At 58.7% G+C, this 180,025-nt stretch carries 170 protein-coding genes, 3 tRNA genes, 1 pseudogene and 3 riboswitches (2 of these 177 cut by a window edge); of the genes and pseudogenes, 124 read left to right on the plus strand and 50 right to left on the minus strand.

Annotated elements, in window-relative coordinates; translation table 11 throughout:
* From GSVR_RS08155 to GSVR_RS08170, 4 genes are all read right to left on the minus strand, one after another.
* On the minus strand, window positions 1–206 hold the 5' end (the start) of the coding sequence (locus tag GSVR_RS08155) for a hypothetical protein (RefSeq protein ID WP_173199198.1). Its footprint begins 217 nt before the window's first position; only the first 206 of its 423 coding nucleotides appear in the window; its start codon is at window positions 204–206; its stop codon lies beyond the left edge, outside the window.
* Window positions 196–333 carry a hypothetical protein gene (locus GSVR_RS08160; protein WP_173199196.1) on the minus strand — a complete coding sequence of 46 codons (138 nt, stop codon included), beginning with the start codon at window positions 331–333 and terminating at the stop codon, window positions 196–198. Before GSVR_RS08160 ends, GSVR_RS08155 begins: the two co-directional genes overlap by 11 nt.
* A gap of 178 nt (window positions 334–511) precedes the next feature.
* The gene (locus GSVR_RS08165) at window positions 512–1,453 is read right to left on the minus strand and encodes a hypothetical protein (RefSeq protein WP_203978840.1); all 942 of its coding nucleotides are present in this window, start codon (window positions 1,451–1,453) and stop codon (window positions 512–514) included.
* Between the two features lie 435 nt (window positions 1,454–1,888).
* Complete coding sequence (locus tag GSVR_RS08170) at window positions 1,889–4,324, minus strand: DNA-directed RNA polymerase (RefSeq protein WP_173199192.1); 2,436 nt, start codon at window positions 4,322–4,324, stop codon at window positions 1,889–1,891.
* A gap of 734 nt (window positions 4,325–5,058) precedes the next feature.
* A riboswitch (cyclic di-GMP riboswitch) is annotated at window positions 5,059–5,134 on the plus strand.
* Between the two features lie 115 nt (window positions 5,135–5,249).
* Here GSVR_RS08170 and GSVR_RS08175 point away from each other — a divergent pair.
* Complete coding sequence (locus GSVR_RS08175) at window positions 5,250–5,741, plus strand: response regulator transcription factor (RefSeq protein WP_173199190.1); 492 nt, start codon at window positions 5,250–5,252, stop codon at window positions 5,739–5,741.
* 54 nt (window positions 5,742–5,795) lie between these two features.
* Here GSVR_RS08175 and GSVR_RS08180 read toward each other — a convergent pair whose 3' ends face one another.
* From GSVR_RS08180 to yhbY, 7 genes are all read right to left on the minus strand, one after another.
* Window positions 5,796–6,146, minus strand: a complete 351-nt coding sequence (locus GSVR_RS08180) for a stress response translation initiation inhibitor YciH (RefSeq protein WP_173199189.1) — start codon at window positions 6,144–6,146, stop codon at window positions 5,796–5,798.
* Between the two features lie 2 nt (window positions 6,147–6,148).
* On the minus strand, window positions 6,149–6,970 hold the full coding sequence (locus GSVR_RS08185) for an NAD+ synthase (protein ID WP_173199313.1): 822 nt from the start codon (window positions 6,968–6,970) through the stop codon (window positions 6,149–6,151).
* Complete coding sequence (locus tag GSVR_RS08190; protein ID WP_173199187.1) at window positions 6,970–7,818, minus strand: nitrilase-related carbon-nitrogen hydrolase; 849 nt, start codon at window positions 7,816–7,818, stop codon at window positions 6,970–6,972. The genes GSVR_RS08185 and GSVR_RS08190 overlap by 1 nt, the downstream gene beginning before the upstream one ends.
* Window positions 7,819–7,843: 25 nt before the next feature.
* Window positions 7,844–8,227 carry a YraN family protein gene (locus tag GSVR_RS22025; RefSeq protein WP_239077487.1) on the minus strand — a complete coding sequence of 128 codons (384 nt, stop codon included), beginning with the start codon at window positions 8,225–8,227 and terminating at the stop codon, window positions 7,844–7,846.
* Between the two features lie 163 nt (window positions 8,228–8,390).
* Window positions 8,391–10,130, minus strand: a complete 1,740-nt coding sequence (locus GSVR_RS08200) for an aldehyde ferredoxin oxidoreductase family protein (protein ID WP_173199311.1) — start codon at window positions 10,128–10,130, stop codon at window positions 8,391–8,393.
* A 58-nt stretch (window positions 10,131–10,188) separates the two neighbouring features.
* Window positions 10,189–10,848: an HAD family hydrolase gene (locus tag GSVR_RS08205; protein ID WP_173199183.1), complete on the minus strand. Its 660-nt coding sequence runs from the start codon at window positions 10,846–10,848 to the stop codon at window positions 10,189–10,191.
* The gene (gene yhbY / locus GSVR_RS08210) at window positions 10,845–11,156 is read right to left on the minus strand and encodes a ribosome assembly RNA-binding protein YhbY (protein ID WP_173199181.1); all 312 of its coding nucleotides are present in this window, start codon (window positions 11,154–11,156) and stop codon (window positions 10,845–10,847) included. The genes GSVR_RS08205 and yhbY overlap by 4 nt, the downstream gene beginning before the upstream one ends.
* Before the next feature lie 287 nt (window positions 11,157–11,443).
* Between yhbY and shc the strand changes: the two genes are divergently transcribed.
* The 4 genes from shc to hpnH all read left to right on the plus strand — a co-directional run bounded on the left by shc (window position 11,444) and on the right by hpnH (window position 17,718).
* Window positions 11,444–13,486, plus strand: a complete 2,043-nt coding sequence (gene shc / locus GSVR_RS08215) for a squalene--hopene cyclase (protein ID WP_173199179.1) — start codon at window positions 11,444–11,446, stop codon at window positions 13,484–13,486.
* A gap of 133 nt (window positions 13,487–13,619) precedes the next feature.
* A complete protein-coding gene (gene hpnA, locus GSVR_RS08220) occupies window positions 13,620–14,603 on the plus strand; it encodes a hopanoid-associated sugar epimerase (protein WP_173199309.1) in 984 nt (327 codons plus the stop codon).
* Between the two features lie 88 nt (window positions 14,604–14,691).
* Window positions 14,692–16,569 carry a 1-deoxy-D-xylulose-5-phosphate synthase gene (dxs, locus tag GSVR_RS08225; protein ID WP_173199178.1) on the plus strand — a complete coding sequence of 626 codons (1,878 nt, stop codon included), beginning with the start codon at window positions 14,692–14,694 and terminating at the stop codon, window positions 16,567–16,569.
* A gap of 150 nt (window positions 16,570–16,719) precedes the next feature.
* Entirely contained in the window at window positions 16,720–17,718 is a 999-nt protein-coding gene (hpnH, locus tag GSVR_RS08230; RefSeq protein ID WP_173199176.1) for an adenosyl-hopene transferase HpnH, read from the plus strand.
* A gap of 178 nt (window positions 17,719–17,896) precedes the next feature.
* Here the strand turns inward: hpnH and GSVR_RS08235 are convergent, their stop codons facing one another.
* From GSVR_RS08235 to GSVR_RS08270, 8 genes and pseudogenes are all read right to left on the minus strand, one after another.
* Window positions 17,897–18,880, minus strand: coding sequence for a DUF3943 domain-containing protein (locus GSVR_RS08235; RefSeq protein ID WP_173199174.1), 984 nt, complete (start codon window positions 18,878–18,880; stop codon window positions 17,897–17,899).
* 256 nt (window positions 18,881–19,136) lie between these two features.
* A pseudogene (locus tag GSVR_RS08240) lies at window positions 19,137–19,820 on the minus strand (1-acyl-sn-glycerol-3-phosphate acyltransferase); the annotation flags it as partial.
* 89 nt (window positions 19,821–19,909) lie between these two features.
* Window positions 19,910–20,959, minus strand: a complete 1,050-nt coding sequence (locus tag GSVR_RS08245) for an amidohydrolase family protein (protein WP_173199170.1) — start codon at window positions 20,957–20,959, stop codon at window positions 19,910–19,912.
* A gap of 14 nt (window positions 20,960–20,973) precedes the next feature.
* Complete coding sequence (locus GSVR_RS08250) at window positions 20,974–21,414, minus strand: PPC domain-containing DNA-binding protein (RefSeq protein ID WP_173199168.1); 441 nt, start codon at window positions 21,412–21,414, stop codon at window positions 20,974–20,976.
* Window positions 21,415–21,456: 42 nt separating this feature from the next.
* Window positions 21,457–22,197, minus strand: coding sequence for a M48 family metallopeptidase (locus GSVR_RS08255; protein WP_173199167.1), 741 nt, complete (start codon window positions 22,195–22,197; stop codon window positions 21,457–21,459).
* Window positions 22,198–22,302: 105 nt separating this feature from the next.
* Window positions 22,303–23,190, minus strand: coding sequence for a sterol desaturase family protein (locus GSVR_RS08260; protein ID WP_173199165.1), 888 nt, complete (start codon window positions 23,188–23,190; stop codon window positions 22,303–22,305).
* Between the two features lie 82 nt (window positions 23,191–23,272).
* Window positions 23,273–23,794 (minus strand): DUF1440 domain-containing protein, encoded by a 522-nt coding sequence (locus tag GSVR_RS08265; protein WP_173199163.1) that lies wholly within the window; start codon window positions 23,792–23,794, stop codon window positions 23,273–23,275.
* Window positions 23,795–23,924: 130 nt separating this feature from the next.
* Window positions 23,925–25,034, minus strand: coding sequence for an MBL fold metallo-hydrolase (locus tag GSVR_RS08270; RefSeq protein WP_173199161.1), 1,110 nt, complete (start codon window positions 25,032–25,034; stop codon window positions 23,925–23,927).
* 182 nt (window positions 25,035–25,216) lie between these two features.
* On the opposite strand from GSVR_RS08270, the gene GSVR_RS08275 reads away from it, so the two are divergent.
* Complete coding sequence (locus GSVR_RS08275; RefSeq protein WP_173199159.1) at window positions 25,217–25,609, plus strand: TraR/DksA family transcriptional regulator; 393 nt, start codon at window positions 25,217–25,219, stop codon at window positions 25,607–25,609.
* A 56-nt stretch (window positions 25,610–25,665) separates the two neighbouring features.
* On the opposite strand, the gene GSVR_RS08280 is transcribed toward GSVR_RS08275, so the two are convergent.
* The 3 genes from GSVR_RS08280 to GSVR_RS08290 all read right to left on the minus strand — a co-directional run bounded on the left by GSVR_RS08280 (window position 25,666) and on the right by GSVR_RS08290 (window position 27,553).
* Entirely contained in the window at window positions 25,666–26,388 is a 723-nt protein-coding gene (locus GSVR_RS08280; protein WP_173199157.1) for a BON domain-containing protein, read from the minus strand.
* A gap of 180 nt (window positions 26,389–26,568) precedes the next feature.
* On the minus strand, window positions 26,569–27,279 hold the full coding sequence (locus GSVR_RS08285) for a two-component system response regulator (RefSeq protein ID WP_173199155.1): 711 nt from the start codon (window positions 27,277–27,279) through the stop codon (window positions 26,569–26,571).
* A gap of 67 nt (window positions 27,280–27,346) precedes the next feature.
* A complete protein-coding gene (locus GSVR_RS08290; protein WP_173199153.1) occupies window positions 27,347–27,553 on the minus strand; it encodes a hypothetical protein in 207 nt (68 codons plus the stop codon).
* Window positions 27,554–27,695: 142 nt separating this feature from the next.
* Between GSVR_RS08290 and GSVR_RS08295 the strand changes: the two genes are divergently transcribed.
* The 3 genes from GSVR_RS08295 (at window position 27,696) to GSVR_RS08305 (ending at window position 29,152) form a co-directional block, all read left to right on the plus strand.
* On the plus strand, window positions 27,696–28,034 hold the full coding sequence (locus GSVR_RS08295) for a cupin domain-containing protein (RefSeq protein ID WP_173199151.1): 339 nt from the start codon (window positions 27,696–27,698) through the stop codon (window positions 28,032–28,034).
* Between the two features lie 50 nt (window positions 28,035–28,084).
* Window positions 28,085–29,011: a DMT family transporter gene (locus GSVR_RS08300; protein ID WP_173199149.1), complete on the plus strand. Its 927-nt coding sequence runs from the start codon at window positions 28,085–28,087 to the stop codon at window positions 29,009–29,011.
* Window positions 29,012–29,062: 51 nt separating this feature from the next.
* Window positions 29,063–29,152: transfer RNA gene (locus GSVR_RS08305), tRNA-Ser, on the plus strand.
* Window positions 29,153–29,241: 89 nt separating this feature from the next.
* Here the strand turns inward: GSVR_RS08305 and GSVR_RS08310 are convergent.
* The 5 genes from GSVR_RS08310 to GSVR_RS08330 all read right to left on the minus strand — a co-directional run bounded on the left by GSVR_RS08310 (window position 29,242) and on the right by GSVR_RS08330 (window position 33,221).
* A complete protein-coding gene (locus GSVR_RS08310) occupies window positions 29,242–29,940 on the minus strand; it encodes a pirin family protein (protein ID WP_173199147.1) in 699 nt (232 codons plus the stop codon).
* Window positions 29,937–30,566, minus strand: a complete 630-nt coding sequence (locus GSVR_RS08315; protein ID WP_239077488.1) for a CoA pyrophosphatase — start codon at window positions 30,564–30,566, stop codon at window positions 29,937–29,939. Before GSVR_RS08315 ends, GSVR_RS08310 begins: the two co-directional genes overlap by 4 nt.
* Window positions 30,567–30,652: 86 nt before the next feature.
* Complete coding sequence (locus GSVR_RS08320) at window positions 30,653–31,243, minus strand: YceI family protein (RefSeq protein ID WP_173199146.1); 591 nt, start codon at window positions 31,241–31,243, stop codon at window positions 30,653–30,655.
* An 83-nt stretch (window positions 31,244–31,326) separates the two neighbouring features.
* Window positions 31,327–31,770 (minus strand): MarR family winged helix-turn-helix transcriptional regulator, encoded by a 444-nt coding sequence (locus GSVR_RS08325; RefSeq protein WP_173199144.1) that lies wholly within the window; start codon window positions 31,768–31,770, stop codon window positions 31,327–31,329.
* A 257-nt stretch (window positions 31,771–32,027) separates the two neighbouring features.
* Window positions 32,028–33,221, minus strand: a complete 1,194-nt coding sequence (locus GSVR_RS08330; RefSeq protein WP_173199142.1) for an MFS transporter — start codon at window positions 33,219–33,221, stop codon at window positions 32,028–32,030.
* Between the two features lie 273 nt (window positions 33,222–33,494).
* Here GSVR_RS08330 and GSVR_RS08335 point away from each other — a divergent pair, with 273 nt between their 5' ends.
* Window positions 33,495–34,010, plus strand: a complete 516-nt coding sequence (locus GSVR_RS08335; protein WP_173199140.1) for a hypothetical protein — start codon at window positions 33,495–33,497, stop codon at window positions 34,008–34,010.
* Window positions 34,011–34,055: 45 nt separating this feature from the next.
* Here the strand turns inward: GSVR_RS08335 and GSVR_RS08340 are convergent, their stop codons facing one another.
* The 4 genes from GSVR_RS08340 to GSVR_RS08355 form a co-directional block, all read right to left on the minus strand.
* On the minus strand, window positions 34,056–34,769 hold the full coding sequence (locus GSVR_RS08340) for a phosphatase PAP2 family protein (RefSeq protein WP_173199138.1): 714 nt from the start codon (window positions 34,767–34,769) through the stop codon (window positions 34,056–34,058).
* 116 nt (window positions 34,770–34,885) lie between these two features.
* Window positions 34,886–37,072, minus strand: a complete 2,187-nt coding sequence (gene ppk1, locus GSVR_RS08345) for a polyphosphate kinase 1 (RefSeq protein ID WP_239077489.1) — start codon at window positions 37,070–37,072, stop codon at window positions 34,886–34,888.
* Window positions 37,063–37,242, minus strand: a complete 180-nt coding sequence (locus tag GSVR_RS08350; RefSeq protein ID WP_173199134.1) for an SAP domain-containing protein — start codon at window positions 37,240–37,242, stop codon at window positions 37,063–37,065. Before GSVR_RS08350 ends, ppk1 begins: the two co-directional genes overlap by 10 nt.
* A 99-nt stretch (window positions 37,243–37,341) precedes the next feature.
* Window positions 37,342–39,777, minus strand: coding sequence for a glycosyltransferase (locus GSVR_RS08355; RefSeq protein ID WP_173199132.1), 2,436 nt, complete (start codon window positions 39,775–39,777; stop codon window positions 37,342–37,344).
* Window positions 39,778–40,259: 482 nt separating this feature from the next.
* Between GSVR_RS08355 and GSVR_RS08360 the strand changes: the two genes are divergently transcribed.
* The 6 genes from GSVR_RS08360 (at window position 40,260) to GSVR_RS08385 (ending at window position 47,578) form a co-directional block, all read left to right on the plus strand.
* Window positions 40,260–42,707: a hypothetical protein gene (locus GSVR_RS08360; protein ID WP_173199130.1), complete on the plus strand. Its 2,448-nt coding sequence runs from the start codon at window positions 40,260–40,262 to the stop codon at window positions 42,705–42,707.
* Window positions 42,676–43,680 carry a phosphatidylserine decarboxylase gene (locus GSVR_RS08365; protein WP_305040946.1) on the plus strand — a complete coding sequence of 335 codons (1,005 nt, stop codon included), beginning with the start codon at window positions 42,676–42,678 and terminating at the stop codon, window positions 43,678–43,680. Before GSVR_RS08360 ends, GSVR_RS08365 begins: the two co-directional genes overlap by 32 nt.
* A gap of 229 nt (window positions 43,681–43,909) precedes the next feature.
* Window positions 43,910–44,959: a prolipoprotein diacylglyceryl transferase family protein gene (locus GSVR_RS08370; protein ID WP_173199128.1), complete on the plus strand. Its 1,050-nt coding sequence runs from the start codon at window positions 43,910–43,912 to the stop codon at window positions 44,957–44,959.
* 3 nt (window positions 44,960–44,962) lie between these two features.
* Window positions 44,963–45,895 carry a zinc dependent phospholipase C family protein gene (locus GSVR_RS08375; RefSeq protein WP_173199127.1) on the plus strand — a complete coding sequence of 311 codons (933 nt, stop codon included), beginning with the start codon at window positions 44,963–44,965 and terminating at the stop codon, window positions 45,893–45,895.
* 28 nt (window positions 45,896–45,923) lie between these two features.
* The gene (locus tag GSVR_RS08380) at window positions 45,924–46,364 is read left to right on the plus strand and encodes a DUF2062 domain-containing protein (RefSeq protein WP_173199125.1); all 441 of its coding nucleotides are present in this window, start codon (window positions 45,924–45,926) and stop codon (window positions 46,362–46,364) included.
* Window positions 46,365–46,510: 146 nt separating this feature from the next.
* Complete coding sequence (locus GSVR_RS08385; protein ID WP_173199123.1) at window positions 46,511–47,578, plus strand: alpha/beta hydrolase; 1,068 nt, start codon at window positions 46,511–46,513, stop codon at window positions 47,576–47,578.
* Here the strand turns inward: GSVR_RS08385 and GSVR_RS08390 are convergent.
* Window positions 47,571–49,739, minus strand: coding sequence for a hypothetical protein (locus GSVR_RS08390; protein ID WP_239077490.1), 2,169 nt, complete (start codon window positions 49,737–49,739; stop codon window positions 47,571–47,573). The genes GSVR_RS08385 and GSVR_RS08390 overlap by 8 nt on opposite strands.
* A 21-nt stretch (window positions 49,740–49,760) precedes the next feature.
* Window positions 49,761–50,630, minus strand: coding sequence for a diacylglycerol kinase family protein (locus GSVR_RS08395; RefSeq protein ID WP_173199121.1), 870 nt, complete (start codon window positions 50,628–50,630; stop codon window positions 49,761–49,763).
* 354 nt (window positions 50,631–50,984) lie between these two features.
* Between GSVR_RS08395 and GSVR_RS08400 the strand changes: the two genes are divergently transcribed.
* Window positions 50,985–52,556, plus strand: coding sequence for an alkaline phosphatase (locus GSVR_RS08400; RefSeq protein ID WP_173199119.1), 1,572 nt, complete (start codon window positions 50,985–50,987; stop codon window positions 52,554–52,556).
* Window positions 52,557–52,776: 220 nt separating this feature from the next.
* On the opposite strand, the gene GSVR_RS08405 is transcribed toward GSVR_RS08400, so the two are convergent.
* Entirely contained in the window at window positions 52,777–53,508 is a 732-nt protein-coding gene (locus GSVR_RS08405) for a DUF6134 family protein (RefSeq protein ID WP_173199117.1), read from the minus strand.
* A 263-nt stretch (window positions 53,509–53,771) separates the two neighbouring features.
* Here GSVR_RS08405 and GSVR_RS08410 point away from each other — a divergent pair, with 263 nt between their 5' ends.
* The 22 genes from GSVR_RS08410 (at window position 53,772) to GSVR_RS08515 (ending at window position 74,728) form a co-directional block, all read left to right on the plus strand.
* The gene (locus tag GSVR_RS08410) at window positions 53,772–54,044 is read left to right on the plus strand and encodes a PilZ domain-containing protein (RefSeq protein ID WP_173199115.1); all 273 of its coding nucleotides are present in this window, start codon (window positions 53,772–53,774) and stop codon (window positions 54,042–54,044) included.
* 124 nt (window positions 54,045–54,168) lie between these two features.
* Window positions 54,169–54,630 carry an Rrf2 family transcriptional regulator gene (locus GSVR_RS08415; protein WP_173199301.1) on the plus strand — a complete coding sequence of 154 codons (462 nt, stop codon included), beginning with the start codon at window positions 54,169–54,171 and terminating at the stop codon, window positions 54,628–54,630.
* Window positions 54,631–54,691: 61 nt separating this feature from the next.
* Window positions 54,692–55,645, plus strand: coding sequence for a cysteine synthase A (gene cysK, locus GSVR_RS08420; RefSeq protein ID WP_173199113.1), 954 nt, complete (start codon window positions 54,692–54,694; stop codon window positions 55,643–55,645).
* Window positions 55,645–55,827, plus strand: a complete 183-nt coding sequence (locus tag GSVR_RS08425) for a YezD family protein (RefSeq protein ID WP_173199112.1) — start codon at window positions 55,645–55,647, stop codon at window positions 55,825–55,827. The genes cysK and GSVR_RS08425 overlap by 1 nt, the downstream gene beginning before the upstream one ends.
* Window positions 55,828–55,984: 157 nt before the next feature.
* Window positions 55,985–56,983, plus strand: coding sequence for a sulfate ABC transporter substrate-binding protein (locus GSVR_RS08430; protein ID WP_173199110.1), 999 nt, complete (start codon window positions 55,985–55,987; stop codon window positions 56,981–56,983).
* Between the two features lie 106 nt (window positions 56,984–57,089).
* On the plus strand, window positions 57,090–57,908 hold the full coding sequence (cysT, locus tag GSVR_RS08435) for a sulfate ABC transporter permease subunit CysT (protein WP_173199108.1): 819 nt from the start codon (window positions 57,090–57,092) through the stop codon (window positions 57,906–57,908).
* A gap of 142 nt (window positions 57,909–58,050) precedes the next feature.
* Complete coding sequence (gene cysW, locus GSVR_RS08440) at window positions 58,051–58,914, plus strand: sulfate ABC transporter permease subunit CysW (RefSeq protein WP_173199106.1); 864 nt, start codon at window positions 58,051–58,053, stop codon at window positions 58,912–58,914.
* 189 nt (window positions 58,915–59,103) lie between these two features.
* Window positions 59,104–60,180 (plus strand): sulfate/molybdate ABC transporter ATP-binding protein, encoded by a 1,077-nt coding sequence (locus tag GSVR_RS08445; protein ID WP_173199104.1) that lies wholly within the window; start codon window positions 59,104–59,106, stop codon window positions 60,178–60,180.
* Window positions 60,181–60,220: 40 nt separating this feature from the next.
* Window positions 60,221–61,093 (plus strand): hypothetical protein, encoded by an 873-nt coding sequence (locus tag GSVR_RS08450; protein WP_173199102.1) that lies wholly within the window; start codon window positions 60,221–60,223, stop codon window positions 61,091–61,093.
* Window positions 61,094–61,222: 129 nt separating this feature from the next.
* Window positions 61,223–61,324, plus strand: a riboswitch (SAM riboswitch).
* A 104-nt stretch (window positions 61,325–61,428) separates the two neighbouring features.
* On the plus strand, window positions 61,429–62,673 hold the full coding sequence (locus GSVR_RS08455) for an O-acetylhomoserine aminocarboxypropyltransferase/cysteine synthase family protein (RefSeq protein WP_173199100.1): 1,245 nt from the start codon (window positions 61,429–61,431) through the stop codon (window positions 62,671–62,673).
* A gap of 75 nt (window positions 62,674–62,748) precedes the next feature.
* Entirely contained in the window at window positions 62,749–62,985 is a 237-nt protein-coding gene (gene thiS / locus GSVR_RS08460; RefSeq protein ID WP_173199098.1) for a sulfur carrier protein ThiS, read from the plus strand.
* Between the two features lie 163 nt (window positions 62,986–63,148).
* Complete coding sequence (locus GSVR_RS08465) at window positions 63,149–63,961, plus strand: molybdopterin-synthase adenylyltransferase MoeB (protein WP_173199096.1); 813 nt, start codon at window positions 63,149–63,151, stop codon at window positions 63,959–63,961.
* A 202-nt stretch (window positions 63,962–64,163) separates the two neighbouring features.
* The gene (locus GSVR_RS08470) at window positions 64,164–64,565 is read left to right on the plus strand and encodes a M67 family metallopeptidase (RefSeq protein ID WP_173199094.1); all 402 of its coding nucleotides are present in this window, start codon (window positions 64,164–64,166) and stop codon (window positions 64,563–64,565) included.
* A gap of 79 nt (window positions 64,566–64,644) precedes the next feature.
* Complete coding sequence (locus GSVR_RS08475) at window positions 64,645–65,589, plus strand: 4Fe-4S dicluster domain-containing protein (RefSeq protein WP_173199092.1); 945 nt, start codon at window positions 64,645–64,647, stop codon at window positions 65,587–65,589.
* A 321-nt stretch (window positions 65,590–65,910) separates the two neighbouring features.
* Window positions 65,911–66,141, plus strand: coding sequence for a sulfurtransferase TusA family protein (locus tag GSVR_RS08480; protein ID WP_173199090.1), 231 nt, complete (start codon window positions 65,911–65,913; stop codon window positions 66,139–66,141).
* A gap of 87 nt (window positions 66,142–66,228) precedes the next feature.
* Window positions 66,229–67,032: a hypothetical protein gene (locus GSVR_RS08485; protein ID WP_173199088.1), complete on the plus strand. Its 804-nt coding sequence runs from the start codon at window positions 66,229–66,231 to the stop codon at window positions 67,030–67,032.
* Complete coding sequence (locus GSVR_RS08490; protein WP_173199087.1) at window positions 67,029–68,480, plus strand: DASS family sodium-coupled anion symporter; 1,452 nt, start codon at window positions 67,029–67,031, stop codon at window positions 68,478–68,480. Before GSVR_RS08485 ends, GSVR_RS08490 begins: the two co-directional genes overlap by 4 nt.
* Before the next feature lie 66 nt (window positions 68,481–68,546).
* A complete protein-coding gene (locus GSVR_RS08495; RefSeq protein WP_173199085.1) occupies window positions 68,547–69,239 on the plus strand; it encodes a phosphoadenylyl-sulfate reductase in 693 nt (230 codons plus the stop codon).
* A gap of 176 nt (window positions 69,240–69,415) precedes the next feature.
* A complete protein-coding gene (gene mnmA / locus GSVR_RS08500) occupies window positions 69,416–70,501 on the plus strand; it encodes a tRNA 2-thiouridine(34) synthase MnmA (RefSeq protein WP_173199083.1) in 1,086 nt (361 codons plus the stop codon).
* Window positions 70,502–70,721: 220 nt separating this feature from the next.
* Window positions 70,722–71,627: a sulfate adenylyltransferase subunit CysD gene (cysD, locus tag GSVR_RS08505; RefSeq protein ID WP_173199081.1), complete on the plus strand. Its 906-nt coding sequence runs from the start codon at window positions 70,722–70,724 to the stop codon at window positions 71,625–71,627.
* Window positions 71,628–71,777: 150 nt separating this feature from the next.
* Complete coding sequence (cysN, locus tag GSVR_RS08510; protein WP_173199079.1) at window positions 71,778–73,451, plus strand: sulfate adenylyltransferase subunit CysN; 1,674 nt, start codon at window positions 71,778–71,780, stop codon at window positions 73,449–73,451.
* A 257-nt stretch (window positions 73,452–73,708) separates the two neighbouring features.
* Window positions 73,709–74,728: an SUMF1/EgtB/PvdO family nonheme iron enzyme gene (locus GSVR_RS08515; protein ID WP_173199077.1), complete on the plus strand. Its 1,020-nt coding sequence runs from the start codon at window positions 73,709–73,711 to the stop codon at window positions 74,726–74,728.
* A gap of 194 nt (window positions 74,729–74,922) precedes the next feature.
* Here GSVR_RS08515 and GSVR_RS08520 read toward each other — a convergent pair whose 3' ends face one another.
* The gene (locus GSVR_RS08520) at window positions 74,923–75,363 is read right to left on the minus strand and encodes a pyrimidine dimer DNA glycosylase/endonuclease V (RefSeq protein ID WP_173199075.1); all 441 of its coding nucleotides are present in this window, start codon (window positions 75,361–75,363) and stop codon (window positions 74,923–74,925) included.
* A 239-nt stretch (window positions 75,364–75,602) separates the two neighbouring features.
* Between GSVR_RS08520 and larE the strand changes: the two genes are divergently transcribed.
* From larE to GSVR_RS08535, 3 genes are all read left to right on the plus strand, one after another.
* Window positions 75,603–76,412: an ATP-dependent sacrificial sulfur transferase LarE gene (gene larE / locus GSVR_RS08525; RefSeq protein WP_173199073.1), complete on the plus strand. Its 810-nt coding sequence runs from the start codon at window positions 75,603–75,605 to the stop codon at window positions 76,410–76,412.
* 249 nt (window positions 76,413–76,661) lie between these two features.
* Window positions 76,662–76,871 (plus strand): hypothetical protein, encoded by a 210-nt coding sequence (locus tag GSVR_RS08530; protein WP_173199071.1) that lies wholly within the window; start codon window positions 76,662–76,664, stop codon window positions 76,869–76,871.
* Window positions 76,872–76,999: 128 nt separating this feature from the next.
* On the plus strand, window positions 77,000–77,713 hold the full coding sequence (locus GSVR_RS08535) for a YkgJ family cysteine cluster protein (protein ID WP_173199069.1): 714 nt from the start codon (window positions 77,000–77,002) through the stop codon (window positions 77,711–77,713).
* Window positions 77,714–77,950: 237 nt separating this feature from the next.
* On the opposite strand, the gene GSVR_RS08540 is transcribed toward GSVR_RS08535, so the two are convergent.
* The 4 genes from GSVR_RS08540 to GSVR_RS08555 form a co-directional block, all read right to left on the minus strand.
* Window positions 77,951–79,510 carry a DHA2 family efflux MFS transporter permease subunit gene (locus GSVR_RS08540; RefSeq protein WP_173199067.1) on the minus strand — a complete coding sequence of 520 codons (1,560 nt, stop codon included), beginning with the start codon at window positions 79,508–79,510 and terminating at the stop codon, window positions 77,951–77,953.
* A 182-nt stretch (window positions 79,511–79,692) separates the two neighbouring features.
* Window positions 79,693–80,826: an HlyD family secretion protein gene (locus tag GSVR_RS08545; protein ID WP_173199065.1), complete on the minus strand. Its 1,134-nt coding sequence runs from the start codon at window positions 80,824–80,826 to the stop codon at window positions 79,693–79,695.
* 11 nt (window positions 80,827–80,837) lie between these two features.
* The gene (locus tag GSVR_RS08550; RefSeq protein ID WP_239077491.1) at window positions 80,838–82,139 is read right to left on the minus strand and encodes a TolC family protein; all 1,302 of its coding nucleotides are present in this window, start codon (window positions 82,137–82,139) and stop codon (window positions 80,838–80,840) included.
* Entirely contained in the window at window positions 82,120–82,563 is a 444-nt protein-coding gene (locus GSVR_RS08555; protein ID WP_173199063.1) for a MarR family winged helix-turn-helix transcriptional regulator, read from the minus strand. The genes GSVR_RS08550 and GSVR_RS08555 overlap by 20 nt, the downstream gene beginning before the upstream one ends.
* A gap of 119 nt (window positions 82,564–82,682) precedes the next feature.
* Here GSVR_RS08555 and rimI point away from each other — a divergent pair, with 119 nt between their 5' ends.
* From rimI to GSVR_RS08585, 7 genes are all read left to right on the plus strand, one after another.
* Complete coding sequence (gene rimI / locus GSVR_RS08560) at window positions 82,683–83,135, plus strand: ribosomal protein S18-alanine N-acetyltransferase (RefSeq protein ID WP_239077492.1); 453 nt, start codon at window positions 82,683–82,685, stop codon at window positions 83,133–83,135.
* An 80-nt stretch (window positions 83,136–83,215) separates the two neighbouring features.
* Entirely contained in the window at window positions 83,216–84,034 is an 819-nt protein-coding gene (locus GSVR_RS08565) for a dihydroorotate dehydrogenase electron transfer subunit (protein ID WP_173199061.1), read from the plus strand.
* A 4-nt stretch (window positions 84,035–84,038) separates the two neighbouring features.
* A complete protein-coding gene (locus GSVR_RS08570; protein WP_173199059.1) occupies window positions 84,039–84,953 on the plus strand; it encodes a dihydroorotate dehydrogenase in 915 nt (304 codons plus the stop codon).
* Window positions 84,950–85,627, plus strand: a complete 678-nt coding sequence (locus GSVR_RS08575) for a sulfite exporter TauE/SafE family protein (protein ID WP_173199057.1) — start codon at window positions 84,950–84,952, stop codon at window positions 85,625–85,627. The genes GSVR_RS08570 and GSVR_RS08575 overlap by 4 nt, the downstream gene beginning before the upstream one ends.
* A gap of 52 nt (window positions 85,628–85,679) precedes the next feature.
* A tRNA-Sec gene (locus GSVR_RS08580) sits at window positions 85,680–85,777 on the plus strand.
* Window positions 85,778–85,866: 89 nt separating this feature from the next.
* Complete coding sequence (locus GSVR_RS22375) at window positions 85,867–86,142, plus strand: DUF6538 domain-containing protein (RefSeq protein WP_370552066.1); 276 nt, start codon at window positions 85,867–85,869, stop codon at window positions 86,140–86,142.
* Window positions 86,143–86,400: 258 nt separating this feature from the next.
* Complete coding sequence (locus tag GSVR_RS08585) at window positions 86,401–89,025, plus strand: PAS domain S-box protein (RefSeq protein ID WP_173199055.1); 2,625 nt, start codon at window positions 86,401–86,403, stop codon at window positions 89,023–89,025.
* Between the two features lie 131 nt (window positions 89,026–89,156).
* On the opposite strand, the gene GSVR_RS08590 is transcribed toward GSVR_RS08585, so the two are convergent.
* On the minus strand, window positions 89,157–89,711 hold the full coding sequence (locus GSVR_RS08590) for a carbonic anhydrase (protein WP_173199053.1): 555 nt from the start codon (window positions 89,709–89,711) through the stop codon (window positions 89,157–89,159).
* 451 nt (window positions 89,712–90,162) lie between these two features.
* Here GSVR_RS08590 and GSVR_RS08595 point away from each other — a divergent pair, with 451 nt between their 5' ends.
* Window positions 90,163–90,624 (plus strand): peptidylprolyl isomerase, encoded by a 462-nt coding sequence (locus GSVR_RS08595; RefSeq protein ID WP_173199052.1) that lies wholly within the window; start codon window positions 90,163–90,165, stop codon window positions 90,622–90,624.
* 120 nt (window positions 90,625–90,744) lie between these two features.
* On the opposite strand, the gene GSVR_RS08600 is transcribed toward GSVR_RS08595, so the two are convergent.
* Window positions 90,745–91,005: a hypothetical protein gene (locus GSVR_RS08600; RefSeq protein WP_173199051.1), complete on the minus strand. Its 261-nt coding sequence runs from the start codon at window positions 91,003–91,005 to the stop codon at window positions 90,745–90,747.
* Between the two features lie 317 nt (window positions 91,006–91,322).
* Here GSVR_RS08600 and GSVR_RS08605 point away from each other — a divergent pair, with 317 nt between their 5' ends.
* From GSVR_RS08605 to GSVR_RS08640, 8 genes are all read left to right on the plus strand, one after another.
* A complete protein-coding gene (locus tag GSVR_RS08605; RefSeq protein WP_173199050.1) occupies window positions 91,323–91,748 on the plus strand; it encodes a heavy-metal-associated domain-containing protein in 426 nt (141 codons plus the stop codon).
* Between the two features lie 14 nt (window positions 91,749–91,762).
* Window positions 91,763–92,227: a DUF2318 domain-containing protein gene (locus GSVR_RS08610; RefSeq protein WP_173199049.1), complete on the plus strand. Its 465-nt coding sequence runs from the start codon at window positions 91,763–91,765 to the stop codon at window positions 92,225–92,227.
* Entirely contained in the window at window positions 92,227–93,387 is a 1,161-nt protein-coding gene (locus GSVR_RS08615; protein WP_173199048.1) for an FtsX-like permease family protein, read from the plus strand. The genes GSVR_RS08610 and GSVR_RS08615 overlap by 1 nt, the downstream gene beginning before the upstream one ends.
* Window positions 93,388–93,581: 194 nt before the next feature.
* Window positions 93,582–94,247 (plus strand): ABC transporter ATP-binding protein, encoded by a 666-nt coding sequence (locus GSVR_RS08620; RefSeq protein WP_173199047.1) that lies wholly within the window; start codon window positions 93,582–93,584, stop codon window positions 94,245–94,247.
* Window positions 94,248–94,270: 23 nt separating this feature from the next.
* Complete coding sequence (locus GSVR_RS08625) at window positions 94,271–95,575, plus strand: TolC family protein (protein WP_173199046.1); 1,305 nt, start codon at window positions 94,271–94,273, stop codon at window positions 95,573–95,575.
* Between the two features lie 123 nt (window positions 95,576–95,698).
* Window positions 95,699–97,102 carry an efflux RND transporter periplasmic adaptor subunit gene (locus tag GSVR_RS08630; RefSeq protein ID WP_173199045.1) on the plus strand — a complete coding sequence of 468 codons (1,404 nt, stop codon included), beginning with the start codon at window positions 95,699–95,701 and terminating at the stop codon, window positions 97,100–97,102.
* Window positions 97,103–97,200: 98 nt separating this feature from the next.
* A complete protein-coding gene (locus GSVR_RS08635) occupies window positions 97,201–100,338 on the plus strand; it encodes an efflux RND transporter permease subunit (protein ID WP_173199044.1) in 3,138 nt (1,045 codons plus the stop codon).
* Between the two features lie 159 nt (window positions 100,339–100,497).
* Window positions 100,498–100,959, plus strand: coding sequence for a hypothetical protein (locus GSVR_RS08640; RefSeq protein ID WP_173199043.1), 462 nt, complete (start codon window positions 100,498–100,500; stop codon window positions 100,957–100,959).
* A gap of 104 nt (window positions 100,960–101,063) precedes the next feature.
* Here the strand turns inward: GSVR_RS08640 and GSVR_RS08645 are convergent, their stop codons facing one another.
* The gene (locus GSVR_RS08645) at window positions 101,064–101,291 is read right to left on the minus strand and encodes a hypothetical protein (protein WP_173199042.1); all 228 of its coding nucleotides are present in this window, start codon (window positions 101,289–101,291) and stop codon (window positions 101,064–101,066) included.
* 308 nt (window positions 101,292–101,599) lie between these two features.
* On the opposite strand from GSVR_RS08645, the gene GSVR_RS08650 reads away from it, so the two are divergent.
* Both GSVR_RS08650 and GSVR_RS08655 read left to right on the plus strand, forming a co-directional pair.
* Window positions 101,600–103,096 carry an Ig-like domain-containing protein gene (locus GSVR_RS08650; protein WP_173199040.1) on the plus strand — a complete coding sequence of 499 codons (1,497 nt, stop codon included), beginning with the start codon at window positions 101,600–101,602 and terminating at the stop codon, window positions 103,094–103,096.
* Window positions 103,097–103,258: 162 nt separating this feature from the next.
* Window positions 103,259–104,404, plus strand: a complete 1,146-nt coding sequence (locus GSVR_RS08655) for a mechanosensitive ion channel family protein (protein WP_173199038.1) — start codon at window positions 103,259–103,261, stop codon at window positions 104,402–104,404.
* A 421-nt stretch (window positions 104,405–104,825) separates the two neighbouring features.
* On the opposite strand, the gene GSVR_RS08660 is transcribed toward GSVR_RS08655, so the two are convergent.
* Complete coding sequence (locus GSVR_RS08660; protein ID WP_173199037.1) at window positions 104,826–105,599, minus strand: hypothetical protein; 774 nt, start codon at window positions 105,597–105,599, stop codon at window positions 104,826–104,828.
* 67 nt (window positions 105,600–105,666) lie between these two features.
* On the opposite strand from GSVR_RS08660, the gene GSVR_RS08665 reads away from it, so the two are divergent.
* The 23 genes from GSVR_RS08665 to GSVR_RS08775 all read left to right on the plus strand — a co-directional run bounded on the left by GSVR_RS08665 (window position 105,667) and on the right by GSVR_RS08775 (window position 128,822).
* On the plus strand, window positions 105,667–105,969 hold the full coding sequence (locus GSVR_RS08665) for a hypothetical protein (protein WP_173199035.1): 303 nt from the start codon (window positions 105,667–105,669) through the stop codon (window positions 105,967–105,969).
* A 186-nt stretch (window positions 105,970–106,155) separates the two neighbouring features.
* On the plus strand, window positions 106,156–106,359 hold the full coding sequence (locus GSVR_RS08670) for a 4Fe-4S binding protein (protein WP_173199033.1): 204 nt from the start codon (window positions 106,156–106,158) through the stop codon (window positions 106,357–106,359).
* Window positions 106,360–106,481: 122 nt separating this feature from the next.
* Window positions 106,482–107,540 carry a 3-methyl-2-oxobutanoate dehydrogenase subunit VorB gene (locus tag GSVR_RS08675; RefSeq protein WP_173199031.1) on the plus strand — a complete coding sequence of 353 codons (1,059 nt, stop codon included), beginning with the start codon at window positions 106,482–106,484 and terminating at the stop codon, window positions 107,538–107,540.
* 58 nt (window positions 107,541–107,598) lie between these two features.
* A complete protein-coding gene (locus GSVR_RS08680; RefSeq protein ID WP_173199030.1) occupies window positions 107,599–108,342 on the plus strand; it encodes a thiamine pyrophosphate-dependent enzyme in 744 nt (247 codons plus the stop codon).
* Window positions 108,343–108,355: 13 nt separating this feature from the next.
* On the plus strand, window positions 108,356–108,898 hold the full coding sequence (locus GSVR_RS08685; protein ID WP_173199028.1) for a 2-oxoacid:acceptor oxidoreductase family protein: 543 nt from the start codon (window positions 108,356–108,358) through the stop codon (window positions 108,896–108,898).
* A gap of 49 nt (window positions 108,899–108,947) precedes the next feature.
* Window positions 108,948–109,021: transfer RNA gene (locus GSVR_RS08690), tRNA-Gln, on the plus strand.
* Window positions 109,022–109,217: 196 nt separating this feature from the next.
* Entirely contained in the window at window positions 109,218–111,914 is a 2,697-nt protein-coding gene (locus GSVR_RS08695) for a 2-oxoglutarate dehydrogenase E1 component (RefSeq protein ID WP_173199026.1), read from the plus strand.
* Between the two features lie 298 nt (window positions 111,915–112,212).
* On the plus strand, window positions 112,213–112,698 hold the full coding sequence (gene rimP, locus GSVR_RS08700; RefSeq protein WP_173199024.1) for a ribosome maturation factor RimP: 486 nt from the start codon (window positions 112,213–112,215) through the stop codon (window positions 112,696–112,698).
* 35 nt (window positions 112,699–112,733) lie between these two features.
* Window positions 112,734–113,906 (plus strand): transcription termination factor NusA, encoded by a 1,173-nt coding sequence (gene nusA, locus GSVR_RS08705; protein WP_173199022.1) that lies wholly within the window; start codon window positions 112,734–112,736, stop codon window positions 113,904–113,906.
* A gap of 9 nt (window positions 113,907–113,915) precedes the next feature.
* Window positions 113,916–114,518, plus strand: a complete 603-nt coding sequence (locus GSVR_RS08710) for a DUF448 domain-containing protein (RefSeq protein ID WP_173199020.1) — start codon at window positions 113,916–113,918, stop codon at window positions 114,516–114,518.
* 5 nt (window positions 114,519–114,523) lie between these two features.
* Window positions 114,524–117,166 (plus strand): translation initiation factor IF-2, encoded by a 2,643-nt coding sequence (gene infB, locus GSVR_RS08715; protein ID WP_173199018.1) that lies wholly within the window; start codon window positions 114,524–114,526, stop codon window positions 117,164–117,166.
* Window positions 117,167–117,250: 84 nt separating this feature from the next.
* Complete coding sequence (locus GSVR_RS08720; protein WP_173199016.1) at window positions 117,251–117,604, plus strand: ribosome-binding factor A; 354 nt, start codon at window positions 117,251–117,253, stop codon at window positions 117,602–117,604.
* Window positions 117,588–118,550 carry a bifunctional oligoribonuclease/PAP phosphatase NrnA gene (locus GSVR_RS08725; RefSeq protein WP_173199014.1) on the plus strand — a complete coding sequence of 321 codons (963 nt, stop codon included), beginning with the start codon at window positions 117,588–117,590 and terminating at the stop codon, window positions 118,548–118,550. Before GSVR_RS08720 ends, GSVR_RS08725 begins: the two co-directional genes overlap by 17 nt.
* Window positions 118,544–119,458 carry a tRNA pseudouridine(55) synthase TruB gene (gene truB / locus GSVR_RS08730; RefSeq protein WP_173199012.1) on the plus strand — a complete coding sequence of 305 codons (915 nt, stop codon included), beginning with the start codon at window positions 118,544–118,546 and terminating at the stop codon, window positions 119,456–119,458. The genes GSVR_RS08725 and truB overlap by 7 nt, the downstream gene beginning before the upstream one ends.
* A 106-nt stretch (window positions 119,459–119,564) precedes the next feature.
* A complete protein-coding gene (rpsO, locus tag GSVR_RS08735) occupies window positions 119,565–119,831 on the plus strand; it encodes a 30S ribosomal protein S15 (RefSeq protein ID WP_173199010.1) in 267 nt (88 codons plus the stop codon).
* Between the two features lie 229 nt (window positions 119,832–120,060).
* A complete protein-coding gene (gene pnp, locus GSVR_RS08740; protein WP_173199008.1) occupies window positions 120,061–122,175 on the plus strand; it encodes a polyribonucleotide nucleotidyltransferase in 2,115 nt (704 codons plus the stop codon).
* A gap of 176 nt (window positions 122,176–122,351) precedes the next feature.
* Window positions 122,352–123,803: a multiheme c-type cytochrome gene (locus GSVR_RS08745; protein ID WP_173199006.1), complete on the plus strand. Its 1,452-nt coding sequence runs from the start codon at window positions 122,352–122,354 to the stop codon at window positions 123,801–123,803.
* A 219-nt stretch (window positions 123,804–124,022) separates the two neighbouring features.
* Window positions 124,023–124,244 (plus strand): hypothetical protein, encoded by a 222-nt coding sequence (locus GSVR_RS08750; RefSeq protein WP_173199004.1) that lies wholly within the window; start codon window positions 124,023–124,025, stop codon window positions 124,242–124,244.
* A gap of 130 nt (window positions 124,245–124,374) precedes the next feature.
* Window positions 124,375–124,743: a helix-turn-helix domain-containing protein gene (locus GSVR_RS08755; protein WP_203978844.1), complete on the plus strand. Its 369-nt coding sequence runs from the start codon at window positions 124,375–124,377 to the stop codon at window positions 124,741–124,743.
* A gap of 517 nt (window positions 124,744–125,260) precedes the next feature.
* On the plus strand, window positions 125,261–126,055 hold the full coding sequence (locus GSVR_RS08760) for a hypothetical protein (RefSeq protein ID WP_173199002.1): 795 nt from the start codon (window positions 125,261–125,263) through the stop codon (window positions 126,053–126,055).
* Window positions 126,056–126,158: 103 nt separating this feature from the next.
* A complete protein-coding gene (locus GSVR_RS08765; protein WP_173199000.1) occupies window positions 126,159–126,821 on the plus strand; it encodes a hypothetical protein in 663 nt (220 codons plus the stop codon).
* Window positions 126,822–126,907: 86 nt separating this feature from the next.
* Window positions 126,908–127,291, plus strand: coding sequence for a hypothetical protein (locus GSVR_RS08770; RefSeq protein ID WP_173198998.1), 384 nt, complete (start codon window positions 126,908–126,910; stop codon window positions 127,289–127,291).
* A 385-nt stretch (window positions 127,292–127,676) separates the two neighbouring features.
* Window positions 127,677–128,822 carry an acyl-CoA dehydrogenase family protein gene (locus GSVR_RS08775; RefSeq protein WP_173198996.1) on the plus strand — a complete coding sequence of 382 codons (1,146 nt, stop codon included), beginning with the start codon at window positions 127,677–127,679 and terminating at the stop codon, window positions 128,820–128,822.
* A 68-nt stretch (window positions 128,823–128,890) separates the two neighbouring features.
* Here GSVR_RS08775 and GSVR_RS08780 read toward each other — a convergent pair whose 3' ends face one another.
* Window positions 128,891–129,190: a hypothetical protein gene (locus GSVR_RS08780; RefSeq protein WP_173198994.1), complete on the minus strand. Its 300-nt coding sequence runs from the start codon at window positions 129,188–129,190 to the stop codon at window positions 128,891–128,893.
* A gap of 235 nt (window positions 129,191–129,425) precedes the next feature.
* On the opposite strand from GSVR_RS08780, the gene GSVR_RS08785 reads away from it, so the two are divergent.
* Window positions 129,426–129,863: a YbaN family protein gene (locus tag GSVR_RS08785; protein ID WP_203978882.1), complete on the plus strand. Its 438-nt coding sequence runs from the start codon at window positions 129,426–129,428 to the stop codon at window positions 129,861–129,863.
* 7 nt (window positions 129,864–129,870) lie between these two features.
* On the plus strand, window positions 129,871–130,269 hold the full coding sequence (locus GSVR_RS08790; RefSeq protein WP_173198992.1) for an HIT family protein: 399 nt from the start codon (window positions 129,871–129,873) through the stop codon (window positions 130,267–130,269).
* A 216-nt stretch (window positions 130,270–130,485) separates the two neighbouring features.
* Here the strand turns inward: GSVR_RS08790 and GSVR_RS08795 are convergent, their stop codons facing one another.
* On the minus strand, window positions 130,486–131,115 hold the full coding sequence (locus GSVR_RS08795) for a MarC family protein (protein ID WP_173198990.1): 630 nt from the start codon (window positions 131,113–131,115) through the stop codon (window positions 130,486–130,488).
* A 262-nt stretch (window positions 131,116–131,377) separates the two neighbouring features.
* Between GSVR_RS08795 and GSVR_RS08800 the strand changes: the two genes are divergently transcribed.
* The 34 genes from GSVR_RS08800 to GSVR_RS08965 all read left to right on the plus strand — a co-directional run bounded on the left by GSVR_RS08800 (window position 131,378) and on the right by GSVR_RS08965 (window position 166,655).
* On the plus strand, window positions 131,378–132,343 hold the full coding sequence (locus GSVR_RS08800; RefSeq protein ID WP_173199292.1) for an SIS domain-containing protein: 966 nt from the start codon (window positions 131,378–131,380) through the stop codon (window positions 132,341–132,343).
* Between the two features lie 40 nt (window positions 132,344–132,383).
* Window positions 132,384–132,899 (plus strand): HAD family hydrolase, encoded by a 516-nt coding sequence (locus GSVR_RS08805; RefSeq protein ID WP_173198988.1) that lies wholly within the window; start codon window positions 132,384–132,386, stop codon window positions 132,897–132,899.
* A 100-nt stretch (window positions 132,900–132,999) separates the two neighbouring features.
* Window positions 133,000–133,578: an LPS export ABC transporter periplasmic protein LptC gene (gene lptC, locus GSVR_RS08810; RefSeq protein ID WP_173198986.1), complete on the plus strand. Its 579-nt coding sequence runs from the start codon at window positions 133,000–133,002 to the stop codon at window positions 133,576–133,578.
* Between the two features lie 15 nt (window positions 133,579–133,593).
* The gene (gene lptA / locus GSVR_RS08815; RefSeq protein ID WP_173198984.1) at window positions 133,594–134,109 is read left to right on the plus strand and encodes a lipopolysaccharide transport periplasmic protein LptA; all 516 of its coding nucleotides are present in this window, start codon (window positions 133,594–133,596) and stop codon (window positions 134,107–134,109) included.
* Window positions 134,087–134,833 carry an LPS export ABC transporter ATP-binding protein gene (lptB, locus tag GSVR_RS08820; protein ID WP_173198982.1) on the plus strand — a complete coding sequence of 249 codons (747 nt, stop codon included), beginning with the start codon at window positions 134,087–134,089 and terminating at the stop codon, window positions 134,831–134,833. Before lptA ends, lptB begins: the two co-directional genes overlap by 23 nt.
* 57 nt (window positions 134,834–134,890) lie before the next feature.
* Window positions 134,891–136,330 carry an RNA polymerase factor sigma-54 gene (gene rpoN / locus GSVR_RS08825; RefSeq protein WP_173198979.1) on the plus strand — a complete coding sequence of 480 codons (1,440 nt, stop codon included), beginning with the start codon at window positions 134,891–134,893 and terminating at the stop codon, window positions 136,328–136,330.
* Between the two features lie 134 nt (window positions 136,331–136,464).
* Window positions 136,465–137,016 carry a ribosome hibernation-promoting factor, HPF/YfiA family gene (hpf, locus tag GSVR_RS08830; protein ID WP_173198977.1) on the plus strand — a complete coding sequence of 184 codons (552 nt, stop codon included), beginning with the start codon at window positions 136,465–136,467 and terminating at the stop codon, window positions 137,014–137,016.
* A gap of 46 nt (window positions 137,017–137,062) precedes the next feature.
* The gene (hprK, locus tag GSVR_RS08835; protein WP_173198975.1) at window positions 137,063–138,022 is read left to right on the plus strand and encodes an HPr(Ser) kinase/phosphatase; all 960 of its coding nucleotides are present in this window, start codon (window positions 137,063–137,065) and stop codon (window positions 138,020–138,022) included.
* 2 nt (window positions 138,023–138,024) lie between these two features.
* Window positions 138,025–138,888, plus strand: a complete 864-nt coding sequence (gene rapZ / locus GSVR_RS08840; RefSeq protein ID WP_173198973.1) for an RNase adapter RapZ — start codon at window positions 138,025–138,027, stop codon at window positions 138,886–138,888.
* Window positions 138,885–139,277: a PTS sugar transporter subunit IIA gene (locus GSVR_RS08845; RefSeq protein WP_173198971.1), complete on the plus strand. Its 393-nt coding sequence runs from the start codon at window positions 138,885–138,887 to the stop codon at window positions 139,275–139,277. The genes rapZ and GSVR_RS08845 overlap by 4 nt, the downstream gene beginning before the upstream one ends.
* Before the next feature lie 104 nt (window positions 139,278–139,381).
* The gene (locus GSVR_RS08850; protein WP_239077493.1) at window positions 139,382–140,179 is read left to right on the plus strand and encodes a polysaccharide deacetylase family protein; all 798 of its coding nucleotides are present in this window, start codon (window positions 139,382–139,384) and stop codon (window positions 140,177–140,179) included.
* 83 nt (window positions 140,180–140,262) lie between these two features.
* On the plus strand, window positions 140,263–140,529 hold the full coding sequence (locus tag GSVR_RS08855; protein WP_173198969.1) for an HPr family phosphocarrier protein: 267 nt from the start codon (window positions 140,263–140,265) through the stop codon (window positions 140,527–140,529).
* Window position 140,530: 1 nt separating this feature from the next.
* The gene (ptsP, locus tag GSVR_RS08860) at window positions 140,531–142,273 is read left to right on the plus strand and encodes a phosphoenolpyruvate--protein phosphotransferase (RefSeq protein ID WP_305040947.1); all 1,743 of its coding nucleotides are present in this window, start codon (window positions 140,531–140,533) and stop codon (window positions 142,271–142,273) included.
* Window positions 142,274–142,642: 369 nt separating this feature from the next.
* Complete coding sequence (locus GSVR_RS08865; protein ID WP_173198965.1) at window positions 142,643–143,431, plus strand: A24 family peptidase; 789 nt, start codon at window positions 142,643–142,645, stop codon at window positions 143,429–143,431.
* A gap of 3 nt (window positions 143,432–143,434) precedes the next feature.
* A complete protein-coding gene (locus tag GSVR_RS08870) occupies window positions 143,435–144,955 on the plus strand; it encodes a sensor histidine kinase (RefSeq protein ID WP_173198964.1) in 1,521 nt (506 codons plus the stop codon).
* Complete coding sequence (locus GSVR_RS08875) at window positions 144,952–146,310, plus strand: sigma-54 dependent transcriptional regulator (protein WP_173198962.1); 1,359 nt, start codon at window positions 144,952–144,954, stop codon at window positions 146,308–146,310. The genes GSVR_RS08870 and GSVR_RS08875 overlap by 4 nt, the downstream gene beginning before the upstream one ends.
* Before the next feature lie 232 nt (window positions 146,311–146,542).
* Window positions 146,543–147,328 carry a DsbC family protein gene (locus GSVR_RS08880; RefSeq protein ID WP_173198960.1) on the plus strand — a complete coding sequence of 262 codons (786 nt, stop codon included), beginning with the start codon at window positions 146,543–146,545 and terminating at the stop codon, window positions 147,326–147,328.
* 316 nt (window positions 147,329–147,644) lie between these two features.
* Entirely contained in the window at window positions 147,645–148,082 is a 438-nt protein-coding gene (tnpA, locus tag GSVR_RS08885; RefSeq protein WP_173196373.1) for an IS200/IS605 family transposase, read from the plus strand.
* A 138-nt stretch (window positions 148,083–148,220) separates the two neighbouring features.
* Window positions 148,221–148,358, plus strand: a complete 138-nt coding sequence (locus GSVR_RS08890; protein WP_173198958.1) for a hypothetical protein — start codon at window positions 148,221–148,223, stop codon at window positions 148,356–148,358.
* Window positions 148,355–153,340 carry an Ig-like domain-containing protein gene (locus tag GSVR_RS08895; protein WP_173198956.1) on the plus strand — a complete coding sequence of 1,662 codons (4,986 nt, stop codon included), beginning with the start codon at window positions 148,355–148,357 and terminating at the stop codon, window positions 153,338–153,340. The genes GSVR_RS08890 and GSVR_RS08895 overlap by 4 nt, the downstream gene beginning before the upstream one ends.
* A gap of 31 nt (window positions 153,341–153,371) precedes the next feature.
* Window positions 153,372–153,854 (plus strand): Tfp pilus assembly protein FimT/FimU, encoded by a 483-nt coding sequence (locus GSVR_RS08900; protein ID WP_173198954.1) that lies wholly within the window; start codon window positions 153,372–153,374, stop codon window positions 153,852–153,854.
* Window positions 153,844–154,230, plus strand: coding sequence for a prepilin-type N-terminal cleavage/methylation domain-containing protein (locus GSVR_RS08905; RefSeq protein ID WP_239077494.1), 387 nt, complete (start codon window positions 153,844–153,846; stop codon window positions 154,228–154,230). Before GSVR_RS08900 ends, GSVR_RS08905 begins: the two co-directional genes overlap by 11 nt.
* Window positions 154,231–154,246: 16 nt before the next feature.
* Window positions 154,247–155,500 carry a PilW family protein gene (locus GSVR_RS08910; RefSeq protein ID WP_173198952.1) on the plus strand — a complete coding sequence of 418 codons (1,254 nt, stop codon included), beginning with the start codon at window positions 154,247–154,249 and terminating at the stop codon, window positions 155,498–155,500.
* A 17-nt stretch (window positions 155,501–155,517) separates the two neighbouring features.
* Complete coding sequence (locus GSVR_RS08915) at window positions 155,518–156,135, plus strand: hypothetical protein (protein WP_173198951.1); 618 nt, start codon at window positions 155,518–155,520, stop codon at window positions 156,133–156,135.
* 95 nt (window positions 156,136–156,230) lie between these two features.
* Window positions 156,231–156,307: riboswitch (cyclic di-GMP riboswitch) on the plus strand.
* Between the two features lie 150 nt (window positions 156,308–156,457).
* On the plus strand, window positions 156,458–156,652 hold the full coding sequence (locus tag GSVR_RS08920) for a helix-turn-helix transcriptional regulator (protein WP_173198949.1): 195 nt from the start codon (window positions 156,458–156,460) through the stop codon (window positions 156,650–156,652).
* A gap of 24 nt (window positions 156,653–156,676) precedes the next feature.
* Complete coding sequence (gene pilM / locus GSVR_RS08925) at window positions 156,677–157,729, plus strand: type IV pilus biogenesis protein PilM (RefSeq protein WP_173198947.1); 1,053 nt, start codon at window positions 156,677–156,679, stop codon at window positions 157,727–157,729.
* Entirely contained in the window at window positions 157,726–158,316 is a 591-nt protein-coding gene (locus GSVR_RS08930; RefSeq protein ID WP_173198945.1) for a PilN domain-containing protein, read from the plus strand. The genes pilM and GSVR_RS08930 overlap by 4 nt, the downstream gene beginning before the upstream one ends.
* A gap of 28 nt (window positions 158,317–158,344) precedes the next feature.
* Window positions 158,345–158,950 carry a type 4a pilus biogenesis protein PilO gene (locus tag GSVR_RS08935; RefSeq protein WP_173198943.1) on the plus strand — a complete coding sequence of 202 codons (606 nt, stop codon included), beginning with the start codon at window positions 158,345–158,347 and terminating at the stop codon, window positions 158,948–158,950.
* Window positions 158,925–159,479, plus strand: coding sequence for a pilus assembly protein PilP (locus tag GSVR_RS08940; RefSeq protein WP_173198941.1), 555 nt, complete (start codon window positions 158,925–158,927; stop codon window positions 159,477–159,479). Before GSVR_RS08935 ends, GSVR_RS08940 begins: the two co-directional genes overlap by 26 nt.
* A gap of 10 nt (window positions 159,480–159,489) precedes the next feature.
* A complete protein-coding gene (gene pilQ, locus GSVR_RS08945; RefSeq protein WP_173198939.1) occupies window positions 159,490–162,240 on the plus strand; it encodes a type IV pilus secretin family protein in 2,751 nt (916 codons plus the stop codon).
* 399 nt (window positions 162,241–162,639) lie between these two features.
* Window positions 162,640–163,701 (plus strand): hydrogenase small subunit, encoded by a 1,062-nt coding sequence (locus GSVR_RS08950; protein ID WP_239077537.1) that lies wholly within the window; start codon window positions 162,640–162,642, stop codon window positions 163,699–163,701.
* A 3-nt stretch (window positions 163,702–163,704) separates the two neighbouring features.
* The gene (locus GSVR_RS08955; protein ID WP_173198935.1) at window positions 163,705–165,402 is read left to right on the plus strand and encodes a nickel-dependent hydrogenase large subunit; all 1,698 of its coding nucleotides are present in this window, start codon (window positions 163,705–163,707) and stop codon (window positions 165,400–165,402) included.
* 15 nt (window positions 165,403–165,417) lie between these two features.
* Complete coding sequence (cybH, locus tag GSVR_RS08960; RefSeq protein ID WP_173198933.1) at window positions 165,418–166,080, plus strand: Ni/Fe-hydrogenase, b-type cytochrome subunit; 663 nt, start codon at window positions 165,418–165,420, stop codon at window positions 166,078–166,080.
* A 74-nt stretch (window positions 166,081–166,154) separates the two neighbouring features.
* Window positions 166,155–166,655, plus strand: a complete 501-nt coding sequence (locus tag GSVR_RS08965) for a HyaD/HybD family hydrogenase maturation endopeptidase (protein WP_173198931.1) — start codon at window positions 166,155–166,157, stop codon at window positions 166,653–166,655.
* Window positions 166,656–166,677: 22 nt separating this feature from the next.
* On the opposite strand, the gene GSVR_RS08970 is transcribed toward GSVR_RS08965, so the two are convergent.
* The 5 genes from GSVR_RS08970 to GSVR_RS08990 are packed head-to-tail and all read right to left on the minus strand — an operon-like array spanning window position 166,678 to window position 172,565.
* Window positions 166,678–167,106 (minus strand): ATP-binding protein, encoded by a 429-nt coding sequence (locus GSVR_RS08970; RefSeq protein WP_173198929.1) that lies wholly within the window; start codon window positions 167,104–167,106, stop codon window positions 166,678–166,680.
* Window positions 167,107–167,145: 39 nt separating this feature from the next.
* Window positions 167,146–167,481, minus strand: a complete 336-nt coding sequence (locus tag GSVR_RS08975; protein WP_173198927.1) for an STAS domain-containing protein — start codon at window positions 167,479–167,481, stop codon at window positions 167,146–167,148.
* Between the two features lie 13 nt (window positions 167,482–167,494).
* Complete coding sequence (locus GSVR_RS08980) at window positions 167,495–170,749, minus strand: SpoIIE family protein phosphatase (protein WP_308936464.1); 3,255 nt, start codon at window positions 170,747–170,749, stop codon at window positions 167,495–167,497.
* Window positions 170,746–171,003, minus strand: coding sequence for a hypothetical protein (locus GSVR_RS08985; RefSeq protein ID WP_173198926.1), 258 nt, complete (start codon window positions 171,001–171,003; stop codon window positions 170,746–170,748). The genes GSVR_RS08980 and GSVR_RS08985 overlap by 4 nt, the downstream gene beginning before the upstream one ends.
* Window positions 171,000–172,565: a bifunctional aminoglycoside phosphotransferase/ATP-binding protein gene (locus GSVR_RS08990; RefSeq protein ID WP_173198924.1), complete on the minus strand. Its 1,566-nt coding sequence runs from the start codon at window positions 172,563–172,565 to the stop codon at window positions 171,000–171,002. Before GSVR_RS08990 ends, GSVR_RS08985 begins: the two co-directional genes overlap by 4 nt.
* 142 nt (window positions 172,566–172,707) lie before the next feature.
* Here GSVR_RS08990 and GSVR_RS08995 point away from each other — a divergent pair, with 142 nt between their 5' ends.
* From GSVR_RS08995 to pyk, 5 genes are all read left to right on the plus strand, one after another.
* A complete protein-coding gene (locus tag GSVR_RS08995; protein WP_173198922.1) occupies window positions 172,708–174,414 on the plus strand; it encodes a tetratricopeptide repeat protein in 1,707 nt (568 codons plus the stop codon).
* On the plus strand, window positions 174,411–176,036 hold the full coding sequence (locus tag GSVR_RS09000; protein WP_173198920.1) for a peptide-binding protein: 1,626 nt from the start codon (window positions 174,411–174,413) through the stop codon (window positions 176,034–176,036). The genes GSVR_RS08995 and GSVR_RS09000 overlap by 4 nt, the downstream gene beginning before the upstream one ends.
* An 86-nt stretch (window positions 176,037–176,122) precedes the next feature.
* Window positions 176,123–177,583: a dihydrolipoyl dehydrogenase gene (gene lpdA, locus GSVR_RS09005; RefSeq protein WP_173198918.1), complete on the plus strand. Its 1,461-nt coding sequence runs from the start codon at window positions 176,123–176,125 to the stop codon at window positions 177,581–177,583.
* A gap of 34 nt (window positions 177,584–177,617) precedes the next feature.
* Window positions 177,618–179,567, plus strand: coding sequence for an aconitate hydratase (locus GSVR_RS09010; RefSeq protein ID WP_173198916.1), 1,950 nt, complete (start codon window positions 177,618–177,620; stop codon window positions 179,565–179,567).
* Window positions 179,567–180,025: the 5' portion of a pyruvate kinase gene (gene pyk / locus GSVR_RS09015; protein ID WP_173198914.1), read on the plus strand. 981 nt of this gene lie beyond the right edge of the window; 459 of the gene's 1,440 nt are visible here — the first part of the coding sequence; the start codon lies at window positions 179,567–179,569; its stop codon lies beyond the right edge, outside the window. Before GSVR_RS09010 ends, pyk begins: the two co-directional genes overlap by 1 nt.

Here is a 180,025-nt window from a genome sequence, read left to right on the forward strand (position 1 = left end):
TGGACCACAAGGTCCCTGGCTTCCTTTGCAATAGCATTCCCGAGGTGAGAGGCTAGTTGTCTCCTGACGTGACACATGAGGTCTGAGTGATCACGTTGGTCATACAACATCTGATCATCAACATAGGCTGCTGCATGGTATTCCTTAGCACCGCATTTGGTTGCCAGCTCCTTTGAACTCAGGAGATTCTTAGAGTTACTCGCCATCTTTGATCCTTTCGATAAGAGCTTCAGGGTTAATGCCTGCGTTCTGGAGATCCATGTAGAGCATACAGTCTACTGTGCCGGTCTCCCTGATCTGTCTGGTTGCCTGAAGGAGGAGTCTCTGTTTCATTCTCCCCCCAAGAAAGCGAAAGGCCTGAACTTCAGAGGCAACTTACTGTTGATCGTAATGCCCTTCTTCCGTAGATCCGCCTGGACTTCTGCTGTGATCTCATTACGGACCCGCCAGTTCACGGGTTTCTTGTTGTGGGAACGTTTCTTTTGGGCAGGCTTCACTTCTTCACCTCCTGTTAAAGTAGTTGTTTGAAGATCCCCAACAGGATATTCTTGGGAAGCTCTTTGGCAATCACCAGAGCATAGGCAGCCTTCTGTGAGATCCGTAGGGAGAGACCTGCGTAGATACCAAAGTCCTCACCGGCCTCGATACCCCAACCGGCCTTGATACCCGAACCGGCCTCGATACCCTCACCGGCCTCGATACCCCAACCGGCCTTGATACCCCAACCGGCCTTGATACCCTCACCGGCCTCGATACCCGAACCGGCCTTGATACCCTCACCGGCCTTGATACCCTCACCGGCCTCGATACCCCAACCGGCCTTGATACCCTCACCGGCCTTGATACCCGAACCGGCCTTGATACCCTCACCGGCCTTGATACCCGAACCGGCCTCGATACCCCAACCGGCCTCGATACCCCAACCGGCCTTGATACCCGAACCGGCCTCGATACCCCAACCGGCCTTGATACCCTCACCGGCCTCGATACCCCAACCGGCCTTGATACCCTCACCGGCCTTGATACCCGAACCGGCCTTGATACCCTCACCGGCCTTGATACCCTCACCGGCCTCGATACCCCAACCGGCCTTGATACCCTCACCGGCCTTGATACCCGAACCGGCCTTGATACCCTCACCGGCCTTGATACCCGAACCGGCCTCGATACCCCAACCGGCCAACAGGTGAAATTCTACGCTCAGGTGTCCGGTGATGCGTATGTGACCTCTGAAGAACAGGGAAGAACCTTTGAAGTCCCCCTGGATCTCAAGGACATCATTGGTGCGACCTGCGTGTTGGATGAGCCATTGTGCGTAACCAGCCCGATTCTCCGAGGCCAAGGCATCCAGAACAGTTTGATACTCCCCACCTTCAGGGAAGTGATCATTGAACCAACGTGTTCCACCACCACAGGCACCTTTCTGTTGCAACCATTCCTTTGTGATAAGCATGGGTACATCCTCCTTTTATGGGTTGGGTTAAACGCAATAGGAAAACGCAGAAAGGGGAACCTCCGTCTCAGTCCAGTGACTCAGGAAGGTTCCCCTTTAAGGTGGTTTTGTTCTCAGCTCTAAGGACTGAGTATCCCGCAGTTGCACCTCTACGGTATGCCTTTACGTAGGCATCAATCTTTGATATGCTTAATTCTTTTGAAGATTAGGGGGGGGCTCTATGAAAACGTTTTTGCTTGTGGTGGTGATGGTCAGTCTCACGGGCTGTGGTCCTGCCACCGTTTATCTGAAGCATCCAACAACCGGCGAGGTAAAGAGTTGTCAGGGTGATGTGACTCGGGATTGGGACATCTACGCAGCCGCTGAAGCCTGTGCAAAAGCACACGAGTCTGCGGGATACAGCAGGGTAGGAAATTACTAGGCACCAGCCTGTACTCAGGCAAAGAAGTACAGGGAGCCCTTCACAGTAGCAAGGTCCAGGTCCCCCATAGGTGGCACCTTGGGTATTTTCCAATGATGCTCCTCAGGTAACTGTCCCAGGATCTCTGACCTGAAGTTCTCCAGGACGTTCTCACTGTACTGCTCCACAAAGGTCTCCCTCAGGATAGCTGCCAGTGTATCCACGTTGCAGGCATGAGTGCCAAATGAGTCATGGATCATGGCAAAGTCAGTGATGCCCTGTTCCTTGCATCTCAACACCGTCCTCATGAGGTGAGAAGCATCCATTGAGTGAACAAAGTTGGGGGCAATTCCATTGGCCTGCTTCCTGTTGTCCATCTTGTTGGTGTCTGAGGCCAGGGTGAGGCGTACATAGGTTCCACCCCAAAAGGTGTCTATGCGTTTCTCAAGGGTCCTCAGGTACTCTTGGTGCGCCCTGAATCCCACCGGAGTAGTCCACCACACCGGTATCTCCACCTCAGCACACACCTTGGCAACCTCCTGGAGCCAATCCATAGCATCCCGAGCAGCAATAACCACTTGGCCTATGGCTTCCCACAGCCTTTCTGCCAGATAGATGCAGGCCTGGAACACCTCCTTGGTTCCCAAGTATTCAGAGCCCCGCTTCCGCAGCTCCTGAAGGAGTTGATCCTTGAAGCCGTACTTCTTGGCTCCATAGGGTGAGGTCATGACGGCACGTTTAGCAATACCCCTATCAACCTTGCCCTGCCACAGCTTTGCCTCCTCACATCCCTCAGCAGCATCCCTGTTCACCATCTCGTTCACCAGAGCGGCTACCCGTTGGTAGATGTCCTGGGGGTGTTCAGCAGGGAGCAGGTTAACGGCGGCACCCCCTACAGAGTCCTTGAGCATGGCTGAGAAGTGTTGGAGGCCTGAGCAAGTTCCATCCTGGGCTATTGGGAGGTATGACACAAAGGCTTCAGGACAACCGGTTACATGGGCCTGTGCATATTCAAAGCAGGCAGCCAGGAAACAGAATGGTGAGTCTGCTATTGGCTTACCGTTCTCATCCACAGCACACCAGAAGCGTTGTCCATCCAGAGGGTTTTCCGCTGAATCTGTGATTTCCCGCTCATGCTCATCCACCCACTTTATGCGGTCTTCAAACGACACCTTGTCCACACCATAGGTATTAGCCAGATGGATCTTCAGCCACTTCAAACCGGTGGCACCTAAGGGTTTACCTTGGGCGAACTGCAAGAGGCCTTTCCCGAGGTCATCTGACTGAGGATTCACTTGGTTTGGGACCGGATACAGCCGCCCCCTCCAGTCCAGGACATGTGGGAAGTATATCTCCGGTTCATCTGCAAACCTGGAGGCCAGCCTCAGTTTGGTACACACCGCCGTCCGCTTTGATTTGTTCCTCAGGAACTCCTCATGGACTGTAGCCGCTTTGCGTTTCCATTCGGTGACTACCTCGGGAGATACCTGCTTCAGCCGTTCAAATTCTTCATCAGAGGACCAGGGCTTAGGTGGGAGATCCTCTTTGTCCTGTGCGGGGAGATCGGCTAGGGTAGAGCCGCCCTCCCACAACACGGATGCCACCTCGAATAACCTTTTGTTGATCCTCCAGGGTGTCTCCTGAACGGTGTTCATGGCGTGGTAGACATCATCCATCCGGTGAAGTCCAAGTTCAGACAGGGCCTTCTTGTTCCTGGTCTTGATTAGCTTGAACCTCAGAGATGCTGAGTTGCTCAGGTATCCACCACCCTCAACACCTTCCCATGGCTTAGGGGAGACCACCATGGGCATGAATGATGGTGACAGAAGTTCACACCGCTCATTCACCCTCTCCACCCATTTGACTGCCTTTTCAGTGCCGGTCAGGTAATACCTATCGTTCACCATAGTCCGTTCAATCAGACCCGTACTGAGGATGCACAGCTCTATCAGCTTGCATCCAATGATCAGCCTTTCCTCCTGCTCAATCCTGTCGTCATCAATACCCATCTTCCTCTTCTTGAGCATGACAACGGTACGTTTGTGGTGAAATGATGCCATCCTGAGGTCTTGTTCCATCTTGGAAACGTACCCCTTATGGCTGGATCTGAACTTGGCATACTCATGTTGGTCCATGACCATCCTGGTCAGGTTCAGGGCTGTGGTCTGGAGCTTCACCATATCCGTGAGAGCGTTCATGCACTCCTTCAGGGTCAGGTAAGCCAGCTCCTCAGGTGTCACCTTGAGCTTGGTCAGGAACTGCCGGACTTGATGCATCTTCTGAGAGCCCCGTGTCGGTTTGAGAAAGTCCTCTATGGCTTCCGTCATAGGCTCCATGGACTTTTTCATAATGGCTACACCTGGGGGAAGATCAGTGACACCAGACTGAAGCTGCTTACGGTACTGGTTCACGCCTGCCTGGACTCCCTCAAACTCCAACTCAATTTGTTGCTGAAGTTTACTCTGCTGCACACGGGCCTCCTCTTTCACTTTAGTAAACATGAGTAACACTTTAGGCTCAAACTTTAAGTAAGGGACCGATAGAAGTCGATTTGGGTGACTCCTACCGATCCGAGTGTTGTTTCATCAAAGGTGGTGAGGTGAACATCGAATGGGAGGCCTTTTCCCTTGAGTTGTCGTATGGTTAGCTTAGGTTGAAACATCGAATTATCTGGCGCTATCATAGCCCAAGTATGCGTCAAAATAAGTCGTATTTGCCTTAAGTGAATCTAATATTATCCCGCAGGTCAAACTAACTGAGTAATAAAACGGTTTGGGAAGTCAAACTTTATTAGCAAAATCAAGGCGTTACCTGAGTAACACCCTTACAGATTCAGTCACAGTTCTCTGTGAAGCCAGTATTCCCTTGCGTAGGGCCAGATCCTAAGTCTGGTGCGTCTGCCAATTCCGCCACTCTCGCGCGAAGCCAGGTCGGCAATCATCAGCCCGGAGCTGCTGTTGATGTTATTCTAACATGTTTCCTGTGCGACTTTAATCAGCCAGGCGCAGCAGTAAAGACTAACTCAATACCACGAATTTATAAGATACGTCAACAATTATAGCTCGCATGGCGGCAGGGTGAGTCGATGCAGTATAAATCTGCCCCTATTTTCTATAATTTGAGGGTAAATTAGATATATTTTGTTTAAATTAGTTAAAAATTATTGACAAAAAAAATAAAATTGTTAATAACGTTGTTTGCATACTCTCTGAAAGGGCAAACCCAGGGGAACCTGGGGACGCAAAGCCACGGGTCCAGTTCCGGATAGCCGGGTTGCCGAAAAGAGGGCTAGCAGAAATAGCCCTCCGTTACGGGAAGGGTTTTTTTTTGGGCGACTCCGCAGGTTGAATCTGTTTACCAGCACTTGTCTGCAGCGCTTGGGAATGGAGGTACGTGTTGAGTTACAGTGCAGCCCCGATTTCTCTTTTGTATGTGGAGGACGACATAGTCACCGGGATGATCCTTCACCGGATCCTTTCCAGCACCTTTTCCCACCTCGTGATTCACACCGCCCACAGCGGAGAGGATGGGATCAAAATGTATCGGGAGCACGGCCATGATATCGTTGTGAGCGACATCATGATGCCGGGCCTCGACGGGATGCAGATGGTACGTGAGATACAGCGCCTGGCCCCGGAAACGCTCTGTATCTTTACAACGGCCAAGACCGGGGACGCGAATTTCCTGGTTCAGGCGCAAAAGCTCAGCCGCATGCGTCTCTATTTCAAGCCCACCGACTGTTCCGAACTTATCCGTGGCATCAGGGAATGCATCGACACCATCATGACCAGAAGAAGCAGAACCCTGCTTTTCAGCATGAACTTTCAGGGAGCCGTGGCGGACAACAGAGTAACGAGACGCGCCCGTCAATCCCGATTCTCCCTATAGTGAAAACGGAACGTTCCAGCCCTCGACCCGATCTCCTGGAGCAGGATACCCTTTCTATCCCCCCGCCAGCTTTACCTTGAAACCTCGTGCCTGCAGTTCCTGCAGCAGAGTGTCGCGATGATCTCCCTGGATCTCGATCACCCCTTGCTTGACCGTGCCGCCGCATCCGCAGCGTTTTTTCAAGGCCCCGGCCAGATCGGTCAGTTCCTTGCCGGGCAGAGGAATTCCCGTGATGACGATGACGGTTCCTCCTCCGCGTCCTTTGACCTCGCGGCGCAGGCGGACGATCCCGTCGGCAGGCTTGGCCGCCGGCTGCTGACCGGTCCGGTCGCTTTTTCTTTTGTCCTGGCGAACTCTGCCCGCTTCACTGGAATAGACCAGCACTGCATTTTTATCGTCTTTCACGCTCAACGCCCCCAATCCCGCGAGTACCTGAAGTCGCGATCGATGGTACGATGCGACACTTTGGCGATTACCGGCATACGTCGCTTGAAGTGGGAGTTCTGTACCTTCTTGTAGATGGAGTCGACAAATCCGGCCTCAAAGCCCGATTCGAGCAGTTCGTCGCGGGTCAGGCGCTGGTCCACCATGCGGTAGAGCAGTTCATCCACCTGACGATAGGAAAAGCCCAGCTCCTCCTCGTCCGTCTGGCCGGCCCACAGGTCGGCCGAAGGTTGTTTGGCGATTACCGCCCCGGGCACCCCCATTGCTTCCGACAGTTGCCAGATATGGGTTTTATAGAGGTCGCCGATCGGGTTCAGGGCACTGGCCATGTCCCCGTACAGGGTGCCGTACCCCAGCAGCAGTTCGGTTTTGTTGCTGGTGCCCAGCACCAGTGCACCCAGCAGGGCGGAGTGATCAAAAAGGATGGTCATGCGCTCGCGGGCCATTTTGTTGCCCCGCCTCATATTGTCGGCATCGGGAAACATTTCGAAGTACGCGTCCACCATGGGGGTGATCGGCACAACCGAAAAGTTGACGCCGCAGGCCTGCGCCACCAGCCGTGCGTGGGCTTCGCTCTCCGGATTGCTGCTCTTGTAGGGCATGCAGACCGCATGCACGTTCTCCGGGCCGAGCGCTTCGGCCGCGATGAATACGACCAGGGCAGAATCTATTCCTCCGGACAGTCCCAGCACCGCCTTGGTGATTCCGACCTTGTGCACCTCGTCGCGTACGAATCCGACCAGCATCCGGCGCAACAGATCGGTGTTAACCGGCAATCCCGGCATCATAGCCCCCTTTCACGTTCGATGCGTCTGAGTTCGCGCATGGTTACGAAGAGATTCTCGTCCCGCAGCATGGGAGAAAAGATGCGCTCCCGCCGCAGGGCGCCTTCTTCGATCAGGGCGGTTACCGCCTCCTCTTCCCACAGTCTGGCCCGCACCAGCGATTCGCCGGAGGGGGCGACATATTCCGACCCTCCCCAGAAGCTGATGCCATCCTCGTAACCGGTCCGGTTGCAGTATAGTACGCGGCAGTTCAGGAAAAGGGCAGTGGTGGAAGCAAGCTGCTGCCAGGCCCTGGCCGACCCGAGCGAGTCCCCTTCCACCCCCCGGCCGGGGCTGCTGGAAAGGCAGATCAGGGCGGTTGCACCGTCCATGGCGAGAATGTAGGAGGCGGAGAGATGCCACATGTCCTCGCAGATCAACATGCCGAAACGGCCGAAGCGGGTGTCGAAGGCCCTAAAATGCTCGCCGCGTGCCATATAGCGCTGTTCGTCGAACAGGCCGTAGGTGGGGAGGTATACCTTGCGGTGCAGATGCTTGATTGCACCCTGCTCCAGGTACAGGGCTGAATTGAAGAAACGGTAGTCGCTGGTGACTTCCACGAATCCGACCGCAATCGAAATGTGACGGGAAAGCTCGATCAGGCGACGGATCTCAGGAGCGTCGATGCCGCGTGCAACTTCGGGTACCAGATCCTTCAGGAAATAGCCGGTCAGGGCCAGCTCCGGAAAGACGATCAGGTCGGCCTTGTCACGCGTTGCCTGGCAGACGTACTCCTCGATGAGCGCCAGGTTGTCGGCAACGGTACCGAGCTTTGGTTTGATCTGGGCCAGAACGGCCTTGAAATTCATGGTGCCTCCTCAATCCCTGTGTTCATCAATAGGCAAGTTCAAAAGCATTCACAATGTGGTCGATCTCGTGCCGTCCGTCTGCGTCGAGCAGGATGGCGATCACGTCGAAGCGGGCCGGGGTGTTCTGCTGCCGGTTCTGCACAAGCCAGGTCAGGGCAGCTTTTGATATCTGGCGCTGCTTGAAAGGAGTAACCGCCAGTTGCGGAACGCCATAAGCAAGATCCCGACGCGCCTTTACCTCAACGAACACCAGGCTTTTGTCTCCGGGGTCGCGGACGATGATATCAATCTCGCCCCCCTTGCAGCGGTAGTTCCGCTCCAGAATCCTGAATCCCCGCGCAGCCAGAAATGACGACGCGATTTCTTCGCCCAGGGCGCCGGCTGCTTTGTTGTCAGGGTCGTTTCTCACAGGCTCCGCCGTCTTGCAAGGCCCGGGTTCGTCTACCCCTGCCTGCGCTGGGGCCGGAAATGTCGCTGCTCTCGCGTCTGCGGCAGCCGGAAGACCGGCTTCCTGCAAAGACCGGCGGAGGCAGGCACTTTCGAATTCCGATAGCCCGGCGTTGGATAAAACGTTACGGCTGTTTTTCCAGGAAATCCCGGTCGCTGAAGCATCCATCAGCGTTCAGACCGCGGATGTGATAGTACTTGTCCAGTTCCTGCTCGAAGCGCTCCCGATCCAGTGGCGTGATCTCGATACCGTCTCCGCTTGTGCCCGGTTCGTTGAAAAAACGCTCGGGCAGACGATCGTCACGCCGCGAAAAACCGTTGGTGCAATTGTAGAAACGTTCGGTCAGGCAGATACGCCGGCCGATCTCCTTGAGGCGCTGGGGAGAATAGTCGATCCCGGTGGTGGCGGTCAGAAGCTCGGCGTACTCCTCCAGGCTGGCCCCGAAGAAGGAGAATTTGCAGGCCACCAGTGAATCCACCGCAGCATTGGTATCCTCGGCAATGGTTATGATGCGTGCCTTGCCGGAGAAGGAGAAACGATCGGTCGGCACCGGCTTACGCAGAATTTCGTGAGAAACCGGATAAGCCCGTAGGTGACAGCCTCCCCGTGAACTCGTGCAATATGCCAGGGCCATGCCGTAGGCGCCGCGTGGGTCGTAGGCAGGCAGTTCCAGGGATTTGACGCTCATGGACAGCTCCGGTCTGCCCAGGTGCTCGGCCAGCCGGCGGGAGCCCAGAGCCAGCAACTGGCCGTCGCCCCGCTGCAGGGCCATGTCGGTCAGCAGAAGGGGGATTTCGGCGGCGCTGGGGAATTTGCCCCGGATTTCGCCCCAGGCGGAGAGGGTAGCAGCCGCCGAGATGGTATCGAGTCCCAGGTCGTTGCAGATGCGGTTCGACCTGACAATGGTGCGCAGATCGTCGATATCGTTCAATGCGCCGAAATGGGAAACCGTCTCATACTCTGGCAGATGCTCCCCTTTTTCCGCTGATTTCTTGCATTGGATAGGGCAGCCGTAGCAGCCTTCTTTACGGGGGTGGCAGGACTCCTTGATGGCGGGTCCCGAATAGTTTCCGGAACGCTCGAAAAAGGTCTTGCGGAAATTTTCGGTGGGAGCCATGCGGCGCTGGGCCATCAGGTCCACCAATACCGGCGTGCCGAATTCGGCGATCCCCAGGGGGCCGAAAATCACCGGAGAAGCCTTGAAGAGACGCATCACATCCTGGCGCGCCTTATCGAACAGGAGCGGGTCCGCGATCTGCGGTTTCCGGTCTCCGTTCACCACCACGGCCTTGAGATGCTTGGAACCCATCACAGCGCCCAGACCGCCGCGGCCCACGGAATTACCCTCTCCGGTCATGATGTTGGCGAACAGAACGCCCCGTTCGCCGGCCGGGCCGATGGCGGCCACGCTGCCGCGCGATTCCAGGGCGGCTACCGTAGCGGGAATGTCGCTGCCCCAGAGGTGATCGGCAGGAAGAAACTCGACCTGTTCCGGACCGATTGCCAGGCAGACGGGCGAGGGGCTGCGGCCTGAAATGAACAGCGCATCCAGGTCGAGGCCCTTAAGTTGCCAGGCAAAGCGGCCGCCGGCGGAGCAATCCATGATCGTGCCGGTCAGGGGGGAGCGGGAAACCACTGTCATGCGCGCGGCTGTTGGGGCGCTGGTGCCGCACAGGGGGCCGACGGTAAAGATCAACGGCATGGCCGGGTCGAACGGATCGAGCCGGAAATGATCCCGCATCAGGCGTACACCCAGGCCGCGCCCCCCCAGATACTCCTGCAGCAGGTGGATGGGGAGCTTTTCCCGGCGGGAGGTACCCCGTTCGAGGTCTATGAAGAGTATGTTGCCGGTCCAGCCGTACATGCAGGCGTTCACCATGAAAATGGCCTGCGTCGCAGGCCGGGGATGGATTGGAAAACTATCAGGCCGGGAACAGGCACTCCATCAGGATGTCCGAAACTTCCCGGCACGATCCGGCAAGGTGGTCGGCCTGTTCGAGTTCGTCCAGCCCGCCGTAGCCCCAGGTGCAGCCGATGGTTGCCATGCCGGCCAGTTTGCCCGCCTCGATGTCATTGATACTGTCCCCCACCATGACCGTGTTTTCAGGAAGGGTGCTCAATGCTCCGGAGGTCCGCAGCAGGGGCAGCGGCGAGGGTTTTCGTTCTGGATAAGTGTCGCCCCCGCAGATGGCCACGAAAAAGTGGTCGATGGACAAAACCTTCAGAATCAACCTGCTGAGTGCCTCGTTCTTGTTGGAAACAACCGCCAGCAGTACCCCACGCCCTGTCAGTTCCTCCAGTGCCTGTCGGGCACCGGGATAAAGCCTGCTTTTGTCGGCGATATGGGCGGCATTGAACGTCTCGAACAGTGCGTGTCCACGCTCGATATCCTCGAAGTCATCCGTTGCCAGCGCCCGCTGGACCAGGTTGCGCGACCCTTTACCGACCAGTTTCCGCACAGCGCTTTTGGCAAGCGGTGCCTTTCCGAAGCTGTTCAGGACATGATTTACGGCATCGGTCAGATCGTCCAGGGAGTCGATCAGCGTGCCATCCAGATCGAATAATACCGCACGTGCTGTCATTGGCTTTTGGCCGGTGTGTCCTTGGGCAGAACAATGATGGGGTTTTTTGCCGGGCGGTAGAGCAGGAAGGTTTTGCCCAGAACCTGTGCGATCTCCGCATTGCAGGCCTTGGCCAGCATTTCGGATGCTTCGTGCTTGTCCAGCATGGCGCTTTCCAGCAGCTTGACCTTGATCAGCTCGTGGTGTTCGATGGCCGCATTGGCCTCGTCGATCAGCGCCGGTTCGATTTCTTTTTTGCCAATCTGAATCAGAGGCTTGAGGCTGTGCCCCAAGGCGCGCAGGTGGCGCTTCTGCTTTCCGGTCAACATCGTTTGTCTTTCTCCTTGTGCACATGCGTGCTGAATGAATCCTGAATCAGGCGGCGAGGCATGGGAAGCCCCTCCGATCCGGGTAGCAATCGATCTGGTTTTATAACACAGCAGATGCGGGGCTGGCAAATCTCAATTCCCCCATCCGGTGTGTGAATGACAAACACGCGGTATACAGTTTGATCAAAAGGGATATACTTTTTGAGAATTTTGTGATATTTACGCTCAGTTTGCCAGTCGTATAATCACGATACCGCAGCATCCGCAACCCATCAGGAGCGTAGTGAATGAACCCAGGTAAGTATCCGATATCTACCGCACTGACATCTTTCAATACCGAAACAGCCGCGCCGGTTGTCGAAGCACCCAAAAAAACCTCGGCCAAAGTCCATCACCTGCCCCCTTCGATCTGGAAAAAAATGGTCGGCGACTCCAAAAGTCCCGTGGACAAGGCCATCGAGCGCACACGCGACTTCTTTTTTCGCGAGCAGTTGCCGGACGGCTACTGGTGGGCCGAACTGGAATCCAACGTCACCATTACGGCCGAGTACATCATGCTGTTCCACTTTCTCGGCATGGTGGACAAGGTGCGCGAGCGCAAGCTGGCCAACTATATCCTCAGCAAGCAGACCTTCGAGGGGTATTGGACCCTGTGGTACAACGGCCCCGGCGATCTCTCCACCACCATCGAGGCCTATTTTGCCCTGAAGCTGGCAGGATATTCCGCAGAGCATCCCGCCATGGTCAAGGCGCGCGAGTTCATCCACGCCAACGGGGGCATCATCAAGGCCCGCGTCTTCACCAAGATCTTCCTGGCGCTGTTCGGTGAATTCGCCTGGTTCGGCGTCCCATCCATGCCGATCGAGCTGATGCTGCTGCCGGATTGGGCATACTTCAACATGTACGAGCTTTCCAGCTGGTCCCGTGCCACCATCATCCCACTGTCGGTGGTGATGGCGGAGCGTCCGGTACGCAAGCTGCCCCCCTGGGCCAGGGTCCAGGAACTGTACGTCCGTCCCCCCCGGCCGACCGATTACACCTTCTCCAAGGAAGACGGCATCCTGACCTGGAAGAACTTCTTCGTCGGCGTCGATCACTTGCTGAAGGTCTACGAGTCCAGCCCGATCAGGCCTTTCCGGAAAAAGGCCACGGCCACCGCTGAACAGTGGATTCTGGAACACCAGGAACCGACCGGCGACTGGGGCGGCATTCAGCCGGCTATGCTCAATTCCGTTCTGGCGCTGCACTGCCTGGGCTATGCCAACGACCATCCCGCTGTTGTCAAGGGGCTGGAGGCGCTGGCCAATTTCAGCATCGAGGACGAGGAGAGCATCGTTCTGCAATCCTGTGTTTCACCGGTGTGGGATACGGCCCTGGCGCTGGTTGCCATGCAGGAGGCAGGGGTTCCCGCCGATCATCCCGCCCTGGTCAAGGCGGCCCAGTGGTTGCTGGATCTTGAGGTGCGCCGCAAGGGTGACTGGCAGGTGAAATCACCCGAATTGGAGCCGGGTGGCTGGGCCTTCGAGTTCCTGAACGACTGGTACCCCGACGTGGATGATTCCGGCTTCGTCATGCTGGCCATCAAGGACGTCAAGGTACGCGACAGGAAACACAAGGAACAGGCCATCAAGCGCGGCATTGCCTGGTGCCTGGGCATGCAGAGCAAAAATGGCGGCTGGGGCGCCTTTGACAAGGACAATACCAAGTACTTGCTCAACAAGATTCCGTTTGCCGATCTGGAGGCCTTGATCGATCCCCCCACGGCCGATCTGACCGGCCGCATGCTGGAGTTGATGGGCAACTTCAACTATTCCTCCAGCCATCCGGCCGCTGCCCGGGCTCTCGAATTCCTCAAGCGCGAGCAGGAGCCGGAAGGACCCTGGTGGGGACGCTGGGGAGTCAACTACATCTACGGAACCTGGTCGGTCTTGTGCGGTCTTCAGGCCATCGGCGAAGACATGAACCAGCCCTATATCCGCAAGGCGGTCAACTGGTACAAGTCCAAGCAGAACATCGACGGCGGCTGGGGCGAAGTGTGCGAATCGTACTGCGACCGTTCACTGATGGGCAGCGGCCCCAGTACCGCTTCCCAGACGGCCTGGTCGCTGCTGGCCCTGTTCGCGGCCGGCGAGGCGCATTCGCAGGCCGCCGCCAGGGGGGTTGAATACCTGCTGACAACCCAGAAGCAGGACGGAACCTGGGATGAGGATGCTTTTACCGGCACCGGATTTCCCAAGTTTTTCATGATCAAGTACCATATCTATCGCAACTGTTTCCCGCTGACCGCGCTGGGCAAATATCGCCGCCTGACCGCAGGCAGAGAGCGCTGAACAAGAACTCTGCCAGCACTTCAGGTTTAGCCGACTGGGAGCCCCGGTTTTCAATCTCCGGGGCTTCCCCTTTTTCAGCGGTCCCGATTTGATGCCAGGCATCATTACCGGGGCAAGGAAGAATCAGATGGCCATGAAAACCTTCATAACCGGGGCAACCGGTTTCATCGGTGCGAGTATCGCCCGCGAACTGCTGAGCGAGGGGCGCGAGGTGCGGGTTCTGGTGAGGGCGGGCTCCGACACCTCCAATCTGACCGGGCTCGACCTGGAACTCCACACCGGCGATCTGCGCGACCGGGAAAGCCTCGTCAAAGGCCTGAAAGGCTGCGATGTGCTGTACCACGCCGCTGCCGATTATCGTCTCTGGACACGCACGCCGCAGGAAATGTACCGCATCAACGTCGAGGGTACCGCTGCCATCCTGGATGCTGCCCTGGCCAACGGACTTACCAGGGTGGTCTATACCAGCAGTGTCGGTACGCTCGGCAACCCCGGCGACGGCACTCCTGGCAGCGAGACCACGCCGGTCACCATGGCGGATATGGTCGGTCACTACAAGAAGAGCAAGTTTCTGGCGGAGCGCGAAGCGGAGAAGTATATCTCGAAGGGGCTGCCGCTTGTGATCGTCAATCCCTCCACGCCGGTTGGCCCCCTGGATATCAAGCCGACGCCGACCGGAAAGATCATCGTGGACTTTCTCAATCGCCGCATGCCCGCCTATCTCGACACCGGTCTGAACATCATCGCCGTGGAAGATTGCGCCCGTGGCCACATACTGGCGGAGCGGAAGGGGCGCATCGGCGAGAAATACATCCTGGGCAACACCAACCTGACACTGAGGGAAATCTTCGTGTTGCTGGCGGAAATCACCGGTCTGCCGGCCCCCAAGGTCAGTCTGCCCTACACGCCGATCCTGCTGGCGGCCCATCTCAACGAGGCGCTCTCGAAGATTACCGGCAGGGAGCCTCTGATACCCCTGGCCGGGGTGCAGATGGCCGCCAAATTCATGTACTTCGATTCTTCTAAGGCCATCAGGGAGCTGGGCTTGCCACAGACGTCGGTCAGGACCGCCCTGGAGCGTGCGGTGGAATGGTTCAGGGGGCATGGCTACGCCTGACAGGGCGGAGGTGCCCCTTTTTCATAATTGCTGCGCTGCTGGCCCTTTTTGTGATAAACTGCCTCATTTTCGGATGGAGAAAAAAATAATGTCCAATTATCTCGCGAGCATAGATTCGCCGGCCGACCTCAAAAAGCTGAAGCCGGAGCAACTGCCTGACCTGGCAGAAGAACTGCGCCGGTTTCTGCTGGAGACCGTTTCGGAAACGGGCGGACACCTGGGATCGAATCTGGGCGCGGTCGAGTTGAGCATCGCCCTGCACTACTGTTTCAATTCGCCGGAGGATAAAATTATCTGGGATGTGGGGCATCAGGCCTACACCCACAAGATACTCACCGGCCGGCGCGACCGCTTCCACACCCAGCGCCAGTACAAGGGGCTGTCCGGTTTCCCCAAACGCTGCGAATCCCAGCACGATGCCTTCGGGGTCGGACATTCCTCGACCTCAATCTCCGCCGGACTCGGCATGGCAGCGGCGGCTGATCTGTCAGGGCGGAAGAATCATGCCATTGCCGTGATCGGTGATGGGTCACTGACCGGCGGCATGGCGTTCGAGGCGCTCAACCAGGCCGGCCACCTCAAGAAGAACCTGATCGTCATCCTCAATGACAACGAGATGTCGATCTCCAAGAACGTAGGGGCCTTTTCCTCGTTCATCTCGCGCAAGATGACCGGCCGCTATTTCCGCGACCTGAAGAAGGAAATGCAGGGGCTGTTGCGGCATATCCCGGCCATTGGCAGCGATATCCTGCACTTTGCCAAACGTGCCGAGAATTCCCTGAAAGGTTTCCTGACGCCGGGATCGCTGTTCGAGGCGCTCGGATTCGACTATCTGGGGCCGCTGGACGGCCACGACCTGCGTCAGCTGGTGGAGGTCTTCAACAACATCAACGAACTGGACGGCCCGTTGCTGGTGCATGTCATGACCACCAAGGGCAAGGGCTACAAGCCGGCCGAGGACACTCCCGACAAGTATCACGGCGTGGGGGCTTTCGACATCTCCACCGGCAAGGGGGCGGCCAAGGCGGCTGCCAAGTCCTATACCGAGGTGTTTGGCGATACCATGATGCAACTGGCCGAGCGCGATCCCAAGATCATCGCCATTACCGCGGCCATGCCCGACGGCACCGGGCTGAACCGGTTTGCGGAGCGCTTTCCGCAGCGCTTTTTCGATGTGGGCATTGCCGAACAGCATGCCATGACGTTTGCAGCCGGCCTGGCTGCCGATGGTTACCGACCGGTGACCGCCATATACTCCACCTTTCTGCAGCGCGCCTACGATCAGGTCTTTCACGATGTCTGCCTGCAGAAGCTGCCGGTGACGATCGCCATGGACCGCGCCGGGGTAGTGGGGGACGACGGCCCCACGCACCACGGCGTGTTCGACTTCTCCTTTCTGCGGCACCTGCCCGGGATCAGTATCATGGCTCCCAAGGACGAGAACGAGCTGCGCCACATGCTGAATACGGCCGTCTATTCCGGGGTCCCGATGGCACTGCGCTACCCGCGCGGAGCCGGCTATGGCGTGGAGATGGATGCCGAGCTGAAGACCCTGGTGCCGGGCAAAGGGGAACTTCTCGCGGAAGGTGGCGATATCTGTATAGCCGCCATCGGTTCCACTGTCCATCCTGCCTTGCTGGCTGCGGAGGCATTGCTGCATGAGGGAATCAAGGCAACGGTGATCAACGCCCGGTTCGTCAAGCCGCTGGATGCCGACCTGATCCTGGCGGCTGCCCGGCAGACCGGCCGGGTTCTCACCGTCGAGGAGAACGCCCTGCAAGGAGGCTTCGGCAGTGCCGTAATGGAGGCGCTGTACGACAACGGCTTGCAGAATATCCGGGTCAAGCGCCTCGGTATTCCAGACCGCTACATCGAGCACGGCTCCCAGGCCCAATTGCGCAGGGATCTCGGTATCGATGCCGACGGCATCGCTGCTGCGGTGAAGGTATTTTTGACAGGTAACTGACAGGAACAGGTTTTTTTACAGGGATGGACAGGATAAACGGGATCGAAGTAAATCCTTTTTTATCCTGTGAATCCCTGTTGCATGTTGTAGGTAGCTCCCCCCGTTAAACCGAGGAAAGTTTGATGTCCAAAATATGAAAGGATGTACCCAATGCGTTTCCCGATGCGCCTCAACTACGACCTGACCCGCTACATCGTCGGCAACAAGCTCAACAAGGTCGAAAAGTTTCCGCTGGTCCTGATGCTCGAACCGACTCACCTCTGCAACCTGGCCTGCTCCGGCTGTGGCCGCATCCGCGAGTATGCCGACACGATCCAGGAGATGATGAGCCTGGAGGAGTGCCTCGCTTCCGTCGACGAATGCCCGGCTCCGGTCGTCACCATCACCGGCGGCGAACCGTTTCTCTACCCCCATATTTTCGACTTGATCCAGGGCACCCTGGAGCGCGGCAAGCACATCTACCTCTGCACCAACGGCATTCTGCTGGAGAAGGCGCTGGACAGTATGAAGCCCCATCCGAACTTCACCCTCAACGTGCACATGGACGGCCTGGAAGAGACCCATGACCGCATCCTGGAGCGCAAAGGGGCTTTCAAGATCGCCATGCAGGGCATCATCAAGGCCAAGAAGCTCGGCTTCCGGGTCTGCACGAACACGACCATCTTCAAGGAGACCAATCTGGTGGAGATCGAGATGCTCTTCACCCGCCTGGAGGAGCTCGGGGTGGACGGCCTGCTGGTGGCTCCCGGATTCGGTTACGAGGCGGTGGGAGAAAAGCTGTTCCTGGAGCGCCGCGAGATCGAGAAGAAATTCGCCGAAGTGTACGAAATGAGCAAGAAGCATCGCTTTTATTCCACTCCCATGTACCTGCGTTTCCTGAAAGGGGAGAAGAAGCTCGAGTGTACCCCCTGGGGCAACCCCACCCGCAACCCGCGCGGCTGGAAGGCTCCCTGCTATCTCATCACCGATGCGCATTACCCGAGTTTCAAAGAGATGATGGAGAAGACCGACTGGGAAAAATACGGCGTCGGCAAGGACGCACGCTGCGCCCAATGCATGATGCACTGCGGCTTCGAGCCTACGGTGGTCAGCGAGATCGGCAAGAGTTTCAAGGATGTCTGGGAGATGTTTATCTGGAACCTGACCTGATATTTCGGCGGATTATGACTTTTATTGGAATATCTTAGATTTCTTTTTTAATACAGCATGCCTATGGCCCGCTAATCTCTACAAATAGATTTAGCGGGCCTTTTAATTCTGTCCTACCCACTATCTAACATGAAGGAAAAGTTGTAACTCTCGAAATTCAAGCTTGGCGGGAGCCTACCTAATCAAAAGGAAATTGCAGGAAAACACCGGCAGTACGGTTGCTCTTCGATTGAATGGTGGATCTATCGGAAAGCCTCTGCAATGGGGAACCTGAATAATTGATCCTGACGCTGGACTTTATGCCGAACAGTTTTTCAAATGCTGCACTGAGAACGCCTATGGGGTCGGTGATGACGAGTAACGCGCTATCGTACCAGCGCAATTCCTGCTTGCGCTTGATTGATTCCCGCAAAGGTTCGAAGAGGTACGCTCCCAGAAGTGAGCCACCGACGGGGGTAACAATCAGGTCCTGGATGGAGGGCTTCTCAAAAAAACACTCAAAGCCGAACTCGAACATTGCGGACATCAGCGCAGAATAAAGGAACGAAGGAACTTTATCCAGACCGCGCTCCCTTGCCCGGATGTAGTAAGTGGCTCCCCAGTAAGGATGAAGGATATAATTCATATAGAAGTCATCGCTATCCCAAGCTGGATGGCCGAAATTTTTGGAATAATTCTTAAAACAGTTCTCCTTTTGCTCTTCGCTCCATCCGGAAACATTCTCTGGCAAGAGATAGAGAATACCAGTGACCGCAACCTGAGAGCCGAGTAAGATGCCCGTATCGCGCCAGACCCCATTCCAGTCCGGGGCATGGTTCTCTTCAATGGCTGTGAGTGATGGTGGTTCGCCAGCAGGGCCTTCGGTGGAGGGCACCGAAAAAGTGCCGGCTTGACTGGACGTAGTGTTAGTAAAGGCAGTTTTTGTAATCAAGGATTCGCCGCTGCTGACGCCCGGATGGACATCATCAGGACGGTTTTCATCAGCGGCAGGAAAACTGGCGGGCGCTGATTTAGCGATAACGGTTCGAGGACTGGATTGTGGCAGCGCACTCGCGGATGTTTCGGTGTGGGTTGTCAGCACCAGGAACTGCGCAACCCAAGCCAAACCTACAGCTCGTCCGAACCACTGACGGGTGATGGAACATAGTGCAGGGAGGAGCACGTAGATCTCCTGGTGTCGGCCATTTGGAAAGATGTCAAAAGCTGAAAACGTCAGATGTCTCAGAGATATCGTGCTTCCGACAGATGCCCTTCACCAGAATCTCGGCGTCGATTACACAGCCTCCTGGCGGCACAATGCCAGAGGCTCTACTTTTGGATGTTCTTTTTAAGGGAAGTTTACACCTTGGTGTGACTTAATCAATATAGAAGCCCATGAAGGATGGCCGACCTCTTCATGCCTAATCCCGGCACCGTCTGTTGTGGCGGGTCGGCGGTATGAAGGTCTGTTCCTGCAGCCTGCGGCGCAGTTTGTGCGAGTCGAGATATGCGCGCGACAGTTCTTCCACCTGTTGCCTCACCTCCATGGCGGTTGCATCAGAGGACAGCGGTTGAGCGAAGAGAACCGTGACCGGGGGAGGGGGTAGGACCGGCAGGCGCGACAGCAGGCGGCCGTGGGCATAGGAAAGGATGCTGCCCCAGGCACCGCCGATGTAGACCGGGATGATCGGATAGCCGGTCCCCTTGACGATGCGCTCAAAGCCGCCACGGAACTCGCTCAGCATACCGTTGCGGGTCAATCGCCCTTCGGCGAAGATGCAGACAAGGTACCCGGCATCCAGCGCGGCCCGGGCCTGTTTCATAAACTCCAGCAACCCCTTTCTGCCATCTTCCGATGAAACGGGGATCACTCCCATCAGCCGGAACAGGCCGCGCAGAAGCGGCGTATTGTAAATGCGGCGTTCCATGACAAAGCGAATGCGGCGTTGGCTGGTGGCACTCAGGAGCAGGGCATCGATCCAGGTAACATGATTGGGAATCAGTAGTGCGGCCCCCTCTGCGGGCAGATATTCGCCGCCGATGACACGCAGGCGGTAGCAGAGGCGCATGGTCGCAAGAACAATAAAGCGCAACAGGTGGTCGGGCAATATCAGCAGCTTGAGGCTATTACCGCGCATCGCCGCCAGAAACCGGGTAACAGTGAGGCGGCTGAATAATCGGTGCAGTTTATGTGCTGTCGGATCCGTGGTGGTCATGACACTATCTCTTCTCTTGTAATGCGATTCTTCACCATGAGGGCTGCTTTAAGCTTCCCTTTTTCTGCAAGCAGTTTCCCACTATTCCCCAGCATCTCCTCCGTCACCCCCAGCGCTCGCTTCAATTCCACATCCCGGTCCCAGGGGTTGCGGATGGCGACAATGCGCCGCGTTTCCGCCAGCGGAAGCCGGTAGGCGTGCCACCAGGGGGAGGTGACAAAGCTGTTGATGATCGGCATGTCGCTGCCGTACAGCAGGCGCTCGTAGATCTCCACGTGCTGCAGCACCCGGGGCAGATGCCCCAGCCGATTGGCCTGGGTCAGACTGGAAAGGTCGGCATACAGGTTCGGATAGGTTGTGAAGAGCGGCAGCAGGCGTTCCAGATTTGACTGACCGTCATTTCTGCCATTGCTGGCGCAATGAGCGGCAATCACGGTTACCCCCTCGTCCAGTGCACGACGCAGCCGCAGGGGATCGGCCAGGCTGTTGTCGCTGCGGGTGAAGGATTCCTCGTTGCCGGTATGGCTCAACAGCGGCAGCTCCAGTTCTCGCAGGCGACGGTAGAAGGGGGCCAGCCTCCGATCTGCGGGATCTATGCCCTGGATCGCGGGGAGCCACTTCAGCAGCACCGCTCCGTAGGCAGTAATGCGGTCGAGCCGTTCCAGGGCATCCGGCCGATAGGGATTGACGCTGGCGCCGAACAGCAGATTGCCGAGCCGACGGCACTCCCGTGCCAGGAATTCATTGGGGATGTAGATCTCCGTGGCCGCCTTGTCCAGCCGGCCCTGTCTATCCACCACGCCATCCATGGCCAGCACCACGGCGGCCGATACCCGGTGCGATTCTGCCAGACCCTGCGACAGCCGTTCCAGGACCAGTGTGTCACCCAGTTCGATCAGCTCCCGTTCGGTCACGCCGAAGGCCTTCAGAAAGAAATGGAAGCGGACATTGCGGCGCATGGCGCGGGAGACGAAACAGCCGCTGGCGCCGGCGCCGATGCCGGCGGTGTGACAGTGGATATCGATGATGGGAACAGGTGCTGGCATGATTTCTCGTCGAGCTATCCCCGCATCTTCAGCAGCACCATGCCCGAGGCCGGATCGTGCTCGCGCACCGCATCCACATCCAGTATCTCGGTAATGACCGCCTCCAGCACCAGAAAGGCCTCGCTCCCCTCCCGCAGACAACCCGCCTTGACGCTGTCGCGCTTGCCGTAGGCGCCGTGGAAATGGACCCGGGGGCTCCCTTCGTGCCGGAAGATCGTCCCGAAGCCCACCGCCTCGTGGCTCTCTTGCAGGTCGCGCCAGACCGGTATCGGCGGCATCTCCTCCGTCTCCGGTCCCACCACGTAGCGGCCCCGTTTCATGCCCCCCACTACGCTGAAGCAGGCGGCCTGCACATCCTCATCGCGGCAGATGGTCTCCAGCCCCGCCAGCACGTCGTCGCCGTCGTTGAAACGCACCACGAATATCCTGCCCGGTCTTCCCGCCTGATACTGCATGACTCCTCCTCTTGTTTCATCGTATTCGGATCTGTTGTCAGGTCACCCGGTAAAGGCCGTCAGTTCTTTCCTGATGCGCAGGTGGTCCGGCACAAAGCGCTCCACCAGCCGCCAGAAATCGGGACCATGGTGCCTGGCCCGGGCGTGGCACAGCTCGTGGATGATGACGTAATCGAGGCAGTGCAGCGGGGCGCGGATCAGGTGCAGATTCAGGCATATGCGCCGGGTACGGTAGGAATAGCTGCCCCAGCGGCTGCGCATGGGGCGGATCACCAGTCCGGCCGGCAGGGGGATGCCCGCCGGTTCGACGAGCTTCTGGCAGGCTGCCAGACGCTGCTGAAATACCGCTTCCGCCTGCCGGAGATACCAGCGGGAGAGCGTGGCGCGGACGTGGTCGTCGGCTGATACCGTTGCCCGGATCGTGACCACCAGTACGGCATCGTCGCCCAGGTCTACCCGGTTTTGCTCCCCCTGCCTGACCACCAGCCGGTAACGTTCCCCCAGATAGAGATGTTCCGTCCCCTCTTCGAAGCGCTGCTCGGGCCGCTGTACCCGGCCGGCAATCTGCTGCCGCGCCCTGGCGATCCACTGCGCCTGGCGTGCGACAAAGTCGCGGATGGCCCGCAACGATACCCCGGCCGGAGAGCGGACGATTATGCTGCCGTCGGCCTTGACCGAAAGCCCCAGCGTCCGGCGTCGCCGGGAGAGATAGTAATGAAAGCGGATGGTATCGTCGTGAACGATGATACTGTCTTCCCGCAGTTTGTAGCGTGTCGTGCCCACCGTGGCTCCTGTCCGGCGATGATGTGGTCCGGATTGTACCACGGAACAGGTAAGGGGGAGACAGGCAAATCAATGGTGCAGGAATCGGCGGAGGGTGAGCCGATATCACTCGGCCAGCTCGTTCAGGGGCAGGGGCTGCGGCTCCCGCTGCGGTTCGCCGTCCCCTGCCAGCCGCCAGCCGGGACGCTCGTCCTTGAACGGTAATGCCATGACCCTGCCGAGCGTCAACTCTGCCGGGTCCTGGAAGGCGGGTACGCCGATGGTGATGGCCTGCTGCGGCACATTCAGGCGGAGCGTGCCGTGCAGACGGTCGGGCCAGCTGAAGATGGTGGACCAGTTGGAGTCGGTCTCTTGCCGGACGATGGAATGATGGATGCCGTGCATGCGGGGAGTGACGATCAGCCGGGACAGCCGGCGCTCCAGGGCGATGGGAAGCTGCAGGTTGGAGTGGTGGAACATGATTTCCATCAGGGTCAGGGTCTGCCACACGGCCAGCCCCAGAGGGGAGATCCCCAGCAGCAGGACCTGGGTCCCCCGCCACGGCGCCGACAACAGCATCTCCCCGGCATGGAATCGGAGCGCCGTTGAGGCGTCCAGGTCGAGATCGACGTGATGTGCCTGATGGAACCGCCACAGCGGCGGGACTTTGTGGGTCAGGTAGTGCCAGATGTACAGCGTGTAATCCAGCAGTATCACCGAGAACAGCAATTCCAGCCAGGCCGGCAGGCGGGCCAGTTTGAGCAGGCCCCAGCGATGGCGCTGGACCGCCAGTGTCAGATGAGCGGTGATCGGCTTTTCGGCGAGGGCGACCGTTGTGGCGGTCATGGCAGACATGCTCAGATTGCGGACGGTGCGCCAGAGCCGGTCCTGTCGCATCCTGCGCAGGGGACGCCTGCTTTCCAGCCAGACGATTGTCGCCAGCGTTCCGACCACCAGCAGGGCGTTCAGCCAGCTGGGGGGCTCCCGCATGATCACGTCACGCTTGTCCGGCATGCCCTTCAACACCTTTCCGGTGCCCCGCGCCGGGTGGCGGGAGAGGGAGCGGATGAGTAACCGGAGACAGGATGCATCGGCATCAGGCCTTGCGTGCAGCCAGACGGTGTGCGGCCCGGTGAACCGTTTCTGCCGCGGCGGTCCAGGCGATGTGATTGATCATCTCCTTGACATTGGGTTGCCAGGGGATGCGGTGCAGGTTGGGTGAAACCCCCAGCAGCGGGGCCATGAAGCCGTCGCAGAAAAAGAAAAAGGGCACGGCAAAGGGCAGGCCCCCCATCCGGGCCAGGCGCGGATAGCGCTTTCTCATGCCGGCATAAATCAGTCCCCAGCCAGTGCCGTAGGCAGCAAAGAAGGCTGCCCGAGCCCGTTTCTTCTCCTGGCGCGAAAGGCGCCTGCCGATAATTCTGGAGGCCAGAAACGGGCCGGCCAGCTGATGAGCCGGGGCCTCGCGCACCAGCCGGTCGCGCAGTTTGTGGCGGATGCTGACGAACCTGTTCATGAAACGGTCGGACTGGCCGGTTACAGCCCCGGCAACCAGTCCGGCAGCGGCTGCCAGCAAGAGCGGGTGTCCACCGGTTTTCGAAGGATCGGAATTCGACATGATCAGCCTCCTTTCCCGTCTGTTCGGCCAAAGCATACCGTCTTCATCTGTCGTTATCTAAAATGCTATCAGAAGCGCGAGGAGGGTCAACCGAGGTGCAGGAGGGGGAGACCACATCACAATCTGCCGGCTATGGCCTGTCAGCCGTCTGGTGATCGACCGTCAGCCAGCCCTTCACATCCTCGACCGTCAGGGGGGGCGGGACTATGTGCGCCGGCAGCCGCAGCACGGTGGTGTCGGGAGGGGGAGCCAGTTCGCGGTAGATGTCTTCAGTCCGGCGCAGGTAGCTCTTGGAGAGGTGCATCGGCAGCAGGTAGCAGGGGCGAAGTATCCCGCTCAAATGATTGAGATCGCCGGTGCAGAGGTGATAGGAAACGCGGGCCCGGTCCTCGTCCTCTGCCAGAAACGTGCAGTCGGCGCAGAGCAGGGTGACGTCCCGCAAAAGCCCTTCGATCTTTGCGACGTTATCGGGGGTCCGGCCCACGTCGCACAGATAGCCGAGCGACGCAGCAGGACGTTTTTTGCGGATGCTCTCGTAAAGTGCTGTGTGGTTCCCTCCTCCCTCGTACGAGGCCGGCATGGTGCCGGCCGGTGCACTGCCCTCCGCCTGTGGGCGATGTTTCCAGACCCGTTTCTTCAGCTCTGCGATCCACTCTCCCGGCATCAGCCCCAAACGCTCCAGCCGGTCCGGATCTATGGCGAAGGCCTCTTTTTCCGTGAGCCTGAAGGCCAGCACCGGCAGCCGGTGATCGAGCAGTTCCGCCTCCACCACGGCATAGGGGCAGGACCAGATCTCTCTCCCTGTCCGCGGTTCTTCCCGCTCGAAGCGACAGGCAAAACCGTGGGGACCACTGAAACTGTAGTGCAGGATGTGCTCGGGTCGGATCTCGTGGACGCGGATAGTGACCCAGCCCGGTTCGCTCAGGTTCCAGTCGTATCCCCGCAACTGGTGGTCGATCCGTTCAGCGATTCCGGGCGGACCGAAGATATCCAGGGGGCGGGGAGACACATGGTGATGGCGGACCAGGGTGGGGATGCCCATGACATGGTCCATATGGGCATGGGTGATAAACACCGTGTCGATTGGCTTGACGACCCGTTTGGACAGATGGGCGATCTGTCCGCAGTCGAACAGCAAGGCCCGCCGGAGCGGGCGGATACGGACAAAGAGCAAAGGGTCGTCCAGCAGGCCCGCGAAAAAGGCCGGCTCCAGGTAGCGGAAGGGGAGGCGTAGCTTCATGCGGAGTTTTCTCGAACGGCGGCTGTAACGCCCGGTGCGGATTGTCGTCGCCTGGCGGCCAGGGGCACTCGTGGTATAATAGGGGTCAGCTCTCGCGATGAAGAAGGCATAGCACCCGACAGTGCGGGAAAACGGCGGACGGCGTCGGCAGCCGGCTGCGGACGGACCGCCAGGAGGAAACCATGAGCCGGGCAGACCATGAGCGGAAGGAAAAACTGAGGGCTTTTTTGACCGGGGAAAAGCGCCGGCTGTGGAGTGAAGTGCGTGATGAGCTGTTCAGGAAGCAGGGAGAGGATCTTACCCCCCAGTACGACCTTCCCCAGGACATCGGCGAGCGGGGGATCATCGACCTTCTCGCGGACATCAGCTTGGCAGTGGCCGACATACGTCGGGAGGAACTGACCCGGATTGAAGAGGCGCTCCGCAGGCTCGATGAGGGGAACTACGGTATATGCGATGATTGCGGCGAGTGGATCGCCGAGGCGCGGTTGCAGGCCGATCCTTACGTGGCGTGCTGCCTCAGGTGCCAGAACCGCCGGGAGAGCGCCCTTACGCCGCCGCATCCGACCCTGTAGCCGCTCGATGCGGATTACACTGCCGGCAGGCGGTTGCCGCCGCCGGAATTTCACGGCTATTCCTCCACCTCGAGCAGATTGACGACACCATCGACCTGGAACACATACCAGGCGTCCGCCTCTGCCATCTTTCTCTGGACATCGTTTTTTACCAGCCCCTCCAGAACGACGATGTAGTTATCGCAGGTGACCCTGATCTGGGACGCGTTCACGAAGGGGTCCTTTTCCAGGACCAGCCGGACCGCATCCACCAGCTCATCGGCACTGTCATCTTCAGGAGGGTCGATTTCGATCCCATTGACCACGTCGGTGCTGCCGGGCACCCACCAGGCCAGTACGCCGGCCAGACGTTTATGGGAGTGGCTGGTGACAGTGCCGTTGAGGATGACGACCCCATCCCTGACCTCCACCTCGATAGAACCGTCCGGCTCCGGGCCGCCGGCCCTGACCGTTTCGGGCTTTCCCTTTGCGATCGACGACAGGGCGCAGGACGACAACAGGCTTTCGGCCTGCAGCGTATTGCAGACGTGATCGCGGATTTCGCCGTCCTGCATCCGTTCGGCCGGGGTTAGCCGAATGCGATCCACTATCCGGTCCACTCCGGCAACGCCGGCACCGGCCAGCAGCGTCCGTTTCTTGGCAGCTATATCCTCAACTTCCCCTTCCAGAGTGAGCACCCCCTCACTGAAATCAAGGCGAAGGGGATAGGTATGCAGATTTACCGACGGTTCCCGCTCCAAAGCGGCTAATACGGTGTTGATGGTTTGCTGGTTGCTCATGACGCGCTCCTTTCAACCTCCCGTTGGTACTTACAGTATACCAAACAAGCCGGGTGCCGTGCAGGGTGCCGGTGACCCCGGGGAAGGCATGACGGAGGCCTCCGGCGACGACTGTTTGCAGTGCCTGGAGGGGACGGAGCTATAACGATGAGAGGGGTGAATCGGAAAGAATGAGCTGGGTCAGGAAAGGGGAATCCTGTCGCAGAATTCGGGGTAGAGGGTCTTGGCGCACTCCACGCACAATCCGTGGCTGAATTCGATTTCGGTATGTTCGGTGATAAAATGCTCGAGCTGGTTCCAGTAGCCTTTGTCGTCGCGCACCTTCCGGCACGAAGAGCAGATCGGAAGCAGTCGGCTCAAGGCCTTCACATTTGCGGTGGCTTCACGCAACTCCCTGATCAGCAGCTCGTGGTCTTCCTGGACACGCTGCCGCTCAGCGATTTCGTTGGCCAGATCCAGATTCACGCGTTGAAGCTCTGCGGCACGGCTGACGAGCATGTCGCGCTGATGCTTGAGTTCCAGGTGGTTCTTCACCCTGAGCCTGACAAGCGTCGGATTGAAGGGCTTGATGATGAAGTCGGCCGCCCCCATGGCAAGTCCGTACGATTCGTTTTCCGCTTCGCTCAGTATGGTAATGAACAGGATCGGTATGTCGCGGCAGGCAGGAGTGTCCTTGAGGATCTGGCAGACTTCGTAGCCGGTCATGTCCGGCATCAGGATGTCCATCAGTATCAGATCGGGAGGGGTCCGGAGCGCGATATTCAGCGCCTGGCCGGCCGTGGAAGCCATGATGACGTCGTATTCCTCCATCAGCATGTTCTTGAGCATTTCGACGCTCAACAGCTCGTCGTCCACAATCAGGATGGTTGATCGGTCCGTTCCGGCATTCATTATTTACTCCGGTTTTACAAAAATTGCTGATATTCTGTGCGGGGTCCAGCCGGGCCTCACCCGGTAATCAGGTGCCATGCTTCCTACTGAAGTCCTTGAAGGAGCTTTTCGGCGGCGCGGAGGGCTTGGCCGGCGGCTCGCTCCAGATCAGCCTGGACAGGCCGCGCTCGATAGGTGCAAGGAGCAACGCCAGCAGGTACATGAGCAGGAATACCAGGAAGAAGCCCCCCATCATCGAGAAAATGATTACGAATACCTCTATGAATGGTGGCATGGCTGGGCTCCTTGCTGTGGCCTTTTCCAGATTATCGGCCAGTATATACCAGACTTGAGCGGTTTGCAGCTGAAGAATCCAATGGAGCATGGCACCGGCACGAAGCGATTCGCCGATGCACCCATGAAATGCGAGGCTTTTGTTGAACAACGGCACAATCACGAATCTTTTCGGGGGATTGCCCCCCGTGCTGACAGAAGAGCTTTTCCAGACCCTGGCCGCCTCCGGAGGTGCACGCGTCGAACGAATCGTTTCCCTGGGCCAGTGTTCGCCGGAAGGGGAATGGTTCGATCAGGACCAGGACGAATGGGTCCTGCTTCTGGCAGGGGAGGCGCTGCTGCTTCTGGAGGGGGAACCTGCCCCCCGCCGGCTTGCAAGCGGGGATCATCTTCTCATACCGGCCCATTGCCGTCACCGTGTCGCCTGGACCGATCCCGACCGCCATACCATCTGGCTGGCAGTGCACTTCGCACCTCGATAACCAATCTGCCGCTTTTCGGCGGCGCCTGACCAAGGAGTTTTCGAACAATCATGTCCGTATCCGTACACCCCTCCCGGGGCACAGTCTATTCCTATCTGATTCTGACGACCCTGCTCTGGGGGGGCAGCTTTCTGTTCACAAAGATCGGACTGCGTGAAGTCCCTCCGCAGCTGTTCGTTCTCGCGCGCTTCAGCGTAGCAACCCTCATCATGCTGATCGTTGCGGCACCACGGCTGGCGGCACTGAATGCCGCCACACTGCGCCGGGGTATCACGGTAGGGCTTGTGCTGGGCCTGACCAATATCAGCTTCGTGTTCGGCCTCAAGGACACCAGCATCTCGCGGGCCGGGGTGCTGAACAACCTGTTCGTACTGCTGATCCCGATCATCACCCGGGTGTTGTGGAAGGACCGTATCGGCCGAACCAGCATGGCCGGCATTGCCATGGCGGCAGCCGGTATCTGGCTGCTGGCCACTGGCAGCGGCGCCGGCTTCAGCCGGGGAGATCTGGTGTCCCTGATCTGCGCCTTTTTCATTGCCTGTCACATCATTACCGTTTCGAAGGTGCTGCGGGACGACGACGTGTATGTGGTTTCGCTGGTGCAATTCGCTACCGTGGCCTGCCTGGCCGGGGCAACGGTACTGGCGCTGCCCACCACCTACGCTGTGCCGTCGCTGAAGGGGATGGCCACCATCGCATACTGCGCCCTGTTTCCCACGGTGATCTGCTTCACGGTCCAGAACGCCTTCCAGCGCTATGTCACTCCCACCCAGGCCGGTCTGATCTATACCCTCGACCCGGTCTGGAGCCTTTTGGCCGGTTTTTTCATACTGGGAGAGCGCCTGAACGGCCGGGAATGGCTGGGGTGCGGGCTGATCTTCCTGGCCGTGCTGTTTCCGCTGGCGATACGCTGCCTCAGGGAACGCCGTCCGACGGAACCGTATCTCGAAGAAGAGGTAGTTACCGCGAGCCAGTGATCCATGCTTGAATTTTTCGGAAAAGTGGTGTAAAAGTACAAATTCACTCACGGAGAGGTGTCCGAGTGGTCGATGGTGCCTGACTCGAAATCAGGTGTACGTTTGCGCGTACCTAGGGTTCGAATCCCTACCTCTCCGCCACTAAGATTAGTAGTTGAAAAACTACTTTAAACAGGCTGATGCTTTAAAGCATCAGCCTGTTTTCATTTCATACACCTGTAAGTTACCTGTCAGGCAAGGTCGAACACCAGCAATTCAGCGGTTTCCTGCCCGGAAATGACCAACCGATCTTCGTCACTGGCTGCGGCGCCGTCTCCCGGTCCCAGGAGATGGTCATTCACCAGTACCTTTCCACGAGCCACCTGCACCCATGCATGGCGGCTGGCGGGTATGGGGTGGACAACCTCTTCACCCTTCTCAAGCAGAACCGCATACAGATTGGCATCCTGGTTGATGGTGACGGAGCCGCCACGTCCATCCCAAGAGGCGACCAAGCGCAGGTTTTTCCTTTTCTCTGTGTCCGGGAAGAATTTCTGTTCATAGCCGGGAGTCACCCCCTCATTGTCCGGCAGGATCCAGATCTGAAGAGAGTGAACCGGTTCGTCTTTGAAATGGTTGAATTCACTGTGGGTTATGCCGGTGCCGGCACTCATCCGCTGCACCTCGCCGGGGCGAATGACGCTGCTGTTACCCATGCTGTCCCGGTGCTCCAGAGCCCCTTCCAGTACGTAGGAGATGATCTCCATGTCTCGATGGGGGTGCATGGGAAACCCCTGGCCCTGCCGGACCCGGTCCTCGTTGATGACCCGCAGCGCCCTGAACCCCATATGCCCAGGGTCGTAGTAGCTGGCAAAGGAAAATGTATGGTAGGTGTTCAGCCAACCGTGGTCCGCGTGCCCACGTTCTCCGGACTTTCTTATGACAATCATCGTTTATCTCCTTTCAACGACACCACGCTTCCGATCACCTGAACGGTCTGCAATTTGTTCAGATTGCGCAGCAGGCGATACGTGATTCCCCACATCTGCTGCTTGTTCTCACGCCACATTTCCACCGCCGGAAACCTCCTCATCCTCCCACGGAACATGAACTCCACATGTGAGTGGCGGGCGGCCCTGTCGAGCTCCCCAACGGGAAACCAGGATACCTCCGCAATCTCATGCCGGTCCGGATACAGTATCGGCTCTTCGGTAACTGCATAAACGAAGCAGGAAATGACTATATTCAAACCGCCTGGGGCAATGTCGCTGAGACGTCCCAGATACCGTGCAGCGGAAAGATTCAGTCCAATCTCTTCCTGTGTCTCTCGTTCGGCCGTATGTCTCGGGCCCCTGTCCGATTCTTCCGCCCTGCCTCCGGGCAAGGCGATATGGCCGGACCAGGGATCGTTTTCATTGCTTGATCTCTCGATGAAAAGGCCATTCAGCCCATTTGACTCATCGCGCAGGATCAGGGCAACTGCGGCACGGGCACGTCCCCCCGGCTCGATGATCCGGGGAGGATGGCTGTTGAGCGCCGCGCTGATCTGCTTGATCTGGTCCATGGTGCATTCCATGATTCACGATCCCGTGAAAAACGTATCCAGTGTGCCAAAAAGCCGGGCGGCGTTTCTCCGCCCGGCTCTGCCGGATGCAAATTCCGTTACTTCCTGATCATCTCGATTTCCATGGTGATAGTTACTTCTTCGCCAACGGCAACCCCACCGGTTTCAAGGGCTGCATTCCAGACCAGGCCGTAATCCTTGCGGTTGATCTTGGTGCTGGCTGTGGTGCCGCGCCGGATATTGCCCCAAGGGTCTTTGCTCTCCTTTGACAGGCCATCCACATCGAGCACCACCTGGCGGGTCACGCCGTGCAGGGTCAGGTCGCCGGTGACCTTCAGCTTGTCTTGACCTGCCTTGGCCACCTTTTTCGAGACAAAGGTCATGGTCGGGTATTTTGCCACATCGAAGAAGTCGGCGCTCCGCAGGTGCTCATCCCGCTTCTGCACGTTGGTGTTGATCGAGTTGGTGTCGATGGTGACTTCGACCCTTGATTTGGTTATGTCCTTGTCGTTGAGATCAATGACCCCTGTATGCTTTTCGAAGTTCCCTTTGACGTTGGATACCATGAGGTGCCTGACCTTGAAGCCCACATTGGAGTGGTCCGGATCGATGTTCCAGGTGGAGGCCGGAGCCAACGCCGGCAGGGCCAGGGCGGTGATGGTTGCGATAGATGCGATGATGCGTTTCATGTCAATTCTCCTTTTTACGACAATGGTTTGATGGTGTATGATTTGATGTTAAACTTATTGTCCAAATTTTTTTGGCTTCTATTTCATGGGGCTCCTTTCAATCCCAATTTTTTACACAGGGTTCCCAGCAGCTCCTGTTCTGGTTGGGCAAGCGACGACATTTCCGAAACAATGGCCGCTTCGACCTTCGCAAAGGCCCTGGCGATGAGCGAGGTTCCCTCTCCGGTGAGGTGAACGGTCAGATAGCGCCGGTCCTCTGTGTCCCGCTCCCGACGCACCAGTCCCCGTTTTTCCAGGTTGTCGATGACCAGGGTTATGTTGCCGGTGCTTTTGAGGATCTTGGCGGCCACATCCCGCTGGCACAAAGGGCCTTTGTGGTACAGGGCCTCCAGGACCCCGAACTGGCTGATGGTAAGATCGAACTCCGCCATAGAGCGATTCACCCGGCCCGTCACGGATTCGGCCGCACGCATCAGTTTCGTGTAGGTGTTCAGGGCGCGATATGTTGGTTGGTCAGGAGATTTCATGGCACATCCAGTGGTTCTAGTTCGTATAATTTAATATTAAACTATATTGTTGTCATAAAACCGTCAAGCAATTTTTTTTCATCAGATTTTCGGCTCTCTCACTCCCTTCCGTAGTAGTCGCTTCTCCGATCAGGAGCGAAGCAGCGCACCCATGTCCAGAAACGGCTCATGGAGGAATTGAGCTCCTCCCGCACGAGGAGGTATCAATGATCAACCATGTAACCCATTTTTATTTAAACGACAGGTGTGAACATCAGTCACTCAACTTCCCGGTTTCCATTCACGGTGGAGATCTTCCTGCGCCCCTTGATCATGACTCCGGCCAGTACTGCCAGACTTCCCAGTACCAGGTTCGAGACGAGAAAGGCATGTTTCGCCCCCTGGTGTTCCAGAGTGCCCCACATGCTGCCGGCAATGATGCTTCCCAGGGCCTGGCCCGACACTCTGGCAATGGAGAGGAAGCCCGAAGCGACGGCTTCGGTTTCTTCGGGAGCCTGGGCCAGGACCGCAGCGTTGTTGGCGGCCTGAAAGAGAGCCCTGCCAAAACCGATGCCGGCCAGTCCGAGCGCCACACGCCCGGTCACGCCCTGCACCAGAGATGAGAGAGCCAGTACGACGCTCCCCAGCCAACTCACCCGATCAAATCCCTTACGGTCCGACAGTTTCCCCGCCCATGGCCCCAAGAACAACAGCATGATCGGTGGGAGCAGCATGAAGAACCCCACCCGGCTCGGGGTCATTCCGTTCGCCTCAAGATAGAAGGGCCAGAGAAGGTTGGTGCCGAACGACTGGGCGTAGAACAGCACGGTCGCCAGGAGTGCCAGGAGAAAGGCCGGCGCGGCGATCACCCGCCGCAGGCTTTCCCGCAGCCCCACTCCGGGCAGTTCGCCCAGGTTGCCCGACAGCAGCAAGGCCACCACGCCGAGCGGAAGGTTGATATAGAAGATGCTGCGCCAGCCGAAGGCGTCCACCATCAGGCCACCGATCGGAGGCCCGGTAAGAGTCCCGGCGGCGACTGAGGCTGATACCATGCCGAGTGCCCAGCCTTTCCGCTCTTTGAAGGTGGCTGCGGCAAGTCCGGGGACAAGGCCGATTACGCCGGCACCTGCAATACCCTGCACAAAGCGCAGCACAAGGAGCGTCGTCAGATTCGGCGATAGGGCAAGGAGGAGTGATACCACGCTGAAGGCCAGCAGGGAGATGCGGTAGATCCTGACGGTACCGATGCGCCCGGCGAGCCCGGAGAGGGGTAAAAAGGCCAGCGCAGAGCCGATCAGATACAGCGAGGCAGCCCCCTGAACGGCAGCCGCATTGGTGTGGAATCCTGCAGCAATCGAGGGAAGCGCCAGTTGCAGGGCACTGGCATCGAGGGTGGAAAGCGTGACGCCGATTAGAAGAGCGGCGAGACGGACATCGAAGTTTTCCGGCCAAAACCTGTTTCTACGCGGCATTATGCATCGTCCTGTGGAGTATGATGATCCTGAGATTCCGGAGAGCGGCGACTATAGCATCTGCATCATCATAGAGAAAATATATAAAAATTATGGAATCCATACCAGAAAGTGATGACGGAACAGCATTGACAACGATTTCTCCGGCGCTCCTGCCGGGTGTGAGCCGCAGGTTCGGCGCGAGCCCCTTTTGCGTAACGAGCCGGGTGGTAAAATTATATACAGTGGCCATTCAGGGGCTGCGAATTTCAGATTACCGTCAGGAGTTCAGCCATGATGACATGCATGATCCGTACAGTGATAGCAGTTTCCCTGTTCCTGCTCATCCCCCTTGGACAGGGATGTACCGCTGCGGCGCAGTATTCGGTTGCGGACTTCCCGTTCCGTCACACAGCCTACGACTACAAGGTGGCCTGGAAGACCGGCCAGGCGGGTAATGGAACAACGATCGACGGAATCATGAAAAACACCCGTTACCCCGATATAGATCAGCTCGATCTGACTATCTTTCTGATCGGCCCCAATCAGAAGGTCCGCGCCCGGACAACCACCATTCCTGCCCCGCAGCAGTCGCGAAGGAACGACGTGGTCCCCTTCAGCGCAAAACTCAAGGATGTCTCCCTCAATCAGGGCGATACCCTGGTATTTGAACTCCATTACCGGGGGAGCGAAGGGGGCGGCGGCCGGTCCGGCGGCGGTGGAGGAGTGGACTGGCACAGCACGTTCGCCGTCGATGCCCTGACCGGGCAACCGAGGGAAGAGGAGAAAGGGAAGACCGAGGAATGGTGAAATGAGTGATCTGGAACTGGCGGACAGCCAAAACCGTCGTTGCCCTCAGAAACGGCCGGCATCCGCATCCATGCCGGCAATGCGGAACGTAAGGGCTGCGACCACGAGTCCGATGTAAGCCCCTGCGATGACATCGCTGAGGAAGTGATAATTTGTCGCAATCAGGGCCAGAGCCAGCAGCGACAGTGCCAGGAAGCACATCGCACGGCAGCGGGGATGGGAGCGCCACCAGATCGCGATCAGAGCCGTGAAGACCAGCATGTGGCCGGAAGGGAATCCGGATTGGCTTGCCCCTTCGGCAAGCCAATGAAAACTGTAATCATGGGGAGGCAGCAACCAGACCCGCGTCGGAATTCTGCCGAAGACATATTTGAGAACCGACTTCACCAGGAACGAGAGCGGCGCGGCGATGGCAAGCATCTTCCACGTCAAGGCCACCGTGTCGATCACCCCCCGAGAGATCAGACGCCTGAAGTACGTATAGGCGCCGATTGTAAGCAGCACGGTGAAGATGAACAGGGTGTCGGGAATTGCGGACAGGTGACGGTTCCAGGCATCGTTCAGGGAGTGATAGTGCTGGATGCGGAGCGAAATGCCGCGATCCAGGTGTCCGATGCAATAGTATGTCACCAGAGCAACGGGAATCACGGCGATGAGGAGCATGGTATTGTATCGGTATGCGCGACTATCGGCTGACTGAAGATTTTTGGACGGCACCTGATCGACCTCGGCATTGTTGGAATTATTCAAGTATGCCATTATTTCCGGGTACGATCCATTTTCTCCGTAAAAAAATCCCCCATGTCCGGGAGGAGATGGACATGGGGGCAAGCCCTACCACAAGGGCACAAAACATTTTCAGAAAATTCACGCGCTCAAGCCTGCGCGCCGTCCGGCTCCGCTTTTCTCTTCTTTTTCGATCGTGTGCTTGCAGCGGCCCTTACCCGGGCCAGCTCCCCCAACAACTGCTGGCTTCCCGCAGCCGCAGCATCCCCCTCCGGCCTGCGCTTGGCGTAGCTGCCGTCCGAACTCATATCCCAGGCGCTCCAGTTGTCATCGCGGCAGAGATCCAGCAGGTCGTTCAGCTCCCGTTGCAGATGGGGCGCCTCCACCGGGCAGAGCACCTCCACGCGGGTCTCCAGGTTGCTCTTCATGGCATCGGCAGAGCCGAGGTAATACTGGTCTTTTCCGCCATTGCGGAAGTGGTAGATGCGCGAGTGCTCCACGAACCGCCCCACAATGCTTACCACGGAAATGTTGTCCGACAGCCCTTCGACACCGGGTCGCAGACGGCAGCTGTCCCGGACGGTCAGCTCGATCCTGACGCCGCGGCCCGATGCTTCGTACAGGGCCTTGACGATATCCGGGTCTTCCAGGGCGTTCATTTTGAAGCGGATCAGCCCCCCTCCCAGCCGGGAATGCAGTTCCCCTTCGCGCCTGATCTTCTCCAGCAACACCTTTTTGAGACGGTGCGGCGCCACCAGCAGTTTCTGGTACCTGCGCCGCGGATTGATGCCGGTGGTCAGGTAGTTGAACAGTTCGGTCAGATCCTGCCCCACAGCGTCATCGGCGGAGAGCAGCCCGATATCGCAGTAGAAGCGGGCCGTCAGGGGGTGGTAGTTGCCGGTACCCACATGCACGTACCGCCGCAGACCGTCGTGGTCCTGGCGCACTACCAGGATGGCCTTGCAATAGGTCTTGAACCCCACCACGCCGTAGCTGACATGGATGCCGGCACTGTTCATCATTTCGGCCAGCCTGATGTTTTCAGCCTCGTCAAAGCGCGCCTTGAGCTCCACCACGACCGCCACCTGCTTGCCGTTCTGGGCTGCCTGCACCAGCGCCTCGATGAAGCTGCTCTCGCGGGTGGTGCGGTAGAGGGTCATCTTGATGGCCCGCACATCGGGGTCCACCGCGGCTTCCCGCAAAAAGCGCTCTACCGAGGTCGAAAACGATTCGAACGGATGCTGGAGCAGCAATGCACCCGCATCGCGGATCACCTGGAAGATGCTCTGCCCCTGTTGCAGGTGCGCATGATCGACCGGGTGGTGGGGCGGGAACAGGAGTGCGGGGATCTCCAGCCGGAGCAGCTCCTTGAGGTCGCTCATGCCGAGCATCGCCTCGGTCTGGTGCACGTCCGAGTTCTCATCGATTTCGAGTTCGGCAGCCAGCCTTCCTTTCAGCACAGGTGGCATGTCCCGGGCCACCTCAAGGCGTACGATCGGCGCGAAACGCCGCTCCTTGAGTTCCGTTTCGATTACAGCCACCAGGTCGTCGGCCTCTTCCGCGTTCTTGACGCTGTTGGCGTTCCTGATGACCCTGAACAGCGTGCAGTCTGCGACCTGCATGCCGGGAAAGAGCAGATCCAGGTTGCCGCGTACCAGTTCCTCCAGCAGCACGTACCGGTTACCCTCTCCGCACGGCACCAGGCGGGGAGTGTCGGGGGCAACCGGGACCTTGACCCGCGCCAGCGTCGTCTCGCCGCGGCGGTTGTAGCGGAGCGAAACCAGCAGGTTCAACGACTGGTTTGATATGAACGGAAAAGGGTGGGCCGGATCAATGGACTGGGGAGTCAGCAGGGGGTAGATGGTGTCCCTGAAGCGTTGTCCCAGCTCGGCTCTGGTAGGGGGGGACAGCGAGTCGAGCGTGACTATTTCGATCCCCTCCCGCGCCAACTGTGCGGCCAGTTCCTGCCAACAGCTCTCCCGCAGCGTCTCGAAGGAAGCGATCTTCGCCAGGCACCCGGTCAGTTGCTGGCGCGGCATAAGCCCGTCGGCGGACGGCTCCCGCACACCGGCGCAGATCTGCTGCTTCAGTCCGCCGATCCGCTTCATGAAGAAGTTGTCCAGATTGGCGCTGGCAATGGTCAGGAATCGTACCCGTTCCAGTAGCGGATTGTCCTGATTTCCTGCCTCGGAGAGCACCCGCTCGTTATACGAAAGCCAGGTCAGCTCCCGGTTGAGAAACAGGTCTTGAAGGGGCCATGCCTGGTTTGGCCGGGGCCTGCCCGTTTTTGTTTCGACAGCGGCCTTGCCGTTCGGCTTCTCGCTGTTTATCGGCACGCAGCGACCCACAGGCAGCCGGGCTGGCCGCATTCTGCCGCTTTTCCGCTGTCGAAGCAGGGCTGATTGCCTTCCTGGAGCTGGATCGCCCGTACCATTTCCGTTTTTTTCATGCCTGCCACCCGTATGCCGCGTTCCGCCGCTATGGCGCGAATCTGATTGAACGTCATTCGTTTCCTCCTGAGACAAATATTCAGCTGATCGTATGACGACTGCCTGTCTCCGCCGCCTCCCGGCCTTTGGCCACCAAAATCCGGATGGGACAGGTATCAGGCGGCCGCCGCCAGATCCGGCCATTCCCGTGCGATGGTCGCGTTTTTGGTGTTGAGGATCGTGCCGTAGGTCACGGCGCTGTCGGGGGCCTTGGCCAGCGTGAAGCAACGGGCATTCTGCCCGTGTTCCGCCGCGATCCGGCTGGCGCCGGCATAGATCCTCATGGCCCGCATCAGGTCGTCCTTGCTGTTGGCTCGGAAAACGGTGCCGGTTTCGCCGTCGATCATCAGCTCGCGTGGTCCCCCCTCGTCCGAAACCACCACCGGCAGACCCGAGGCCTGGGCTTCCAGCACCACGTTGCCGAATGTATCGGTGGCGCTGGGAAAGACGAACAGATCGGCCGACGCATAGCCGGTGCGCAACTCCTCGCCGTCGAGGTACCCGGTAAACACGGCCGGATAGCCTTTGAGCGCGTTTTCCATCTCGGTGCGATAGGGGCCGTCTCCGATGATGGCCAGGGCCACTCCGGCCCCGGAATCCGCCAGCTCCCGGAATGCCTCCACCAGCAGTTCCAGCCCTTTTTCGCGCGAAACGCGCCCCACATACAGCAGTACCCGGGTGCCGGACGGGATACCCCGCTCGGGCCAGAAACCGGGATTGCCCATGGCCGGGGAATAGAGCTCGGTATCCACCCAACGGGGGAGCGGCTTGAGCCGTTCGGCCGAAAGTCCCCGCGCCAGCAACTGCTCGCGCGTGCCGGACGATGGCACCATCACCTCTTCCATCTGGCTGTAGAACCAGGTCATGTAGCTCCAGGCCACCTGTTCCAGAAATTCGTCATTGGTCAGGCTGCGTACGTATTGGGGGATGTCGGTGTGGTAGGTGCCGGCGGCCGGAATATCCATCAGCCGGGCGATCAGGAGTCCCAGCAGCCCCACGGTCCCGGGGGTGCTGATATGGATGCGGGTAAAGCCTTCCCGCTCGATGAAGTCCATTACATCCAGGATCGGCGGAAAGCAGAGTTTCAGTTCCGGATACTCGGGGATCACGAAATCCCCTACCGCGGCAAAGCGCTTGACCCCCTCGATCGCTTCCGTTTCCGTGCCGACCGTGATCACGGTCAATTCCACCCCGCGGTCCCGGGCGGTCCGGATCAGGCGCTTGATCGTGATGGCCACGCCGTTGATTTCGTCCAGGGTATCGGTGAACAGGGCGATGCGCTCCCGCTCCTCGCCCCGGTTCAGCTCCGGCAGGGCCCGGACGATGTCCCGGATCAGTTCCTTGCCCTTGTGCTGGTGGTGAAAGGCCAGGTAATAGGGGGATATGATGCCGTGCACCAGCCCGATCGTGCCCAGGGTGTTCAGGTATTCGAAAAAGCCGGCATTGAGCGGCAGGTCCATCAGCCGCCTGGTGTAATGGAAGATCAGGCGGTTGGCCAGCCTGCTGGTGACCGCAAAGATCTTGCGGTTGCTGTCGGCGTCGCGGATACCGGCCATGAAAGCACTGTCGTTCAGCAGCAGCCGCGCCTCGCGGTCCAGCACCTCCTCGAAGCTTTTACCGCTGTAATCACGGGAAGGGGGCAGGTTCTTGAGGACGAACAGCCTGAACTTTTCGATGAACGAACTCCGCTCGCTGCCCACGTTGAAAAAACGTTCCAGCAGGGCGGTGACAAAGGGGGTCGAGGTGCGGCGACGTTCGCCGAACCGTTCCCGATAGAAGCTGTGGGCGATCCCGTACAGGCTGTGGGCCATGGTCAGCGGGCCGCCATCTTCGCCGTCGGCCCAGCTGTCGCCGTTTCTGACCGCCTCGATGAAGGCCTCGACGGTCGGCGTGTCGTAGGCGGTGGTATGGGCGCGGGCGATGAACAGGCCGCCATGGTCGTCCGAGCCTCCGACGATACCCTTGGACCAGGGCAGGGCGCCGTAGGGGAGCAGATCGTACTTGTCAGCCAGTCGCGCAATGGTCTGCTCCGTCAGCGACGAGAGCAGACGTTTGGTGAAGACATTGAAGCGCCTGGCCCGGCAGCCGTTCTTTACCTCGAAGGTAGTGAACAGCAGCAGCGAGCGCTCGATGATCTCCAGGGTCAGCTTTTCGTTCTGGGCATAGAGCGGGTGGGCCAGGAAATGTGTGATCCCCTCGGCATGCAGATAGGCCAGCATCTCGTAGATATTTTTGCGCAGCTCCAGGATCATCCGGAACTGCGCCTCAGAGATGTGCAGTACCACCACATGAACCTTGCAGCCGTTTTCGGGAAAGTGGGCCGTGATCTCGGAACTGATGAAGGTGTCCGGCAGGTGGGCAATCTCCAGGGCGCCGCTGATGGCGTTGTGATCGGTGATGGTGACGAAATCCATGCCGCGTTCCTTGGCCGTGCGGTACAGGAACTGCGGCGAGGTGTAGCTCTCCGGGCAGTTGAACTTGCGCATGGCCCAGTAGGTCGGTTTATTGGAGTGGCTGGAGTGGACGTGCAGGTCGGCTTTGAATGAGTTCATGCCCAGGAGTGATAACAGATCAATGTTACAGCGGTGTGGATGCCGGGTGATTTTTAGGTGAATCCTTGAGAGGCGGGGACTGGGGATCGGGGACCGGGGACCGGAAAAACCTGTTAATCATTAAAACGACTGACACTAACAACCTGTGAACGCTATTTGAAGTTGTTCATGGTTTTCGTGGGTTTGTGGATCAAATGCTTTTAAAAAGTCTTTCCCGGTCCCCGGTCCCTGATCCCCGGTCCCTGAAGTCAAACGTTGCACAACTTTTACAGGACGCCCACACGGCCGACAAAAAAGCCCCCTATACTCGATCCCGATGAATTCACACGCACTTGTTCGACAAATGGCTGTTCTCTCGATCGTCCCCGGACCTTCCCGTAGCACTTTCTTCCCGACTCCATCAATCCGCTGTGCCGGTTGGCTCTTCAGGCGCTCCTTTGCAGAAGCCATCCGCCTGTCCCGGCCAACGGCGGTGCCCTGACATGGCGCTGCACTGCATGGATGATCTCAGGAAACAGGTGCGCCCGCGCGACATGGTCAAGCAGGCCCTGGCCGGTGCAGGGGTCTCCTTTGATTCGTACGAAAGCATGGCCGCCACGCTGCCCTTTTCAAAAGGGGATGTGACCTCGGGCTCGGAGAGCGAGCTGCAGGCCGTGGTTGTGGGGGACAGGGAGCAGGTGGACCTGCCGCAGGTGATCGAGCAGTCCAACTATTTCGCCAACATCGTCCGCCGGGCCGCATCGGGTGAGACCCCCCGCAAGGTGATAGCCGAGCTGGAGCACTTTCTGGCGGACAATCCCCCCCGCGTCTGGGAAAACAGCTGGGTCCGTTTCCCGGTCCGGTGCCTGTCCCCCTTTGCCCGGCAGGTACTGGAACAGGACCTGCTGGCGGACAAGCGAAATCCTGCGGCCGGTCCGCGCAGCGATGTCGGTCGCTTTTATCGGGAGCAGGCCGGTGAAACGCTGCTGCGGGTGCCGCTCAGCTACCTGATCAAGCTGGCCCTGGCAGACCTGCTGGGCTCCCAGGACCTGCTGCCGCCGTCGGTCAGGCAGACCGGCGTCCGGCTGATGAACCACTATCTGAACGACAACACCTCCCCGGAAACCTTTTCCTTCAATGTAGTGAGCCTGCGGCCCGAACAGGGGCTGGGACGCGCCATTGCCCGGGAAACGGCCCTGCGCTTCCTGTTCACCCAGATGCTGGTGACCTATGCCAACCAGGCTTTCGGACTGCAGGAAAGCGGACAGCAGGCCATGGTGTACTTTGCTCCCCATCCCCCGATACGCCAGAAGGAACTGAACGATCTGGTGTCGGACAGTTTCTACCGTGAACTGTTCATGAGCCCCTGCCTGTCGGGCTGGGACCAGGGGGAGTCCAAGCACCGCTACATGCAGCTCTGCCATCAGGTCCTGTCCCGCAGCCAGCTCAACGGCGTGGCCAAGCTGCGCGAGGCGGGCATCATCACTACCAACCTGGTGGTATTGCCGAACGTCTCCAATGTCAGCCTGGCCAACAACGGCACCCATATCAGCATCGGCAGCCGCAGGCTGTCGCAGGCGCTGGCAGATCCCACCTCCGGGTTCACTCCCTACCACGAAAAGATGTTCGGGGACTTGGCCATCAAGATCAGCGAGCACTTTTTGCCGCTGTTCGTCGGCACCTACAGTGCCGCTCCACTGCGGCTCTCCTTCACCGACTTCCATCCCGAGAAGGCTCTGGGGTTCCTGCCCCATGAACTGGACTATACCCATCTGCGCATGCTCTGGCGGCGCTGGAAAAAGAAGGCCAGCCTCTCGGTCTGCGGACAGCCGGTGACCCCCTTCGGACCGGCGTGGCTCGACAGTCTGGCCAGCGGCCTGTTCGGCCTCAAGGGGGATTTCGTTCCCGATTACCGGTTGCTGGACTACCTGGTCTGCCTGCTCTCCACCGACCGCAGCCCGTCCCTGAACGGCGAGATCGGCAACAGCGACCGCCTGCGGCGCGACCTGGCCGAGATGGGGGTTTTCGACGAGCAGATGTCGGTCTACCTGCTCTACAAGCAGCGCGAATACGCCCGCATGGGTTTTTCCGGGTTCGAGGGGCGGCATTACAGCCTGTTCGAGAGTTTTGCGGAGGACATGGGGCGGGCAACGGACCTGCAGACACTGGTTACAGCGCTGGCATTCAAATTCATGGCGCTCGGCAGCGTCAGCCATGCCCATATTCCCGACACTCCTTCCACGGAGAGCGAACGCCGCCAGCCCTTTTTCGGCGCGGCCATCGACCTGCCGACCTTTTTCGTGCACAAGGACAGCGGCAACCGTTTCCTGCGGGAGATCCTCAGGAGAACCGCCGGTGTCCGGCCCAGCCGCCGTTACCCCGGGTACCTGCGGGTGGAGCTGCAGGCCTACCGTAAGGCGCTGCTGGCCCTGATCCGGGAGAATGCCGCCGACCTGATCGAACTCCTGAACCTGGAGGATACCGTGTCCGATCTGGAGCGGCGGCTCGACAGCCCGCAGCACGCCACTGCGGCCGCTCGCCTGACCAACGGCATCCTCAGGGAGTGCGGCGCTTCTGCTCCGCTGGATGCGCGTGCCCGCGACTTCAACCTTGCGGCGGAAAACTACTACCGCGGCACTCTGCGACAGCGGCACATGGAGGAGGCCTTCGATTTTCTGGCCGATTCCTGCCGCCAGATGGACCGGGAAGGGGAGGGGTTGCCCGAGCCGGTGCGCGTGGCCCTGCGGCACCTCCTGCGGGGAGCGTCGGCCGAGGCGTTGCTGGAACAGGGCCGGGAAGCCATGCTGGGGGAGCATCCGGATCGGGAAACGCTGCAGCGGCTGATGAACCTGTTCCTGATCACGGTCCATCATGACGAACTGACGGATAATCACACGGAACAGGGGGAGGCGAGGTACGATGATGCAGCATCAATACATCGAGCGGGATAGCGGCAGGATCGTCAACGAGCGGCTTTTCGGCGACCGGATGGTCCGGCTGCTCTACCACGGCGTCCGCGAGAACAACGCCGCGCTGTTCCGGCTTTTGACCAGCGGCCGGTCGTCGCAGATCCTGGGCATGCTCAACTTCGACCGCCCGATCCTGGCCCGGAGCAGTTTTCCGGCTTCCTGCGGCATCGACCTGTCCGAGTGTCTCGATGCTCCGGAAACGCTCGACACCCCCCGCAAGGTATTCGAGCGCCGCATCCGCTATGCCGCCTGCCGTCCGATGCCCGACGACCCCGCGGCGGTCTTGTCCCCGGCCGATGCCCGGGTGCTGGTCGGGTCGTTCAATGACACCTCCCTGATCGTGCTCAAGGAGAAGTTCTTCTGTTTTACGGAGCTGTTCGGGGCGATGCCGACCCCGTGGCACAGGGCCTTCAGCGGCGGGGATTTCGCCGTTTTCCGCCTGACTCCGGACAAATACCACTACAACCACACCCCGGTTGCCGGACGGGTGATCGATTTCTACGCCATCGACGGCGAGTACCACTCCTGCAATCCTGACGCCGTGGTCAGCATGGCCACACCCTATTCGAAGAACAAGCGGGTAGTGACGATCATTGATACGGATGTGTCGGGGGGCACCGGCGTGGGGCTGGTGGCGATGATCGAGGTGGTGGCCCTGATGATCGGCGATATCGTTCAGGCTTACAGCAGCCGGAATTACGAAGACCCGCGCCAGATCGAGACCGGCATGTTCCTGCACAAGGGGCAGCCCAAGAGCCTCTACCGTCCCGGCAGCAGCACCGATATCCTCGTTTTCCAGGCAGGGCGCGTGAAATTTTCCGCCGATATTCTGGAAAACATGCGCAGGCAGGGGGTTTCAAGCCGCTTCAGTCATGGCTTCGGACGGCCGCTGGTGGAAACGGACATCAGGGTTAGGTCCCTGATCGCAACGAGGGTGGGGCCTACGAAAACTTAAATCTGCCACAGAGACACAGAGAAAACCAAAAAACATAATGCATGGCACACTGAAAAATCGGAAGAAACCGGAAAAAGCAGGATTACGTCAACCCCCTATCTGAAGTTATCCGCCTTTTCTGCTGGTTCCGCGTTCCAATTGCAGTGTGATTTTCTCCGTGTCTCTGTGTCTCCGTGGCAGATGTTCAGATTTTACAGATTCAGATTCGCAGCTCAGGATCGGAGCAAGCATGACCACAACCATTTTAACGCTCTTCACCCTGCTGATCGTCCTCTACCTGTGGTGGGGCTTCCGCTGCCTGCCTGCCGAGCAGTGGCAGATTTTTGCAGCAGTACCGGCGGCCAGACAGGAACAGGGGAGCTGGCAGGGCATCAACTTTACCTGGTACGGCCTGCTGACCGCCAATGCCTACCTGGTCGCGGTGACAGTGCTGCTGGTGCTGTTGGGAGCGGTGGGAGTTCCACCGCTGGGTATCGCGCTCCTGGCGGTCGCCCTTCTGGCCTGCTGCGTTCCGGCATCGCGGCTGGTGGCCCGCTTGGTGGAGAAGAAGGCCCATACCTTTACGGTCGGAGGGGCGGTTTTCGTGGGCATCCTCGTTACCCCTCTCGCGATTGAGCTGGTCAATCGCACGGCAGGCAACCGGTTCTTCTTTCAGATTCCGGTCATGGCGGCCTATGCCGCCATCGCCATTGCCTATGCCTTCGGCGAAGGGCTGGGACGGCTGGCCTGCATCAGTTTCGGCTGCTGTTACGGTAAGCCGCTGGCTGCCACCTCCGGCTGGCTGCGCCGGCTGTTTACCGGTCGCTGCTTCATCTTCTCCGGTTCCACCAAAAAAATTGCCTATGCCGACGATATGGAGGCGACCGAAGTTATCCCCATCCAGGCCGTCACGGCTGTGCTGTACAGTGCGTGCGGCCTCCTGGCCACCGGTCTTTACCTGGCGTCTTATTACAGCGCGGCTTTTCTGACCGCCACCATCGTGACCCAGGGCTGGCGCTCCTGTTCGGAATTCTTCCGGGCCGACTACCGGGGAGGGGGAAAGATCTCGGCTTACCAGATCATGGGGCTGATCGGCGTACTGTATGCCATTGCTGCCGCCTGTCTGCTCGGCAGTGAGCCGCTTCTGCCTCCGGACATGGCCGAGGGCCTTGAGAGTCTCTGGAGTCCGGCAGTGCTCCTCTTTCTGCAGTCGATCTGGCTGGTAATCTTCCTGTACACCGGGCGCAGTACGGTGACCGGCGCCATCCTGACCTTCCATGTGCATCGGGACCGGGTCTGAAGCATGTCCGGACCGTACGCCCATATCACCCTGCTGTACGAGATCGTGCGGTCTGCCGGTACAGGCCCCTTATTCCCGCCGGACTCGCAACTCCCGGATATTGTCCGAAGGTATTTCAGTTATTGTGCCCTGGGTGCGGTGAGTCCCGACTATCCCAATCTGGCGCGGGAAACGGAAGCTGTGCGATGGGCCGATGCCATGCATTGCAGCGGCGCCGGAGAGATGATCCTGTGCGGCATGGCCGTGGTTGCCGCTCACACGGGAGAAAAACGGGACAAGCTCTTGTCCTGGCTGCTCGGGTATGCGGCCCACGTGGCGACCGATGCGACGATTCACCCGGTGGTTCAGGCCAAGGTGGGGGTATATGCGGAGAACCAGCGCCAGCATCGCATCTGCGAAATGAACCAGGACAGTTATATCTTCAACAGGATGGACTGGGGAGAGATCGGCGAGTCGGACCGCTTTGCCCGGCAGGTGACCGCCTGCTGCGCGCCGGGCGATCATCGGCATCTGGACCGCGATGTGGCCGGGTTGTGGAGCGGCATGCTGACCGCAGTGCACCCGCAGCAGTCTACCGAGAGCCCTCCCGACCCGGACGCATGGCATCGGGCCTTCGTCACCAGGGCCGACAGGAGTGCCGCGGGGACGTCGCGCCTGTTTCCGCTGGCGGAGAACATTGCTGACACAATGGGTCTCGCCTATCCCCCCTCTGCCGCCGTTGACCGGCAGTATGTCGAGGAACTGGAGGTTCCCCTGGCCAGGCCGCTGTACCTGCATTATGACCGGATCTTCGACCGGGCGGTCGCCAATGTGGTTGATCTGTGGAAGGTGATGGAACGGGGAGTTTCGGGAGGTGGCGATTGTTCCGGAAGAATTGCCAACTGGCATCTGGATACCGGGCTGGATGAGCATGGCCGGCTGGCATTCTGGGAATGAGAATAGCGGTGCGAGGGGAGCGGGAAGCATGTTTTCCGGATCCCTGAAGCGTCTGAAGGATGCCCTGCGGGGCGGGCTCACCCCGGACAAGCTTGCCCTGACGCTGTGCATCGGTCTTGCCGTGGGCGTTCTGCCCGTGCTGTGGGGAGCAACGCTTCTGTGCATGGGAATCGGCCAGCGTTTGCGGCTCAATCATTGTGTGCTGCAGGCGGTCAACTACCTGCTCTATCCGCTGCAGATCGCGCTGTTCGTGCCTTTTTGCCTGCTGGGAGAACGGTTTTTCCCCTGGGGGCCACGGATCCCGGAAAACCTGTTTCCTGCGCTGCTGGCCGGTCGGCCGTCAGCCGGCCTCCATCTGCTTGCCTGGGTTGCCGTGAAAGCCGTGGCTGCCTGGTTCGTAACCGCCGTACCCCTGTCGGCCTGCCTGTATCCGCCGCTCCTGGCGGTGCTGAAGAGAAGGAACGCCTGATAGACAAGATCTGCGCACGGCCGGAATATTCCGCAACATCTGGTACACTCTCATGGACAGCCGGTCGAAGGACCGGGCCTTATTTGGCAAAAGAGAGTGTCCCGCATCCCTGACCGACAGGGGAGGCGTGTGTTGCGGAGGTGTCCATGGGGGCTGCTTCTTTATTGTGCTCCGGGGAACCGGCCTATGAGTTTCGGCATGAGTACGGTTTTTCTTTCGGGGCCAGTACCTCCCGGTTATGTGCGGCCGCACTGCCCTGCCTGGCCGGAATCGGCTGTATTTATCAGGCCGTTGCTGCCAGGGCGGACCGGCTCGATCATCCCCCTCCCGGCCGGCTGCTCGATGTCGAAGGATGCCGGCTGCATGTGCAGATCGCCGGTCGCGGAGCCCCGGCGGTGGTGCTGGAAACCGGACTGGGGGGGATGTCCGCCGCCTGGGGCTGGATTCGGCCGGAGGTAGCCAGGTTCACCACGGTGGTAGCCTACGACCGGGCTGGCCTCGGCTGGAGCGGGTCGGACAGCTCTCCGAAATCGGCTTCCCTGGCCGCGCGGCGGCTGCACGGGCTCCTTTGCCGCAGCAGTGTTCCTCCGCCGTACATCATGGTCGGCCATTCCATGGGAGGCCTTTTTGCGCGGGTATTTGCAGACCTGTTTCCCAACGAGGTGGCCGGGATGGTGCTGCTGGATGCGGTTCACCCTGACCAGCACCTGCGCAGTGCTGCGATCTGCTGCCACATGCGCACCGGTTTCCGGTTCCTGAAGGCGATCCCGCTCCTGACAAGGCTTGGATATGTCCGCCTGGCCGGCCTTCTGGGCGCCTGGGCCGACGGTCTGCCCGTACGGCAGGCCGCGGAGGCCCAGGCCTTTCTCTCCGACTATGGCCACCTCACAACGACCCGTGACGAATCCCTAGCCTGGGATACGATCTGCGGCGAAGTCCGTGCCGCCAAGCGCCTGCGCACGATACCGCTGGCCGTGATCACGGCGGCCAAGGATGTTCTGCCCGGTCAGCCGGAACTGCAAGGGGAGCTGGCTGCCCTGTCCTCCGACAGCGTCCACGTGGCGGTCAGGGGAGCCGACCATGTCACCCTGGTCACCCGGCGCGAGCACGCCCTGACCGTGGTGGAGGTGATCCGGCATGTGGTGGCACGGGCCAGGAACTTGCAATCGGCGCATTGCCGGCCACGGCGTCAGCGCATGACCACTATCACCTGAACAACAGACTCTCCAACCCCAATGTCCTCCTCACATCCCACAGGTTCATGAAGAAGGCGTCAAAGCGCTCCCGGCGCACCTGCTGTTCCTCCCGCTCCCAAAAGAACAGATTCGAGACCGGATAGAGATAGCCGAAGTGATAGGCGGTCAGGTTCGCATGCTTACGGCCGATCCGCTCCAGCGGGTAGCGGTAGATCCTCTCCTGGTTCCTTACCAGTGACAGGGCCTGCGCCCTCACCAGGACGGCCCGGTCCAGCAGCGGCTCCGACAGCAGGGCATGCGGCAGCTGTCCGGCGTGCTCCTTGCGTTTGGCGAGCAGGGCGCGCAGGGTAAGGGCGCGGTGGCGGGCGCGCAGCCCGGTGATCTGCAGCCCGCGCAGCAGTTCGCCCGCCAGGTTGGCCCTTTCGAGTTCCAGTGCGCCCTGGGCCTGCAGGCTTCTGAGCTGGGATTCCAGCCGTTCGGTCACGGTTGCCATGCGGTCGGCATAGCTCTCCAGGTCCCTGATCGTGCCCCGGACGACCATGGCTTCTTCTTCCGGATTTTTGTTGTCCAGGAGTTGCGCATAGCGGAACGGGGGCTCGGGTTGAAAGGGTTTGTTGAACGGGAAGGGCAGCTCCGAAAAGGGGGTCAGCGCCGACAGGTAGCGCAGCAGTTCCCGTTCCTTCAGGTAGCGGTTCTGGAGCTCCAGAGCGGCCTGCCACAGGCGCATCAGCTTCGGATCGGGCAGCAGTTCGTTCAGCCGGGAGAGCGGCACATCGTCCCGCTTCCGGCCGTTGTCGTCGAAGCGCCAGCTCCAGCGGGCAATACTCCAATCCACCAGCCAGTAGCCCCACTCCCAACCCGAGCTGAAGGTCAGATGGCCGCTCAGGCCGATCCGGCTCATGGTGCCGATGTCGTCCCAGCGGGCCTGCAGGTAGGGCAACAGGAGCAGTGGCACCGAACTGTCGAAGCCGACCCAGTAGGATGATTCGGGCCAGAACCAGGTTTCGCGGCGCCGGTTTTCCCGTTCGGAAGCCTCGAGCATGAAGCGCTGGTTGTCGTTTCCATAGACCGGAGCCCTGGCTTCGGAGGCGGAATAGCACATCACGGTGTGGATCATGATCCCGCTGTCACGCAGGCGGGGACCCCGCACCGCATCTTCGTTGCCGGAGCGGATGACGTGGGTGGCATAGAGCAGGCGGGCGCCGTAGCGTTTAGCCACCTCTCGTTCGATATGCATCTGCAGCTCGGGCAACAGGCTGTCCAGTACCGGCAGGTGCTCTCCCATGGTCACCTCGAGGCTGAGATAGTCCCAAGGGGCCTGAAACAGCCACGCCAGCGTCTCATCTACCTGCCGCAGGTATGAGGGGTAAGGGCGCAACAGGGTGATGGCCTGAAAGGCCTGCTGCTGCAGCATGGCCAGGGATATCTCCACGCCGCAGCGGATGCCGCGGCTGTGGGCGTACTCCACGATCCGGCGGGCATGGCCGGGCCAGGTGGTGCGGTCGATGCCCCGCAGGAGGAAGAACTGAAAGGTGTTCTGGCCATTGCGGGCCAGCCAGTCCAGGTATGCCCTGACCTCCTCGAAGGCGCCGGGTATCTCAGGGTCATGAAGCTGGTCGGTCAGTTCGATCGGATGCAGGGTGTGGAGATGAAAGCCGCGCTTTTCGAAACGCGGTGTGCCGGAAAACCGGAAACGGGCGGGCAACGGCCAGGCCCTGTGTGCGGGGATGACGCTCTCCCGGGGATGGTGGAAGCGGAACCCCAGCTTTTCCTGCAGCAGGCCGTACAGTCCGGCGGCGACTCCTTCGGGATTCGCCGCCTGCAGGCGAAGAACGATAGCCTTCCCCTGCCTGATCGAGCGCCAGCGATAGGCGGGATTAGGAACCGCGGTGCACAGGTACGGGCGCACGGAAGGGGCGGGTATGCGGGTGTCGGGCGAGGAGGCGACAGCAGGGAGCAGCAGACGGACCGTTGCCTGCCGCCCATTCAGGGAGATGGATGCTTCCGGAAAAGAGCGGCGCAGCAAGGCCAGTGTATCGTCGATGGCCTGCCTGGCGACGCTGTTGCAGAGTAGGGCTTGGGGGGCATCGACCGAGATGGAGAGCGGTTGTGCCAGGGCAGGAGCGGCCGGGACGCAGAGCATCACCAGCACCAGCACCAGAGGCCGCAGCGATCGCATCAAGAGCATCCCGTTGTACGGCTAGACGATGATCCTGGCAAAATCGGGCACCATTGTGATCCGCGCCGGGGTATAGCCGACAAAATCACCATCCAGTTGAACCGGTTTGATGCCCGTAATCTCGATGCCGTCGGCCGGCATGCGGAAGATCTCGCGGCTCGTCCTGGCCCGGCCGCTCAACAGCTCGAATGCCAGGCGCAGATACGTCCTGCGATGGTGCTTGTCGATGCAGATGGCGGTCAGGTCCGGGGAAAACAGGCATCCTTCGGGCGCAAGAATGAAGTCCCCTCCATAGCGGGAGGCGCTGCAGACAATGACGCTGTGGCAGCTCCTGGTTGCCCCGCCGGCATGCACGGCGATCAGGCTCTTATCCCATGTCAGAGTACTCAGCAGTGCCGAGATGGCATAGGCTCCCTGCTTCAGCAGCCGCTTGCCGAGCGGCCAGACATCGCGCACCACCGATGCGTCCAGGCCGATGCCGGCCATCAGCACGAAGCGGTGGCTGCTCTCCTCCAGGTGCAGGAGCCCGACCGGAAAGGGGCGTGTCCTGCCGGCAACGATTCTGGCGATGCCCTCTTCCACGGAGGCAATACCCAATTCCGCGGCCAGCACGTTCGAGGTGCCCAGCGGCAGAACCGCCAGCGTCGCCGTCTCCGGCAGCAGGCCGTTGACCACCGCATTGACCGTGCCGTCCCCTGCCGCTACAATCACCAGCGGCGACGCCGGACCCTGGTTGATGGCACGGCAGCGGCCGAGCACATCGGCGGGGGTGGTCACGGAATGCACCTGCGGGTGCAGGCCGGCCCGGGCCAGGCGGCTGACGAGGTCCGAAACGCTTCGCCGCCTGTGGCGGCCGGACAGCGGATTGATGAAGAGATGGCTGGTTGTCATGTCGATCCTGAATCCGTGACGCCTCCATGTCGGAGTGCCGGCAAGAGCCGGGGGAACACACTGCTGTCTGTGCGCAGCAGTTTTTTCGCGTGTCCCCGGCAGAAGCGTTCGTGCCGGGGAAAGTCGAGGCAAGACCTTCCCGGCAAGCAGAGACATGGCGGCGTCGCGGATTCGGGTGACTTTTATCACAGGATTGTCAGGTGCGGGTGGCGAACGGGCAACGATCTGGTGACATTTTGCGCGAAGGAAAGCCCGCACGAAAGTTTTCGAGATTTTTACCCGGAGATAACCCGCCTGTCACATTGATGTGGTAGGGCATCAGGTAGTACGTCAGCAACCGTGAAAGGTAAATGGATGGATACTTCAACCAGCGGCATCAGCCGCCGCGATCTGATCAAGCTGATCGGTGCGGGGGCGCTCGCCGCACTGCTGCCCGGCAGGAGCCAGGCAGCGCTTCTGCCGTCGTTCGAGCCAGCCAGGGGACAGGGATTGATCATGGTGGTCGGCGACGGCATGCCGCTTGGCGTCACGCGCGCCATGCACGAGATCCGGACCGGCGTCTTCGGTCATCGCGACTCCAATCTCTATGCCCGCTTGCGTAATCCAGGCTCTTCCGTGGGATTGATGGGCACGGCCAGCCTATCCGGCATCGTAACCGACTCCGCCCCGGCCTCGGCTGCCTGGGCCACGGGTGTCAAGACGACGAATCGTCTGTTGTCGGTGCTTCCGGACGGGCGCCCGCTTACGACGATCATGGAACTGCTCAGGGAACGGGGCTACGGCTGCGGGCTGGTGACCACCACGCGGGTGACGCATGCCACGCCGGCAGCCTGGGTCTCTCACCAGATGCATCGCGACCTGGAGGATGCCATTGCCCTGGATCTGCTTGCGTTCCGTCCCGATGTGCTCCTGGGCGGCGGTGCAGTCCATTTCGATGCCGCCAAACGGAGCGACAAAAGAGACCTGTTCGGGGAATTTTCAAAGGCGGGGTTCGAGGTGGTCAGGGAGCGCGGCGCGCTGCGCACGGCCGACGATACCCGGCCGTTGATGGGGATCTTCGCCCCCTCGCACCTGGCATATGCCGTGGACCGGCACAACGATGCCTCCCTGCGTGAGCGGCAGCCGAGCCTGCCGGAAATGACCGCTGCCGCCCTGGCGCGCCTGTCGAGCAATCCGCAGGGTTTCATCCTGCAGGTGGAGGCCGGGCGGATCGATCACGCCAACCATTCCAACGACGCCTGGGGGGCGATTACGGATACTCTTGAGCTGGACGACACGCTGGCGGTGATCGAACTGTATCTGGCCGCCAATCCGAAGACTCTGGTGATAGTCACCTCGGATCACGGCAATTCCGGGTGGGGCATCAACGGCACCGGTGTCGATTACAACGATGCTACTGCGGCGCTGCATTCCTACGGCAGCGCAAAGGCCTCCTTCGAGGTCATCATTAAAAAGATGAAGGGCAGGGGAGCAACGGAAATCAGGGAACTGGTGCAAGAGTATACCGGGCGTGCCATCAGCCCGGAGGAGGCCGCCCTGCTCGTTGACGCCATAAGTGCCGACTACGCCCCCTATCCCGGCGATTTCATCTACCAGCCCGATGCGACCCTGGGGAGGATACTCTCCCACAACGCCCCTGAGAGGCGCGTCAAGGGGGTGCTGCAGCCGGCCGTGCGGCGGGGCAACGTCGGTTTCACCTCGTGCAATCATACCGCCGAGGAACAGCTCGTGCTGGCCTACGGCCACCGTGCCAGGGAGATGAAACTGGAGGGGCTGGTGGACAACACCGACCTGTTTCAGGCTATGTGCCGCTATTTCGGGATCAGCCACCGCAATCCCGCCATGACCCCGGAGCAGGCCGCCCCGTTCCTGAGGGTTTCCTCCCGTGAGGAGTGGCAGCGTCACGCAAAGCTGCATATCGCCTGAAAGATTGTTGAAACGGGCATCTCGCCGCGTCCTCGTCAACCGCCTTGTGCGGCGTAGCAACCCTCACCCTATCCCTCTCCCAAAGGGAGAGGGCATTCCGTTCCCTCTCACATTGGGAGGGGGTGGCCAAAGGCCGGGTGAGGGCTTCCTGCGGGTCGACGATCTGCCCATTTTTGAACAACCCGGGAAGTTCGACAGCTGTCTAAGGAAGCGACAAACCTTACGGTTCCTGTACTATCGAAGTGGCCTGGACCGAATAGCTGCTTTTTGCTCCCGAGCCGTCCTGGCGGTACATAAGGACGGTGCCGTTCTCCTTCCGTATCCATCTGCGTGCGCTCTTGTTCTGATCGGAAAATTCCAGCACCTGACAGGGATAATGCTTGCCGGAAATCGTGCAGGTTGCATCGCGGTCAAAGCGGTATTCACGCGCGACTACCGCCAGATGCTCGACATCCAACACCCGGATGGATACCGGGGCTTTACCGTGAAAATCGAGCCGTGCCTCGGGAAACTCCATCGTGGTGGCCTCGTAACTGCGCCGCGGTATCGTCACGGTCCGCGGAACGCCATGCTCCCTGATGTCGAAGCGGAAGTGGTCATCCTCAAGGCGACCCTCCACATCGATCCGCACGCCATTGTCTTCTCCGTACCGGGAGTAGGCGATCAGCGCCCCGTTTTTCAGGATTCCGCTCTCAACCGTGTTCAGGCTGTACCTGAGCCACAGAAACGCTGCCTTCACAGTGGTCCTGGTTTCAAAGCGGATAACAGGGCTGCCGTTCTGCTCGGAAAACTGCTGGGAAGAGGTGATCGTGCCGATGCGGAAGCCCTTGGAATACACCGAATAACTGGACAGGGTGCTGCCTTTTGGCTCTGCGCCTGAGGGGCTGGCAGGCAGGAGTGCAACCAGCAGGGTCAGCAGTAGGATCCATTTTTTGTGGTTCAGGATGTTCATGCGGTCCGGAGGGGTAATCCGGCAGCGCCGGTGCGAGTCAGGGGATGTCCCCGGGATTTGCGGGAGGTTGTGTGCCATTCGATACTGTAGCGTGTAATTCTTGCGATCAGGTGACGGAATTCAAAATATCCCGTGCCGTTTACGCCCCCGGTTCTCCGGCTTTTCAAGGCCGGCTGTTCATCCTGTCTTGAAATTCCCGTGCCGGATAGGATAATAGATAGTGGAGAACTTCCTGTCGGTGGAGGCGAGAGGGGAGGGCATGTATGATTTCCCGCAGATCGAGCGAACGGATCACCAGCACCAGGAAATGCATCCTGGATCATAAGGGGAAGAAACTGGCCTGCCGGTTGGAGGACATATCTGCCTCGGGGGTGCTGATCAAATGCCGGGACATCCACGAGGAGGATTTTCAAACCGGCGAAATCTGCACCATCAAATTCGACGATCCCCAGCTGCATCAGCGGAAATTCCGCTGCAGCGTGTCCCGCCGGTACGCCGGTCACCTTGGTTTGCAGTTCATATTCCTGGGCCAGTAGAGCGGCATCCCCATCCCCTGGATTCAGCCAAGCCGAGACCCGATTTCGGGCCATGTCGGCAGGGATGATAAAAATATCTTGACAGAGGTCTATCCTTATATTATCTATAGGCCTACTAGATATGATTATTTCAAAAAAGACAAAATACGCCCTCAAGGCTCTCTTGTACCTGGCAGCCCAGCCGAGCGGCCAGCCGGTTCTGATTTCCGACCTGGCACGCCAGGAAGCCATACCGAAGAAGTTCCTCGAGTACATCCTGCTGACGCTGCGCAAGGGGGGCATCCTGCAGAGCAGAGTGGGAAAAGGGGGGGGCTACCATCTTTCGCTTCCTCCTGCCAAGGTCTCCATCGGTATGATCGTGCGCACGCTGGAGGGTGATCTCGCCCCGGTGCAGTGCCTGAGCGAAACCAACTACTCGCGCTGCGAGGAGTGCGAGGACGAGCGAACCTGCGGCATTAGGCTGGTGATGGTCGATGTCAACAGGGCCCTGAGTGGTGCTCTTGACAGCCTTACCCTGGCCGATATGCTGGAACGCAGCGAGGCGGAGCGCCAGAAGCAGTTCAATGTCGTAGACTTCAGCATCTGATTTTTTTTTGGCGTTTAAGTCTATCAAATCTATAGAGTACCACAACCGCAAGGGGGCACACATGAGCAAAATCAATGCAGACAATTCCCAGTCCATCGGTAATACGCCGCTCGTCCGTCTCAACCATTTGGTCGAAGGGGCAAAGGCTACGGTTCTCGTCAAAGTCGAAGGGCGCAATCCCGCCTATTCGGTCAAGTGCCGGATCGGCGCCAACATGATCTGGGACGCCGAGAAGCGGGGAGTGCTCAAGCCGGGGGTCGAGATCATCGAACCGACCAGCGGCAATACCGGGATTGCCCTGGCCTATGTGGCAGCGGCCCGCGGTTACAAGCTGACCCTGACCATGCCGGAAACCATGAGCATCGAGCGCCGGCGCGTGCTGGCAGCCCTGGGGGCCAATCTGATCCTGACACCGGGGGCCGAAGGAATGAAAGGGGCCATCAACCGGGCCGAGGAGATCGCAGCTTCCGATCCCCAGCGCTGGTTCATCCCCCAGCAGTTCAAAAATCCCGCCAATCCCGAGATCCACGAGAAGACCACCGGCCCGGAGATCTGGAACGATACCGACGGCGCCATTGATGTATTCGTGGCTGGGGTCGGCACCGGCGGCACCATCAGCGGAGTGTCGCGCTACATCAAGCAGAACAAGGGCAAGCAGATCACCACGGTGGCGGTGGAACCGGCTGAGAGCCCGGTCATCAGCCAGAAACTGGCCGGTCAGGAAATCAAGCCCGCGCCGCACAAGATCCAGGGGATCGGCGCCGGATTTATTCCGGATACGCTCGATCTGTCGGTGGTCGACCGGGTCGAGCAGGTATCCAGCGACGAGGCCCTGGAATATGCCCGGCGCCTGGCAAAAGAAGAGGGGCTGCTGGTCGGCATTTCCAGCGGAGCTGCCGTAGCTGCAGCCATCCGGCTTGCCAAACAGCACGAATTCGCCGGCAAGACCATCGTGGTCGTGCTGCCGGACGGTGCCGAGCGGTATCTCTCCACCGCGCTGTTCGAGGGCATCTGATGTCTTCGCCAGCCCCGGACAGATGGAGCCTCGAACTTGAACGAATTCTGCGCGAGGCGCTGGCGTCGATCCGCTTCGGAACCGTCACCATGGTGGTCCAGGACGGCCGCGTGATTCAGGTGGACAAGAACGAGAAGATCAGGCTGAACAGGGCAGACCATATCGACGGCAGCGGCATCTGAGAAAACGTGAAGATTCGATTTTCGCCGTGAGCCGTGACCGCACCGTGAAAAAGACAGACTTTATTCCGCGCTGACCGGAGAAACCGGAGGCCGGGTACAGGTCCATGTTATAATGGATCATGCCCGGCCTTTTTTTTAACCCCCCAAGGAGGAGATCATGAAACCACGCAGCATAGCATCGCTCATTGCACTACTGGCCCTGGCACTGACAACGGCGATCCCGGCCCTCGCAGATGTCACTCTGCTCAACGTCTCATACGACCCGACCCGCGAACTGTACCAGGAGGTCAATACCGCTTTTTCCAAACAATGGCAGGCCAAGACCGGTGAAAAGGTCACCATCAAACAGTCCCACGGCGGTTCCGGCAAGCAGGCCCGGGCGGTGATCGACGGTCTGGAGGCCGATGTGGTCACCCTGGCGCTGGGCTACGACATCGATGCCATTGCCGAAAAAGGGCTGATCAAGCCGGGCTGGCAGAAGGAACTGCCCCACAACAGCTCTCCCTATACCTCCACCATCGTCTTCCTGGTGCGCAAGGGCAATCCCAAAAAGATCAAGAACTGGGACGACCTGATCAAGCCGGGTATTTCGGTAATCACACCCAATCCCAAGACCTCCGGCGGCGCACGCTGGAATTATCTGGCTGCCTGGGCCTTTGCCCTGCATCAGAAAGGTGGCAGTGAGGCCAAGGCCAAGGAATTCGTGGCCAAGCTCTTCAAAAACGTACCGGTGCTCGATTCCGGCGCCCGCGGTTCCACCAACACCTTTGTCCAGCGTGGCCTGGGTGACGTCCTGCTGGCCTGGGAGAACGAGGCTTTCCTGGCCATCAACGAACTGGGACCGGATAAGTTCGAGGTGGTGACCCCTCCCGAGAGCATCCTGGCCGAGCCGCCGGTGACCGTAATCGACAAAGTGGCGGACAAGAAGGGCACCCGCAAGGTGGCCGAGGAGTACCTGAAGTACCTCTACAGTGACGAGGGGCAGCGCATCGCCGCAAAACATTACTACCGCCCCATCAATCCCAAAATCCCTACCAAGCTGGCCAAGATCAAGAAGCTGTACACCATCGATCAGGCTTTCGGAGGCTGGCAGAAGGCGCAGAAGACCCACTTCGCCGATGGCGGGACCTTCGACCAGATCTACGCGGGCAAATAACGCAGGTTGAGGTTTCGGTCGCTACGCTTCCTTGTTCGCTATGCTCACAGGTTACGGTTGAGGTGAAAGCCTCAACCTTAACCTCAACCTTAACCTGGAGTTTCTCATGAAACGACAATCGGTCATCCCCGGCTTCGGCCCCTCCATGGGCTATACCATCTTTTACCTGAGCCTGATCGTGCTGATCCCGCTCTCGGCCCTGGTCTTCAAGGCCGCCGGGCTCAACTGGAGCGGCTTCGTGGCTGCCGTAACGGCCGAACGGGTGCTGGCCTCCTACCGGGTGACCTTCGGTGCAGCCATACTGGCGGCCGTCATCAACGTTTTCTTCGGGGTGCTGGTTGCCTGGGTGCTGGTACGGTACGATTTTCCCGGAAAGCGGCTGGTGGATGCCCTGGTGGATCTCCCCTTCGCACTTCCCACGGCCGTGGCCGGCATTACGCTGGCCACGGTCTACTCGGGCAATGGCTGGGTCGGGCAATGGCTGGAGCCCCGCGGGATCAAGGTCGCCTTTACGCCGCTCGGCATTATCGTGGCAATGGTCTTCATCGGCATTCCCTTTGTGGTACGCACGGTCCAGCCGGTAGTGGAAGAGATCGAGTCCGAACTGGAGGAAGCGGCCGCCTGCCTGGGAGCCAACCGCCGGCAAACCCTGAAGCTGGTGATCCTGCCGATGCTGATGCCGTCGATCCTGACCGGCTTTGCCCTGTCCTTTGCCCGCGCAGTAGGCGAATACGGTTCGATCATCTTCATCGCCGGCAACATGCCGATGGTTTCGGAGATCACGCCGCTTCTGATCATCACCAAGCTGGAGCAGTACGACTACCAGGGAGCCACCGCCATTGCCACGGTGATGCTCGTGGCCTCCTTCTCGATCCTGCTGGCCATCAACATGCTGCAGCGCTGGAGCAGAAAGTACGCGGAATAGAACTCTTGGCAAAGGGGCAGCGTAACCAAGCGGAATACTGGCACCAACTCTTTTTTTAGACAGTGTTGAAATTTTCAGGTTGTTCAAAAATGGGCAGATCGTTGAGATGCCCGTTTTTCAACAACCTATCGAGGAGAGGGGCATGTCTGCACCCACCAAATACGGCAAAAGCCGTTCCGGCAACCACAGCATAACCGAGCCGGCGGTTGTCCGCTGGATTCTGATCGCAGCCGCGCTGTCATTCCTGGGGCTGTTCCTGCTGCTGCCCCTGGCTGCGGTCTTCAGCCAGGCCTTTGATAAAGGGCTGGAAGTCTATCTGGACGCCCTGCGGGAACCGGATACCCTGGCCTCAGTCCGGCTGACGCTGGTCACGGCTGCCGTGGCGGTGCCGCTCAACCTCGTTTTCGGCGTCGCGGCAGCCTGGGCGATCGCCAAGTTCAGGTTTCCCGGCAAACAGTTGCTGATCACCCTGATCGACCTGCCATTTTCGGTGTCGCCGGTTATCTCCGGCCTGATCTACGTACTGGTGTTCGGACTGCAGGGCTGGCTGGGGCCATGGCTCCAGGCCCATGACATCAAGATCGTTTTTGCCGTGCCGGGCATCATCCTGGCGACCATCTTCGTTACCTTTCCGTTTGTGGCCCGGGAGCTGATCCCGCTGATGGAGGCTCAGGGCAAGGATGAAGAGGAGGCGGCGCTGGTGCTGGGGGCCAGCGGCCTCCAGACCTTTTTCCGCGTGACGCTTCCCAACATCAAATGGGGCATCATCTACGGGGTGATCCTGTGCAACGCCAGGGCAATGGGGGAATTCGGCGCAGTCTCGGTCGTATCCGGCCACATCCGCGGCACTACCAACACCGTTCCGCTGCATGTGGAGATCCTTTACAACGAATACAACTACACCGCCGCCTTTGCGGTGGCCTCGCTGCTGGCCTTTCTGGCACTGATCACCCTGTTGGTGAAGACTGTTGTGGAGTGGAAGATGCGACAGCAGTTGACGGAGTAAATCAAAAGCAATGAAACGCGGATGACGCAGATCGGGCGGATCAACGCGGATCAGGCACAGCCATTTCAGCTTTGAAGATTTTAACTGTCGAAAATCAGACCATATACAAAACCATTCCAATTCAGATGCTGGTTTGCATCCCGCGGCCATGTCCGCGTCATCCGCGTTCCATTATCACGAGGTTTTTTCATGAGCATCGCAATCGAAAACATCAGCAAGCAGTTCGGCAGTTTCAGCGCCCTGAAGGATGTCAGCCTTTCCATCCCTTCGGGAGAACTGGTGGCGCTGCTGGGCCCCTCCGGTTCGGGCAAGACCACCCTGCTGCGGCTGATAGCCGGTCTGGAAGCGGCGGACGCGGGGAAGATCCTCTTTAACGGCGAAGACACAACGGAACGCCATGTGCGCGAAAGGCGGGTCGGCTTCGTATTCCAGCACTACGCGCTGTTCCGGCACATGACCGTATTCGAGAACGTGGCTTTCGGACTGAGGGTCAGGCCGCGCTCCACGCGCCCCTCCAACGCGGAGATCAAGGAGCGGGTCATGGCACTGCTCAGGCTGGTGCAGTTGGAGGCTATGGCAGGCCGCTATCCGTCGCAATTGTCCGGGGGGCAACGCCAGCGCATTGCCCTGGCGCGTGCCCTGGCGGTGGAGCCGCAGGTGCTGCTGCTGGACGAACCTTTCGGCGCTCTTGATGCCCAGGTGCGTGCCGAGCTGCGGCGCTGGCTGCGACGGCTGCACGATGAGATCCACGTTACCAGTGTATTCGTCACCCACGATCAGGAAGAGGCTCTGGAGGTGGCCGACCGGATCGTCGTGATGGATCAGGGGCGCATCGTGCAATCCGGCACCCCGGACGAGGTCTACGAGCATCCGGCCAGCCCCTTTGTGCTCAACTTTCTCGGCAACGTCAACCTGTTCCGGGGGCGGGTGCACCAGGGGCAGGCCACCGTGGGGGGCATTCAGCTCGAAGCGCCGGAGCATGCCGGCACCGAGGACGCTCCGGCCCTCGCCTTTGTCCGTTCCCATGATCTGGAGATCGATCGCAACCCTTCCAATACAAGCGCCATGAAAGCCGAAGTGAGCCATATCCAGAAGCTCGGGCCCGCTGTCCGCGTGACGCTCGTCCTCGAAAACGGCGAATTCCTCGAGGCGGAGCTGACCAGGGAGCAGTATCGGAACCAGGAGCTGCAACAGGGGGAATCGGTGTACGTCAGGCCGCGTCAGGTACGGGTATTTGTGGAGGATTACCAGGATTACCAGATCTGACGCCGGAATGCCGGGGACGGTGCGGACCGAAGGAGACTGCATGATACGGGGCGGGACCAGAAGCATCGCGATCTATGGCAGGAACGGAGTCGGCAAAACCGTTGTCAGCACCAATCTGAGCACCGCACTCTCCCTGGCCGGCTATCGGGTGCTGCTGATCGGCTGTGGAAGCACTGCCGGTTCGCTCATGCCGTCCCCTGCGGATGTCCCTGTTCCCACGTTGCTCGGGCTCATGCGGAGGCATCCCGGCGTCTCCCCTGCGGAGGCACTGTGGGAAAGCTACGCAGGGTTGTTCCGCCTGGAAACCGGCCTTTCCCCTGAGGGGGGTGCTGGTCCGGACATGTCGGTCACGGCGGCTACCCGGCGCATCGCCGAGTCGGGGCTGTTCGAAGAGCTGAAGCTGGATTACGTCATCTACAACGTGCAGGGTGACGAGGCTGGCGGCGGTTTCACCGTCCCGGTACGACAAGGTTTTTTTCAAAGCATCTTTACCGTCATGTCGGCGGAGCTCAACTCGGTCAGGGCCACCAATTCCCTGTTCGAGCAGATCCGGCAGCATTCGGGCAACGGATCGGCGCGGGCAGGGGGGATCATCGCCAACCTGGTGGATGCGCCTTTCGGCCGTGAGCTGATCGACGATTACGCCTCCAGGACCACTATCGGCGTGCTGGCATACATCCCGCGCATCCTTGCGGTCGGGAAAAAGGAAGCTCCGGAAAGGACGGTCTTTGAGTCCCTCTCCGATTCTCACCAGGCTGAGTTGTTCAGCAGTCTGGCCCTGAAGATCGTAACCAACCTGGAAACACGAATTCCACATCCCCTTGGACCGGATGAGCTCTGGCGTTTCTCGCTCGGATGGAATACACGCTTCGTTGAGATGGAAACCGGTGAAGGAGCAGGTGCCGGCATCTAAACGAGCAAACCGGCTCGTCCGTCCCCCTTTTTTTAATTTGTCTATCAAATCCATAGATAAATAAAATTTGTTGTTGACACATTTTGTGTGCTTTGTTATAAGTGCCTTCACAACCGAATAGGTACCCTTGCTTTATCGAGAGTGGTGGAGGGAAAGGCCCTGCGAAGCCACAGCAACCGGTTCTTCGGAGCGTCAGGTGCTAATTCCTGCCGTAACAGGCAAAGATGAGGTGGGGTCACGGGGATCCTGCCCCTTGACATCCATCCCATCTATCTCTAGATGGGATTTTTTTTTGCGCGGCGCTCGCCGTGGAAAGTCGGGGAGGGAGGATAAACATGGAAAAGACGCTTCGCTTCGATTCGCTGCTCGTGCACGGGGGGCTGGAGGCCGGTCCGGCCGGTGCCACCTCGGTACCGATCGTGCAGTCGAGCTCCTTTGCATACAAGAGCGCCGAAGAGCTGGAGGACGTGTTCCGCGGCCGGGCCGTCGGGCAGGTGTACACTCGCATCGGCAACCCGACCACCGAGTCGCTGGAGCGCCGGCTGGCGCTTCTCGACGGTGGTGTGGCCGCCATTGCCACCGCCTCGGGCATGGCTGCCATCACCACAGCGGTGCTGACCATCCTGCGGGCAGGGGATGAGATCCTGTCATCCTCGTCCCTGTTCGGCGGCACCTTTTCGCTCTTCCGCGACACCCTCTCCAATTACGGCATCACCGCCCGCTTCGTCAATCCGCTGGACCTGGAGGCGGTCAGGGCAGGGGTGAACGAACGCACCCGGCTGCTGTTCGTGGAGACCATCGGCAATCCCAAACTGGACGTGCCCGATATCCCGGCACTGGCCGCCATTGCCCATGAGGCGGGACTGCCCCTGATGGTGGATGCCACGGTCACTACCCCTTATCTGGCCAACGGGGCCGCTCTGGGAGCGGATATCGTGATCCACTCCACCAGCAAGTACATCAACGGCAGTGGCACCTCCATCGGTGGCGTGATCATCGATCGCGGGAGCTTTGACTGGGACAGCCCTGCATTTCCCCACTTCGAGCAGTTCCATAAGAAATACCGCGCCTTTGCCTTCAGTGCCCGGGCCCGCAAGCTGGTGCACAAGGATGTGGGGGCCTGCGCTGCGCCGATGAATTCCTTCCTGCTGACCGAAGGTATCCAGACCCTGGCGCTGCGGATGGACCGCCATTGTGAAAACGCACTGAAACTGGCCCGCTTCCTGAGCAACCACAACAAGGTCAGCTGGGTCAATTATCCCGGACTGGAGGACTCGCCGCAGCACGAAGTGGCCAGCCGTCTGTACGGCGGCCGATACGGCGGTCTGCTGACCTTCGGTACCGGGGACAAGGCCTCGGCCTTCCGGGTGATCAACGGGCTCAGACTGGCCAAGAACCTGGCCAACATCGGTGATGCCAAAACCCTGGTGATCCATCCCGCCAGCACGATCTGCTGCGACTACAGCCCGGAGGAAAAGGGGCTGATGGGGGTGACCGAAGACTTGATCCGCGTCTCGGTCGGCATCGAGGATGGCGAGGATATTGTCGAAGACTTCAAACGGGCGCTGGACGGGTTATAAAACCAGGTTGAGGTTAAGGCTAAGGTTAAGATTTTTTCTCAACCTCAACCTGATTTCTACACAGGAGAAATCACCATGCAGATTACCATCAACGGCAAAGAGACCACTGTTCCCGAGAATTCCGAGCGCACCATCGACAGTCTGCTGGAGGAACTGGACGTTTCCCAGCGCCTGTATGTCACGGTGGAGCTGAACGGCGAGATCATCGACCGTGAGGCCTATGCAACGACGCCGGTCAAGGGGGGAGATGCCTTCGAATTCCTCTATTTCATGGGAGGCGGCAGCGCGACCTTTCCGCACTCGCGGCAGTGATCTTCGGGATTCCCCGTGCAGAGTGCAACCCGGCACGCTGCCGCGTTATTCCTCAATCGCCGTGACCGTGCGACAATTCCGTGCGAATTGGGCAGCGAAGGCTGCCCGCCGGGTGAGGCCAAAGGGCCGAATCGAAAGTTCACGTTTCCGAAAGGAGTTTTTGATGCTGACCGAAGAACAGATCGAACGCTATTCCCGCCACATCATCCTCAAGGAGGTGGGGGGCAAAGGCCAGCAGAAGCTTTTCGACGGCCGGGTGCTGATCATCGGCGCCGGCGGTCTGGGGGCCCCGATCGCCCTGTATCTGGCAGCGGCCGGGGTCGGTACCATCGGCATTGCCGATGCGGACGAGGTCGATCTCTCCAACCTGCAACGCCAGGTGATCCATTTTACGCCGGACGTGGGCAAGCCCAAGGTGGAGTCAGCCCGGGAAAAGATGCTGGCCATCAACCCGGAACTGCAGGTCAGGACCTATCAGGAATGGATCAGCGCCGCCAACATCATGGAGATCATCCGTGACTATGACTTCGTGATCGACGGCACCGACAATTTCGCCGCAAAATTCCTGATCAACGACGCCTGCGTGCTGGCCGGCAAACCCTATTCCCACGGCGGCATCCTGCAGTTCGACGGTCAGACCATCACGGTCAGGCCGGGCGAGTCGGCTTGCTACCGCTGCATTTTCCCGGAACCGCCCCCCAAGGAGGCCATTCCGACCTGTTCCCAGGCAGGGGTGATCGGCGTGCTGCCCGGCGTGCTCGGCACCATTCAGGCTACCGAAGCGATCAAATTCCTGCTGGGCAAGGGTGAACTGCTGACCGACCGGCTGCTGACCTACAATGCTCTGCGGATGAAGTTCCGCGAAGTGCCGCTCAAACGCAAGGCCACCTGTCCGGTCTGCGGCGAAAACCCGACCATCACCGAAGCCAAGGATGAGCTGGATGCACTGACGGTCTGCGACCTGAAGACGTCCTGAAAAGACAATATCTGCTACGGAAACACAGAGGCATGGAGGAACACCGAAAAAGAGAAAAGGCATGGCACACGGGAAAAGCGGAAACGGCAGGATGTAACTGAAGATCATCCGCCTTGATCCGTTTGTACCGCCTTTTCCGCGTTCTATGTCTTTGAATTTCTCTGTGTCTCCGTGGCTCTGTGACAGATTGAAAGGTTTTGCCATGTTAAAAATTCCCGTTTCCATTTACAATGACTTGGTCGCCCACGCCAGGGAGGGGTTTCCCCTGGAAGTCTGCGGCATCCTCGGGGGGACTGCCGATACCGTTTCGGCCATCTACCGCATGACCAACACCGACGCCAGCAACGAGCATTTCATGATGGAGCCCCGCGAGCAGTTCGCGGTTGTCAAGGATCTGCGTGCCAAGGGGTTGTCCATGCTGGCCATCTATCACTCGCACCCGGAGACCCCGGCGCGCCCTTCCGAGGAGGACATCCGGCTGGCACTTACACCGGGCGTTTCCTATGTGATCGCTTCGCTGGCAGAGGCTGAAGCGGTCGTCAAATCCTACCGGATCGAGGAGGGCAGGGTCGAGCACGAAGGGATCGAGATCACTGCTGCCTGAAAACGGCATCAGCATTGTTTGTTGACTTTATCTATGTATCTAGTATAGATTTAATCCATTCCGTGAGGTAAACCAGTACATGTCCCAGACTCCCACAATAGACCTGAAAAATCTCAAGGCCGGCGGCTTCATCAAGGAGCGCGGCAAGGACCTCTTTACCGTGCGCCTGCGTGTGCCGGGCGGCAGGATGTCGATCCCGCGTCTCAAGAAGATCGCCGAGGTGGCGGAGAAATACGGCGGCGAGTTCGTCCATTTTTCGGTGCGCCAGTCAATCGAACTGATCAACGTCAACTACAAGCATTTCGATGCCGTGGTGGAGGAATTGGGCGAATCCTCACAGAAGGTGGCCTCTTGCGGTGCGCGGGTGCGCGTGCCGGTGGCCTGCGGCGGCTGCGAGTACAATCCCAACGGTCTGGTCGATACGCAAAAGTCGGCCCTGGAGGTTGACCAAAAGCTGTTCGGTACCCCCACCGGCCATCATAAGTTCAAGGTCGCCTTTGCCGGGTGCCCCTTTGACTGCCCCAAGTCCGCCACCAACGATGTCGGCTTCCAGGGGGCCGTCTATCCCAAACTCGATGCAGATGCCTGCATCAGTTGCGGATTGTGCGCCAAAAACTGCGTGCCCAAGGCAATCGTGATGGGAGCAGACAACAAACCGGTCTTCAGCGACGATCCCTGCATCTGGTGCGGCGACTGCGTCAAGGTCTGCCCCACCGGAGCCTGGAGTGAGGCGCGCAAAGGCTACACCGTGCGCATCGGCGGCAAATGGGGGCGCAACCCCCTGGTCGGGACCCTGTTCGCCACCTTCCTGCCTGAGGACCAGGCGATCGATTTCATCGCCGCAGTGCTGGAATGGTACAAGGAAAAGGCGGAAGGGCTTGGCCGGATCAGGCTGGGGGATACGATCATCAAGGAAGGTCCCCAGGTACTGTTGGACTACCTGCGCGAGCGCTTCCCCGAGTATGTCGTCGAGGCCACCATCCCGCCACAGGTCATTGCGACCCAAGTGGGAAGTGCAGGTTAAGGTCCAGGTTGAGGTTAAGGACGTCAAAAGCTTTTTCTCAACCTCAACTGCTGGGCGCAGCGAACGAAAACCTCAACCTGCCGCGCATCAATCGCATGGCAGGTGAATGCTTTGAATCCGCGAGGCCTTCCAGTCTCCACTCGCTACCCATGCCTCTGCTCCTGCGTTTCAGGCGCACGAGGCTATCCAGGCGAAAGTAACGCGACATTGCCGGCATGGAGCGGAGCTGGCGACGATCGAGCTCCGGCATGACGCTCGCTCCGGCTTCCATGCCTCACGGATTCAGGTAAATACGATAATGAACCGAAAAAGAGGTATGAAATGAGCACAAACATAGACCTGCGCGGCGTAAGCTGCCCTACCAATTTCGTCAAGGCCAAGCTGGCCCTGGAAGACATCGAAACCGGGGAAATCGCCCGGATACTGCTGGATGACGGCGAGCCGGTCAAAAACGTCCCGCGCAGCCTCAAGGCGGAAGGGCACAAGCTGCTGGGGTTGAAGCAGGCCGAGGAAGGGCATTATGTCCTGGAGCTTGAAAAAGGGGCCGAATAGCGCCGGCTCGGGACAATCCCGCCGACCCCCGCAGAGGAACATCGCGTAGTCAAATCCACCCTTCCGGGCAGCACCACTCGATCCGACATGTTCATCATCGATCATCATAAAATGCGCACCATGGCGGCCGTGCCACCCCGATCCATAACAGCGGCGGATCTGTGCCGGGAGGGGCGCGCATTTTTCGTGGGGGGCACACTGCCGGTGCGCGAGACGCTCGAAACTATGTTCGAGAGCGATTGCGCAGCCTCCACCGATATTTTCGTGGTGACCATGGGGGGGCACGAAAGCTTCCGGCATGGGCTGGAAATGGTGAAACTGATCAAGAAAAACTTCAGCACCAGGCTGATGGTGCGTCTCGATTATCCTGTACAGGAGCAGCTCTGCGGCCAGATCTACGCTGCCGGCGCAGACATGGCCGACATCGCCGGCGCCGTGCCGGAAGGGAAACGTCCCGGCCATGCGGATGACGACAGCCAATGGGCTTTCTGCCGCGCGGCCCGGTCCGCCTTTCCCCGCTGGTCGGTTGCCTCGACCCTGACGATCGATGGCCATTCCTCGAAGCAGCAGATGCGCCTGGCCGACGATCTGCTGCAAATGGGCATTGTCCCGCTCCCCCGGCTGAGGTGGGACGGAACTGCCGAGACCGAAAAGGAAGGTTGCGCCGTCCTGAATTATCTTGTCAAGGCGTGGCGGCAGCATAAGGTGCCGATCAAGCCCTTCACCCCCCTGATCGGCATTGCCAGCCCCCTGGTACAGGCTGAAAAGCCGGGCGCGCTGCGCACCCTGTTCGACCGGCTCCACGACCGCCGGCAACTGGCCGCCTCCGACCTGCTCAGGCATCTCCGGGTCAGTCCGCCTACCGATTCACTGGATTCAGCAGAACTATGACACACAGCGATCCCTTCGACAAACCGCTCAAGATCGACAATCGGCCTCTCTGGCTGGTGGTGCTGGATCGAACGGCGCGGTATCAGGTCATTGCGGCGCTGGTGCTGACGCTGGCGGTCCTGTTTCGTCTGACGCCGCCACAGGGGCTCTCGGTGGCCGGTTACCAGTCGCTGGTCCTGTTCGGTGCGGCAATATTCCTGTGGGTCTCGGGGCTGCTGCCCATCGCGGTGACAGCCCTGCTCTCCATGGTGAGCCTGCCCCTGCTGGGCATCATGGACAAGAAGAGCACCTATGCGCTGTTCGGCAACGAAGCGGTGTTCTTCATTCTGGGGGCCTTCATCCTGGCGGCCGCCCTGACCGGCACCGGCATCTCGGCCCGGCTGGCGCGGGCCATGCTGGTCCGTTTCGGCAAGACCCCCACGCGCCTGGCCTTTACGGTATTTTTCCTGTCGGCGCTGCTCTCCTTCGTTATGAGCGAGCATGCGGTGGCAGCCATGATGTTTCCGGTGATCGCGGAAATAGCGACCGCGCTGAAGCTCGAAAAAGGCTCCAGCAGCTATGGCAGGCTGCTCTTCATGAGCATCGCCTGGGGCTGCATCATCGGCGGCATCGCCACCTTTCTGGGAGGCGCCAGGGCGCCCCTGGCGGTCGGCATGCTGCGCGAGAACACGGGGCTTTCCTTCAGTTTTCTGGAGTGGAGTTCTGCCGCCTGCATGATCGTTTTTCCTCTGCTGGCGATCGGTTTCCTGCTCCTGCTCAAGTTCTTTCCGGTCGATCTGGCCAGCGTCGACGAGGGAATCAGGTTTCTGAACCGCAAACGTCTGGATGCGGGCAGAATCGGCTACAATGAAATGATCACCGGGGTGGTCATGGTCGTTACCGTGGCCTGCTGGCTGATTCTGGGCGAACGGGTGGGGCTGGCCTCCATAGCCATCCTCGGCACCGCCGCACTCTTCACCTTTCGAGTCGTCACCTGGCAGATGGTCGAGGAATACGTGAACTGGGGCATTATCCTGATGTACGGCGGCTCCATTGCCCTTGCCTCGGCCCTGGAAAAAACCGGCGCCGCCATCTGGCTCGTCAAAAAGGGCATGGGAGCCTTCAGTGCATCGCCATTGGCGGTGATCATGGTGATCTCCCTGGTGTCCATAGTACTGACGGAGTGCATCAGCCACGCCGCGGTCGTTGCCATCCTGATGCCGATCGGCATGGGGCTCTGCAAAACGATCGGCATGGACCCCAAGATCATGACGCTTTCGATAGCGCTGCCCGCGGGGCTCGCCTACTGTCTCCCCATGGGAACCCCGGCCACCGCTATCGCCTATTCCTCCGGTTTTCTCAAAAGCCGGGACATCATCGTTTCAGGCAGCATCATCATGGCCATCTCCTGGGTGTTGTTCCTGATTTCGGTGGTGTTCGTGTGGCCGCTTTTGGGATTCAGAGTGTAAGTTACCGTCGCATCCGTTCCCTGACTGCCACCGTCATGGGCTCCGAACCAGATTACAGGTGAAATCATGTCTACTCTTCCTACGATTCAATCGGGCGCCACGCCGCTGGAGATCCTGCGCATCGGCATCGATGCGGCTCAGGGCCCGGTTTCGCTGGCCTGTTCATTCTCTCCCGAAGATGTGGTACTTATCGATTTGGCTCATGAAGCCGGACTGCCCATGGGGGTTTTCGCCATCGATACCGGTCGGCTCAACGAGGAGACCTACGAGGTGTCCGAGGCGCTGGCCGAGCGTTACCGACTGAAGATCGACTGGTATTTTCCGCGCCACGAGGCAGTGGAGCGGCTGGAGCGCGAAAAGGGGCTGTTCTCCTTCCGCGAGTCATTGGAAAACCGTCACGAATGCTGCCGGGTCCGCAAGGTGGAGCCGCTCTCGCGGGCGCTCAAGGGGCTGGCGGGCTGGGTGACCGGCATGCGCCGGGACCAGGGCGTGACTCGCGGCGAACTGGCCTTTGTCGAGCGGGACGAGACGAACGGCGGCATCCTCAAGATCAATCCGCTGCTGGAGTGGACGGAGGAGCAGGTTCTGGCTTATACTAAGGAGCGCGGCCTGCCGGTCAATCGCCTGCTTTCCCAGGGCTACCGCTCCATTGGCTGCGCCCCCTGTACCCGCGCCGTCAAGCCGGGAGAGGATGCCCGGGCAGGCCGGTGGTGGTGGGAAAACCCGGAAAACAAGGAGTGCGGGTTGCACAGAAGGTAATCAAATTCAGTAAACATGGAACGCGGAACCGGCGGAAGAATCTGGATAAAGGCGGATTAATCCGGGTTCATTCTTAAAAATCTGCTTTGATCCAGCCTGTTCCGCTTTTTCCGCGTTCTATTGCCGTTGTCTTTTTTGTTTGACCGACTTGACCGATTTTAGGTGGATCATTTTTTATGACAGAAGCTCGACTTCAAAATAACAGACGTGTCGTAGTCGCCATGAGCGGCGGGGTGGATTCCTCGGTCAGTGCGGCTCTGTTGAAGGAGCAGGGCTACGACGTCATCGGTGTGTCGATGCAGCTGTACGACCCGATTCCGCGCGAGGCGGGTTGCAAGGTCAAAACCTGCTGCTCCCTGGATGATGTCATGGACGCGGGCAGGGTGGCCAAGAAGCTGGGCATACCCTTCGAGGTGCTCGACATGCGGGCCGAGTTCAAAGAAGTGGTCATTGACTACTTCATTGCCGAATACGCCGCCGGCCGGACACCCAACCCCTGTATCCGCTGCAACGAGCTGATCAAGTTCGACCTGCTGCTGCAGAAGGCCCGCGAGTTGGGGGCTGATCTGCTGGCAACCGGGCATTACGCGCGCATATCCGAAGAACCGGGGGACAGACGGCTGATGATCGGCCTCGATCCCGGCAAGGATCAGTCCTATTTTCTGTTCACCCTGAGCCAGGAACAGCTGCAGCACCTGATTTTTCCAGTGGGCAGGCTGGAAAAGCCCCAGGTCAGGACGCTGGCAGCCGAATACCAGCTCCCGGTGGCGCAGAAACACGAGAGCCAGGAAATCTGCTTCATCCCCGACAACGACTACGTCCGGTTCTTGGAGTCCAACAGCATCAGCCAGGCCACCGGAGACATCGTCACCAGCGACGGCCGTTTAGTGGGGCGCCATTCGGGGCTGCACCGCTACACTGTCGGCCAGCGCAAGGGCATGGGCATCGCCTGGGAGCACCCGCTGCACGTGCTGGCCCTGGATACGGAAAACAACCGGGTCGTGGTGGGAGGGCGCACGGAGCTGGAAACAGCATCGCTGACCGCCGGGAGGGCAACCTGGAGCAGTGTTCCTGCGGAAAAGGAATTCCGCGCCACCTGCCGCATCCGCTACCGCCACAAACCGGCGCCCTGCACGGTGACGATGCTCGGTACAGAGAGGTTCGAAGTCCGCTTCGATCTGCCCCAGAGTGCCGTCACCCCCGGCCAGGCAGCCGTGCTCTACGACGGGGAATACGTACTCGGCGGCGGCTGGATAGAGTAAAAGGCACATTCTTCTGCCACAGGGCCCACAGAGTTCACAGAGGAATACAAACAGGTTTAAACCTGACGGATGCGGATTTTTCGTCAGAGCAAGGCTGTCGAGGAACCCCGCGGAGGCGTAGCACCCAAAGGTGTAAACAGCGCTACGCCGCACAAGAGGGTTCCGAAGACTTACGCAGCTCTGGCGAAAAGGCCACATCCGCAACCCAGGAGCCATATAGATGACAGAAAACCTGACGCACCTGCAGCAACTCGAAGCCGAGAGCATCCACATCATTCGCGAAGTCGTGGCCGAATTCTCGAACCCGGTGATGCTCTACTCCATCGGCAAGGATTCCGCGGTCATGCTGCATCTGGCCCGCAAGGCCTTTTACCCGGCACCGCCGCCGTTTCCGCTGCTGCACGTGGACACCACCTGGAAGTTCCGCGACATGATCCAGTTCCGGGACCGCATGGCAGCCGAATGCGGGTTGGACCTGATCGTGCACGTCAATGAGGATGGGGTCGAGCGCGGCGTCTCCCCCTTCACCCACGGTTCGGCGCTCTACACCGACGTGATGAAGACCGAAGGGCTTAAGCAGGCGCTGGATCGCTACAAGTTCGACGCCGCCTTTGGCGGTGCCCGTAGGGACGAGGAAAAATCCCGGGCCAAGGAACGCATCTTCTCCTTCCGCAGCGCCAACCACCGCTGGGACCCCAAGAACCAGCGTCCGGAGCTGTGGAGCCTGTACAACACCCGCGTCAAGCCGGGGGAAAGCATCCGCGTGTTCCCGCTCTCCAACTGGACCGAGCTGGATGTCTGGCAGTACATCCACCTGGAAAACATCCCCATCGTGCCGCTGTATTACGCGGCAGTACGGCCGGTAGTGGAGCGGGACGGCATGCTGATCATGGTGGACGACGACCGGCTGGAACTGAAGCCGGGCGAAGAGGTGCAGCACAAATCGGTGCGCTTCCGCACCCTGGGGTGCTACCCCCTGACCGGTGCGGTGGAGTCCGAGGCAGACACCCTGCCGCAGATCATCCAGGAAATGCTGCTGACCCGCACCTCCGAGCGCCAGGGCAGGCTGATCGACCATGATCAGGCAGGGAGCATGGAAAAAAAGAAACAAGAGGGATACTTCTGACGGACGATGCTTTTTCGCCCTGGCTGCGTAAGTCTTCGTCGGCAGTTGTGCGGCGTAGCGCTGTTTACACCCTTGGGTGCTACGCCTCCGCCTGCCGCCTCGACAGCCTTGCCAGGACAAAAAATCCTCGCCCGATAAAGGCGAACATTCATGGCACATCAATCCGAACTGATCGAAAAAGATATCCTTGCCTACCTGAAGAGTCAGGAGGAGAAGTCGCTGTTGCGCTTCATCACCTGTGGCAGCGTGGATGACGGCAAAAGTACCCTGATCGGGCGTCTTCTGTGGGATTCCAAGATGGTGTTCGAGGACCAGTTGGCGGCCCTGGAGGCTGACAGCAAAAAGGTCGGCACCCAGGGGGGCGCCATCGACTACGCCCTGCTGCTGGACGGCCTGCAGGCGGAGCGCGAGCAGGGCATCACCATCGATGTGGCCTACCGCTTCTTTTCCACCGACCGGCGCAAGTTCATCGTGGCGGACACCCCGGGTCACGAGCAGTACACCCGCAACATGGTCACTGGTGCCTCTACCGCCAAGGTGGCGGTGATCCTGGTGGATGCCCGCAAGGGGCTGTTGACCCAGACCCGGCGCCACAGTTACCTGGTCTCCCTGGTGGGCATCCGGCATGTGGTGCTGGCGGTCAACAAGATGGACCTGATCGATTTCGACCAGCAGCGTTTTGACGCCATCCTGGCCGATTACGCGCAGTTTGCCGCACCGCTGGGATTCGCCTCCATCACGGCCATCCCGATCTCGGCCCTGAACGGTGACAACATCATCGAAGCCAGCAGCAATACCCCCTGGTATCAGGGATCGACTCTGATGAACTACCTGGAAACGGTCCAGGTGGAGGGGGATAACCGGCACCAGCCCTTCCGCATGCCGGTGCAGTGGGTCAACCGTCCCCATCTCGATTTCCGCGGTTTCTGCGGCACCATTGCCGCCGGCAGCGTGCGTCCCGGCGACGAACTTCGGGTGGCCGCGTCCGGACGCACCAGCCGCGTGGCACGCATCGTCACCATGAACGGCGATTTGCAGGAGGCGGTGGCAGGCCAGGCCGTGACCCTGACCCTGGCGGACGAGATCGATATCAGCCGGGGGGACATGCTGACCGCCGTGGATGCCGCGCCGCTCCATACCCGCCATCCCGAGACACATCTGGTCTGGCTGCACGACGACGCCCTGCAACCGGGACAGCTCTATCTGGTCAAGACCGCCTCGGCGGTTACGCCGGGCCGGGTTACGGCAGTGCAGTACGGTGTGGATGTCAACACCTTGGAACAGATGCAGGTGGCCACGCTGGGGCTGAACGGCATCGGCGTCGTCCGGCTTGAGCTGGACCGGCCGGTCTCCTTCGATCCCTACCGCCAGAACCGCGATACCGGCAGTTTCATCCTGATCGACCGCTACACCAATGCCACCGTGGCCGCCGGCATGGTGATCTCGGCACCGTCCGACTCCGACGCTGTGCAGGTGACGGAGTTCGTGCCGGAAACCGCTCTTTCGGGCGCTGCACCGGTGCGTGTCCGCTTGAACGAGGCCTCCATCAGCACCACCGGGACGAGTGTCGTTGATCTGACTCCGGAAGGGCAGGCCATCGAGTTCGAGGTTTCTCCCCGTTTCATCGACCACCTCGGCAAAGGCAACCGGGTGCTCTTTCGCCTGAGTGACCTGGGACAGCTGCATGCCGTAGCGCTGCTGGCATACGAGCACCGGCTGTCGTTCGAGTTCGACCGTACCCCGGAGGGTATCGGTATCCTGCTCTTCAGGCGGAGTATTGCCCCCGCGGGCAGGTCCTATGCCGACGACGGTACGGGAATTTGACTGCTGTGTCTTACAGGTGCCGATGATATTTATGTCACCAAAAAGCTTCCCCGCGATGCATCGCCGGGAAGCTTTTTTTATCTGTCAAATTTGGTTGTTCCGATGGATAAAATTATAATTCGGTCAATTTGATGATGGAGCTGTCTTATGAGCGGGTCACCGCTCCACGGCCTGATTAGCCTTATGCCATGCCCCCTGGGGGGCGTTTTTCTAAACCGTACCCGAGGTGCGGATCTGTTACGGGAGGGAGATGAGTTATGAGTCCAAAGAGATTTTTATCGTTGTGCATGATCAGCGTTGTATTCGGCTTGGTGGGGGGGTGCGGTGGTTCAACATCAACAGGGCCAGCTACCTATGCCGTTACCGCCACTGCCGGCAGCAATGGCACTATCTCGCCTTCCGGCGTCAGCACAGTAGCCAGCGGCGAGGTCAAGAGTTTTACCGTTACAGCAAGCAACGGCTATGACATTGCAACTGTCACCGGCTGTGGAGGCAGCCTGTCGGGCAGCACCTACACCACCGGTGCGATCACCGGTGCCTGCACGGTTACGGTCAGCTTCAGCACCAGTGCGGCAATCACCGACCCGACCACCGGCATGGTGCTGTTGAAAGTTCCCGGCGGCACCTACATCATGGGCGACACCTTTGGCGATGGGGCTAGTAATGAACTGCCCTCCCACCAGGTAACCGTGGGAGAGTTTTACATCGGCAAATACGAGGTGACCCAGGGGCAGTGGCAAGCGGTCATGGGGAGCAACCCGTCATCATTCAGCGCGTGCGGCGCCGACTGCCCGGTCGAGACGGTGAACTGGAGTGACATCCAGACCTTCATCACCACCCTCAACCAGCAGAGCGGCAAAAACTACCGCTTGCCGACTGAGGCGGAGTGGGAATACGCCGCGCGGAGCGGGGGCCAGAGCCAGGCGTACAGCGGTGGCAGCGATATCAATGCCGTTGCCTGGTATGCAGTCAATTCCGGCAGTACTACTCATCCGGTGGGCCAGAAACAGGCCAACGGCCTGGGGCTGTATGACATGAGCGGCAATGTGGATGAGTTGGTGAGCGACTGGTTTGCCTTATCATACAGCGCCACTGCCCAAACGAACCCGACCGGTCCCGCAACGGGCTCCCTCCATACCTATCGGGGCGGTAGCTGGTTCGAGGACCCGTTCTACGAGCGGGCATCCTATCGTGGCGCCGTAATACCCGGCGATCCGGTCTATCCGACCAATCGCTACCCCACTATTGGTTTCCGCCTTGTTGCCCCAGTGCCGTGAGCGGAGGCCGGTGCAGGCAACTGGAGGGCGGATCGGAGGCCGGCCGGAAGCTTGCCGGAACCGTACCAGTGCAGAGGTGAGCTGACGGAATAAGGATATGAACAGCTGGTCTTCAGCTGAAGGTATCAGAAAGCCAAAGGGCCGGACCTGAGTCATTTCAGGCGGCCCTTTGGTTCGAGACGTTCTCGTGGAGGCTACTTCGCCACCTGAACAATCTCCCACTCTGCTACGCCACCGGGAACGATGCAAAACAGCGGGTGGGGCTCAGGACGGGCCAGCGGTTCCCAAAGGGCCAGCCAGAGCGGGTCGCGGGCCAGGAGCTTTCTTTTCAGATGCTGCCATTCGTAGACCAGTTGCCCGTCAGTGACCGGTATCGGCTCGATGCTCCCAAATGAGCCGATTTTGGCTGCGTCGAAGCGGTAACCCCGACCGGCCGCCTCGGTGTGGACCGCCTGCAGATAGTTGGCGATGGATTCAACGGGGGAGGGGGAAGTACGGAAGCGGATCAACTGGGGATGGCGGGTATAGCCCGCAGTGCGTCCCTGCAGAACAGCCTGCGCCAGCAGCGCTTCGCGCCAGAGCGCGACCAGTCCGCGAGTGTCGAGATATTTGGGATGCAGGGTCCAAAGGCGCATGGGGCCGATCCCTTTGCACGCGAATTTCAGAGTTTGATGCTATTGCTGCCCATAAGGCGCATGTGGCGGTGTAGAAGATACGCTCTCGAACTGAAGGTACTATCGCTTTTCCGTTAGCCTGCGTCAATGTGTATGTTCCCCCTGAACCGCCGCGGCTGACAGATTTCCCTGTCCGTCCAGCCGGGAATCCGGTACAGTAGCTGAACTCCGATTCGAGACCAGAAAGGATTCGACACATCATGAACCAGCAGTTGCAGGACAAGACCGACAAACTCAAAAGCATTCTGGCCGACATGGGGGGCTGTGTGGTGGCCTTTTCCGGTGGGGTGGACTCGACTCTGCTGTTCGCGGTGGCGGCCCAGGTGCTGGGGGATCGGGCCCTGGCGGTTACGGCCACTTCGGAAACTTACCCGCAGCGGGAGCTCATGGAAGCGCGCGAATTTGCCGCCCGCATTGGCGGCCGGCATCGCGAGGTGGTCTCGGAGGAACTGGATATTCCGGAGTTCAAGCACAACCCCCGCAACCGCTGCTACTACTGCAAGAGCGAGCTGTTCGGCAAGCTGAAGGCCATCGCCGAGGCCGAGGGGCTGCCGTATGTGCTGGATGGCACCAACCTTGACGACCGCGGCGATCATCGCCCCGGCAGGCAGGCCGCGGCCGAGATCGGCGTTCGCAGCCCCCTTGAGGAGGCTGGTTTCACCAAGCAGGACATCCGTGACCTGTCGCGCCAGATGGGGCTGCCCACCTGGGACAAGCCGGCCTTTGCCTGTCTCTCCAGCCGCTTCCCCTATGGCACCGCCATCACCGTCGACCGGGTCAGCCAGGTGGGACGGGCTGAGGAGGCGCTGCGCGCTCTTGGTTTCCGGACTCTGCGGGTGCGCTATCACAACGAGGTGGCCAGGCTGGAACTGGGGCCTGATGAATATGGCTCGGCCACCGGTCCCCTGCGGCAGGCGGTGATCGAGTGCGTCAAAGAGGCCGGTTTCACCTACGTGGCCGTTGATCTGCAGGGCTATCGCACCGGCGCGATGAACGAAGCGCCGGAGTAGACCTCCCTGCCGGTGTTTTTCGAGGACAGCCGCCGTTGCCGCGGTGGCTGTCCTCGGTGTCATCCGCATTTACAGTGCAGTAAGAGAACCTGACATCCCGCCGAACCGCTCCTCCTGCCGTGAAGATCCCATCCCCCGCAATATCCGAAGCTTATGAATCACTCTTCCCGTTTTTTCCACTGGCACGATAGTTGGAATGCTTTGTGGCACACATGGCAGCAACACTTTCAGGGGGGAAGGGGGACCCGTATGCACAGGGATTCACATGAAGCCACACGCAGTGAACCGAATGAGGAGGAATGCCGGACGGAACAGCTCGTGCCCCGATTTTCACACTGCCTCAAGAGAAACTCCCGGTGCGTATATGCCGTTGTTTCCGGATCGTTCTACTACTGCATGCATCCCAACCACCTTGGCTTCAAGCACACCTCGGTCATCACCGATTTTCCCTACGAATGACCCTTTGTTACCGTTGGACCGAAATACGATTCCCTGACGGCGCGGAACAGGGACCGAGGATAGCGGTAAGCCCGTTATCCTTTTTTTTTGTGTGCAGGGCATGGTACCGTAGCGACGGGAGTGAAAACATGAACATGTGGGATGGATTGATCGAAGAGATAAGGAATCAACAGGCCTGCCTCGACCAGCTCATAGCCGCCTGGAAGAGTGACTACACCGCTGCGGGAGGAACGATACATTGCGGCAGAGGCTGCCGTGAGTGCTGCAATCTGGCGGTGAACGCCACTCTGACCGAAGCGGTGGCCATTGCCGGAGCTCTGACCGAAGTGCAGGCGGAAGCGTTGCAGAGGTATGTCGGCCACCTGCTGGAGGCCGTCGGACGGGTAGGGGATATCAAGGGATACCTCAGGATGCACCGGCAGGAGCTCGGCTATTGCCCCTTGCTGGATGACGAGGGGGCCTGCGGGATCTACGGGGTCCGTCCGCTTTCCTGCCGGGCGCTGCTCTCGACCATGCCCAGCCGCTGGTGTACCGTCGATTTTTCCGCGTTGAGCGCCGGGGAGAAACAGAACTTCATGGAGGGGCTGGATCGTGGGGCGGTGGCATTTCCATCCCACTATGCCGCCTTCTCGCGGGATACGGGGCAGGAGCTGGAGGCTCGCGCAGGACGCCTGATGTCCGAAAAATTCGGATTTTCGATCTACGGCAGTATGCCGGTGCTGGTCGATCTGGTCCGGCGGCATGGTTTGGCCGAGACCTGCGGCCACGGCTACGATGCGACGATTGCGCTGCTGAGTGCCACCGGCGCGGATCATCCCTTCCTGCTGCAGGTGGAACGTTAGGCTGCCAGGTATAAGGTACGCGACGCAGAAAGGCCCCGTGGTTTTCCGAAACCTGCGGGGCCTTTTCTTTTTCCGGTTGCTGCACGCTCCAGGGGCAGGAGGTTGTTGAGATTTTCAGGTTGTTCAAAAATGGGTAGGTCGTCGCACCCGCAGGAAGCCCCGCGGAGGCGTAGCAGCGCTACGCCGCACAAGAGGGCTGACGAGGACGGCGGCGAGGTGCCCGTTTTTCAACAACCTTTAGTGCCCCATGCCACCTTCCACTGCCTGAGTGGGACGCTTGAGCAGGAGCAGGAGCGGTATGATCGAGAGGAAGGCCACGCCGACGATCCAGAAGATGTGGTTGAAAGCCAGCACACCGGCCTGGCGCTGAATCATGCCGTACAAGAGGGCCAGCGCGGACTGGTCGGCCTGGGTGGCGGCCAGTCCCTTGCTGATCAAGGCCTGCTTCACCTGATACAGGTGCATCTGCCAGGCTGTACCGTAGGGGTTGGCATGGACCACCAGATTTGTCTGGTATGTCTGGCTCAGCCGTGCCAGCAGGGTGGCCGCTACGGCAATGCCGACGCTGCCGCCGATGTTGCGCAGCAGGTTGAACATGCCGGTGGCGTTGCCCATTTCAAGCCGGGAAATCGTTGCCAGGGTCACCGTGGTGAGCGGGACGAAGATCATTGCCAGGCCGATCCCCAGCACCACCCGCGGCCAGACGAAATCGCCGTAGGCCGCCTCCAGGCTGAGCCGCTGCATGATGAACATCGAAACCGCGCCGATCAGCAATCCCGCGAACACAATCTTGCGGCCGTCCCGCTTGTGCAGCACGGCCCCCACGAACGGCATGGTGATCAGGGTCGCGACCCCGCCCGGGGCCAGCACCATCCCGGCATCGGTAGCCGAATAACCCATCAGGTTCTGCAGGAACAGCGGTATCAGCATGATCGAACTGTACAGGCAGAACCCGACCACGAACATGATGAAGTTGCCGGCCGAGAAGGAGATGTTCTTGAACAGCCGCAGATTGATGATCGGGTGCTCGTGTTTCAGCTCGACCCAGATCAACGCGGCCAGCGAAACGATACAGATGATGGTGAAGGTGATGATGAAGGAGGAATGGAACCAGTCCTCCTGCTGCCCCTTGTCCAGCACCACCTGCAAGGCACCGATGCCGGTGGTCAGCAGGAACAGCCCCCAGTAGTCGATTTTCATGGCAGCGGCGCTGCGTTTGAGGTAGGCAGGATCGAAGATGAAAAAGAGGCACATGGCAATGGCGATGATGCCGATCGGCAGGTTGATGTAAAAGATCCAGCGCCAGGAGAGATTATCGGTGATCCAGCCCCCCAGGGCCGGACCGACGATCGGCCCGAACATGGCGCCCACCCCGAAGATTGCCATGGCCATACCCCGCTGGTGAGGGGGGAAGGTCTCCATAAGGATCGCCTGGCTGATGGGGATCAGGGCGCCGCCGGCCGCGCCCTGGACGATGCGGAACAGGATCAGCGTCTCCAGGTTGGGAGCGGCTCCACACAGCAGCGAGGAGAGGGTGAACAGGCAGATGCAGGACAGAAGGAAGCGCTTGCGGCCGAACATCCGCGACAGCCAGCCGGTCATGGGCAGCACCACGGCGTTGGAGACCAGGTAGGAGGTCAGCACCCAGGTGATCTCATCGGTGCCGGCATTGAGGCTGCCCTGCATGTGCGGCAGGGCCACGTTGGCCACCGAGGTGTCGATGATCTCCATGATGGCGGGAAGCATCACGGTAATGGTGATCAGCCATTTGTTGATGGACTTTTCTGCGTGGCTCATGTGGTCGTGTGACGACTGAGGATTTTCCGCGATGCCGGCGTTGGCCTGCGGATTCCTCTTGTGCGGCGTAGCGCTGCTACGCCTCCGCGGAAATCCTTGGCCGCCTTGGCCTTACGAAAACTTCTCAGCCGTTTAGGTAAAGTCTAAAAATATTTTTGATCAGTCCAACCCTTGGAGTGCATTTACCGGAACGGATTCAGGTCACCCAGGACGTCGGCGGTCGTGCGGTCCACCAGCACGGTGGGGATCACGCTCATGCCGACCCGCAGCAGGTGTCGAGGATCGCTGTTGCTGTCGATCAGGATTTTGACCGGGATGCGCTGGACCACTTTCACGTAATTGCCGGTGGCGTTTTCGGGGGGCAGGAGCGAGAAGGCTGCCCCGGTACCGGCCATGATGCTGTCCACCCGACCGCTGAAGCGCTGGCCGGGATAGGCATCCACGCGGAACTCGACCTGCTGGCCCGAACGGATGTGGGTCAACTGGCTTTCCTTGTAGTTGGCGGTAATCCAGGCCTTCTGCAGCGGCACTACTGCCATGAGCGGCTGGCCGGCCTGCACGTTGGCCCCGGGTTCCACGTTCTTGCGGGTTATGTAGCCGCTGGTCGGGGCGGTAACGCGGGTATAGGAGAGCTGCAGGCGCGCCTGGTCGAGCTGGGCCTGCTGTTGCAGCACCTTGGCCCGGTTGGGACCGTCCGAGGAAAGCCCCGCTTCGGCCAGGGCTCGTTTGAGCGACTCTTCTGCCTCGCGGAACTGGGATTGCGCCACCCGCTGTGCGGTTCTCAGGCGGTCAAGCTGCTCGCGGGAGATCACCTCCCGTTTGAACAGGGCTTCGGCGCGTTGCTGATCCAGCACGGCCTGGTCCAGTCTGGCACCGGCCAGTTGGACCGAGGCACGGGCTGCTTCGGCCTTGCGGTATTCCCCGCCGGTCTCGTTCGTTGCCACGCCGACACCGGCCTCAGCCCTGGCCACCTGCACCCGGTAATCGTTCTGATCCAGTTCCAGCAGCAGCTCACCCTGTTTCACGTACTGGTTGTCCGACACCAGCACGCGCGCAACCGTGCCCCCCACCCTGGGGGACACCTGGATGACATCGGCCTCCACAAAGGCATTGTCGGTCTCGATGTGGGTTTTGCCTTTGATCCACCAGCGTACTCCCACTACCCCGCATACCGCGATCAGAACCAGCAGGGTGAGCATCGCTCTCCGTTTTTTCTTGCCGTTTTTCGGATTTCCGGCCGTATCTTTTCCGGAATTGTCCCCTTCCGGGGGAGAGCCGGCTGGTGCTATCTGTTCAGGTTGCAGTGCTTCCGACATCGCTTCCTCCGTCATAATTCTCCCCTGGCGTGCTTCAGGCGGGCCGAGGCCACCTGGTAATCGAACAGGGCCTGATCGTGGTCGAACCTGGTCTGGGTGAGGAGGGTCTGGGCATCCAGCACCTCGGTGGCAGTGCCCACCCGTTCCTGGTAGCGTTCCCGGTTGATGCGCAGGTTCTCCTCGCTCTGGCGTATGGCCGTCTCGGTCACGACGATGCGTTCCCGGGACACCCGCACGTCGTTGCGTGCCGTGGCGACATCCAATCGCACCTCCTCTTCGGCCTGCCGCAGCGCATCGCGATTTTTCGAGCGCAGTTCGACCGCTCGCTGGCGGGTGGCTGTGGAGGCGAAACCATCGAACAGATTGAACCTCAGGCCGACAGTTGCCGACATGATCGCCTGTTCGCGCACCTTGTCGTTCTGCACATAATCCAGCGCCAAGCGGGTGTAGATCTCCGGGAAGAAGTTGGCCCGCGCTTCGCGGACCTCGGCTTCGTTGGAAACGAGGCGGTAACGCAGGGCCTGGATCTCGTGGCGCTGGTCAAGGATATGCTGCAGGTCGACAGGCTGCGCCGAATCTCCCGCCACACTGGCCTGGGAATCCAGATCGGCCCGGTATGAGGGGGGGCTGCCGGTCAGGTAGTTGAGCTGCAGCCAGCTGTTCTCCACCCGGTTGTCGGCTGCCAGGGATCTCTGCCGCGCTGCTGCCAGACGCACCTCAGCCTGGAGCACGTCATTACGGGTAACCGCCCCTTCATCGAAAAGGGCCTGAGCCACGCGCCGGTGCTGTTCCACCTGGACGATCTCATCGCGCGCCGTGGCTGCCAGCCTGCCCGCCTCCAGAATGCCGAAGTAGGCGGTAATCACCTGCAGCGCCAGATCCTTGCGCCGCGCCTCGAACTGGCTGGCAACCGCATCGCTCTGCGAATCGGCCTGCTGCACGCGGGCCCTGTTCCGGCCGAAGTCGTAGATCGTATAGGTGCCGGCCAGAGTGGCGAAGGCATAGGTCGGTTCCTGGGTTTCGGCAGAAAAACCGTTGATATTGACCGCCTGGGCAGCCTGCTGAGCGGTGTAGCCCCCCTGGATATCGATCCTGGGGTAAAGGGCTGAGGCTGTCTGGCGGGCATTCTGCCGGACAATGGACCGGTCCCAGGCCGCGGTCCGCAGGGCCGGATTGGCATGGTCGGCCTGTTCCAGGCACTGCTTCAGGGTCAGCGTCTCGGCCTCTGCGGTGGAGGAAATCCAGGGCAGGGGAGACAGCACCATGCCGAGTCCGATGATTACGACCAGCCTGTCAATATACCGGTTTTTCATAGACCTTCCTTTCCCCGCGCAGGGTTTCCAGCATCCTGACCAGGTCGTTGATCTCCGTGTCGGCCAGGCCGGCAGTGAACTGTTCCATCACCCGCTGGGCTGCGTCGGTCAATTGGTCTTCCATGGTCTTCCCCTTTGGGGTCAGGCGTATCATATGGGCCCGCCGGTCCTGGGGATGGGGCTGGCGTTCGACCATGCCGGTGCGCTCCAGGCGGTCGATCAGGCCTCCGACGGTGGTGCGGTCCACCTGGCTTTTTTCGGAAAGTTCCACCTGGGTCAGCCCGTCCTGCTGCCAGAGAAAGGCCAGCAGGCCGAACTGGGGCGGGGTTATTTCATACGGGTCCAGGGCTTCCTTGAACAGGGCCCATGCCCGCTGGTAGGCCTTTGCCAGCAGGAATCCCAGGCTTTTCTCGACATCGAACATACTTTTACCTCGTGCGACGCAAATGTCCTCATTATGCATATTATCAGTATGCTGTCAATAAGCCGCCTGGTTTGAAAAACCGTTTACAATATCCGGTCTTTTGCATATCATGTTCGGCCATGTCCGCGCCAGTCGCAGTGATCATACGCCCGATGGAACGGTCCGATCTGGATGCGGTGCTGGCCATCGAGCAGGATGCCTACCCGAACCCCTGGAAGCTGGAGCATTTCATCCAGGAACTCCATTCGCCCCTTGCAATCCCCTTTGTAGCGGTGCAGGATCAGACGGTGATCGGTTATCTTTGTCTGATGTCGCTGTTCGAGGAGGCTCAGATCCTCAACGTTGCCGTGGCACGGCTGCAGCGCGGAAAAGGAATTGCGCGGCTGCTGATGGACACGGCCATCCGCACCGCACGTGAACGGGGAGCAGAGCTGCTGACACTGGAGGTGCGCGAGTCGAACCGGGCCGCCATTGCCCTGTACGAGAGCTATGGCTTTGTCCGCTACTTCGTGCGCCGGGGATACTACGAAGGCACCGAAGACGCGATCCTGATGGAAAAAACACTGCTGTAGCCCCGGGAAAGCATGCTCCGGTAGTTACGGCGTCAACACATTTTCAATAATTTCTCAACAATTCGCAGGGGAGTCCACGTATGCAGTTTACCGCAATGATTCTTTCCAATGCCGAGGTTTCGCCCGGCTACTGGCGCATGCGCCTGACCGCTCCCCCCGAGTTCGCTGCGGCGGCTCCCGGGCAATTCGTTATGGTGCGGGTCAACGGCGCCATCGACCCGCTCCTGCGGCGTCCGTTCGGCATCTTCGATGTCGGCACCTACCAGCCGGCCCATGCCGGGGCCGTTGCGCAGCCCTGTTTCGAGATGCTCTACCGGGTGGTGGGCAAAGGGACCGCCCTGCTGTCCACGCTGCACGAAACCGACTTGGTGGATATCCTCGGCCCGCTGGGGCGGGGCTTTGATATGGGAACGGCCGGGGAAGAGAAACTGATCGTCGGCGGCGGGGTCGGCCTGGCGCCGCTCTATCTGCTGGCCAGGGAACTGGTGAAAAACTCTCCGGTGCGCCTGTTCGCCGGCGGCCGCACCCGGGACGACATCCTCTGCATCACAGAGTTCGAGCGGCTGGGGGTGGAGTGCTACGTGGCCACCGAGGACGGTTCGTTGGGCGAGCAGGGGCTGGTGACCGAGGCACTGGTCAGGCGCCTGGATCAGGTCAAGGGCGCTGCCTCGATCTTTGCCTGCGGCCCCCACGGCATGCTGAACGCCGTGGCTGGCATCGCTTCCGCCCGCTCGATCCCCTGCCAGGTGTCGCTGGAGGGCTACATGGCCTGCGGCGTGGGGGCCTGCCTGGGGTGCGTCACGCCGGGGAACGGCCATACGCCAGAAACGCCGGATTTCCGCTGCGTCTGCGCCGAGGGCCCGGTCTTCGATGCCAATGAACTGGGATGGGAGTGCTGATACCATGAAACCTGATATGTCCGTCACAATCGCCGGCATCGAACTGCGCAATCCGGTGATGACCGCCTCCGGCACCTTTGGCTATGGCCAGGAATTTTCGGAATATGTGAACCTGGAGAAGATTGGCGCCTTTGTCACCAAGGGGCTGTCGCTCAAGCCGCGGGCCGGCAATCCCACCCCGCGCATTGTGGAGACCCCCGGCGGCATGCTGAATGCCATCGGCCTGCAGAATGTGGGCATCGACGCCTTCATCGCCAAGAAGGCCCCCTTTCTGGCGCAGGTGAATACTCCGGCCATCGCCAATTTCTTTGGCTACACTATCGACGAGTACGCCGAACTGGCGCGGCGGCTGGACGAGGTGCCCGAGGTGGCCGGCCTGGAGGTGAACATCTCCTGCCCCAACGTCAAACAGGGGGGCATTGTCTTCGGCACCGATCCGAAATGCGCCGCCGACGTGGTCAGCGCCTGCCGCGCCGCCACATCCAAACCGCTGATCGTCAAGCTCTCCCCCAATGTCACGGATATCGTGGCCATGGCCCAGGCCTGCGCCGACGCCGGTGCCGACGCTCTGTCGCTGATCAATACCCTGACCGGCATGGCAATTGACCTGCAGCGCCGCAAGCCGGTGCTGGCCAATGTCACCGGCGGTCTGTCCGGTCCGGCCATCAAGCCGATCGCCCTGCGTATGGTGTGGCAGGTGTTCCGGGCGGTCAAGCTGCCGATCATCGGTATCGGCGGCATCATGAACGCCACCGATGCGCTGGAGTTCATCCTGGCCGGTGCGACCGCGGTGCAGGTCGGTACCGCCAGTTTCATCAATCCCGGTGCGGCCGAGCAGATCGCTGACGAGATGCAAGCCTGGCTGGTCGAGAATAAGGTCGACAGCATCACCAGTCTGATTGGCGCCCTGGAGGCATGACCGAGCTCTGGCTCTCTTTTCTGGCGGGACTGGCAGGCAGCGTCCACTGTCTGGGGATGTGCGGCGGGATCGTTACGGCCCTGGCACTGGCCGGTGCGCCACAGTCGCCGCAGCGGCGTTTCATGGGGCAATTGGCCTACCACGGCGGCCGCATTGCAACCTACACCCTGCTGGGGCTGGCAGTCGGCTTTCTTGCGCAGACCGCTCTGCTGACCGCGTTGAAGCCGTATTTCCTGTGGCTGTTTGCGGCGGCCAACGCTGTGGTGATGGTCGTCGGCCTGGCCACAGTCTGCGGAGTGTGGAATTTCGGCCTATCCTCCCTGGATGGCAGCGGCTGGGGGTTTTTAGGGGCAGCCCTGGGGCGTGCCGCCCGACGTGCCTCGCCAGGGGCACTGGCCGCGGCCGGGCTGATGATGGGACTGATCCCCTGCGGCATGGTCTACGGGGTGCTACTTCCCGCAGCTACCAGCGACTCCTGGCTCAAAGGGGGAGCAATGATGCTGGCCTTCGGGCTGGGGACCCTACCGGCTCTGATGATCTACGGCCAGCTTGCCGCGACCCTGTCGGCCTCCTTCGGCATCATGCTGCAGCGCCTGACGGGGCTGGCAGTGGCTGGCCTGGGGGCTTTCGGGCTGTGGAGAATAGTGGCCGCCATGGGGCATTATCACCATTAGCAGTTTTTCGGCAGTAATATGCCATACCTTGTGGTACAGTCTTTGACATTGAGGAAGCACGTCGGTCGCTGGTGGGCCGCCCAGTCTTCAAAACTGGTGGGGGGGATGAGAAATCTCCCCGGTGGGTTCGATTCCCATGTGCTTCCGCCATCAAGGTAACTAGTTGATTTTGTTGCAATAGTTTGAGCCTTGGTTCTCCTGTGTAACCTGTTTTGCTACACAGAAAAGGATCAGGGCTTATGTCGTCTTACCTGCTTAACAGGAACGGACACTATCACGTTCGTATCCGCATCCCCTCTGATCTCACCGCAACCTTACCCGGCATGGAGCTTGTGAAGTCCCTCAAGACTCGGGACGCTAAAACTGCACGGCTCACGGCTCTCCCTTTCCGTCAAAACATCTTCAGAACGTTCACTCTATTGCGTTCCGGCTTTATCAGTGCTGAGCAGGCGCGAGAATCCATTGACAGGGCCATGAATCGGTCACGAAGGGTTCGCCTGCCGCTTCCCCTATGAACGCTCCTGCGCCCAATTTGGAGCCGTCAGCGTGTGAGCCTCCACAACTCCTTCCGAGGGCTGAGCAACCGGGACAGTCACGGAGGCAGTCACCGCTACTCTCGGAGATAGTTGAGCAATACCTGAATGTACGAGCCCCCAGGATGCTCCAATAACACCACCTGCATGGAATCCCAACACCAAACTCATACGGTAGCACCGCGCTGTCAGGCAGATCTGAAGTATAATATTTTGTAGAACTGCTGCCGAGGTAAACAGATGGAAAAATCGCCGGTAGAAATACTCATTTTTGAGGACTCTCCTGCGCAATCCATGGTGACAATGCTAGCGGAATCCCGGAAACCTGTCTTCTCGGTGCAGCAGGTCAGAACTCTCGCGGACGGACTTAGCCTGCTGCGGAGCCGGAACTTCGATGCCATCATAGTGGATCTCGATCTTCCGGACAGTCAGGGGCTTGAAACCGCGTTGGCTGTACGGGACCAGACGAGACAGACGCCGATCATCGTAATTACCGGTTCCGACGATGAGGAAGCCGCTCTGGAAGCATTGCAGACGGACATCCACGACTATCTGAACAAGGTAGAAGTAACCGGCGCTCTGTTGAAACACTCGATACGGTCCGCCATTCAAAGACAGCGCGATTTACAGGCACAAAGGATGTCTGAGCAGCGGTTTTATTCTTTTATGAATAACCTTGCAGCCCCGGCTTGGATCAAGGATTTGGATGGCCGATACGTGTTCTGGAGCGCGGGAAACGCCCCCCCTCTCAGCAGTTTCTTCCCCGACCGTACAGGCAAAACCGACGAAGATGGATTCCCGCAGGAGACCGCGCGACAGCTCCGTGAGAATGATGCACGGGTACTTGCCACAATGACGAGCCAGCAAATGGTAGAGGTCATGTGCGTCGACGGTGTTGAGCATCATTTCATCGTCAACAAGTTTCCGATTCTTGGTGCCGAAGGGAAAGCGACAGGTGTTGGCGGCATTGCCCTAAACATCACCGAGGGCGTGAGGGCGACTGAGGCGCTGCGCCTGAGTGAAGCACGGTTTCGGGCTTTACATGACGAAAGCCCTGTCATGATCTTTACTCTTGATGCGGATGGTACCATTATCTCGACCAACTCAGCCTGCACCGATCAGCTGGGCTATCGGGACTATGAACTGACAGGCCAGTCGGTTCTGAAGATATTTCATGAAGAGAACCGCTCCGCCATTGTCCAGCAGTTGGAAAGGTGCAGGCAGAACCCGGACCAGGTGTACCGATGGCAGTCCCGCAAGATTCGCAAGGACGGGGAGCTGCTGTGGGTGGAGGAAACGGCCCGAGTTGTGTACAACCTGAACGGCGCCCTGAATGTGCTGGTGGTCTGTCAGGATATCACTGAGAGGAAGCGGGCAGAAGAGGCGATCCTGAAATCGGAGAAAAAGTTTGTAACGGTTTTTCAGAAGGCCCCGGCATTGCTTGCCATCACTACTCTGAAGCATGGGATATTCATTGATGTTAACGAAACAATGCTGCAAACACTAGGATACCGGCGAGACCAAATGATCGGCCGGTCGGCATTGGAGCTCAACCTCTGGGAAGATTTGTCTGACCGTAACGCAATTCTGGAAGCCCTTGAAGAAACGGGATCGGCCAACAACATCGAAGTCCGGATCAGGGGGAAGGACGGCCAAACCCATACCTGCCTCTTTTCCGCTGAGTACATCGGTTTTAACGGGGATCAGTACATACTAAGCCTCGTGGAAGACATCACCGCTCGCAAGGTTATGGAGGAAGCACTGAGACAGAGGGAAGAGACACTCCGGCTTTTTGTCGAACATTCCCCCGTACCCATCGTCATGGTTGACAAGGATATGAAGTACGTCTATGCAAGTCGCCGCTGGTTTAAAGCCTTTGGCCTGAAAGACATGGACGTTCGTGATCGCAGCCATTACGATATCTTCCCCGATATACCGGAAAGATGGAAAGAGGTTCACAGACGTTGCCTTGCAGGAGCAACGGAACGGAATGAGGCTGACCATTGGGAAAGGGACGACGGCACATCCGTCTGGACTCATTGGGAAATCACGCCGTGGTACAAGAACTCAAAAGAGATCGGGGGACTGGTCATTCTTGCTGAGGATATCACCGCCCGCAAGCAGGCGGAGCAAGAAATCGTGCGGCTAAATGCCGAGGTTGCTGCTCGGGCCGTCGAACTGGAGAAAGCCAACCTTGAGTTGGAGGCGTTCAACTACACTGTGGCCCATGACCTGCGCAGTCCATTGAACCTCATCAGCGGCCACTGCCAGATAATGATGGAGGCATGCGGTGTCACGCTGGATGAAGAGTGCAGAGCTTACCTGCAGCAGACATACGACGGTGCTTTGCGGATGAATAAGCTGATCTCGGCCCTGCTCGATTTTTCCCGCATGGCCCACGCCGAACCGCACCGGGAAAATCTCGATCTGTCAGCCATGGCACTGGCTGTGGCTGCAGAATTGAGGCGGAGCGCACCGGAACGCAATGTCGACTTCAGAATCAGCGAAGGGGTTGTGCTTGACGGGGACCGGGAACTGTTGCGGGTGGTCCTGGACAACCTTCTCGGTAACGCTTATAAATACACGTCGAAGCGTGATGACGCAGCAATAGATTTCGGCGCGACCGAGATAGATGGCGAACCCGCATGTTTCGTACGCGATAATGGCCCCGGATTCGACATGAGTGATGCCGGCAACCTCTTCATCCCATTTCGGCGGCTCACAGGAACCTCGGAGCAGAGAGGCTTCGGCATAGGACTGGCCACGGTAGACCGCATCATTCGGCGCCACGGCGGGCGGATATGGGCCGAGGGGGAACCGGGAAAGGGGGCGACGTTTTACTTCACGGTTGGTGCAAGGGGATGAAGAAATCGCTATCGCTATATAAACAAATGTATAAACGTCATGTTATGTGATTAATTTGATTCCCATGTGCTAAAAAAAGGACTTAGGTGCACTTGCCACCTAAGTCCCTTTTTGCTTGTACGCATATACAGTCAACAATCTGGAACTTTTGTAAGCTTCCCTGTCTCTGAACACATAAGGAAACCATGGATATTTATATCCTTTGGTACCAATGGATGATTTCTTATAAGCGAAACGGATTTGGCTACAGATTCCTCGGCATTTTCAAAACCTTTCAACCAACTGCAGAAATCTATACCGCAATAGTTGATCATCTCTATTTGGGTCTTCGGGATATTCCTATCCAGCATTTTCTGAATTAGCTTTGAAGTATCAAGTCCTTGCATTCCACAGTCACTATGACCAATAACTAAAATCTCTTCTATATTCAGATCGTATATCGCAAGCAACAAACTTCTCATCACACTGCCAAACGGATGTGAGACAACTGCACCAGCAGTCTTTATTACGTGTATGTCTCCATTCTTAAAATTGAGTGCTGCTGGTAAGAGTTCCATAAGCCGTGTATCCATGCAGGAAAGTACGGCAGTTTTCTTGTTAGGATATTTTGTCGATTCATATTGCTTATACTTTTCTTCTTCGACAAATTTAAGGTTATATTCAAGCATGTTATCTATCGTGCTCATTTTACGTATCCCCCTTTCTCGCATTAATTACTATCAAGGGCCAAGGATGTCAATGTAAGGAAGACACATAGACCAAAGAAATACTCATATCGGCAAACGGCTGGTGCAGGTCCGGGCTACCTGGCCTAGCACCAGAGATTATCAGAGGTGCATTCATATCCCCACACACATAACCCCAGATCCATGTCATGCCTGAGTTACAAGGTGTCTCAATTGTGGGTGACTTTGCTGCACGAGGTATGATATTTTTCTTCCGGCAGGATAGAGACAAAGTAGCTTCAGGGGTGGCTGATTAAGGTCGAATTTAAAAAAGACTTCATAATCAGGTGATTACCAGAAAATTTTGCACTTGCCATGTTTCGCCATCCATTGTAACCCCCTTTGCAGCCAACCGATTCCTCGGTTTATTCGCGATGCAATTTCAAACTCGGAAAAAAGTCGGAGAAAGGCCATGAGCACAATAGCCAAAAATACTGTCGTAATCCTCAGTTATAAGGTTTCAGACCTGGATGGAGAGGTTATCGATGAAGGAGCCGAACCTCTCGTTTACCTGCATGCCGGTTATGAGGATATTTTTCCTCGCATCGAAGCGGCGCTGGAGGGCAAATCCGTTGGCGACAAGATAACAGTGACCCTGCAGCCGGGCGAGGCCTTTGGCGAATATGATGCCGAACTCGTACGAGTGGAGCCCGCATCCATCTTCAGCGAGCCGGTGGAGATAGGCATGCAGCTGGAGAGCGACGAAAACGAGGATGGACCGATCTTCAGGGTCACCGATATTGCCGGGGATAAGGTCGTGCTGGATGGCAATCATCCGCTGGCGGGGATGGTTCTTGTTTTCGAGTGCACCGTGGAGACGGTGCGGCCGGCAACTGCCGAGGAAATAGAATCAAGCGGAAACAGGGGCGATTGAGGTCCAGGCCTTTTACTACAACAGATGGAAAGAAAAAACCGCCGAAAAGAGGCGGTTTTTTTGTGTGATTCAACGTTCCTGCAGATGCGGGGCCCCGGCCTCATCAAATCCCCATGGATTTCACGACTGGCGCCCCAGCACCTTCAGTTTCAGATTCAATATCGCGTGATCCAGCGAAACCTCGAACCTGTCGCAGAGCTCGCCCATCTCCAGTTTTTCGAGATCGGTTTTATATACCAGGGCAGCTGAAGTCTGCCCCTCCAGCTTCAGCTTCAGCAGGTACACACCCAGTGCCCCCACGGTGTTCCCATCCACCATCGATATTTCCGGCAACGAAATTCCGCGCCGTTCCACAATCCGTTTTATAACCTGCTCGATCATGACCCGCACCTGAATGTAGTGTAGCTACTGCCATACCAGATAACTTTTTAATGAACAACAGTTGTTTGTCTCCTGCTCCGTGAAATGTCAATACAGGCCGATTGGAGGCGAGAATGTGGCTATCTCGTGTGAGAGAGAAGGGAGGCCCGAAGTCTGCCGAATAGTCCACAGGGTGCAGAATATTCTGCATGCTGAGTGGCGATATGCATGCGGTCGATATGATTTTTTTCAATATTTCAAGGGCTTGAATTTTTTTGAATTGTGGCACATTCCTTGAAAACCCATTAATCCAGCAATACACGTTCAAGGAGTAATCCATGAAAAACAGACTATTCACTGCGGTCATTATCGTGGCAGCCATGACACTGCTTGCAGTGCTTGCCTTTCATGTCAGGATTGGGGCAACTGCCGACTCGGTGGCGGTTTTGAGCACCAAGGGCATGACCTGCGGCAGTTGCTCGAGCACGATCAGCAAGGCCCTGGAAGCGATGAAAGGGGTGGCGGCCACCGAGATTGATGTCGAAGGGGGCTGGGTCGTGGTGGGCTATGACACGAAGAGCGTCAAGCCGGAGTCGCTGGCAGAGAAGGTCAGCAGCGTCGGCTTCGGCAGTAACGTTCATCTGGTGCTGACGCCGGAGCAGTTCCGGCAGATTACCGGAAGAGATATCGGCGCAAAAGCGGCCCGGGAGTCGGGATGTTGCGGCGGCAAGGGTGGCGGATGCGGAACCGGCAAAAAAAGCTGAAAAAGGGAGAACACATGGCGACACAGCGTATGAAACGGGGAGTATGGGCAGGTATCGTTGCAGGCGTGCTGCTGATTGGCGCAGCCGGAGTATTCGCTTTTTCACTGGGTAAATACGAGAAAGTGAAAGCGAGCAACGGAATTGTCACCGTGCCGGTGGCGAAACTGGCTGACGGCAAAGTGCACTTCTACAAAATCGAGGATGGCGGCAAGGAAATCAGCTTCTTTGCCGTCAAAACCGCCGACGGCAGTTACAAGACCGCCTTCGACGCCTGCGACGCCTGTTTCAAGGCCAAAAAGGGCTATGAACAGCAGGGAGACAAGATGAACTGCAAGAACTGCAACCAGAAGTTCGCCATCGACCGCCTCGGCCCCAATGCCACCGGCGGCTGCAACCCCGGTTATCTGCCCCACCTGGTGAATGGCAGCACCATCTCGATCAAGGCCGATGATCTCAAGGCAGGAGCGAGATACTTCTGATGAAGCTGCATTCCATCTCCATCAACAATCTCAAACGCCGCAAGGCCAAGATGGCATTCCTGACGATCGGGCTGATGGTCGGGATCGCCACCATCGTCACCCTGGTGACCCTGACCCGCTCCATGTCGAGCGATATCGAACGCAAGATGGACGAGTTCGGCGCCAATATCCTGGTGACACCCCGGAGCAACGGTCTGGCCATGAACTACGGCGGTATCAGCCTGGGAGGGGTGACCTTCGACCAGCGCGAGATCCGCGAGGATGACCTGGCTGCCATCAGGACCATCGCCAACAGCAGGAACATCTCGGCCGTGTCTCCCAAGGTCCTGGGAGGGGTCAAGATCGACAGCCACGATGTGTTGCTGGTGGGGGTCGATTTTGCGAGCGAGCTGAAGATGAAGCAGTGGTGGAAGGTCTTCGGCCATGAGCCGAAATCCGAACGGGATCTGTTGCTCGGCTCCGATGCGTCCAGGGTGCTCAATGTCTCTTCCGGCGACAGCCTGACCATCCAGGGGGAGCAATTTACCGTGGCCGGCGTGCTGGATCAGACCGGCTCCCAGGATGACGCGCTGGTGTTCGCCTCGCTGAAAAAGGCCCAGAAGCTCCTCAACAAAGAGGGCAAAATTACCCTGGCCGAAGTGGCGGCCCTCTGTTCCGGCTGCCCCATCGGCGACATGGTGACCCAGATCGCCGAAAAGCTGCCCGATGCGAAGGTTTCGGCCATTCAGCAGGTGGTGGAAGGTCGCCTCAAGGCCCTGGACCAGTTCAAGCGCTTCTCCTATGCCATGGCCGGAGTGGTGATATTCATCGGTTCGTTGATCGTGTTCGTGACCATGATGGGCAGCGTCAACGAACGCACCACCGAAATCGGCGTCTTCCGGGCGATCGGCTTCAGGAAGAGCCACATCATGCGCATCATACTGCTGGAGGCCGCCCTGGTCAGCCTGCTGGCCGGTCTGCTCGGCTATGCCGCCGGTATGGGAGGTGCCACGCTGGCCCTGCCGTTCATGGCGGAGAGCAAGAATGCCAAGCTGCTGTGGGATGGCTGGGTGGCGGGGGGCTCGATTGCGCTGGCTCTAGTGCTGGGGCTGCTGGCGAGCCTGTATCCGGCGTTGCATGCCAGCAGGATGGACCCAACCGAAGCCCTGCGGGCGCTGTGAGGCGGCCACTTTTCCGCAATCTCGGCGTCAGGCTTCGGGCCTCCTTGTGCGGCGTAGCGTTGTTTATGCCCTTCAGGGTACTACGCCTCCGCGTCGGCTCTTGCCTTCCTTGACCTTGCGAAAAATTGACCGCCTCTTAACAGGCTTGATTCAGGCTCCCTTGGTCGGAATAAAAAAGTAGTGGGTGGAGTTATATGGCACTGATCGAAATGAAAAACGTACGAAAAGAGTACACCAGCGGCGGCGAGGTGGTCGAGGCGCTGCGCGGCGTGGACATCACCATCGAAGCTGGCGAATTCATCACCATCATGGGGCAGTCCGGCTCCGGCAAGAGCACCCTGCTGTCGGTGCTGGGGGGCATGAACCATCCCACCGCCGGCGAGGTGGAAATGGCCGGCGTTGAGCTGTACCGGCTGCCCGGCGAAAAACTGGCTGATTTCCGGGCGAATAACCTGGGCTTTGTGTTCCAGTCGTTTCACCTGATCCCCTACCTGACCGCCGCGGAAAACGTCATGCTGCCGCTGGCCATCGTAAAGACGAGCACTGCGGCCAAAAGGACGGCGGCGCGGCAGGCCCTGGAAAGGGTGGGGCTGGGGAACAAGCTGGACCGCCTGCCGAACCAGCTCTCGGGTGGCGAGCAGGAGCGGGTGGCCATCGCACGGGCGATCGTCAACAACCCCCACATCCTGCTGGCCGACGAGCCCACCGGCAACCTGGATTCCAAGAACAGCCAGGAGGTCATGGCGCTGTTCCGGGAGCTGAACGATGCCGGTCAGACCGTGGTGATGGTTACCCACAATCCCGAGAATGGGGACTATGCGGACCGTACCATCACCCTCAAGGACGGTATGGTGGTATGAAAAGAGGAGCGATTGGAGATGCCATGAAAAAACAGGTTCTCACTGGCCTGCTGATGCTGCTCGTGGCGGCCCACTCCGCAGCGGCATGGGCGGAGGCGCCGAACGTGCCGGCGGAGAACCCGGCCGGCCTGGTTGCTGCGGCGATCGACAACAACCCGGAACTGCGCTCTTCCCAGTCCCGCTGGAGGATGTTCGCCAGCAAGGCCCAACAGGCCGGGGCGCTGGACGACCCGATGTTCATGTTCAAGTTGCAGAACATGCTGGCCCGCGAGCCGTTCGTGTTCAACAAGGACCCCCAGTCCGGCAAGGTGATCGGCATCTCGCAGCAGCTTCCCTTTTGGGGCAAACGGGCTCTGCGGCAGGAGGTGGCCCGGCATGAGGCCGATTCCTACCGCTGGAACATCGAGGAACGCAAGCTGGAACTGGCCCGCATGGTCAAGGAGACCTGCTACCAGATCTGGGCCATCGATAAGGGTTTGGAGATCGTCGAGAAAAACCTGAAGATTTTGACGGATTTCGTGAGCATTGCCGAATCCAAGTATTCCGTAGGGCAGGGGGTGCAGCAGGATATCTACAAGGCGGGGCTGGAAAAATCCAAGATGCTCGACATGCAGATCACCCTGCGGCAACAGCGCAAGAGCCTGGAAGCCAATCTCAACTACCTGGCGTTCCGCCCGGCAGACACCCCTGTGGGGCGCATCCCGGATTTTACCCTGCCGCAGGTCCCGCTGACGGCCGACCAGTTGAACCGCCTGGCCCTCGATAACCGTCCCCAGATCAAGAGTCTGGCCAGCCTGGCCGACAAGGGACAGGCCGCACACCGCCTGGCGCAGAAAGAATTCTATCCCGATTTCAACCTCTCCTTCGAATACATGTTCCGTGAGGCTGTTTCCACGGACATGACGAAAGACCCGGGTTACAACATGTTCAGCCTCGGCCTGACCTTCAACCTGCCCTTTCAGCGTGAGCGCCGACAGGCCATGCTGGCTGAATCCACGTCGGAAACCGCCATGGCGACCGATGAACTGAATGCCCTGAAGAATTCCATCGGATTTGCCATCAACGATTCCCTGGCCCAAATGGAGCGCCGCCGCAAGCTGGTGGAACTGTACGAAGGGGGCATCATTCCCCAGGCCGAACAGGCCCTGGAGTCGGCGGTCATCAACTACCGGGTCAACAAGGTCGACTTCCTGACCCTGCTGGACGGGCGGGTGAACCTGTTCAACTACGAGCGGGAGCTGTACGAGTCCCGGGCAGAATACATGATACGCCTGGCGCAGCTGGAGGCCGCGGTGGGGGCTGATTTGTCGGGGAGTCAAAAGCAATAGAACGCAGTACAGGCGGTAAAAGCAGATAACTTCAGATTTTAGGCATGTCTGCCTGGCTCCGCATCTGACTTTATCCGCTGGTACAGCTTTTTCCGGGTTCCATTACATTAAGAGGTTCCAGACATGGCACTGAACAAGAAAATCACCATTCCCCTGACCATCCTTACTCTGGCCGTGGTGGCAGCCAGTTGGCTGTACAGGTCCGGCAAGCTTTCGAAGGCGCCCGGCCTGCACAAGGGCGACGGTCATGCCACGCAGGAGCAATCGGCCACTCCGCTCTACACCTGTCCCATGCATCCCTTCATCATCAAGGACAAGCCGGGCACCTGTCCGATCTGCGGTATGGAGCTGATCAAGAAGCTCAATGACGCCCAGAACGCCGCGACCATGACGCCGGAACAGAAACAGCAGGCGGACATGCTCGGCCGCGTGGCCCTTTCGCCCACCCAGCGGATCATGGCCAATGTGGCTACGGTGGAGGCGAAGCCGGGCATCCTCAACAAGGAGATCAATGCCGTCGGCATCGTGCAGTACGATCAGTCGCGCCAGGCCAAGGTCACTGCCTGGATAGCCGGCAGGATCGACAAGCTCAATGTCAGTACCGTGGGGGCCTTTGTCAGCAAGGACAAGCCGGTTGCCGAAGTCTATTCCCCCGATCTGCTGGCCACCCAGCAGGAATACCTGCTGGCGGTCAAAAGCCGCGATCAGCTGAAGAACTCGCCGATACCCTCCATCGCCCAGAATGGGGACGGCCTGGTCGCTTCGGCCAAGCAGCGCCTGATGCTGTTCGGTGTCAAGGAGAGCCAGATCGCCGAGCTTGAACGGGCCGGCAAACCCACCATCCGGCTTCCGATCTACACGCCGCTTTCCGGGGTAGTGATCGAAAAAATGGTGCAGCAGGGGCAGTACGTCAATACCGGAGAGGTGCTGTTCAATATCGCCGACCTTTCCCGGGTCTGGGTGGAGATCGACATCTTCGAAAACGAGGTGCCGTTCGTGCGGGTGGGGCAGCAGGTGGAAATCCGCTCCTCGGCCGACCCCAGGATGGCCTCCAGAGGCAGGATCAGCTTCGTGTATCCCTTTCACGACCCCAAGACCCATACGGTCAAGGCCCGGGTCGAAATGGCCAATCCCGGCTCCATGCTGAAACCGGACATGTTCGTCAACGCCATCATCCGGGTACCGGTAGCAAAAGGCATTGTCCTGCCGATCAGCGCGGTGATCGATACCGGCAAGCGCCAGGTGGTATGGGTGGAATCTTCTCCCGGCACCTTCGAACCGCGCGACGTACAGGCAGGAGAGCGGGTGGACGACAAGATCCAGATCCTGTCGGGGCTCAAGCCGGGGGACAAGGTGGCGGTCTCCGGCGGATATCTGATCGATTCCGAGTCTCAGCTCAAGGGGGCAGGGGGCCAGGACCACAGCCAGCACGGCGGGGCTGCACCCGGACAGAAAGCCCCGGCCGCATCTCCGGCACAACAGGCGCCCGCAAAGGGGAGTCTGAAGATGGATGATATGAAAATGTGATGAAATGCAGGGACCAGGAACCAGGGACCGGGGACCGGTAAAGGCTTTTTGTCTGTCACCGGTCCCTGATCCCCGGTCCCTGATCCCCGAGGTTTACAATGATCGAAAAAATCATCGAATACTCCGCCAGAAACCGCATCGTCGTGCTGATGGTCTTCGGACTGATCATCGCCTGGGGGGCCTGGGCGGTGCACAAGACCCCCGTAGATGCCATCCCGGACCTGTCCGACAACCAGGTGATCGTGTTCACCGAGTATCCCGGCCGCTCGCCCCAGGTGGTGGAAGACCAGGTGACCTATCCGCTGGCGGTCAATCTGCAGGGGTTGCCCCAGGTGCGCGCGGTGCGGGCCTCCTCCGCCTTCGGTTTCTCGATGATCTACGTCATCTTCGAGGACAAGGCCGATATCTACTGGGCCCGGACCAGGGTGCTGGAGAGGCTCAATTACGCTGCCGCCCAGTTGCCCCCCGGCGTGGTCCCGACCCTGGGGCCCGACGGTACCGGCGTGGGGCACGTCTTCTGGTACACCATCCAGGGTCAGGGGTATGACCTGGAGCAGTTGCGCACCCTGCAGGACTGGTTCGTGCGCTACCAGCTCAACACGGTCCAGGGGGTGGCCGAGGTGGCCTCCATCGGCGGCTACGTGCGGGAATACCAGATCGACCTGGACCCCAACAAGCTGTTCGCCTACAAGATGAAGCTCAGCACGGTGCTGGAAGCGGTCAAGGCCTCCAACAAGGATGTGGGGGGCAGGCTGGTCGAACAGGCGGATGCGGAATACCTGATCCGCGGCCGCGGTTACGTGAAATCCAAGGCCGACCTGGAGAACGTCGTGGTCGGGGCCGACATGCGCGGCACGCCGATCTACCTCAAGAATCTGGGTACGGTCCAGATGGGGGGCGCCATCCGGCGCGGCCTGCTGGAGATCAATGGCGAGGGTGAGGCCGTGGGGGGCATCGTGGTGATGCGCTACGGCGAGAATGCCAACGACGTGATCCAGCGGGTCAAGGACAAGATCAGGGAGTTGGAAAAGGGGCTGCCCCCGGGCGTGAAGATCGCGGTATCCTACGACCGCTCCGACCTGATCTCCCGGGCCATCGATACTCTCAAGCATTCGCTGCTGGAGGAGTCTGTGGTGGTCTCACTGGTAATCCTGGCCTTTCTGCTGCATTTCCAGAGCGCCCTGGTAATCGTGCTGACCCTGCCGATCTCGGTCTTGATCGCCTTCATCACCATGAAGCTGATGGGGGTGACCTCCAACATCATGTCCCTGGGGGGCATAGCCATTGCCATCGGCGTGCTGGTGGACGCCGGGGTGATCATGGTGGAAAACTGCTACCGCCACCTCTCCGAGATGCCACCCGACCAGCGCGCTGGGAGGCGGCTGGAGGTGATCATTGCCAGTTCCAAACAGGTGGGGCGCGCCATCTTCTTTTCCCTGGCGATCATCGTGCTCTCCTTTGTGCCGGTCTTCATGCTGGAAGGGCAGGAGGGCAAGCTGTTCCACCCGCTGGCTTTTACCAAGACCTTCTCCATGATGGGTTCGGCCCTGATTGCCATCACCCTGGTGCCGGTACTGATGTACTTCTTCATGCGGGGCAAGATGCCGCCGGAGAGCGCCAACCCGGTCTCGACTTTCTTCATCCGGCTCTACTCGCCGGTAATACGCTGGGTGCTGAAGTGGAAAAAGACCACCATTGCCCTGAACGTGATAGCCCTGCTGGTGGCAGTGCCGCTGTTTGCCCGCCTGGGCAGCGAGTTCATGCCCCCCTTGGACGAGGGCTCGCTGCTCTACATGCCGGTAACGCTCCCCAATGTCTCCATCACCGAGGCCAAGCGGCTGATCCAGGTGCAGGACACCATCATCAAGAGTGTGCCCGAAGTTGAGCACGTGCTCGGCAAGGTCGGCCGGGCCGAAACCTCCACCGACCCGGCCCCGGTCTCCATGTTCGAGAGCATCATCATCCTCAAGCCCAAGGATAAATGGCGTCCGGGTCTCACCAAGGCCGACATCGTGGCCGAACTGGACAGCAGACTGCAGCAGATCGGGGTGCGTAACGGCTGGACCCAGCCGATCATCAACCGCATCAACATGCTCTCCACCGGGGTACGCACCGACCTGGGGGTCAAGATCTTCGGCAATGACCTGAACGTGCTCAAGGACCTGGCGATTCAGGCCGAGGCGATCCTGAAGCCGATCAAGGGGGCGGCCGACGTAGTGGCCGAGCGGGTGACCGGCGGCAACTACATCGACATCGACATCGACCGCGAGGCCGCGGCCCGCTACGGTGTCAACGTGGGAGACATCCAGGAGGTGATCGAAACCGCCCTGGGTGGGGAGATGCTTTCCACCACCGTTGAGGGGCGCAACCGCTTCCCGATCCGCATCCGCTACCTGCGCGACTACCGTGACAGTATCCCGGCTATCCGCCGCATCCTGGTGACCGGCATGGAAGGAACCCAGGTGCCGCTCTCGCTGGTCACCAGGCTGAAAATCTCCGGCGGCGCTCCCGAGATCAACAGCGAAGGGGGCATGCTGCGCTCGCTGGTGTTCCTGAATGTGCGGGGACGCGATATGGGGGGCTTCGTGACCGAGGCCAAGCAGGTGCTGGAAAAGAATCTCAAGCTGCCCCCCGGCTACTACGTGACCTGGTCGGGGCAGTGGGAGAACCAGATCCGGGCCAAGGCCCGCCTGCAGGTGCTGATACCGCTGGGCATGATAATCATCTTCGTACTGCTCTACTTCACCTTCCATTCGGCCCTGGAGGCCAGCATGGTCATGCTGTCGGTGCCGTTCGCCCTGGTGGGAGGGGTCTATCTTGTCTCGGCCCTGGGCTACAACCTCTCGGTGGCGGTCTGGGTCGGTTTCATCGCCCTGTATGGCATTGCCGTGGAGACCGGGGTGGTAATGGTGATCTATCTGCATGAGGCGCTCGACCGACGGCTGATCAACGGCCCCTGCACGGAGCAGGATATCTACGACGCCACCTTCGAAGGGGCGGTGCTGCGCCTGCGTCCCAAGCTGATGACCGTGGCAGTGGCGTTGTTGGGCCTGGTCCCGATCATGTGGTCCAGCGGCACGGGGGCGGACGTGATGAAACCGATCGCAGCCCCCATGATCGGCGGAATGATTTCGTCGGCGGTGCATGTGTTGATCATGACCCCGGTGATTTTCGTCCTGATGAAGAAGCGGGAGTTGAAGAAGGGGACGCTGAAATATTCGGGGATGAAGCATTAGTTTTGGACGGCTCCGCCCTTTCCGCCAGCTTGGTACCGTCCTCGCCGGTCCTTTTGTGCGGCGTAGCGCTGCTACGCCTCCGCGGGACCGGCTGCGGGTGCACCAATCTGACGAAAAAGTCGAAGCCGATTAGTAAAATCAAAAAAAGGAGAAATGAAGATGAAAAAACTGGTACTCGCACTGGCAGCAGCATTGGCACTGTCCGCACCGGCCGCTTTCGCGGCAATGGATATGGGGCATGGGGGCGGACATGAGATGGGGCATGGCAGCGCGGCCCATGAAGAGGTGGTGGATGGGGTCAAGGCCACCTTCCGGTTCATGAGCATGAAGGATCACATGAAGGCCATGAACATGGAGCTGCCGAAAGGGGTCAAGGAGACCCATCATCTGGCCGTTGAGTTCAAGGATGTCAAAACCGGCAAGCCTTTGACCGAAGGGGAGGTCAAGGTCAAGATTCAGGGGCCGGACAAATCGGAGCAGACCAAGGATCTGATGGGCATGCAGGGACATTTCGGAGCTGACTTCGAGATGTCGGCCAAGGGCAAATACGGCGTAATGTGCAAGTTCCAGCTGAAGGACGGCAAGGTGCGCAGTTCAAAATTCTGGTACACGGTAAAGTAGCTGTTGCCGATATGACGTCAAATGGGCTGGTCCCCTAGGGGACCAGCCCATCGTTTTTCAGCCTTCAGATGGCGGGACGATGTTTTCCGTCCCGTGAAGGCGTCTCAGGCGAGAACTGAAAAAGACAAAAGCGCCTTTTTTTCGAGAGGTGTAACCGCCTGGGACGGTGATGCCAGGGGATTTTTCTCCGGCTGGGCCGGCGTCAGCTCCACCACATCGTCCGGCAGGACCGGAGAGGTGGATCCTCTTTTTTGAGCAGGTTTTTCGAATCCCGTCGGGGATTCCTGCCGTTGGCTGCGGTATTCCGCTGCAGGGATTTGTTCCAGCTTCATCCGCGTCTCCTTCCTTTGTAAATCACACTATAGCATTTTTCGTCTCTCCGCCACAATCCAGGTTTTGCCGTGTGTTACCGTGTGCAGATTCAGGCCGTCCGCAAAAAAATTGCGGCATGCTGAAATCCGCAGAAATCCAGTCAGTCAGCGGATTTCAAATACTCGCCCATCCTCCGGGCGAGTGTTGATCGAAAAGCCCGGGAGCATACCTGATACCTTGAATACCTGATTTCCAGTACTTACGATTGGCATGTTTTATGTTTGTTCGCTATAGGGAGCAATAATAATAAGAACTTCAAGGAGGGTATATGAGGATCGCGTACCTGCTTGTGGTGGTCGCTTTAATGACGGCTTTCGGATGTAGCGGCGGCAGCTCCGGTACCGGTAAGACTGCCACCGAAAAAGCGCTGGTTTCAATCCAGATCCAGCCGACCAACAATCGTCTGGCCATCGGCACCAGCCTCCAGTTTTCCGCTGTCGGCACCTATGCCGACAACAGCACCCAGGATGTGACCGCCTCGGCCGTATGGAGCTCTTCCGATACCGCGGTGGCCACTATCGCCGCAAACGGAAAGGCCACTGCCGTTGCCGCAGGTACCACCACTATCACGGCAAAGGTCGCTTCGACCTCCGGCTCTACTGTTTTGACCGTGCCGGTCACAAAGCTCGATTCCATCAAAATCGAACCCGCTCAGGTGACAATAGCGGCCGGGACGACGACACAGCTTACCGCCAAAGGGCAATACACCGACAATACCAACCAAAAGCTGACCAATGCCACCTGGAGTTCCTCCGCAACGTCCGTTGCCACGGTAGCGACCGATGGAACCGTTACCGGCCTCGCCCCCGGCCAGGCCACCATCACTGCCAGCATGGACGGAGTGCCGGTTCCGGGAACGGCCACGGTAACCGTGACCTCCGCTACCCTGCGATCACTGAGCATAACGCCCCTCAATGCCACCCTTGCCTCCGGCATATCACAGCAGTTCGTAGCGAACGGGACCTTCTCGGACGACAGCCGGCAGGACATGAGTGCATCCGTGGCCTGGAGTTCCTCGAACCCGTCCGTTGCGGCAATTACATCGACCGGGATAGTCACCGCTGCCGCTGCCGGCACGACCACCATTACGGCAGTATCTCCTCGGGACGCTTCCATAACCGCCTCCACACCGCTGACTGTAACTACGGCGGTACTGCAGTCCATTGCCATCGCACCCGCCAACCCGAGCGCCTCTGCCGGGACGACCAGGCAATTCGTCGTCACCGGTCTGTTTTCCGACGGCAGCAACCATGTCCTGAGCGATTCGGTGGCATGGACCTCGTCCGACAGCTCGGTTGCGACCATCGCTCCGGATGGGAATGCCACCGCTGTTGCACCCGGCACGGCAACCATCAGTGCAACGTATGGCGACAAATCGTCTTCAACTGCTTTCACCGTGACCCCTGCGGATTTTTCAGGAACATGGGTCGGTACCTACACGATTTATGAGGATGCCAATAATTCGGTGGAAGTGGGCAAAACATACACCATGCAATGGGTCCTGAGTCAGAGTGGAACCTCCCTGTCCGGCGTCACCACCTTGCGCGACGGGTCACCCGAGCGGTCGGTCGGCACATTGACCGGCACCGTGACCGGGCAAACCGTGCGATTCAACTTCAAATATTATTCGCCTTATTACATGACCGATGAGGAGGACATCGGAAGTGGGACCGTCACGGGTGGCACCATGACCGGAACCGCCATCGAAAATCACACCAACGGCTGGAGTCTGAACTACCGGTTCGAGCTGACAAAGCAACCGTGACAGTGCACGTTTCAGGCATGATCCGATAATATCGAGTCGAGCCCCGGTCTTCTCTGCCGATTTCACGGCCGTTGAGAGGGCCGGGGTTTTCCTCGTTGGTCCGTCAGACGAATGCTCTCCGGTACTATCGGGGAGAGCCGATCATTCACAAAGGGCGCCTGCATGCTGCATCTCCTTATTGAGAGCCTCAGGGGGTGGGAAGCGACTCTGTTTTCGTTCGGGCTGCTGTTTATTGCCTTCATGGCAGGTTTGTTCCTGTATGGTTTCATCTTTCACTTTCTTGACCGCATGGCCAATCTGGGGTTCATATTCAGCGATCCCCGCATGGTGCAGCGCTGGTCATGGCCCGCCCGCGTGATACTGCCGCTTCTGCTGATGGCTGCTCTCTCCCCTTTTCTGCGGTTTCACGAAGATATCCGGGTAACGCTGCAGCATGTCTTTGCTCCCTGTCTCATCGCAGCGGGAACCTGGCTCCTGATCAATACGATTCTGGGGCTGGAGGACGTGGTTCTCAGCAGGTATGACGTGAGGGTCAAGGACAATCTCCGGGCCCGCATGGTGCATACCAGGATCAATGTCCTGGTCAAGATTTGCCTGGTGGTGCTCTTGGTGATCGCCTTTGCCCTGGTGCTCATGACTTTTGACCGCATCCGGCAGGTCGGTGTCAGTATCCTGGCCTCGGCCGGTATTATCGGCGTTATTGCCGGCATTGCCGCCCAGCGCTCCATCGCCAATTTTTTCGCTGGCATCCAGATTGCGCTGTCCCAACCGATTCGCATCGATGATGTGGTGATCGTCGAGGGGGAATGGGGGGTTATCGAAGAGATAACGCTGACGTATGTGGTGGTAAAGATCTGGGACCTGCGGCGCCTGGTCGTTCCCATCATCTATTTTCTTGAGAAACCGTTCCAAAACTGGACCCGCATTACCTCGCCCCTGATAGGATCGGTCATGCTGCACACCGACTACACCATCCCGATCCATGAGCTGCGCGAGGAGTTACGGCGGATACTGGACAAAGCCCCGTACTGGAACCAGGTGGCCTGGGCACTGCAGGTTACGGATGCCCGGGAGCATTCGCTGGAACTGAGAGCCCTGGTCAGCGCGGACAGCGCCCCGAACCTGTGGGAGCTCCGCTGCCACGTGCGCGAGAAGCTGATCGAGTTCATGCAGGCCCGCTATCCCCAGTGCCTGCCGCGCTTTCGGGCGGAGATGGTTGATTCGGGGGATGCGGGAGACGGCGCTCCCCGTGGGAGTGCCGCCGGGCTGCCGAGCGGCCGACAGTCCGACGGGCCCCGGCCATCCTGAGAAGCCGCTCTAGGAAGGGTGCTTTTCCGCGGTGGGAGCCATGTTGAACTTCATTGGCTGTGCCGGTGCAAATTTCATGGACTGCACCGGCTCGAAGCTCATGCTCGGCACCGGCTTGAACTCCATCATCTGGAGCGGGGTGCTCTGAGGCAGGGACAGCTGGGGTTGAGAGGAGGGCGCCTGTTTTGATGCCGGAGATGCCATGCTTGTCACCGCTGACATTGCGGACGGCATTCCGGGCAGCCCAGAGATTTCGCGACTGGCAAGCGCCATGGGCGGCGCGGCGAAGAGAACCGCCAGGAAGCAGTGCAGCATTACGCGGCGGCAGTTTGGCAAACGGCGCGACAATTCTGTTTTTCCGGCTTCAGTCGTAGTCATCATGGTTGTGATGATACGTTGCCCCGGCCTAAAAAGCTGTGCCTCACATCACAGTCGTTCCGATCGTGCCATTGTTGACAATTGACGGGACTGCGTAACAATTTTCATATCCAGCTCCTGTGGAAGGGTGTTTTTTATGAACACTGTCGAGCCCGATATTCAAAAGTGCCGGACTCTGCTGATATCGTCCCTCACCTATGAATGCCTGAATCATGTGCCCCAGTGCAAATACTCGTTGTGCGTCGGACTGGTCTGCTTCTGCATGCATCCTTACAAAAGCGAGTTCAGCACGCGTTCTGCAGCATCTTTTTCCATAATCGAGCATTGAGGCGTGCCACCGGCAGCGGAGACCATCCGTTTGGACGTTGCCGTTGATGTGCCAATCCAGCTTCGTGAGGTACCTATGCGTAAACCGCGTCTCTCGGGAATTGTCGTGCACGAGCCGATGCTGACGGAGTGTCGGACTGACCCCCTGCCGGAGCAATTTCCCTGCTGCCTGCTCCGGGCCCGCACCTGCAAATATGCGGTCGATTCGATTTCCTTCTACACCTGTCTGCATCCGGCGCATATCTCCAGCCACCGGTCTTCCTGACCATACCCGCTTTTGCTCTTCGATCTGCGGCTTCTGCGCCCTTCGATCGGTCAGCGGATCGAATTTCATCCGCCGCAAAGGGGTAGGGTGCGGATTGGTACAGCCGCCGCTACCGCTGCCAGGCGGCTCTGCAGGTCCGCAGCTGTCCCAAATACCAATCATCGAATCCAGATTGTTGCCTCGTCTCTTTAACAACAATTTTTTGATAATCGTTATCAATTTCATTTACACCCCTTCATAAAAAGTTTACTCTGGGCACAAGGATGTAGACAAAATCAATGGGAGGTCGGTCATGAAAAGGATAACCCAGATAACTCCGGTTCTGGCGGCAGCCTTGATGATTGCCGCCATGCCGGCCCATGCAGATGAAGCAGCGATGGCCCCGCACATGCAGGATCAGAAAAACGAATGCCTGCTGGTGGCCATGAATTGCGGCAGCCAGGTAGATTCCATTCAGCAGCGGATCGAGAGGCTGAATATGGAGATAGGTCGAGGGAGCGCCGTGTATACCCGTGACGAGTTGAGGCAGCTGAATGACCAGCTGGATGAGGCGCACAGGATGCTGGAGCTGATTGAAACCGGCAGCGGCGCATGACAGACTGCGCTTCCCGTGAATAAGCGGAGAAGCGGGAGCATGAGCGCAGAAGAGAGAAAAGGGACCGTGTGAGGCGGTCCCTTTTTTTCGTGGTGTGTCTGATGCTGGGGAAGCGAAAGTAATCTTGACGTAAAAGTAAGAAGCTGCTACAGGAAAGATCTTCGAATTCGAGCACAAGGATGGAGTATGCCGCACATAGTCATCGACGAAACGCGTTGCAAGGGGTGCGGACTGTGCACCATCGCCTGCCCCAAAACCCTTGTCCGGATGAGCGAAACCCCCAACAGTATCGGATTTACCGTGGCCGTCTTCTCCGGGGCAGACAAATGCACCGGGTGCGCATTGTGCGCCGAGATGTGTCCCGACGTGGCTATTACAGTCTTTAAATGACCGGAGGCAGCAACCTCCCCATTTCCTGAATCTGCCGGAAGCCCCGGACGTGGGGCTGCTGTTTCAGGCACTCCGGTGTTGCGGATTCGGGAATAGGTCTCATGTTCAGGATGGAGTTGGCAATGTCATCAAAATTGTTCGTCAAGGGTAACGAGGCGGTGGCCATGGCCGCTGTGGAGGCCGGCTGCCGTTACTATTTCGGCTATCCGATTACCCCGCAGAGTGATATTCCGGAGTACCTCTCCCGTGAGCTGCCACGGCTGGGGGGGGAGTTCATCCAGGCCGAGAGCGAGGTGGCTGCCATAAACATGCTGCTGGGGGCCTCCGCTGCCGGCGTGCGCTGCATGACCTCATCCTCCGGCCCCGGTATCTCGCTCAAGCAGGAGGGTATCTCCTACATGGCCGGTTCCGAGCTGCCCGGGGTGATTGTGGACATCATGCGTCAGGGCCCCGGTCTGGGGGGCATCGATGCGTCCCAGGCCGACTATTGGCAGGCCACCCGCGGTGGCGGTCACGGCGGGTATCGCATCATCGTGCTTGCGCCGAATTCGGTCCAGGAGATGTATGACCTGACCATGCTGGCCTTCGATCTCTCCGATCTGTATCGCATTCCGGCGATGGTTCTGGCGGACTCGGTCATCGGCCAGATGAAGGAGTCGATTGTGGCCAATCCCCGTCCTGTTGTGGATTTGCCGGTAAAAGATTGGGCAGTGCGCGGCAGGCAGGAGGGGGAGGCGCAGCGCGTGGTGAAGTCGCTCAAGCTGGGGGATGGCGAGATGGAGGCCTTCCACTGGAAGATGCACGCCCGCTACCAGGAACTGGCGGAACAGGAATGCCGCTGGGAAGAGGTCGGGACCGCGGATGCGGAGCTGGTGGTGACCGCTTTCGGTTCCGTGGCCCGCATCGCCCGGACCGCCGTTGCCATGGCCCGTGAGGCCGGCCTGAGGGTAGGGCTGCTGCGTCCGGTCACGCTGTTCCCCTTTCCCCGGCAGGCCTTTCTCGATCTGTCCCGGACCTGCAAGCGCTTTCTCGATATCGAGCTCAGCACTGGCCAGATGATCGAGGATGTGCGTCTTTCGGTGGCCAGGGATGTAGAAGTCGATTTCTACGGGCGCCCACCGGGGGCCGGATCGCTGCCCACTCCGGAAGAGCTGTTCGAGCAGATCCGTAAACGATACTGATACCAGGGCAGGTTGACGCGTCCCGATGCGGGCCGCAAAGCACCTTTGCGAGGAATAGATGAAACAGGTATTTGCACGGCCCGAGAGTCTCAAGGATGTCCAGACCCATTTCTGTCCGGGCTGCCATCATGGCGCAGCCCACCGCCTGGTGGCCGAGGCCATGGACGAGTTCGGCATCCGCGGAGAGACGATCGGCGTGGCTTCGGTCGGCTGCTCGGTCTTTCTTTACGGCTATTTCGACATCGATGTGATCGAGGCGCCCCACGGCCGTGCCCCGGCGGTTGCCACCGGTGCCAAGCGGGCGCGTCCCGACCGGATCATCTTTACCTACCAGGGTGACGGCGACCTGGCGGCCATCGGCACTTCGGAGATCATCCATGCCGCCAATCGCGGTGAGGATATCACCGTGATTTTCGTCAACAACACCACCTATGGCATGACCGGGGGCCAGATGGCACCCACCACCATGGTGGGGCAGAAAACCTCCACCTCCCCCTACGGCCGCGACCACTCCAAGGACGGCTATCCGATCCGCATGGCCGAACTGCTGGCACAACTGGAGGGGGTCGGCTTCTCCGCCCGCGTGGCGGTCAACAATCCGAAGAACATCATGCAGGCCAAGAAGGTGATCAAGACAGCCTTCCGGTACCAGACGGAAAAGAAGGGTTTTTCTTTTGTCGAGGTGCTGGCGGCCTGCCCGACCAACTGGGGCATGACCTCCCTGGCGGCCAACCAGCGCGTGGGGGATGAGATGATCCCCTATTTCCCTCTGGGCGTGCAGCGCAACACAGCGAATCTGTAAAGGCGGAGTTTCCATGCGTCACGATCTGTTCATTTCCGGGTATGGAGGGCAGGGGGTGCTGCTGGCCGGCAACCTGCTTTCCTATGCCGCCATACACGAGGGCAAAAACGTTTCCTTTTTCCCGGCCTACGGCGTTGAAAAACGCGGCGGAGCAGCCATGTGCACGATCGTGTTCGCCGATGGCGATACCGGCTCACCGGTAGTGGGGCAGCCGTCGGTCGCAGTGCTGCTCAACCCGCTGTCTTTCGAGAAATATGCCGCCCGCGTCAGGCCGGGTGGGATCTGCATCGCCAATTCGTCACTGGTACCGTGCGATGGTGTCGAACTGCCGGGTGTGCGCCTTGTGCCGGTGCCGATGAATCAGATCGCCATCGACCTGGGGGATGTGCGGATGGTCAACATGGTAGCCTGTGGGGCCTATGCGGCCGCTACCGGTGCGCTCGCCCCGCAGTCGCTGGAGGCGGCGCTTGCGAAGGCGCTGCCGGAGCGCAACCACCGGCTGATCCCGGCCAATGTCCGGGCTATCGAGGCTGGCGCTGCGGCGGCACGCGGTTAAAAAGGCTTGACTGTTATGCTGGGCGTTGGTATAAGAAATATTCTTCTGATGGGGTATCGCCAAATGGTAAGGCAACGGACTCTGACTCCGTCACTCTTGGTTCGAATCCAGGTACCCCAGCCATAAAAAACAAAAGGGTCGCGCTATTGAGCGTGGCCCTTTTTTTGTTGAAAGACAGGCCGATACTCTCGATGGGAACATCGAGGCGGCTGCCGGAGCCGGCGGTGAATGTGCGGGACTTTTTTTCACGTGGCTCCTCTATTTATGATAACCTAACGAAAGAATCCCCGATCATTCTAGGAATGGCAGGAACTGATCTATGGCTGATGACAGAGACAATGGTTTCCTCTCCAATTTTTCACCCGAATGGATCGAATCGCTCTGCCAGGCTTGGCAGCGCGATGCCGGCTCGGTGTCGCGGGAATGGCAGGTCTTTTTCAGTGGTTTCAAGCTGGGGGCAGCGACCCCCGTGGGGGGCGTCCCGTGCGACGAAAGGCTGGCGCAGAAATATGCCAACGTCGAGTCCCTGATCTACCGCTATCGCTACCTCGGCCACCTGCTGGCCTGCACCGATCCCCTTTCCCCCTGCCAACTCGATCATCCCCTGCTGACATTGTCCGCCTTTGACCTGAACGACGCCGACCTGGACACGGTGTTCGACGTTCCCGGTTTCTCTCTGCAGCGGGCCACCCTGAGGGAGATCATCGCCACTCTGCGTGAAACCTACTGCCGCGAGCTGGGGGTGGAGTTCATGCATATCCAGGATCCCGGCGAGCGCCAGTGGCTGATCGACCGGATGGAACCGATCCGGAATCATCCCTCGATTGCTCCCGATGAGAAGCTGCATATCCTGGAGCAGTTGCAGCAGGCCGCTCTGTTCGAGTCCTTTTTGCACCGGCGGTTCGTAGGACAGAAACGGTTCTCCCTGGAAGGGGGAGAGGTGCTGATTCCGGTCCTGGATGCCATAGTGCGCGCCTGTCCGGCAGCAGGAATTTCCGAGATCGTGATGGGCATGTCCCATCGGGGACGTCTGAACGTGCTGGCTCATATTCTCGGCAAGCCGTACGAACGGATTTTTGCCGAATTCCGCGACATCACCTCGTTTGGATTTGTCGGGGAAGGGGATGTCAAGTATCACCAAGGGTATACGAATGACATCGCGGTGGCGGGCAGTCCGCTGCATCTGACTCTCGCATCCAATCCGAGCCACCTGGAAGCGGTCGGGCCGGTGGTGGAGGGCAAGTGCCGCGGCCGCCAGGATCGCTCTGGCGCGGATGGGGCACAGCGCATCATGCCGCTTCTGATCCATGGCGACGCTGCCTTCGCCGGACAGGGAAGCGTGATGGAAACGCTGAACATGTCCCAACTGGAAGGATACGGTACCGGCGGAACCATCCACATCGTGCTGAACAACCAGATCGGCTTCACCACACCCCCCAAGGATGCCCGTTCGACCCTGTATGCCACTGATGTGGCAAAGATGCTGGATTGCCCGATCTTCCACGTGCAGGGGGAAGCGCCTGAGACGGCGGTGCAGGCCGTCCGGCTGGCGCTGGCCTACCGGCAGGCCTTTGGCCGGGATGTGGTGATCGAGCTAATCTGTTATCGCCGGCATGGCCATAACGAGGGAGATGAACCTGCCTTCACCCAGCCGCTGATGTACCGCAAGATTACCGACCGCCTACCGGTCCATCGCCTGTACGCCATGGCCCTGGCCGAAGAAGGTGTGGCCCCGGCCGTACTGGCAGAGACCGAGCAGCGCATTGCTGACCGGCTGGAGTCGGCGTTCCACCGGGAGCCGCAGGGGGGCGAGCCGAGCTTCCGGGCCGACTGGAATCAGATCTCCCGCGAGTACGGCACCGTGCCGGTCGAAACCGGAGTGCCCGCCGAAATCCTGCTCGCACTGGCAGAGCGTATGGCTGAACTCCCCCCCGGTTTTACCCCCCACGACAAGATCGGTGCCCTGGTCCGGAAACGCCTCGAAGCGGTCCGGAAGGGGAACGGCATCGACTGGGGCAATGCGGAAACGCTGGCGTACGCCACGCTGGTGAATGAGGGGGCGCCGGTGCGCCTGTCCGGACAGGATACCCCCCGCGGCACCTTCAATCATCGCCATTGCGTCCTGCACGACGTGAACAGCGGTGCCACCCATACGCCGTTGGCGGGCATCGCCCGGGACGGCGCCTTTTTCCAGGCCTTTAACAGTCATCTGTCCGAATTCGGCGTGCTGGGATTCGAATACGGTTTCTCGCTGGAATACCCGCAGGGGCTGGTTGCCTGGGAGGCGCAGTTCGGCGATTTTGCCAACGGCGCCCAGGTGATCATCGATCAGTTCATTTCCAGCGGTGAAACCAAGTGGAACCGGGCCAGCGGGCTGGTGCTGCTGCTGCCGCACGGATACGAAGGGCAGGGGGCGGAGCATTCCAGCGCCCGGATAGAGCGCTATATGCAGCTCTGCGCCGGAGAGAACATGGTGGTGGCCAATCCCTCCACTCCGGCCCAGATGTTTCACCTTCTGCGCCGCCAGGTCAGGCAGGCCTTTCGCAAGCCGCTGGTCGTCTTCACCCCCAAAAGCCTGTTGCGTCACCCGCGCTGCGTCTCCCGTCTGGATGAGCTGACCACCGGTTCGTTTCGCGAGGTGCTGGCAGATGGCGTCGAGCCGGCCTCGATACGGCGCGCGCTGCTTTGCAGCGGCAAGATCTACTATGAGCTGGCGGAGGAGCGTGAGCGCAGGGGAGACAGCGACCTGGCCCTGATCAGGATCGAGCAGTTGTACCCCTTCCGCGCCGACCTGGTGGCGGAGGCGCTGTCCCGGTTGCCGGAGGATGCTGTCGTGACATGGGTCCAGGAAGAGCCGGAAAACATGGGGGCCTGGCCCTGGCTGCGTACCCGGCTGGCCTCCCTGCGAAGCGGTATCCGCTATATCGGCCGGCCGGAGGACTGCTGTCCGGCGGTTGGTTCACATCGTCTGCACGCGGAACAGCAGGCAGAGATTATCAGGGCAGCCTTCGAATGAGGATTTCTGGTCTGAATCCGTGATGGCTCCCTGTCAGTGCTGGCCTGAAAGGCCACTGTCCCAAGATTTTGGCGGGGTGGTGGCTGCGAACCGGCGACGGTAGGGTTCTGCTCTTTCAGGCACTCACGGCTGCCGCCGCAAAATATTTTTCGAAACCGTGACAAATCGGTTACACGAACGCGAAAACAGGTGAAAAAAGGCTTGCATTCGCTAGTTTGTCGTGCTAGCATTTGTAAAATTTATGTTCACTAAAAAGTGAGCTCGCAAGGCTCACTTTTTTATTTGGGGAAAACAGGGTATGGCTCAGCACAAAGATGACATAATCGAGCGCGTTACCGCCCTGTCGCTGCCGATCCTTGACTCGTTGCAGCTCGAGCTGGTGGATGTCGAGTTCAAACGCAGCGGTCGTGAAGCGGTGCTGCGGCTGTTCATCGACAAAGAAGGGGGAGTGACCCTGGACGACTGCGCCGATTTCAGCCGGGAGCTGTCGACCGCCCTGGATGTCGAGGATTTCATTCCCTGCGAGTATAACCTGGAGGTTTCCTCCCCCGGCCTCGACCGGCCGCTCAAGACTACGGCCGATTACGAACGTTTTGCCGGCCGGCTGATCAAGGTGCGCACCTATGAGCCGTACCCTGACGATGCCGGCAACCGGCGCAAGACGTTTCTCGGACTTCTGGACGGGCTCAGGGATGGGCAGGTCGTAATGAAGCTGACCGAGGGGCAGACCGCCTCGATACCTCTGGATCGGGTGGCCAAGGCAAACCTGGAATTTGAATTTTGATCTGATTTCATACACGTCAGCAAGGAGACGCAATCGTGGAAACGAACATCAGCCTCAAACACGCCATTGAGCAGATTATCAAGGAGAAAGGGATCGACCGGCAGGTTGTCCTGGAGGCCATGGAGCAGGCGGTGTTGACCGCTGCCAACAAGAAATACCGCAACACCCGTGACCTGGAAGCCCACTATAATCCTGAGACCGGTGAAGTGGAACTGTTCGAGTTCGTGACTGTTGTTGACGAGGTTGAAGATTCCTACAAGGAAATCAGCCTGGATGAGGCGCGTGAAATCGACCCGGATGTCGAAGTGGGAGACTCCCTCGGCGAAAAACTGGATTCCAGCGGTTTTACCCGCATTGCCGCCCAGACAGCCAAACAGGTCATCATCCAGAAGGTGCGGGAGGCCGAGCGCGAAACCATCTTCAACGAGTACAACGACCGTCAGTGGGAGATCATCACCGGTATGGTGCGGCGCTTTGAAAAAGGAGACCTGCTGGTCGATCTGGGGCGCGCCGAGGCGATCCTGCCCTCCAAGGAGCAGATGCCGCGTGAAGTTTACCGTCCCGGCGATCGCATCAGGGCCATTATCACCGACATCCGCATGACCACCAAAGGGCCGCAGATCATTCTTTCGCGTGCCCATCCCAGCATGCTGGCCAAGCTGTTCGAGGCGGAAGTGCCCGAGGTGGCCGAGGGGATCGTCGAAATCAACGCCGTTGTGCGCGATCCGGGCAGCCGTGCCAAGGTGGCGGTTTCCTCCAACGACTCCGATGTCGATCCGGTCGGTGCCTGCGTCGGTATGCGCGGCGCCCGCGTCCAGAACGTCGTGTCGGAGCTGCGCGGCGAGAAGATCGATATCATTCCCTGGTCGGAAGATATCGCCCGTTTCGCCTGCAACGCCCTGGCCCCTGCCCAGGTATCCAAGGTTTTCGTGGACGAAGAGAACCGTGTGCTGGAGGTTGTCGTGGCCGACGACCAGCTCTCTCTGGCGATCGGCAAGCGGGGGCAGAATGTTAGCCTGGCTGCCCGCCTGACCGGCTGCCGCATCGACATCAAGAGCGAAGCCAAGGCCGCGGAGGCCGAATTGCAGGAATTCGCCTCATTTGACGGCACTCAGTCGGCCGAGCCGGAACTGTATGAAACCACTGGCGATTCGTCGGTTGAAGAGGAAGGCAGCGAGTCTTCGGCAACGGACGAAAAGACGGAGTAATCAGCGGGTATGGCCCGGCACGATCAGAAGGAAAAACCGCAGCGTAGTTGCCTGGGATGCCGTGAGTCCCGCGACAAGAACAGCCTGATACGCTTTGTCCTGTCGCCGCAGTCCGAGGTTGTTCCCGATTTGACCGCCCGGCTTCCCGGTCGCGGTGCCTATGCCTGCATCAGTGCCGAGTGTGTGGCCGCAGCCGTAAAGCAGCGCCAGTTCAACCGCGCTTTCAAAAAGGAAGTCAACGTGCTTCCCGCGGAAGAATTGAACGAGCTGATAGCGCGCCAGATGCGCGAGCACATCCTGGGGTACCTGGGACTGGCCAACCGTGCCGGTAAGATCGTCTCCGGCGGGTCGCTGGTCAGCGACGCCATCCGGAGCAGGACCAAGCCGGGTCTGGTGTTGGTGGCCCGGGACGTGTCCGAGGCCATAGGCGAAAAAATAGAGCAATTGGCCGGCGTGCACGGCATACCCTGCGCCCGCGTCCTGACAAAGGACGATCTCGGTGCGATACTCGGCAAGGCGCCACGCAGCGCGGTTGCCGTTAAAGATGGCGGATTCGTTGCGCGGATCGCCGATGAAATCAATCGATACAGAAACTTCCTGGGGGAGGTGTAAGACCTATGACTAAGATTCGCGTGAGCAACCTGGCCGAGCGGCTGGGACTGGATACTCGGGAGGTGATTGCCCGGTTGAAGGATATAGGAGTGGACGCCAAAACAGCCACATCGCTTGTTGACGAGGATGTCGCCAAGAAGCTGAGCTCCTCCCCCGCCAAGGAAAGCGGCACCGAAGAGGTCAGGGTCACCACCAACATCATCCGCCGCAGGGCCAAGGCTTCACCGGTAGCCGAAGAGCCGCCGGCACCGGCACCCGTTGAGGTCAAGGAAGAGAAAGCGCCCGAAGTGCCCGTTGTCGAGCCTGCGTCGGTAATGCCGGAAGCTCCGGTTGTCGTCGAGGAGGCGCCCAAGCCCGAAATCAAGGCTGCCGAGCCGGTCGTGGCCGAGAAGCCCAAGCCTGTCGAACCGGAGAAGCCCACTCCCAATCAAGCCCGCATTCTCGGCATGGTTGATATACCGGGAGTCACCAGCCGGCCCACCCGGGTGGTCACCAAGGAAGCCCCCGTTACCCCGCGGCGTCCGGCCGCTCCCGGTTCCGCCCCTGCATCCGCTCCCCGCTCCGGCGAGCAGGTTCAGCAACGTCGGCCAGGTCCGGCCGGTGCTGCACCGGAACCGGATCGCGCACGCATGAAGCAGGTCCCGGTGCCTCCTGCCGCTCCTGCCGGCGACGATCGCCGCAAGCCCGGCGGCGGCAAAGGGGCCTATGCCGACAAGGGGGGCAAGAAAGCGACCCCCACTGCCAAGCGCAAGGAACAGCCACGCAAGAACGAGCTGCTCGAGAAGCGTGGTGAGCGTATCTTCGATCCGGTTTACAAGGGAGCCAGGAAAAAAGGCAAGGGGGATCGTGGGATCGAAACCCGCGGCAAGACCACCGAGATCACCGTTCCCAAGGCCATCAAGCGTATCATCAAGATCTCCGAGACGATCAGCGTGGGCGAACTGGCCAAGCGCATGGGCATCAAGGCTACCGACCTGATCAAGTCGCTGATGAAGATGGGCATGATGGTAACCATCAACCATCCTCTGGACTACGACACTGCCGCCATCCTGACCTCCGAGTACGGCTATGAGGTCGAGAACGTGGCAGTTGACCTGGAAGAGATCCAGGAGTCGGTGCCCGATGCACCCGAAAGCCTGGAAAAGCGTCCTCCGGTTGTCACTATCATGGGACATGTCGACCACGGCAAGACCTCGCTCTTGGATGCAATTCGCGAAGCCAACGTCATTGCCGGCGAGGCTGGCGGCATCACGCAGCACATCGGCGCCTATGACGTCGAGCTCAACGGCAGCAAAATCACCTTCCTCGACACCCCCGGCCATGAAGCCTTTACCGCCATGCGAGCCCGTGGTGCCAAGGTGACCGATATCGTGGTCCTGGTGGTTGCGGCCGACGACGGCGTCATGCCGCAGACCCGGGAGGCGATCAACCACTCCAAAGCGGCCGGCGTTCCGATCATCGTGGCCATCAATAAGGTCGACAAGCCCGATGCCAAACCGGAGCGCGTCAAGCAGGAGCTGATGGAGTTCGGCCTGGTCGCTTCCGAATGGGGGGGCGATGCCACCATGGTAGAGGTTTCGGCCAAAAAACGCCTCAACCTGGAAGAGTTGCTGGAGATGATCCTGCTGCAGGCCGACGTGATGGACCTCAAGGCCAACCCCAACAAGCTGGCCAAGGGCACCATTGTGGAGGCCAAGCTCGACAAGGGGCGCGGTCCGGTGGCCACGGTGCTGGTACAGGAAGGTACCCTCAAGAACGGCGACTACTGTGTGGTCGGCATCCATTCCGGCCGCGTCAGGGCCATGCAGAACGATCGGGCCGAAAAGGTGCTGGAAGCCGGTCCTTCCATGCCGGTCGAGGTGATCGGCCTGTCGGGCGTGCCCGATGCCGGTGACGTCTTCGTGTCCATGAAGGACGAGAAGCAGGCCAAGGAAATCGCCACGCTGCGGCAGATCAAGCAGCGCGAGGTGGAGCTGGCCAAACACGCGAAGATCACCCTGGAAGACCTCTACAAGCAGATCCAGAGCGGCGAGGTCAAGGACCTCAACGTCATCATCAAAGGGGACGTGCAGGGCTCGGTCGAGGCGGTGGGAGAATCGCTGCGCAAGCTTTCCACCGATGCGGTCAGGCTCAATGTCATCCATTCCGGCGTTGGCGCCATCACCGAAACCGACGTCAACCTGGCAGCCGCCTCCAACACGATCATCATCGGCTTCAGCGTCCGTCCGGAGGTCAAGGCCCAGGCCCTGGCCGAGAAGGAAGGGGTCGACATCCGCCTCTACAGCATCATCTACGATGCGGTCGAGGATGTGAAAAAGGCCATGGAAGGGCTTCTGGCTCCGACCCTCAAAGAGAAGTACCTGGGACGGGCCGAAATCCGCGAGGTGTTCTCGGTGCCCAAAGTGGGCAATATCGCCGGTTGTTACGTCCAGGACGGCAAGGTATTGCGCAACGCCCAGGCGCGCCTGCTGCGGGACAATGTGGTGGTCTACGAGGGCAAGCTCTCCTCCCTGCGCCGCATCAAGGACGATGTCAAGGAAGTTGCCTCCGGCTACGAATGCGGCATCGGCCTGGAGAACTACAACGACATCAAGATCGGCGACCTGATCGAGGTCTTCGAAATCGAGAAAGTAGCCGCAAAACTGTAACATCAGGGACCGGTAACCGGGGACCGGGGATCAGTGAAAACTTGTCCCGGTCCCCGATCCCAGGTCCCTGATCCTTGAGGTTCCATGAGCAAGCGTTCCGAAAAAGTTGCCGAAACCATCCACACGACGATCTCCTCGATACTGTCCCGCGGCCTCAACGATCCGCGCATCGGTTTCGTCACCCTTACCGCCGTAGAAGTGATTGACGACCTGAGCCTGGCCCGGATCTACTATACCGTGATCGGGGACGAAGCAGCCAAAAAGAGCAGCGAAGCCGGGCTCAACAGCGCCAAAGGCCATCTTCGCAAGGAGCTGGGGCGCGTGCTGACCATACGCCATATCCCTGAGCTGATCTTCAAGTATGATCACTCCCAGGAGTACGGCAATCGCATCGATTCTATCCTCAAAGAGATCGGAACGCATGACGGAAACGATTGAAAAGATTGTCGCTGAGATTCGCAGCAATTCCTCCTTCCTGCTGACCTCCCACGAGGGGCCTGACGGCGATGCCGTCGGTTCTGTCCTGGCCCTGGCCTCTTTTCTCCGCTTGATCGGCAAAGATGTCGTGGTCCATCTGCGCGACCCGGTTCCCGAGATGTATGCCTTCCTGCCGGGAGCGGATACGGTCCAGCCCCATATTCCCGATCGCGCCTTTGACGTCGCCTGTGTGCTGGATGTGGGCGAGCGGCGTCGCGCCGGAGAAGAGTTCTGCCGCTTCACACGCGTCGCAACGCTGATCAACATCGATCATCACCTGGGATGCGAGTCCTTCGGCCATCACAACCTGATCGATCCGGCTGCAGCAGCCACCGGTGTGCTGATATACCGCATCATCCAGTCCTTCGGTTACCGCCTGGATCGCGAAACTGCGCTTTGCCTGTACGTGGCGGTCATCACCGATACCGGCTCCTTCCGTTATTCCAACGCCAACCGCGAGGCTTTTTCCATTGCCGGCGAAATGATCGAGTGCGGTGTCAATGCCTGGGACGTGGCCGAGCAGGTCTACGAAAACCAGCCCCTCAAACGTTTGGAGATGCTGAGCCTGGCCCTGCCGACGCTGGAGGTGTTTTGTAGCGGGCAGGCAGCATCGCTGACCGTGACTCTGGACATGTACACGGCCACCGGTGCCAATGCCGAGCTTACCGATGGCTTCATCAACTATCCCCGTTCGATCAAGGGGGTCGAAGTGGCGGTATTCTTCCGCCAGACCGCTGCTGAAGTCTTCAAGATCGGCTTCCGGTCCAAGGGCAAGGTCAATGTGGCCGGGTTCGCCGCAGCCCTGGGTGGCGGCGGCCATCACAACGCCGCCGGCTGCACGGTGAGCGGCTCGCTGGAAGCGGTCAAGTCCCAGGTGTATGCCATTGTGGAATCTGCCCTTTGCTAGACGGTTTTTTCGTTATTGACAAACCTGCCGGCATCACCTCCCATGACGTGGTCAGTCGCGTGCGCCGGATTCTCGGCACCCGCAAGGTGGGCCATACCGGAACTCTCGATCCCTTTGCCACCGGTGTCCTGCCGGTTGCCGTCAACGACGGCACCAAGGCGATCCCCTTTCTCGATGAAGGTCTCAAGCAGTACGAGGCGGTGATGCGACTGGGAGTGTCCACCGACACCCTCGATATGACCGGCCGAATCACGGCCGAGGCGGACGCTTCCGGGGTGGCCCGGCAGCAGTTGGACGAGGTGTTGGCCCGTTTCACCGGTTCGATCGACCAGGTGCCGCCCATGTACTCGGCCATCAAGCGTGACGGGCAGCCGCTCTACAAACTAGCCCGCCAGGGGGTGGAGGTAGAACGCCAGTCCCGCCGGGTCGAGATTCACCGCCTGGAGCTGACGGCCCTGGAACTCCCCTTCGTTTCGCTGCGGGTTACCTGTTCGCGCGGCACCTACGTCCGCTCGTTGGCGGACGACATCGGCACCGCCCTCGGCTGCGGCGCCGCACTGGAGACCCTGCGCCGCACCCTCAGCGGGCCTTTTGCTCTGGCTGCCGCCTGCAGTCTGGATGCGTTGGAACAAGCCGCGGCAAGCAGTTCACTGGACACGTTGCGGATGTCTCCGACGGCAGCGCTGTGTCATCTGGCCGAGATTCCGCTTTCCGAGGCGGGGCTGACCAGGGTCCGGCACGGCCGTTCTCCGGAATTGCAGGAGACCCAGCTGGAGGCCTGGCCTGCCTGCGAAGAGCCTGTGCTGGTGCGACTCTGCCGTCAGGGGGCCCTGGTGGCGGTGGCCCAGTTGGAGCCCTTCGCCGACCGCAGCCCGCGCATCGTGCTGAAGCGGGTCTTTGCGTGCTGATTTAACGCTTTACATGGCCTTGCCGCTATGGTATTAGTCTTAGCTTGTGATAAAGTAGTAGTCGAAATAGCATCCGTTAATCGTATCGTGAAAGGGGGTGTTGGCAGTGCTGGCAACCGAAAAAAAACAGGAAATCATCAACGAGTTCAAAAAACATGACAGCGACACAGGTTCTCCGGAGGTGCAGATTGCAATCCTCACCGAGCGGATCACCTATCTGACCGAGCATTTCAAGATTCACAAAAAGGACCACCATAGCCGGAGAGGGCTTCTGAAGCTCGTCGGCCAGAGGCGGCGCCTTCTGGACTATCTGAAAGGCAAAGAGCTGGACAGGTACAAGAAGGTTATCGAACGACTCGGCATACGCAGGTAATCGAAGGCAGTATACCCGCACAGCCCGCGGGTATATTGCCTTTTTGCTATCGTATGTCCGTTTGGCAAAAGGGCTTTTCGGCCCTTTTAATTTTTCTGGTTGGGGACGTGGGTAGAGCTTCTTTTTGAGTCGCAGAGTCAGAGTTCGTAGATACTCCGCAGACTGAAAAAAGAAGTTGTAACGACGGCCCCAACACAACCTACAACAGCAGCAACAACAGGAGAACATTATGGAACAGGTTGTAAGTGTTGAGTTTGGCGGCAAGACCGTCACGATTTCCACCGGCAAGATGGCCAAGCAGGCCAATGGTGCCGTAATGGTCAGAAGCGGTGACACCATGGTGCTGGTGACCGCCGTGGCGCAGAAAGAGGCCAAAGAGGGGCAGGATTTCTTCCCCCTGACCGTCAACTACACCGAGAAGGCCTATGCCGGCGGCAAGATCCCAGGCAGCTTCTTTAAGCGCGAGGCACGTCCCTCTGATCCGGAGACCCTGATCTGCCGTCTGATCGACCGCCCGATCCGCCCGCTCTTCCCGGAGAATTTCCTCAACGACACCCAGATCATGGCTACGGTGGTATCGGCCGACAAGGACCACGATCCCGCCATCCTCTCAATGCTGGGCGCCTCGGCGGCCCTGATGGTGTCGGACATCCCCTTCCAGGGACCGATTGCCGGCGCCAAGGTCGGCCGTGTAGACGGCAAGCTGATCATCAATCCGACTGCCGAGGAACTGGAAAAGAGCGAGCTGGAAATCGTCGTGGCAGCCAGCCGCGATGCGATCATCATGGTCGAGGGTGAGGCCAAGTTCGTGTCCGAGGCTGACATGCTGGATGCGATCTTCTTTGCCAAGGAAGCCATGCTGCCGGTGATCGAGGCCCAGGAAGAGCTGCAGAAAAAGGTCGGTGTTGCCAAGCGCGTGGTCGAGCCGCCGGTCGTGAACGAGGCCCTGCTGGCCCGTGTGCGCGAACTGGCCTACAACCGCATCGGCGAGGCAGTCAAGATCAAGTCCAAGCAGGAACGTCACAACCAGATCGACCTGATCAAGACCGAAACCATCGAAGCCCTCAAGGAAGAGTTCGAAGGCAGCGCCAAGCAGATCAAGGCCTTTCTGGGCGATTTCGAATACGACCGCGTCCGCGCCGATGTTCTCGACACCGGCATCCGCATCGACGGCCGCGACACCACCACCATCCGTCCCATCGCCACCGAAGCGGGCATTCTGCCCCGCACCCACGGCTCGGCTCTGTTCACGCGCGGCGAGACCCAGGCCCTGGTCACCACCACCCTCGGTACCTCCAGCGATGAGCAGCGCATGGACTCGCTCTACGGCGAATACCGCAAGCGTTTCCTCCTGCACTACAACTTTCCCCCGTTCTCCGTGGGCGAGACCAGCTTCCGGCTGGGACCCGGCCGTCGCGAGATCGGCCACGGCATGCTGGCCGAGCGCGCCCTGTCGGCCGTGCTGCCCAAGCATGACGATTTCCCCTACACGATCCGTGTAGTATCCGAAACACTGGAGAGCAACGGGTCTTCCTCGATGGCCTCGGTTTGTGGCGGCAGCATGTCGCTGATGGATGCCGGCGTGCCGGTGACCGCACCGGTGGCGGGTATCGCCATGGGTTTGATCAAAGAGGGTGATAAGGTCGCGATCCTGTCCGACATCCTGGGCGACGAAGACCACCTGGGCGACATGGACTTCAAAGTGGCCGGTACAGCCGACGGCGTGACCGCGCTGCAGATGGACATCAAGATCGGCGGCGTAACCAAGGAGATCATGCAGCAGGCCCTCAAGCAGGCTCGCGAGGGACGTCTGCACATCCTGGGCAAGATGGCTGAAACACTGGCCTCCCACCGTCCGGAAATGTCCTCCTTTGCCCCGCGCATCACCACCATCTGGGTCAAGACCGACAAGATCCGCGATGTCATCGGCACCGGCGGCAAGAACATCCGCAACATCACCGAGACCACCGGCGTTACCATCGATATCGAGGATACCGGCCGTATCAACATCGCCTCCACCAGCAAAGAGGCCTGCGACATGGCCATCCAGATGATCCGCGGTCTGACCGATGATGCCGAAGAGGGCAAGCTCTATATGGGCACCGTCAAGAAGATCATGGACTTTGGCGCTTTCGTCGAGATCCTACCCGGCACCGATGGACTGGTGCACATCTCCGAACTTGACACCAAGCGGGTCAAGACCGTCACCGAAGTGCTGAACGAAGGCGACAAGGTACTGGTCAAGTGCATCGGCGTCGACAAGAACGGCAAGGTCAAGCTCTCCCGTAAGGAAGCCCTTGGTTACAACTTGGACGGTACCAAGGTTGAGGGTGGGGAAGAGTAAGACAGACGTTTCATACGAAGTGAAAAAGGGTGGGGCCAATGGCTCCACCCTTTTTTTGTGCCGGAATATACCTCCTCTGGGCCGGCTTGACAGTCCCGATAGGCAACGATAAAAGGATAGAATGTTCTAATTCTTTGTGCGGAGCCAACGACATCTGTCCGGCGAAAGGAGATGGTATGGCACTGAAAGCATTGGTAGCGCTGGTCGTAATGGCAAGCATGGCACATGCCGCCGCGGAACATCCGGTCTTCCCTGTGGACCGGGACTTTTACCCGTACTATCCCTCGCTGATGAGATGGGAAAAGACCGCTGCCCCCTTTACCCCTCCTGAAGTCTGCGGCGGGTGCCACCAGACCCAGCACCGGGAGTGGAACGGTTCGGTGCATCAACTGGCGTTTCAGGACCCGGTTTATCAGGGGGAGTTGAACAAGGCGGTCAAGGCGGTCGGACATGAGGTTTCCCGTCAGTGCGAGGGGTGTCATTCGCCGATCGGCGTCCTGACCGGAGAGGTCAAGCAGCCGGGGTTGGCCGGGCTGTCGAGCCTGGGAATGAACGGCGTCTCCTGCGACATATGCCATTCCATCAGCAGCGTGACCCACACCCGGACGCCGGCCGGGGTGCCGGAGAACGGCTCCTTTGTCCTCAGACCGGGAGAGGATGGCAAGGACGGACCGGTGCTGGTCAAGCGGGGGCCGAACAAGCCCTCCGAGGGCTGCGGCGGCGGATTCCACAGCTGCGAACAGTCCCCGCTGATCACCAAGGCCGATCTCTGCGCCTCATGTCATCAGGTGTATCACTACGAGGCGCACTTTCCGCTGGAGGCCACCTACAACGAGTGGAAACAGGGCCCCTATGCCCAGAAGAACATACACTGCCAGGATTGCCATATGGTGGCCACCGCCACCTTCAAGCGCTCGGCAGACGAGTTCAAGAAGCCGGCCAAGGGGGAGTACCGACATTACTTCAACGGCGCCAACTATCTGCTGTATTACCTGGCGTCGGCTGCGGCCAAAAAAGCGGGTGACGAAGCCCTGGCTGCAAATCTGGCCGAGAAGTACTTGATGGCGATCGACCGGCTCAAGGCAGCGGCAGGGATGGAGATCATGCCGGTCTACCGCGACGGCACCCTGGCAGAGATCAAGATCCGGGTCAAGAATATCCGGGCCGGGCACAATCTGCCGACATCGCTGACCAATGTACGCCAGATGTGGCTGGAAGTGACTGCCAGGGACGAGGGGGGCAAGGTACTCTTCACCAGCGGATCAGTCAAACCGGACGGCTCGCTGCCCGACAACGTGCGTATATTCAACTCGGAGGGCATGGGCAACGACTTTCACTTCTCCGTCGACCCGTGGGTCATCACTGCCTTTTCCCGCCATGAAACCATCCCTCCCCGGGGCTACAAGGATGTTTACTACGGCATCTCACCCAGCGGGAAGTCGGGCAAGGTCAGCGTAGAGGCCAAGCTGCGTTACCGCCAGGCGGATCAGGCTGTGGCCGAGGGGGTACTGGGGGCCGTGCCCAGGGATATCGACCTGAAGAACGTCTACGGGTTGGACACGGTGCCGCCGCTGCCGGTGGTTGATATGGTAGTGCAGAAGGGGGTGTTTGCTGTGAACGCTAAGTAACGGCAACGATTTTACCTCTGCAGAAATCCGAAGGCCCACCGTGCATCTCACGGCGGGCCTTCGTAGTGATGAAAGGGCGTGAACTTCGACCTTTGTTTTGTCTAATGTGAGTCGATTGTGATATGTACAGTGTCCCTGGCTGAGGTGTAATTAAGTAGGGCGTTCGCGGATTTGCCCGCATGAATTTAATATATACATCAAATTTGATGTTGAGTGGATATGGATTTCATAGTAGAGTTTTATGAGACAGAAAACGGAAGCTGTCCTGTCCGGGAATTTCTTGATGAACTCAAGAAGAGCGATCCGGATGATTTTGCAGCGGTGGTTGCCGGTCTGGCAAAGCTGCGCAATCGCCAATATCATCGTGAACCACTTTCCAAGGCGCTTGGTGACGGCTTGCTGGAGCTTCGCCATGTGTGGGCAAGCTCAATACCCATGTGATCTGGTTTTTCATGAAGGGCAAACGTATCATCGCTGTACACGGTATTCGTAACAAAGGACAGTCCATTGCGTTGCACGAACTGAAAACGGCAGGAGAGCGGATGCGCGACTGGCAGCGAAGGAAGGTAACGTGAAGAAAACAAACTTTGACAGCTACCTTGAGCAGCAGATGCAAGATCCCGAATTTGCCGCTCGTTTTGAGCGGGCGGGCGAGGCCTGGGATGTTGCCTTGCAGATAGCCGATCTGCGCCGTCAGGCAGGGCTGTCGCAAAGAGATCTGGCAAAGTTGCTCAAGACCTCCCAGCAGCAGATCAGCCGCCTTGAGTCACCTGGCTACGAAGGCCATTCTCTAAGCATGTTGCGTCGTGTCGCCGAGGCACTGCATGCGCGGGTTCGGGTGGTGTTTGAGGCAGTTGATGAGCGGACGGGATTGCACGCGGCAGAGGAAAGCTCTTCCTACGGTGTGCAGAAACCTTCGAAGGTGAGCCGGAAGCGGTGATGCGGACGTTGTGGGGTAGGTGGTGGCTTGGGGGGAGTAAGAGTCCGGATGAGGATTGAGTGAGGAAAGGGCGAGGCATTAGCTTTGCCTTTTTTGTTTTGTTTAATTTGAGCTGGTTGTGGTATGTACGTGTGGTCTTGTGGTGGGCTGAAATTGTTGGCGCCCCGAATTTACAAATGTCAGAAAGTCAAACATGATCCCCGGCGGTCACCCGCTCGTACCATTGCGGATAGACGCCAGAGATGTGACAACCCGGAATAACGCGAAGGCTGCGGGCGGACGGTGGAATCCGGAAAAACTGCTCGGGTTTGTCAGGTACGGCAATGTACTGCCCTGGAACAGTATATAGATGTAGATGGATTTGATAAGTGATGAAACCGTTTTCCATATAGATGTATATGAAACTGTCACCTATAGGTGGCTCCAGATACATTTAGATAGAACCATATAAATGTATCTGAAGCACTCTAACCGATGATTTACGAGTTGAATCACAAATAACTGAAAGGAGTTTTGTATGAATCTTGAAGCACTAAAACTAGAGCTTACCAACCTAACACAAGAGCAACAATGCTGGCTTGCTACTCGAAATGCTTTGCGCGTTCTACCGATGATTGCAGTAGATGGCGAACGTTTCCCTTTCTGGAAGCAATATGCCCAAGGGCACCTTTTTTCGATTTTTCGCGCGATGAATATGGCATTGTATTTATCCACACAATGGACGGAGTTTGAGAAACGAGGAATTGCATCTCTCACCACCGACATTACAGCCGACTCTGCCTATGCAGCAGCAAGAAACTGTGAACTCACCTCAACCTCACTTCTGGCCACTCATGCCGCGAGTTGTGCCGCCGCGGCTGCCCATGCCTCTAGTTTATCGAGTCATGCCTACGCTGCTGCCGCTAATTCTATCAACTACACTGGCTTCAATAATTTAGCCGAACGAGCCACCGCTTATAAAGTATTTTCTGCCGACATTACCTCAATGAAGTTAAACCATGGTTTACCATCATGGGTTGATCTCTGGTATGGACAGCAACCTGACCGTATTCTAAATTTTGAAAAGTGGTTGCTACATGGGTTACGCTCGCTAGGGTTAAGCTATTGGGCAGATGAATACTCGAACTGGATTGTCGGCAACTTCAACCACGAAAAAATGGAACGAAGCATTTTTATTCCCGAAGAGACGATCAAGGCTGGACCTCAGATGATGCTGGAATTCTTACAAGAGAGGGAGCGAGATACGGGGCTGAACAGTAAGATTCTTCCGCAGAATTCATGGGTAGATCCAACTGTTCAAAACTTGAATTAATTTCTGTAGGTACCCTCCCCGCCTCTGGTGAGGGGGCTTACTCTTAGAGCACACCAACAATCATATCATTCACCTCAGTAATTACGGGGCAGGAGGAGTTTAAATGTTGATTCTTTGGAGCGTAATTAAAGAGGTATTCCTTCCAGGTGCGGCGGGTGCTGTTGCTGCAATTGCAGCATTAAAATATTTAAGCTCAAAGTTTGTCGAACAACAGTTGTCAAAGGATTTAGAAAAACACAAGACAGAATTATCACAGCGAACAGAATCTCTTAAAACTCAATTATCTATTTATGCGCATGAGCAAAATGTAGCTACCTCACGTGTAGATGGACAAAAAGCAGAGGCAATCAAGAATGTATACTCTGCAATTCGTGGCTGGATTAATCCAACGACTATAATTATATCTGGATGCCCATTAGTAAATGCTTCAGAGGAAAACGAATTCCAATTTTACTCGAAGACAGCTGAGGAAGCACATGCTGCTGCAAAAAAACTGGCAGATGTATTAGCTGACCACGCAATATATTTCGATGAAGAGACTTATCGAGAGCTGTATGAAATGTCTATAATTTGTCTTGAAGCAACAGCATATTTCCTACGTCCGATACGTAGAGATATTGCAGAGGGAAGACAAGTTTCAGGCTCTTTAAATGCAATACAAATTGAAAAAAATAAACTATCTGGCACATGGGAAAACAAATTGCTTCCCATTAACTCAAGAATGACCATTAAATTTAGAGCTATACTAAACATATCGAAAGCTTAAAGGGGGCCAGTGCCCACTTGAGCAAGCAGAAATCAAATTTAGGCAAGCATCTCATAAGCAAGTTAAACAGAAATAGGAGGTTCGATATGAGTTTTGTTGCTGGAGCCAGTGCCTCTATTATGAAAACAATCAAAGAAATTGAAGCTATTCTTGAAGGTGAAGACCTGGATTATAGCGGTCCCAAAAGACATGCACTCCATGAAAAGCTTCAAGATGCCCTCATCAAGTCTTCAAGAACTTGGTATAAAAAGGGGTTTAAGCGAGGTCACATGGAGGCGTATCGTGCGAGTGTTGCAAAAGGAGAAGTGCCTTTAACTTTATCCGCTAACGTTGAGCGGGAATTCCTCCCAAATTATACTAGCGCAGTTCCTTTAAAATCAAACCTCTCTGAGTCTTTCGTACAAAAAGTAAGTGAGAACGTCGCGACAAGGGGTAACACAAGCCGAAAATCCTCAAAAAGACAACGATGAAGTTCAACAGGAAGAAGCACCGGTCTAAAACCGCCGGTTTTCTCTCAAACCGTTGGCCGACGAGAGAATGGCTCCATGAAGAAATCTGAAAAAAATCGAAATCGTTGGGTGTGCACTGGCAATAATCACAATCTTCACTCTAATTCAATCGCTACTTCTAAATGCAATCGGAGTTGTCATGGTGGTGAGGATGCTTTTCCGTCTAAAAAACATATAATAAAAGGCTTAAGCCGCCATCGATGAATCCGGAGATCCTTTTTCAGGCATTTCAAAATGTTGACTTCGCCCTGCACCCCCCGGTGTTCCCACCTCACCCCATCCACACTCACCTTACCTTTGACACTCCCACCCACGCGTCCTACAATTTTCAAAAGAGGACGTGCAGATGGACTTCGACCTTACACCAGATCAAGCGGCCTTTCAGCAGGCCGTCAGGGAGTTCGCCACAGAGAAGCTGAAACCGGGGGCGGGGAAGCGGGACCAGTCGGGCGAGTTCCCGGCTGACCTGCTGGCGGAGGTGGCCAGGTTCGGCCTGATGGGGCTGTTCTTCCCTGAAGTATACGGCGGCGGGGGTAAGGATTTCCTGAGCTACACCATCGTCGTGGAAGAACTGGCCCGCGCCGACGCCTCCGTAGCCATCACCCTCCTGGGCCACACCCTGTGCGCTGCCCACATCTTTGCCTTCGGCTCTGACGAGCAGAAACGACGCTTCCTTCCTCCCCTGGTCACTGGCGAAATCCTCGGCGCCTGGGCGCTGACCGAGCCGACCGGCGGCAGCGATGCCGCTGCTATCCGTACCGAGGCTGTGGCGGACCAAGACGGCTGGCGCCTGTCCGGCACCAAGTATTTCATCACCAACGGCTCCCATGCCGGCACCATCGTCGTCATGGCCGTCAGCGACCCAGCCCTCGGCTCCAAAGGCATCTCTGCCTTTATTCTCAGCGGTACTCCCACCGGCCTCGAACGGGGCAAAAACATCGACAAACTCGGCTTCAGGGCCAGCGATACCGCCGCGCTGATTCTTCGCCAGGTGCCGGTTCCGCCCGACCAGCTCCTTGGAGAGCCCAACACCGGCTTTGCCCAGGCCATGCAGGTGCTCGACAGCGGCCGCATCGGTCTGGCCGCCATGGCAGTCGGCATCGCCCGCGCCTGCCTGGAGGAGAGCATCGCCTATGCCGGGAAACGCCATGCCTTCGGCCAACCGATTGCGGAATTTCAGGCCATCCAGGGCATGATTGCCGACATGGGGACCGAGATCGACGCCGCGCGGCTATTGCTCCGCCGGGCCGTGCGGCTCAAGGATAAAGGAGAGCGCTTCAAACGGGAGGCGGCCATGGCCAAGCTGTTCGCTTCGGAGACCGCCGTGCGGGCAGCAACGAAAGCGCTGCAGATTCATGGCGGCCATGGCTATACCACGGCCTTTCCGGTGGAACGCTATTACCGGGAGGCAAAGCTGTGCGAGATCGGCGAGGGAACCTCGGAGATCCAGAGAATGGTGATCGCGAGGGAACTACTGAAAGAGACAGGTTGACGTTTTTCAATCGCTGCACTCAAAGATGAGATTGAGGGTTTTTCTTGATCTCAACCTCAACCTTAGCCTTAGCCTGCCTTTCGCCTTGCCCGTCTGATCCGCAGGAAGAGCAGCCAGCCGGACGTTGCCAGCCAGATAATGCCCAGCCCGAGGAGGAGATGATAGGCATCGCCGAACAGCCCGGCCCCATAGTGGATCTTCACCAACAGCAAGTCCCAGGCACCCTGAGCCCCCTCTTTCCCCATCTGCCGCCCGTTCCTGAAAAGCCCGAAATCGAGCAACAGGCCGCTTATCGTCTGCAGGACGAGAAACAGGCTGACGATCAGCCCGCTGTAGCGGTGCAGCTTGTTAAGGTTGATTCTATTCATGGTCCGAACCCCTGATCACCTTATTGTGCCGGGTCAAGCTTCAATAAATACATAAACACGAATATAATTATACCTAAGGAGCCGAGCAGCCTGCTTGACAACATCCCTCTGCTCCTTCATATCTGGACAGCCGAGAAATTTGCTGTGTATTTTTATCAAGCGTATTATGCTGGAAGTGATTTCCTGGTCCCGGGGTAGAGCCAGGTGTATTTGCAAGCAAGGATTGTGAATCGTGATGCACGATAAGCCGATGCCAAACTGCAACCATGTAAAGAGCGATTTTTTGCGCTGGGTTCTTATCTGCTGCGGCTGGATCTGCGTAGCTGCCGGTGTTGTGGGGATCTTTCTTCCGCTGGTGCCGACCGTGCCGTTCCTGCTGCTGGCTGCCACCTGTTTTGCCCGCAGCTCTGAACGCTTCCACGGTTGGCTGGTGAAGCACAGCCACCTGGGCCCGCTAGTCCGCGATTACCTCAGCGGTGCCGGTATCCCGCTCAGGGCCAAAAGGATCTCCATCGGCACCGTGTGGGTATCGTTTCCCTTTTCCATCTTCCTGTTTGCTGAGGCTCTCTGGCTGAAGTTCCTGCTGCTGGCCATTGCAATCGCGGTCACCCTGTACCTGCTGTCGCTGCCGACATGTCCCCTTACGAAGCCTCAGGACCCTCCCGCTGCATGAGGCCGTCATGAGTGAGGGCACCTCTACCCCCTGCCGTTTCTGTCACCTCGATCCCTCCTGGTTTGTCATGGACAACAACCTGGCCCTGGCGATCTACGATAATTTCCCGGTCACCCCCGGCCACGCCCTGATCATCCCCAAGCGGCATATGGTCTCACTGTTCGAGGCGACCCGGGAAGAACAGGCGGCACTGTTGGACCTGACGGCTGCCATGCGCCTGCTGTTGCTGCAGGAGCGCAGTCCGGACGGTTTCAATGTCGGTATCAACGATGGTGCTGCTGCCGGGCAGACCGTGATGCACCTGCATATTCACCTGATTCCGCGCTACGCCGGCGACTCCAGCGACCCGCGCGGCGGAGTGCGCTGGATCATGCCCGAAAAGGCGCGCTACTGGAAGAAGGGGTGAGAGCAGGGGATTGAAAAGCTGTTGAAATTCTCAGGTTGTTCAAAAATGGGCAGATCGTCGCACCCGCAGGAGGCCCCGCGGAGGCGATAAATATCCGCCGCACAATTTCACCGGTGAAATTGGACCGCGGAGGCGCCCGAAGGGTGAGGCCGCAGGCCGAAGTCACAAGAGGGCTGACGAGGACGGCGGCGAGATGCCCATTTTTCAACAACCTAGTTAAGGGAAAAACTGGTCGCGGATGCCGTCAATGACGTACTGAATGCCGATGAAGGCCAGGAGAAAACCCATGATCCTGGTGATGACCCGCATGCCGAGTACACCGATCATACGGGCCAGGTTGTCGGCCCAGTGCAGGCAGGCATAGACGGCAACGAACACGAGCCCTGCACCGGCCACCAGGGTCAGGTAGGCCAGCACGGTATTGGCCCGTCCGGCAAATACCATGGACGTGGCAATTGCACCGGGGCCGGCCAGGAGAGGAATCGCCAGCGGCGTCACCGACACGTCTTCCTTTTCGCCTGCCAGCCGTTCTTCGAGATGCGTTGTTTCGGTCTTGGTGGGATGGCCGTGGAGGAATTCCAGCGCGATCAGGAACAGCAGCACTCCGCCGCAAATCTGGATGGCTGGCATGCCGATACCGAAGTAGCCGATGATGGCTGCACCTGCCAGGAGAAAAAAGGTCAGCACCACAAAGGCTATCAGGCAGCTCCTGCGTGCCAGCCTCCGCCGTTCGCTCCTGCTGCTGCCGGGGGTGATGGCCAGGAAGATCGGGATGCAGGCCAATGGATCGACGATGATGAAGAGCTGGATCGCGAACACCGTCAGCAGCTCCAGGTAGGCTTTCATATCATTGCCCCTCTTGTCCCTCGCAGAGGTTCATCTCTCAAAACTATAACAAATATTCCGCATTTGTTTTTGAAGGGGAGCGCCTCGCGCCGGGCCATCGGCGGCGTCTCGTCCCGCCGGCAGGACTGCGCTCCGCAGGCTCCTGCGCTTCCCGGTTCAGGGTTGCTATTTTCGGCATTTTGGTATTTACTACCGCTCTGGTCCGGCCATTGGGAGCTCAGGCGCTGACGGCATGAAAATCACGAAAGACAGGGATTTGGTCATGATCATAGACGAGGCACGACGGGTAATCAGGGTCGAGGCAGAAGCGCTGGCAGCCATGGCGGACCGCATCGACGCCTCTTTTCAACGGGCGGTGGAGCTGATCCTGAACGCTACCGGACGGGTGGTTGTCAGCGGTATGGGCAAGTCGGGCCTGATCGGCCAGAAAATCGCCTCGACCATGGCTTCTACCGGCACGCCGGCGTTGTTTCTGCACCCGGCTGAGGGTATCCACGGCGATCTGGGCATGATCATGAAAGGGGATGTGGTCATTGCCATTTCCAACAGCGGCGAAACCGATGAACTGTTGCGGATCCTGCCGGTCATCAAGCGGCTGGGGGCGCACCTGATCGGTATGAGCGGCAAGCCCGGCTCGACCCTGGCGCGTACCAGCGACGTGTTTCTGGATGTGTCGGTCAAGGAGGAAGCCTGCCCGCTAGGGCTGGCGCCGACCGCTTCGACTACCGCTACGCTGGCCATGGGTGATGCCCTGGCCGTGGCGCTTCTGGTGCAGCGGGGCTTCAAGGCCGAGGATTTTGCCATGTTCCACCCCGGTGGCGCCTTGGGGCGCAAGCTGTTCCTGCGGGTTGAGGATCTGATGCATGGAGGCAAGGACATCCCGCTGGTGACCGAGGAGACGCTGATGAAGGATGCGCTGTTCGTGATCAGCGCCAAGCGCCTGGGGGTGACCGGCGTGACCGGCGCTTCCGGCGAGCTGCGCGGCGTGATCACCGACGGCGACCTGCGCCGGGCTCTGGAGAAGGGCACCGATATCTTCGGGCAGAAGGCCGGAACCATGATGAAGCTCAATCCCCGCCGCATAAAGCGCCATGAACTGGCGGCCGCTGCGCTGCAGGTGATGGAGCAGTATTCCATCACCTCGCTGTTCGTGTTCGACGACGACCAGAGTCTGATTCCCTGCGGCATCGTCCATTTGCATGACATCCTGCGGGCGGGCATCGCCTGATGGCCGGCATTCGAGATCGCACTTCCCCAGAGAGAATGATATGAACGACAAGCTTAAACATATACAACTGCTGCTGCTGGACGTGGATGGCGTCATGACCGACGGCAGCATCGTCTATGATGGCAATGGCCTGGAAACCAAGTTCTTCAACGTCAAGGACGGCCACGGTATCAAGATGCTGCAGCGCTCCGGAATCGAGATCGGCATCATTACCGGTCGTACTTCGCCGGTGGTCGACTTTCGCGCCCGTGAGCTCGGCATTGCCCGGGTGTACCAGGGGGTGCTGCGCAAGCTGGAGAGCTATGATGATATCAAGCGGCAGACCGGACTGGAGGATTACCAGATTGCCTACATGGGGGACGATGTCATCGATGTGCCGGTCCTGCGGCGGGTAGGTTTTTCTGTGGCCCCGGCCGACGCACTCCCGGATGTCAGGAGCCTGGTCGATTACGTGACGGTCCTGCAGGGGGGCAGGGGGGCGGTGCGCGAACTGTGCGACATGATCCTCAAGGCCCGCGGCGCCTGGGGTGACGTGGTCGAACGGTACGAACTCTGAAGCGGTGCTTGCGCTGCATACAATCTCTATGCCAAGTGGAAATTAATAAGCTACGTTTTGCTGGACAGCCCGCCATGGCGATGGTATAGTACGTACCCATATGGTATCGCCTAGAAACATCAGGCTCGTACTGGCCACACTTGTCATAGCGACGATCATCGGCCTGATGGCCGCCATCTTTCTGAAGAGTTCGCGATCGGCTCCCCCCCCGGAGCCGATGTCCCGGCAGCTTTCCCAGAACATTGACATCGCTCTTAACAATGCACGTTTTACCGAGATGCGCGATGGCACCGTAGCCTGGGAGCTCATCGCGGAGCGGGCCGCTTATGACAAGACGGGCGAGCTGGCGCGCCTGACCGGCATCCGGTTGACTTTTGCAAAACCCCAGGCCGCTGATACGATTGTAGTAACAGCCGAGAAGGGCGAGTACTCGGACAAGAGCAAGAACATCCGGCTGATGGGCAAAGTCCACATGGAAACCGGCGAGGGCGCCACATTCGATACCACCTCGATCGAGTATCTGGCCAAGAGCTCCCTGCTGAGAACGAACGATCCGGTAAAGGTCCGTCACCAGCGGCTGGAACTGACAGCCCGGGGGATGGAACTGAAGGTGAAGGACCAGAAGGCACGTTTTGGCCGGCCTGTAGATGCGACAGTCGGCGGAGTTGAATTACGGTAGTATTGTAGGTTATCGATGAAGATCCTGTTTATCCTGTGTTTATCCCTGCTTTTCGTCAATCCGGCCCTGGCCGTGGCTCCAGCCGGCAGCGGCCACAAGGACCGTTCCAACCTGCAGATCACGATCAAGTCCGATGAGCTGGTTACGGACAACAAGGGCAGAACCGCCGTCTTCACGGGCAAGGTGATTGCAAAACAAGGCGATATCGTTATTTACGCCGATAAGGTCACGATCAATTACGGCACCAAGAAGGAAGAGGTGGAGCGGATCGAGACCGAGGGAAACGTCCGCATCATCCAGGAGAACCGCACCGGCATGGCGGATCGCGCCAATTACTACAGCAAGGAAGGGCGCATTACCCTGACCGGCAATCCCAAGCTCATGCAGGGTGGTGACACGCTCACCGGCGAAAACATCACCTATTTCCTTGACGAAGACCGCAGCATAGTTACCAGCGGTACCAACAAACGAGTTGAGGCGGTCATTCAGCCGCCGGCCAGGAAGGGCAATGCAGCACCAGCATCCCGCTGATCCGTTGAAACTCCGGACCCAGGGGCTGCAGAAAAGCTACGGCGGCCGCCATGTGGTGCGAGGGGTTGATCTCTCCATCGAAGCGGGGCAGGTGGTCGGACTGCTGGGCCCCAACGGTGCCGGCAAGACCACGACGTTCTACATGGTGGTGGGGCTGGCCCGTCCCGACGAAGGCCATGTCTTCATCGGCGACGAGGAGATCACCTCCCTGCCGATGTACCAGAGGGCGCGGAGGGGCATCAGTTACCTGCCCCAGGAGGCCTCGGTCTTCCGCAAGCTGACCGTTGCCCAGAACCTGCTGGCGATCCTGGAAACGGTCGAGCCTGACCGCAGTACCCGCGAGAGCCGGATGGAAGAGCTGCTGAACGAGTTCAGCATCACGCACATCGCCGGCAGCATGGGATACGCCCTGTCAGGGGGGGAACGGCGCCGGGTCGAAATCGCCCGGGCTCTGATCATCAACCCGGCTTTCATCCTGCTGGACGAACCGTTTGCCGGCATAGACCCGATCGCCGTGGCCGACATCCAGAACCTGATCGTTTCGCTCAAACGGCGCGATATCGGTATCCTGATCTCCGATCACAACGTGCGCGAGACCCTCGGGGTCTGCGACGTGGCCTACATCATGAGCAGCGGTGAGGTGCTGGAGTTTGGCACACCCGACGAGATCGCCTCCAGCAGCAGGGCCCGGGCGGTGTATCTGGGAGATGATTTCCGGCTGTGATCCTCAATCCTTTTTTGTTAAAATTCAGACAGATGATCCTCCAGAGGTAAGACAGGCATGGCCATGGAGATGCGCCAACAACTGAAGATGACCCAGCAACTGGTGATGACCCCCCAGTTGCAGCAGGCCATCAAACTGCTCCAACTGACCCGCCTGGAGCTTCAGGATGTGGTGCGGCAGGAACTGGAAGAAAACCCGCTGCTGGAAGAGACGCTCGAGGCGGAAGAGGTCCGCGAGCCCGAGCCTTTGGAGTCGGCCGAAAAAGAGGTCGAACCCGGCAACACGGTGGAAGAGTTCCGCGAAGTGGAGACCGGCGACGACACCCTGCGCGATTGGGACAGCTACCTGGACGGGTACAATTACAGTTCCGGCGAACAGTTCGGGGGGGAGGACGACCGCCCTTCCTTCGAAAACCTGCTGACCCGCAAAGGCACCCTGGTCGATCATCTCTTGTGGCAGCTTCACATGGGGCACTTCAGTGTTGAAGAAGTGCGTATCGGCGAGGAGATCATCGGCAATATCGATGAGGGGGGCTACCTGCGGTCATCCCTGGAGGAGATCTGTCAGGCATGCTCCCTGGATGAAGAGTCGGTGCTGCCGGTGCTGGAGCGTATTCAGGAATTCGATCCGACCGGTGTCGGGGCGCGCGATCTGCGGGAATGCCTGCTGATTCAGGCCCGTTTCCTGGGGATGCAGGGGAGCGTGGTCGAGCGGATTCTGCTCCATCACCTGAAAGACCTGGAGACCCGCAAATACAAGGAAATCGGGCGTGCCCTGGGGGTCGACCTGAACCAGGTGCTGGTGGCGGCCAAGATCATCGGCGGGCTCGATCCGCGGCCGGGCAGGATCTACGGCTCCGAGGACGTGCACTATATCTCTCCGGATATCTTCGTTTCGAAGCTGGGCGATGAGTACGTGGTCATGCTGAACGAAGAAGGGTTGCCCAACCTGAAGGTAAGCCCGTTTTATGCGGAAGCGCGCAGCAATGGTTCGGTCGATTCCCGTGCCGAGGAATACATCGGCGAAAAGATGCGGTCCGCCATGTGGCTGATCAAGAGCATCCAGCAGCGGCAACGCACGATCTATCGAGTCGCCAAGAGCATCATCCGGTTTCAGCGCGAGTTTCTCGACCGTGGTATCGATTATCTGCGGCCGCTGGTGCTGCGCGATGTGGCCGAGGACATCGGCATGCACGAATCGACCATCAGCCGCGTAACCACCAACAAATACATGCAGACTCCCCAGGGGCTGTTCGAACTGAAGTATTTCTTCAACAGTGGGCTCTCCACCAGCGGTGGGGATTTTGTCGCCTCCGAGAGCGTCAAGAACCGCATCAAGGAGATTATTGAAAAGGAAGATTGCCGGAAACCGCTTTCAGACCAGAAAATCGCCGAGATGCTGTCGGGCGAAACGGTCAACATCGCCCGGCGCACGGTCACCAAGTACCGCGAAGTGTTGAAGATCGGCTCTTCATCGGAGCGTAAACGACATTTTTGACCGGATATATCACTGGATGGCAGAATCTGTCTCCAGCCGCGCGGACAGGCGCCGCGCGCTTCCTGGGTGGTACTTTTTTTGGCTGAAGTATTTTTGAAGTGTGTTTCTGACACGACACCACACGAGGAGGAAGTATGCAAGTAACAACGACTTTCAGGCACATGGAACAGAGTGAGGCTCTCAAATCGTACGCCGAGGAGAAGCTCGAGAGAGTAGCGAAGTACATCGACGAGCCGATCAGCGCCCAGGTCTTTCTTGTTGTGGAAAAGAAGATCCGTCATATCGTCGAGATCGTCATCAACGCCAAGGGCATCAGCACCAAGGCTTCCGAAGCCACCAACGACATGTATGCCTCCGTGGATGCGGTAATCGACAAGATCGAGCGCCAGCTCAAGCGCTACAAGGAAAAGATCAAGGCCCACAAGCCCAATGGTGAAGAACACGGGCGTCAGATCTCCAAGAAGATCTTCTCGGCGGAGAGCATTGATGAAGCCAGTGCCGAACCGGTCGTCATCAGGACCAAAACCGAAACCGCCAAGCCGATGTCGGTGGAGGAGGCGGTCATGCAGATGGACCTGCTGCACAAGGATTTCATTGTCTTCACCGACGCCGTCAGCAGCGAAATCAACGTGCTTTACCGTCGCAAGGACAGCAACTACGGCTTGATTGAGCCGCAGCGGAGTTAGGTTTGCGAGCAGGGGCGTCCTTGTGGGCGCCCCTGCGGAGATATCCTTGGACGGAATCAGTCTATCAATACAGGAAATCCTGAGTGACACGGAATACGGACTCGGACTGGCACTGCTGGCCGGGCAACGCGGCCTTGTAAACCGGATTTCCAGCTCGCGCATCCAAAAGCCGGGGCTGGCTCTGGCCGGGTACACCGAACATCTGCACCCGGACCGGATCCAGGTGCTGGGCAACACCGAAATCTCCTACCTGAACAAGATGGACGACCGTCTGGCGCTCGAGTGCCTTGAAACGCTCTGTTCCTTTCCGATCTCCTGTTTCATAATCACCAAAGGGCTGGTCCCTCCCGCTTTCTTTCTCGACACGGTCGAAAAGGGGGGCATTCCGGCTCTCAACACACCGCTTCAATCCTCCACCTTCATCTCCCTGATCACAAAGTTCCTGGAGGAGCGCCTGCTCCCCACCACTCACCTGCACGGCGTGCTGGTCGATGTCCTGGGAGTCGGCATTCTGCTGACCGGCAAAAGCGGCATAGGCAAGAGCGAGTGCGCATTGGACCTGGTGATTCGAGGGCATCGCTTGGTGGCCGATGACATGGTCTTCATCAAGAAAAAAATGCCGGCAGCACTGGTGGGACAGTCGGAGCAGGCCATCCAGCACCTGATGGAGATTCGCGGCCTTGGGATCATCAATATCAAGGACCTCTATGGGGTTTCCTCGATCAGGGATAAGAAGATCATCGACATGATGCTGGAACTGATGGAGTGGGATCCGGCCCAGGAGTACGACCGGCTCGGCGTGGATGACCGCTACACGACCATCCTGGGGGTGGACATCCCCCACCTGATCATCCCGGTTCGTCCCGGGCGCAACCTGGGGTCGATCATTGAGGTTGCTGCACGCAATTTTCTGCTCAAGGGAATGGGCTATCATTCGGCACGCGATTTTCAGGAACGGCTGCTGTCCCGTCTGGAAGTGCGGCCACTGGGCGACGAGGTGGAATAGGAATGCGGGTTCTGGTCATCACCGGTATGTCCGGTTCGGGCAAGTCCACTGCGGTCAGGGCGCTGGAGGACAACGGGTTTTACTGCATCGACAACCTTCCGGTGGGGCTTTTCAAGCGGTTCGTCGATCTGCTCGAAAAATCGGGAGAGGCCTTCAAAGGAGTGGCGCTGGTGGCCGACATTCGCGGCGGCGAACTTATCAAGGGCTACGAACATGTCTTCAAACAGTTGACGAAATCGGGGCACGTTGTCGAGATATTCTATTTCGATGCCACTGATGAAGCGCTGATCCGCCGTTTCTCCGAGACGCGTCGCCGGCATCCGGCAGCTGAAAACTGTACGGTCATCGAGGGAATCCGCATCGAGCGGGAGCGCCTGTCGGGCCTCCGCCAGATTGCGACACGTTCGATCGACACTTCGGAGCTGAACGTGCATCAGCTCCGGGAGCTGATTCTCAACATCGTCCACGGAAAGGCGCAGGACCATCTCTTCGTGATCGAGGTGCAGTCATTCGGGTACCGTTACGGGGTACCGCTGGAATCGAGCATCGTCATGGACGTGCGCTTCCTTCCCAACCCCTATTTCGTACCCGAGCTGAAGGCCGGCTCCGGACGCGACGATGCCGTGCGCGAGTATGTAATCGACGATCCCCGGACCGCCGCCTTCATGGACAACTTCTTTCCATTGCTCGACATGCTCGTTCCGGCCCACCGGCAGGAAGGCAAATCCTATCTGACCATTTCAATCGGCTGTACCGGCGGGCGGCACCGCTCGGTAGCCATTGCCGAGGCCACCGGCATGCATCTGCAGACGCTGTGGCCGACGGTACGCATTACGCACAGGGACATAGAAAAGGGGCAGCAATGACAGGTTTGGTGCTGGTTACGCATGAAGGGCTTGCCGGAGCATTGCTCAAATCGGCTGAAATGATCGTCGGACCGATCGAGTGTTGTGAACAGGTGGAGGTGGCTCCGCAGGAGCGTGCCGAGGGAATCATGGGGCGTGTGGTTGCCGCCGTGGAAAAAGCCAGCGCCGACGGGGCGATCATCATGACTGACCTGTTCGGTGGTACCCCCTCCAATATGGCGATGTCCTTTCTGAAAGATGGGCAGGTCGAAGTGTTGACCGGCGTCAACCTGCCGATGGTGATCGATTTCTGTTCGAAACGGGAACGGATGGGCGTTGGGGAACTGGCGACCGAACTGCAGAAGTGCGGCCGTGAAGGGATTATCAACGCCGGCGAATTTCTCCGGTAATCCTCATTCCGGCGTGGCGGCGTTAAGGCGAGGCTGTTTTTCATGCCTCGCTTTTGTTGTGCCCGGCGGAGGGAATACGTTAATTATTGAGTGATATGCAACGAATGATGATAATTGAAATGGGATGGTTCCTGCTGTTGATGGTCTGCGCCAGTCTGGCCTCGGCGGCGGAACCGGAGGGAACGTTGCCCCCGGGCCTGCGGGAGCGCATCGTCGCCCAGTTTGCGGGACGTACTCCCCACGCCTGGTCCGAGAGGGTCAAAGGGGTGCGCACCAGGCTGAAGAGCAGCGATAACGTGATGGCGTTGACCCTGGATGCCTGCGGCGGTGGCCATGGTTCCGGCTTCGATGCGGCACTGATCCATTTTCTCGAGAAAGAGGCCATTCCGGCGACCCTGTTCGTCAACTCCCGCTGGATCGATGCCAATCCGGAACTGTTCAGGAGATTGTCGGACAATCCGCTCTTCGAAATAGCCAATCATGGCCTGATGCACCGTCCCGCCACGATTTCCGGACGCAGTATCTACGGTATCGCAGGCACACGGAATGCCGCCGAACTGGTGGATGAAATCGAGGGCAATGCCGACAAGATCTCCCGCCTGACCGGGAAGCGCCCCCGCTATTACCGCTCAGGTACCGCCTATTACGATGAAGTGGCGGTGGAGATTTCCTGCAGTCTAGGGCAAGAGGTGGTCGGTTTCTCCATTCTGGGGGATGCGGGAGCCACCTACCGCCGCGATCAGGTCAAAAAAGCACTGCTGGCTGCCAGGCCCGGCGACATAGCCCTGCTGCACATGAACCATCCCGAAGGAGAAACCGCAGCCGGTGTGATGGCAGCGGTGCCGGAACTGAGACGGCGCGGGATGCGCTTTGTCAAGCTGTCCGAATATGAATTGGAGTGACCGGCCAAGGAGGCTTTCCCGGCACTTCCACATCAGGCATCACGGCGTACGAAACCAGGCATAACAAAGGAAACGACAGAGACATGCTTCAGAAAGAATTCACCATCGTAAACAAACTGGGACTGCATGCCCGTGCTTCGGCGCTGTTCGTAAAAACCGCCAGCCGCTTTGCCTCCGACGTCAAGCTGGCCAAGGAAGAGGTGGAGGTCAACGGCAAGAGCATCATGGGTATCATGATGCTGGCCGCCTCGAAAGGGACAAAAGTCCGTCTGACGATCGGCGGTACCGACGAAGCCGAGGCGATGCAGTCCATGGGAGAGCTGATTGAAAATGGATTCGGCGAAGAATAGCATGCAGCTGTTCCACGGTATTGCCGTCTCACCCGGCATTGCCGTGGGAAGACTGCGTGTCGTTGACCGCCGGAGGGTGCGGGTTGAGGAGTACGAGATTGCCCCTGCTGCCGTTGATGCCGAAGTTGAGCGCCTGCAGAATGCGGTGGAACGCACGCGCTCCGAACTGACCGCTCTCAGGGACCAGCTCCGGCAGACCACCGGGGAAGAGCACCTGTTCTTCATCGAAACCCACCTGATGATCCTTTCCGACGAGCGGCTGTCCGGCGAAACCGCTTCCACGATCAGGACCGGCCTGATCAATGCCGAGGGGGCCTTGCGCCGCACCCTGCATAAATACCGCGAAATTTTTGCCGGCATCGAGGACGCTTACCTGCGCGAGCGCATCAGCGATGTGGAAACGGTGATCGAGAAGATCCTGCGCAACATGGCGGGCAAAAAGCACGCTCCGATCGTCCCCGAGGTCGGACAGACCGTGATCGCGGCCCATGATATTTCCCCGGCCGATATCCTGCAGATGGATCGCGACCGGGTGATCGGCATGGTCACCGAGATCGGCGGCAAGACCTCGCACGCCTCGATCCTGGCCAGGGCCTTCGAGCTGCCGGCTGTGGCAGGCGTCGAAGGGGTCACCGACGTGCTGCTGGACGGGGCGCCGGTCATACTGGACGGCCTGCGGGGCGAGCTGATCGTCAATCCCGACCAGACGGTCTTTCTCGAGTACCTGCAGCGTAAACGGCATTACGAATACATGGAGTTCGAACGCCTCAAGCTGGCGGCGCTGCCTGCCGAGACACAGGATGGCCGCCGCATCACGCTGAGAGGCAATGTCGAGGTTCCCGAGGAGGGGGCCTCGGTGCTGCGCCACGGCGGTGAAGGGGCCGGTCTCTACCGGACGGAGATGCTTTTCATGAACCGTCCCGGATTGCCGGACGAGGAGGAACAGTATCGTATCTATGTCGCCATGCAGCAGGCGGTTGCCCCCCATATGCTCACCATCAGGACGCTCGATCTCGGCGGAGACAAGCTGTTGAACGAAGCATCGGGCACGGCCGAACAGAACCCGGCCCTGGGAGTGCGGGCAATACGCTTGGCCCTGAACATGCCGGATGAGTTCAGAAAACAGTTGCGCGCCATTTTGCGCACCAGCGCCGCCGGTCCGGTCCGGATCATGTTTCCGATGATTTCGGGGCTGGAGGAGCTGCGCCGGGCGCTGGCTCTGCTGGATGAGGCCAGGCGGGAGCTGGATTCCGCCGGTATGGCCCATGACCGTGCCATCAAGGTCGGCATCATGATCGAAGTCCCGTCGGCGGTGGTGGTGGCCGATCTGCTGGCCCGCGAGGTGGATTTTTTCAGCGTCGGTACCAACGATCTGATCCAGTACACACTTGCCATCGATCGTTCCAATGAAAACCTGGAGAATATGTTCCATCCGCTTCATCCGGCCATCCTCCGTTCGTTGCGCCGTATTGTGGAGGTTGCCCACGAAGCGGGCATCGAGGCCTGCATCTGCGGTGAAATGGCGGGGGATCCGCTGTACCTGCCGGTGCTGCTGGGATTGGGGTTCGATGAGCTTTCCATGGCGGCGGCCTCCATTCCGCGGGTAAAGCAGGTTCTTAGGCGCTGCACGATGGATCGGGTGGCCGAAATTGCCGAGGGTTGTTTTTCGTTTGCCACTGCCGGAGAGGCGGAGCTGTTCCTCAAACGTGCCATCACCAGGCATTTTGCTGAGAGCTTCGATTGAACAAGCCAAGGTATTTTGCCACCGAGAACATAGAGAACGTCCAACAATCTCGGAGAGTCTCAATTTTCTGATTAGCACCAGTCTCCCGCTTTAACCCTTCTCCCCGAGGACCCAAAATCGGGTCTAAAGGAGAAGGTGGCCGCAGGCCGGATGAAGGGCAGCAGTGCAGCAATATTAACTGTTCCCTCCTCACTAGCCCTCTCCCTCAGGGAGAGGGAACCGTTTATCGCTTTAACGGGAGAACAGTTCTCATCTGGTTCAATCTTTTAAGTGAGAATTATCGTATCTCGTTTTTGTAGTGTGGCTTGGCTCAGGTAGATTGGTTTTCTCTGTGAACGCTGTGGCGACCGCTTTTCAGGCTCCGATATCATGACTATTCAGCTCTATTTTTCCATCCTCGCCTTTGTCTTCGGCGCCATTGTCGGCTCCTTCCTGAATGTCTGTATCTATCGCCTGCCCAGGGAGGAATCAGTCGTTTCGCCGCCGTCGCACTGCCCGCACTGCAACTACCGTATCCGCTGGTACGACAACATCCCGCTGGTGAGTTACCTGTGGCTCAGGGGGGCGTGCCGCGGCTGCCGGGCCGGCATCTCGCCGCAGTATCCGCTGGTGGAACTGCTCACCGGCGTGCTGACCCTGGCGCTCTTTCTGCGCTTCGGACCCACCCCAGCCTTTGCCGTCCTGTTCCTGTTCTGTTCGGCCTTGGTCGTGGTCACCTTTATCGATCTCGAGCACCAGATCATTCCCGACGAGATCTCTCTGCCCGGCATCGTGGTCGGTTTCGCCTGCTCATTTTTTCTGACCGGCCATACCTGGCTCAATTCGCTGCTGGGTATCCTGCTGGGGGGGGGCAGCCTGTTGCTGGTGGCCTACGGTTACCAGTTGCTGACCGGCAAGGAGGGTATGGGAGGGGGAGATATCAAGCTGCTGGCCATGATGGGGGCTTTCCTCGGCTGGAAGGCGGTTCCCTTCATCATTTTCACCGGGTCGCTGGCCGGATCCGTAGTGGGCATTACCCTGATGATCGTGCGCAAGAAGGATTCAAAACTGGCGATACCGTTCGGCCCCTATCTCGCATTCGGCGCGCTTCTTTTCATCTTTTACGGCCGACAGCTGATCCACTGGTACCTTACCGCAGGCATTCCAAGGGGGGGCTAGGCCGTGCGTCCCCTGCGCCCCAGCCTTACCCTCTCAATTCTCGCCTTCCTCAGCTGTCTGCTGTTTTCCGCCTGGCTCCTCTTCAGCCTGTTCGCGCTGAAAACCGCCGCCAATGATCTCTACGCCCAGAAAGCGCAGCACGCCCGCATGCTGCTTGCCACATTCGTCAATCAACTCCCGGAAACCATTCCGACATTTCCCGAAAGCGTGCTTCCGACCGATTCAGCGGCTGCTGCATATGTCCGTAAGCTTGCCGAAGATGCCGGTTTCGTCCGCCTGACACTGCTGGATGCCAACGGCAGGTGCATCTTTACCGCCGGTCGGGAGGAGGGGGATATCTATGCCCCCTTCTCGGGGTTGCCGGCAGGGGAGGGGGGCAGTTTCACCCTGCGCGACAGGTCCGGAGTGGCCTGGGTCAGCCAGGTCCTCCGCAGCGATGCACCTGCCGGCAGGGCCGGCCTGATCCTTTCCCTGTCAGCCGAACAGGAACGGCTGCAGCGCTCCCGTCAGCTCTTTACGGCCTATTGCGCGATAGACTTCATCCTGCTGCTCGGTTTCGGTTCATTCATTCTGAGGCGTATCGTGGTGAGGCCGGTAAACCGGCTGCTGGCAGCCACGGAGAAAATCACCGACGGGCATTACGGTCAGAGGGTACAGGTGTCCGGCAGCTTTGAGCTGGTGCGGCTGGCCGAGTCCTTCAATGCCATGTCCGGAACGCTGCTGCTCAAGGAACGGCAGGTTACGGCTCACGTTGCTGCCTTGGAAAAGGCCAACGCCGACCTGCGCCAGGCGCGGGAGGAGACGCTGCGTTCGGAAAAGATGGCTTCCATCGGCCTGCTGGCAGCCGGAATGGCCCATGAAATCGGCACGCCGCTTGCCTCCATCATGGGCTATGCCGAACTGCTCGGAGGGGAGGAGCCGAATGGGGCGACCGTACATGATTATGCCGACCGCATCTCCCGGGACTGCGCCCGTATCGACAGGATCGTACGCGGTCTGCTGGACTATTCCCGCTCCCGGGCCAGCTCTCTGGAGACGGTTGACCTTGGCCGGCTGGCAGCGGAGTCGATCGAACTGCTGTCCCGGCAGGGAGCCTTCAGGCACATCCACGTCAGCACCGCTTTCGAAGAAGGACTCGCCCCGGTGATGGCAGACCCCCACCAACTGCAGCAGGCCCTGATCAACCTGATGCTCAATAGTCGTGATGCCCTGGCGGAAGGGGGCAAGCTGGCTATCCGGGGCAAGGTTGACAACCAGGGTTTGTCCTCCGGCCGCAGCGGTGCGGTGCGTATCGAGGTGCTGGATAACGGTAGCGGCATACCGGCCGAGCACGTGAGCAGGATCTTCGATCCTTTTTTCACTACCAAGGCGCCCGGCAAAGGGACCGGACTGGGGCTGGCGATCGTTGCACGCATCATCGAAGGCATGGGCGGAAGAATCGCGGTAAAGAGCAGGATCGGCGCCGGCAGCTGTTTCGCCATCTGGCTGCCGATTGCCGCTGAACCGGCGGAGGAGCCACAATGACAGCCTCCGGGAAACACATTCTGATCATCGACGACGAGGAGAACCTGCGCCACATGCTGTCGGCAATGCTCTCCCGCCAGGGGTATCTGACCGACACGGCTGCCAATGGCGCCGAGGGTCTGCAGCGCCTGCGCGACAAAATCTACGATTTCGTCCTGTGCGACATCCGCATGCCCGAAATGGGGGGCAAGGCTTTTCTGGCCGCGGCGCTCGAAAACCGCGTTGCCTCGCCGGTCATCATGATGTCGGCCTACGGGACCGTCGATACGGCAGTGGAATGCCTCACGCTGGGCGCCTACGATTTCATTTCCAAACCATTCAAAAAAGATGAAATCGAAATGGTGCTGAAGAAGGCCGAGGAACGGGAGCGGCTCAGGGAGGAGAACAGCCGCTTGCGGGCTGTAGTGGCCGGCACGAACGGTTTTTCCGGCATCATCAGCCGTAATTCTGCCATGACCGATCTCTTTTCCCAGATCCGCAAAGTGGCGGACCTGAAAACTCCGGTTCTGGTGCTGGGGGAATCCGGCACCGGCAAGGAATTGATTGCCCGGGCGATCCACGATGCCAGCCGCCGTTTCGCCGGGCCGTTCGTGGCGGTCAACTGTGGCGCTATTCCGGAAAACCTGCTGGAGAGCGAGCTGTTCGGACACCGGCGGGGAGCCTTTACCGACGCATCCAGCGACAAGACCGGCCTGTTCGACCAGGCCGACGGAGGTACGCTTTTTCTGGATGAGGTCGGCGAAATGCCGCCGGCCCTGCAGGTCAAGCTTTTACGCGTGCTGCAGGAGGAGGAAATTCGTCCGCTGGGTGCCAGTGCCAGCCATACAGTGGATGTGCGGGTTGTTTCCGCCACCTCCCGCAATCTTGAGGCGGACAGCCGCATGGGGCGTTTTCGCGAGGATCTCTATTTCCGTCTGAATGTTTTTACCGTGCAGTTGCCCCCTCTCCGGGACCGCATCGACGACATTCCCCTGCTGGTCGATCACTTTGTCGCCCGTTGCGCAGAGACGATGGAACGGAGTCCGGTGCGCGTTTCACCGGAAGTCATGCGCCGGTTGATGGGCTACGGCTGGCCCGGCAACGTGCGGGAGCTGGAAAACGTGATCGAGCGCGGGATGATCCTGTGCGAGGGGATGATGACCGAGGCCTGTCTGCCGGATGCCCTGCGTTATGCTGCCGGCGTTGCCGAGGCGGATGAAGACCTCTCCATCAAAAGGGCCGAGGATGCCATCGAACGCGACCTGATCCGCAAGGCGCTGCTGAAAACCGGGGGCAATCGGACCCAGGCGGCCAGGATCCTGGAGATCAGCCACCGTTCCCTGCTCTACAAGCTGAAGGAGTTCGGCATCGACTAGAAGGTCGTTGAAAAAACGGGCATCTCGCCGCCATCCTCGTCAGTCCTCTTGCTGCTTCGGCTGTACCTGCGCAATTGTGTCACTGCGGAGCAGGCCACTATGAAAAAAATGCATAGTTCGATTGCCCATGAAGATTTAAAGATTGAAAATCAAACGCTTGCGGTGCCTGCTTTTGCGGGCATTTTTTTTGCTTACCATCTGCAACGTCACTAACCGTTCGAGAGGAGCTACAATGCTGAAAGAATTTGTCATTGCCCTTGCTGCTTCATTCGTGATCGCTTCGCCTCTGTTCGCCATGGCCAAGGAGGGCTGCGGCGGCGAGTGCACCTCCTGTCACACGCTGACCCAGCAGGATGCAACCGATCTGCTCAAGAAGGTCGACGTAACGGTCAAGTCGGTCAAGCAGGCCCCTTCGCGGGGGTTGTTCGAACTGCTGGTCGAAAAGGAGGGCAGGCAAGGGGTGATCTTCATCGATTACGGGAAGAAACACCTGATTCAGGGGGCGATGGTCAACCTGGAATCCCTGCAGCCGGTGGCCGCTCATATGCAGGATATCCAGCAGCCGAAGCAGATTACCTCCCTGGACGTCAAAACCATTCCCGTAAGCAATGCCATTACCATCGGAAATCCCCGAGCTAGCAAGCACCTCTATGTTTTCACCGATCCGGACTGCCCTTACTGCAGGAAGGCACACCTCGAGCTGAAGAAACTGGCAAAAATCGCTCCTGATGTGGCCATCGACATCATGCTCTTTCCCCTGCAGATGCATCCTGACGCATACGGCAAATCCCGCGCCATACTGGAAAGCAGGAGCCTCGATGTATTGGATAAGGCATTCGAGGGCAAGGAGGTGCCTTCCCCCTCCAAGGAGAGCAGTAAAAAAGCCATCGATGAGAACATCGCTTTCGCCGCCGCTCATGGCATTTCCGGAACACCGACACTGGTCATGCCCGACGGCAGGATCGAAGTGGGTGTCCGTGATGCGGAAACCTTGAAGAAGATGCTGGAAGCCAAGTAGCGCTACACTGCGGCAGCGGGGCACAGCCGCAGGCTGTTCTCCCGCGTCGCGCGCGGTTGCCGTAAATTTCGGGGGTTGAAGATGATGGAATATGGACTGAGAATACTGGTGCTGATGGCAATCGGCATTGGCCTGGCGATTGCTCCCGCGTTTGCGACGGACGAGGTTTTTCGGGCCAAGCTTCTGGCCCATAAAGGTAATTTCCTTAGGGTAAACCCCCGGCTCTGCCGGGGGACCCCAATAGTTTGACAGTTCCTGAAATATGTAGAAGCCTCCCTAACGTGAACCGCTCAAAGTACACGAAAAGGAGGCTTCAATGGACGACACACAAAGTTTATGCCACACGAAATGGGATTGCAAGTATCACGTTGTATGGATTCCAAAATGTCGCCGCAAGGTGCTGTTTGGTCGAATCCGGAAATATCTTGCCGACTTGTTTCATAGTCTAGCCAGGCAGAAAGAGTGCAAGATAGTGGAAGGGCACCTTCAACCTGATCATATTCACATATTGATATCGATCCCACCAAAATACTCCGTTGCACAGGTGATCGGTTTCATCAAGGGCAAAAGTGCAATCCATATTGCGCGAATGTACCTTGGTCAGAAGAAGAACTTTGCTGGTATGAGCTTTTGGGCACGTGGCTACTTTGTATCCACTGTCGGTGCTGACGAGGAAACAATTGCCAACTACATCAGGAACCAGGAAGACGAAGACAAACGTCTGGATCAATTGACATTTTTGCCCGAAGAATGACCACCACTCGTGGTGGTCAGATAATCTTTTGAAAAAACCGCTTCGAGCGGTTCACGACTTTGAAAGCCCCCGGCTTTGCCGGGGGATGCTTACTATCTGCTGGTAAGGACCACTCAGGAGAGCCAAAGGGAGGTCAGGTTGAGCGAGCGGGTGGTTGTGGTCTCCCGGGAGGAAACCACAAACGATCCCCATAAGATCATCAGGAACTCGACCCTGCTCTTGTCCATGAACGGCGGTGAGATAACCACCATCGTCGTTGAGGAGGTGCCGAAATGAGAGCTCTGAGGCTGCTGCCGCTGATGGCTTTGGCGATCCTGGTCATGGCAAGCGAGGCTCATGCGTGGGTGCCGTACGTGAGTTCGACGACACCGGTGAACAACGCCACCGGCATTAACGTCAACAATCCCATCGATATCAATTTCAGCGAGATGGTCAAATGGACTTCAGTCCTTAACAATAACACGTACAGGATTACCGTTTTCGAAGATGCGCCCAATACCAGGTTTACGGCACTCAGCTACTCCCCTGCCACCGACGCCAGCAGTTACCGCCTGACTCCGACAACGGCGCTGAAATATTCCACCAAGTACCGGGTAGTCGTAGACTACCGCGTCACCAGTCTTTCCAGCAACCAGAACATGGGTAACAACAACACGGTAACTTTCTACTTCACCACCGGATCGGCTCCCGACACCGTTCCCCCCACGGTGAGGCCCAGTTCCCCGGCCAGCGGCGCCACGAATGTGCCCCTGGACACCCAGGTCGTGGTCCAGTTCAGCGAACCGATGAATGCCGGCAGCGTCGTGGGGGCAGGTGTCTTTACCCTCAATAACGGCGTCAGCGGGACAGTCACCTACGATGATTCCAACAACACCGCTACCTTCGCTCCCAGCTCGCCTCTCTCGGGCGGCACCACCTATACCGCCACCATCACGACCGCAGTGACCGACCTGGCCGGCAACCGCATGGCTTTCAACAGGACCTGGCAGTTCACCACGCTGATCCCGGATACCACTCCACCCACGATCCTCTCCACCACGCCGGTTGCCAGTGCCACGGCCGTACCGGTCAGTTCTCCCATCTCAATCGTGTTTTCCGAGGCAATGAATCCCGCCACCATCACCTCAGCCACCATCTCCGTGGCAGGAGTCACCGGAACCGTGTCCTACAACAGCGGAACGAATACGGCAACATTCACCCCCACGTCCAATTTCAACTACGGCACCGATTATACCGCAACCGTTTCCACCGGGGTCAGCGACCTGGCGGGGAATGCCCTGCAGTCGGCACGGGCCTGGACCTTTACCACGGTGCAGAATTTCACTCCTCCCAATGTGAACGAGTACTGCCAGGTGCCCCCGTTCGTGGCGGGGACCGGTGTACAGCCGAACGTGCTGCTGATCGTCGACAACTCCGGCAGCATGATGGAATTCGCCTACAAGACCAAGGGCAAGGGAGGGGGCGCCGGCACCAACGCCGATGCCAGTTACAATCCCAATACTACCTATTACGGGTATTTCGATTCCGCGCAGATGTACAAATATACTGCCACGTCGGGCGGTTTTTTCGAGCCGGACAGCACCAAAGCCCTCAACCTCTCGAATTTTTGGTCCGGCAACATGCTCAACTGGCTGACCATGCGGAGAACCGACGTGGTGCGCAAGGTCCTGGTGGGGGGCAAAACCACCCCCCGTTCAGCCAATACCGCCAACTTCCTGACCCCGCTGGAAAGCACCGACAGGGACTATTACAAGGCCTATGGAGGGAGCTACTACAAGGTCGATGCCGGCCCCACGCTCAAACTCTGTTCGTCATCCTCCTGTTCCGCCTTTTCGACCACCTACAACGTCAAGGTATTCGTCGGCAACGATCCCCCCCAGGATGGCCTGGTGCTGCGTTACTCCGACCGCATCCGTTTCGGAATCATGTTTTTCAACGGCGACGGCTCGCGTTACGAGAACGGCAGCAATTCGGACAGGGATGGGGGCTATGTTGCGGTGGACATCGGTTCCACCGGGACAAACCTGATCACCCAGATCGAAAATACCGATCCCTCCACCTGGACCCCTCTGGGCGAATCGTTCTACGAGGCGGTGCGTTATTTCCAGGCCACCACCAGCGCCTACAACGGCGGCACCTATTCCGGCAAGGACCCCATTACCAGCTCCTGTCAGCGTAATTTCGTGCTGGTCCTGACGGACGGTGAATCCACCAAGGACCAGAACCTGCCGGGGGGGGCATTCAATAATGCCTCCGGCAACAAGAGCAACCAGGTGACCGATGGCTATGGTTTCAACATCAAAACCTGGATGGATGCCATCGCCGCCAATGAAGGCACCACCAGCCTCTACGCCACCGACCCCGGAACGCAGGGTTCCTACTACCTGGCTGGTGTGGCCTACTATGCGCACAATACCGATCTGCGCAGCCCAACGGTCGGAAAAAGTGCCATTGCCGGAACCCAGAACCTGACCACCTACACGGTTTTAGCCTTTGAAGATTCCGCCATCGGCAGGAAAAACCTGCAGTTGGCCGCAAAGTATGGCGGATTCGACGACAACAATCGCACCGGCAAGCCCGATCAGACCGGCAAGTGGGACAAAAACGGCGATGGAGTGCCGGATACCTACTACGAGGCCAACCAGGGCAATCAGCTTCAGGGGGCGCTGACTTCGGCCTTCAACGATATCCTGACCCGCGTCTCCTCCGGTACGGCTGCCTCGATCCTGAACAACAGCGAGGGGAGCGGCGCCAGCTTGCTGCAGGCGGTATTCTATCCCAAGAAGACCTTCGACAACGGGACCGAGGTTACCTGGGTCGGCGAGCTGCAGAATCTCTGGTACTATCTCGATCCCTTCCTGCAGTTGAGCAGCATCAGGGTCGATACCGTCTCCGACTATAAGCTCAGTCTGCTGGACGATTACGTGGCCCAGTTCTTTTTCGACACCTCCACCAACCAGACCCTGGTGCGCCTGTTGCGTGATACGACCGGCAAGGGCACCCCCCTGGTCGACCTGGGTACCTACAGCCCGGACGATACCGCCAACGTCAAGAGCCTGTGGCGGGCAGGCCGCCTGCTCTGGTCGAGGAACCTGGCCAGCGACAATCGCACCATTTACACCCGTACCGGCATGGCGGCATTCGATACAATGACCGACTCGGCCGGCCAAAGCACCGGCCTGGCGGACTTCAGTTCAGCCATGAAAAACGATGCCACCATCCAGGGGTACCTGCGGGCCGCCAATGCAACCGAAGCTGATAAATTGATCGCCTACATTCGCGGTACCGACCAGTCCGGCTATCGCACACGCGCAGCAACAATAGCGGGTGCCAACGGAACCTGGCGTTTGGGAGACATCATCAGTTCGACGCCGAAAATCGAGGGCAACGTTGCGCTCAATTCCTACAACCAGGCCGTGCCGACCGGCTATGCCGACAGTTCCTACGACAAGTTCGTCAAATCCAATAACTACGGCAACCGCGGCATGGCGTATGTCGGTGCCAACGACGGCATGCTGCACGCTTTCCGGATGGGGGTGCTGAAGGAACTTACCGACCCCTGCCGCCAGCCGGATGCCGATTCGGCCACCTGTGCCGCGGATAAGTCGCAGCTCAACGACTACACCGTGATTGCGTCCGGTACGGAGCAGGGGGCCAATGCAAACGTGAAGGCCGATGCGGCCGACAATATAGGCCGTGAAGAATGGGCCTTCATCCCCCGTCAGGTGCTGCCATACCTGAAATTTTTGAGCGAGCCGGATTATCCTCACCTGTTCTATGTGGATGGCAGTCCATTGGTTCTGGACGTGGCCATCAACCAGCACTCCGATTGTACCAATGCCGGTATCGCCAGCTACTGGGACTGCGCCAAACAGACCAGATACGCGACCGTTTCCGGGACCGCCACGAAGAATCTCGATCTGGCCAATACCAGTTGGCGAACCATCCTGATCGGCAGCACCGGTCTGGGGGGCAGCAGTCGTAACCGCGGAGGGGCCGGAGCCTGCGCCGGTGGAGGATCCGACTGTGTCAAGACCCCCATTGCCGATCTCGGCTACTCGAGTTACTTTGCCCTGGATGTCACCAATCCCCAGGAACCCAAGTTTCTGTGGGAGTTCTTCGGCGATCCCTCTGCCGGAGCTACCGCCGCCCTAAAGGGGGGTAATCTCGGTTTTGCCAGCACCGGACCGGTCATCATGCATGTGGGCAGCCCCAACAAGAACGGACGGTGGTTTGCGGTATTCGCCTCCGGGCCCACCGGCACGATCGATGCGACTAATCATCAATTTCTGGGACGTTCAGACCAGTCACTGCAGCTGTTTATCGTGGATCTGGCTACCGGTGCCCTGGTAAAAACCATCGACACCGGCATTGCCAATGCCTTTGCCGGCTCTGTTTCCAATTCGGCGATCGACAATGACCGCTCCTTCCCGAGCAAAAGCGGATTCTATCAGGATGATGCCGCCTATATCGGCTATACCCAGAAGGTGGACAATACCCACTGGACCAGCGGAGGCGTGATCCGGCTGGTGACGAACGAGAGTCTCGATCCCAATGATCCGGTCAAGCCATGGACCTGGAGCAAGGTGATCGACAATATCGGGCCCGTGACATCGGCCGTGACCAAGATGCAGGACCGGACAAACGGCAAGCTGTGGCTCTATTTCGGAACCGGTCGCTACTATTACAAAAACGCTACCGAGATCGACGACTCGGACAGCCAGCGCAGGCTTTACGGGCTACAGGAACCCTGCTACGATGCCGCAGCGGTAAAAGTTACCCCTTCCTGTACCACCTCGATCAGCGCAGCGAATCTGCTGGACCAGACCAGCAACCCGCTGACAGCACTGTCCTCCTCCAACAGGGGATGGTACATCAATCTGGATACATCGGCCCTTAACGACGGGTATTCCTCCGAAAGGGTGATAACCGATCCGGTCGCTTCGCCCAACGGTGTGGTCTTTTTCACCACCTTCCGTCCCACGGCCGATGTGTGCGGTTACGGCGGCAACTCCTACATCTGGGCCGTGAACTATGCCTCGGGAGGCGCGCCGGCGTCCAATGCCATGAAAGGCAAGCTGATGATCCAGGTCTCAACCGGCGCCTTTGCCGAAATTTCAATGGCAAGCGGCTTTAACGCCAAGAACGGACGGCGTTCCGGCAGCGCGATCCAGGGGGTGCCTCCCAAGGCCCAGGGGCTTTCCCTGCTGACAAATCCCAAGCCGGTAAAGAAGATCATCCATGTCCAGGAAAAATAGACGGTATGGTCCGCAAGGGGGAAAGATAGGTATGAATGCGCGCGGTTTTTCCTTGACCGAGCTGATCGTGGTGATCGGCCTGATATCCACCCTGGTGGCGATCAGTACCATCAGCTTCAACAGCTGGCAGAAAAAGTACAACATTGAGGCCCAAGTGAAGGAGATGCTGGTGGACCTGGACGGAGTGCGCTTGTCCGCCATCCAGACCAAGAAACAGCATACGGTGGTCCTGAATCCGACCAGCTATACCGTCTGGCGCTATAGCAGCGAGGCGGATTTGGTCGGTACGCAGGTTTTCAGCAAGAGCCTCAAGTACCCGATTCAGCAGTTTTCCAAAGGTGCCCTTTCGGATTTCAGCAACCCAAAAATCGCCTTCGATGACCGTGGATACACCACCAACCTCCTTACCATAGCGGTGGGAGCTGGTCTGGCGGATCCTGCCTACAACTGTCTGGGAATCCATAATGCGCGGGTGAACATGGGGAAGATCACTGGTGACAACTGTGTCTTTTGATAACAAAGGCTTTACCCTGATCGAGTTCCTGGTTGCGATCGTGATCCTGATGGTGGGGCTGCTGGGGTTGCTGCAGACGGTCAACTACGCCATCGTCCACAACACCACCAATGCGCTGCGGCAGGAGGCCCTGGTGCTGGCGGACGAACGGATGAACCTGGAAAAGGCCAAGCCCTACGCCCTGATCCAGGCCCCGTATCTGAGAAACTTCTCTTCCAGCAGGGTCGTCAACGGCGGTTTCAGGATGTATTCGGTGGCACAGAACAACACGGCGCTGGCTTCACCGACAAAGAACATCGACATACAGGTTTCCTGGCGCTACAAGAACCAGCGTTTCACCCATTCTATCTCGTCGCTGGTATCCCAGCCCCAGTAGCCCGGAGGATTTGTTTATGCTGAACTCCCGCAAGGGATTCACCCTGGTCGAGCTGCTGGTCGTGATGTCGGTCTTCATCGTCATCGTCATGATAACGGGGGACTCCTTCAAGACCATTCTCACCCAGATGACCAAGATTACCCGATCGGAAGAGAGCAACATCGAAGGGGTGGTGGGGCTGGAGATGTTCCGCCACGACCTGCAGCAGGTAGGCTTCGGACTGCCATTCTCGTTCCTGGCCCCGATCAGCTATTCTGAGGCCAGCGGCACCCCGGCCAGCGACTACAATGACGGCACCGGTACTACTGCCAGCAAGGTTCCGCGTGCGGTGGTGGCCGGGGACAATCTCGCTGCAACGAGCGGCAGCTACAACATTATCGCAGGCACCGATTACCTCGCTCTGAAAGGCACGACCCTCGGTCAGAACCAAGCCTCCCAGAAATGGACCTACATGCCCTACACCAGTGGCATTACCTTCAAAAAGAAACGCCGCATCTGGAATTCCAACGACCTTGCCAGTGACGATCGTGTGATCGTGGTGAAGAAGGTCTTTTCGGGCAGTACCTATTCCAGCCAACTTATCACCAAGGATGCGGCAACCTACTGGACCCATTTCAATGCCGACAACAGCTTTTCCGATGGTGAATTCAGTCCGACTCTGCCGGAAGAGGTGTACTATATCTATGGCATCAGGTCGAAGGATGACGATAATAACGATAGTAATGATATCAGTATGCCCTTCAACCGGGCGGATTACTTTGTGTCATCGCCGGCGAACGCAGCCAAGAAGCCTGCCTTTTGCGCCCCTTCCACAGGAATTTTATACAAGGCAACCGTGAACCAGTCGGATGGAGGCTTGTACTACATCCCCCTGGTGGACTGCATCGCCGACATGCAGGTGGTGTTCGGCTGGGATGTGGATGACGGCCAGGGCAACGAAGGGCAGGACGGCGTGGTGGAAACCTTTTCAACACCGCTCGGCACCGGAGGAGACATTACCGTGTCGCCGGGCAGCAATCGGGACCGGGTCACCAGTGCCATGGCCGATCCTGAAAAACTGCGCAACTCTCTGAAAATCATCAAGGTCTACTTATTGGCCCAGATAGGACGCAAAGATCCCAACTACCAGAGCCCGGCTTCGTTTGCCGTAGGCGATGCCGCCAATGACGCCATTTCCAAGACCTATGCCCTTTCTTCGGAAATGCGGAACTACCACTGGAAGGTATACCGGATCGTCGTGCGTCCCAAAAACCTGCTGGCGAACCAGTGAACGCGGGGAAAACTTCAATGAAGCGCTTGCTAGCCAATCAAGAGGGGGTGGCCCTGGTTACCTCCCTGTGTATGACCCTGATCTCCCTGACCATCGTCATGGCAGTCATGTACATGGTCAGTCGCAACATCGAGCAGGCCGGGGCATCCAAACGGTACAAGACGGCCCTGGAAGCATCGTACGGCGGCACGGACATGGTCATTAAGGATATCCTGCCGTACATACTTTCCGATTTCAATTCTGCGAAGCTGAATACCGACCTCGAGTCGCGATACAGTGGCGTTTCCCTCGCTGTTACTGCGACGGCCGCCTGTCTTCAGGACAAGGCCACCAAGGGAACCAAGGACTGGGACCCTGCCTGCAGCAGCGGTCTGACCCCGACCTCCGGACCGGATATGACCATGCAGCTTCAGGCCAGCGGAGGACAGCCCTATACCGTCTATACCAAGATAGTGGACACGGTTTCGGGGAATACCGACATGACCGGTCTTCAACTGGAAGGTGCCGGTGTTGCCGAGACACTGTCCGTTATTACACCGCAACATGTTCCCTATGTGTACCGTCTGGAGGTACAGGCACAACGTTCCGCAAATGCCGCGGAACAGGCCAATATGTCCGTGATGTATGCGTACTGAACGACGGGCTTTTAATATTTACTTTTTGAACGGTCTACGTTATATGACATAACAACAGCAGCGTCACGCTGGCGAGCGCTCCACAAAAAATTGATAGACGACAATACTAAACCATCCGCGAGGGTGGGACGGAAAGCCCATTGGGTCTCCCTGAGACAGCCGGGTCGCCGAAATATCTTCAGTTACGAGAGATAGGCGACCCGGTTTTTTGTTTTTTTGCGTCACTTTTTTCTAATCTGTTATATAACTTCATATAAAAGACTTGACATTGGAGCCATTTGTAGTATTTGTGAGGCCCACTATCATAGTCAAGGATACCTATATGAGCCAAAATAACAGTGTAAAAGCAATCAGGGAGGCACGTTTGCTGAGCAAGGCCGAATTGGCCCGCAAGGCGGGCGTATCGGCACTCACGATCGACAGGGTGGAGCGTGGCGAGAAATGCCGCCTCGAAACCATGCGAAAGATCATCTTCGCCCTTGGATACACCCTGGAGGAAAAGGACAAGGTTTTTTAAGTCTAACGCTGGACAGGACCCACCATGCTTCTCTTCAACAAGAACAGAGACCTGATCGGCATCGACATCGGCTCCAGCTCTCTCAAGCTGATGCAGCTCAAAGAGCAGAAGGGAGCATACCAGCTCCTGAATGTCGGATTGGTGCCGCTTCCGCCGGAAGCCATCGTTGACAATACCCTCATGGACAGCGCCTCGATTGCCAGTGCCATCAAAGGGCTGGTCGCCAGCCTGGGGGTCAAGATCAAGGATGCGGCATGCTCCGTATCGGGCAATTCAGTTATCATCCGCAAGATTTCGGTTCCCGCCATGCCTGTCGGCCAGCTTGAAGACCAGATCACCTGGGAGGCCGAGCAGTATATCCCCTTTGATATCAACGACGTGAACATTGATTTCCAGGTCCTGTCCGACAGCGGCGACCAGTCCAGGATGGATGTCCTGCTTGTGGCCAGCAAAAAGGATATCATCAACGACTATGCGGCGGTTTTCAGCGAATCAGGACTGCGTCTGTCCGTGGTCGACGTCGATTCCTTTGCCGTTCAGAACGCCTTCGAAGTCAACCATGAGGCGGGACCCGAAGAAGTCCTGGCACTGATCAACATCGGCGCCAGCGTCATGAACATCAATATAGTGAAAGAAGGGGTTTCCCTGTTTACGCGCGACGCGCAGATGGGGGGAAATCTCTATACCGAGGAGATCCAGAAACAGTTGGGCGTGAGCCGCGACGAGGCCGAATCCATGAAGCTGCTGGCCCGTGAAACCCTCCACGCGCCGCTGCTGGGGGTGCTGGCAAACGTCAACGAGACCATCACGCAAGAGGTCAGACGTTCGCTCGATTTCTACAATTCAACGGCCAGTGAGGAACGGATTGCGAGGGTCTTTCTCAGCGGCGGCTGTTCCAAGGTCTGCAATCTGCGAGAGACAATCGGGGACAAACTGGGATTGTCGGTGGAGATGCTCAATCCCTTTCTGAAGCTCAGATACAATGAGAAGGACTTCGATCCGGAGTATCTCCAGGAGATTGCGCCCCTGATGGCGGTGACTGTGGGGCTGGCCATAAGAAGGGTAGGGGACAAATGATCCGGATCAATCTCTTACCAGTACGTGCCGCCCGGAAAAAAGAAACCGCCGTCCAGCAGGTGGCGCTGTTTTGCATGAGCCTCATCCTGGTCCTGGCGATAGTCCTGGCCATGTATATGATCAAACGCGCCCAGATAGCAAGCACGCACCAGGAAATAGCCGCTGCCACTGTCAGGATCAAAGAGCTGAAAGCAAAGATAGGCAAGCTGGAGGCGCTCAAAAACCTCAAGGAACAGGTCAGAAAAAAACTGGACGTGCTGGCCCAACTGCGCAGGAACAAATCCGGGCCTGCTCATCGCCTGGCCACCCTGAGCGATATCACTCCCGATCAGTTATGGCTGACTGCCTACAGCGAATCGGGTGCGGACATCAAACTTTCGGGACTGGCCCTGAACGAAGATCTGATCGCTACCTTCATGCGCAGCCTTGATGCATCCTCGGATTACACGGGAGTCGAATTGGTGGTGTCCGAGCAGAGCGAAGCCGGCGGGACGAAATTGAAGCGTTTCGACATTACCTGCAAGCTGCGGCTTCCCGAACCGGCCAAGGTCCAGGATCCGGCTCCCGCAGCAGTGCCGAAGACATAGCACATTACCCGTCAGAACGGATTTGACCATGGATCCACAGGTAGAAAAAATACTGAAGCTGCCGACACGGCAGAAAATCATCATCCTGGTGCTCGCCTCAGCGCTCGAGGCGGCGGCACTGGTGTGGTTCCTGTATATGCCGAAGTACGACGAGCATCAGAATCTCAAGGCTGAACTGACCAAACTGCAGACTGAGATCGATGAGAAGACCAGGATTTCGGCCAATCTGCCGCGCCTTCAGATGGAATATGACAAGCTCGATCGCGAGCTGGCCCAGGCGCTGACCGAGCTGCCGAACTCGAAGGAAATTCCTTCGCTCCTTACCAGCATCACCACGCTCGGAAAAAATGCCGGGCTGGAGTTTCTGGTGTTCCGCCCCAAACCGGAGAGCGTCAAGGATTTCTACGCCGAGGTGCCGGTTGACATCTCCGTTTCCGGCTCGTATTACAGCGTCGCCAATTTCTTTGCTGCGGTTTCCAATCTTCCCCGTATCGTCAACATCACCAATGTGGCCTTTGCCGATATAAAAAACGTAAATAACAGGGTCATGACCAGGGTGAACTGCCTGGCCACCACCTTCCGGTTCCTCGATAAGAAAGAGATCAAGGATGACAAGAAAGCTCCCCAGAAGTAGCCTCCGGCCCGGTATCGTAGCGGCTGTCCTGCTGGCAGTGGCCATTGGTCAGGGGTGCAGCAAAGACACGCCTCAGGCGCCTGTCCAGCCGGCCAAGCCGGCCTCCGAGCCTGCCAAACAGCAGGTCAAGGCGGTGCAAGCGGCGGTTTCCTCCGCCATGCACCCCTCCACCATGCCGGGAACCCAGTTCGATTTCAGCAACAAGAAAGACCCCTTCAAGCCTTTTGTCGTTGTCAAGGCTGCACCAATCGTCAGTCCAACCAAGGCATCGTATCTGCCGATCCACAGCTTCGATGTCAACCAGTTCAGGCTGATCGGAATCATCACCGGCGGCAGGCAGAATCAGGCAATGGTTGTTGATCCGAACGGCAAGGGCTACGTGTTGAAAGTCGGCATGACGATCGGAAGAGGCGAAGGCAGGATTACTGCCATTACCGACAGGGGCGTGCAGGTGCTTGAACAGTTCAGAGACGATAACGGCAGGGTGCGCAGAGAGCATATCAGCCTGACCCTTCCCAAGAAACAATAAGGAGTTCCACATGAGGTGGATAACGAAACGATCGATACTCCTGCTGCTTGCCTTCGTGACTGTTGCAGGTCTGGCGAGCGGTGTGCCGTTAACGGCCGAGGCTTCGGATCCCCCGGGCTCGCAGGGCAGACTGGCTGCCATTGAATCGATTGCCGTGGAGGGGGGAAATGAGTCGCCGGAACTGGTAATCCGGCTGACGGCTCCTACCACCTATACCAGCTACAAAACGGCAAATCCGCTGCGGCTCGTGATCGACCTGTCCCAGACCGGCCCCGGGGCCCTGTCGTTTCCGCTCGTTCTGAACGAAGGGAATTTCAGGAACGTTACCGCCAGCAGTTTCGAAACCAAAGCCGGAGTTTTGACACGCATCCAGGTCGAATTGGCCAGGGATGCGGAGGCAGTATTTTTGTCTTCCCCTCAGAAACCGGGTGAGTTACGGATATCATTCCCTTCCCTGGCTGCCGCCCCAGCAGAGCCGCAGCCGGCTCCTGCAAAACCTGCCGAAGCCGCAGCCGAAAACAAACCGGCTGCACCGGCACCCGGCAAGGCCGCTGAATCGGGCCGGAAACCTGTTCCTGCGGCAGTCACGACTTCCGTTTTGAAGTCGATCTCCTCCAGGAACAACACCATCACACTGGCAATCGATGGCGGAGCAGGAGAGATCAAATCCTTCAGGCTGAACGGGCCCGAACGTTTCGTGGTTGATCTTTTCGGTGTGAAGAGCGGGCTGGATGCCAGGCTCATACCCGTCAATGCAGCCGGAGTCGCTTCGGCTCGTCTGGGGATTTATCCCGACAAGGTACGGGTCGTCTTTGATGCGGTAAACGGTACCTTTCCCGAAACGACTGCGGCAAAATCTCCCGAAGGGGTGACACTGACGCTGGGAGCTGCCGTTCCGAACGCCCGTCCGGTCGCCGCCACTCAAAAACCGGCCGAAGCGTCCAAGCCTTCACAACCGCCTCCGGCGCCGCAGGCACCGTCCATTCCCGAACCAAGGGCCGGAAATGTCGCCTCCGAAAAGCCGAAAGCCGACTCGAAATCCGGCGTGCCCAAGGCTTCTGCTCCGCGCGCAAGTGTGCCGGCAAGCGTCGAAATGATTGATTTTCAGGTGGTGGACGGCATTTCACGGGTTGCGATCAAGATTGCCGGAGACGTCAGTGCCGAGCCCCCCGAAAGAACAGCCGGGTTCATTACGGTAACCCTCAGAAACTGCACCCTGCCCAAACATCTTCAGCGTTCGCTGGAGACGAAAGGATTTGCCTCCCCGGTTCTGCGCGTCACTCCGATCGCAGTAAAAACCGGAAAGGGATTCGACACCAAGGTTCGCATGGCCATGCGTGCTGCAGCGGCTTACGACTTCCGGCAGGAAGGGGACATGGTGTATGTGGATTTCAAAAATCCGCGGGAAATGACCGCTGCTGGCACCCCGGACCTGGAGGAACCCCGTCCCCAGCCCGTCCGTGGTGCCAAAGCCGGCAAGTCGTCGGAACTTTCCGCCGAACTGTCGGCGCCCGCCGATTCCACCAAGGCCCTAGGTTCAGCGAAACCCTACAAGGGGCGCAGGGTTACCCTCGAATTTGCCGATGCCGAGGTGCGCAAGATCTTTCAGCTTCTGTCCGAGGTAAGCAACAAGAACTTCGTGCTCGGCGACGATGTTACCGGAACCATCAGCATCAAGCTGGTCAATGTCCCCTGGGATCAGGCCCTTGACATCATCCTCGACACCAAGGGGCTGGACAAGCGTGAAGAGGGCAATATCATCATCATCAAGGGCAGGGGCAAATTCAAATCCCAGGCTGAGGAAGAACAGGAAATCAAGAAGGCGCTCACGCGGTCAATCGAGCTGAAGACCGAGACCTTCAGCATCAATTACGCCGACACCGCCGGCATAGCCGCCCAATTCGCCCTGCTGAAAACCGAGCGCGGAGTGATAACCCCGGATGTGCGCACCAACAAGGTAATCGTCAAGGATATTCCCCAAGTGCTTGATGATATGCGCAAACTGATCCAGCAACTGGATATCCCCGAACGCCAGGTGATGATCGAAGCCCGCATCGTGGAGGCCACCTCCACTTTTTCCCGCAGCCTGGGGGTCAACTGGGGCATCCATTACCGTGATTCCGCAGCGTCATTTCTGGGCATCAATTCACTTGATACCGGTTTCGGGGGTTTGACCTCCGTACCGCCGCCGGTTGCAGGAGTCGGCAACTCGGCCGGAGGAAGCCTGGGGATCTCATTCGGCACCCTGACCAGCAACGTTCAGCTGGACATGCGCCTGAACGCCGCTGCCAGCGCCGGCCTGATAAAGATCGTATCCACCCCGAAAGTCGCGACGCTCAACAACAAGACCGCCAAGATCACTCAGGGGCAGCAGATACCCTACACCTCCTCGACCTCCGACAAGGTCGAAACCAAATTCATCGAAGCCGCTCTTGCGCTTGAAGTCACTCCGCATATCAATGCCAACGGCACCATAGGGATGAAAATCGACGCCAAGAACGATTCACCCGGTACTGCCGCCAGTACTGATTCCCCGCCGCCCATAAACAAGAAGCAGGCTACCACCGAGATGCTGCTGCGTGACGGTGAGACCACCGTCATAGGCGGAATTTACGTGGACAGCGACGCCGAGTCTGATGACGGTGTCCCCTTTCTGATGGACATCCCATTGCTCGGCAAGTTTTTCAAGACGAACAGCAAGAGCAAGACCAAAACCGAATTGCTGATTTTCATCACCCCCAGAATATTGGGGACCATCTGAAGCATCGCATCACATGGTCCGGTCATCGCTTGCGGTGTCCGGACCATCACATTCCGCATGACTTTCCCTCCATGGGCACATTCCTCCAATGTGCCCATTTTTTTTGCCTCTCACTCCAGCAAGCTACGAAGCGTGCTCAAGCTTGCCCGATAGCTTCGTGATGACCATGCCCCGGCCGAATTCCCCATGCTGATAGTCCGGAAAATCCTGTTGTATCGGTTCAAATTAATATTGTAATAAAACATAATTTTACTATAATGCCGGAGGCCGCAGTCACCTTGAATGAACACATGCTTTTTACCAAAGCTGACAAGGAGGTTTGGGATGGGGGCAAACAGGAACGAAGAAGCGGATTTCTTAGAACAGGGTTTAAAGAGTCACGAGTATTCGGTGGGCGAGATGCTCAGGGAGCGCGGCGTATCCCGACGCGATTTTATCAAATTCTGCTCCGCCGTGACGGCTGCCATGGCGCTGCCGGCATCTTTTGCTCCCCGAGTGGCCCAGGCCTTGGACGAGGTCAAGCGGCCAACGCTGGTCTGGCTCGAAATGCAAAGCTGCACCGGTGATTCCGAAGCGCTGCTCCGGTCCGCCAATCCAACGGTAGCCGAGATCGTGCTGGATATCCTATCCGTTGATTACCACGAAACGATCATGGCCGCTGCCGGCCATCAGGCCGAGGAGGCGCTTGACAAGACCATTGCCGCCTACCGGGGCAAGTATATCTGCGTTATCGAAGGGTCCATTGCCATGAAAGATGGCGGCGTGTACGGGAGCACCGGCGGAAAATCTCACCTGGACCGTGCACGGCAGGTCTGCAATGGCGCCTTGGCCACAATTGCCATAGGTACCTGCGCCTCTTACGGCGGTATCGCCGCAGGCACTCCCAACCCGACCGGCGCGGTGGGGGTCAAGGAGGCCGTGCCAAGCGCAACGGTCATCAATCTGCCGGGCTGTCCCTGCAATGCCGATAACCTGACGGCGACCATCGTGCATTACCTCGTATTCGGAAAGATCCCGGCCCTCGACAGCCATGGCCGCCCCCTGTTCGCCTACGGAAAACGCATCCATGACAATTGCGAGCGCCGGCCGCATTTCGATGCCGGACAATACGTGGAGCATTGGGGTGATGACGGGCACCGCAAGGGTTTCTGCCTCTACAAGATGGGCTGCAAAGGCCCTGCAACCTTCCATAATTGCCCCAGTCAGCGCTACAACGAAAAAACCAGCTGGCCCGTGGCAGCCGGCCATCCCTGCGCCGGGTGCTCCGAGCCCGCCTTCTGGGATACCATGGGGCCGATGTACAAGCGGCTGCCCAATGTACCGGGCTTCGGAATCGAAGCCACGGCGGACAAGATCGGTCTCGGTCTCGTTGCCGGCGCGGCGGCGGCCTTTGGCGTGCACGGTGTCCTGAGTGCTCTCAAAAAAGACAAAGAACCCACTGACGATACAAGGGAGGGCTAAGCGATGGCTAAGATAGTTGTAGATCCGATTACCAGGATAGAAGGGCATCTGCGCATCGAGGCCGAGGTGAATGGCGGCCGGATCACCGATGCCTGGAGTTCGGCAACCATGTTCCGCGGTATCGAGAAAATCCTGAAAGGGCGCGATCCCCGTGATGCATGGTTCTGGACTCAGCGCTTCTGCGGTGTCTGTACCACGGTACACTCGATCGCATCCATACGCTCAGTGGAAAATGCCCTCAAGATCAAGGTTCCACCCAATGCGGAACTGATCCGCAATATCATCATGGGCATCCAGAACGTGCAGGACCATGTCATTCACTTTTACCATCTGCACGCGCTGGACTGGGTCGACATTACTTCCGGGCTCAAGGCGGACCCGGCTGCCACCTCCACATTGGCGGCATCGCTGTCGGATTGGCCCAACAACTCGGCCACCTACTTCAAGGGTGTTCAGGACAAGCTCAAGGCATTTGTCGCTTCCGGACGTCTGGGGCCCTTTGCGAACGCCTACTGGGGGCATCCCGCCTACAGGCTGCCCCCCGAGGCGAATCTCATGGCAACTGCCCACTACCTGGAGGCGCTGGAGTGGCAGAAGGATGTCATAAAGATACACGCCATTCTGGGTAGCAAGAATCCGCATCCGCAGACCTTCTTGGTCGGCGGCATGTCGATCCCGATTGATCCTGACTCGCAGAATGCTCTCAATGCCGATAAGCTGATCGAGATCAAGCGCCTGCTCAAAAAAACCCAGGATTTCGTCGAGAAGGTTTACATTCCCGATCTGTTGGCTGTGGCCTCGTTTTACAAGGATTGGGCCGCCATAGGAGGGGGAGTCGGCAATTACCTGTGTTACGGCGAGTTCCCGGATGCCAGCGGCAACCTGTGGTTCCCGGCCGGCGCCATCCTGGACAAGGATCTGACCAAGGTGGTAAAGGTGGATCAGGGCAAGATCGCCGAGTATGTCGACCACTCCTGGTTCGATAACGCTTCAGGACCGGGGAAGGGGCTGCATCCTTACGACGGCGAGACGGAGGTACGTTACACTGGTCCCAAGCCCCCCTACGAGCATCTTGATACCGATGCTAAGTACTCTTTCGTCAAATCGCCGCGCTACGACGAAAAGGCGATGGAAGTGGGACCGCTGGCTCGCATCCTGGTTGCCTATGCTTCGGGGCATCAGGAGACCAGGGCGGTGGTCGATCTGGTGCTGCAGAAGCTGGGAGTCGGCGCGGAAGCCCTTTTCTCCACGCTCGGCCGCACCGCGGCCAGGGGCATCGACTGCCTGTTGGTTGCCCGTCAGACCCCCAAGTTCCTGGATGAATTGATCGGAAACATATCCAAGGGGGACTACCGCATTCATGCCAACGAGAAGTGGGACCCGGCCGAGTGGCCTGCGGAGGCCAGGGGATATGGCTGGCACGAGGCGCCGCGCGGGGCTCTGGGGCACTGGATCAAGATCAAGGATCAGAAGATCGTGAATTATCAGGCGGTGGTTCCCTCCACCTGGAATGCCTCCCCTCGCGACGCAAAGGAGCAGCGCGGCCCCTACGAAGCGGCATTGGTGGGAACACCCATGGCAGATCCGAACAAACCGCTGGAGATCCTGCGGACCATCCATTCCTTCGATCCCTGCCTGGCCTGTGCCGTTCATGTGATGGATACGAGCGGCAACGAGGTGGTCAAGGTCACTGTGTCCTAGAAAGGGGGCCCGGGTATGCATGAGAACAAGTTCAAGCATTATATCTGGGAGTTGCCTGTACGCTGCTGCCACTGGATCAATGTGGCTTCCATCGTCACCCTGGTCGTAACCGGCTTCTTCATCGGTACTCCCTTCTCGTTCGGCAGTTCAGCCTCGGACTATGTCATGGGCTGGATCCGCTTTGTCCACTTTGTGGCTGCCTATGCCTTTGCCGTGAGCGTGCTGTCCCGCCTCCTGTGGTCGTTCATCGGCAACAGGTATGCCCGCTGGAGAGAGTTCCTGCCGTTCCTGACCGTCAAGGGGCGGGAGAAGATGGTAAAAATGCTACGCTACTATATGCTGATCGACCGGCAGGTTCCGGAAACGTTCGGCCATAATCCCATGGCGACAACCGCCTACCTGGTGCTGTTTCTGCTGTACCTGCTCATGATCCTGACCGGATTTTCACTGTATGCGGAGCATGCGCCGCAGGGGCTGATGCACAAATCCCTTGGATTCATGTATGCCCTGTTCAGCAGCCAGGGCATGCGTCTGGCGCACCATCTTGGCATGTGGTTCATACTCGGCTTTGTGGTTAACCACGTATACAGCGCCATGCTGATGGACATCAAGGAACACGCCGGTGAAATTTCCAGTATATTCAGCGGTTACAAGTTCACGTACAAGAAGGAAGACTGACGGCGTAGCCGGAACCATCGGAGGCGCACCGGTCTGGTGCGCCTTTTTTTCGGCGTGCTGTGAAGGAGATGTGTATGAGTCTGAAATCCGGCCCGGCACCAACGGTATTGGTCCTCGGCATCGGAAATCTGGTGATGAGTGATGACGGGGTAGGGGTGAAGGCGGTCCAGAAGCTGACCTGCGAGTACCGTTTTCCGCCAGTGGTCGATATCATGGATGGCGGAACCCTCGGGTTGGACATTCTGCCCAGGCTGGAGGGGATTGAACGGCTGATTGTCGTGGATGCCGTTGAAACCGGCGGTGCTCCGGGGACCCTGGTCCGGCTGACAGGAGAGGAGATCCCCCTGGCACTGGAAACCAAGATCTCGCCTCACCAGATGGGGCTCAAGGATCTTCTCACCGTCTCACAGCTGATGGGACATATGCCGCAGGAGATGGTACTGATCGGGGTGCAGCCGGGAAACATCGGGATGGACACGGAGCTGACGCCTGAGGTCGAGGCGCAGTTGGATGCGATGGTGGCCTTGATCCTGAGCGAACTGGAGCAGTGGGGATACGCAGCGGAACCGGTTTGAGATTCCGCCTTTCATCCTGCCGTTATTTGAACATCTTCTTCATTTCCAGGACATTGCCTCCGTTGAGGTTCTTGTAGACCACCGAGTCCATCAGCGATCGTATGATGAAAAGCCCCCTGCCTTTCTCTTCCAGCGGATCGGTCTCTTCGCAGGGATTGGGAATGGTGTCGAGGTCAAAACCCTGGCCGCTGTCGTACACCCGGATCACGAGTTCGAGGGTGGAGATGATTATCCTGACATGCACTTCCTTGTCGGGATCGTTGGCGTTGGCGTGCTTGATGGCGTTGACCATTGCTTCGGTAAGCACAAGGTTGAGATGATGTGCAAAGGCTTCCCGATCTCCGGTGAAACGATCAAGCTCCCGGGCCACGATCTCGCCGATCCTTCCGATCAGACTCAGGTAGCGAGTCTGGTTTGGTACCTTGATCTGGATCTCGATCTCGTTCTTCATGGTTTCCTCGCGGGGTAGTAGCTCGGACTCTCCCTCAAATCAAAAACTCTCCATTGCATCGTCAACGGTCTGAAAGATATCGAACACCCGGTGCAGGCGGGTCAATTCGAACATCGATCGTACCTGGGTCTGCAGTCCCGAAAGCTTGAGCGTGCCTTGGCGCGCGGAAGCGTTCTTGAAGCCAGAAACCAGCACACCCAGTCCGGAGCTGTCGATAAACCTGACCTCCTTGAGGTCGATCAGCAATTCCCGCCCCCCTGCCTCGAACACCTTGTTGATTTCGGTCTTGAGCTCATCGGAATTATGGGCGTCCAGGCGTTCCTCCCGCACGAAAATGATGGTGAGTTTCCCGTTCTGTTCGATCTTCAGGTTCATTGTTGACATCCTTTCAGTTCATGATTTTCAAAACTACCAACGAAATATCGTCCTGCAGTGTGTCGGACCCGGTATGTGCGATCACGGCGGAATAGAAGGAATCAATGATGTCCTTTGGAGGCAGATTGCTGACACTGTAGAGATGGGCACAGATGCGCTCCACGCCGAAGGGATCCCCTGTTGTGCTGGTAGCCTCGGAAAGCCCGTCGGTATAAAACAGCACCACATCTCCTCGCAACAACTCGATCTGCCGTTCTTCGAACATGACCGACTTTTTAACTCCTATGATCAGGCCTTCCGCATCCAGTTCCATGCATGAATTCTCCCCCGGCCGCATGACCAGGGGGTGGTTATGTCCTGCGTTGGCATAGGACAGACGGCCGGTAGCCGAATTGTATTTGGCATAAAACATGGTAATGAAGAGTTCTGCCCTGGTCAGGTCTTCGTAGAGCTGGCTGTTGAGCAGCTGCAGAATGGCGCTGGCACTGTGGGCCGTATTCAGCTGGGGGCGCAGGAGCGTACGCACCTCGGCCATGATCAGCGCCGCGCCGACACTATGGCCGGAGACATCAGCAATCAGAAGATCGACGGTATGATCGTCACGCAGGAAGAAATCATAGTAATCACCCCCGACATGTGCGGCGGATATGCAGCGGCCGGCCATTTCAATGCCGGAGAGCTCCGGCGCGGTGTCCGGAAGAAGTGAGATCTGGATCTGCTGGGCTATTTCCATGTCGCGCGTGACACGGGCATTCTGGAGTAGCGCCTGCTCCTTCTGGCCACGCTCCAGTTCCTTGGCCTCAATCTCACGGACGATCGTGACCGCCTGGGCCAGTTGGCCAGCCAGACTGGAAAGCAGGCCGACGAACTCCTCGGTGAACAACCCGGGGATGGATTTGGAGAAAACCGAAATGATGCCGAGCGATGGCTCCCCTTCACGCAGGATCGGTATGTGAGCGCATGAAACGATCCCCTCTGCGACGGTCAGCCGAAACGGCACGATTTCGCTTGCCAGGCGGGTGTCGTTGACCAAGTGTGCCTTGCGGTCGATCATGACCATGTCGAAATACGGCCTGCTTTCCTCGAACCAGTGGCGCTCATTGATTGGACGACGATTGCTGCCCTGATAGCTTTTCACGGCCAGTACGCCGTCTTTATCGCGCAGTTGAATCATGGCGACGTCCAGCCTGAACTCCTTCAGCAGCAGCTTCAAAAGGTCGTCCATGATAATCTGGAGGTCCAGGGTCCGGTTGATGATCTCCGATGCCTTCAGCCTGACGTACAGGGCTTCCCGGCTCTGATCGAGTGATGTCTTCACCGTGCTGAATATGTCGTAGACCGATTCCATGCGCGATCCCATGTCCGACAGGAAACTGTCGACAATGGCCCCTGCTGCGGCTGCCCCTACCGAGCCAGCCAGGGTCCTTTCCGCAAAGCGTTTCAGGTTGGGCAGTTCGAACTCGGAAATATGGCCATCGTCATTGGTGGTGCGGCCTTCGAGATAGCTGTTGATGGAACGCCTGGCTTCCTCTTCGCCGATGAACTTTGTCATGAGCGTGACGAACTGGGCCACGGTGACCGGCTTCGACAGCCTGTGGGTTTCGATATGCCGCAGAGTGTGACGATCCGTATCGAATGAGACTATGAACTTTCGTACCTGCTCGCGTTCCCGTTCGTCCTGCGCCAGGATGATCGAGCAGATGATGTAGCTGCTGATATTGAAGAGCATACTCCAGAAAAGAGAATGACTCCAGAGATCCATTCCGCTGAGGCCGAACAGCGCCGTGGGCTTGAGCAGGCCGATGCCGAAGAGCCCCTGTTCGACGATCGAATCGGGAAACCAGCCGGACTTGGCGAAAGAAGGCAGCAGCAGGGTATAGAACCAGATAATGAAGCCCAGCAGGATGCCGCTGACAGCCCCTGCGCGATTGCCCCGCCGCCAGTAAAGCCCGCCGAGCATGGCAGGCATGAACTGGCAGGCGGCGGTAAAGGAGGTCATGCCCATGTCGACCAGCTTGTAGGTATCGCCGACAATGCGATAATAGGAATACCCCAGCAGAATGACCAGGAGGATGCCGATGCGCTTCAGGTTGATCAGCAGGTAGGGGAACCAGCTCTGAGGCGTGAACCGGACGATGACCGGCATGAAGATGTGATTGAGCAGCATGGTCGAAATAGCGACCGACTCGACCATTACCATACCGGCAGCAGCGGAGAGCCCCCCCAGAAATGCCAGCATTGCAATACTGCCGTGCCTGGTCAGGATGGGAATGTCGATTACGAAGAAATCCGCTCCTGCCGTGCTCCCCGTAGTCAGTATCCCCCCCAGCGCTATCGGCATGATGAACAGGTTGATCAGGAAAAGATACAAGGGAAACAGCCACATGGCAGTCGATACATGCCTGGTATCGCAGTTCTCGATCACCATCACGTGAAATTGCCGCGGTAGCAGCATGATCGCGCCCATGGACAGGAAAAGCATGGTGAAGGCAGGGGTCGCGTCCTCGGAATTCTGCGGGGTGCTGAGAGTGAAGAGGCGTTCGAATTGAGTGGGGTAGGAGTGCTGGAAGCGGGTAAAAATATCGTCGAAGCCGTCGAACAGATAATACGTCACAAAAATGCCGACGCCCACAAGGCTGACCAGCTTGACCAGCGACTCGAACGCCACGGCCGCCACTAACCCCTCATGACGTTCGGAGGAGACCAGCCTGCGGGCTCCGAAGATGATGCTGAACAGGGACAGGATCAGGGCCAGTACCAGTCCGGTATGGATGGTCACCTCGGAGGTGCCGCGCGGTATGTGGATGGCGTTGTCGTGAAACCCGCTGAACTGAAAAAAACTGGTGGAGACAGCCTTGATTTGCAGGGCAATATAGGGCATTGCTCCCAGTATGGCTATCAGCGTCACCAATGCACCCAGCCAGGCCGATTTTCCGTAGCGCAGGCTGATGAAGTCGGCGATGGAGGTGATGTTGTGTTCCTTGCTGATCAGGATGATGCGGCGCAGAACGAAAAGCCATGAAAATGCGGTCAGTGAAGGACCGAGGTATATCAGCAGGAAATCGATGCCAGTGGTGGCCGCCTTGCCGACGCCGCCGAAGAAGGTCCACGAGGTGCAATAAACGGCAATGGAAAGGGTATAGACGTAGGGATTGCCGACGATGCTCCGCCCCGTCTCCTTGCGCCAGTGCGCATACCAGGCGATCAGGAAGATCAGGACCACATACAGCATGGATACGGTTGCCGCCTGGAAGATTCCTGCGTTCACGATGGGCCGGTCTCCCGGGGCTTGTCCCCGTTATGGCCAATGGCGAGGACGAACAGGTAGATCACGCCGATTGAGATGAGCCAGCCGATGAAAAGATAGAGAAACAGGATGGGAAAGCCGAAGATGGTGGCGGGCTTGTTGAATATGTACAGGAACGGGAAATTCATCATGATGATGCCCATGATGAAGAAGATGATCCACGATTCCCGCAGCTGCAGCCGGCGCAGCAATGTGTGGCCCAGGCGCTTCATCATGCGATCCGGAGCCTCTTGTAGATCTGGCTGGTCAGGCTTGCCGGGGAGGTACCGGTGTGCAAGGGGATTACCAGGCCTTCATTCGCAAGAGGGGGTTCGAACCGTTCGCGCTGGCTCGGCAGCAGCTCGAAACGGCCGTCCGACACGGATCGTCCCGAGGCCGCGCGTGCGACCAGCCGTCGCCGGGTCTCGGTTTCGCTGCAGGAAACATGCAGTACGACAAAGCGTGCCCGGTAGCGCTCCGCAAGAGCCGCAAATTCCAGACGGTGATCCCTGCTGATGAAGCTTGCGTCTATCACGGCGGAGCGTCCCATTGCCAGTTCCTCTTCGGCGCGCCGGGCAAGTTCATTATAGGTGGCACGGGTAGTGTCCTTTTCATAGAGACCATGGCCGTAGCCTGCGGGAGCAGGTTCATCGACCGGTATGCCGGCCATTTGCTTGCGAATCGCATCCGAACGGAAAACAGGAATGCCCAGTTCAAAGAAAAGCTGGGCTGCAAGCGTACTTTTTCCGCTTCCCATCAGGCCGCAGGTGATGAACAGGGTCGGCAGGAGCGTGTGCCGTTCGATATAGCCGCGCGCCAGCCTGAAATAACGGGCGGCCTTCGAGATGATCCGCTCACGCTCCTGCAGGTCTGGCCCTGCGTCGTTCAGTCTGAAACTCTCCACCTTGCCTCGTATGAAGGCGCGATACACCTTGTAGAATTCGATTACCCCCGGCATCCCGCTGTCACCGGATGCTTCGAGGTACGCTGCAGCCGTCTCCTCGGCCAGATCGTGCCGCCCATGAAAATCGAGATCCATCAGCAGAAAGGCCATATCCGACGCAGTGTCGCAGCAGCGGAAGCGTTCGTTGAATTCGATGCAGTCGAAGATGTAGATCCTGCCTTCTGTCAGGCAGATGTTCTCAAGGTGGATATCTCCGTCGCACTCCCTTATGAATCCGCCTTTCACCCGCTGGTCAAAGGCCTCCGCATGCTCACGCGCGAAGGAAACCACCCAATCCCGTATGAACTCCCTTTCCGATGCGGGAAGGGTAGTACTTTCCAAAGGGGCAGCCTGATCGAAGTTTTCCTGCCAATTGGAGAGAATGCGTTCCAGGTGGCCGTATTGCGAGATGCCGGGAGAGGTCTCCGCAGTGCGGTGGAACTCGGCAATGACACGGGCAACATCCCGCAGGTCGGCAGCAGTGGCGCGCCTCTCGGTTACCAGCCGATCCAGCATCCCCTCCGCCGGCAGACGCTTCATTTTTACCGCATAATCAAGAACAGCGCCGTTCCCGTGAAAGGCGGCCCCGTCCGGTGCTTCGCGCAATTCAACCACCCCTTCGTAGATATCGGGACAGAGGCGGCTGTTGTATTTTATCTCTTCATTGCAGTAGAAACGTCGGCGATCGATGGTCGAAAAGTTGAGAAAGCCGAAATCGACCGGCTTTTTGACTTTATAGGCATGGCCGTCGGTGAGAAATATCCAGGAAACATGCGTCTGGACCATTTCGACCTTGCTGGTAGGCTCGGGGTAGGCATCGGGTTTCAAGAGGGATTTTAGTATGGATCGTATCACGGCCGCGCCTCGCACTGTTTTTGAAGACTATCATCAAACAAGGCCATCCGCAAGCTTCCGGGCACCATCATAATCGTTTGACGCAAACAGGTATCCATGGTAATTTTTAATACATTTCCCACCCGAATGGACCTACGCCGAGATGCCATTTCTACTGATCATACTGCTGTGTACCCTTTCAATTTCCTCGTGCGCCACCGCCGGGAGCCCAGTATCTACCCAAACAGTCTCATCACCCGCTGTTCAAGATGATCATGCCCGGGCTCTCTATCTTTATTCCCGCGCCCGCCTGGCCACCCACGAGAGCGATTACCCGACCGCATTGACCCTTCTGCGGGAAGCCATGGAGCTCGAACCATCTTCAGCCTTTTTGCAGACAGCCATGGGGGAGATCAAGCTCAAAATCGGCCAGGCGCAGGAGGCGCTCGAATATTTTAACAAAGCGATTCAACTCGATCCTGAGGCCCGGGAGCCCTATCTCATGGCAGGGGTGCTGATGGCTTCGGCCGGACGCGATCAGGAAGCGGTCGAGCTGTTGCGTAAGGCCGTCAAACTGGATCCGACCAAAGAGGATGCCTACCTGCAACTGGTAATTTCGCTGACCCGTCTGTTCGAGTACGAGGAAGCGGTCAATACCCTGAAGTCCTTGGTGAAATTGAAACCCGATTCCGTCCTGGCCTATTATTATCTTGGACGCACTTATAGCCAGATGAAGCTCTACCGGGAGGCAATCGGTTTCTACAAGAAAACCCTGGAGATCAGGCCCGATTTCAGCCAGGCGGCCATTGACATGGCGGCCTCCTACGAGGCGCTCGGAGATTATCCGCAGGCCATCGAGGTGTATCGCAGCATACTGGACGAAGACGAGAATCGAGCCGTCGTTCTTCAGCGGCTGATACAGCTGCTGATCCAGCAGCGCAGGTTCGATGAGGCACTGGAGTATCTCGAAGTTGCGGCGCAATCAGGCCTGGGTGGCCAGGAAACGTTGCGGAAGATCGGTCTGATTCACATCGAGTTGGAACAGTACGATCAGGCAATCGCGGTCTTCACCGACCTGCTCCAAAAGGACCCGGCAGCCCACCCCATCAGGCTTTATCTCGGTATCGCCTATGAAGAGAAGGGGGATCTGGATCGGGCTTACGCCGAGTTTGAGAAGATTCCGCAGGGATCTCCCGCGTACCTGGAAGCAATCGGCCATATCGCGTTTATTCTTCAGGAAAAGGGGGAAACCGCCTCAGCCGAAAAGATCCTGAAGGACGCCATTGCCGTTGATCCGCGCAGTATTGAGTTGTACCTCTATCTGGCCTCGCTGTATGAAACGGTCGGCAAGCCGGAAGCGGCACTCGATCTGCTCAAAAAGGAAAACACACGCTTTGCCGATGACCCGCGCCTGCATTTCCGGCTCGGAGTGCTCATGGACAAATTGGGGCACAAGCAGGAATCGATGGCGGAGATGAAGCAGGTTCTCAAACTGAACCCAAAGGATGCGCAGGCCCTCAATTTTCTCGGATACTCCTACGCGGAACTGGGTGAAAACCTTGATGAGGCGCTCGAATATCTCAAACAGGCAGTGGAAATACGCCCCAATGACGGCTTCATTCTCGACAGCCTCGGCTGGGTCTATTTCAAAATGAAGAATTTCGACCAGGCGGTTCGCTATCTTGAGGAGGCCAGTCGCCTTGCGGATGACGACTCGACCATTCTGGAGCACCTTGGCGATGCATACCTGGCGCGCCGGGAGTACAAGGAAGCTTTGAAGACCTACAAGCGCGCACTCGAGATCGATCCGGACCGCAAAGAACTATCCGACAAGATCCGCAGGATCAAAGGGGAGCATGGTGAGCGATGAACTGGTGTCGCAGATTCAAGCCGTTCCTGCTGATCTGCGCCCTGATCATCGCGGGGTGTTCCCAGACCGGTGCTCCGAAAAATCCGGTACGTACCGGGGACGACCGGCCGGCATACGGTGATGCCATTGTTGAAGGGACCATTGGCGAGGCCTCAACGCTGATTCCGGTCCTTGCCACGGATTCGGCCTCCCATGCGGTGGCCGGACAGATCTACAACGGGCTGATCAAGTACGACAAGGATCTCAACATCGTCCCTGACCTGGCCGACAGCTTCGATATCGCGCCCGATGGCCTGGTCATCACCTTTCATCTCCGCAAGGGGGTGAAGTGGCACGATGGAGCGCCTTTCACCTCCCGCGATGTTCTCTATACCTATCGGGTGGTCATTGATCCCAAGACTCCCACCGCCTATGCCGAGGACTTCAAGCAGATCAAGCATGTTTCCGCACTGGATGACTACACGGTGCAGGTGACATATGCCGCTCCATTCGCGCCGGCGCTGGCTTCATGGGGTATGAACATCCTGCCGGCCCATCTGCTGGAGGGGCAGGATATCACCAAGAGCCCGCTGGCCCGCAAGCCGATCGGCACCGGTCCCTACCGTTTCAGGGAATGGATCGCCGGCCAGAAGATCGTGCTGGAATCGAATCACGAGTATTTTGAAGGCCGGCCCTATATCGACCGCTATATCTATCGCATCATTCCCGATTCCTCGACCATGTACATGGAGCTTAAGGGGGGTGCCATCGATCTGATGGGGCTGACCCCGGTACAGTATGCCCGCCAGACCAATACTCCGCAGTTCACCTCCCGTTTCAACAAATTCCGTTACCCCTCTCCCGGCTATGTCTATATGGGCTATAATCTGCGCCATCCCCTGTTTGGTGACAAGCGGATCCGCCAGGCGCTGACAGCCGCCATCGACAAGGAGGAACTGATTCATGGCGTGCTGTTCGGAATGGGGCAGAAAGCCCACGGCCCCATAGTGCCGGGGCGTTGGGCGTATAACCCGAAGGTGAAGGATATCGCCTACGACCCGGCACATGCGGTGGATCTGCTGGCTCAGGCGGGATGGAAACAGAAGAATGCCGACGGTATTCTGCTGAAGGATGGCAAGCCGTTCTCGTTTACCATTCTCACCAATCAGGGGAATCAACAGCGGCTGTTGACGGCGCAGATCGTCCAGCAGAGACTCAGGTCCGTGGGGATCGATGTCAAAATCCGCGTTGTGGAGTGGGCCACTTTCTTGAAGGAATTCGTGGATAAGGGCAATTTCGAAGTGGTCATGCTGGGATGGAACACGTCGCAGGATCCGGACATGTACGATATCTGGCATTCCAGCAAGACCAATCCCCACGAGTTCAACTTCATCGGCTTCAAGAATGCGGAGGTGGATCGTCTGTTGGTCGAAGGACGCAGCACCTTTGACATAGAAAAACGAAAGAGGGCCTATTTCAGGATTCAGGAAATTCTGGCCGATGAACAGCCTTACACCTTCCTGTATGTTCCCGATGCCCTGCCTGTGGTAAACTCGCGCATTCGCGGCATCGAACCGGCGCCGGCAGGGATCGGCCACAACCAGATCAAATGGTATGTGCCAAAGGCGGAACAGATCTATTGATGTGTGATAAGAAGGTGCATCGGAGCAGCGTCCGATGTACACTGTCTGATAAGAAACCATTTATTGATACGAGAGAGGCTGCTCACATGTCCGAACAACAATTCGATCTGGTGGTAGTCGGAGCAGGGCCGGGGGGCTACGTGGCCGCTATCCGTGCTGCGCAGTTGGGAATGAAGGTGGCCGTGATCGAGCGGCGCCCTTCGCTGGGGGGCGTCTGTCTGAACGAGGGATGCATCCCCAGCAAAGCGCTGCTGGACTCCAGCGAGTTGTTCATGCTGGCTCGCGACAAATTCGCTTCGCACGGCATAGGTGTAAATTCCCCACAACTAAATCTGGCGGTCATGATGCGCCGCAAGGATGACCTGGTCGGGAAACTGACCGATGGAATCGCCTATCTATTCAAGAAAAACGGCATCCAGCATATCCGTGGCGCAGCAAGACTGGCAGGCCGGGATCCATCCGGATTCTGGGGAGTCGAGATCGATGCCGGAGCGGGTACGATTCCAGCGGGTGAACAGCAGGACCCATCGCAACGCCCCGCACCGATAAGGCTGACGGCGCAGCGGGTCCTCCTTGCCACCGGCAGCGAAGCCACGACGCTGCCCGGTGTGCCATTCGACGGTCAGGTGGTGGTCAGCGCGCGCGAAGCACTCGGTTTCGACAGCGTCCCCGAGCATCTCGTTGTTGCGGGGGGAGGATTCATAGGCCTTGAGCTGGGTTCCGTATGGCGCCGCCTGGGTGCCCGGGTGACGGTGATCGAGATGTTGCCGCAGATACTGCCTGCCATGGATCGCCAGGTGGCTGATGCCCTTTACCGTTCGCTGCGCAAGCAGGGAATTGAATTCAAGCTGGGTACGCGCATCGATGGCATCAGCAGGAACGGTGCCGGTGCCCTGGTCCGGTTCAGTGCCGGTGCGGGCAGTGATGAAGTGGCATGCGACAGGCTGCTGGTCGCTGTAGGGCGACGCCCTCTGACAGCAGGTTTGGGGCTGGAAGATGCCGGTGTTCGATTGGATGACAAGGGACGGATAATGGTCGATGCAGACTACCGGACCACAGCGTCGGGCGTGTATGCCATCGGAGACCTGATACCGGGACCCATGCTGGCCCACAAGGCCTCCGAAGAAGGTGTTGTCTGTGTTGAACGGATGGCAGGGCAGGCTTCGGTTGTTGAGTATGAATTCATTCCCGGAGTGGTATATACCGAGCCGGAAGGAGCCTTTGTCGGAAAGAACGAGGAACAGCTCAAGGAATCCGGCATTCCGTTCAGGAGCGGCCGTTTCAACTTTGCCGCCCTGGGGAGGGCTCGCTGTCTGGACCAGACGGAGGGATTCGTCAAGATCCTGGCCCATGGTGAAACCGACCGGATTCTGGGTGTGCACATTGTCGGACCACGGGCATCGGAATTGATTGCCGAGGCCGTGGCCGTGATGAGTTTCGGGGGAACCTCCAGGGACATCGCCCTGATCTGCCATGCGCATCCCTCTCTCGCCGAAGCGGTCAAGGAAGCGGCCCTGGACGTGCACAAAGAAGCGATCCATGCGTAATATTTGAGGAACGTATCCGACACAGGAGACCATCATGTCAAACGCACCCAAAAATCTTGCGAACAAAATTCTCGAATCTCATCTGGTTGAAGGGAAACTCGTTTCCGGAACGGAAATCGCCATCCGGATCGATCACACCCTGCTGCAGGATGCCACCGGCACCATGGCCATGCTGGAATTCATCGCCATGGGGCTGCCGCGTGTCAAAGTGGGGCTGGCCGCGCAGTATATCGACCACAACCTGCTGCAGACAGACTACAAGAATGCCGATGATCATGCCTTTCTGACCAGTGCTGCCACTAAATTCGGCGTGCACCTGTCCAAGCCGGGCAACGGCGTTTCCCACCAGGTTCATCTCGAGCGTTTCGGCGTGCCGGGCATGACCCTCCTGGGTGCGGATTCGCATACCCCTACGGCTGCCGGGCTCTCCATGATAGCCATCGGCGCCGGCGGGTTGGATGTGGCCCTCGCCATGGCGGGTCATCCCTTTTACCTGCCGTGCCCCAAGGTCATGGGGGTGAAACTGGTGGGCAAATTGCCGGACTGGGTGTCAGGCAAGGATGTGATCCTGGAGATGCTGCGCCGCCACACGGTCAAGGGGGGCGTGGGCAAGATCATCGAGTATTACGGTCCTGGCGTGGAAACACTGTCGGTGACGGACCGGGCCACCATCGGCAACATGGGTGCCGAATTGGGTGCGACCTCGTCGGTCTTTCCTTCGGACGAGCGCACCCGCGAGTTTCTCGTGTCCCAGGGACGCGGTGAGGCATGGCAGGCCCTGGCTGCTGACGAGGGTGCGGCGTACGACGAGTACGATGAAATCGATCTCTCCGCCCTGGAACCGCTGATTGCCTGCCCCTCGTCGCCGGACAACGTGGTCCCGGTCCGGGAGGTGGAGGGGATAAAGGTCGACCAAGTGCTGGTAGGCAGTTCGGTCAACTCCTCGTTCCGCGATCTGATGACGGTTTGCCGTATCCTGGAAGGGCAGCGCATAGCCTCCCACCTCGCATTTCACATCAATCCCGGCAGCCGTCAGGTGCTGGAGAACGTGGCCGATCAGGGGGGAGTGGTAACCCTGCTGATGGCGGGCGCCACCATCCATCAGTCTGGCTGCCTGGGGTGTATCGGCATGGGACAGGCGCCAGGCACCAACCAGGTTTCGCTGCGCACCTTTCCGCGTAACTTCCCCGGCCGCAGTGGCACCAAGGGGGATAAGGTCTACCTCTGCTCACCCGAAACCGCGGCAGCGGCAGGCGTTTTCGGAGTGATCACCGATCCGCGCAAGCTGGGAACCATCAAAGCCTATCCTGCAGTGCAGAATCCGGCCAAATACCTGGTGGACGATTCCAGTATCATTTTCCCGCTGGACGACACCTCCAAGGTTGAAATCGTCACCGGACCGAACATCGTGCCCTTTCCGGATTTCGAGCCGCTGCCCGATACGCTGCAGGCACAGGTGGTTCTCAAGGTCGGGGACAACATCACCACCGACCACATCATGCCGGCCGGCAACAAGGTGCTGCCGCTGCGCAGCAACATCCCGGCCATCAGCGAGCATGTCTACGAGCAGGTCGATGCCGAATTTCCCTCCCGCTCGAAATCGGCAGGTACCGGTATTATTGTTGCCGGCGAAAATTACGGCCAGGGTTCCTCCCGTGAACATGCCGCTATCGCCCCCCGATATCTGGGGATCCGCGCCAAGCTGGCCAAGGGGTTTGCACGGATTCACAAGGCAAATCTGGTCAATTTCGGCATTGTTCCGCTGGTATTCGACAATCCGGAGGACTACGACCGTCTGCAGCAGGGGGATATGGTTTCCCTGCCGGACATTCGTGCACTGATCAAAGCCGGAGCCGTCGAAATTCCGCTATTTGTAGACAACAGGAAAATAATCACCCGTCTGGAGGTTTCCGAGCGTCAGCGCGAGGAACTTTTGTCCGGCGGTACATTAAATCTCGTGGAACAGCACCTGGAGAGTAATTGATGCAAGCACTGCGTAAAACCAAAATCGTCGCCACACTCGGCCCTGTCAGCTCTTCGCCCGAAATGATCGAGCGTCTCATCAATGCCGGCGTCGATATCTTCCGGCTCAATTTTTCCCACGGTGACTATCAGGAAAAAAAACTGCTGATCGAAAACATACGCTCCACTTCCGGTAAGCTGGGAGTGCAGGTCGGCATACTGGCCGACCTGCAGGGCCCCAAGATCCGCACGGGGCGGATGCGTGACGATGCGATGATACTGACCAGGGACGAGATGGTTACTATCACCACCGAGGAGGTACTGGGGGAAAATGGCATCATTCCCACAACCTACAAAGAGTTGACAAGGGATGTGCGGCCGGGAAACCGTATATTGCTGGATGACGGCCTGATGGAACTGAGGGTTGCGTCCGTCCAGGGCAATGAAGTGACCTGCACCGTGGTAACGGGCGGCACCCTG

The organism is Geobacter sp. SVR (assembly GCF_016865365.1).
GTDB lineage: Bacteria > Desulfobacterota > Desulfuromonadia > Geobacterales > Pseudopelobacteraceae > Pelotalea.

Coding starts and splice junctions, on each gene's coding strand:
- GSVR_RS08160 (WP_173199196.1), bottom strand. CDS start 333: ATGAAACAGAGACTCCTCCTTCAGGCAACCAGACAGATCAGGGAGACC.
- GSVR_RS08165 (WP_203978840.1), bottom strand. CDS start 1,453: ATGCTTATCACAAAGGAATGGTTGCAACAGAAAGGTGCCTGTGGTGGT.
- GSVR_RS08185 (WP_173199313.1), bottom strand. CDS start 6,970: ATGCCGGGATTGCCGGTTAACACCGATCTGTTGCGCCGGATGCTGGTC.
- GSVR_RS08190 (WP_173199187.1), bottom strand. CDS start 7,818: ATGAATTTCAAGGCCGTTCTGGCCCAGATCAAACCAAAGCTCGGTACC.
- GSVR_RS08200 (WP_173199311.1), bottom strand. CDS start 10,130: ATGTACGGCTGGACCGGCAACATACTCTTCATAGACCTCGAACGGGGT.
- GSVR_RS08205 (WP_173199183.1), bottom strand. CDS start 10,848: ATGACAGCACGTGCGGTATTATTCGATCTGGATGGCACGCTGATCGAC.
- yhbY (WP_173199181.1), bottom strand. CDS start 11,156: ATGTTGACCGGAAAGCAGAAGCGCCACCTGCGCGCCTTGGGGCACAGC.
- shc (WP_173199179.1), top strand. CDS start 11,444: ATGAACCCAGGTAAGTATCCGATATCTACCGCACTGACATCTTTCAAT.
- hpnA (WP_173199309.1), top strand. CDS start 13,620: ATGAAAACCTTCATAACCGGGGCAACCGGTTTCATCGGTGCGAGTATC.
- dxs (WP_173199178.1), top strand. CDS start 14,692: ATGTCCAATTATCTCGCGAGCATAGATTCGCCGGCCGACCTCAAAAAG.
- hpnH (WP_173199176.1), top strand. CDS start 16,720: ATGCGTTTCCCGATGCGCCTCAACTACGACCTGACCCGCTACATCGTC.
- GSVR_RS08245 (WP_173199170.1), bottom strand. CDS start 20,959: ATGCCAGCACCTGTTCCCATCATCGATATCCACTGTCACACCGCCGGC.
- GSVR_RS08250 (WP_173199168.1), bottom strand. CDS start 21,414: ATGCAGTATCAGGCGGGAAGACCGGGCAGGATATTCGTGGTGCGTTTC.
- GSVR_RS08260 (WP_173199165.1), bottom strand. CDS start 23,190: ATGCCGGACAAGCGTGACGTGATCATGCGGGAGCCCCCCAGCTGGCTG.
- GSVR_RS08265 (WP_173199163.1), bottom strand. CDS start 23,794: ATGTCGAATTCCGATCCTTCGAAAACCGGTGGACACCCGCTCTTGCTG.
- GSVR_RS08270 (WP_173199161.1), bottom strand. CDS start 25,034: ATGAAGCTACGCCTCCCCTTCCGCTACCTGGAGCCGGCCTTTTTCGCG.
- GSVR_RS08275 (WP_173199159.1), top strand. CDS start 25,217: ATGAGCCGGGCAGACCATGAGCGGAAGGAAAAACTGAGGGCTTTTTTG.
- GSVR_RS08280 (WP_173199157.1), bottom strand. CDS start 26,388: ATGAGCAACCAGCAAACCATCAACACCGTATTAGCCGCTTTGGAGCGG.
- GSVR_RS08285 (WP_173199155.1), bottom strand. CDS start 27,279: ATGAATGCCGGAACGGACCGATCAACCATCCTGATTGTGGACGACGAG.
- GSVR_RS08290 (WP_173199153.1), bottom strand. CDS start 27,553: ATGCCACCATTCATAGAGGTATTCGTAATCATTTTCTCGATGATGGGG.
- GSVR_RS08300 (WP_173199149.1), top strand. CDS start 28,085: ATGTCCGTATCCGTACACCCCTCCCGGGGCACAGTCTATTCCTATCTG.
- GSVR_RS08310 (WP_173199147.1), bottom strand. CDS start 29,940: ATGATTGTCATAAGAAAGTCCGGAGAACGTGGGCACGCGGACCACGGT.
- GSVR_RS08315 (WP_239077488.1), bottom strand. CDS start 30,566: ATGGAATGCACCATGGACCAGATCAAGCAGATCAGCGCGGCGCTCAAC.
- GSVR_RS08320 (WP_173199146.1), bottom strand. CDS start 31,243: ATGAAACGCATCATCGCATCTATCGCAACCATCACCGCCCTGGCCCTG.
- GSVR_RS08325 (WP_173199144.1), bottom strand. CDS start 31,770: ATGAAATCTCCTGACCAACCAACATATCGCGCCCTGAACACCTACACG.
- GSVR_RS08330 (WP_173199142.1), bottom strand. CDS start 33,221: ATGCCGCGTAGAAACAGGTTTTGGCCGGAAAACTTCGATGTCCGTCTC.
- GSVR_RS08335 (WP_173199140.1), top strand. CDS start 33,495: ATGATGACATGCATGATCCGTACAGTGATAGCAGTTTCCCTGTTCCTG.
- GSVR_RS08340 (WP_173199138.1), bottom strand. CDS start 34,769: ATGGCATACTTGAATAATTCCAACAATGCCGAGGTCGATCAGGTGCCG.
- GSVR_RS08350 (WP_173199134.1), bottom strand. CDS start 37,242: ATGACGTTCAATCAGATTCGCGCCATAGCGGCGGAACGCGGCATACGG.
- GSVR_RS08355 (WP_173199132.1), bottom strand. CDS start 39,777: ATGAACTCATTCAAAGCCGACCTGCACGTCCACTCCAGCCACTCCAAT.
- GSVR_RS08360 (WP_173199130.1), top strand. CDS start 40,260: ATGGCGCTGCACTGCATGGATGATCTCAGGAAACAGGTGCGCCCGCGC.
- GSVR_RS08365 (WP_305040946.1), top strand. CDS start 42,676: ATGATGCAGCATCAATACATCGAGCGGGATAGCGGCAGGATCGTCAAC.
- GSVR_RS08370 (WP_173199128.1), top strand. CDS start 43,910: ATGACCACAACCATTTTAACGCTCTTCACCCTGCTGATCGTCCTCTAC.
- GSVR_RS08375 (WP_173199127.1), top strand. CDS start 44,963: ATGTCCGGACCGTACGCCCATATCACCCTGCTGTACGAGATCGTGCGG.
- GSVR_RS08380 (WP_173199125.1), top strand. CDS start 45,924: ATGTTTTCCGGATCCCTGAAGCGTCTGAAGGATGCCCTGCGGGGCGGG.
- GSVR_RS08385 (WP_173199123.1), top strand. CDS start 46,511: ATGGGGGCTGCTTCTTTATTGTGCTCCGGGGAACCGGCCTATGAGTTT.
- GSVR_RS08390 (WP_239077490.1), bottom strand. CDS start 49,739: ATGCGATCGCTGCGGCCTCTGGTGCTGGTGCTGGTGATGCTCTGCGTC.
- GSVR_RS08395 (WP_173199121.1), bottom strand. CDS start 50,630: ATGACAACCAGCCATCTCTTCATCAATCCGCTGTCCGGCCGCCACAGG.
- GSVR_RS08400 (WP_173199119.1), top strand. CDS start 50,985: ATGGATACTTCAACCAGCGGCATCAGCCGCCGCGATCTGATCAAGCTG.
- GSVR_RS08405 (WP_173199117.1), bottom strand. CDS start 53,508: ATGAACATCCTGAACCACAAAAAATGGATCCTACTGCTGACCCTGCTG.
- GSVR_RS08410 (WP_173199115.1), top strand. CDS start 53,772: ATGATTTCCCGCAGATCGAGCGAACGGATCACCAGCACCAGGAAATGC.
- cysK (WP_173199113.1), top strand. CDS start 54,692: ATGAGCAAAATCAATGCAGACAATTCCCAGTCCATCGGTAATACGCCG.
- GSVR_RS08425 (WP_173199112.1), top strand. CDS start 55,645: ATGTCTTCGCCAGCCCCGGACAGATGGAGCCTCGAACTTGAACGAATT.
- GSVR_RS08430 (WP_173199110.1), top strand. CDS start 55,985: ATGAAACCACGCAGCATAGCATCGCTCATTGCACTACTGGCCCTGGCA.
- cysT (WP_173199108.1), top strand. CDS start 57,090: ATGAAACGACAATCGGTCATCCCCGGCTTCGGCCCCTCCATGGGCTAT.
- cysW (WP_173199106.1), top strand. CDS start 58,051: ATGTCTGCACCCACCAAATACGGCAAAAGCCGTTCCGGCAACCACAGC.
- GSVR_RS08445 (WP_173199104.1), top strand. CDS start 59,104: ATGAGCATCGCAATCGAAAACATCAGCAAGCAGTTCGGCAGTTTCAGC.
- GSVR_RS08450 (WP_173199102.1), top strand. CDS start 60,221: ATGATACGGGGCGGGACCAGAAGCATCGCGATCTATGGCAGGAACGGA.
- GSVR_RS08455 (WP_173199100.1), top strand. CDS start 61,429: ATGGAAAAGACGCTTCGCTTCGATTCGCTGCTCGTGCACGGGGGGCTG.
- thiS (WP_173199098.1), top strand. CDS start 62,749: ATGCAGATTACCATCAACGGCAAAGAGACCACTGTTCCCGAGAATTCC.
- GSVR_RS08465 (WP_173199096.1), top strand. CDS start 63,149: ATGCTGACCGAAGAACAGATCGAACGCTATTCCCGCCACATCATCCTC.
- GSVR_RS08470 (WP_173199094.1), top strand. CDS start 64,164: ATGTTAAAAATTCCCGTTTCCATTTACAATGACTTGGTCGCCCACGCC.
- GSVR_RS08475 (WP_173199092.1), top strand. CDS start 64,645: ATGTCCCAGACTCCCACAATAGACCTGAAAAATCTCAAGGCCGGCGGC.
- GSVR_RS08480 (WP_173199090.1), top strand. CDS start 65,911: ATGAGCACAAACATAGACCTGCGCGGCGTAAGCTGCCCTACCAATTTC.
- GSVR_RS08485 (WP_173199088.1), top strand. CDS start 66,229: ATGTTCATCATCGATCATCATAAAATGCGCACCATGGCGGCCGTGCCA.
- GSVR_RS08490 (WP_173199087.1), top strand. CDS start 67,029: ATGACACACAGCGATCCCTTCGACAAACCGCTCAAGATCGACAATCGG.
- GSVR_RS08495 (WP_173199085.1), top strand. CDS start 68,547: ATGTCTACTCTTCCTACGATTCAATCGGGCGCCACGCCGCTGGAGATC.
- mnmA (WP_173199083.1), top strand. CDS start 69,416: ATGACAGAAGCTCGACTTCAAAATAACAGACGTGTCGTAGTCGCCATG.
- cysD (WP_173199081.1), top strand. CDS start 70,722: ATGACAGAAAACCTGACGCACCTGCAGCAACTCGAAGCCGAGAGCATC.
- cysN (WP_173199079.1), top strand. CDS start 71,778: ATGGCACATCAATCCGAACTGATCGAAAAAGATATCCTTGCCTACCTG.
- GSVR_RS08515 (WP_173199077.1), top strand. CDS start 73,709: ATGAGTCCAAAGAGATTTTTATCGTTGTGCATGATCAGCGTTGTATTC.
- GSVR_RS08520 (WP_173199075.1), bottom strand. CDS start 75,363: ATGCGCCTTTGGACCCTGCATCCCAAATATCTCGACACTCGCGGACTG.
- larE (WP_173199073.1), top strand. CDS start 75,603: ATGAACCAGCAGTTGCAGGACAAGACCGACAAACTCAAAAGCATTCTG.
- GSVR_RS08530 (WP_173199071.1), top strand. CDS start 76,662: ATGCACAGGGATTCACATGAAGCCACACGCAGTGAACCGAATGAGGAG.
- GSVR_RS08535 (WP_173199069.1), top strand. CDS start 77,000: ATGAACATGTGGGATGGATTGATCGAAGAGATAAGGAATCAACAGGCC.
- GSVR_RS08540 (WP_173199067.1), bottom strand. CDS start 79,510: ATGAGCCACGCAGAAAAGTCCATCAACAAATGGCTGATCACCATTACC.
- GSVR_RS08545 (WP_173199065.1), bottom strand. CDS start 80,826: ATGTCGGAAGCACTGCAACCTGAACAGATAGCACCAGCCGGCTCTCCC.
- GSVR_RS08550 (WP_239077491.1), bottom strand. CDS start 82,139: ATGAAAAACCGGTATATTGACAGGCTGGTCGTAATCATCGGACTCGGC.
- GSVR_RS08555 (WP_173199063.1), bottom strand. CDS start 82,563: ATGTTCGATGTCGAGAAAAGCCTGGGATTCCTGCTGGCAAAGGCCTAC.
- rimI (WP_239077492.1), top strand. CDS start 82,683: ATGTCCGCGCCAGTCGCAGTGATCATACGCCCGATGGAACGGTCCGAT.
- GSVR_RS08565 (WP_173199061.1), top strand. CDS start 83,216: ATGCAGTTTACCGCAATGATTCTTTCCAATGCCGAGGTTTCGCCCGGC.
- GSVR_RS08570 (WP_173199059.1), top strand. CDS start 84,039: ATGAAACCTGATATGTCCGTCACAATCGCCGGCATCGAACTGCGCAAT.
- GSVR_RS08575 (WP_173199057.1), top strand. CDS start 84,950: ATGACCGAGCTCTGGCTCTCTTTTCTGGCGGGACTGGCAGGCAGCGTC.
- GSVR_RS22375 (WP_370552066.1), top strand. CDS start 85,867: ATGTCGTCTTACCTGCTTAACAGGAACGGACACTATCACGTTCGTATC.
- GSVR_RS08585 (WP_173199055.1), top strand. CDS start 86,401: ATGGAAAAATCGCCGGTAGAAATACTCATTTTTGAGGACTCTCCTGCG.
- GSVR_RS08590 (WP_173199053.1), bottom strand. CDS start 89,711: ATGAGCACGATAGATAACATGCTTGAATATAACCTTAAATTTGTCGAA.
- GSVR_RS08595 (WP_173199052.1), top strand. CDS start 90,163: ATGAGCACAATAGCCAAAAATACTGTCGTAATCCTCAGTTATAAGGTT.
- GSVR_RS08600 (WP_173199051.1), bottom strand. CDS start 91,005: ATGATCGAGCAGGTTATAAAACGGATTGTGGAACGGCGCGGAATTTCG.
- GSVR_RS08605 (WP_173199050.1), top strand. CDS start 91,323: ATGAAAAACAGACTATTCACTGCGGTCATTATCGTGGCAGCCATGACA.
- GSVR_RS08610 (WP_173199049.1), top strand. CDS start 91,763: ATGGCGACACAGCGTATGAAACGGGGAGTATGGGCAGGTATCGTTGCA.
- GSVR_RS08615 (WP_173199048.1), top strand. CDS start 92,227: ATGAAGCTGCATTCCATCTCCATCAACAATCTCAAACGCCGCAAGGCC.
- GSVR_RS08620 (WP_173199047.1), top strand. CDS start 93,582: ATGGCACTGATCGAAATGAAAAACGTACGAAAAGAGTACACCAGCGGC.
- GSVR_RS08625 (WP_173199046.1), top strand. CDS start 94,271: ATGAAAAAACAGGTTCTCACTGGCCTGCTGATGCTGCTCGTGGCGGCC.
- GSVR_RS08630 (WP_173199045.1), top strand. CDS start 95,699: ATGGCACTGAACAAGAAAATCACCATTCCCCTGACCATCCTTACTCTG.
- GSVR_RS08635 (WP_173199044.1), top strand. CDS start 97,201: ATGATCGAAAAAATCATCGAATACTCCGCCAGAAACCGCATCGTCGTG.
- GSVR_RS08640 (WP_173199043.1), top strand. CDS start 100,498: ATGAAAAAACTGGTACTCGCACTGGCAGCAGCATTGGCACTGTCCGCA.
- GSVR_RS08645 (WP_173199042.1), bottom strand. CDS start 101,291: ATGAAGCTGGAACAAATCCCTGCAGCGGAATACCGCAGCCAACGGCAG.
- GSVR_RS08650 (WP_173199040.1), top strand. CDS start 101,600: ATGAGGATCGCGTACCTGCTTGTGGTGGTCGCTTTAATGACGGCTTTC.
- GSVR_RS08655 (WP_173199038.1), top strand. CDS start 103,259: ATGCTGCATCTCCTTATTGAGAGCCTCAGGGGGTGGGAAGCGACTCTG.
- GSVR_RS08660 (WP_173199037.1), bottom strand. CDS start 105,599: ATGAAATTGATAACGATTATCAAAAAATTGTTGTTAAAGAGACGAGGC.
- GSVR_RS08665 (WP_173199035.1), top strand. CDS start 105,667: ATGAAAAGGATAACCCAGATAACTCCGGTTCTGGCGGCAGCCTTGATG.
- GSVR_RS08670 (WP_173199033.1), top strand. CDS start 106,156: ATGCCGCACATAGTCATCGACGAAACGCGTTGCAAGGGGTGCGGACTG.
- GSVR_RS08675 (WP_173199031.1), top strand. CDS start 106,482: ATGTCATCAAAATTGTTCGTCAAGGGTAACGAGGCGGTGGCCATGGCC.
- GSVR_RS08680 (WP_173199030.1), top strand. CDS start 107,599: ATGAAACAGGTATTTGCACGGCCCGAGAGTCTCAAGGATGTCCAGACC.
- GSVR_RS08685 (WP_173199028.1), top strand. CDS start 108,356: ATGCGTCACGATCTGTTCATTTCCGGGTATGGAGGGCAGGGGGTGCTG.
- GSVR_RS08695 (WP_173199026.1), top strand. CDS start 109,218: ATGGCTGATGACAGAGACAATGGTTTCCTCTCCAATTTTTCACCCGAA.
- rimP (WP_173199024.1), top strand. CDS start 112,213: ATGGCTCAGCACAAAGATGACATAATCGAGCGCGTTACCGCCCTGTCG.
- GSVR_RS08710 (WP_173199020.1), top strand. CDS start 113,916: ATGGCCCGGCACGATCAGAAGGAAAAACCGCAGCGTAGTTGCCTGGGA.
- infB (WP_173199018.1), top strand. CDS start 114,524: ATGACTAAGATTCGCGTGAGCAACCTGGCCGAGCGGCTGGGACTGGAT.
- GSVR_RS08720 (WP_173199016.1), top strand. CDS start 117,251: ATGAGCAAGCGTTCCGAAAAAGTTGCCGAAACCATCCACACGACGATC.
- GSVR_RS08725 (WP_173199014.1), top strand. CDS start 117,588: ATGACGGAAACGATTGAAAAGATTGTCGCTGAGATTCGCAGCAATTCC.
- pnp (WP_173199008.1), top strand. CDS start 120,061: ATGGAACAGGTTGTAAGTGTTGAGTTTGGCGGCAAGACCGTCACGATT.
- GSVR_RS08745 (WP_173199006.1), top strand. CDS start 122,352: ATGGCACTGAAAGCATTGGTAGCGCTGGTCGTAATGGCAAGCATGGCA.
- GSVR_RS08750 (WP_173199004.1), top strand. CDS start 124,023: ATGGATTTCATAGTAGAGTTTTATGAGACAGAAAACGGAAGCTGTCCT.
- GSVR_RS08760 (WP_173199002.1), top strand. CDS start 125,261: ATGAATCTTGAAGCACTAAAACTAGAGCTTACCAACCTAACACAAGAG.
- GSVR_RS08765 (WP_173199000.1), top strand. CDS start 126,159: ATGTTGATTCTTTGGAGCGTAATTAAAGAGGTATTCCTTCCAGGTGCG.
- GSVR_RS08770 (WP_173198998.1), top strand. CDS start 126,908: ATGAGTTTTGTTGCTGGAGCCAGTGCCTCTATTATGAAAACAATCAAA.
- GSVR_RS08775 (WP_173198996.1), top strand. CDS start 127,677: ATGGACTTCGACCTTACACCAGATCAAGCGGCCTTTCAGCAGGCCGTC.
- GSVR_RS08780 (WP_173198994.1), bottom strand. CDS start 129,190: ATGAATAGAATCAACCTTAACAAGCTGCACCGCTACAGCGGGCTGATC.
- GSVR_RS08785 (WP_203978882.1), top strand. CDS start 129,426: ATGCACGATAAGCCGATGCCAAACTGCAACCATGTAAAGAGCGATTTT.
- GSVR_RS08790 (WP_173198992.1), top strand. CDS start 129,871: ATGAGTGAGGGCACCTCTACCCCCTGCCGTTTCTGTCACCTCGATCCC.
- GSVR_RS08795 (WP_173198990.1), bottom strand. CDS start 131,115: ATGAAAGCCTACCTGGAGCTGCTGACGGTGTTCGCGATCCAGCTCTTC.
- GSVR_RS08800 (WP_173199292.1), top strand. CDS start 131,378: ATGATCATAGACGAGGCACGACGGGTAATCAGGGTCGAGGCAGAAGCG.
- GSVR_RS08805 (WP_173198988.1), top strand. CDS start 132,384: ATGAACGACAAGCTTAAACATATACAACTGCTGCTGCTGGACGTGGAT.
- lptC (WP_173198986.1), top strand. CDS start 133,000: ATGGTATCGCCTAGAAACATCAGGCTCGTACTGGCCACACTTGTCATA.
- lptA (WP_173198984.1), top strand. CDS start 133,594: ATGAAGATCCTGTTTATCCTGTGTTTATCCCTGCTTTTCGTCAATCCG.
- lptB (WP_173198982.1), top strand. CDS start 134,087: ATGCAGCACCAGCATCCCGCTGATCCGTTGAAACTCCGGACCCAGGGG.
- rpoN (WP_173198979.1), top strand. CDS start 134,891: ATGGCCATGGAGATGCGCCAACAACTGAAGATGACCCAGCAACTGGTG.
- hpf (WP_173198977.1), top strand. CDS start 136,465: ATGCAAGTAACAACGACTTTCAGGCACATGGAACAGAGTGAGGCTCTC.
- rapZ (WP_173198973.1), top strand. CDS start 138,025: ATGCGGGTTCTGGTCATCACCGGTATGTCCGGTTCGGGCAAGTCCACT.
- GSVR_RS08845 (WP_173198971.1), top strand. CDS start 138,885: ATGACAGGTTTGGTGCTGGTTACGCATGAAGGGCTTGCCGGAGCATTG.
- GSVR_RS08850 (WP_239077493.1), top strand. CDS start 139,382: ATGATGATAATTGAAATGGGATGGTTCCTGCTGTTGATGGTCTGCGCC.
- GSVR_RS08855 (WP_173198969.1), top strand. CDS start 140,263: ATGCTTCAGAAAGAATTCACCATCGTAAACAAACTGGGACTGCATGCC.
- ptsP (WP_305040947.1), top strand. CDS start 140,531: ATGCAGCTGTTCCACGGTATTGCCGTCTCACCCGGCATTGCCGTGGGA.
- GSVR_RS08865 (WP_173198965.1), top strand. CDS start 142,643: ATGACTATTCAGCTCTATTTTTCCATCCTCGCCTTTGTCTTCGGCGCC.
- GSVR_RS08875 (WP_173198962.1), top strand. CDS start 144,952: ATGACAGCCTCCGGGAAACACATTCTGATCATCGACGACGAGGAGAAC.
- GSVR_RS08880 (WP_173198960.1), top strand. CDS start 146,543: ATGCTGAAAGAATTTGTCATTGCCCTTGCTGCTTCATTCGTGATCGCT.
- tnpA (WP_173196373.1), top strand. CDS start 147,645: ATGGACGACACACAAAGTTTATGCCACACGAAATGGGATTGCAAGTAT.
- GSVR_RS08895 (WP_173198956.1), top strand. CDS start 148,355: ATGAGAGCTCTGAGGCTGCTGCCGCTGATGGCTTTGGCGATCCTGGTC.
- GSVR_RS08900 (WP_173198954.1), top strand. CDS start 153,372: ATGAATGCGCGCGGTTTTTCCTTGACCGAGCTGATCGTGGTGATCGGC.
- GSVR_RS08910 (WP_173198952.1), top strand. CDS start 154,247: ATGCTGAACTCCCGCAAGGGATTCACCCTGGTCGAGCTGCTGGTCGTG.
- GSVR_RS08915 (WP_173198951.1), top strand. CDS start 155,518: ATGAAGCGCTTGCTAGCCAATCAAGAGGGGGTGGCCCTGGTTACCTCC.
- GSVR_RS08920 (WP_173198949.1), top strand. CDS start 156,458: ATGAGCCAAAATAACAGTGTAAAAGCAATCAGGGAGGCACGTTTGCTG.
- pilM (WP_173198947.1), top strand. CDS start 156,677: ATGCTTCTCTTCAACAAGAACAGAGACCTGATCGGCATCGACATCGGC.
- GSVR_RS08930 (WP_173198945.1), top strand. CDS start 157,726: ATGATCCGGATCAATCTCTTACCAGTACGTGCCGCCCGGAAAAAAGAA.
- GSVR_RS08935 (WP_173198943.1), top strand. CDS start 158,345: ATGGATCCACAGGTAGAAAAAATACTGAAGCTGCCGACACGGCAGAAA.
- GSVR_RS08940 (WP_173198941.1), top strand. CDS start 158,925: ATGACAAGAAAGCTCCCCAGAAGTAGCCTCCGGCCCGGTATCGTAGCG.
- pilQ (WP_173198939.1), top strand. CDS start 159,490: ATGAGGTGGATAACGAAACGATCGATACTCCTGCTGCTTGCCTTCGTG.
- GSVR_RS08950 (WP_239077537.1), top strand. CDS start 162,640: ATGCTCAGGGAGCGCGGCGTATCCCGACGCGATTTTATCAAATTCTGC.
- GSVR_RS08955 (WP_173198935.1), top strand. CDS start 163,705: ATGGCTAAGATAGTTGTAGATCCGATTACCAGGATAGAAGGGCATCTG.
- cybH (WP_173198933.1), top strand. CDS start 165,418: ATGCATGAGAACAAGTTCAAGCATTATATCTGGGAGTTGCCTGTACGC.
- GSVR_RS08965 (WP_173198931.1), top strand. CDS start 166,155: ATGAGTCTGAAATCCGGCCCGGCACCAACGGTATTGGTCCTCGGCATC.
- GSVR_RS08970 (WP_173198929.1), bottom strand. CDS start 167,106: ATGAAGAACGAGATCGAGATCCAGATCAAGGTACCAAACCAGACTCGC.
- GSVR_RS08975 (WP_173198927.1), bottom strand. CDS start 167,481: ATGAACCTGAAGATCGAACAGAACGGGAAACTCACCATCATTTTCGTG.
- GSVR_RS08985 (WP_173198926.1), bottom strand. CDS start 171,003: ATGATGAAGCGCCTGGGCCACACATTGCTGCGCCGGCTGCAGCTGCGG.
- GSVR_RS08995 (WP_173198922.1), top strand. CDS start 172,708: ATGCCATTTCTACTGATCATACTGCTGTGTACCCTTTCAATTTCCTCG.
- GSVR_RS09000 (WP_173198920.1), top strand. CDS start 174,411: ATGAACTGGTGTCGCAGATTCAAGCCGTTCCTGCTGATCTGCGCCCTG.
- lpdA (WP_173198918.1), top strand. CDS start 176,123: ATGTCCGAACAACAATTCGATCTGGTGGTAGTCGGAGCAGGGCCGGGG.
- GSVR_RS09010 (WP_173198916.1), top strand. CDS start 177,618: ATGTCAAACGCACCCAAAAATCTTGCGAACAAAATTCTCGAATCTCAT.